This is a genomic window from Motiliproteus coralliicola (assembly GCF_003345655.1).
Lineage (GTDB): Bacteria > Pseudomonadota > Gammaproteobacteria > Pseudomonadales > Balneatricaceae > Motiliproteus > Motiliproteus coralliicola.
Genome location: NZ_QQOH01000004.1, coordinates 1 through 230,686 on the forward strand (window position 1 = coordinate 1; position 230,686 = coordinate 230,686).

The 230,686-nt window shown below is 57.7% G+C and carries 222 protein-coding genes and 4 tRNA genes (1 of these 226 cut by a window edge); 129 read left to right on the top strand and 97 right to left on the bottom strand.

Going from position 1 to position 230,686, the window contains the following annotated elements; all coding sequences use genetic code 11:
• Positions 1 to 631 precede the first annotated feature (631 nt).
• The 9 genes from tatC to DV711_RS13925 form a co-directional block, all read right to left on the bottom strand.
• Entirely contained in the window at positions 632 to 1,417 is a 786-nt protein-coding gene (gene tatC, locus DV711_RS13885) for a twin-arginine translocase subunit TatC (RefSeq protein WP_114696332.1), read from the bottom strand.
• Positions 1,418 to 1,420: 3 nt separating this feature from the next.
• Complete coding sequence (gene tatB / locus DV711_RS13890) at positions 1,421 to 1,780, bottom strand: Sec-independent protein translocase protein TatB (RefSeq protein WP_114696333.1); 360 nt, start codon at positions 1,778 to 1,780, stop codon at positions 1,421 to 1,423.
• 24 nt (positions 1,781 to 1,804) lie between these two features.
• A complete protein-coding gene (gene tatA / locus DV711_RS13895; protein ID WP_114696334.1) occupies positions 1,805 to 2,056 on the bottom strand; it encodes a Sec-independent protein translocase subunit TatA in 252 nt (83 codons plus the stop codon).
• Between the two features lie 124 nt (positions 2,057 to 2,180).
• Positions 2,181 to 2,516, bottom strand: a complete 336-nt coding sequence (locus tag DV711_RS13900; protein WP_114696335.1) for a phosphoribosyl-ATP diphosphatase — start codon at positions 2,514 to 2,516, stop codon at positions 2,181 to 2,183.
• Positions 2,509 to 2,922, bottom strand: coding sequence for a phosphoribosyl-AMP cyclohydrolase (hisI, locus tag DV711_RS13905; RefSeq protein WP_114696777.1), 414 nt, complete (start codon positions 2,920 to 2,922; stop codon positions 2,509 to 2,511). Before hisI ends, DV711_RS13900 begins: the two co-directional genes overlap by 8 nt.
• The gene (gene ubiB / locus DV711_RS13910; RefSeq protein WP_114696336.1) at positions 2,922 to 4,562 is read right to left on the bottom strand and encodes a ubiquinone biosynthesis regulatory protein kinase UbiB; all 1,641 of its coding nucleotides are present in this window, start codon (positions 4,560 to 4,562) and stop codon (positions 2,922 to 2,924) included. The genes hisI and ubiB overlap by 1 nt, the downstream gene beginning before the upstream one ends.
• A 43-nt stretch (positions 4,563 to 4,605) precedes the next feature.
• The gene (ubiE, locus tag DV711_RS13915; RefSeq protein WP_114696337.1) at positions 4,606 to 5,370 is read right to left on the bottom strand and encodes a bifunctional demethylmenaquinone methyltransferase/2-methoxy-6-polyprenyl-1,4-benzoquinol methylase UbiE; all 765 of its coding nucleotides are present in this window, start codon (positions 5,368 to 5,370) and stop codon (positions 4,606 to 4,608) included.
• 93 nt (positions 5,371 to 5,463) lie between these two features.
• Positions 5,464 to 7,044, bottom strand: coding sequence for a GGDEF domain-containing protein (locus tag DV711_RS13920; RefSeq protein WP_114696338.1), 1,581 nt, complete (start codon positions 7,042 to 7,044; stop codon positions 5,464 to 5,466).
• 155 nt (positions 7,045 to 7,199) lie between these two features.
• Complete coding sequence (locus tag DV711_RS13925) at positions 7,200 to 7,847, bottom strand: thiol:disulfide interchange protein DsbA/DsbL (RefSeq protein WP_114696339.1); 648 nt, start codon at positions 7,845 to 7,847, stop codon at positions 7,200 to 7,202.
• Positions 7,848 to 8,046: 199 nt separating this feature from the next.
• On the opposite strand from DV711_RS13925, the gene DV711_RS13930 reads away from it, so the two are divergent.
• Positions 8,047 to 8,826, top strand: coding sequence for a sulfite exporter TauE/SafE family protein (locus tag DV711_RS13930; protein ID WP_114696340.1), 780 nt, complete (start codon positions 8,047 to 8,049; stop codon positions 8,824 to 8,826).
• Here the strand turns inward: DV711_RS13930 and cyaY are convergent.
• Complete coding sequence (gene cyaY, locus DV711_RS13935) at positions 8,819 to 9,145, bottom strand: iron donor protein CyaY (protein WP_243633832.1); 327 nt, start codon at positions 9,143 to 9,145, stop codon at positions 8,819 to 8,821. The two genes, DV711_RS13930 and cyaY, sit on opposite strands and share 8 nt — an antisense overlap.
• A gap of 111 nt (positions 9,146 to 9,256) precedes the next feature.
• On the opposite strand from cyaY, the gene lptM reads away from it, so the two are divergent.
• The 6 genes from lptM to DV711_RS13965 are packed head-to-tail and all read left to right on the top strand — an operon-like array spanning position 9,257 to position 13,912.
• The gene (gene lptM / locus DV711_RS13940; RefSeq protein ID WP_114696341.1) at positions 9,257 to 9,382 is read left to right on the top strand and encodes an LPS translocon maturation chaperone LptM; all 126 of its coding nucleotides are present in this window, start codon (positions 9,257 to 9,259) and stop codon (positions 9,380 to 9,382) included.
• A gap of 38 nt (positions 9,383 to 9,420) precedes the next feature.
• Positions 9,421 to 10,680, top strand: coding sequence for a diaminopimelate decarboxylase (gene lysA / locus DV711_RS13945; RefSeq protein ID WP_114696342.1), 1,260 nt, complete (start codon positions 9,421 to 9,423; stop codon positions 10,678 to 10,680).
• 10 nt (positions 10,681 to 10,690) lie between these two features.
• Complete coding sequence (dapF, locus tag DV711_RS13950; protein WP_114696343.1) at positions 10,691 to 11,521, top strand: diaminopimelate epimerase; 831 nt, start codon at positions 10,691 to 10,693, stop codon at positions 11,519 to 11,521.
• A gap of 43 nt (positions 11,522 to 11,564) precedes the next feature.
• Positions 11,565 to 12,287 carry a DUF484 family protein gene (locus tag DV711_RS13955; RefSeq protein ID WP_243633833.1) on the top strand — a complete coding sequence of 241 codons (723 nt, stop codon included), beginning with the start codon at positions 11,565 to 11,567 and terminating at the stop codon, positions 12,285 to 12,287.
• Positions 12,288 to 12,290: 3 nt separating this feature from the next.
• A complete protein-coding gene (gene xerC, locus DV711_RS13960; protein WP_165840123.1) occupies positions 12,291 to 13,193 on the top strand; it encodes a tyrosine recombinase XerC in 903 nt (300 codons plus the stop codon).
• Positions 13,194 to 13,195: 2 nt separating this feature from the next.
• Positions 13,196 to 13,912, top strand: coding sequence for an HAD family hydrolase (locus DV711_RS13965; protein ID WP_114696344.1), 717 nt, complete (start codon positions 13,196 to 13,198; stop codon positions 13,910 to 13,912).
• Positions 13,913 to 13,959: 47 nt separating this feature from the next.
• On the opposite strand, the gene DV711_RS13970 is transcribed toward DV711_RS13965, so the two are convergent.
• From DV711_RS13970 to DV711_RS13980, 3 genes are all read right to left on the bottom strand, one after another.
• Positions 13,960 to 14,964 (bottom strand): adenosine deaminase, encoded by a 1,005-nt coding sequence (locus DV711_RS13970; RefSeq protein WP_114696345.1) that lies wholly within the window; start codon positions 14,962 to 14,964, stop codon positions 13,960 to 13,962.
• Positions 14,965 to 15,141: 177 nt separating this feature from the next.
• The gene (glnE, locus tag DV711_RS13975) at positions 15,142 to 18,078 is read right to left on the bottom strand and encodes a bifunctional [glutamate--ammonia ligase]-adenylyl-L-tyrosine phosphorylase/[glutamate--ammonia-ligase] adenylyltransferase (protein ID WP_243633834.1); all 2,937 of its coding nucleotides are present in this window, start codon (positions 18,076 to 18,078) and stop codon (positions 15,142 to 15,144) included.
• A gap of 81 nt (positions 18,079 to 18,159) precedes the next feature.
• Positions 18,160 to 19,116, bottom strand: coding sequence for a CYTH domain-containing protein (locus DV711_RS13980; RefSeq protein WP_114696347.1), 957 nt, complete (start codon positions 19,114 to 19,116; stop codon positions 18,160 to 18,162).
• Positions 19,117 to 19,291: 175 nt separating this feature from the next.
• Between DV711_RS13980 and DV711_RS13985 the strand changes: the two genes are divergently transcribed.
• The 6 genes from DV711_RS13985 (at position 19,292) to argA (ending at position 25,425) form a co-directional block, all read left to right on the top strand.
• Complete coding sequence (locus DV711_RS13985; protein ID WP_114696348.1) at positions 19,292 to 19,972, top strand: TIGR00153 family protein; 681 nt, start codon at positions 19,292 to 19,294, stop codon at positions 19,970 to 19,972.
• Positions 19,973 to 19,992: 20 nt separating this feature from the next.
• Positions 19,993 to 21,258: an inorganic phosphate transporter gene (locus DV711_RS13990; RefSeq protein ID WP_114696349.1), complete on the top strand. Its 1,266-nt coding sequence runs from the start codon at positions 19,993 to 19,995 to the stop codon at positions 21,256 to 21,258.
• A gap of 179 nt (positions 21,259 to 21,437) precedes the next feature.
• Positions 21,438 to 21,905 carry a c-type cytochrome gene (locus tag DV711_RS13995; RefSeq protein WP_114696350.1) on the top strand — a complete coding sequence of 156 codons (468 nt, stop codon included), beginning with the start codon at positions 21,438 to 21,440 and terminating at the stop codon, positions 21,903 to 21,905.
• Positions 21,902 to 22,762 carry a cytochrome c gene (locus DV711_RS14000; protein WP_114696351.1) on the top strand — a complete coding sequence of 287 codons (861 nt, stop codon included), beginning with the start codon at positions 21,902 to 21,904 and terminating at the stop codon, positions 22,760 to 22,762. Before DV711_RS13995 ends, DV711_RS14000 begins: the two co-directional genes overlap by 4 nt.
• A 93-nt stretch (positions 22,763 to 22,855) precedes the next feature.
• Entirely contained in the window at positions 22,856 to 24,040 is a 1,185-nt protein-coding gene (gene argE, locus DV711_RS14005; protein ID WP_114696352.1) for an acetylornithine deacetylase, read from the top strand.
• Complete coding sequence (gene argA / locus DV711_RS14010) at positions 24,037 to 25,425, top strand: amino-acid N-acetyltransferase (protein WP_243633835.1); 1,389 nt, start codon at positions 24,037 to 24,039, stop codon at positions 25,423 to 25,425. The genes argE and argA overlap by 4 nt, the downstream gene beginning before the upstream one ends.
• Before the next feature lie 25 nt (positions 25,426 to 25,450).
• Here argA and DV711_RS14015 read toward each other — a convergent pair whose 3' ends face one another.
• From DV711_RS14015 to DV711_RS14050, 8 genes are all read right to left on the bottom strand, one after another.
• Entirely contained in the window at positions 25,451 to 26,797 is a 1,347-nt protein-coding gene (locus DV711_RS14015) for an ATP-binding protein (RefSeq protein ID WP_114696353.1), read from the bottom strand.
• A 7-nt stretch (positions 26,798 to 26,804) separates the two neighbouring features.
• Positions 26,805 to 27,482 carry a response regulator transcription factor gene (locus DV711_RS14020; RefSeq protein WP_114696354.1) on the bottom strand — a complete coding sequence of 226 codons (678 nt, stop codon included), beginning with the start codon at positions 27,480 to 27,482 and terminating at the stop codon, positions 26,805 to 26,807.
• 37 nt (positions 27,483 to 27,519) lie between these two features.
• Positions 27,520 to 27,804: a PepSY domain-containing protein gene (locus tag DV711_RS14025; protein WP_114696355.1), complete on the bottom strand. Its 285-nt coding sequence runs from the start codon at positions 27,802 to 27,804 to the stop codon at positions 27,520 to 27,522.
• Positions 27,805 to 27,838: 34 nt separating this feature from the next.
• On the bottom strand, positions 27,839 to 28,444 hold the full coding sequence (locus DV711_RS14030) for a glycine zipper 2TM domain-containing protein (RefSeq protein ID WP_114696356.1): 606 nt from the start codon (positions 28,442 to 28,444) through the stop codon (positions 27,839 to 27,841).
• A 336-nt stretch (positions 28,445 to 28,780) separates the two neighbouring features.
• Positions 28,781 to 28,975: a YgaP family membrane protein gene (locus DV711_RS14035; protein ID WP_114696357.1), complete on the bottom strand. Its 195-nt coding sequence runs from the start codon at positions 28,973 to 28,975 to the stop codon at positions 28,781 to 28,783.
• Between the two features lie 125 nt (positions 28,976 to 29,100).
• Entirely contained in the window at positions 29,101 to 29,775 is a 675-nt protein-coding gene (locus tag DV711_RS14040; RefSeq protein ID WP_114696358.1) for a Crp/Fnr family transcriptional regulator, read from the bottom strand.
• Positions 29,776 to 29,778: 3 nt separating this feature from the next.
• On the bottom strand, positions 29,779 to 30,036 hold the full coding sequence (locus DV711_RS14045) for a hypothetical protein (protein ID WP_114696359.1): 258 nt from the start codon (positions 30,034 to 30,036) through the stop codon (positions 29,779 to 29,781).
• Between the two features lie 450 nt (positions 30,037 to 30,486).
• Positions 30,487 to 31,206, bottom strand: a complete 720-nt coding sequence (locus tag DV711_RS14050) for an outer membrane protein (RefSeq protein WP_114696360.1) — start codon at positions 31,204 to 31,206, stop codon at positions 30,487 to 30,489.
• 647 nt (positions 31,207 to 31,853) lie between these two features.
• Here DV711_RS14050 and DV711_RS14060 point away from each other — a divergent pair.
• Together DV711_RS14060 and DV711_RS19570 are read left to right on the top strand one after the other, a co-directional pair.
• Positions 31,854 to 33,809 (top strand): acyltransferase family protein, encoded by a 1,956-nt coding sequence (locus DV711_RS14060; RefSeq protein ID WP_114696782.1) that lies wholly within the window; start codon positions 31,854 to 31,856, stop codon positions 33,807 to 33,809.
• A 53-nt stretch (positions 33,810 to 33,862) separates the two neighbouring features.
• Positions 33,863 to 34,138, top strand: coding sequence for a tyrosine-type recombinase/integrase (locus tag DV711_RS19570; RefSeq protein WP_279386519.1), 276 nt, complete (start codon positions 33,863 to 33,865; stop codon positions 34,136 to 34,138).
• A gap of 158 nt (positions 34,139 to 34,296) precedes the next feature.
• Here DV711_RS19570 and DV711_RS14070 read toward each other — a convergent pair.
• A tRNA-Phe gene (locus tag DV711_RS14070) sits at positions 34,297 to 34,372 on the bottom strand.
• A gap of 149 nt (positions 34,373 to 34,521) precedes the next feature.
• Between DV711_RS14070 and DV711_RS14075 the strand changes: the two genes are divergently transcribed.
• The 5 genes from DV711_RS14075 to DV711_RS14095 all read left to right on the top strand — a co-directional run bounded on the left by DV711_RS14075 (position 34,522) and on the right by DV711_RS14095 (position 39,826).
• On the top strand, positions 34,522 to 35,085 hold the full coding sequence (locus DV711_RS14075) for a D-sedoheptulose-7-phosphate isomerase (protein ID WP_243633836.1): 564 nt from the start codon (positions 34,522 to 34,524) through the stop codon (positions 35,083 to 35,085).
• Positions 35,086 to 35,114: 29 nt separating this feature from the next.
• Complete coding sequence (gene hldE, locus DV711_RS14080; protein ID WP_114696362.1) at positions 35,115 to 36,566, top strand: bifunctional D-glycero-beta-D-manno-heptose-7-phosphate kinase/D-glycero-beta-D-manno-heptose 1-phosphate adenylyltransferase HldE; 1,452 nt, start codon at positions 35,115 to 35,117, stop codon at positions 36,564 to 36,566.
• The gene (gene rfaD, locus DV711_RS14085) at positions 36,563 to 37,510 is read left to right on the top strand and encodes an ADP-glyceromanno-heptose 6-epimerase (protein ID WP_114696363.1); all 948 of its coding nucleotides are present in this window, start codon (positions 36,563 to 36,565) and stop codon (positions 37,508 to 37,510) included. The genes hldE and rfaD overlap by 4 nt, the downstream gene beginning before the upstream one ends.
• A gap of 52 nt (positions 37,511 to 37,562) precedes the next feature.
• The gene (gene waaF, locus DV711_RS14090) at positions 37,563 to 38,573 is read left to right on the top strand and encodes a lipopolysaccharide heptosyltransferase II (RefSeq protein ID WP_114696364.1); all 1,011 of its coding nucleotides are present in this window, start codon (positions 37,563 to 37,565) and stop codon (positions 38,571 to 38,573) included.
• Positions 38,574 to 38,713: 140 nt separating this feature from the next.
• A complete protein-coding gene (locus DV711_RS14095; protein ID WP_165840124.1) occupies positions 38,714 to 39,826 on the top strand; it encodes an O-antigen ligase family protein in 1,113 nt (370 codons plus the stop codon).
• Here the strand turns inward: DV711_RS14095 and DV711_RS14100 are convergent.
• The 8 genes from DV711_RS14100 to DV711_RS14135 all read right to left on the bottom strand — a co-directional run bounded on the left by DV711_RS14100 (position 39,815) and on the right by DV711_RS14135 (position 48,849).
• A complete protein-coding gene (locus DV711_RS14100) occupies positions 39,815 to 40,855 on the bottom strand; it encodes a glycosyltransferase family 4 protein (RefSeq protein ID WP_114696366.1) in 1,041 nt (346 codons plus the stop codon). The two genes, DV711_RS14095 and DV711_RS14100, sit on opposite strands and share 12 nt — an antisense overlap.
• A gap of 26 nt (positions 40,856 to 40,881) precedes the next feature.
• Positions 40,882 to 41,460: a YrbL family protein gene (locus DV711_RS14105; protein ID WP_114696367.1), complete on the bottom strand. Its 579-nt coding sequence runs from the start codon at positions 41,458 to 41,460 to the stop codon at positions 40,882 to 40,884.
• Positions 41,461 to 41,507: 47 nt separating this feature from the next.
• A complete protein-coding gene (locus tag DV711_RS14110; RefSeq protein WP_133297465.1) occupies positions 41,508 to 42,881 on the bottom strand; it encodes a lipopolysaccharide kinase InaA family protein in 1,374 nt (457 codons plus the stop codon).
• A 9-nt stretch (positions 42,882 to 42,890) separates the two neighbouring features.
• Entirely contained in the window at positions 42,891 to 43,655 is a 765-nt protein-coding gene (locus tag DV711_RS14115) for a glycosyltransferase family 2 protein (protein WP_114696369.1), read from the bottom strand.
• A gap of 66 nt (positions 43,656 to 43,721) precedes the next feature.
• Positions 43,722 to 44,651: an LpxL/LpxP family Kdo(2)-lipid IV(A) lauroyl/palmitoleoyl acyltransferase gene (lpxL, locus tag DV711_RS14120; RefSeq protein ID WP_114696370.1), complete on the bottom strand. Its 930-nt coding sequence runs from the start codon at positions 44,649 to 44,651 to the stop codon at positions 43,722 to 43,724.
• Positions 44,651 to 46,378, bottom strand: coding sequence for a lipid A export permease/ATP-binding protein MsbA (gene msbA, locus DV711_RS14125; protein ID WP_114696371.1), 1,728 nt, complete (start codon positions 46,376 to 46,378; stop codon positions 44,651 to 44,653). Before msbA ends, lpxL begins: the two co-directional genes overlap by 1 nt.
• 90 nt (positions 46,379 to 46,468) lie before the next feature.
• On the bottom strand, positions 46,469 to 47,737 hold the full coding sequence (locus tag DV711_RS14130; protein WP_165840126.1) for a 3-deoxy-D-manno-octulosonic acid transferase: 1,269 nt from the start codon (positions 47,735 to 47,737) through the stop codon (positions 46,469 to 46,471).
• A complete protein-coding gene (locus DV711_RS14135) occupies positions 47,734 to 48,849 on the bottom strand; it encodes a glycosyltransferase family 9 protein (protein ID WP_341537594.1) in 1,116 nt (371 codons plus the stop codon). Before DV711_RS14135 ends, DV711_RS14130 begins: the two co-directional genes overlap by 4 nt.
• A 2-nt stretch (positions 48,850 to 48,851) precedes the next feature.
• Here DV711_RS14135 and DV711_RS14140 point away from each other — a divergent pair, with 2 nt between their 5' ends.
• From DV711_RS14140 to DV711_RS14160, 5 genes are all read left to right on the top strand, one after another.
• Positions 48,852 to 49,559 (top strand): 3-deoxy-D-manno-octulosonic acid kinase, encoded by a 708-nt coding sequence (locus tag DV711_RS14140; protein ID WP_114696373.1) that lies wholly within the window; start codon positions 48,852 to 48,854, stop codon positions 49,557 to 49,559.
• A 171-nt stretch (positions 49,560 to 49,730) separates the two neighbouring features.
• Positions 49,731 to 50,726: a branched-chain amino acid aminotransferase gene (locus DV711_RS14145; RefSeq protein WP_114696374.1), complete on the top strand. Its 996-nt coding sequence runs from the start codon at positions 49,731 to 49,733 to the stop codon at positions 50,724 to 50,726.
• Between the two features lie 109 nt (positions 50,727 to 50,835).
• On the top strand, positions 50,836 to 51,189 hold the full coding sequence (locus tag DV711_RS14150) for a tRNA-binding protein (RefSeq protein ID WP_114696375.1): 354 nt from the start codon (positions 50,836 to 50,838) through the stop codon (positions 51,187 to 51,189).
• Between the two features lie 81 nt (positions 51,190 to 51,270).
• The gene (locus DV711_RS14155) at positions 51,271 to 51,726 is read left to right on the top strand and encodes a hypothetical protein (protein ID WP_114696376.1); all 456 of its coding nucleotides are present in this window, start codon (positions 51,271 to 51,273) and stop codon (positions 51,724 to 51,726) included.
• Positions 51,727 to 51,750: 24 nt separating this feature from the next.
• Positions 51,751 to 52,167, top strand: coding sequence for a GFA family protein (locus DV711_RS14160; RefSeq protein WP_114696377.1), 417 nt, complete (start codon positions 51,751 to 51,753; stop codon positions 52,165 to 52,167).
• A gap of 24 nt (positions 52,168 to 52,191) precedes the next feature.
• Here the strand turns inward: DV711_RS14160 and astD are convergent, their stop codons facing one another.
• The 5 genes from astD to DV711_RS14185 form a co-directional block, all read right to left on the bottom strand.
• Complete coding sequence (astD, locus tag DV711_RS14165) at positions 52,192 to 53,664, bottom strand: succinylglutamate-semialdehyde dehydrogenase (protein WP_114696378.1); 1,473 nt, start codon at positions 53,662 to 53,664, stop codon at positions 52,192 to 52,194.
• Positions 53,657 to 54,727 (bottom strand): arginine N-succinyltransferase, encoded by a 1,071-nt coding sequence (astA, locus tag DV711_RS14170; protein WP_114696379.1) that lies wholly within the window; start codon positions 54,725 to 54,727, stop codon positions 53,657 to 53,659. Before astA ends, astD begins: the two co-directional genes overlap by 8 nt.
• A 143-nt stretch (positions 54,728 to 54,870) precedes the next feature.
• A complete protein-coding gene (locus DV711_RS14175; RefSeq protein WP_165840127.1) occupies positions 54,871 to 56,694 on the bottom strand; it encodes a sensor domain-containing diguanylate cyclase in 1,824 nt (607 codons plus the stop codon).
• A 213-nt stretch (positions 56,695 to 56,907) separates the two neighbouring features.
• Positions 56,908 to 58,140 carry a phosphoglycerate dehydrogenase gene (gene serA, locus DV711_RS14180; protein ID WP_114696381.1) on the bottom strand — a complete coding sequence of 411 codons (1,233 nt, stop codon included), beginning with the start codon at positions 58,138 to 58,140 and terminating at the stop codon, positions 56,908 to 56,910.
• A gap of 188 nt (positions 58,141 to 58,328) precedes the next feature.
• Positions 58,329 to 59,204, bottom strand: a complete 876-nt coding sequence (locus DV711_RS14185) for a LysR family transcriptional regulator (protein WP_114696382.1) — start codon at positions 59,202 to 59,204, stop codon at positions 58,329 to 58,331.
• A gap of 101 nt (positions 59,205 to 59,305) precedes the next feature.
• Between DV711_RS14185 and DV711_RS14190 the strand changes: the two genes are divergently transcribed.
• Positions 59,306 to 60,562, top strand: coding sequence for an MFS transporter (locus DV711_RS14190; RefSeq protein ID WP_341537595.1), 1,257 nt, complete (start codon positions 59,306 to 59,308; stop codon positions 60,560 to 60,562).
• Here the strand turns inward: DV711_RS14190 and DV711_RS14195 are convergent.
• Positions 60,495 to 60,881, bottom strand: coding sequence for a SpoIIAA family protein (locus DV711_RS14195; RefSeq protein WP_114696383.1), 387 nt, complete (start codon positions 60,879 to 60,881; stop codon positions 60,495 to 60,497). The genes DV711_RS14190 and DV711_RS14195 overlap by 68 nt on opposite strands.
• A 205-nt stretch (positions 60,882 to 61,086) precedes the next feature.
• Between DV711_RS14195 and DV711_RS14200 the strand changes: the two genes are divergently transcribed.
• Complete coding sequence (locus tag DV711_RS14200; protein ID WP_114696384.1) at positions 61,087 to 63,549, top strand: phosphoketolase family protein; 2,463 nt, start codon at positions 61,087 to 61,089, stop codon at positions 63,547 to 63,549.
• 45 nt (positions 63,550 to 63,594) lie between these two features.
• Here the strand turns inward: DV711_RS14200 and DV711_RS14205 are convergent, their stop codons facing one another.
• Positions 63,595 to 65,358: an adenylate/guanylate cyclase domain-containing protein gene (locus DV711_RS14205; protein ID WP_165840128.1), complete on the bottom strand. Its 1,764-nt coding sequence runs from the start codon at positions 65,356 to 65,358 to the stop codon at positions 63,595 to 63,597.
• A 300-nt stretch (positions 65,359 to 65,658) separates the two neighbouring features.
• Positions 65,659 to 66,504, bottom strand: coding sequence for an AraC family transcriptional regulator (locus tag DV711_RS14210; protein ID WP_114696386.1), 846 nt, complete (start codon positions 66,502 to 66,504; stop codon positions 65,659 to 65,661).
• Between the two features lie 114 nt (positions 66,505 to 66,618).
• Here DV711_RS14210 and DV711_RS14215 point away from each other — a divergent pair, with 114 nt between their 5' ends.
• The 5 genes from DV711_RS14215 to DV711_RS14235 all read left to right on the top strand — a co-directional run bounded on the left by DV711_RS14215 (position 66,619) and on the right by DV711_RS14235 (position 71,742).
• Positions 66,619 to 67,812 (top strand): MFS transporter, encoded by a 1,194-nt coding sequence (locus DV711_RS14215; protein WP_114696387.1) that lies wholly within the window; start codon positions 66,619 to 66,621, stop codon positions 67,810 to 67,812.
• Positions 67,813 to 68,184: 372 nt separating this feature from the next.
• Positions 68,185 to 69,189 (top strand): ABC transporter substrate-binding protein, encoded by a 1,005-nt coding sequence (locus DV711_RS14220; protein WP_114696388.1) that lies wholly within the window; start codon positions 68,185 to 68,187, stop codon positions 69,187 to 69,189.
• An 89-nt stretch (positions 69,190 to 69,278) separates the two neighbouring features.
• Entirely contained in the window at positions 69,279 to 70,178 is a 900-nt protein-coding gene (locus tag DV711_RS14225; protein WP_114696389.1) for an ABC transporter permease, read from the top strand.
• Complete coding sequence (locus DV711_RS14230; RefSeq protein ID WP_114696390.1) at positions 70,171 to 71,385, top strand: quaternary amine ABC transporter ATP-binding protein; 1,215 nt, start codon at positions 70,171 to 70,173, stop codon at positions 71,383 to 71,385. The genes DV711_RS14225 and DV711_RS14230 overlap by 8 nt, the downstream gene beginning before the upstream one ends.
• Positions 71,386 to 71,508: 123 nt before the next feature.
• A complete protein-coding gene (locus DV711_RS14235; RefSeq protein ID WP_114696391.1) occupies positions 71,509 to 71,742 on the top strand; it encodes a hypothetical protein in 234 nt (77 codons plus the stop codon).
• On the opposite strand, the gene DV711_RS14240 is transcribed toward DV711_RS14235, so the two are convergent.
• On the bottom strand, positions 71,739 to 72,431 hold the full coding sequence (locus tag DV711_RS14240) for a response regulator (RefSeq protein ID WP_114696392.1): 693 nt from the start codon (positions 72,429 to 72,431) through the stop codon (positions 71,739 to 71,741). The two genes, DV711_RS14235 and DV711_RS14240, sit on opposite strands and share 4 nt — an antisense overlap.
• Positions 72,432 to 72,482: 51 nt before the next feature.
• A complete protein-coding gene (locus tag DV711_RS14245) occupies positions 72,483 to 74,150 on the bottom strand; it encodes an ATP-binding protein (RefSeq protein WP_114696393.1) in 1,668 nt (555 codons plus the stop codon).
• A 218-nt stretch (positions 74,151 to 74,368) separates the two neighbouring features.
• Here DV711_RS14245 and DV711_RS14250 point away from each other — a divergent pair, with 218 nt between their 5' ends.
• The 5 genes from DV711_RS14250 (at position 74,369) to DV711_RS14270 (ending at position 79,764) form a co-directional block, all read left to right on the top strand.
• On the top strand, positions 74,369 to 75,352 hold the full coding sequence (locus tag DV711_RS14250) for a tripartite tricarboxylate transporter substrate binding protein (RefSeq protein ID WP_114696394.1): 984 nt from the start codon (positions 74,369 to 74,371) through the stop codon (positions 75,350 to 75,352).
• Positions 75,353 to 75,529: 177 nt separating this feature from the next.
• On the top strand, positions 75,530 to 76,003 hold the full coding sequence (locus DV711_RS14255) for a tripartite tricarboxylate transporter TctB family protein (RefSeq protein WP_114696395.1): 474 nt from the start codon (positions 75,530 to 75,532) through the stop codon (positions 76,001 to 76,003).
• Between the two features lie 4 nt (positions 76,004 to 76,007).
• On the top strand, positions 76,008 to 77,552 hold the full coding sequence (locus DV711_RS14260; protein WP_114696396.1) for a tripartite tricarboxylate transporter permease: 1,545 nt from the start codon (positions 76,008 to 76,010) through the stop codon (positions 77,550 to 77,552).
• A 140-nt stretch (positions 77,553 to 77,692) separates the two neighbouring features.
• Complete coding sequence (locus DV711_RS14265) at positions 77,693 to 78,907, top strand: CaiB/BaiF CoA transferase family protein (protein WP_243633837.1); 1,215 nt, start codon at positions 77,693 to 77,695, stop codon at positions 78,905 to 78,907.
• On the top strand, positions 78,904 to 79,764 hold the full coding sequence (locus DV711_RS14270; RefSeq protein WP_114696398.1) for a citryl-CoA lyase: 861 nt from the start codon (positions 78,904 to 78,906) through the stop codon (positions 79,762 to 79,764). Before DV711_RS14265 ends, DV711_RS14270 begins: the two co-directional genes overlap by 4 nt.
• A 524-nt stretch (positions 79,765 to 80,288) precedes the next feature.
• On the opposite strand, the gene DV711_RS14275 is transcribed toward DV711_RS14270, so the two are convergent.
• The 8 genes from DV711_RS14275 to DV711_RS14310 form a co-directional block, all read right to left on the bottom strand.
• A complete protein-coding gene (locus tag DV711_RS14275) occupies positions 80,289 to 82,661 on the bottom strand; it encodes a Lon protease family protein (protein WP_114696399.1) in 2,373 nt (790 codons plus the stop codon).
• Between the two features lie 410 nt (positions 82,662 to 83,071).
• Positions 83,072 to 83,905, bottom strand: a complete 834-nt coding sequence (gene aroE / locus DV711_RS14280) for a shikimate dehydrogenase (protein ID WP_114696400.1) — start codon at positions 83,903 to 83,905, stop codon at positions 83,072 to 83,074.
• A 55-nt stretch (positions 83,906 to 83,960) separates the two neighbouring features.
• Positions 83,961 to 84,875, bottom strand: coding sequence for an oxygen-dependent coproporphyrinogen oxidase (hemF, locus tag DV711_RS14285; RefSeq protein WP_114696401.1), 915 nt, complete (start codon positions 84,873 to 84,875; stop codon positions 83,961 to 83,963).
• Positions 84,876 to 84,907: 32 nt separating this feature from the next.
• Positions 84,908 to 85,462 (bottom strand): L-threonylcarbamoyladenylate synthase type 1 TsaC, encoded by a 555-nt coding sequence (gene tsaC / locus DV711_RS14290; protein WP_114696402.1) that lies wholly within the window; start codon positions 85,460 to 85,462, stop codon positions 84,908 to 84,910.
• Between the two features lie 18 nt (positions 85,463 to 85,480).
• Entirely contained in the window at positions 85,481 to 86,563 is a 1,083-nt protein-coding gene (locus DV711_RS14295) for a 5-(carboxyamino)imidazole ribonucleotide synthase (RefSeq protein WP_114696403.1), read from the bottom strand.
• Positions 86,560 to 87,057 (bottom strand): 5-(carboxyamino)imidazole ribonucleotide mutase, encoded by a 498-nt coding sequence (gene purE / locus DV711_RS14300; RefSeq protein WP_114696404.1) that lies wholly within the window; start codon positions 87,055 to 87,057, stop codon positions 86,560 to 86,562. Before purE ends, DV711_RS14295 begins: the two co-directional genes overlap by 4 nt.
• 193 nt (positions 87,058 to 87,250) lie before the next feature.
• Entirely contained in the window at positions 87,251 to 88,393 is a 1,143-nt protein-coding gene (dprA, locus tag DV711_RS14305) for a DNA-processing protein DprA (protein ID WP_114696405.1), read from the bottom strand.
• Positions 88,394 to 88,444: 51 nt separating this feature from the next.
• The gene (locus DV711_RS14310; protein WP_114696406.1) at positions 88,445 to 89,488 is read right to left on the bottom strand and encodes a LysM peptidoglycan-binding domain-containing protein; all 1,044 of its coding nucleotides are present in this window, start codon (positions 89,486 to 89,488) and stop codon (positions 88,445 to 88,447) included.
• 193 nt (positions 89,489 to 89,681) lie between these two features.
• Between DV711_RS14310 and def the strand changes: the two genes are divergently transcribed.
• The 11 genes from def to DV711_RS14365 all read left to right on the top strand — a co-directional run bounded on the left by def (position 89,682) and on the right by DV711_RS14365 (position 101,465).
• Entirely contained in the window at positions 89,682 to 90,188 is a 507-nt protein-coding gene (gene def / locus DV711_RS14315) for a peptide deformylase (RefSeq protein ID WP_114696407.1), read from the top strand.
• Positions 90,189 to 90,308: 120 nt separating this feature from the next.
• Entirely contained in the window at positions 90,309 to 91,268 is a 960-nt protein-coding gene (gene fmt / locus DV711_RS14320) for a methionyl-tRNA formyltransferase (RefSeq protein WP_114696408.1), read from the top strand.
• Positions 91,269 to 91,282: 14 nt separating this feature from the next.
• Positions 91,283 to 92,581 carry a 16S rRNA (cytosine(967)-C(5))-methyltransferase RsmB gene (gene rsmB / locus DV711_RS14325; protein WP_114696409.1) on the top strand — a complete coding sequence of 433 codons (1,299 nt, stop codon included), beginning with the start codon at positions 91,283 to 91,285 and terminating at the stop codon, positions 92,579 to 92,581.
• 57 nt (positions 92,582 to 92,638) lie between these two features.
• Positions 92,639 to 94,015 (top strand): Trk system potassium transporter TrkA, encoded by a 1,377-nt coding sequence (gene trkA, locus DV711_RS14330; protein ID WP_114696410.1) that lies wholly within the window; start codon positions 92,639 to 92,641, stop codon positions 94,013 to 94,015.
• A 9-nt stretch (positions 94,016 to 94,024) separates the two neighbouring features.
• Positions 94,025 to 95,473, top strand: coding sequence for a TrkH family potassium uptake protein (locus DV711_RS14335; RefSeq protein ID WP_114696411.1), 1,449 nt, complete (start codon positions 94,025 to 94,027; stop codon positions 95,471 to 95,473).
• Between the two features lie 12 nt (positions 95,474 to 95,485).
• Positions 95,486 to 95,962 carry a Cys-tRNA(Pro) deacylase gene (gene ybaK / locus DV711_RS14340; RefSeq protein ID WP_114696412.1) on the top strand — a complete coding sequence of 159 codons (477 nt, stop codon included), beginning with the start codon at positions 95,486 to 95,488 and terminating at the stop codon, positions 95,960 to 95,962.
• On the top strand, positions 95,955 to 96,539 hold the full coding sequence (locus DV711_RS14345; protein ID WP_114696413.1) for a class I SAM-dependent methyltransferase: 585 nt from the start codon (positions 95,955 to 95,957) through the stop codon (positions 96,537 to 96,539). Before ybaK ends, DV711_RS14345 begins: the two co-directional genes overlap by 8 nt.
• 308 nt (positions 96,540 to 96,847) lie before the next feature.
• A complete protein-coding gene (gene glyQ / locus DV711_RS14350; protein ID WP_114696414.1) occupies positions 96,848 to 97,783 on the top strand; it encodes a glycine--tRNA ligase subunit alpha in 936 nt (311 codons plus the stop codon).
• Complete coding sequence (glyS, locus tag DV711_RS14355) at positions 97,783 to 99,834, top strand: glycine--tRNA ligase subunit beta (RefSeq protein ID WP_114696415.1); 2,052 nt, start codon at positions 97,783 to 97,785, stop codon at positions 99,832 to 99,834. Before glyQ ends, glyS begins: the two co-directional genes overlap by 1 nt.
• Before the next feature lie 135 nt (positions 99,835 to 99,969).
• A complete protein-coding gene (gmhB, locus tag DV711_RS14360; RefSeq protein ID WP_114696416.1) occupies positions 99,970 to 100,506 on the top strand; it encodes a D-glycero-beta-D-manno-heptose 1,7-bisphosphate 7-phosphatase in 537 nt (178 codons plus the stop codon).
• A gap of 11 nt (positions 100,507 to 100,517) precedes the next feature.
• Complete coding sequence (locus DV711_RS14365; RefSeq protein WP_207802647.1) at positions 100,518 to 101,465, top strand: histone deacetylase family protein; 948 nt, start codon at positions 100,518 to 100,520, stop codon at positions 101,463 to 101,465.
• 13 nt (positions 101,466 to 101,478) lie between these two features.
• Here DV711_RS14365 and DV711_RS14370 read toward each other — a convergent pair whose 3' ends face one another.
• The 6 genes from DV711_RS14370 to dnaA form a co-directional block, all read right to left on the bottom strand.
• A complete protein-coding gene (locus tag DV711_RS14370) occupies positions 101,479 to 102,312 on the bottom strand; it encodes a substrate-binding periplasmic protein (RefSeq protein ID WP_114696417.1) in 834 nt (277 codons plus the stop codon).
• 523 nt (positions 102,313 to 102,835) lie between these two features.
• Positions 102,836 to 103,756, bottom strand: a complete 921-nt coding sequence (locus DV711_RS14375; RefSeq protein WP_114696418.1) for a SphA family protein — start codon at positions 103,754 to 103,756, stop codon at positions 102,836 to 102,838.
• Between the two features lie 114 nt (positions 103,757 to 103,870).
• A complete protein-coding gene (gyrB, locus tag DV711_RS14380) occupies positions 103,871 to 106,294 on the bottom strand; it encodes a DNA topoisomerase (ATP-hydrolyzing) subunit B (RefSeq protein ID WP_114696419.1) in 2,424 nt (807 codons plus the stop codon).
• A 2-nt stretch (positions 106,295 to 106,296) separates the two neighbouring features.
• A complete protein-coding gene (recF, locus tag DV711_RS14385; protein ID WP_114696420.1) occupies positions 106,297 to 107,397 on the bottom strand; it encodes a DNA replication/repair protein RecF in 1,101 nt (366 codons plus the stop codon).
• Positions 107,398 to 107,467: 70 nt separating this feature from the next.
• Complete coding sequence (dnaN, locus tag DV711_RS14390; RefSeq protein WP_114696421.1) at positions 107,468 to 108,571, bottom strand: DNA polymerase III subunit beta; 1,104 nt, start codon at positions 108,569 to 108,571, stop codon at positions 107,468 to 107,470.
• Between the two features lie 43 nt (positions 108,572 to 108,614).
• On the bottom strand, positions 108,615 to 110,138 hold the full coding sequence (gene dnaA / locus DV711_RS14395) for a chromosomal replication initiator protein DnaA (RefSeq protein ID WP_114696787.1): 1,524 nt from the start codon (positions 110,136 to 110,138) through the stop codon (positions 108,615 to 108,617).
• A gap of 464 nt (positions 110,139 to 110,602) precedes the next feature.
• On the opposite strand from dnaA, the gene rpmH reads away from it, so the two are divergent.
• From rpmH to mnmE, 4 genes are all read left to right on the top strand, one after another.
• Positions 110,603 to 110,740 carry a 50S ribosomal protein L34 gene (gene rpmH / locus DV711_RS14400; RefSeq protein ID WP_114696422.1) on the top strand — a complete coding sequence of 46 codons (138 nt, stop codon included), beginning with the start codon at positions 110,603 to 110,605 and terminating at the stop codon, positions 110,738 to 110,740.
• Positions 110,741 to 110,766: 26 nt separating this feature from the next.
• Positions 110,767 to 111,153, top strand: coding sequence for a ribonuclease P protein component (rnpA, locus tag DV711_RS14405; RefSeq protein WP_114696423.1), 387 nt, complete (start codon positions 110,767 to 110,769; stop codon positions 111,151 to 111,153).
• Positions 111,154 to 111,237: 84 nt separating this feature from the next.
• Positions 111,238 to 112,932 carry a membrane protein insertase YidC gene (gene yidC / locus DV711_RS14410; RefSeq protein WP_114696424.1) on the top strand — a complete coding sequence of 565 codons (1,695 nt, stop codon included), beginning with the start codon at positions 111,238 to 111,240 and terminating at the stop codon, positions 112,930 to 112,932.
• A gap of 97 nt (positions 112,933 to 113,029) precedes the next feature.
• On the top strand, positions 113,030 to 114,406 hold the full coding sequence (gene mnmE, locus DV711_RS14415; RefSeq protein ID WP_114696425.1) for a tRNA uridine-5-carboxymethylaminomethyl(34) synthesis GTPase MnmE: 1,377 nt from the start codon (positions 113,030 to 113,032) through the stop codon (positions 114,404 to 114,406).
• A 54-nt stretch (positions 114,407 to 114,460) separates the two neighbouring features.
• On the opposite strand, the gene DV711_RS14420 is transcribed toward mnmE, so the two are convergent.
• Positions 114,461 to 115,042: a TetR/AcrR family transcriptional regulator gene (locus DV711_RS14420; protein WP_114696426.1), complete on the bottom strand. Its 582-nt coding sequence runs from the start codon at positions 115,040 to 115,042 to the stop codon at positions 114,461 to 114,463.
• Between the two features lie 173 nt (positions 115,043 to 115,215).
• Here DV711_RS14420 and DV711_RS14425 point away from each other — a divergent pair, with 173 nt between their 5' ends.
• A complete protein-coding gene (locus DV711_RS14425) occupies positions 115,216 to 115,914 on the top strand; it encodes a glutathione binding-like protein (RefSeq protein ID WP_114696427.1) in 699 nt (232 codons plus the stop codon).
• Between the two features lie 133 nt (positions 115,915 to 116,047).
• Here the strand turns inward: DV711_RS14425 and DV711_RS14430 are convergent, their stop codons facing one another.
• Complete coding sequence (locus DV711_RS14430; protein ID WP_114696428.1) at positions 116,048 to 116,449, bottom strand: hypothetical protein; 402 nt, start codon at positions 116,447 to 116,449, stop codon at positions 116,048 to 116,050.
• A 114-nt stretch (positions 116,450 to 116,563) separates the two neighbouring features.
• Positions 116,564 to 117,562 carry an acrylyl-CoA reductase (NADPH) gene (acuI, locus tag DV711_RS14435; protein WP_114696429.1) on the bottom strand — a complete coding sequence of 333 codons (999 nt, stop codon included), beginning with the start codon at positions 117,560 to 117,562 and terminating at the stop codon, positions 116,564 to 116,566.
• 172 nt (positions 117,563 to 117,734) lie between these two features.
• On the opposite strand from acuI, the gene DV711_RS14440 reads away from it, so the two are divergent.
• The 17 genes from DV711_RS14440 to glmS all read left to right on the top strand — a co-directional run bounded on the left by DV711_RS14440 (position 117,735) and on the right by glmS (position 134,375).
• Entirely contained in the window at positions 117,735 to 118,475 is a 741-nt protein-coding gene (locus DV711_RS14440) for a FadR/GntR family transcriptional regulator (RefSeq protein ID WP_114696430.1), read from the top strand.
• A gap of 97 nt (positions 118,476 to 118,572) precedes the next feature.
• Entirely contained in the window at positions 118,573 to 118,767 is a 195-nt protein-coding gene (locus tag DV711_RS14445; protein WP_114696431.1) for a hypothetical protein, read from the top strand.
• 545 nt (positions 118,768 to 119,312) lie between these two features.
• Positions 119,313 to 121,223 (top strand): tRNA uridine-5-carboxymethylaminomethyl(34) synthesis enzyme MnmG, encoded by a 1,911-nt coding sequence (gene mnmG, locus DV711_RS14450; RefSeq protein WP_114696432.1) that lies wholly within the window; start codon positions 119,313 to 119,315, stop codon positions 121,221 to 121,223.
• Positions 121,223 to 121,897 (top strand): 16S rRNA (guanine(527)-N(7))-methyltransferase RsmG, encoded by a 675-nt coding sequence (gene rsmG / locus DV711_RS14455; protein ID WP_114696433.1) that lies wholly within the window; start codon positions 121,223 to 121,225, stop codon positions 121,895 to 121,897. The genes mnmG and rsmG overlap by 1 nt, the downstream gene beginning before the upstream one ends.
• 42 nt (positions 121,898 to 121,939) lie before the next feature.
• The gene (locus DV711_RS14460; protein WP_114696434.1) at positions 121,940 to 122,728 is read left to right on the top strand and encodes a ParA family protein; all 789 of its coding nucleotides are present in this window, start codon (positions 121,940 to 121,942) and stop codon (positions 122,726 to 122,728) included.
• Positions 122,729 to 122,786: 58 nt separating this feature from the next.
• A complete protein-coding gene (locus DV711_RS14465) occupies positions 122,787 to 123,656 on the top strand; it encodes a ParB/RepB/Spo0J family partition protein (protein ID WP_114696435.1) in 870 nt (289 codons plus the stop codon).
• A gap of 157 nt (positions 123,657 to 123,813) precedes the next feature.
• Positions 123,814 to 124,236 (top strand): ATP synthase subunit I, encoded by a 423-nt coding sequence (locus DV711_RS14470; RefSeq protein ID WP_114696436.1) that lies wholly within the window; start codon positions 123,814 to 123,816, stop codon positions 124,234 to 124,236.
• A 14-nt stretch (positions 124,237 to 124,250) separates the two neighbouring features.
• Complete coding sequence (gene atpB, locus DV711_RS14475; RefSeq protein ID WP_114696437.1) at positions 124,251 to 125,111, top strand: F0F1 ATP synthase subunit A; 861 nt, start codon at positions 124,251 to 124,253, stop codon at positions 125,109 to 125,111.
• 104 nt (positions 125,112 to 125,215) lie between these two features.
• Positions 125,216 to 125,452: a F0F1 ATP synthase subunit C gene (gene atpE, locus DV711_RS14480; RefSeq protein WP_114696438.1), complete on the top strand. Its 237-nt coding sequence runs from the start codon at positions 125,216 to 125,218 to the stop codon at positions 125,450 to 125,452.
• A 54-nt stretch (positions 125,453 to 125,506) separates the two neighbouring features.
• A complete protein-coding gene (locus tag DV711_RS14485) occupies positions 125,507 to 125,977 on the top strand; it encodes a F0F1 ATP synthase subunit B (RefSeq protein WP_114696439.1) in 471 nt (156 codons plus the stop codon).
• A 15-nt stretch (positions 125,978 to 125,992) separates the two neighbouring features.
• The gene (locus DV711_RS14490; RefSeq protein WP_114696440.1) at positions 125,993 to 126,529 is read left to right on the top strand and encodes a F0F1 ATP synthase subunit delta; all 537 of its coding nucleotides are present in this window, start codon (positions 125,993 to 125,995) and stop codon (positions 126,527 to 126,529) included.
• Between the two features lie 16 nt (positions 126,530 to 126,545).
• Positions 126,546 to 128,090 carry a F0F1 ATP synthase subunit alpha gene (gene atpA / locus DV711_RS14495; protein ID WP_114696441.1) on the top strand — a complete coding sequence of 515 codons (1,545 nt, stop codon included), beginning with the start codon at positions 126,546 to 126,548 and terminating at the stop codon, positions 128,088 to 128,090.
• A gap of 68 nt (positions 128,091 to 128,158) precedes the next feature.
• Complete coding sequence (gene atpG / locus DV711_RS14500) at positions 128,159 to 129,022, top strand: F0F1 ATP synthase subunit gamma (RefSeq protein WP_114696442.1); 864 nt, start codon at positions 128,159 to 128,161, stop codon at positions 129,020 to 129,022.
• A gap of 38 nt (positions 129,023 to 129,060) precedes the next feature.
• Positions 129,061 to 130,437, top strand: coding sequence for a F0F1 ATP synthase subunit beta (gene atpD, locus DV711_RS14505; protein WP_114696443.1), 1,377 nt, complete (start codon positions 129,061 to 129,063; stop codon positions 130,435 to 130,437).
• Positions 130,438 to 130,474: 37 nt separating this feature from the next.
• Entirely contained in the window at positions 130,475 to 130,897 is a 423-nt protein-coding gene (locus DV711_RS14510; RefSeq protein ID WP_114696444.1) for a F0F1 ATP synthase subunit epsilon, read from the top strand.
• A 208-nt stretch (positions 130,898 to 131,105) separates the two neighbouring features.
• Positions 131,106 to 132,482: a bifunctional UDP-N-acetylglucosamine diphosphorylase/glucosamine-1-phosphate N-acetyltransferase GlmU gene (gene glmU, locus DV711_RS14515; protein WP_114696445.1), complete on the top strand. Its 1,377-nt coding sequence runs from the start codon at positions 131,106 to 131,108 to the stop codon at positions 132,480 to 132,482.
• 57 nt (positions 132,483 to 132,539) lie between these two features.
• Positions 132,540 to 134,375, top strand: a complete 1,836-nt coding sequence (glmS, locus tag DV711_RS14520; protein ID WP_114696446.1) for a glutamine--fructose-6-phosphate transaminase (isomerizing) — start codon at positions 132,540 to 132,542, stop codon at positions 134,373 to 134,375.
• Between the two features lie 64 nt (positions 134,376 to 134,439).
• Here glmS and DV711_RS14525 read toward each other — a convergent pair whose 3' ends face one another.
• The 4 genes from DV711_RS14525 to DV711_RS14540 form a co-directional block, all read right to left on the bottom strand.
• Positions 134,440 to 135,033 carry a 2-hydroxychromene-2-carboxylate isomerase gene (locus DV711_RS14525; RefSeq protein ID WP_114696447.1) on the bottom strand — a complete coding sequence of 198 codons (594 nt, stop codon included), beginning with the start codon at positions 135,031 to 135,033 and terminating at the stop codon, positions 134,440 to 134,442.
• A gap of 40 nt (positions 135,034 to 135,073) precedes the next feature.
• Positions 135,074 to 135,754, bottom strand: a complete 681-nt coding sequence (locus DV711_RS14530; RefSeq protein WP_114696448.1) for a haloacid dehalogenase type II — start codon at positions 135,752 to 135,754, stop codon at positions 135,074 to 135,076.
• A gap of 191 nt (positions 135,755 to 135,945) precedes the next feature.
• Positions 135,946 to 137,178: an OprD family outer membrane porin gene (locus DV711_RS14535; RefSeq protein ID WP_114696449.1), complete on the bottom strand. Its 1,233-nt coding sequence runs from the start codon at positions 137,176 to 137,178 to the stop codon at positions 135,946 to 135,948.
• 212 nt (positions 137,179 to 137,390) lie between these two features.
• Positions 137,391 to 137,945 carry a carboxymuconolactone decarboxylase family protein gene (locus DV711_RS14540; RefSeq protein ID WP_114696450.1) on the bottom strand — a complete coding sequence of 185 codons (555 nt, stop codon included), beginning with the start codon at positions 137,943 to 137,945 and terminating at the stop codon, positions 137,391 to 137,393.
• Between the two features lie 224 nt (positions 137,946 to 138,169).
• Here DV711_RS14540 and DV711_RS14545 point away from each other — a divergent pair, with 224 nt between their 5' ends.
• Positions 138,170 to 138,406 (top strand): hypothetical protein, encoded by a 237-nt coding sequence (locus DV711_RS14545; RefSeq protein WP_133297466.1) that lies wholly within the window; start codon positions 138,170 to 138,172, stop codon positions 138,404 to 138,406.
• A gap of 69 nt (positions 138,407 to 138,475) precedes the next feature.
• Here DV711_RS14545 and DV711_RS14550 read toward each other — a convergent pair whose 3' ends face one another.
• The 5 genes from DV711_RS14550 to DV711_RS14570 all read right to left on the bottom strand — a co-directional run bounded on the left by DV711_RS14550 (position 138,476) and on the right by DV711_RS14570 (position 143,820).
• On the bottom strand, positions 138,476 to 139,327 hold the full coding sequence (locus DV711_RS14550; RefSeq protein WP_207802648.1) for a class I SAM-dependent methyltransferase: 852 nt from the start codon (positions 139,325 to 139,327) through the stop codon (positions 138,476 to 138,478).
• Positions 139,328 to 139,391: 64 nt separating this feature from the next.
• Positions 139,392 to 140,222 carry a class I SAM-dependent methyltransferase gene (locus DV711_RS14555; protein WP_207802649.1) on the bottom strand — a complete coding sequence of 277 codons (831 nt, stop codon included), beginning with the start codon at positions 140,220 to 140,222 and terminating at the stop codon, positions 139,392 to 139,394.
• Between the two features lie 169 nt (positions 140,223 to 140,391).
• Positions 140,392 to 141,921: a winged helix-turn-helix domain-containing protein gene (locus tag DV711_RS14560; protein ID WP_114696453.1), complete on the bottom strand. Its 1,530-nt coding sequence runs from the start codon at positions 141,919 to 141,921 to the stop codon at positions 140,392 to 140,394.
• A gap of 94 nt (positions 141,922 to 142,015) precedes the next feature.
• On the bottom strand, positions 142,016 to 142,375 hold the full coding sequence (locus DV711_RS14565; RefSeq protein ID WP_114696454.1) for a cupin domain-containing protein: 360 nt from the start codon (positions 142,373 to 142,375) through the stop codon (positions 142,016 to 142,018).
• Between the two features lie 56 nt (positions 142,376 to 142,431).
• Positions 142,432 to 143,820: an NAD(P)/FAD-dependent oxidoreductase gene (locus DV711_RS14570; protein WP_114696455.1), complete on the bottom strand. Its 1,389-nt coding sequence runs from the start codon at positions 143,818 to 143,820 to the stop codon at positions 142,432 to 142,434.
• A 655-nt stretch (positions 143,821 to 144,475) separates the two neighbouring features.
• Here DV711_RS14570 and DV711_RS14575 point away from each other — a divergent pair.
• Entirely contained in the window at positions 144,476 to 145,492 is a 1,017-nt protein-coding gene (locus DV711_RS14575; RefSeq protein WP_114696456.1) for a TRAP transporter substrate-binding protein, read from the top strand.
• Positions 145,493 to 145,697: 205 nt separating this feature from the next.
• On the opposite strand, the gene DV711_RS14580 is transcribed toward DV711_RS14575, so the two are convergent.
• Positions 145,698 to 147,050, bottom strand: a complete 1,353-nt coding sequence (locus DV711_RS14580; protein ID WP_114696457.1) for an aminotransferase-like domain-containing protein — start codon at positions 147,048 to 147,050, stop codon at positions 145,698 to 145,700.
• Between the two features lie 124 nt (positions 147,051 to 147,174).
• Here DV711_RS14580 and DV711_RS14585 point away from each other — a divergent pair, with 124 nt between their 5' ends.
• Positions 147,175 to 147,777, top strand: a complete 603-nt coding sequence (locus tag DV711_RS14585; protein ID WP_114696458.1) for a DJ-1/PfpI family protein — start codon at positions 147,175 to 147,177, stop codon at positions 147,775 to 147,777.
• Positions 147,778 to 147,820: 43 nt separating this feature from the next.
• On the opposite strand, the gene DV711_RS14590 is transcribed toward DV711_RS14585, so the two are convergent.
• Complete coding sequence (locus tag DV711_RS14590; protein WP_114696459.1) at positions 147,821 to 148,717, bottom strand: LysR family transcriptional regulator; 897 nt, start codon at positions 148,715 to 148,717, stop codon at positions 147,821 to 147,823.
• Between the two features lie 206 nt (positions 148,718 to 148,923).
• Between DV711_RS14590 and DV711_RS14595 the strand changes: the two genes are divergently transcribed.
• Positions 148,924 to 150,051, top strand: a complete 1,128-nt coding sequence (locus DV711_RS14595) for an S-(hydroxymethyl)glutathione dehydrogenase/class III alcohol dehydrogenase (RefSeq protein WP_114696460.1) — start codon at positions 148,924 to 148,926, stop codon at positions 150,049 to 150,051.
• Between the two features lie 68 nt (positions 150,052 to 150,119).
• A complete protein-coding gene (fghA, locus tag DV711_RS14600; protein WP_114696461.1) occupies positions 150,120 to 150,959 on the top strand; it encodes an S-formylglutathione hydrolase in 840 nt (279 codons plus the stop codon).
• Positions 150,960 to 150,966: 7 nt separating this feature from the next.
• Here fghA and DV711_RS14605 read toward each other — a convergent pair whose 3' ends face one another.
• From DV711_RS14605 to DV711_RS14620, 4 genes are all read right to left on the bottom strand, one after another.
• Complete coding sequence (locus tag DV711_RS14605) at positions 150,967 to 151,860, bottom strand: EamA family transporter (RefSeq protein ID WP_114696462.1); 894 nt, start codon at positions 151,858 to 151,860, stop codon at positions 150,967 to 150,969.
• Positions 151,860 to 152,621 carry an ABC transporter permease gene (locus tag DV711_RS14610; RefSeq protein WP_114696463.1) on the bottom strand — a complete coding sequence of 254 codons (762 nt, stop codon included), beginning with the start codon at positions 152,619 to 152,621 and terminating at the stop codon, positions 151,860 to 151,862. Before DV711_RS14610 ends, DV711_RS14605 begins: the two co-directional genes overlap by 1 nt.
• Complete coding sequence (locus DV711_RS14615; protein WP_114696464.1) at positions 152,618 to 153,544, bottom strand: ABC transporter ATP-binding protein; 927 nt, start codon at positions 153,542 to 153,544, stop codon at positions 152,618 to 152,620. Before DV711_RS14615 ends, DV711_RS14610 begins: the two co-directional genes overlap by 4 nt.
• 114 nt (positions 153,545 to 153,658) lie before the next feature.
• Positions 153,659 to 155,305, bottom strand: a complete 1,647-nt coding sequence (locus tag DV711_RS14620) for a sensor domain-containing diguanylate cyclase (protein ID WP_165840129.1) — start codon at positions 155,303 to 155,305, stop codon at positions 153,659 to 153,661.
• A gap of 578 nt (positions 155,306 to 155,883) precedes the next feature.
• Here DV711_RS14620 and DV711_RS14625 point away from each other — a divergent pair.
• Positions 155,884 to 157,869: a sensor domain-containing diguanylate cyclase gene (locus DV711_RS14625; protein WP_114696466.1), complete on the top strand. Its 1,986-nt coding sequence runs from the start codon at positions 155,884 to 155,886 to the stop codon at positions 157,867 to 157,869.
• Between the two features lie 133 nt (positions 157,870 to 158,002).
• Entirely contained in the window at positions 158,003 to 158,788 is a 786-nt protein-coding gene (locus DV711_RS14630; RefSeq protein ID WP_114696467.1) for an AlbA family DNA-binding domain-containing protein, read from the top strand.
• A 117-nt stretch (positions 158,789 to 158,905) separates the two neighbouring features.
• Here DV711_RS14630 and DV711_RS14635 read toward each other — a convergent pair whose 3' ends face one another.
• Positions 158,906 to 159,766, bottom strand: coding sequence for a LysR family transcriptional regulator (locus DV711_RS14635; protein ID WP_114696468.1), 861 nt, complete (start codon positions 159,764 to 159,766; stop codon positions 158,906 to 158,908).
• Positions 159,767 to 159,862: 96 nt separating this feature from the next.
• Between DV711_RS14635 and DV711_RS14640 the strand changes: the two genes are divergently transcribed.
• Positions 159,863 to 160,762: an NmrA/HSCARG family protein gene (locus tag DV711_RS14640; protein WP_207802650.1), complete on the top strand. Its 900-nt coding sequence runs from the start codon at positions 159,863 to 159,865 to the stop codon at positions 160,760 to 160,762.
• A gap of 454 nt (positions 160,763 to 161,216) precedes the next feature.
• On the opposite strand, the gene DV711_RS14645 is transcribed toward DV711_RS14640, so the two are convergent.
• A tRNA-Phe gene (locus DV711_RS14645) sits at positions 161,217 to 161,292 on the bottom strand.
• Positions 161,293 to 161,540: 248 nt separating this feature from the next.
• Here DV711_RS14645 and DV711_RS14650 point away from each other — a divergent pair.
• From DV711_RS14650 to DV711_RS14725, 16 genes are all read left to right on the top strand, one after another.
• Entirely contained in the window at positions 161,541 to 162,392 is an 852-nt protein-coding gene (locus DV711_RS14650) for a hypothetical protein (RefSeq protein ID WP_114696470.1), read from the top strand.
• On the top strand, positions 162,389 to 162,991 hold the full coding sequence (locus DV711_RS14655; protein WP_114696471.1) for a PilN domain-containing protein: 603 nt from the start codon (positions 162,389 to 162,391) through the stop codon (positions 162,989 to 162,991). The genes DV711_RS14650 and DV711_RS14655 overlap by 4 nt, the downstream gene beginning before the upstream one ends.
• The gene (locus DV711_RS14660; RefSeq protein ID WP_114696472.1) at positions 162,984 to 163,658 is read left to right on the top strand and encodes a hypothetical protein; all 675 of its coding nucleotides are present in this window, start codon (positions 162,984 to 162,986) and stop codon (positions 163,656 to 163,658) included. Before DV711_RS14655 ends, DV711_RS14660 begins: the two co-directional genes overlap by 8 nt.
• Complete coding sequence (locus DV711_RS14665) at positions 163,651 to 163,998, top strand: MSHA biogenesis protein MshK (protein ID WP_114696473.1); 348 nt, start codon at positions 163,651 to 163,653, stop codon at positions 163,996 to 163,998. The genes DV711_RS14660 and DV711_RS14665 overlap by 8 nt, the downstream gene beginning before the upstream one ends.
• A complete protein-coding gene (gene mshL, locus DV711_RS14670) occupies positions 163,999 to 165,588 on the top strand; it encodes a pilus (MSHA type) biogenesis protein MshL (RefSeq protein WP_114696474.1) in 1,590 nt (529 codons plus the stop codon).
• Positions 165,589 to 165,634: 46 nt separating this feature from the next.
• Complete coding sequence (locus DV711_RS14675; RefSeq protein ID WP_114696475.1) at positions 165,635 to 166,540, top strand: ExeA family protein; 906 nt, start codon at positions 165,635 to 165,637, stop codon at positions 166,538 to 166,540.
• Positions 166,537 to 168,096 (top strand): tetratricopeptide repeat protein, encoded by a 1,560-nt coding sequence (locus DV711_RS14680; protein ID WP_114696476.1) that lies wholly within the window; start codon positions 166,537 to 166,539, stop codon positions 168,094 to 168,096. The genes DV711_RS14675 and DV711_RS14680 overlap by 4 nt, the downstream gene beginning before the upstream one ends.
• A gap of 2 nt (positions 168,097 to 168,098) precedes the next feature.
• The gene (locus DV711_RS14685) at positions 168,099 to 169,901 is read left to right on the top strand and encodes a GspE/PulE family protein (RefSeq protein ID WP_114696477.1); all 1,803 of its coding nucleotides are present in this window, start codon (positions 168,099 to 168,101) and stop codon (positions 169,899 to 169,901) included.
• Positions 169,888 to 171,132: a type II secretion system F family protein gene (locus DV711_RS14690; protein WP_114696478.1), complete on the top strand. Its 1,245-nt coding sequence runs from the start codon at positions 169,888 to 169,890 to the stop codon at positions 171,130 to 171,132. Before DV711_RS14685 ends, DV711_RS14690 begins: the two co-directional genes overlap by 14 nt.
• A 10-nt stretch (positions 171,133 to 171,142) precedes the next feature.
• Positions 171,143 to 171,664 (top strand): prepilin-type N-terminal cleavage/methylation domain-containing protein, encoded by a 522-nt coding sequence (locus DV711_RS14695; RefSeq protein WP_114696479.1) that lies wholly within the window; start codon positions 171,143 to 171,145, stop codon positions 171,662 to 171,664.
• 110 nt (positions 171,665 to 171,774) lie between these two features.
• Positions 171,775 to 172,260, top strand: a complete 486-nt coding sequence (locus tag DV711_RS19705; protein WP_114696480.1) for a pilus assembly FimT family protein — start codon at positions 171,775 to 171,777, stop codon at positions 172,258 to 172,260.
• Positions 172,261 to 172,275: 15 nt separating this feature from the next.
• Complete coding sequence (locus DV711_RS14705; RefSeq protein ID WP_207802651.1) at positions 172,276 to 172,761, top strand: pilus assembly FimT family protein; 486 nt, start codon at positions 172,276 to 172,278, stop codon at positions 172,759 to 172,761.
• The gene (locus tag DV711_RS14710; RefSeq protein ID WP_165840130.1) at positions 172,742 to 173,290 is read left to right on the top strand and encodes a type IV pilus modification PilV family protein; all 549 of its coding nucleotides are present in this window, start codon (positions 172,742 to 172,744) and stop codon (positions 173,288 to 173,290) included. The genes DV711_RS14705 and DV711_RS14710 overlap by 20 nt, the downstream gene beginning before the upstream one ends.
• Positions 173,290 to 174,117 carry a prepilin-type N-terminal cleavage/methylation domain-containing protein gene (locus DV711_RS14715; RefSeq protein ID WP_114696482.1) on the top strand — a complete coding sequence of 276 codons (828 nt, stop codon included), beginning with the start codon at positions 173,290 to 173,292 and terminating at the stop codon, positions 174,115 to 174,117. The genes DV711_RS14710 and DV711_RS14715 overlap by 1 nt, the downstream gene beginning before the upstream one ends.
• Complete coding sequence (locus tag DV711_RS14720; RefSeq protein ID WP_114696483.1) at positions 174,107 to 174,532, top strand: hypothetical protein; 426 nt, start codon at positions 174,107 to 174,109, stop codon at positions 174,530 to 174,532. The genes DV711_RS14715 and DV711_RS14720 overlap by 11 nt, the downstream gene beginning before the upstream one ends.
• 129 nt (positions 174,533 to 174,661) lie before the next feature.
• Entirely contained in the window at positions 174,662 to 175,048 is a 387-nt protein-coding gene (locus tag DV711_RS14725) for a PilZ domain-containing protein (RefSeq protein WP_114696484.1), read from the top strand.
• A gap of 12 nt (positions 175,049 to 175,060) precedes the next feature.
• Here the strand turns inward: DV711_RS14725 and radA are convergent, their stop codons facing one another.
• Positions 175,061 to 176,431, bottom strand: a complete 1,371-nt coding sequence (gene radA / locus DV711_RS14730) for a DNA repair protein RadA (protein ID WP_114696485.1) — start codon at positions 176,429 to 176,431, stop codon at positions 175,061 to 175,063.
• Positions 176,432 to 176,553: 122 nt separating this feature from the next.
• On the opposite strand from radA, the gene DV711_RS14735 reads away from it, so the two are divergent.
• Positions 176,554 to 177,831 carry a bifunctional O-acetylhomoserine aminocarboxypropyltransferase/cysteine synthase gene (locus DV711_RS14735; RefSeq protein WP_114696486.1) on the top strand — a complete coding sequence of 426 codons (1,278 nt, stop codon included), beginning with the start codon at positions 176,554 to 176,556 and terminating at the stop codon, positions 177,829 to 177,831.
• An 85-nt stretch (positions 177,832 to 177,916) separates the two neighbouring features.
• On the opposite strand, the gene DV711_RS14740 is transcribed toward DV711_RS14735, so the two are convergent.
• The 3 genes from DV711_RS14740 to rpmE form a co-directional block, all read right to left on the bottom strand.
• Positions 177,917 to 179,185, bottom strand: a complete 1,269-nt coding sequence (locus tag DV711_RS14740; protein ID WP_114696487.1) for a malic enzyme-like NAD(P)-binding protein — start codon at positions 179,183 to 179,185, stop codon at positions 177,917 to 177,919.
• A gap of 145 nt (positions 179,186 to 179,330) precedes the next feature.
• Complete coding sequence (locus DV711_RS14745; RefSeq protein ID WP_165840131.1) at positions 179,331 to 180,035, bottom strand: thermonuclease family protein; 705 nt, start codon at positions 180,033 to 180,035, stop codon at positions 179,331 to 179,333.
• A gap of 141 nt (positions 180,036 to 180,176) precedes the next feature.
• Positions 180,177 to 180,389: a 50S ribosomal protein L31 gene (rpmE, locus tag DV711_RS14750; RefSeq protein WP_114696489.1), complete on the bottom strand. Its 213-nt coding sequence runs from the start codon at positions 180,387 to 180,389 to the stop codon at positions 180,177 to 180,179.
• A 247-nt stretch (positions 180,390 to 180,636) separates the two neighbouring features.
• Here rpmE and DV711_RS14755 point away from each other — a divergent pair, with 247 nt between their 5' ends.
• The 6 genes from DV711_RS14755 to DV711_RS14780 all read left to right on the top strand — a co-directional run bounded on the left by DV711_RS14755 (position 180,637) and on the right by DV711_RS14780 (position 186,759).
• Positions 180,637 to 182,841 (top strand): primosomal protein N', encoded by a 2,205-nt coding sequence (locus DV711_RS14755; RefSeq protein WP_114696490.1) that lies wholly within the window; start codon positions 180,637 to 180,639, stop codon positions 182,839 to 182,841.
• A gap of 143 nt (positions 182,842 to 182,984) precedes the next feature.
• Positions 182,985 to 183,596 (top strand): SPOR domain-containing protein, encoded by a 612-nt coding sequence (locus DV711_RS14760; RefSeq protein ID WP_114696491.1) that lies wholly within the window; start codon positions 182,985 to 182,987, stop codon positions 183,594 to 183,596.
• Between the two features lie 174 nt (positions 183,597 to 183,770).
• Entirely contained in the window at positions 183,771 to 184,304 is a 534-nt protein-coding gene (gene hslV / locus DV711_RS14765; RefSeq protein WP_114696790.1) for an ATP-dependent protease subunit HslV, read from the top strand.
• Positions 184,305 to 184,384: 80 nt separating this feature from the next.
• The gene (hslU, locus tag DV711_RS14770; RefSeq protein ID WP_114696492.1) at positions 184,385 to 185,710 is read left to right on the top strand and encodes an ATP-dependent protease ATPase subunit HslU; all 1,326 of its coding nucleotides are present in this window, start codon (positions 184,385 to 184,387) and stop codon (positions 185,708 to 185,710) included.
• Between the two features lie 27 nt (positions 185,711 to 185,737).
• Positions 185,738 to 186,148, top strand: coding sequence for a gamma-butyrobetaine hydroxylase family protein (locus DV711_RS14775; RefSeq protein WP_114696493.1), 411 nt, complete (start codon positions 185,738 to 185,740; stop codon positions 186,146 to 186,148).
• A 2-nt stretch (positions 186,149 to 186,150) separates the two neighbouring features.
• Entirely contained in the window at positions 186,151 to 186,759 is a 609-nt protein-coding gene (locus DV711_RS14780) for a ubiquinone biosynthesis accessory factor UbiJ (protein WP_114696494.1), read from the top strand.
• 568 nt (positions 186,760 to 187,327) lie between these two features.
• On the opposite strand, the gene DV711_RS14785 is transcribed toward DV711_RS14780, so the two are convergent.
• Positions 187,328 to 188,017, bottom strand: a complete 690-nt coding sequence (locus DV711_RS14785) for a fumarylacetoacetate hydrolase family protein (protein ID WP_114696495.1) — start codon at positions 188,015 to 188,017, stop codon at positions 187,328 to 187,330.
• Between the two features lie 6 nt (positions 188,018 to 188,023).
• On the bottom strand, positions 188,024 to 188,572 hold the full coding sequence (locus DV711_RS14790; protein ID WP_114696496.1) for a gamma carbonic anhydrase family protein: 549 nt from the start codon (positions 188,570 to 188,572) through the stop codon (positions 188,024 to 188,026).
• 84 nt (positions 188,573 to 188,656) lie between these two features.
• On the opposite strand from DV711_RS14790, the gene prlC reads away from it, so the two are divergent.
• The 5 genes from prlC to DV711_RS14815 all read left to right on the top strand — a co-directional run bounded on the left by prlC (position 188,657) and on the right by DV711_RS14815 (position 193,447).
• Positions 188,657 to 190,714: an oligopeptidase A gene (gene prlC / locus DV711_RS14795; RefSeq protein WP_114696497.1), complete on the top strand. Its 2,058-nt coding sequence runs from the start codon at positions 188,657 to 188,659 to the stop codon at positions 190,712 to 190,714.
• Complete coding sequence (locus DV711_RS14800; protein ID WP_114696498.1) at positions 190,714 to 190,980, top strand: YheV family putative zinc ribbon protein; 267 nt, start codon at positions 190,714 to 190,716, stop codon at positions 190,978 to 190,980. Before prlC ends, DV711_RS14800 begins: the two co-directional genes overlap by 1 nt.
• Before the next feature lie 84 nt (positions 190,981 to 191,064).
• Positions 191,065 to 191,628: a DNA-3-methyladenine glycosylase I gene (locus DV711_RS14805; RefSeq protein WP_114696499.1), complete on the top strand. Its 564-nt coding sequence runs from the start codon at positions 191,065 to 191,067 to the stop codon at positions 191,626 to 191,628.
• Positions 191,625 to 192,575: a DMT family transporter gene (locus DV711_RS14810; RefSeq protein WP_114696500.1), complete on the top strand. Its 951-nt coding sequence runs from the start codon at positions 191,625 to 191,627 to the stop codon at positions 192,573 to 192,575. The genes DV711_RS14805 and DV711_RS14810 overlap by 4 nt, the downstream gene beginning before the upstream one ends.
• Entirely contained in the window at positions 192,572 to 193,447 is an 876-nt protein-coding gene (locus tag DV711_RS14815; RefSeq protein ID WP_114696501.1) for a DMT family transporter, read from the top strand. The genes DV711_RS14810 and DV711_RS14815 overlap by 4 nt, the downstream gene beginning before the upstream one ends.
• 23 nt (positions 193,448 to 193,470) lie before the next feature.
• Here DV711_RS14815 and znuB read toward each other — a convergent pair whose 3' ends face one another.
• The 5 genes from znuB to DV711_RS14840 all read right to left on the bottom strand — a co-directional run bounded on the left by znuB (position 193,471) and on the right by DV711_RS14840 (position 195,992).
• Entirely contained in the window at positions 193,471 to 194,262 is a 792-nt protein-coding gene (gene znuB / locus DV711_RS14820; RefSeq protein ID WP_114696502.1) for a zinc ABC transporter permease subunit ZnuB, read from the bottom strand.
• A complete protein-coding gene (gene znuC / locus DV711_RS14825) occupies positions 194,262 to 195,053 on the bottom strand; it encodes a zinc ABC transporter ATP-binding protein ZnuC (RefSeq protein ID WP_114696503.1) in 792 nt (263 codons plus the stop codon). Before znuC ends, znuB begins: the two co-directional genes overlap by 1 nt.
• Positions 195,053 to 195,559: a Fur family transcriptional regulator gene (locus DV711_RS14830; RefSeq protein WP_114696504.1), complete on the bottom strand. Its 507-nt coding sequence runs from the start codon at positions 195,557 to 195,559 to the stop codon at positions 195,053 to 195,055. The genes znuC and DV711_RS14830 overlap by 1 nt, the downstream gene beginning before the upstream one ends.
• A 155-nt stretch (positions 195,560 to 195,714) precedes the next feature.
• Positions 195,715 to 195,801, bottom strand: a tRNA-Leu gene (locus DV711_RS14835).
• Positions 195,802 to 195,905: 104 nt separating this feature from the next.
• Positions 195,906 to 195,992 (bottom strand) — tRNA-Leu (locus DV711_RS14840).
• Positions 195,993 to 196,347: 355 nt separating this feature from the next.
• Here DV711_RS14840 and DV711_RS14845 point away from each other — a divergent pair.
• The 7 genes from DV711_RS14845 (at position 196,348) to DV711_RS14875 (ending at position 204,647) form a co-directional block, all read left to right on the top strand.
• Positions 196,348 to 197,067 (top strand): OmpA family protein, encoded by a 720-nt coding sequence (locus tag DV711_RS14845; protein ID WP_114696505.1) that lies wholly within the window; start codon positions 196,348 to 196,350, stop codon positions 197,065 to 197,067.
• Positions 197,068 to 197,359: 292 nt separating this feature from the next.
• Complete coding sequence (gene carA / locus DV711_RS14850) at positions 197,360 to 198,502, top strand: glutamine-hydrolyzing carbamoyl-phosphate synthase small subunit (protein WP_114696506.1); 1,143 nt, start codon at positions 197,360 to 197,362, stop codon at positions 198,500 to 198,502.
• Between the two features lie 83 nt (positions 198,503 to 198,585).
• Positions 198,586 to 201,816 (top strand): carbamoyl-phosphate synthase large subunit, encoded by a 3,231-nt coding sequence (gene carB / locus DV711_RS14855; protein WP_114696507.1) that lies wholly within the window; start codon positions 198,586 to 198,588, stop codon positions 201,814 to 201,816.
• Positions 201,813 to 202,292, top strand: coding sequence for a transcription elongation factor GreA (gene greA / locus DV711_RS14860; RefSeq protein WP_114696508.1), 480 nt, complete (start codon positions 201,813 to 201,815; stop codon positions 202,290 to 202,292). The genes carB and greA overlap by 4 nt, the downstream gene beginning before the upstream one ends.
• Before the next feature lie 157 nt (positions 202,293 to 202,449).
• Positions 202,450 to 202,734, top strand: a complete 285-nt coding sequence (locus DV711_RS14865; RefSeq protein WP_114696509.1) for a hypothetical protein — start codon at positions 202,450 to 202,452, stop codon at positions 202,732 to 202,734.
• Positions 202,735 to 202,920: 186 nt separating this feature from the next.
• On the top strand, positions 202,921 to 203,430 hold the full coding sequence (locus tag DV711_RS14870; RefSeq protein WP_133297467.1) for an outer membrane lipoprotein: 510 nt from the start codon (positions 202,921 to 202,923) through the stop codon (positions 203,428 to 203,430).
• A 194-nt stretch (positions 203,431 to 203,624) separates the two neighbouring features.
• Positions 203,625 to 204,647, top strand: coding sequence for an ABC transporter substrate-binding protein (locus DV711_RS14875; protein WP_114696511.1), 1,023 nt, complete (start codon positions 203,625 to 203,627; stop codon positions 204,645 to 204,647).
• Between the two features lie 17 nt (positions 204,648 to 204,664).
• Here the strand turns inward: DV711_RS14875 and DV711_RS14880 are convergent, their stop codons facing one another.
• Positions 204,665 to 205,015, bottom strand: a complete 351-nt coding sequence (locus DV711_RS14880) for a putative quinol monooxygenase (RefSeq protein WP_114696512.1) — start codon at positions 205,013 to 205,015, stop codon at positions 204,665 to 204,667.
• A gap of 34 nt (positions 205,016 to 205,049) precedes the next feature.
• Positions 205,050 to 205,829 carry a sulfite exporter TauE/SafE family protein gene (locus DV711_RS14885; protein ID WP_243633839.1) on the bottom strand — a complete coding sequence of 260 codons (780 nt, stop codon included), beginning with the start codon at positions 205,827 to 205,829 and terminating at the stop codon, positions 205,050 to 205,052.
• 202 nt (positions 205,830 to 206,031) lie between these two features.
• Here DV711_RS14885 and glnK point away from each other — a divergent pair, with 202 nt between their 5' ends.
• The gene (gene glnK / locus DV711_RS14890) at positions 206,032 to 206,370 is read left to right on the top strand and encodes a P-II family nitrogen regulator (RefSeq protein WP_114696514.1); all 339 of its coding nucleotides are present in this window, start codon (positions 206,032 to 206,034) and stop codon (positions 206,368 to 206,370) included.
• Positions 206,371 to 206,428: 58 nt separating this feature from the next.
• Here glnK and DV711_RS14895 read toward each other — a convergent pair whose 3' ends face one another.
• The 6 genes from DV711_RS14895 to tkt all read right to left on the bottom strand — a co-directional run bounded on the left by DV711_RS14895 (position 206,429) and on the right by tkt (position 213,415).
• Entirely contained in the window at positions 206,429 to 206,893 is a 465-nt protein-coding gene (locus tag DV711_RS14895; RefSeq protein ID WP_114696515.1) for a flavodoxin family protein, read from the bottom strand.
• Positions 206,894 to 206,950: 57 nt separating this feature from the next.
• Positions 206,951 to 207,901, bottom strand: coding sequence for an alpha/beta hydrolase (locus tag DV711_RS14900; RefSeq protein ID WP_114696516.1), 951 nt, complete (start codon positions 207,899 to 207,901; stop codon positions 206,951 to 206,953).
• 81 nt (positions 207,902 to 207,982) lie between these two features.
• Complete coding sequence (fba, locus tag DV711_RS14905) at positions 207,983 to 209,047, bottom strand: class II fructose-bisphosphate aldolase (protein ID WP_114696517.1); 1,065 nt, start codon at positions 209,045 to 209,047, stop codon at positions 207,983 to 207,985.
• A gap of 81 nt (positions 209,048 to 209,128) precedes the next feature.
• Entirely contained in the window at positions 209,129 to 210,289 is a 1,161-nt protein-coding gene (locus tag DV711_RS14910) for a phosphoglycerate kinase (RefSeq protein WP_114696518.1), read from the bottom strand.
• Between the two features lie 13 nt (positions 210,290 to 210,302).
• Entirely contained in the window at positions 210,303 to 211,352 is a 1,050-nt protein-coding gene (locus DV711_RS14915) for a type I glyceraldehyde-3-phosphate dehydrogenase (protein ID WP_114696519.1), read from the bottom strand.
• Positions 211,353 to 211,420: 68 nt separating this feature from the next.
• Positions 211,421 to 213,415, bottom strand: coding sequence for a transketolase (tkt, locus tag DV711_RS14920; RefSeq protein WP_114696520.1), 1,995 nt, complete (start codon positions 213,413 to 213,415; stop codon positions 211,421 to 211,423).
• Positions 213,416 to 213,880: 465 nt separating this feature from the next.
• On the opposite strand from tkt, the gene metK reads away from it, so the two are divergent.
• The 4 genes from metK to DV711_RS14940 all read left to right on the top strand — a co-directional run bounded on the left by metK (position 213,881) and on the right by DV711_RS14940 (position 217,868).
• A complete protein-coding gene (gene metK, locus DV711_RS14925; protein ID WP_114696521.1) occupies positions 213,881 to 215,041 on the top strand; it encodes a methionine adenosyltransferase in 1,161 nt (386 codons plus the stop codon).
• A gap of 12 nt (positions 215,042 to 215,053) precedes the next feature.
• A complete protein-coding gene (locus DV711_RS14930) occupies positions 215,054 to 215,782 on the top strand; it encodes a 16S rRNA (uracil(1498)-N(3))-methyltransferase (protein ID WP_114696522.1) in 729 nt (242 codons plus the stop codon).
• Between the two features lie 145 nt (positions 215,783 to 215,927).
• Complete coding sequence (gene gshB, locus DV711_RS14935; protein WP_114696523.1) at positions 215,928 to 216,884, top strand: glutathione synthase; 957 nt, start codon at positions 215,928 to 215,930, stop codon at positions 216,882 to 216,884.
• A gap of 21 nt (positions 216,885 to 216,905) precedes the next feature.
• Positions 216,906 to 217,868 (top strand): energy transducer TonB, encoded by a 963-nt coding sequence (locus tag DV711_RS14940; RefSeq protein ID WP_114696524.1) that lies wholly within the window; start codon positions 216,906 to 216,908, stop codon positions 217,866 to 217,868.
• Between the two features lie 12 nt (positions 217,869 to 217,880).
• Here the strand turns inward: DV711_RS14940 and DV711_RS14945 are convergent, their stop codons facing one another.
• A complete protein-coding gene (locus DV711_RS14945; protein WP_114696525.1) occupies positions 217,881 to 218,786 on the bottom strand; it encodes a response regulator in 906 nt (301 codons plus the stop codon).
• 184 nt (positions 218,787 to 218,970) lie between these two features.
• Between DV711_RS14945 and DV711_RS14950 the strand changes: the two genes are divergently transcribed.
• From DV711_RS14950 to DV711_RS14970, 5 genes are read left to right on the top strand one after another with little or no spacing between them, the layout of a single operon-like run.
• Positions 218,971 to 219,546 (top strand): YqgE/AlgH family protein, encoded by a 576-nt coding sequence (locus DV711_RS14950; RefSeq protein WP_114696526.1) that lies wholly within the window; start codon positions 218,971 to 218,973, stop codon positions 219,544 to 219,546.
• Between the two features lie 56 nt (positions 219,547 to 219,602).
• Entirely contained in the window at positions 219,603 to 220,055 is a 453-nt protein-coding gene (ruvX, locus tag DV711_RS14955; RefSeq protein WP_114696527.1) for a Holliday junction resolvase RuvX, read from the top strand.
• Positions 220,055 to 220,576, top strand: a complete 522-nt coding sequence (pyrR, locus tag DV711_RS14960) for a bifunctional pyr operon transcriptional regulator/uracil phosphoribosyltransferase PyrR (protein WP_114696528.1) — start codon at positions 220,055 to 220,057, stop codon at positions 220,574 to 220,576. The genes ruvX and pyrR overlap by 1 nt, the downstream gene beginning before the upstream one ends.
• A gap of 33 nt (positions 220,577 to 220,609) precedes the next feature.
• A complete protein-coding gene (locus tag DV711_RS14965; RefSeq protein WP_114696529.1) occupies positions 220,610 to 221,641 on the top strand; it encodes an aspartate carbamoyltransferase catalytic subunit in 1,032 nt (343 codons plus the stop codon).
• The gene (locus DV711_RS14970; protein ID WP_114696530.1) at positions 221,638 to 222,909 is read left to right on the top strand and encodes a dihydroorotase; all 1,272 of its coding nucleotides are present in this window, start codon (positions 221,638 to 221,640) and stop codon (positions 222,907 to 222,909) included. Before DV711_RS14965 ends, DV711_RS14970 begins: the two co-directional genes overlap by 4 nt.
• Before the next feature lie 63 nt (positions 222,910 to 222,972).
• On the opposite strand, the gene DV711_RS14975 is transcribed toward DV711_RS14970, so the two are convergent.
• The gene (locus DV711_RS14975; protein ID WP_114696791.1) at positions 222,973 to 223,836 is read right to left on the bottom strand and encodes a LysR family transcriptional regulator; all 864 of its coding nucleotides are present in this window, start codon (positions 223,834 to 223,836) and stop codon (positions 222,973 to 222,975) included.
• Positions 223,837 to 223,953: 117 nt separating this feature from the next.
• On the opposite strand from DV711_RS14975, the gene DV711_RS14980 reads away from it, so the two are divergent.
• Positions 223,954 to 224,328 carry a nuclear transport factor 2 family protein gene (locus DV711_RS14980; RefSeq protein WP_114696531.1) on the top strand — a complete coding sequence of 125 codons (375 nt, stop codon included), beginning with the start codon at positions 223,954 to 223,956 and terminating at the stop codon, positions 224,326 to 224,328.
• A 57-nt stretch (positions 224,329 to 224,385) separates the two neighbouring features.
• Here DV711_RS14980 and DV711_RS14985 read toward each other — a convergent pair whose 3' ends face one another.
• Together DV711_RS14985 and DV711_RS14990 are read right to left on the bottom strand one after the other, a co-directional pair.
• Positions 224,386 to 225,543, bottom strand: a complete 1,158-nt coding sequence (locus DV711_RS14985; RefSeq protein ID WP_114696532.1) for a PilT/PilU family type 4a pilus ATPase — start codon at positions 225,541 to 225,543, stop codon at positions 224,386 to 224,388.
• Between the two features lie 110 nt (positions 225,544 to 225,653).
• Positions 225,654 to 226,688 carry a type IV pilus twitching motility protein PilT gene (locus DV711_RS14990; RefSeq protein WP_114696533.1) on the bottom strand — a complete coding sequence of 345 codons (1,035 nt, stop codon included), beginning with the start codon at positions 226,686 to 226,688 and terminating at the stop codon, positions 225,654 to 225,656.
• Between the two features lie 147 nt (positions 226,689 to 226,835).
• Here DV711_RS14990 and DV711_RS14995 point away from each other — a divergent pair, with 147 nt between their 5' ends.
• From DV711_RS14995 to metW, 5 genes are all read left to right on the top strand, one after another.
• On the top strand, positions 226,836 to 227,537 hold the full coding sequence (locus tag DV711_RS14995) for a YggS family pyridoxal phosphate-dependent enzyme (protein WP_114696534.1): 702 nt from the start codon (positions 226,836 to 226,838) through the stop codon (positions 227,535 to 227,537).
• A 28-nt stretch (positions 227,538 to 227,565) separates the two neighbouring features.
• Positions 227,566 to 228,405 (top strand): pyrroline-5-carboxylate reductase, encoded by an 840-nt coding sequence (proC, locus tag DV711_RS15000; protein WP_114696535.1) that lies wholly within the window; start codon positions 227,566 to 227,568, stop codon positions 228,403 to 228,405.
• Between the two features lie 129 nt (positions 228,406 to 228,534).
• Positions 228,535 to 229,077 (top strand): YggT family protein, encoded by a 543-nt coding sequence (locus DV711_RS15005; RefSeq protein WP_114696536.1) that lies wholly within the window; start codon positions 228,535 to 228,537, stop codon positions 229,075 to 229,077.
• A gap of 91 nt (positions 229,078 to 229,168) precedes the next feature.
• Complete coding sequence (gene metX, locus DV711_RS15010) at positions 229,169 to 230,362, top strand: homoserine O-succinyltransferase MetX (protein WP_114696537.1); 1,194 nt, start codon at positions 229,169 to 229,171, stop codon at positions 230,360 to 230,362.
• Positions 230,362 to 230,686, top strand: the 5' portion of a protein-coding gene (metW, locus tag DV711_RS15015; protein ID WP_114696538.1) for a methionine biosynthesis protein MetW. Its footprint extends 266 nt past the window's final position; only the first 325 of its 591 coding nucleotides appear in the window; the start codon lies at positions 230,362 to 230,364; its stop codon lies off the right edge, out of view. Before metX ends, metW begins: the two co-directional genes overlap by 1 nt.

The following is a 230,686-nucleotide window of genomic DNA, read 5'->3' on the forward strand; positions in this document are numbered from 1 at the left end:
AGTTGTTAGCCGAAGCCAACGAATTTTTGCTCAAAGTAAAACTGGAATAACTTAACTAAACGTAAGTACGTATAGTGTCGTATGAATTCACGAGTCACTTACTTTGATAAGTCTTTGTGATATTCCGGAGAATATCTGCTGTCCTATCCCAGCAAGTGCCCACACGAATTGCATGGTCGATTTGTTAAAGAGCGTTGCCTGGCGCCGTCTGGCTGCTCAAGCGAGGGTCGAAATTATACATCTCAAAACCCGTGAGTCAACGCTTTTTTGCGTTCTTTTTTCGTTGTGTTTTTCGAAACAAATCGTCGAAAAACCGCTTGAAAAAAGGGCCTCCAGCAACATCGAAACATCACCTGGAAGACCGACTCCGCTGCCACCTCAGCGGCAACGTGGGGGCGCATTCTACAGACCTTAGAACTGCCGTCAACGCAATTTATAAAATAATTTACAAAAAACCGAAATTATTTCGGAAATAAAAACAACTTCTTACAAATCAATAAGTTAGCAAGAACCACCAATTTCTGATCAATAAACAAGCAGTTACTGACCTAATAAGTTTTGTAGGAAATTTACAGAGTGGAAACCATCCGGTCCGTTCGATCTAACGATCTATGGGCCAAACTTCAATCGACTAGGTCTGCTCAGACTCTTCTTCGTCATCATATTCATCATCGCCACGACGGACAAAGATGCCTGCCAGGATAATGCCGGACTCGAACAACAGCCACATCGGCAGTGCCAGCAGCGTCTGTGAAATCACATCCGGCGGTGTTAGCAACATGCCAACCACAAAGCAGCAGACGATAATGTAGGCGCGCTTATCCTTGAGACTCTCAACCGAGGTGACACCACTCCAGACCAGCAGTAGCGTCGCAATCGGAATTTCGAACACGATACCGAAGGCAAAGAACAGCTTCAGGACAAAGTTCAAGTAGCTGCTGATGTCGGTCATCATCGCGACATTTTCCGGTCCGGTACTGGTGAAGAAACCGAAAATCAGCGGAAACACCACGAAGTACGCAAACGCTACACCAGCATAGAACAGGAAGATGCTGGAGATCAGTAGCGGTATGGCGATCTTCTTTTCATGCTGATAAAGGCCTGGGGCGATAAAACTCCAGATCTGATGCAGGATAAATGGGATAGCGGCAAAGATCGCCAGCACCAGTGTCAGCTTGAAGGGTGCGAAGAACGGCGAGGTAACATCGGTCGCGATCATGCTGGTGCCTTCGGGCAGCAGCGCGGTCAGTGGCTCCGATAGGTACGCGTACAGATCATTAGCGAAATAAAACAGCGGCAGAAACAGCACCAAGACGATCAGCAAGCTTCGCAGCAGGCGATCACGCAGCTCAACCAAATGGGAGATCAGCGGCTGCGCAGCGGCTTCGCTGGAAGGATCATGTTGGGCGTTGGACATAGCTTACTCGGCGGAGGGTTTGCGCGACTCCGGAGAAACCGGGGCATCCGATGCTTCGGTTGTCGCGGTCGCTTCCGGCTGGGGTGACGGCTTGAGAAGATCTTCACGCAGGCTTTCGTGGAAAGGCTTGGTCATGGAATCGACCTGCTTCTCAAGCTGTTCCTGTTGCTCCTTGGCCTCACGGCGCATCTCTTCAACACGCAGCTCTTCCGAGATCTCTTTTTGAACACTACCCAGGGTTCGCTTGATCTTGCCGATCCACATACCCGCCGTCTTGACAGCATGGGGCAGGCGTTCTGGGCCGAGTACAATCAACGCGACCACGCCTACGATCAGGAGTTCGGTGAAGCCGATATCAAACATGAAGAGGGATCCGTAATGGTCGGATTACTTCTCAGCAGATTTCTGCGTTTCAGTTTTCGCAGCATCCTCGCTACCGGCTTCTTTCTTTTCCTCAAAGCCAGCATCTTCTTTTTCAATCTGCTTAGGTTCTTCGTCATCTTTCATGGCTTTTTTGAAGCCCTTGACGGCGTTACCCAGATCGCCTCCGATATTACGGAATTTCTTGGTGCCAAACAGCAATACCACGATCACCAGAACAATCAGCAACTGCCAAACGCTAATTCCGCCAAAACCCATTGGAGTTCTCCCACTAATTCTAAATTGGACCGTCATTGCGGTCATTGTTCGATTGCACCGACTCTAGCAGTGCGGAATTATCCCAACCTTGATCAGACGCAAGTACGGCGATCAAGCGCTGTTATCAAGACGACTTACGTGAAGCCTTCTCTTCCAGTCCTGAGAGCCCAAACCGTCGGTCAAGCTCTTCAAGCACCTGATCCGGACCGACCCCCAACTGGGACAGCATGATCAGGCTATGAAACCACAAATCGGCGGTTTCACCAATCAACTCTTTGGTAGCGCCTGAGCGCTCGGCATCCTTGGCCGCCAGAATGGTCTCGGTGGCTTCCTCACCGACCTTTTCCAAGATCTTGTTGAGCCCCTTGGCATACAGGCTGGCGACATAGGAACTGTCCGGATCGGCCTGCTTACGCTGTTCCAATACCTGCGACAGCGCGCTCAATACATCGTTACTCACTGCTTTCTCCGCCCTTGTCGGCCTGATAGATCGCCTTCGGATCTTTCAACACCGGTTCTACTGGCTGCCACTGACCATCTTCCAGGGTCTTGTAAAAACAGTGTTCCCTACCGGTATGACAAGCGATTCCACCCAGCTGTTCGACCTGCAGCAAAATCACATCCGAATCACAATCCAGACGAATACCATGCAACTGCTGCACATGACCGGACTCTTCACCCTTGCGCCACAGTTTGCCACGGGAACGTGACCAATAGATGGCACGTTGCTCTTGAACCGTCAGCGCCAATGATTCCCGGTTCATCCAGGCCATCATCAGAATCTTACCGCTACGGTAATCCTGCGCGATCGCCGGTACCAGACCATCGTCGGTCCACTTTATATCGTCAAGCCACTGCTCGGACATCATCCACCTCTCCGCGTCGTGCTCAATAGAACCAAAGCCAAGGCCGCCAACGCCCAGCTGGAGGTCGGCAGATCCGGATTGGGAAGCAGGCCGGCGGTCCAGAGTGCGCCGATCAGGGCACAGATGCCTCCCAGCCTGCCCCAATGGAGAGTCCAGCGACCACGGGAAGCATCTTCCAGCGCCTGACGATCGATCCGATCGCGCTTCTGCATCTCTTCGAGCTGTTTCAACTGTTGCAACGCATCGGCCAACAATTGCGGCATCTGCGGCATCTGTTCGATCAATTCCGGTGCCCGTGCCTTCAGGTTACGGTACAGTCCCCGCGCACCCATGCGCTGTTTCATCCAGTCTTCCAGGAACGGCTTGGCGGTCTGCCACAGGTCCAGGTCCGGATAGAGCTGGCGACCCAACCCTTCAATATTGAGCAGAGTTTTCTGCAGCAGCACCAGTTGCGGCTGCACTTCCATATTGAACCTGCGGGCGGTCTGGAACAATCCCAACAGCACCTGACCAAAGGAGATCTCCTTCAGCGGCTTCTCGAACACCGGTTCGCAGACACTACGAATCGCGGTCTCAAAATCGTTAACGTTGGTGTCAGCCGGTACCCAGCCCGAATCGATGTGCAGCTGTGCCACCTGCTTGTAATCCCGCTCGAAGAAAGCCAGGAAGTTGCGGGCCAGATAACTCTGATCACTGGGCGTCAGAGAGCCGACGATACCGAAATCCAACGCGATGTATTGCGGATCCTGCGGATTGTTGTGGGACACATAGATGTTGCCCGGGTGCATATCGGCGTGGAAGAAGCTGTCGCGGAACACCTGGGTAAAGAAGATCTCGACGCCGCGCTCGGCCAGCAGCTTGAAGTTGGTGCCCTGATCGCGCAGCCCGGCCAGATCGGAGATCGGCACCCCGTGGATGCGCTCCATCACCATCACGTCCTGATGGGTGTAATCCCAGAACACTTCCGGCACATAGAGGATACTGGAGCCGTCAAAGTTGCGCTTGAGCTGCGAGGCATTACCGGCCTCCTTACGCAGATCCAGCTCGTCGAAAATGGTCTTCTCGTACTCGGCTACCACCTCGACCGGACGTAACCGGCGACCGTCGGCCCAGACGCTCTGGACCAGGTGAGCCAGGGTATAGAGCAAGCCGACATCCTGCTTGATCACCTTATTGATGCCGGGACGGATCACCTTGACCACCACGTCTTCACCGCCGTGCAATCGGGCAGTATGGACCTGGGCCACCGAGGCCGAGGCCAGCGGGGTGCTGTCAAACTCGCAGAACAGAGTCTTAACCGACTCACCCAGCGCTTTTTCGACGATGGCGGTGGCTTGATCACCGCAGAACGGCGGCACCTGATCCTGTAGCTTGGTCAGTTCAGCCGCCACATCCTCGGGTAACAGATCCTGACGGGTCGACAGCATCTGGCCGAACTTAACGAAGATCGGCCCTAGCTCCTCCATCGCCAGCCGTAACCGCTCACCGCGGGGAAGCTCGGAACGATAGATGTAGCGCCAAGGCAGCAGTACCAGCACATACTTGGCGTACCAGGGCAGATGCAGACCCTCGAACAGGTCATCCAGTCGGTAACGGGCGATCACCCGTACGATTTTCAGTAAACGTAACAGTCGGGACACGGTTTGCTTCTATTGGTCAGATGGTCAGCCTGGGGAAACAGCCTCAGGGCTTGATCCCCTTATGCAGGGCGACGATGCCACCGGTCATATTGTGGAAGGAGCAACGAACCAGGCCGGCCTGCTCCATCATCCCCTTCAGGGTCTCCTGATCGGGATGCATGCGGATCGACTCGGCCAGATACTTGTAGCTTTCCGAATCATTGACGATCAGCTTGCCCATCATCGGCAGCAGGCTGAACGAATAGGTGTCGTACATCTTGGTCAGCAACGGATTGTTGGTCTTGGAGAACTCCAATACCAGCAGACGACCGCCGGGCTTGAGGACCCGTGCCATCGACTCCAGCGCCTTCTGCTTGTCGGTGACGTTGCGCAGACCGAAGGCGATGGTGATGCAATCAAAATGGTTATCCGGGAACGGCAGCATCTCGGCGTTGGCCTGAACGAAGCGGACATTGCCGCTGACACCCCGATCCTGCAGTTTGTCACGTCCGACCTTAAGCATCGAGTCGTTGATATCGGCCAGCACTACCTGGCCAGTCGGACCAACCAGTTTGGAGAAGCGCATGGTCAGATCACCAGTACCACCGGCGATATCCAGCACCCGCTGACCGGTGCGAACACCACTGTATTCGATCGCAATCGCCTTCCAGAGTCGATGTACGCCCATCGACATCAGGTCGTTCATCAGGTCGTACTTGGCAGCGACCGAATGGAAGACATCGGCTACCCGCTTCTCCTTATCGTCAACCTGGACCTGTTCGTAACCGAAGTGGGTGGTTTCGTTGCTACCGCGTTGCTGATTGCTCATGGATTGCTCTGGATCTGATCCGATTCTTACGGGTGCCATTCGGCCAGACAGGTCCGGCCGAGGCGTCAAAGTCGGGCATTATAGCCCCATAAGCTAGCGGCTAGCTACGATACTGCGATTGCGGCCCTGTTCCTTGGCCTGATAGAGCGCATCATCGGCGCGCTGGAATACCTCTTCATGGGTTTCGTCATTGGCGTGGAAGCCGGCGATACCGAACGACATGGTGATCTGCACCGGCTTACCACCGAAATTGAACGGGCTGGCGGCAACCGTCTTGCGCAGCACCTCCACCACCTGCTGCGCCTTGGCCGCATCGGTCTCGGGCATCAGTACAACAAACTCTTCACCCCCGAAGCGAGCGACAAAATCAGATTCGCGCAGCCGCTTGGTCAGCAGTTTCGCGACCAGCTTCAACACCTTATCGCCAGCCAGGTGGCCGTAGTTGTCGTTGACCCGTTTGAAGTGATCCAGATCGCAAACCACCATGGTCAGATCATGGCCGTAGCGCTTCCAGCGGCTGAATTCGGTTTCCATCCGCTCGCTGTAGGCACCACGGTTGGGCAGACCGGTCAACGGATCGGAAACCGCCCGCACCCGCTGCTCTTCCAGATGGGCCTGCATCCGCACCGACTGCTCTTCCATGGTCTCGAGCTTGTCCTGCAGCTGTTCCAGGCGTGACTCGACCTGCAGCTCACGGGCCTCCTGCTCACTACGGTACTGATCAACGGCCTTGACGATATCGGCCAGCTGCGAGCGGACCGTGGTCTTCAGTTGATCCAGACTTTCCGCCTGCACCAGGGAGTGCTCGACCTTGGAAACATCGGAGCGAACCGCCAAATCGAGCTTCTGACTGCTGTCACGGTGTGCCTGCTGATGCTCACGGCTCTCGACCAGAAAGCCTTGGATATCCCCCAACTGATGGTTGAGGCTTTCCAGGTAATTCTCGAAATCTTCCTGGCGAACCACCATCGCCTTGAGCACCAGCTCGACTACCGCTTCCTGAATCAGCGGCAGTTGCTGCCACTCAAAGCCCTCTTCGATACGCTTCATCAGCGTTCGGGCTTTCGCGCGCTCGGCAGCCGGAATCGATAGCTGACCCAACATATCGAGAACCAGCGAGCCGACCCGGTTACAGACCAGCTCCAGCTGCTCCTGCGTCTCCTCCGACAGCGCGCCACCAGCAGTGCCGGCAGCAGCACCCGCTGCAGCGTCGTCGTTCGGGCGATCGAAAATGGTCGCTTGCAGTTTGGAGGTTTCGGTCAACAGACGCGGGTATTCACCGAAGTTTTCCACCGCATCGGGCAACTCCTCGATCAGCTTGTCGATCCGCTCCCGAATCCCCTCCTGGGAGGTGCTCTGCCATAGCAGCGTCAGCATCGATCGCAGCGCATCCAGCGTCTGCTGCACGCCGCGGTCCCGCTGCTGGAAGTAGTTCATCAGGCCCTTTTCGGCCGCTTCGGTACGACTGATCAGCGAACCACCATTACCGTTTTTGAGGCGCTCCTGCAGCGGTTCAAGGCGATCATCCAGTGCCGAATCCAGCCCCTTGGTGGCCAAACAGAGTCGGACAGTCACCCGCCCCAGCGCTTCCAAATCGGCCTGATCCGTCTCGCACTGAAGTTCTAACTTCTGGATCTGTTTCTTCAGAGAAGCCAAATCTGTATCGGTCGTCACGGTCTAAGTCCTTTCTAAGCCTGAGAAAATCGACGCTTAATCCACCGATGTTAGCCCAGCCCCGACAGAGGGGCCAGCCCATCAGCAGAGAATAAATGGCACAAAAAAGCCCGCAGCCGTTTCCGGTCCGCGGGCCTTTTGGAATCGATAATGGATCAGTTCAGCTTGGCCTGCTCCTGGGCAACCAGCTGATCGACCACCTTCATCATCGCCTTCTGGCTGCCGGCCTTGTCGGCGGTGACCAGGTATTTACCGTTAACGATGATCGACGGAACCCCCTGGATACCGTACTCGCGGGCTTTCTTCTTGCCACGGCTGATCTTGCTGTTGAGGTTGAAGGAGCCGTAAGCCTTGTTGAAATCGGCTTCGCTAACACCAAAGTCGGCAAAGAACTGAGCCAACTGCTCTTGGTTGTTGATCCACTGACGCTGGCGATGGATCAGGTTGAACAGCGCCGGATGCACCTCCTCTTCGACACCCAACTCCTTGGCCACGTAGTAGGCCTTGGCGAACTCGATCTGATTGGGGCGGAAGCTGACCGGGATATGCTTGAAGTCGACCACACTGCTGTCCTGCTTCGCTTTCCAGGGTGCCAGGTAGCGCTCCAGGCTATTACAGTGCGGGCACCAGTAGCCGAACATCTCGACGACTTCGACCCGCTTCGGGTCTTGGGTGCGAACCTGCTTGCTCAGCTTGGTGTAGTGAGTGCCCTCCTTGAACTCCTCTGCCTGGGCTTGCAGCGGCAAAGCCAGCAGCGGCAGCATCAGCAGGGCACTGGCCAGCGATAAGACTTTTTTAAACATCGGTTGTTTCTCCGTACACGATAATCGGGTTTGCAGCTTGGAACACAAACCCGGCAAAAGGTTCGGCGGCCATTGTGTAGCCAGCCCGTTAACAACTCAAGCAGAGCGCGATGAACCGATGCTGAACCCTTTGCCAACAGCCGTCTCACCACCTAGGTTGGACGGTATTTGCGCAGCATTGGGATTATAATGCGCCGCCATGGACACCCCCGACTCCCTGATCAGCCTGCTACTGCCGAGCGTTATCGATCTGGCCGATGCGCTATTGCTACTGGCGACCAGTTTCTGTACCGCACTGATTACCGCCACCCTCGGGGTCGGCGGTGGCGTACTGCTGCTGGCGGTGATCGCCTCGGTACTGCCGCCGTTGGCGATCATCCCGGTTCATGGTCTGGTCCAGGCCGCCGCCAACACCAATCGGGCGATCTTCACCCGCCAGCACCTGAACCGCACCGTGTTCAGTCAGTTTCTGTTGGGGGCGCTGGTCGGTGCGGCGCTGGCCTCGGTACTGGTGGTACAGCTGCCCACCGATACGATCCTTCTCTGTGTGGCCGGCTTTATTCTGTTCCTGACCTGGGGACCGAAACTTCAGATCCGCGCCATCCGGCCCTGGCCGCTGCGGATCGCCTCGGCATTGACCACCCTGCTGTCGATGTTCGTCGGTGCCAGCGGGCCGCTGGTGGCCGCCTTCGTACACCAGCTGTCGGAGGAGCGGTTCGAGCGGGTCGCCACCTTCTCGGCCTGCATGAGCGTTCAGCACGGCCTCAAACTGCTGGTGTTCGGCGGATTAGGCTTTGCCTTCAGCGAGTGGCTGGCGCTGGTGGCGGGGATGGTGCTGACCGGCGTGGCCGGCACCTGGGTCGGGTTGAATCTGCTGCAGAAGATCAGCAATCAGCGCTTCAGCCAGGTGTTCCGGATCATCCTGACCCTGATGGCGCTGAAGCTGCTGTTTGATGCGGGCAGCAATCTGCTCAGCTGAAGTCGAACGACTCGCCGGCCAGTTGATCGAAGGTCTCGGCCAGGAAGCGGGCCAGCGGCTTGGCATCGGCATCGCAAACCCACTCCCCATCGGCTTCGGCGTCGTAGTCGAAATGAAAACCGCCGAACGGAACCGCAATCCACAGCTGTCGGACCGGCGCCTGGCGAGTAAAAATCACCTTCTGACCGTTCTCACAGGTCACCGTCAGCACCCCACCGCTGTTCTCGTAATCGATGTCGGTCTCGGCTTCATCGAGGGCCTCCTCGATCGCCAGCAGACGGTCATCGACGAGTTGGTTGAATTCGCTTTCGGTCATCATTGTTGAGCAGCTCCGACTATGGGTGGTGATTGCAGTCGGCAAGTATACGGCATCCGCGGCTGCGGTTATAATCGCCGGTTTACCTAATCAAAATGGGATTGAGCGATGACGATGCGCTGGCTGGCTCCGCTGCTGTTGGGTTTACTGTTGATCGGCTGTGGCCAGAAGGGTGATCTCTACCTGCCCAAAGATCCAGCCCCCAGCCAGAAACAGGACCAGCAGCAAGGCAAGTCTTGATCATCCGCCCTCACTAGCTAATTTATTGGACAGTACCGATGGACAGTTTTGAGTACCGCGACGACGTTCTGTACGGCGAAGATGTAGCCCTTTCCCGGGTCACCGAACAGTACGGTACCCCCACCTACGTCTACTCCCGTGAAACTCTGGAGCGCCACTACCTGGCTTACGCCAATGCGCTGGGCGAGCATCCGGGCATGATCTGTTACGCGGTCAAGGCCAACTCCAATATCGCCGTGCTGAACCTGCTGGCCCGACTGGGCTCGGGTTTCGACATCGTCTCCCAGGGTGAGCTGGAGCGGGTGATCCGCGCCGGTGGTGACCCCAGTCGGGTCGTATTCTCCGGCGTGGCCAAGCAACCGGCCGAGATCCGTCGTGCGCTGGAGCTGGGGATTCACTGTTTCAATGCCGAGTCCGATGCCGAGCTGGATCGGATCAACGCGGTCGCCGGCGACATGGGCAAGGTCGCGCCGATCTCGCTGCGGGTTAATCCGGACGTCGATGCCAACACCCACCCCTATATCTCCACCGGTCTGAAGGAGAACAAGTTCGGTATCTCGATCGATCAGGCGCTGGCCGTTTATCAGCGCGCCGCGTCGCTGCCGAACCTGGAAGTGGTCGGCCTGGACTGCCATATCGGCTCTCAGCTGACCGAACTGACACCCTTTATCGACGCCCTCGACCGCCTGCTGGTGCTGGTCGATCAACTGGCCGACAACGGTATCAACCTCAAGCACCTCGATCTGGGAGGCGGCCTGGGGGTCTGCTACGCCGACGAAGAGCCGCCGTTGCCGTCTGCCTATATGGAGGCGGTGCTGTCCAAGCTGGGTAATCGTCAGCTGGAGCTGATCATGGAACCGGGCCGCTCGATTGCCGCCAACGCCGGCGTACTGCTGACCCGGGTCGAATTCCTGAAGCCGACCGAGCACAAGAACTTCGCCATCATCGATGCGGCGATGAACGACCTGATCCGGCCGTCGCTGTACAGCGCCTATCAGGACATCATTCCGCTGAAGATCGACGCCAGCCGTGAACAGCTGAGCTGGGATCTGGTCGGCCCGGTATGCGAAACCGGCGACTTCCTCGGCAAGGACCGTCAGCTGGGATTGGAACCGGGCGATCTGCTGGCCGTCTGCTCCAGCGGCGCCTACGGCTTCACCATGAGCTCGAACTACAACTCCCGCAATCGGGCCGCGGAAGTGATGGTCGATGGCGACAGCATCCACCTGATCCGTCAGCGCGAAGATTTCGAACACCAGATTCGTGGCGAGCAACTGCTGCCCAACGACTCCAAGTAGAGCAAGCCTAATGCAAGTACGCTTTACCAAAATGCACGGCCTGGGCAACGACTTTATGGTGGTCGACCTGATCACCCAGCGCGCCCGATTCACCCCGGAGCGGGTGCGCGAGCTGTCGGACCGCAATTTCGGTATCGGCTTCGATCAGCTGTTGCTGGTCGAAACCCCGACCGACCCGGAGATGGACTTCAAGTATCGGATCTACAATGCCGACGGTTCCGAGGTCGAGAACTGCGGTAACGGCGCCCGTTGCTTTGCCCGCTTCGTTACCCGCAAGCGCCTGACCGGCAAGCAGACCATCGCGGTCCAGACCGCCAAGGGCCCGCTGTACCTGAGCCTGGTCGATGACGATAAGGTCCGGGTCGACATGGGCGAACCGGTGCTCAAGCCCGAGCGCATCCCGTTCCAGGCCGAGCAGCAGGCGGCCGAGTATCCGGTTGAGGTCAATGGCCAGCTGTATCAGGTCGGCGCGGTGTCGATGGGCAACCCCCACGGCGTGCTGCGGATCGACAGTGTCGATTCAGCCCCGGTAGAAACCCTCGGCCCGGCCTTGGAGAGCCATCCCAGCTTCCCCGAGCGAGCCAATATCGGTTTTATGGAGATCATCGATCGCAACAATATCCGTCTGCGAGTATTCGAGCGCGGCGCCGGTGAAACCCTGGCCTGCGGTACCGGCGCCTGTGCGGCAGTGGTGTCCGGGCAGCTTCGCGGTTGGCTCGATAGCGATGTTTGTGTTCAACTCCCGGGCGGAAAGGTCGATATCCATTGGAATGGATACGGCAGTTCTGTAATTATGACCGGGACGGCCGACACGGTGTACGAAGGCAGAGTTCAGCTCTAGATTCGGTTCTAGGATTCAGTCCAAGGGAGAGACAGCCACCTCAATGAGCATCAACAAGAACAAGCCCAACGCGACCACGATGGCGATGAAAGCCGATATGGAACAGCAAGTGGTCGAGTACCTCGAAACCCATCCCGAGTTCTTTGCTCGCCATCAGTCCCTGCTCAACACCCTGCGCGTGCCGCACCAGCGCGGCGGCGCCATCTCGTTGGTCGAACGCCAGACCGAGATGCTGCGGGAGCAGAACCGGGAAATGCGCAGCCAACTGCATGATCTGCTCGATGCGGCGCGCTACAACGATCTGCAGTTCGAAAAGACCAAGCGCCTGGTGCTGAGCCTGCTGGAGTCCGAGACCCTCGATCAGCTCACCGATGCGATCGAAGAGGGCTTGTGTCGCGACTTCAACGGCGACATCACCAACCTGATTCTGCTCGACCAGACCATCGGCGAGCGTGGCGGCAACATCAAATCGGTCAGCCTGCAGGTGGCCGAGTCCCAGGTCGCCGAACTGATCGACAGCGACTGGGCCCTGTGCGGCAGCCTGTCGGATCGTCAGCGCCAGTTCCTGTTCGACGACCGGGCCGACAAGGTGCTGTCCGCCGCGGTGGTGCCGCTGGTCAAGGGCAACACCCTGGGGCTGCTGGCGATCGGCAGCTTTGAAGCCAACTACTTCCACTCCAGCATGGGCACCCTGTTCCTCAACTACGTCGGCGAAGTGCTCAGTCGGGTACTGTTCCGGCTGCTGAACAACCTGAATCCGGAGTAACCCTTGTCCGCGCTGGTCGATTGGATCGATGACTTTATCGACCATCTGGCCGGCGCCCGGATGCTGTCCGAACACACCCTGAGCAACTACCGCCGCGATCTCGACCAACTGGCCCGCTTCTGCGACGACCAGCGGATCGCCGACTGGCAGCAACTTGACACCCGACTGCTGCGTCGCCATATCGCCGCACTGCGCAGCCGCGGCCTGGCCGGCAGCTCGATCCAACGTAAGCTGTCGGCCTGCCGCAGCTTCTACAACTTCCTGATCAACGAACAGCGGCTGCAACACAACCCGGCGCTGTCGCTGCAGGCCCCCAAGAGCGGCCGCAAGCTTCCCAAACCCTTGGATGTGGACCAGCTCGGCAGCCTGCTCGACCAGACCCCGACCGAGCCGCTCGAGATCCGCGATCTGGCGATGCTGGAGCTGTTCTACTCCTGCGGCCTGCGACTGGCCGAACTTGTCAGCCTGGACCAGTTCGACATCGACCTGCGCGATGCCAGCCTGACCGTGGTCGGTAAAGGCCGCAAAGAGCGCCAACTACCGGTGGGACGCTCGGCCATCAAGGCATTGCGCCAGTGGCTGGAAGTGCGCGATCAACTGGCCGGCGCCGACCAGGAGGCGCTGTTCGTCAATCACCGCGGCGGCCGCCTGACCCCGCGAGGGGTCCAGCAACGCCTCAAGCGCTGGGGGCTGCAAAGCGGCACCCAGGGCAAGCTGCACCCGCACCGATTGCGCCACTCCTTCGCCAGCCATATGCTCGAGTCCAGCGGCGACCTGCGGGCGGTTCAGGAACTGCTTGGCCACGCCGATATCGCCACCACCCAGATCTACACCCACCTCGACTTCCAGCACCTGGCCGAGGTCTACGACAACGCCCATCCCCGGGCCAAAAAGACGGATACCTGAAGATGACCATCAAACTGATCAGCTTCGACCTGGATGACACCCTCTGGGCGGTCGACCCGGTGATCGTGCAGGCCAACCTGACCCTGTACCGCTGGCTCGAAACCAACGCCCCTGCCTTTACCGCGAACTATCAGCTGGAAGATTTCGACCACCTGCGCCGGATCGTGGTCACCGAGCAACCCGAGATCGCCCACAGCGTCACCGCCATTCGCCTGGCCGTACTGAACAAAGGGTTGCTGGATAGCGGCTACGACCGCGCAACCGCCGAGCAACTGACCGAAGCCGCCTTTGATGTCTTCCTCGCCGCCCGCAATCAGGTCGAACTGTTCCAGCACGCCCAACAGATGCTGATCGATCTGAGCGCCAACTATCGCTTGGTCGCGCTCAGTAACGGTAACGCCGATGTAGAAAAGGTCGGTCTGGGTGAGTTCTTCGAATTTGGCCTCAACGCCGACCAAGTCGGCAAGGCCAAGCCCGATCCACTGATGTTCAAACAAATGCTGGAGCGAGCGGGCGTCAAAGCCGATGAAGTACTGCATATCGGCGATCACCCCGATCATGATATTCGCGGTGCTCAAGATTGCGGGCTGCACACCCTGTGGGTCAATTTTTCCGGCAAACCCTGGCCGGAAGGACCAGAGCCGGATTTAGAAGTGCGATGCCTGAGTGAAGTGATGAGTTATATTGAGCGCTATAACGACTCGAGCAGATCGCGATAAGGCCAGCGATCTCATCTTAATTTTCAAAAACGTTACCTTTAAATAAGTTAGCGGCTCTCTATATAGTCATCGACTCGTTGAATATACGACTCTTTTAACTCGTCACTAATGAAAGATGATCTAAATGAATTCTTCACCAAGGTTACAATGTCATCTTTCGAAAGATCTAGATGTTCGTATAAGTTTAAGAAATTCTTATTCATATAGCCTTTAAAATAGGCAGGATCATCAGAGTTTACTGTTACATTCAAACCATAATCTAACAAATATTTAATATTATGATCTTTGTATGTTTCAAATACTTTTAGCTCAATATTTGAGTTTGGACATACTGTTAAAGGAATTTGTTCATCTTTTAGTCGCTGCATTAAAGATTGACTATGGATGGCTTGAACACCATGATCAATTCTTTCAATATTAAGTAAATCAAGCGCAGTTTCGATATATGAAACATCACCCTCCTCACCAGCATGGGCGACTAGCCTAAAGCCCTCTTCTCTTGCCTTGTTGTAGACGTCTTCAAATTTCTTTGGTGGGTTTCCAAGCTCTGATGAATCAAGTCCAACACCAATAATGATATCTTTGTATGGCAGAGATTGTTCTAATGTTTTAAAAGCATCTTCTTGAGATAAATGCCTTAAAAAACACATAATGATGTTTGAAGTAATTCCAAACTTTTCTTTAGCATCATCTAAAGCTTCTTTGATGCCCGATATAACAACATCAAACGCGACACCTCTGTGTGTATGGGTTTGAGGATCAAAGAATATTTCCGTGTGGATTACATTATCTTCCACACACTTCAAAATATACTCGTATGTTAAGTCATAGAAGTCATCTTTATTTATTAGTACAGAAGCTCCTGCATAATAAATATCTAAAAAGCTTTGTAAATTTGTAAATTTATATGCTTCTTTTACATCAGCTACTGTTCCATAAGGTATTTCAACCCTGTTCCTCTCAGCAAGCTTAAACATAAGCTCAGGCTCTAGCGAACCTTCGATATGCAAGTGTAATTCTGCTTTTGGCAATAACTGTATAAATTCTTTCATCATAAATTCAAAATTTATTACGTGATTTATCTAATTATAGTATTTTGAAACGTAAAAAATGTCTGATCCATCTGACAGCCCAATGCTCACCGGTGTAATTAAGTATTACGCCATTCACTCAAAAAACCAGGACCAACACCCTTCTGGTCCTGTATGGATTCAAAAGCGCGACACAACTCACGCATCCATCAGCTGCTTCCAAATTCCTGCCACTTTGGCCCGTAACTCACCCAGCTGTTGATCATCCACCAGACTGGACTGCTCCTGCAGCGCCCGGCTGTGGCCCACGGATCGGTAGGTTTTGTAGGCTTCGCGTAGCAGCTCGGCATCCTCGACGCTGAGTCGTTCCAGCCGCTCGGCGGCTTCCAGAATACGGATGTTGTCGGTGTACTCGATCAGTGCCGGTTGCTGCTCGGAATAGGCCAAGGCCAGGTACTGCACCATAAACTCGATATCGACGATGCCACCGCTGTCCTGTTTGAGGTGGAATACGGCGCTGTCGGTATCATCGGACTGGCTGCTGCCCAGGTGTTCACGCATCTTGCGGCGCATATCGATCACTTCGGTTCTCAGCTTTGGCAACTCGCGTTGCCGGGACAGGACTTCGGCCCGAACCGCCTCGAAGCGCTGTTGCAACGTCGGGCTGCCCGCCACCACTCGAGCCCGCACCAGGGCCTGATGCTCCCAGGTCCAGGCTTCGCTGAGCTGGTAGTCACGGAACGCTTTCAGCGAACTGACCAACATCCCGGAGTTGCCGGATGGGCGCAGTCGCATGTCCACCTCGTAGAGCTGGCCGGAGGTGGTGAAGGTGTTCAGGATATGGATGATCTTCTGCCCCAGACGGGTGAAAAACACCTGATTATCGATCGGTTTGTTGCCGTCGGTGTGCTGGTTCAGGGCGCCGTCGTGGATAAACACCAGATCCAGGTCGGAACCGTAACTTAGCTCCAGGCCGCCGACCTTGCCGTAGCCGACCACGATAAAGTCACGCTCGCAAGGTACCCCCGCTGACTGCTGCGGCAGGCCGTGCTTGTCGGTCAGGATTCGCCAGGCGATATCGAGCGCGCCTTCGAGCACCACTTCGGCGATGTAGGTCAGGTAGTCGCTGACCTTCATCAACGGCAGCGCACCGCTGATCTCGGCCGCCGCCACCCGCAGCACATGGGCATGCTTGAAGTAGCGCAGCGCTTCCATCAGCTGCTCGACATCCTCTTCCGGAATCCGCAGCAACTGCTGACGCAGCTCCTGCTGCAGCTGCTCTTTATTCGGTGGGGCGTAGAGACTGGTGACGTCGATCAGCTCGTCCAACAGAATCGGCTGTTTGGCCAGCTGTTCGGCAAACCAGGGGCTGGCCGAGCACAGCTTAACCAGCTGGGCCAACGCGCCGGGATTTTCCCACAGCAGCACCAGATAGGCGCTGCGGCGCAGCACCGAGTCGATCAACTGCAGGGTCCGCTCCAGGGTCTGGGTCGGCTGCGGCTGGCCCGCGACGGCTTGCAATAATAACGGCATCACCCGATCGAGCCGCTCCCTGCCGATCGACTGCAGCGCCAGCACCTTACGGTTGCTACGCAGGTTATCGAGTAGTTTCTGGGCCTGTTCCGGCTGTTCAAAGCCTTGGGCGCTAAACTCCGCCACCGCACTGGTTTCGTCCAGCTCCCCCTTCCACAACAAGGCCCAGCTATCGTCGTTGGACTCGTCATCGTCGCTGTCATCCACCGGCGCGATCACCTCGGCGAAGTGATGACGCACCTTGGCCCGTTGCTGCTCCAGCTCGGCGATAAAATCTTCCCAGCGTTCAAAGCCCATACTGAAGGCGATGCGGATCTGTTCCAGTTCTTCGGTGGGCAGTTCCTGGGTCTGGCGATCCTGGACCGCCTGGATCGCATGCTCGGCGTTTCGCAGCATCCGGTAGGCCTGATACAGCTCGTCCGCCGCCTGCTCTGGCATTCCCACCGCGTCCGGCAGCAGGCTCAGAATGGTTTTCAGCTCCCTCTGTTGCAGTCGAGAGTCGCGACCACCGCGGATCAGCTGGAACGCCTGGGCCACGAACTCGACCTCGCGAATTCCGCCCGGTCCCAGTTTGACGTTGCCGTGCAACTGCTTGCGGCGCACCTCGCGGTTGATCATCGCCTTCATCTCGCGCAGCGATTCGAACGCGCTGTAATCGAGGTACTTGCGGTACACGAACGGGCGTAGATCAGCCATCAGCTGGGCGCCAGCCTGTTGATCACCGGCCACCACCCGCGCCTTGATCATCGCGTAACGCTCCCAATCGCGGCCCTGATCCTGGTAGTACTCCTCCATGGCGGCGAAGTTCGGCACCAGGATGCCGCTCTGGCCGTAGGGGCGCAGGCGCATATCGACCCGGAATACAAAGCCGTCGGCGGTCTGCTGATCTAGCGCCTGGATCAGTTTCTGACCCAGCTTATTAAAGAAGCTGGCGTTATCGAGGCAGCGACGGGCGCCTTCGGTCTCACCCATCTCCGGGAACGCGAAGATCAGATCGATATCCGAGGACAGGTTCAGCTCGCCAGCCCCCAGTTTACCCATCCCGATCACCACCATCTGCTGGGGCTGGGCCGGCTGGCCTTCACGGGCTCGGGAATGGGGCGTGCCCCACTTGTCACAGGCCCAACGGTAAAGCCAGTTCAGCGCCTGATCGATACAAGCATCGGCCAGCGCACTCAGGTCGGCGGTGGTCTGCTCCATCTCGGCCAGTCGATTCAGATCACGCCAGATGATCCGGCTCATTTCCCGGTGACGGAACTGGCGCAGGCAGCGATGCAGCTCGTTCTCGGTTTCGGCACTCGCGAGGATCTGCTCCAGTCGTCGAGCGTACTCCCCTTCGTCATAGCTGCGCTCCAGATCGGGCAGCAGATCCGGCAACAGCTCGGGACGATTCAGGCACTGTTCCACCACAAACAGGCTGCCACTCCAACACCGACTCAGCTGCTGCCAGAAGGCTTCCGGCAACTCCTGCAGTTGTTCAAACTGATCGCTGTCCGCCTGATCCTGATAGCGCTGCCAGTTGGTCTGCAGCTCTGAGGCGAGCGAGGCGGGCAGCAGGTCGTAGCAGGAGGCGGGAATTGACGGAGGCATAGTCAGGGGCATGGTTCATCCTTTGATCGTGCCGGATGGCGGGTAAGGCCCGCCGAAGGCTGGTATACCGGTCGGGCCGAACGAGAAAATCGGTCAGGCCTGGGATTGTTCAAACAGCCAACGGCTCAGCCGCAACAGGCAAACGCCCAGATCACGGCTGTGGAGCCACTGCTGGCAATTGTCCCAATCGTACGGCACCTCAAGCAGACTGTGTAGCCGTTTGCCCTGCTCCAACAGTAATTGACCCAGTGGCGGCTGGGGTTCGGCCAGCTGTCGGTGCAGTCCTTGCAGACATTGCTGGGCCTGGGGTAACAACTGCGCATCGGCATTGAATTCAAACAGTTCCAGCAGCGCCTGGAGTCGCTCTATCAACTGCCCGACCACCAATGGATCCCCATCCACCGTGGAGGATTCCGGTAACGGCGGTACCGGACGAGCCCGGTCCGGGCTATGCAAGCGGTAACCTTTTTCGGCTTTGCTGATCCGGCTGACACGCAGCGGTACCTGATCCGCCAATTGTTCCGCCAGCTCGAACAGCGCACCGGTTTCACCCTGCTTGAGCTCCAACTCGATCTCGCTGATCGGGTCATGCCGACCGGCAGCGATGACCTGGCCCTGGTCCAGCACCAGCTCGATCTTGGTAGTTTGACCCTGGTAGGGATAACTCAGCTGCCAACTGGTGCGTTGAAAGTCGGTATTGAATGCGGCACCCAGCTGTTGCAGCGGGATATCCTGGGGCAGTGCCTCAGCCGGTAGTTTATCCAGTTCCAACTGCTCGCCGGCCACATCCCACTCCCATTCCTGCCGCTGGTGCAGTCCTGCCTGGCTGCTGCCACGGGTTTTCAGGGTTTGGATAAAACGCTCGCCGATACGGCGGATCCGAAGTGCCACCCGGTGTCGATTCAGCTGCTGATCGGGGGTATCGAAGTAGCAGTTGAGCAACGAATCCTGGCGCACGCTATCACTATACTGTTGTAACAGAGGTAGCTGCGCGAACGCTTGCTGTAAGTCCACCGGAACAATGAGTTTGAGCTCGATCTCACTGGGCATGATTGGCCTCCATGCTGGCAACAAAAACCGGTTAGCGGCTGATCAATATTAATTGTGACATTTTGATGACAATTGCGTGAAAGTTGGCTGAATTTATTTGAGTAAAAAAGCTACAAAACGATGACAGCCGACCTTATACTTGCGCCAAATTTTCTAACCCTAGAGGTGGTTCACTATGGTTGCAAACAGTTCCTTTCTAAACATGTTTGCCCAATCTCCGGTTAAACCGCTGCAGACCCATATCGAGAAGGCCCATAGCTGTGCTGTTGAGCTGATCCCCTTCTTCGACGCAGTGTTGAACCAAGATTGGAACCAGGCCGAGAAAGCCCAGCAGCGCATCAGTGATCTTGAACACGAAGCCGACACGCTCAAGCAGGACCTGCGTCAGCACCTGCCCAAGAGCTTGTTTATGCCGGTGCCGCGTTCCGATCTTTTGGAACTGCTACGGATGCAGGACCAGATCGCCAATAAGGCCAAGGACATTGCCGGCATCATGCTGGGCCGCCAAATGCAGATTCCGGCCAGCATGGCCGATCTGATGATGGAGTACCTGAAGGGCTCCATCGCCGTCTGTGAACAGGCGGTTCAGGCACTGAACGAACTGGACGAGCTGGTCGCCACCGGCTTCCGTGGTCGCGAGGCCGACGTGGTGGAGAAGATCATCACTCGCCTGGACGAGCTGGAAACCGCCACCGATGAGCGTGAACGACAGCTGCGTCATCAACTGTTCGAACTGGAAAAGGATCTTCCTCCTATCGACGTTATGTTCCTGTACAAGGTCATCGACTGGGTCGGTGAACTGGCCGACCGGGCCGAGCAGGTAGGTAGTCGCTTCCAGCTATTGCTGGCCCGCTAGAACACTTCCGAGGAAAGATCATGGAAATTATTAGCCAGTACGGTGACGTACTCGTCATCCTTGCCTGTGTGGTTGGTTTCTTTATGGCCTGGGGCGTTGGTGCCAACGACGTGGCCAACGCTATGGGTACCTCGGTCGGCTCCAAGGCGCTGACCATCAAGCAGGCGATTATGATCGCCATCATTTTCGAATTCGCCGGTGCCTACCTGGCCGGTGGCGAAGTCACCAAGACGATCCGTAAAGGGATCATCGATCCGAGCATGCTCAGTGGCACGCCGGAGCTGCTGGTATTCGGCATGATCGCCGCACTGCTGGCCGCCGGTATCTGGCTGCTGATCGCGACCCACTTCGGTTGGCCGGTCTCCACCACCCATTCCATTGTCGGTGCCGTGGTCGGCTTCGCTGCCGTGGGTATCTCGGTGGATGCGGTAGCCTGGGGTAAGGTCGGTAAGATCGTCGCCAGCTGGGTCGTCTCGCCTGTGTTGGCGGGTAGCCTGGGTTATCTGCTGTTCCGATCGGTGCAGAAATTGATAATGGACACGGCGGATCCGTTCGCCAACGCCAAGAAATACGTGCCCATGTACAGTTTCCTGGTGGGTTACATCATCGCGATGGTGACCTTCACCAAGGGTCTCAAGCATATCGGCCTGGGCGTCAGCTTCGGTGAAGCGGCGCTGTATTCTGTCGTTGCCGGCATGGTGGTGTTCTTCCTGGCCAAGCATCTGCAGCGCAATATCACTCAATCCGAAGAAGAGAACCGTGAATACCACTTCACCAGCGTGGAGAAGGTATTCGGTGTACTGATGATGTTTACCGCCTGTGCGATGGCTTTCGCCCACGGTTCCAACGATGTAGCCAACGCCGTCGGCCCGCTGGCCGCGGTTGTCAGCATCGTCGGTGCCGGTGGTGAGATCGCCCAGAAGAGCGTCATGCCGTCCTGGATTCTGCTGCTCGGCGGCGGCGGTATCGTTCTCGGCCTGATCATGTACGGCCACAAGGTTATCGCTACCGTTGGTAACAACATCACCGAACTGACCCCGAGCCGCGGCTTCGCAGCGACTCTGGCGGCGGCCACCACCGTGGTTATCGCCTCCGGTACCGGTCTGCCGATCTCCACCACCCACACCCTGGTGGGTGCGGTACTGGGTGTTGGTATCGCCCGTGGTCTATCGGCCCTGAACCTGCGCGTTGTCGGCACCATCTTCATGTCCTGGATCGTGACCCTGCCGGCTGGTGCCGGTCTGGCGATCCTGATCTTCTTCACCCTGAAGGGGATCTTCGCCTAAGACTTAGCCATCCAGGTAACCATAGATCCAGTTACGGCGGACAGCATAAGCTCTCCGCCGTTTTTATTGGTTGCGGCTATTTGTTGCAGCGATGGGTTGCAGCTTTTGATTGCAGCGGCGAATCAATCGTTCTACCTTCATCCCAAAACCCACCCGTTATTGATTTAAAGGACTCCCCGATGTCTCGACGCCACACCACTCTGCTTAACACCCTAGCCGGCCTGCTGCTGATCAGTTCAATCACGGCTCAAGCCCATCAGGGCGCCACTGGTGTCGTCAAAGAGCGGATGGATTCGATGAAAGCGATGGGCGATGCCATGAAAGCGATGTCGGCGATCGTCAAAGGTAAGCAGCCGTTCGAGTTGGAGACCTTCAGTCGAGGCTCGGCCACGATTCTGGAACATAACCAGCATCTGCTGATGATGTTCCCGGAAGGTTCGGCCACCGGAAAATCCGAGGCGCTGCCGAAGATCTGGCAACAGTGGCCCAAGTTCGAGCAGCAGGCCGAAACCAGCCGTGGCGAAGCGCAGCGATTGGCCGATCTTGCCGCTCAAGAGGCGGACTTCAAAGCCCTTCGCAAGCAGTTCGTGCTGCTGGGCAAGAGCTGCAAAGGCTGCCATACCGACTTCCGTAAACCGAAAAAATGATCCGACGCTCCGGCTTCATTCTACTGTTGGCACTACTGCTGGTGCCGACAGCCCAGGCTGACCCATCCGCCATCCAGCGCGGTGCCTACCTGTTCGCCCTCGGTGGCTGCGCCTCCTGTCATACCGACTCCGACAATGGCGGTGAGCCTCTGGCCGGCGGGTTGGCGATGCCCACCCCGTTCGGCACCTTCTACACCCCCAATATCAGTGCCGATCCGCAGCAGGGTATCGGCGCCTGGAGCAACGCAGACTTTATCCGCGCCATGCGTCGGGGGATCAGCCCCGAGGATGAGCACTATTACCCCGCTTTTCCCTATACCGCCTACAGCCTGATGAGCGACGCCGAACTGCACGACCTGAAGGCCTACCTCGACAGCCAGCCCGCCAGCGCCGTGCCGTCAAAAGCGCACCAGCTCAACTTTCCGTTTCGCTACCGCAGCCTGTTGGCGCTGTGGAAGTGGCTCTACCTCGATGGCCAGCGCTTCAGCCCCGACCCCAACCGTAGCGAGCAGTGGAATCGGGGGGCCTATATCGTCAATGGTCCTGGCCACTGCGTCGAATGCCACAGCCCGCGTACCCTGCTCGGTGGGCTGGATTCCGATCACCTGCTCGAAGGCACTCCCGATGGCCCGGACGGCGAGACGGTGCCGGGATTAACCGCCGCCAGTAACCCCGAGTTCGGTCAGTGGCTGGATGAGGATATCCAGTTTGCGCTGGAAACCGGGATGATGCTCAACGGGGATTTCTTCAGCGGTACGATGGGAAAAGTGGTCGACAACAGCACTTCACAGCTGAGCGAAGCGGACCGGGCCGCCATTGCGGTGTACCTCAAATCCTTCGCCAAACCGCCGCAGTAACGCCCAATCCCCCCCCTATCATTGAAGAACCTTTATTTTTGCGCCCCGATGGCGGCAGAATAGTGAATTAGCCACTGATTGCCGGGTCACCCCATGAACGCCGTTCCCTCGTTAACCGAGATGCTGCAACAGTTGATCGCCACGCCGTCGATCAGCTCGACCCTGGACGAGCTCGACACCAGCAACCTGGCGGTAATCGAGAAGCTCGAAGGCTGGCTCGATGGGTTGGGCTTTCACACCGAGGTATTGCCGGTCGAGGGTCATCCCGGCAAGGCCAACCTGATCGCCACCCTCGGCAGCGGCTCCGGCGGCCTGGTGCTGTCGGGCCACACCGACACCGTGCCCTTTGATGCCGGACGCTGGAACCACGATCCGTTCAAGCTGACCGAGCATGACCAGCGTTTCTATGGCCTGGGCAGTTGTGACATGAAGGGCTTTTTCGCCCTGGCGATCGAAGCAGCCCGGCAGTTTGTCGGCCAACCCCTGCAGCAGCCATTGATCATCCTGGCGACCGCCGACGAGGAGACCAGCATGTCCGGTGCCCGGGCCCTGGCCCTGGCCGGTAAACCCAAGGCCCGCCGGGCGGTGATCGGCGAGCCGACCGGGCTAAAGCCGGTCTACCTGCATAAGGGCATGATGATGGAGCGGGTGCGACTCACCGGTCGGGCCGGCCACTCCTCTAATCCGGCATTGGGCAACAATGCGATGGAAGCGATGCACCGACTGATCGCCGAGTTGCTCCAATTCCGCCAGGAGCTGCAACTGCAATACCAGAACGACGCCTTCGAAGTCGCGGTCCCGACCCTCAATCTCGGCTGTATCCATGGTGGCGATAATCCCAATCGGATCTGCGGCCACTGTGAGATGGATTTCGATCTACGGCCACTGCCGGGGATGGAGCTTGAGGCGATAAGAGATCAAATCAAGCACCGTTTGGCGCCGATCGCCGCCGATCTCGGGGTCAAATTCGAGGCCGAATCGCTATTTTCCGGAATCCCCGCATTCAACAATCAGCCGGATTCCGAGCTGGTTCGCTTAGCCGAAAAACTCACCGGAAAACCGGCAGAAACCGTCGCGTTCGGCACCGAAGCCCCCTTTATGCAACAACTGGGGATGGATACCATTGTGCTCGGGCCCGGTTCGATCGATCAGGCCCATCAACCGGATGAGTTTTTGGCCTTCGACCAGATCCAGCCCACCGTTGAGCTGTTGCAACAACTGATAATCGATAGCTGTCTGTCACCCCAGCCAGCCGTTCAGGAGGAACCCCGCGCGTGAGCCAAGTCAGCGCCTCTATCGCCAACTCCAGCGCCAACCCAAGCGCCAAATCCAACACCAACGCTAACTACGTCGAGTTCTTCCGTCACTGCTCGCCGTACATCAATGGTCATCGCGGCAAGACCCTGGTGTTACTGCTCGACGGCGATGCCCTGACCGACGGCAAGTTCAATAACATTGCCAATGACCTGGCGCTGCTCAACAGCCTCGGCCTCCGGCTGGTGATCGTCCACGGCGGTCGCCCCCAGATCGAATCACAACTGGCCCAGCGGGGCATCAAGTCCCAACTGCACCGACACCTGCGGATTACCGACGGGCCGACCCTGGAGTGCGTCAAAGAGGTGATCGGCGGGCTGCGAACCGATATCGAAGCGCGACTGTCGATGGGGCTGCCCAACTCGCCGATGCACGGGGCCAAATTGCGGGTGTGCAGTGGTAACTTTATCGCCGCCAAACCCCTGGGAGTGGTCGACGGCGTCGACTACTGCCACACCGGCGAAGTGCGTCGGGTCGATAGCAGTTCGATCAATCATCTACTCGATCAGGGCTCGATGGTGCTGCTGTCCAACCTGGGCTACTCCCCCACCGGCGAAGTGTTCAACCTGGCGATCGAGGACGTCGCCGCCCAAGTGGCGATCGCACTGAAAGCCGACAAGCTGATCTGCTTCGGCGAGGATAATGGCATCGTGCATGACAGCGGCCAACAGCACTCCGAACTGCTGACCAAGGCCGCCGAACGTTTGCTGCAGCAATACCTGGACGGACTGACCGATTCGCAGCAGCCCCACAGCCAACTGGCCCGCCAGCTGACCGCCGTGACCACCGCCTGCCACGGCGGGGTCGATCGTGGCCACCTGATCAGCTACCATCAGGACGGGGCGCTGCTGCTGGAGCTGTTCACCCGCGACGGCACCGGCACCATGGTGCTGCAGGAGAGCTACGAGCAGGTACGCCAGGCCGGAATCGACGATGTGGGCGGGATTCTGGAACTGATCCGCCCGCTGGAGGAGCGCGGGGTACTGGTACGGCGCTCACGCGAGCTGCTGGAGACCGAGATCGACCGCTTCGTACTGGTCGAGCGTGACAACAGCATCATCGGCTGCGCAGCGCTCTACCCCTACCAGGATGGCTCGGCCGAACTGGCCTGCGTGGCGGTCAGCGACGACTATCGCGGTGGCAACCGGGGAGACCGGATGCTGAGCCAGATCGAACAGCAGGCCCGTGCCCAGGGGATTGAGCGGCTATTTGTGCTCACCACCCGCACTGCCCACTGGTTTCAGGAGCGCGGCTTTGTCGAGGCGGATCTGAGCACGCTGCCCAAAGGCAAGCAGGCGCTCTACAACCTGCAGCGTAATTCCAAGGTGTTTGAGAAGAATCTGGGCTGAGTCACCAAAACCGAAACCACCCCGACTAGCGGGGCAATTGCAGACAGAAACTGGCGCCGCCGAGGGTTTCGCTGCGGCCCAGGGTCAGGGTGCCGCCGTAGCTACTGAGAATATCGCGCAACACAGACAGGCCGATACCCTGCCCAGGTGCGATCGAATCGGCGCGGGTGCCCCGCTGAAGGATCAGCTCACCCAGCTCGTCGGCCACCCCCGGGCCGTCGTCCTCGATCCGAATCAACAACTGCTGCGCTTGAGTCTCGATCCGTACCTGAACCCGGCCAGCGCCATACTTAAATCCGTTGTCGATCAGGTTGCCGAGCATCTCCATCAGGTCCCGCTCGTCGCCGGTAAAGGACTCGTCTTCGCCGATCACCTCGAAACTACGGTAGTTATCCGGATAGACCTTGGCCATCACCAGACCGATACGCTCGGCTACCGGGCGAACCTGGGTGCGTTGCAACAGTTTTTGCGCCGATGCCGAACCGGCCCGACCGAGCTGGTGATTGATGATCTGCTCCATTCGATCCACCTGCTGTTGCAGCAGCTCGGTGTTGGTCGGCGCCGATCGATCCGTCTCCACTTCATTCCGCATCACCGCCAGCGGCGTTTTGAGACTGTGGGCCAGATCGGCCAGGGTGTTGCGGTAACGCTGGCGTCGGCCGCGTTCGGTTTCCAGTAGCAGGTTGAGGTTGTGGGTCAGCGGCTGAACCTCCTGGGGGTAGCGCCCCTCCAATTGGTTCTGATCGCCGGTCTCCATCGATTTGATGTCCTGAGCCATCTGCTGCAACGGCTGTAATCCCCAGCGCATCAGCAGCGCCTGAGCCGCCAACAGCAACAAGCCCAACAACGCCAGTCCACTCCACAGGTGGAATCGAAACTCGCGTAGCGCGGCCCGAAAACGATCCGGTCGCTCTAGGGTGCTGAAAACAAATTCGGTCACCTGCCCGGACTCGATTTCCCACAACACCCGGTAGCTGTAGAAGAACAACCCCATATCATCGACCCCGAACAACGCCTGTCCCGGCTCGGGCTTGGATTGCAGCGGTTGCAGCTCCGCCCCGAGACTGGACTCGGAGCGCCACAGCACCTCGCCGTCGGCATCGCTGACCAGCCCGAACAGACCGGAGCCGGGTTGACTGAAACGCGGTTCCTGCAGGCTTGGCGGCATCCACAACACCCCGCCACCGGCTTCGGCGGCGCCCAACAGCACGTAGGTCTGCAGCTCCAGCCGCTCGCGCACCGTCTGCTCCAGACTGCGGCTGTAGGCCTGATCCAGAATCAGCGCGGTCAGGCCGATAATCAGCGGCAGCAGTAGACAGGACGCCAGCCCAAGGCGGGCATTGAGGGAGTAGGGGATCCGCAGTCGTAACACAGGCAGATCAGTCGGCGCTCAACACAAACCGATAACCGCGACCGCGCTCGGTGGCGATCGGTTTCAGCTCGCCGCTGGGATCAAGCTTCTTGCGCAAGCGGGTGATAAAGACCTCGATCACGTTGCTGTCGCGATCAAAATCCTGATCGTACAGGTGCTCGGTCAGCTCGGTCTTGGACACCACCTTGCCGGCCTGGTGAATCAGGTATTCCAGAGTGTTGTACTCGTAGGCGGTCAACTCCAGCGGTTGCTCCTGCAGGTAAACCCGCTTGGCAGCCGTATCGATCCGAATCGGACCGTAGTTGACGCTGGGGCTGGCCTGACCGGCCGAACGGCGCAACAGCGCGTTAACCCGCGCCAGCAGTTCTTCGATATGGAAGGGTTTGGTCAGGTAATCGTCGGCCCCGGCCTCCAGGCCTTCGACCTTGTCCTGCCAGTCGCTGCGGGCGGTCAGAATCAGGATCGGCAGGCGGCTACCCTGCTCACGGATACGGCGGATCAGCTCCAGGCCGCTCAGCCCCGGCAACCCCAGGTCGATCACGGCCAGATCGAACTCCCACTCCTGGGCGAGATAAAGCCCCTCTTCGCCATCGGGAGCCAGGTCGACCGCATAATTGCGCGACTTCAGCGCCTCACCCAACTGCTCACGCAGCGCCTGTTCATCCTCAACTACCAGAACGCGCATCGTTCTCCCCTTTCGTTATCCTTTCCAAGCTGGCGGTTTACTGGCGCCCTTTGAAGGGCAATGCCTTACCGCTGGTGGCGTCGATCAGAATCAATTTAACCCTCCCGGATGGCTGCAGCAGCTTGACCCGATAGGCCATCTTGTTACCACTGCCGACCCGCTTAAGATCCAGCACCTTGCCGCCGTAGCGCTGTTGAACCATCTCCGCCGCCCGATCTCGACCGATCGGTTCGGCCGCCTGCAACACCGGCGTCGTCAACATCAATAACCCCGTGATTAACGACACACCCACACTGCGAATCAATCGATTATTCTGGGTCAAACCGGGTTAGCCTCCATCGGCCGACGCCCTGCAATCAGAACACCGGCCTTACCTGTACCTGGACACGAATTTTGTTCCCCGGATCATAGTCCATGCGAGTATGGTATGTCTCTCCCCGATAACGATAGCGGACATCGTAGCCGGTTATCCGCTCCTCCCAGTGAGTCTCGTAGTGGGTATCGCAACGCTGCTCGGTGCGGTACTCGGTACGGCTCGACGGGTGGTGGTGCTGTCGCCCCAGATCGCGCCCGATGGAAGCTCCCAGCAGGCCACCGGCGATCGCCTTGATGGTGCGATTACTCTTGTGGTGATTGCTGCCCAAGCTGCTCCCCAGTGCGACACCCGCGATGCCACCGAGGATCTCCGGGGTGCGGGAGCGGTAGCCGCCATGGGTCGGCACCTCGTAGGCCACCTCCTCCTGCCAACAACTCTGATAGGGGACTTTGCGCGACACCGACCGGGTCACCGGCTCGACCGACACCACTTTGGCATAGTCGTATCGAGCCTTTCCTTTCTGGTACTTGTGATCACCGCGGTGTCCGGCCTCGGCCATTACCGGCGCGGCGATCAAAGCGCTGATCGCCAGCCCCAGCAGCATGCTCTTGAATGGACGCTTGGTTTTGTTGAGATGAGTGTTCATCGTTCTGTCCCCTGTTAGCGTTTCTAAACACAGATTAGGGCGCGATCAATGAATACTGACTGAACTGGAAATAGAAAGCCGACAATGCAGCATTTAAGCAGAAATAGAAGTGGAGCCGCGGAGACAGAAAAAAACGGCAGCGTCGGGTTAATAACACTGCCGTAAGGGGCATAACCAAATTTCAGGACCTTGGCGCCTTACATCTGGCCAGGAAGACTGCGGCAGACTCCCTTCCAGCCCAAACCATCGAAAAACAGGTCGGTCACCGACCCCGGACGTCAAGCCTGACGAGGCAAGCCTCGAGCAGAACCCTAGCCCGTACCGATTAGAATCGGATCAGGAGTCACACTTGCGGCAGGTGCTGATACCGAAAATCCGGTACGCCGGACAGAAATTGATCAGTGCTGTCAGCAAGGGTACCAGGCCAACCCAGCCCCAAGGGGTCTGCGGGCCGATGAAAACCAGGGAGATCAGAACCAATCCGGCAACGATGCGCAGGATCTTATCGACAGTGCCAATATTCGCGTTCATAGGAAGGCTCCTTATCAAGTCGCTTGAGTGCCGTACGGCAGATGGAGCTACTTTAGTCGAGCCTAATGGAGAGTTCAGTGACTAGGTCACATAAGGGCGAATTAGTGGCGGATGAAGAAGCCGGCTCAGCCCTGACAATCGAGCAGGGTTTCCAGTCCGGCCAGGTGTTCGACCCGGATCGTTCCGCGTCCCAGGCTGATCCAGCCCTGACGTTCGAAACTCTTGAGCTGGCGACTGACCACCTCGCGGGCCGAGCCCAGTTCGATCGCCAACTGCTGGTGGGTTACCTGCAGCTCGATCCGTTCACGACAGTTTTCGATCAGATACCGGGCCAGCCGTAGGTCGATCCGTTCGAAAGCCAACTGCTGAACCAGCCGGATCAGGTCGCTCAACCGCTCGCCATAAGAAGCGAACACAAACCGACGTAAGCCTTCCGAACCGGCCAGCGCCTGTTCGAATCGCTGCCGGGGAATCGCAAACGCCTGTACCGTCGTCTCGGTAATCCCTTCGGCCGGATAGGCATCGTGTCCCATCAGGCAGGCGGTGGTCAGCACACAGGTGCCACCCTGATCGATCCGGTACAGTAGAATTTCACGTCCGCTGCTGCCGCGCCCGATCACCTTGACCTGGCCGGCGGCGACCATCAGAAAATTTTGGCAAGGATCGCCAACACGGAACACCGACTGCCCTGGGGGTACCTCCAGCAGCATCGCCTCAGACAGAATCGCCCGACCCTCGGCATCATCGACGCCGGCCAGGGTCGGAAAGTGCATTTCGAGCAGCGGATGGAGTTCGCTCATAGCTTAACGGGTGCGGCCCCGCTCCTCTTTTTCCTTCTCCTCACGCTGCTTGCGCACCGCCAGCATCACGTAACGGATGTTGTAGGCCAGGCCGATCGCCATCGCCAACGGACAGGTGATAAAGAACAGCATCCCCAGTCCCGGCGAACCAAAGTAACGCCCGGCCCACAGACTCAGTACACTGATGATCGCCAGCGGAATCCCGGTCTTGGTCATCAACTTCAAGTACCGGTCCTTACGAATCTCCCGCTTATCGACCATCAACTTGTCCTCATCAAAAAATTAGCCTCATCGTAAGCAGCTTACAGATCGGCTTCAAGCTTCGTGCGACTAATGTAAGCCATCGCCGGTGAACCGGCGTACGAACGAGGCGCAGAATCTTAGAGGATTAAAGCTGACTCGGGCTAATCCTGGATTTGAAAGGGTCTAGAAACGACTGAGGCCTGCTCTAGATTGCAAGCCATTGCAAGAGATGGTTTCCAGAGCTGGAGTCGAACCACCGGCACGAAGTTTTCAATGTTGCTTTAGAAAAAACAATATATTCATATCAAACGCTAACGAAAACCCTATTGCTTTGTTAGTACTGAATTCCCACAACAAGAATTCCTAACCAGCGACCCCATGACTGGCCAAAACAGATATTAGCTTCGCTCCTGTGCATTGCCTGAATGGGCGGGACTTTAACTGTATCCGAAATTACCTACTGCCCGATCAGAACCGGTATATCAAACCGAAAGTCAGATCATGGGAACGCATTCCTGAGGTACTGACTTCGGCTCCGCCAGATTGGGGGCCTATGTGTACATCTCCCAAGTCGATATAGCGGTAGGCGATATCGGCGCTCCAGCGTTCGTTCAGTTTGACTGTACTTCCGGCGGTCAGCAGCCAGGCGGTACTCTTTTCGGTATTGGTATCGCGTTCCTTTGATATCCCGAAATTAAACAGATTGGTGTCGGTTTTATTTTTTACCACCCCGACTCCGATACCGGCCCAAGGCTGCAAGCGATAGCCCAGCAGGCTGTAATCTGTCTCAAAGTCCCACAACAAACTCAGTAGCAGCGTCTGGGATTCCACTTCACTACGAAAGGTTGCCGTTCGCCCCGGTCCCGGATCCGCTCTACCAACATTACCATTGAGGTCAAACCGGTAGCGCCAGCCATATTCAAGCTCGAGGCGGTAGCGGCCGAAATCGTAGCCAACAGCAGCGGTGATCCCCCCGATCAAGTCTTCCAGATCCTTGCCATCGCTCTCATCGTTAGAGGGGAAGATGGGGCCAGAGAGACTCCCTGCTGCTTCAATACCCTTGACCTGTGCATAAGCACCCAGCAGTTTTATCGATGTGTAAGCTGTACCAGCCGAGTCCTCCGCGACAGTTAAAGCCGGCCATGACAGAATGGTCAACGTGACGATTACAAACGAAAACGCTCTCATTAAACGCTCCTGTGCCCCTGCTGGGAAGGGGCTCTGTCCAGCCGGTCCTCAGGCCGACGGTCTGCAGAATTCCCTGATCGATTGCTCTCCCTAGCCGAATCTTTATTCTCCAGATTAGTTACTGAGCAACAGTAGCGCCAGCTTCTGTTGATCAGAAGTGAGAAATTAACACTTATGTTTCAATACGATCTCTGCGTAGAAGTCGGCTAAAGTCAGCGACTGTATTGAGTGACGTGCAGGTTTGTGTCGAGTTCAAAGCCGCCTCGTACTTTGTCAAAGGGTCCGGGTAAGGTACGCCTTCATCAAAGAGTAACAGACGCATAATCCCTTCCAGGTTCTCTGCCAATTGCTCGATCTCCATCACTGCGTTTATTACGTTTGGCAACGGCTGCCTCATATATATTTGAACTCACGCGGGCTTGCTGTACCTCGGGGTGGTGTTAGATCTATATACACGCCAAGTCAGAGGTTTGTCGGTTCAAGTGAACTTGCTGTCTGGAAAGGAAAGTTAGTTCTCCAAACGTAGCCCTAGGCACATCAGCGCGAAGATTTCTTCATGTCGAGAAACTTGTTCGCTGATTCCCTAGTGCCCTTCAAAGAAGGTTTTCTGTAGACTTCGTTTTTTCGATGTGGACCAAGTGAACCAAGTGAACCATTACAAACCGACCTATCGTTCTGAAATTGATGGCTTACGAGCTCTTGCTGTTATCCCAGTAATACTATTCCACGCAGGTTTTGAATTATTTAGTGGAGGTTTTGTTGGTGTCGATGTGTTTTTTGTCATCAGTGGTTACTTGATTACATTAATCCTTATCGAGGATATTAAAAATCAACAGTTCAGCATTATTGACTTTTATGAAAGGCGTGCCCGAAGAATATTGCCTGCACTGTTCTTAGTAATGCTGGTATGCATTCCCTTCGCTTGGATGTGGATGCACCCCGTCCAAATGAAAGATTTTTCAGAAAGTCTCTTCACTGTGAGTTTATTTTTATCAAACTTTCTTTTTTGGAGTGAGAGTGGATACTTCGCAGCGACTGCTGAGGAAAAGCCATTGCTCCATACGTGGAGCTTAGCAGTTGAGGAGCAGTACTATCTGTTGTTTCCCATCTTTCTATTCTTGGCGTGGAAATTTGGAAGAAATAAAGTGTTTTGGATGATTATTTTTATGTCAATACTCAGTTTACTACTCAGTGAATGGGCCTGGCGTAATAAAGAGTCTGCCAACTTTTACCTAGCTCCTACACGAGCATGGGAGCTGCTTGCTGGCTCTATAGCGGCATTTATTGTGCAAAATAGAGGCGTAAAAAAGAACGATACTCTTTCGTTCCTTGGTTTATCCATAATCGTGCTCTCTATTCTTACATTTGATAAATCAACACCAATACCAAGCGTTTATGCACTTGCTCCAGTCGCTGGTGTAGTAATGCTTATTTTATTTGCTGAAAAAGATACGTTAGCTGCTCGCATTTTAAGTAACAAAGCTTTTGTGGGCATTGGTTTGATAAGTTATTCCGCCTACTTGTGGCATCAACCGTTATTCGCTTTTGCAAGAATAAGAACCTTAGAATCACCATCGCCACAACTGATGATCTCTCTAGCTATATTAGCTCTAGTGTTAGCTTTCATCTCTTGGAAGTATGTTGAAACACCATTTCGTAACAATAGCTTATTTAGCCGCAGGATGATTTTTTCAAGCTCTCTCGGAAGCATCTTACTGTTCGGTTCAATTGGATTGAGTGGACATTTAACAGACGGTTATCAAGATCTAATGCTTAACTATAAATACTCTCCAGAAGAAGTCACAGAAGCTCGCAAGGTTTTGAGCGCTATGAGTTATGATATGGACAATGAGATGGCTTCCGATCAGTGTAAGTTATGGGCAAAAAACTCTAATCTTTTAAATACCCCCGATATACTTAATTGTAGTGAAAAACATGGTCAAGCTATTGTTATCCTTGGCGACTCTCATGCTATGAATTTGTTCAATATAGTTAGCTTTAGCGATTCATATCCATTTGTTATCGGTATATCTCAAGGAGGTTGCCGCCCTCATGACAATAGAGCCAATTGTCATTATGACGATTTCGATGAATTCTTGAGTAAGAACAAGCCAATTATTAAATCAATTATTTTTCATCAAAGCGGATCTTACTTTATAAAGGACTCTTCTGGAAAAGTAGATAGTCAACGGGCATTTATTGGCGAGTTTGATTCCTTTGAAGATAGAAATATTATCAAGGTGAAAAATTACCTTAATGAAGTTTCATCGAAATATGAAATTAATGTAGTCTGGGTAGGCCCCTTCCTTGAGTATCGTTGGAAGCCACAAAAAAAGTTTTTCACTAATGAATTAAATACTGTTAACCCTGAGTCTATTTTGTTATTTGAGCAATTAGAAATCAATATTGATTCATTGTTAACTGATCAAGAACAATTTCAGTACAAAGCTTATAACACGATATTCTATGAGCCAACAATAGCTTTTGAAAACGATTGTTTTATGTTCAGAGATAGAGACCACTACTCTCGCTGTGGAGAAAGAATTATAAGCAGTAATTTTACCAATAAAATTTTAAACGAAAGGCTGTTAGATAATAATTAAAATTTCAGCTTATTCAATTCAATTGATGAAGGATGAAATAACTTAAAGAGCAAGTGAACTTGGATACGGGAATGGCCTGGATACATGCCGACCAATCCAAGTCACGCAAAGCCTTTGCGGTACCGCTCAACGAGGATGCCCGTTCGGTTCTCATTGAGCAGCAAGGGCAACACCCGGACTACTGTTTCACCTACCAGGGCGAACCGGTAGACCGAACCACCACCAAAGCGTGGTACAACGCACTGAAACGGGCTGGGATCTCAGACTTTCGCTGGTACGACCTGCGACATCTTGGCACGTACAGAACGGAACCAGTCTGCATGAACTGATGGAATTGGGTGGCTGGTCGTCGTTCGAGATGGTTTTACGCTACGCGCATATGGCGGGCGAGCATCTTCGGGAGGCGGCTGGGAACGTTGACGGCACAATCTTGGCACAAGCCAGAAACAACAAAGGCCTGCGTTTAGTTGCAAGCCTTTGAAAGAGATGGTGCCCGGAGGCGGAATCGAACCACCGACACGAGGATTTTCAATCCTCTGCTCTACCAACTGAGCTATCCGGGCATAGGCGCTGATGCGCAAGAGGCGCGTATTTAAGCGGGTTTAGTTATCGCTGTCAAGCATATCCCATAGAAGGAATTCAGGTTTTTAACAGTCCTGTGGGGGCTCTGGTATACTGGGCTCCTTTTTTCAGTCTGCGGAGAGTCCCTAGCGTGATTTCAAGTTTCGAAGGTGCGCTCAAACGTCATCAGGAAACCTTTGAGCGAGTTCAGTCTCTGGGTCCCGAAGTGGTTGCGCTGGCCGAGGCCGTAGTCGAATGTCTGCGCGGCGGCGGCAAGGTGTTGTGGATGGGTAACGGCGGCAGCGCGGCCGATGCTCAGCATCTGGCGGCGGAGCTGATGGTGCGCTATAAGGCGGAGCGGGGGCCGCTGGGCTCGATCGCATTGACCACCGACAGTTCGCTGATGACCGCCCACAGCAACGATTATGAGTTCGAAACCCTGTTCTCGCGTCAAATCGAAGGGCTGGCCAAGCCCGGTGATCTGGTGATCGGCATCAGCACCTCCGGCAACAGCGGCAATATCATCAAAGCGGTGGAACAAGCCCAAGCCATGGGAATCAAATCAGCAACCTTATTGGGTCGTGACGGTGGAAAATTGGCGGGAATGGCCGATATTTCGGTAACCGTCCCCAGCGATGAGACGGCCCGTATTCAGGAAGCCCATATCTTTATCGGCCACTGGTTGTGCGAGCAGATCGATAGCGATCTGGCTTAACGATGGAAACGAATTAAGCGGACCAATCCATGCAGCTCTTTACTCCGGACTTTTCCAGCGCCCGCGTTCTGGTGGTGGGCGACCTGATGCTCGATCGTTACTGGCACGGACAAACCGGTCGCATTTCGCCGGAAGCACCGGTGCCGGTGGTCCACATCAAAGATCACGAAGGCCGCCCCGGCGGTGCCGGCAACGTAGCACTGAATATTGTCGCCCTGGGAGGCAATGCCACCCTGCTATCGCTGGTCGGTAAAGACGAAGCCGCCGATAGTCTGCGGTTACAGCTCAATGAAGCCGGTGTTCAGTGCGAGTTCGAAGAGGTCGAAGGTTCGGATACCATCACCAAACTGCGAGTCATGAGCCGCAACCAGCAGCTGATCCGACTCGATTTCGAAGATGGTTTCGAAGATTACGATCACGCCCATCTGTTGAGTCGTTTTGACCACTGCCTACGAGACTGCGATACGGTGGTGTTCTCCGATTACGGAAAAGGCTGTCTGGATGAGATCCGGGCGATGATCTCCCGCGCCCGTGCCGCCGGCAAGCAGGTGTTGGTCGACCCGAAAGGCACCGACTTCAGCCGCTATACCGGGGCTACCCTGATCACCCCCAACGAGTCAGAATTTGCCGCGGTGGTCGGCTGGTGGCATGACGATAGCGAGCTGGTTGAGCGCGCTCATAGTCTGCGCACGGCCTGTGAGCTGGATGCCCTGCTGGTGACCCGCAGCGAACGCGGTATGGCCCTGATCCAATCTGATCAGGAACTGCATATCCCGACCCTGGCGCAGGAGGTCTACGATGTCACCGGCGCCGGCGATACCGTGATCGGCACCCTGGCCGCCTCTCTCGCCGCCGGTGAAACGATCGAAGACGCCACCCGTCTGGCCAACCTGGCCGCCGGCATCGTGGTCGCCAAGCTAGGCACCGCCACCCTCAGTGCCGAGGAGCTCAACCGGGCGGTACTGGGCGAGGCGGTCGAAGAGACCGGCATCCTCAGCGTCCATGCATTGCAAAAACAGATTCAGACCGCCCGCGCCCGCGGCGAAAAGGTCGTGATGACCAACGGCTGCTTCGACATCCTCCACGCCGGTCACGTGCAGTATCTGGAACAGGCCCGTTCGCTGGGCGATAAGCTGATCGTCGCCGTCAACTCCGACGACTCGGTCGAGCGACTGAAAGGGCCGGAGCGGCCGATCAACCCACTGGAACAGCGTATGGCAGTACTATCCGGGCTCGGCAGCGTGGACTGGGTGGTTCCGTTCGGCAAAGATTCGGTCGATGACACTCCTGCCGAACTGATCAAAGAGCTGTTGCCGGATATCCTGGTCAAAGGCGGCGACTACAAGGCCGAAGATGTCGCCGGCGGCGAGGCGGTGATCCGCAACGGCGGCGAGGTCATTATTCTGGGCTTCCTAGACGGCTGCTCCACCACCAATATCGTCCGCCGGATCCGTACCACCGAGGAGAATCAAGGTTCATGATTATCGTAACCGGCGGCGCCGGCATGATCGGCAGTAACATCGTCAAAGGCCTGAATGATCGGGGCATCACCGATATTCTGGTGGTCGATGACCTGACCGACGGACATAAGTTCTGGAACCTTCAGGATTGCCAGATCAGCGACTATCTCGACAAAGACGACTTCCTGGCCCGACTACAGGCCGGGGAAGCCTTGGGGCCGATCGAGGCGATTTTCCACGAAGGGGCCTGTTCGGCAACCACCGAGTGGAACGGCAAATACATGATGGAGAACAACTACGAGTACTCCAAAGTGTTGTTGCACTACTGCCTGGAGCGCGAGATCCCGTTTCTGTACGCCTCTTCAGCGGCAACCTATGGTAAGGGCGAGATCTTCCGCGAAGAGCTGGCCTGCGAAGGACCAATCAACGTCTACGGCTATTCCAAGTGGCAGTTTGACCAGTACGTGCGTCGGATTCTGCCGCAGCAGCCCAGTTCGCAGGTCGTCGGCTTCCGCTACTTCAACGTTTACGGCCCCCGCGAGCAACACAAGGGCAGCATGGCCAGCGTGGCTTACCACAATCACTGCCAGATCCAGCGAGGCGAAGATCCAAAACTGTTCGGTGCCTACGACGGTTATGAAGCTGGTGGTCAGAAACGGGATTTTGTTTTTGTCGGCGACGTGGTCAACGTCAACCTGTGGTTTATGGACCACCCGGAGCACTCCGGCATCTTTAATCTCGGTACCGGTCGCAGCCAGTCGTTCAAGGATGTCGCCGATTCGGTCATCGCCTACCACGGTAAGGGCCAGATCGAATTTATCGAGTTTCCGGATCACCTGAAGGGCTCCTACCAGAGCTTCACCCAGGCTGACATCAGCAAGCTGCGGGCACTGGGATACGACGAGCCGTTCAAGACCGTACAGCAGGGCGTTGCCGAATATATGAAGTGGCTGCACCAGGCCTGATCGATGCACGCGGAATCAACCCACTACCCCAGATCACACAGGATTTTCCACCATGTCTAAACGTTGGCTGATCGTCGGCCCCTCCTGGGTCGGTGATATGGTGATGTGCCAAAGCCTGTTCAAGCACCTGAAGCAGCAACAGCCAAGCTGCACCATCGATGTGGTGGCGCCGGGCTGGTCATTACCGATCCTGGCACGGATGCCGGAAGTGGAGAATGCTATCGCACTGGATGTGAAGCACGGCGAGCTGGGGCTGAAGAAACGCTGGCAGTTGGGGCTGGGGCTGGTCAAACGTCAGTACAGCCACAGCATCGTGATCCCACGCTCATTTAAAGCCGCCCTGTTACCCTGGATCGCAGAAGTACCCGAGCGTAGGGGATATCGCGGCGAGATGCGCTACGGCGTCATCAACGACATGCGCCTGCTCGACAAGGAACGCCTACCACTGGCGGTACAGCGAATGGTCGCGTTGGGAGACAAGCCAAGTTTGGATCCACCCACAATTATCGATCCGCAACTCACCGTCGATAAGAAGAACCAGCAACGATTGATCGATCAGCATCAGCTGGATCTGAGCAAACCCGTGGTAGCCCTGCTGCCCGGGGCTGAATTTGGGCCCGCCAAGCAGTGGCCGGCGGAGTACTGGGCGCAAGCAGCCGATCAATTGGCCAAGCAGGGCTATCAACTCTCGTGCCTGGGCTCCCCCAAAGATAGAGCGGTGGCCGATGCGATTCAGCAACAGGCCAACTGCGAGCTGCTTAACCTGTGCGGCGAAACCCAGCTCGAGGACGCCGTGGACCTGCTAGCCCTGGCACAACACGCGATCAGCAACGACTCAGGCCTGATGCATATCGCCGCCGCCGTGGGTTGCCACCTGATCGCGATCTACCGGACCACCACTCCCGAATACACCCCGCCGCTCACCCGTAACGCCGATATCCTGCGGGCCGACCTGGGCGGGGATGACAGTCTACTGGCGATTCGAGAGCTGCCGGAAAGCCACTCCCTGGTGGATGTCAGCGTGGACCAGGTCCTTAGCTGTATCCCCTCTAATCCGAATTAAGCGATCCAGAAGAAGTTGCCATGCACGCTGTACTCTCCCAAGGCTTTAACCTTGCACTGATGCTGTTATCAGCCCTGTTGTTGGTGGTGGATCGATCGATCGGCGCCGTTGCTTTACTGATGCTGTTACTGTCGATATCCATGCTGCTGACCCGCCATAACCGCGGCATTAAGCTGAATCAGGATGAGAAACTGCTACTAGTCACCATGTGTATCTACCCACTAGCGGTGCTGATCAATATGCTGGTGCATCAAAATACCGACCTGGCCGATTTTGATATCGCCTCCAGATTTTTGCTGGTGCTACCGATCTTCTTTGCCGTCCGACGCTTTGGCGCTTCAAAACGCTGGTTCTACGCCGGACTATTTATCGGTGCGATAGGGGCGGGCTGCTTTGGCTACTATCAAAAATATATTCTGAACCACATTGTCGCCAACGGCCATGTGCACAAAATCTCTTTCGGTGATCTTTCATTGATGCTTGGTGTATTGTCGCTGACCTACTGCATCAAACCGCAACCTGGGCATTCGCGCCATAAGCTATTGATCCTGTTATCGATAATCGCTTTCGGATTTGGGGTTATGGGTTCTATTACCTCTGGCACTCGAGGGGGCTGGATTGCGATTCCGATTATGCTATGGCTGATTATGCGTGAAGCCATTGAATTTAAACCGTTACGCTTTGGTCTCTATGCCGGTTTTATCGTTGCGACCATCGGAATCTATCAAAGTAACCAACTAGTTAAGCTGAAAGTGGATAGGGCTGTGAACGATACCATCGGCTATTTCTCCGAAGACAATCATATTAAAGGCTCAGCAGGCACCCGGCTTGAGATGTGGCGAGCTGCCGGGATTATGTTCCAACAATCACCAGCCTTTGGCGTCGGTGAGGGGGAATATCGCAATAGCGTTAAGCAGTTAATCAAGCAGAAGCTGGTCGCAAATAATATAGGCTACGGGCATGCCCATAACGAAGTGATGAACACCTTAGCCGAACTCGGGCTTATCGGCTTGGCTGCGCTACTGTTGTTCTACAGCCTGCTGTTGAGGTTCTTCTATCGAATGCGATCCACTGATCTACAACTGGCTACAGCAGGGCTGTTGCTGGTGTTCGGCTATATAGACTTCGGTTTGACCCAGGCGATGCTCAGCCACAATATTACGACCATCTTCCTGGTAACGTTGGTGGTAGCTCTGGCAGGCTGGCTGAGCCATATTAGACGGCGATCAGATCAGTCATCCTCAGAGGCCTAGCAGATCCCGGTATAGCGCCCAGCACTGATTAAACACAACATCCGGATGATACGCTTCTACCGTCTGACGACCACGCTCGGCGATCTGTTCACGTTCGGTAGGTTGCTCCAATAGGCGAACGACAGCATCCTCTAGTGCTTGGCTATCCGCTGGCGGTACCAACAACCCATTAGACTGGTTTTGAATAATATCAGGAATTCCGCCCACCTCTGACGCAATCACCGCCACACCATGGTGCATGGCTTCAAGAATTGTCGACCCAAACCCCTCCATCAGCGATGGCATCAGCAGCAACTCAAAGCAAGCAAGGTAGTCACCCACATTTTGGATCTGCCCTACAAACTCTACATTACTTAATCCCGCCGATAGATGTTTCAACTCTTCTAGATTCGGCCCAGAGCCCAAGAATAAAAAATGAACCTCTGGATGACTGTGTCGAAGCTGCTTTGCCACCTCCAGCGTATAACGCTGACCTTTAAGATCGATCAGAGCCCCTATCTGACCAATCAGCCGCTTACCCGGATAGCGGGCTCGAATCGCTGCCGACTTCTCGGGATCGCTAGGAACGGGAAAGCAAGCCGAAGGAATGATCACCGTTTTATCGATCGCCGCCACCTTAGCCACCTGGGATCGGATTGCTCGACTTAAGCAGATGATCTTCTCGGCATTCTGATAGGCCCAACGTGATGATCGCTTGGCGCTGATCGGATGTTCGACTCGACGACTGATGAGATAAGGTGTGCCCGTCAGCCAACGGTGCAACAAGCCCCAATACACCGCCCGGCCATCGTGGCAATGCACCAGATCAACGCCTCGAGATACTGATGAGAAATGTCTTTGAAGCTGATTCTTGGCTTCTACAACCCTACAACCATATTGTTCACCAAGCTCAGCCAGGGGATTGCCTGGCCGGGTAATCAGTACCTGCTCTATACCAGGCTGCCGGCTCAGAAAACTGATCAGGTTGGCGGTCTGTCTCTCTCCGCCGCCGAAGGCACTGGATAGATTTATATGCAAAATCTTATTCATGAGAACTGACTCTATTATCTCACTTATTATAATCTACTTAACTTTTTATATGTCCTCATTAACTTATTCCACTGCTTATTAGTCTTATTTATTAAAAGCGTCTCAATATTTCTTTGTAGAAAAAACTTAAGACCAAATCTTCTTGCACCAAGACCGTCTACAATAATTAGCTTATTTTTATCTTCCGCTTCTTTTTTCAATAAAACATTCTTTAATGACACATCAACAAATAGTATCTTGTTATCTACAAGATAGTTTTTTAGCGTATCTAACAATATCTCCAACTCGCACTTAGGAAGTGCGCCTTCTTTTATAACATCTTCAAGAGTAAGCTCTTTACTGTTGTCATAATTTGATACCCTATCGAAAACAACACCTTTTCCAAAATTTGTTTCAACCCAACCATAACAACTAGTTATATGAGAAAGATCTACCCTTTTTTTCTCTAAAAGCTTGAAGTAAAAATAATCTAAGTCATTTTGATGTCTTGATTTATTTCCTTTCTTCTCGATTTTTATAATCTTAGAACTATCCATTGGATGTATATAAGAAACTCTCTCATTTCCTTCAGATAAATATAAATCTTCAGTCAACTCTATATGCATTAATTAACCCAGCCCAACCTAATACCTAGAGGAAAAGAATTTCAAACTTAATCTGCATAAAAAGTCTGATTATATGCTTCTTTGAAAGGCGTCAGAAGATGACAATTAGATCTAGAACTCAGCTGCTGATGAATATCAGAGAGATCAGCTGATATTTTGTCTTTTATCCGTTTCCCATACCACTTTGTATTTCTTGTTACAAAAATCAAGGGAGCATTACCATCTTCAGCACTACTGACACAAATATCGGATAGACAAAGATTGCCGTGTATAAAGCCTCTGAGATGAAGTCTTCCGAGTACTTCTCCGAGCCTAGTAATAAGTTCTACTTGTTGATCTGAATTCTCTACAAGCCGTTTCAACACTGTTTCAACAGTTTCTGTTTGAGCTGTTGAATAAATTAAATACTCTTTGTCGCCCTTATATCCACCATCTAGAATCCTAGTCTGATCTATACCACAAACCCTAAGGGCCAGAGCTAGCGAGAAAACCCCTTTCACATTTGAAGGAGCTTTGATAAAGCCCTCTGAAGAGGATATTAGGTGAATATCATTATTATCATGGGAAAGATGTATAAACTCACCCGTTTTAGTAACTTCGCTCCAGTTATCTGGGAGATTCGACCCGCTAATGACCGCATCTATCTCATTCGCTGGAAACACCTCATTAAACGACTGACTAACAAGAGAGTGCTCTTGAATTAAAGATTTTTTTACCAGGAGCTTGCTAAAATAGTCCGGATCACCATCAAAGATGGTCAATATTTGATTCTGCGCATTTTTTCTAAGCTCTTCATAACGCTGTAAATTATGAAGTACGATAGCCCAGTCTTTTGCAAAAGCTCTTCTCTTTCTTAATTTTGTTCTCGAAGCGGTTGCATCTTCAATATCGATAAGAATCACATCATCATTATCGACAATAATATTTGGTCCTTTTGGATCGCCATGGTTAATGCCAATAGAGTGCCAGTGATTAATTAACGAAATCACGCGAGATGACATCTGAAATTTGCTATCTGTGGATACAGCAGGATCAGCAAGATAAGACTTAAACGTATCTCCATCTATACATTCAGTTATGATAAAAGAACTAGCTCTTATAAAAAATATATAGTCTTCAACCACTGCACAAGGAATGATGGTTTTAAGTTCATTCTTATTCAACCAATGAGCTTTATTCCATGTTTTCATGGATCGGCTTTTTTTAAATAATCGCCGTGTAAACCTTAGCCAACTTCCCGGATTATCCCTTCTAGCAATAAAGTTCTTTCCATCAACTTCAATTTTTATGACTGAAGTTGAATGATCATCCTTTAAGAAATTAACTTTAGATCCAATAAAATGTTGATCGATATTTCTAGCAATATCAATCAACATTGAATCAGACTTATATTTTTCAGATACCTTGATTTTCCTTTTCACGAAAAATAATCAGTCTCTTTGATTTGCTGCTTTTTCTTCATGTAACTCGTTGAGCTTAATGTATTTCATATACGCCCGCATCATGGAGGTCAGAGTTACCGTCATTCCATCCAAGCCTTGGAAAATACCACCCTTAATGATCATTTTCCGAATAAAAGCACCAATGCAACTGGTTACTGGTTTAATATTGGATGGTTTTACGCCCCTTTCGTACAAGGCCCAAGCATCTCTTGTTGTAAACCAATCCAGCCGCTGCAACCAGTGAGCATAACTTTCGTAAGTCAAATGGTAGATATGAGAATCAAGCTTCGTAGTCTTTGGCGCTATAACTTTTGAATGCGATTTACGATCGAGGTAATGCGAAGTTGTCCGATTATAGAGGCGAGTAACGTAATCGGGATAAAAGCCTGCGGCTTTAATCCAGTGATTTCCAACATAGCTTTTACGTCTGAATGCATAGGCAGTAGAGGGGTCATCGAGCTTAAGGTTTGCAATAGCCTCCAACATATCCGCCTCAGGTCTTTCATCCGCATCAATCGAGAGAATCCAGTCATTTTTTGCAAACTGTGCACCATAGATTCTTTGGGGCCCATCCCCCAAGTACTTCTGAAGGTAAACCCGTGCCCCCATCTCCTCCGCAATTTGAACCGTTTTATCTTTGCTCAAAGAGTCCACAACTATAATGTCGTCACAAAATGATGAAATGCCTTTTATGCACTCAGCAATATTGTCTTCTTCGTTAAGTGTAATAATGATGCCGGTAATTCGGTTCATGTACTTATCCTTCAGCAGTAGGATTTTGTTGAAGCTGCCATTGAAAGCCGCAGTTCGATTCCTGTATCAGTATTTAAATCCAGGAGTACCTTTGAAGCGTTTGTGTGCCCAAAGGTATTGCTCAGGAACCTGCTTTATTTGCTCTTCAATCACTTGGTTATAGCGCCTGGTATCTGCGATATCATCACCGGAAGGGTATCTATCCCAAGGCGCTAGGATGTCAATACGGTAGCCATTCCCAACTCGAGCGATATTAAAAGGTATCACTAAAGCCTTACCTGCCCGACTAATCATAGGAACCACTGTCGCGGTCCGAGCAGGCTGACCAAAGAAATCAATCAAGGCACTGTTTTTTTTCTTATAGCTTTGGTCCGAAGCAAACCAGATGGTACGTCCGCTACGAAGCAGCTTTATCATCCGCTTGATATTGTCTTTAGGTATCGCCTCTTCGGTGTGCAGATTACGGCCTGCGGCAGTGACATATTCCAGTAGCGGATTGTTCATCTGTCGGTAGACTGCGGCGAAGCTGGCATGAGGGAGCAGCATTCGCGAAGCGATCTCCAGATCAGTAAAGTGCGCGCAAAGCAGGATCACACCCTTGCCCTCAGCCTGAGCCGCTTGCAGATGTTCCAACCCGTTGATCTCTCTTAGTAGCGGCGCGATTTTACGATCACTCCCCCACCAGCTAAGACCAGTTTCAAATAGCGCTATCCCCAGGGCTTCGAAATGCTGGCGGGTCAGTTGTTCATGCTGCTTAGCGCTTTGTTCGGGGAAACAGTGTTCGATATTGCGTCGCGCCACGCTGACTCGCTTCGGTGCCAGATGGTACAGCAGCCTCCCAGCCACCCGGCCGATAGCCAACTGGATTGGAAATGGTAGCATGATCAACAACCGCAACAGGCCCAGCCCCAGCCAGAGCAACCAGAATCGAGGTCCCAGCAAATTCTTGAGAGTTGGGTTCTTTATTCTCCGCTCCCGGGTCCACCTACGCCCCATCAGTGCATCTCCCGATACAGCTGGCGATAGATGCCACCTTTTTCCAGCAACTGCTGGTGGGTTCCCATCTCTTTTACTTCACCCTCTTTCATCACCAGAATTCGATCGGCATGCTCGATGGTCGAGAGTCGGTGGGCAATGATAATCGTTGTGCGCCCTTCACAGAGTTCTTTCAGTGCCGCCTGAACCTGGCGCTCCGACTCATTGTCCAGTGCCGAGGTGGCTTCATCAAGAATCAGCAGCGGTGCATCCTTGTAGAAGGCCCGCGCCAACGCCAGACGCTGGCGTTGTCCTCCGGACAGCAGGCTGCCCTGCTCACCGATCGGGGCTTGAATGCCGCCGTCCAACTTATCGACAAACTCTTCGGCGTGGGCATGCTTGAGCGCTTCCCTGACCCTATTCAGATCGGCCCCCTTGGGATCGCCAAAGGCAACATTGTCGGCCACACTTTCGTTAAACAGGAACACATCCTGATCCACATAGGCGATCTGACTACGCAAGCTACTGAGTTTCAACGTCTGGATATCGACACCGTCGAACAGGATCTGGCCCGACTCGGGCTGGTAGAAACGAGTCAACAGCTGAGTCAGGGTCGATTTACCACTGCCGGAGCCCCCCACCAGCGCCAAGGTCTCGCCCGGATTCAGCTCAACGTTAATCCCCTTGAGCACCGGATCCAGTTCGGGCGCATAACGAAAGTTCAGACCCTGAATCGAAATCCGACCGCTGAACGGCTGCTTCAGTTCATCGCCGCTGTCCGGTTCGGTCGGATGATCCAACAGAGTGAACAGGGTCTCGGCCGCCGCCATCCCTTTCTGGAAAGGTGCGTTGACGCTGGTCAGCGAGCGCATCGGCGCAAACAGCATCCCCATCGCGGTAAAGAAGGCAACAAATTCGCCCGGCGACATCGCCGAATCCCCTTCCTGAGTAGCGGCAAAATAGATCACGCTGGCCAGAGCGATGGCGATCACAAATTGCACCACCGGCGAGTTGGCAGCACCGATCACCACCAGTTTCAGGGTGTTCTGGCGCAATTGGTTAACCACCGGATAGAATTTGGCCTCTTCTTGGGATTCGGCCAGAAACAGCTTTACCAGCCGGTTGCCCCTAATATTTTCTTCCAATCGATGGGTCAAATGGCCCATGTTTTCCTGTAGTAGCCGACTGGATTTACGCATCCTCTTGCTGACCAGCTTGATGATTACCGCGATGACGGGCGCGACGATCAAAATCAACATAGCCAAACGCCAGTTAAGATAGAACAGATAACCCAGCAGACCGATGATAATCAAGGAATCTCGAACCAGTATCAGCCAGACCTTGCTGGCGGTCGATGATAACTGCTCCACATCGTAGGTCACCTTCGAAAGCAGCTTGCCGGTGGTATTGGCGTCCATATAGGACTGCGGCAACTTCTGAATATGGCTGAACAGCTCTATACGCAACTGCATCACTACCTGGGTCGCCACTGCGGTCACCCCCAGCGTCGCTACCACTCGAGCCACACCACGGACGAAGAACAAGCCAACGAAGGTCAGCGGCACCATCACTATGGCATCGGGATCCTTGTCGATAAAGGTCCCATCAATCAGCGGCTGCATCATCGCCGCCACCGCCGGTTCAGTACTGGCAACCACCACCATCGCTATGATCGCAATGACAAATTTGCCCCAGTGCGGCCGCACATAGGTCATCAGACGACCCAGCAGTTCTCTATTGGTTCTCAATCTGATTTCTCAATTAACTGAATGAGATAGCCCGGCCCCTATCGCTAGGCCGAGTAAATGGGCGTGATTCTATCATAGAACCGGATTTGACTAAGGAGCGGACTGTTTTAATGAATCCAGCACCGCTTCGGCCTGCTTTAGCGCGACATCTTGATAGCCCTGCAATCGCTGTCGAGCCGACTCGGCCAACCGGGCTCTCGCTTCGCTATCTGGCATCAACCGAACCACTTGCTCGGCCAATGCCGCTTGATCATCAACCTGAATCAAGCCACCGGCTTCAACAAACTGGCGATTGATGGTCTCAAAATTACGCATATCGGGCCCAACCAGCATCGGACAGCCGCAACTGGCGGGCTCCAAGATATTGTGTCCGCCAACATCGACAAAGCTGCCGGCAACCCAGCACAGATCAGCAGCGGCATAGAACGGCAGCAGCTCTCCCAGACTGTCGGCCAGATAGAGTTGGCAGTCATCGGCTACCGGCTCTTGCTTCGAATCGCTACGCCGCTGCCAACTGAGTCCCGACTGTCGGCACAGTTGCGCCACCGTCTCAAACCGCTGCGGGTGACGCGGCACCAACACCAGCAAGGCATCGGGCTGCTGCGCCAGCAACTGTCGGTGGCATTCCAGCGCGATCGCCTCTTCGCCATCGTGGGTGCTTGCCGCCAGCCACACCGGTCGCTTAGTCCCCAGTATCTGGCGTATAGCTTCACCTTGCCGGGTAATGTCCGAGGGCAGGGGTTGAGCGTACTTGAGATTCCCTCCCAGCCGCAGTTGCTGTTCAGCAACGCCGAGGGTTGAGAAACGGCTGGCGATGTTCTCATCCTGCGCCAGAATCAGGCTGGCCTTGGCTAGGGTTGAGCGCCATAACGCCGGTAGATAGCGCTGATAGCTTCGCATCGAGGACTCGGATAAGCGTGCGTTGGCCAGCACCACCGGTACCTGTTGCCGGGCACACTCAGCCCAGAGGTTGGGCCAGATTTCCACCTCCATCACTAACAGGAGCTGCGGTTGGATCTGATCCAACGCCCGCTTGACCACCGCTTTGCTATCCAGCGGCGCATAGAGATGACGATCTCCAGGGTGGAGAGTCTTGCCGATCTCCTCGGCACCCGTGGCGGTAGTGGTAGTCACCAACCAAGGACCTGTATAGCCGGCGCTACGGATCGCATCGATCAACACTCCGGCCGCTTTGGCCTCGCCGAAAGAGGCGGCATGGAGCCAGATCGGCCGCTGCGGCAGCTCGCCTGGGTAGCGACCCAGGCGCTCACGCCAACGGGCCGGATCCTGTTTTCTTCCCAACCACAGCAGCAACGGTGCCGCCAGTGCCAGCAGCAGCTGATAGATCAACCGACTCAAGCGGAACGCTCCGCCAGTAGACGGTCCATCATCGCTGTCACCTCGGAAACCTGAATACTGTCCATCACATCGGGTTCGCGTACCCGTTTGCCCCAGCTGATCGAATCCACCTCGCAGCCGAACGCTTTCTGAACCTGCGCCGGGTAGGCGTTCACCACCCACTGTCGGCTCAGGTAAGGGCCTGTCCGATCCGGGTTGGAGCTGGCATAGAGCCCCAGCGCAGGGGTACCGGTGGCGGTTCCCATATGCATCGGTCCCGAATCTGGACCCAGCACCAGCTCGGCCCCTTCGATCAGCGCCAGCAGCTCCTTCAAGGAGGTTTTACCGATCAGGTTAATCGGCGTCGCACTGCAAAGTTCACCCAGACGCTCTCCGTAGTGCTGCTCCAACTCGGTGTTTCCGCCGCTCAGTACCGTCCGTAGTCCATATTGTTGCCAGGCATGGTCGATCACTTCAGCATAGCCTTCGACCGACCAGTTGCGGAAGTTACGGATCCGCTGGCTGGAGCAGGGGCTGATCACCAGATAGCGCTGCTCACCGACCAATCGGCGGGCTTGCTCTCGATCTTGATCGGGAATCGGCATCCGCCACTCCAGCGACTCGGCGTCGGCGCCGCATGCACGGATAAAATCCATAAAGCCATCGAGTACGTGCTTGCGCGGGTTCGGGGCGATTTGGCGGTTGGTAAACAAGCGCTGGTTATCCTTGGCCCGTTCGGCATCGAACCCCAAGCGGATCCTGGCCGGAATGCACAGTGACAGCAGGCTGGCCCGCAGCGCCGCCTGCATATGCAGCAACAGATCAAAGCGACGCCCTTTGAGCTTCTTTCGAAGTTCAAGCATCCCCTTGAAACCGCTGCGTTTGTCGTAGACCAGCAACTCAACCCCATCGATGCCGTCCAGCATCATGGCTTCCACCTTGCCTACGATCCAGGTTATGCGACAATCGGGCCACTGTCGCTGCAGCGCTCGAACTGCCGGCAGGGTATTGCAGATATCGCCCAGCGCCGAGAGGCGCAGCACACAGATTGATTCCGGTGCCCGACCAAGCAACGGCGAGATCTTCAACGTCTGATCGGCACAGGTCGTACTGGAGTTAGTACTGGGGTTCACGAATGGGTTTCCAAGTTATTCAACAGGCTGGAGCTACGCTGCTGGTTGCACCGGAACTGGTTGAGCATATTAACCGATCATGGTTCGATCTCAACTGGTGGCGCGGCAATGGCGGCTGGCTCGGCTCGGCACCGGGTCGGGGTGAAAGCCACTTCCTGTGCCATCCGGAGCTGCAGCTGAACCTGGTCTGGCGCCACTATAAGCGCGGCGGCATGGCGGCCCGCTTGAGTGAAGATCGCTATCTCTGGAGCGGCCTAAAGCAGACCCGCGCCTACCAGGAGTTCGAGCTAACCCACCAGCTTCGCAGCCGGGGCCTGCCGGTGCCCCGCCCGGTGGCCGCTGCCATCGTACGCCGCGGCTTAAGCTACCAAGCCGACCTGATCACAGAGCGGCTACCCGATGTGGCGTCGATGGCTGATCGACTGCAGCAATCGTTACGGGATTTCCCCTGGCAGGAGGTCGGCCGTACCATCGCCCGCTTCCATCGAGCCGGGCTCGATCATGTCGACCTAAACCTGAGAAATATCCTGCTCGATAGCCACCAGCGGGTCTATCTGATCGACTTCGACCGCTGCCGACTGCGAACAGCCGAGCCCAGCTGGCAGCAGGGCAATCTGGACCGACTACTGCGCTCACTCAATAAGCTTTTTCCCAATCAGGACCATAGCGCCCACTGGCAGCGGTTGCTCGATGGCTACCACGCCGGATAACAGGTTAGCCGGTGATTCCCTTTTGCCACGCGGCTGATTACAATCAATCCAATACGCCACCGGGCGGCTCCCGCCCCACGAGTTTCACCGGCCAAAGCTGCACCCCACCGGTTATCCCGACTCAGTCATGTGGCTCCATTTAAGAATAATCGATTGCATTGAGGTAGCTACATGTCTGCATTTGGTACCGTTTTCATGCCGAAAATGGCGATCTCCTGGTTTGATGGAACAAGCTGGAGCGAGGCCGAGATGGTTTCCAGCGACAGTATTCAACTACACCCCGGTGCCCACGTACTGCACTACTCCAGCACCTGCTTCGAAGGGCTGAAAGCGTTCCGGCACGAGGACGGCTCCACCAAGATCTTCCGGATGGATCGTAATATCGTCCGTTTCGCCCAGAGCAGCCGTCTGCTGGCGCTGCCGGAAATCGATCCGGACGCCACCGCCAAGATGATCACCGATGTCGTCGCCCACTTCGCCGACGAAGTCCCGGCAGCTCCCGGTTCGATGTATATCCGCCCGACCCATATCGGTACCGAAGCCGCGATCGGCAAGGCAGCGGCCCCGTCCACCAGCTCCTGTCAGTATGTGCTGCTGTCCCCGGTTGGCGACTACTTCGCCGGTGGCGATGCCTGCCTGCGGCTGCTGATCGAAGACGACGGCATGCGTTGCGCCGCCCACATGGGCATGGTCAAGAGTGGTGGTAACTACGCCAGCGCACTACAGCCGATCATGAATGCCCGGGCCGAATTCCAGGCCGATCAGGTGCTGTTCGCGCCCGGCGGCGATGTCCAGGAGACCGGTGCGGCCAACTTCCTGCTGATCGACGGTGACGAGATCATCACCAAGGCACTGGATGAAAGCTTCCTGCACGGGGTGACCCGCGACTCGATCCTGACCATCGCCCGCGACCTGGGGATGAAAGTCTCTGAGCGTCAGCTCAGCGTCGACGAACTGGTTGAGCGCGCCGCCAAGCCTGGCTGCGAAGCGGCCCTGTCCGGCACTGCGGCGGTACTCGCCCCGGTCGGCACCCTGATCTACCAGGGTAAAGAGTTGAAAGTCGGCAGCGGCAGCGTTGGCCCGACTACCGTGAAGCTGCGCCAGACCCTCAACGATATCCAGTGGGGCAAGGCCGAAGACAAGCACGGTTGGCTGACCACGGTTTAACACCAGCCAATCAATACTGTCAAAAACCCCATCGGGCGATCCGCTGGGGTTTTTTTATTGCTCAACTCTCAACGCACAAACTTCAGTTCAAAGATCAAAGGAGCCCACCTTGGAACCCGCCCCCATCAAAGCACCGATCAGCTTCGAGGATTTCGACAAGCTTGATATCCGCGTCGGTACCATTCTGGAAGTCACCGAGGTCGCCAAATCTGACAAGCTGATGAAACTGACCGTCGACTTCGGCGATCATCAGCGCTCTATTCTGGCCGGCATCAAACAGGAACGGGACAACCCCAAAGAGATCGAAGGCAAGCAGGCCCTGTTTGTGGTCAATCTTCCCGAGCGCAAGATGGCCGGCCAACTCTCTCAGGGCATGCTGTTTGATATCGGTTATGCCGATAAGCTGACCCCCTGTCTGGCCACGCCGGAGACCCCGGTTCCCAATGGTAGTCGCGCCGGATAAGACGAATTGGGGGCGAGCTGGATAACCCCCTCCGACCGATTCGGTATAAGCTTCAGGTTCAACTCAGAAAAGGATGCTGTGATGAACCTGATTCGCTCAATCGCCCTAACCCTACTCTGCTCGGCCCCGCTCACGGCCCAGGCCCAGATCTACACCGACGACCTGTCACGCTGTCTGGTCGAATCCTCCACCCATCAGGATAAATTGACCCTGGTACGCTGGATGTTCAGCGCCATGGCGTTACACCCGTCGGTCCAATCGATGGCCTCGATCAATGCCGATCAGCGTGACCAAGCCAACCAGGAAGTGGCCGGACTGTTTATGCAGCTGACCACCGAGCGCTGTCTGCCTCAGCTACAGAATGCGGTGAAATACGAAGGACCTATGGCGATGCAGGCCAGTTTCCGGATTCTGGGACAGGTCGCGGCACAGGAGCTGTTCGCCAACCCTGAGGTCAAGCAGGGCATGGCCGGACTGCAGCAGCATATGGATAACGAGCGCTTGCAACAGGTTCTCAAGCCCCTGCTGTCCCAATAACCCCAGTGATGAGGAACTGAGGCGATGAACCAACCGATCGAAGGCAGCTGCTTATGCGGTACTCTGCGTTATCGAGCCAGTGGTCATCTGGATATCTTTCAGTACTGCCACTGCTCACGCTGCCGTAAATTCACCGGCAGCGCGCACGCCGCCAACCTGTTCGTCAAACCCGAGGATTTCCAATGGCTCAGCAGCACCGAGTCATTGGGGCGCTACGAACCGGCTGACAGCCGCTACTTTGCCACCAGTTTCTGTAACAACTGCGGCTCATCAATGCCCTGGCTCGCCAAAGGCGGCAAGGTGGTGGTGATCCCGGCCGGCACGCTGGATCAGATTCCGGATATCCGGCCTTCGCAGAATATCTTCTGCAACTCCAGAGCCGAATGGTACCGCAGTGCGGCGGAACTGCCCGAGTATGATCAGCTGCCTCCTCGGCGCTAAGTAGTCAGAGCCGTGCCTACAAAGCTAGAGGCTTAATCCCGGCATCATCGAGACCGGCAGCTGCGGTTGTTCGGCCTCCATCGATGCCACCGGATAGGCGCAATAGTCGGCGGCATACCAGGCGCTGGGGCGCAGATTTCCGCTCTGTTTGACGCCACCGAACGGCATCGCTCCAGCGGCACCGGTGATGGGCCGGTTCCAATTGACGATACCGGCACGGATCTGGTCATAAAATTGTTGGTAGCGCTCTCGGCTGTCGCTGATCAAGCCCGCCGACAGACCGAAGCGGGTGTCGTTGGCTATCATCAGCGCCTGATCGAAATCCTCATAGCGAATCACCTTCAGCAGTGGTCCGAAATCCTCCTGATCCCCCGGTTCTGGTACCGGGGTCACATCGATCAGTCCCGGGCTCAGCAGGCCACTGTCTGAGGCCAGGTGCTGTATCGTCACCAAGGACGCAGCCCCCTGTTGTTGCAGCTGTTGCTGGCGACTCAGCAGTCGCAACGCCTGGGCATTGGAGATCACCGCCCCCATAAAGGGCTGCGGCTCGGCATCGTACGCTCCCACCTGCAGCTGCAGCAGAGTACGACCCAGCCGGTTGATAAAATCGTCCCCCCAAGCCCCATCCGGAACCAACAGGCGCCGGGCACAGGTACAGCGCTGACCGGCGGTCAGGAACGCCGACACCATAGAGTCGTGTATGGCCGCATGAACTTCGAATACCTGGTCGATAATCAGCGGGTTGTTGCCTCCCAGTTCCAGGGCCAGCAACTTGCCGGGCTGGTCGGCAAACTGCTGCGCCAGCGCCTGACCGGTGGCAGCGCTGCCGGTGAACAATAGTCCGTCGAGCTGGGGATGTTGCGCCAGAACCTGACCCACCTCGCTGCCGGCGCCCTGAATCAGGTTCAATACGCCGTCGGGCAAGCCGGCTTGATGCCATAGGCCTACCAGCTGTTCGGCGATCCGGGGACAGTACTCGCTCGGCTTGAACACCAGGGTATTGCCGGCGATCAACGCCGGTACGATATGGCCATTGGGCAGGTGAGCGGGGAAGTTGAACGGTCCGAAAACCGCCAGCACCCCGTGGGGTCGATGACGAAGCGTTTCATTCCAGTGACTGCTGGGTCGCTCATAGCTGCGGCATCGTTCATGGTAAGCGTCGATGCTCATGCCGATTTTGCCAATCATGGCCACCACTTCGGTGCGACTCTCCCATAAGGGTTTACCGGTCTCCTCGCCGATATACTCCGCCAACACCTCAGCATGCTGCTGCAACAGTTCCCGGAAGCGCAGAATCGGTTCCAGACGCTGCGACAGCGAGAGTCGGCGCCACTGCGGCAATGCCCGGCGAGCGGCCCAGACGGCGGCATCCACTTGGGAAGTACTGGCGCCATCGGCCTGCCACAGGATCCGGTTGTCGACCGGATTGAGCGACGTGACCAAGCCGCCGTCACCCTTGATCCAGTCTCCTTCGATAAACAGACTCGATTCATTCATGGGGCTCTCCTGCTGATTCAACCTGGGAGCGCTTACGGGTCAGCGCCAACGGCACCAGTCGTAACCCATCGCCAGGCTCAACCTGCAACGCCTCGGCCTGGATACGGCTGAGCTGCAACTGGCCTTCAGGAAAGTAGGGCAACTCGGTCAAGATGCAGCGAAAGCCCTGCAGCCGGGTGTTCGCCAACAGACAAGCCTGCCCCGGCGGTAACTTGTTCACCACCTTGGACAGCTGCTGCCGCTCACTGTAGCAAACACTGCGGATATCGCTGAGCCGACAGATCAGGGTCGGTCCGGCATCGAAGATGTCGACGTAGCCTTCGAAGTGAAAACCCTCATCCTCCAGCATCTTACGGGCCGGGCGGGTATTGCGATGAACTTCACCGATCACCTGCTGGGCACTCTCGGGCAGCAGGTGAATATAGATCGAGTGCTTGGGCATCAACTCGGCGATAAACGACTTATTTCCCAATCCGGTCAGGTAATCCGCCTCGGAGAACTCCATGCTGAAGAAGTGCCGCCCCAGACCTTCCCAGAACGGACTGCCTCCGGCGTCGTTGGAGACACCGCGCATCTCGGCGATAACGCGCTCGGCAAACCGCTCCGGAAACTGCGCCATAAACAGAAACCGGCATTTCGATAGCAAGGTGCCATTGCGGTCACGGCGGTAGGCGGGGTCCAGAAACAGGCTGCAGACCTCCGAGTGACCGGTGTAGTCATTGCACAGATAGAGGGTGTTGAAGCGGTTGTGGATTCCCATCTCCCGCGAAGCATGAACCACCGTGCCGATCCGGTAGTGATACCAGGGATCCCGCATCCCGACCCGAGAACTGATAGCCGTGGTGCCAATCACCTCGCCGGTTTCACCATGTTCGAGTACAAACAGGTAGTGATCGCCGTCGAGTCGCCCTGACGCCAGCTGCAGCGACGCAATGGATTGGTTGATTCGCTGCTCCAGCAGTTCCGGATGCAGCGGTAACGAGGTGAAGCCTGGCCCGCTGAGCTCTGCAATCCGCAGCAACGCGCTCAGGTCATCCCGCTCGATCGGGCGGATAACGTTCACAGGCGCCTCCTTGTTAAGGAGCCTGCCAAGAAGTCCTTGCCAGCGTCTAGCACTTGCAGAAACCGCTTATTCGCAGGTTCCTTAGAAAGCAGTCTATAAACTCAGTCTAGACGGGATCAGCGGTGGTTTGTTGGCGCGGGTACTCAGACCGGGTCAGAGTAATAGCAGGAACGGTTTCGCCCGCCCTGTTTAGAACGGTACATCGCCTTATCCGCATGGCGGATCAGGTCGTCGTAGCTGCGCCCGTCTTCCGGGAAGATGGCCACCCCGATACTGGCGGTGACCGCCACTTGCTGGCGCGCTAATACCAGGGGTTGTTCTATCTGTTCTAGCAGGCGTTGAACCACCCGCTCAAGGTCCTGCTGGCCGGTCAGCTCATCGATCGCCACGGTAAACTCATCACCGCCGACACGCCCCACCAGAGCGCCGGTTGTATCCGCCGCTTCTTCGAAACCGGTATGGCCAACGGTGTCGTAAGCCCGCAGACAGCGCCGAATCCGACCCGCGATCTCGATCAGCAGCTGATCGCCAATCTCGTGGCCGAAGGAGTCATTGACCTCTTTAAACAGATCAAGATCGATAAACAGCAACGCCAGCCGGGTATCAGGGTGACGACCCGCCCGCTCGATCTTCTGCTCGACCCGTTGTTTGAAACTGCGCCGATTCAGCAACTCGGTCAAGGTGTCCTGATTGGCCAACTGCTCCAGTAACTGCTCCTGCCGTTTACGCTCGGTAACATCGGTGAAGATCCCCACCAGTTCATTGCTGCGCTGCCCCTGATCGATCAGCGGACTGACCGACATACTCAGGGTATAGTGCTGACCATCCTTGCGCTGCGCGTTGATCTCCTGCTCCCAGTAACCCTGCTCATCGATCTCCTGCTGCATCTGCTGATACAGCTCTTTACTGACGTCGAGCTTCGGATCCATCAGCGCACGCTTGCCGATCACTTCTTCGTCCGAGTAACCGGTAATACGGCTGAAGGCGGGGTTGGTGTAGGTGATCAGATACTGATCGTCGGCCACGACCACCCCCTCCTTGATCGAGCCTATAATCTGCTGGTTGATCTCCAGCTCGAATCGGGTCTGCTGCAACTGTTTGCGCTCTCGATCCAGCAGCTGATTCAACTGCGCGGTCCGGAAACTGAAATAGGCGTTGAGCAGAAACATCGCCCCCAGTACCGTACTGAACAGCAATACCGGCTGCAGGATCGAGTCGATCAGGTGCAGACCCGGTGTCGGCGGGGAGAAATACAGGTGGCCGAGATTATTGCCCGTTACGGTGGTCATCGGCAGACTGTTCTCACCGGCACCAGGTCTGATACCGGTCAGTTGCAGCGAGAAACGCTCAGAGAAACCTTCGACATAGTCGGCATCAAAGCGCTTTAGAAATACCAGCACACTGAACAGTTCGCCACTGCGGACATCGTCGTCGTCGACCTCCTCGGTGGTGAAAGGGGCTACCCCGGCAACGTAGAGCTGTCCGGCCACTTCGATCAAGCCGCCGAAACCTTCCGGATCCTGAAGCGAACTGGCCCGTGCCTGCTGAATCAATATCGCCAGTGAACGGCTGTCGGCAAAGGGCTTAAAATGCGGCATCGGTGCTGAATCGACAAACCCCTGCAGCAGGCGGTCGTGCTGATCGATCGCCATCGAGATCTGGATGCCGAACTCCTCATCCAGATAGGAGCCGATATTACTCTGGCCCCAGTCCGGGTCAGGCTGCAGCACCAGATTCCGGATCGCTTCATCCCACCAGGCGGCATCCATCGCATGGGTACCTAACACCTCGATCTCGTAACTCAACGCCGAGTCGACCTGCTGCCGGTATTGTTCGGCGGCGTCCTGATCCTGGCGCTCAGAGGCAGTGCTGATAATCAGCCATAGCAGGGAAAGGGCGGCCAGCAGTAGAGCGATCGCCACCAGGATCCAGTTTGAAAGGCGTTGGTGCAGTATCGATAAAGGCATGGCCATCCCTTCAGACTACATCCGATCGGTTTATTCCGTCCGACCGTCAACCTATCTCCCATGCCGTCAAACGGCATTGCTGAGATCTAGACCATCCCTTCAGTTGCGCTTTAAAGCGAACTAATACAGAAACAGCTTAGGTTCTAAGCCTATACCAAAAAGCCCCGCTATACAGCAGGGCTTGGAGGTGTTGTCGCCGTTTAAGAAGCGAGGTTAGAACAGCACTCGGCAGCGGATGGTGCCCGGCACCTGCTTAAGCTGTTTGACCGCGAGATCGGAGTGCTCGGCATCGATATCCATCACCACGTAACCGACCTTGTCATTGGTCTGCAGGTACTGACCGGAGATGTTGATGTTGTTGTCGGAGAACACGTGGTTGATCGCGGTCATCACCCCCGGCACGTTCTCGTGGATGTGCAGCAGGCGGTGCTTGTCCGGGTGCGCCGGCAGGGCAACCTCGGGGAAGTTGACCGAGGTGATGGTGGAGCCGTTATCGGAGTACTTGACCAGCTTCTCGGCCACTTCGAAACCGATGTTCTCCTGCGCTTCCATGGTGGAGCCACCGACGTGCGGGGTCAGGATCACGTTGTCGAACTCACGCAGCGGCGAGACGAACTCTTCGCTGTTGGACTTGGGCTCAACCGGGAAGACGTCGATCGCCGCGCCCAGCAGCTTACCGGTCTTGAGGGTTTCGCACAGCGCATCGATCTCGATCACAGTACCGCGGGCAGCGTTGATCAGGATCGAGCCCGGCTTCATCTGCTCCAGCTGTTGCGGACCGATCATGTTCTTGGTCGACGGGCTTTCCGGCACGTGCAGGCTGACGATGTCGGCTTGGTTCAGCAGCTCTTTCAGCGAGCCGACCTGGTTGGCGTTACCCAGCGGCAGCTTGGTGACGGTATCGTAGAAGATCACTTCCATACCCAGGGATTCGGCCATCACGCTTAGCTGAGAACCGATCGAACCGTAGCCGATGATGCCCAGCTTCTTGCCACGAACTTCATAGGAGTTGGAAGCCGACTTGTTCCAGACCCCACGGTGGGCCTTGGCGTTCTTCTCGGCGATACCGCGCATCAGGATGATCGCTTCGGCAATCACCAGCTCCGCCACCGAGCGGGTGTTGGAGTAGGGCGCGTTGAACACGGTCACACCCTTGGCGATCGCCGCGTTCAGGTCAACCTGGTTGGTACCGATACAGAAACAACCCACCGCCATCAACTTGGAAGCCGCTTCGAACACCCGCTCGTTGAGCTGAGTCCGGGAACGGATACCGACAAAGTGAGCGTCTTTGATCCGCTCGATCAGCTCCTCTTCCGGCAGTGCGGTGGTCAGGTAATCGATGTTGCTGTAACCGGACGCCTTCAGGGTATCGACGGCGGATTGGTGAACGCCCTCAAGCAGCAGAAACTTAATCTTGCTCTTGTCCAGGGATGTAATCTTGCTCATGGCAACAACGACCTCAAACTTTCCTGCCGGCGGTACGCTCCAGGCTCAATCCAGAATCCGCAGGCTGCTTCAAAAATGGGCGGCAATCATAGCATAAAGATTGATCAATGCAGCGCTGTCGCAGCATGAATGGCATTGAAAGTTTTCAATCAAGCATTGAAATTTATTAATACAGCAAGATGATCGGCTCAGACTCGACTGTGCTCGAGCAAAAACTCGACGAAACTGCGGTCGGCATGGGACAGATAGGCGCCCCGTTTCCAGGCGATACAGAGATCGAGCCAGACCGGCTCGCTGAACGGCCGTGCCGCCAGCTCCGAATCCCCCTCGGCCACCATCGCCAGGAAGGTGGTGATCCCAAATCCCTTGCCGACGATTTTTCGAATCAATGGAATCAGGTTGGTTTCAAACTCGATCTGCATCGGATATTCGGTCTGCTGAGCCAATCGATCGATAAAGGCGCGATGAAAATACCCAGGCTTGAACAGCACCAGCGGCTCGGCGAAAAACTGCTCGAAGCTGACGCTCGGCTGGGCCGCCAAGGGGTGCTCCGGCGGCAGGCAGACCACCATCTGCTCGCGCAGGAACAGCTCGGCTTCCAGCGACTCCGGTAACTGCTCCCGTACGATTATCCCCATATCCAGCTCGCCGGCATCGATCATCTGCTGGATATCCCGCGCACCGGCTTCCTCCACCGATAGCTTGAGCTGTGGATAACGCTGCTTGAACGCCATCAGCAGCTCGGGGAAATAGTAGGTACCGAGCATGCTCGGAATCCCGATCCGAACCTCACCCTTGCGCAGCCCCTTGAGCTCATCCATCTCCAGTTGGGCCTGACGCAGGTCCTCCAGCATCCGCTGCGCATGCTGCAGCAGTACCTTCCCCTCGGAGGTCAGGCTGATGCGGCGGTCGTGACGGTGAAACAGCAGCAGGTCCAGCTCCTGCTCCAGCTTCTGCACCGCCACGCTGACCGCAGGCTGGGCCAGCGGCAACGCCCGCGCCGCGCCGCTGAAGCTGCCGTGGCGGGCCACTTCGACAAAAATACGTAGTTTGCGTAGGTCCATCGCTCGCTCTCAATCAACTCTGCTAATTTAAACCACTATACCAACTCGCTATAAATTCTATAGAGATTATATATTTTTGATATTTATTGGATTGACCTACAGTGGAGCTCCGCTATCCCACTGACTCGATGAAGCCCACCATGATCCAAACCGGCACCACCGCCTTCACCCGCGCTACCCTGGCTCTGTGCCTGGGCTCCTTTATCGTGTTCGCCAACCTCTATATCACCCAGCCGCTGTTTCCGCTGCTGCGGACTCAGTTCGAGCTGACCGACCTGCAGGCCACCTGGTCGCTGGCCCTGCCGATGCTGACCCTGGGCCTGTCGCTGCTGGTCTACGGGCCGCTGTCTGATGCACTGGGGAGGCGCCGGATCATGCTGCTGACCCTGTTCGGATCCAGTGCCCTGAGCCTGCTGATCCCGCTGACACAAGGTTACGACTCGCTGCTGGCGCTGCGGATGCTGCAGGGACTGCTGCTGGGCGGGTTACCGGCGATCGCGATCGCCTACATGGGGGATGAGTTCGAGCGCCCGGCGCTGCTGTTGGCGGTGGGGCTCTATATCAGTGCCAATTCGCTGGGCGGCATCAGCGGTCGCTTAGTGGGTGGCTTTGTCACCGATTGGCTCGACTGGCACAGCGCCTTCTATCTGCTTGGCGTTCTCAGCCTGCTGGGCGTGGCGCTGGTGGCCTGGCTGCTACCGCCGTCGCAGCACTTCCAGCCCCGCCCGCTCAGGCCGAAAACCATGGCGACCGATCTGGCCGGTCACCTGCGCAATCCGCTGCTGGTGACCGCCTACCTGATCGGTGGTTTGAACTTCTTTATCTTCTCCAACCAGTACAGCTACATCACCTATGTACTCAGTGATGCGCCGTTCGAGCTGGCACCCAGCTGGCTGGGGATGCTGTTTTTGACCTACTTGAGCGGCTCGCTGGGGTCGGCGGTATCGGGCAAACTGAGCCAGCGCTTTGGCCAACCGGACTGCATGCTGGCCGGGGTGTTGATCATGATGCTCGGCTCACTGCTAACCCTGCAGCAATCGCTGCTGACCATCGTATTGGGATTACTGGTCAGCAGCTTTGGCTTCTTTATCTGCCACTCGGTCTGCAGCGCCTGGGTCAACCGCAACGCCGAGCACGCCCGGGCCAGCGCCTCGTCGCTCTATCTGGTCTGCTATTACCTGGGAGCCGCCAGCGGGGGCTTCTACCTGGACCGCTTCTGGCAAGCCCAGGGATGGAATGGGGTAGTCTTGGGATCGCTGTTGATTTTGACGCTGACGTCGGCGCTGGCCTTCAGCCTGCGTTACCGACTACGGCGGGCTGCTGATCTATCCACTGCCACGCCTGCTCAAGCTGGTTGAGCTGGTAAAACTGAATCTCGCCGTAGGTGAAGGGCTTGGCCAGTTGCGCCATCCAGCGCTCCCACTCCTGCGAGCCCAGCACCGCCAGCCGCTCGACCCGATGATTGATCTCCAGTCCGAAAATCAGATCATCCCAAGCCGCCTGCAACTCCCAGCCACGAAAGCCTTCGAGTAAAAACAGCAGCCGGATCCGGTCGTGATGCAATAGCGCCTGGCGCACCTGCGGTATCAGGAAATTCTTGTAATCGTTATCGGTCAGCTTGCCACTGACCAGAAAACCGAGACGATCGGAGCTGCTCTGCTCCAGCTTCATCATCATTGCATTCGACCTCTTAGCCGCTGGCTTATCGTTATAACGGTCAGTTTAGTCCGGATATTTATCTTTGCCTTAGCCAAGCCCGCCGACCAAATTAAATAGCAAGCCTGATCAGGACCCCTGAATTTGGTTTCCAAAGGGCGCTTTTGAGGCTACGTTTAAGGGATCGCCACTGACTCAATATCCCCGCTTCAACAAGGAGTTAGCAATGAGCAAGGAGCAGTTGAAGATCCATCGCTATCACCAGCACGAAATCGAACAGCGCGCCGCGCTGTATCGCGAGCGGGATCTGATTTTCGCCGACTGGGCCGCCGGTTACGGAGTCATCCGCCACCGCCCCCAAACCCAGGTCAGGGTCTACGAACTGGTCGACCGGCTCCACCACCAGGGCGCGATCACCGACAAGAGTGTCGCCTATCGACAGCTGCAGGCCGCCGACCGCCTGGCCTCGGCGGCGATGTGGCTGGTGGTGCATATGACCTATGCCGAGAATGTCTACCGGGACGGTCGTGACCTGGCCCACGCCGACTTCAAGCGCGACCCGCAAGGCCACACCGGCGGTTCGCTGAACATGGTGCCCGGCTATGTGGGCTACCTGTTGATCAACGCACTAAGCGGCGTCAGCCGGCACTGGCTGATGGGCCAGGGTCACTGCGTCGCCGCCGTCGACTCCACCAACCTGCTGGTGGGCAACAGCCTGCCGATCCACCGCGACAACTACCCGCTCGACGATGCCGGGCTGAGCCGGTTCGTGCGGGATTTCTATGCCTACCATGTCGGTGCCGACGGACGTCCGGCCTCGCCGCTGGGCAGCCATGTCAACGTCAACACCGCCGGTGCCAGCCTGGAGGGCGGTTACCTGGGTTTTGCCGGTCTGCACTACATCCACCAACCGCTACCTGGTGAACGCCTGGTCGCCTTTCTCAGCGACGGCGCCTTCGAGGAACAACGCGGTAGCGACTGGGCTCCACGCTGGTGGCGCGCCGAAGACAGCGGCCTGGTGTCACCGATCATGATCGCCAACGGCCGCCGTATCGACCAGCGCACCACCACCAGTCAACAGGGCGGCACCGACTGGCTGCGGGAACACCTGATCCTGAACAGTTTCGACCCGATCATCATCGATGGTACCGACCCGGCCGACTTCGCCTGGGTGATCTTCGAGATGGAGCAACGACTGGAAGCGGCCGGGCAGGCGGTGCAGCAGGGCTGGGAGCAGTACCCGGTGCCCTTGCCCTACGCCATCGCCGAGGCGCCCAAAGGCTACGGTTTCCCGGGCCAGGGCAGCAATCTGGCCCACGGCACTCCACTGGGTCAGAACCCGCGCACAGATGCCGAGGCTCTGCGGCGCTTCAACGAGGGCGCGCGACGGCTGTGGGTTCCGGACCCGGCCTTAGCCGAGGCCTGCCAACAGCTGTGCAACCATGAGCAGCAACGCCGCCCCCATGAGCGCGAACTGGGCGATGTCACCACCCAGGTCCGGGCTCAGCTACCGCCGCCCAACTGGAGTTCCGACCTGCAACCACTGCGCTCGCCGATGGATGCCACCGACGAGACCTTTGTCGGCATCGTCCAGGCCAACCCACAGCTGCGCCCCCGGGTCGGAAATCCGGATGAGCTGCGTAGCAATCGAATGAACCAGACTCTGGATCTACTCAAGCACCGGGTCACCGACCCCGAAGAGGGGATGGCCGAATCGATCGACGGCAAGGTGATCACCGCATTGAATGAGGAAGCGGTGGTCAGCGCGGCGCTGGCCAACCGTCATGGCCTCAACATGGTGGTCTCCTACGAGGCCTTCGCGGTCAAGATGCTCGGCGCCATCCGTCAGAGCCTGATCTTCGCCCGCCACCAGGTCGAAGCCGACCAGCCTCCGGGCTGGCTGTCGGTGCCGATCGTACAGACCTCGCATCTGTGGGAGAACGGCAAGAACGAACAGTCCCATCAGGACCCGACCCTATGCGAAGCGCTGATGTCGGAGATGTCAGATCGTTCGAGGGTACTGTTTCCAGCCGACTGGAACAGCGCCATGGCTGCCACCCGGGCGCTCTATCAAAGCCATGGCCAGATCTGGTCACTGGTTCAGCCCAAGTCGGCGGTACCACAGCATCTCAGCGCCGAGCAGGCTGAAAGTCTGGTTAAAGACGGAGCCATTCGGCTGCAGGGTACCGAGGACAGTCCGTTGCAGCTGATCGCAGTGGGCAGCTACCAACTGGTGGAGCTGAAAAAAACTTCGGCCCGGCTGCAGCGTGAGAAGATCGACCACTCTCTGATCTACCTGCTCGAGCCGGGCCGATTCCGCCAGCCCCGCGATCGCTGGGAGGCCGACAGTCTCAGTCCCGAGGCTGTGCGCCAAGCGCTGTTCCCAACCACCACCCAACAACGCCTGCTGCTGGGCCATATGCGACCCGAAGCGTTGCTGGGGGTGCTGCGCCCGCTCGATCTTGGGCCGCAACACTGTCGTGCACTGGGCTACCTCAACCGCGGCGGAACCCTGGATGTGGAAGCGATGCTGTATGCCAACCGCTGCACCTGGGCCCACTGCCTGGCGGCGATCAGCGAACTGACCGGCACAGCGCTGGAACAGTTGCTCAGCGATGATGAAATTGATGCGGTACAGGGTCGGGGCGATCCCTATGCGATCATCGCCCGGCCCCATAAAACCGCCTGAGCGATTGCTACCCGGCAATCCGTCTGAGGCTTAGTGGCACCGGGCTTAGGGATTGAGAACGCCGGCCTTGATCAGGTCGTCGCTCAGCTGGCGAGGAATCTCCTGATCACGATAAGACTCCATCTGCAGCAGGGTCTGGACAGGAAAGTCGGCGGTGATCGCCAACAGTTCTTCGACGGCTTTCGCCAACGCGGAGGGATCGGACAGGTGGGTCAGTGCCGCCACCTGATAGAGACAGGCGCGTCTGGATTTATGCAGTAACTGGGATACCACTTTGACCGTTTCGCGGTAGTTCCCCAGGATATAGTGTGCGGTGGCTTCGATCTCGCGACAGTAAGTCGGCAGCAACGGGTCGAGAGCGATGGCGCGCTTGTGGTATTCCAGCGCCTTCTCCGCCTCCCCCAGGAAATTGTAGAGCTCGCCGATGCGGCCGAGAATCCAGGCGCTGTTGGGGTTGAGCGCCAGAGCACGCTGAAAGTGATATTCGGTTTTGTCGAACTCTTGATTGCTCAAACAGATCGATCCCATGATTCGGTGGGTTTCGGCATCGTTCTCATCCAGATCCAGCGCCCGGGTAACGGAGCCCAACTCCTCGTCGTAGTAATCCGCCTGTGTCCAGGCAGCCAACCCATCAAGCGCACAGGCTTTCCAGGCATGGGCACGGCTGTACTCCGGATCTTTTTCTATCGCCATGTTGAACCAGTACAGCGCCTTTTCTGCAGCCTCGCGGGTGACCCCACCGAGGCGGTGGTATTCCAGACCGCGAAGAAAGCACTCGTAGGCAAACATATCGGCCGGTTTCTTTTTTCTGGCCGCCACCAGAGTTTCATGCTCGATACGCCCCACCACCGTCGAGACGATCGATTTCGCAAGCTCATCCTGAACCTCGAACAGCTTGTCGAAGACCGAGTCGTATTTTTCGGCCCAGACCTGATCACCGGTCACGCTGTTGATCAACCGAGTAGTGATTCGGATACGATCACCCAGCCGCCTGATGCTTCCCTCAAGGCAGTAGGCCACCCCCAACTGCTGACCCAGCTCGGACAGATCGAGCGGTTTATCCTGCAGCGCCAGGCTCGCATTGCGTGTGGTAAGAAATAAGCCGCCGAAACGGGAGAGTTCGGTGATTAAGTCGTCGGTAAATCCCTCGGCAAAATAGTGCTGTTCAGGGTCTTCGCCCAGAACACTGAACGGCAACACAACCAGCGAGTTGGGGATACGTTGCCTGGGCTTTTGATGCACCAGTTGATCCGGATCGCCGGAGACGAAGCTGTGATGACTCAGCTCACCGACAACGCGATAGGTCTGAACCGGCTCGGGTAGGTTTTTGAGGGCTTGTTGCCCGCTGTTTTCAAACGTCAGTTGCGCGGTTCGTTTGACCTGATCAAACACCGATTGGGAGATCAGCACGGAGCCGGGATCGGCGATACCTTCCAATCGTGCCGCGATATTGACGTCATCGCCGTAGATATCCTCCTCATCCCAGAAAATATCGCCGAGATTGACCCCAATACGGAACATCATTCGCTGTGGCTCCGGCACCTCGGCAATCCGTAGCTCAACTCGTCGCTGGATGTTGTAGGCCGCCAGTACCGCGTTGGTGGCCGAAGTGAATTCGGCCAGAAAGCCGTCACCGGTCAGCTTCACGATGCGACCGGAGAATTCGTCAATGATGGGATCAATAATTGTCTGGCGGTACGACCACCAGGTCTTGATGGTGCCCTCTTCATCAAGACGCATCAGACGGGTATAACCGACCACATCTGCGGCGATAACCGCAGCCAGTCGTCTTTGAACTTGTTGTCCCATCGCTCTTCTCGTCATCGCTTTCGGATCAGCGGTAGCTAAAACCCGAGCTATTTCAGATGCATCAGACCGAGAATTACCCCGGGTTAACTAGCTGCTTAACAGCCACGGGGCGGGATTCTCCGTCGTCATATCGATCGGACATCGCAGACTCAGTCAGGACATCATTGTTGTGAGCTACAACGTTAAGTTAAGCATATGACAGCTCCCCCAAATAGCCACCGCATCGGCCGCAGGGCTGTTGGTTCGAGTCAAGAAATCGCTGATAAGCTGCGCTGCTGGAAAAAGGGGTTTAAATCCAGCTTAGAAATAACGTCCGGGGGTGCGCCCCAGCGCCTTACGGAACATCGCAATAAAGGCGCTCTGACTGTCATAGCCCAGGTCCTGGGCAATCAACGCCACCGGCTGGCCCTGGGCAATCCGGCTCAGGGCTTCAAGCAATCGAGCTTGCTGACGCCATTGACCGAAACTCATGCCGGTCTCCTGCTGAAACCGCCGCGCCAGGGTACGCTCGCTCATCCCCAGTTGCCGACCCCAGCTGGCCAACGGCTGTTTGTTGGCCGGATCCTGGCGCAGCTGTTCGGCCAGGGTACGCAGCGGCGCACTGGTGGGTTCGGGCAGATACAGCGCCGCCTCGGGCAGCAACTCGAACTGGTCCAGAAACACGCTGACCAGCCGCCCCTCGGCTCCTTCCTCGTCGTAGAGGCGATCAAACTCCGCCATCGTTACCATCAACTCGCGCATCAGGGGTGACACACTGACCACCTGACACTGCTCCGGCAGACGCCCAGCCGCCTGCGGCGCGATGTAGATGTTGCGCATTTTGACACTCTGGATCGCCCGGGCATCGTGCTCGATAAAGGGCGGAATCCACACCGCCCGTTGCGGCGGCACCACCCAGTGGCCGATATCCCGCGCCGAGACCTGCACCAGCCCCTCGACGATCCAGAGCAACTGCCCCCAACCGTGGCTGTGGAACGGGGTCACGAATCCCGCTTCCCGATCCACTTTTCGCACCACCAACCGCCGCGGCACATCCTCGATCCGCTCCTTGACCGACTCACCATCGACGGTGGTCCAGTGCGGGGGGAAAGGGGGGAGTTCGGTGGATTCCAGCGAACCTGTCTGTTTCTCGATATTTTTTGGCATGACTGTCGGTATACGCCAAATTGCTGCCGATTTAAAGTGACTTTACTCAATCACGGTCTGACTTCGACCTAGTCAGTCTGATCATTTATCCACCAACCACCCCGGGAGATTAGGATGAAAAGCTGGCAGCGCCCCGAAAATCTGTTGTTTCTGATGACCGCCGCCATGTCGATCTCGTTCGGTATCTGGCAGGCCCTGTTGAACAACTTCGTTATAGAGCGAGCCAATTTCACCGGCGTCGAAATCGGCATCCTGCAATCGCTTAGGGAGATCCCGGGCTTCCTCGCCTTTGGCGCCGTGCTGCTGCTGGTGTTGATGCGAGAACAGACCCTGGCACTGGTATCCTTGCTACTGCTGGGACTGGGGACCGCGCTGACCGGTTTCTTCCCGAGCGAGATCGGGCTGTACTGCACCACCGTGCTGATGTCGATCGGCTTCCACTACTACGAAACCATTAACCAGTCGCTGTCGCTGCAGTGGTTCGATAAGAAAAGCGCCGCCCATAAGCTGGGTCAACTGGTGGCGGTACGCTCCTTCGCCGGACTGCTGGCTTTCGGCATGGTGTGGCTCTGTCTGGATATGGCCGGCTTTAAGATGGAAACCGTCTATCTGCTCGGCGGCGGCGTGACGCTGCTGATCGCGCTGGGCTGCTGGCTGCTGTTTCCCTATTTCCCCCAGCATGTGGAGCAGCATAAGAAGCTGATTCTGCGAAAGCGCTACTGGCTCTACTACGCGCTGACCTTTATGGGCGGTGCTCGGCGGCAGATCTTCGTGGTGTTCGCCGGCTTCCTGATGGTGGAAAAGTTCGGCTTCAGCGCCGCCCAGATCTCACTGCTGTTCCTGATCAACGGCGTCATGAACATGATCTTCGCCCCCAAGATCGGCAAGCTGATCGGCCATTGGGGTGAGCGCAAGGCGCTGACGGTGGAATATATCGGCCTGATGATCGTGTTCGCCGCCTACGCAGTGGTCTCCAACCCCTGGATCGCGGTGACCCTTTACGTCCTGGATCACCTGCTTTTCTCGATGGCGATCGCCCAGAAGACCTACCTGCAAAAAATCGCAGACCCGCGCGATATGGCCCCAACCGCCGGCGTCGCCTTCTCGATCAACCATATCGCAGCGGTGGTACTGCCGGCAATCTACGGCCTGCTGTGGCTGGTTTCTCCGGCCGCGGTGTTTCTGACCGGCGCGGCCCTGGCCGGCGGCTCTCTGCTATTGGCCAGACTGGTACCCGAACGGCCGGAACCGGGCCAAGAAGTGGTCTGGCGAGGCGTAACACAGCCGGCGGGCCCAACAACCTCTTAGGGTCTGTTAACACTATTGGAATCCTGCCTGCTGAGACCACTTTCCCGCTCAGCTAGGCAGAAGGAGCGAGTAGTATTGAACATACATAAGCGACTGATAACGCAGCAGAGCGGGAAAATGGCCACAGCCCTGCGGGTTGTACCTGAGAAAGCTCCACTGGTCGATGCTCGGCGCTTATTTGGAATTACCAAACGACACGACTCGCGCTTAGGTAGTAGCTTTCTCAGGTGCAACAGGCTCGGTTCTAGTAGCGTTAGCAGACCCTAGGCCTAAGTCCAGAATTTTAAAACCAAAATGCCTTTAGAAATCCCTTGTTGGATACGTTATGGTTATAAAGAGGTACCTAAATTAATAACAAAACGGACCAACACCATGCTTAAAAAGGCCTTAACGGTTAGTGCCATCGCAATGACGATGGCAACAGCAAACACTTATGCCGCGGATTGTGGCAAGGTCACGATTGCCGATATGAACTGGAGCTCCGCCAGTTTGATCGCCAATATTGATCGTTTCATCCTCGAGCACGGTTACGGCTGCGATGCCGAACTGGTTCCCGGTGACACCATGCCCACCGGCACCTCAATGATCGAAAAAGGCGAGCCGGATATCGCTCCAGAACTCTGGAGCAACTCCATGAAGGCGGCGCTCGACAAGGGTGTGGCCGAAGGGCGACTCAAGATCGCCGGCAAATCCCTTTCCGACGGCGGTGAAGAGGGCTTCTGGGTACCCAAGTACCTGGTCGATAAAGACCCCAGCCTGGCCACCATCGAAGGTGTGATCGCCAACGCCAAGCTGTTCAAGCACCCGGAAGACCCGGATAAATCCGCCTTTATCGGCTGTCCGGCCGGTTGGAACTGCCAGATCAGCGGCGGTAACAATTTCAAAGCGCTGAAGCTTGGCGAAGCCGGATTCGACCTAGTAGATCCCGGTTCGGCTGCTGGTCTGTCCGGCTCCATCGCCCGCGCCTACGAGCGGATGGAGCCCTGGTTCGGCTACTACTGGGCCCCGACCGCCATCCTGGGTAAGTACAAGATGGTCAAAGTCGATTTCGGCACCGGTGTAGATGAACAGCACTATCTGGACTGCACCTCCAATGCCGAATGTGAGAATCCCAAAGCCACCATGTGGCCGCCCTCACCGGTGCATACCGTCACCACTAGCGATTTCGCCACCAAAGCCCCCGAGGCCTATACCTACCTGACCCGCCGCGCGTTCAAGAACAACCTGATGAATGAGCTGCTGGCCTGGATGGAAGAGAACCAGGCCGACGGAGATATCGCGATGGAATACTTCCTGACTACCTTCGAGCCGGTATGGCTGTCCTGGGTCAGCCCCGACGCTGCCGACAAGGTCAAGACCGCTCTGTCTCGCCTGTAATCGTTACGACCGGGCGGCGCTGCCGTCCGGTCATTCCCTTTACCTGACTTCCGAGTAAACCGCCAAAATCAAGCAAGACCGAGGTACCCATGGCAGATTCATCCTGGCTCACCCAATTCCCACAGATGGAGCGGGCCGATCTGCTCGCCATCCGTAAATCCCTTGACGCCGCCTACCGTGAATTTTCACGCAGCTACGGCGATCTGATCGAATCCTTCTTCGACCCACTACTGACTTTTCTGATCTGGTTCGAAAAACTGCTGCTCAACACCCCCTGGTGGCTGGTGATCATGGCCGTCACGGTACTGGTGTACGTTGCCAGCCGCTCCTGGAAGCTGTCGCTGGCGGTAATCCTGTCCCTGCTAACGATCGGCTACTTCGGGATGTGGGACAACACCATGCGAACCCTCAGCATCATCACCGTCTGTACCCTGCTGGCGATCGCATTGGGGATACCGATCGGTATTCTGATGGCGCGATCCGACCGAGCCCAGGCGATTGTCACTCCGATGCTCGATATCATGCAGACGATGCCCGCCTTCGTGTACCTGATCCCGGTGGTGATGCTGCTGGGTATCGGTAAGATTCCGGGTGTGATCGCGGTAGTCATCTACGCCATCCCGCCGGTGATTCGTCTGACCAACCTGGGCATCCGCCTGGTCGACAAAGAGGTCCTTGAAGCCGCCACCGCCTACGGCGCCAGCCCCATGCAACGGCTTTTCGGCGTACAATTACCCCTAGCGTCACCGACCATCATGGCCGGCATCAACCAGACCATCATGATGGCCCTGGCGATGGTGGTTATCGCCTCGATGATCGGTGTTAAAGGGCTGGGGCAGCCGGTACTGAAATCGATCACCAACCAGTACTTCACCCTGGGCCTGTTCAACGGCTTGGCCATCGTCGCGCTGGCGATCATTTTCGACCGCGTCTCCCAAGCCTACGCGAAACGAAATCAGCAACATATGCAGGGAATTGACAATGCCTAAGCCCGAACAACAGCCGCTGATCCAAATCGACGGCCTTTACAAGGTCTTTGGCGAGCGTCCCGAGACGGTCATGGGAGCCGTCAAGGCTGGCCAATCCAAGGACCAGATCCTGGCGGATACCGGCCACACCGTCGGCTTGAAAGATATCAACCTGAACATCAACAAGGGTGAGATCTTCGTCATCATGGGCCTCTCCGGCTCCGGCAAGTCGACCCTGATCCGCCACTTCAACCGCTTGATCGATCCCACCGAGGGCCAGATCATCGTCGAAGGTACCGACGTGATGAAGTTCTCGGCCCGGGAACTGGAGCAGTTCCGTCGTCACAAGATGTCGATGGTGTTCCAGCGCTTCGGCCTGATGCCCCACCGTACCGTGGTCGACAATGTCAGCTATGGACTGGCGGTGCAGGGGGTCGACAAGAAAGAGCGGCTCGACAAGGCCCGAGAGTGGCTGGAGACCGTCGGTCTGGCCGGCTACGAAGACCAGTATCCCTCGCAGCTCTCCGGCGGCCAGCAACAGCGGGTCGGCCTGGCACGAGCACTGTGTACCGATGCCGAGATCCTGTTGATGGATGAGGCCTTCTCGGCACTGGATCCGCTGATCCGCAGCGAGATGCAGGATCAATTGATCGAACTGCAGCAGAGCCTGCATAAGACCATTATCTTTATCACCCACGACCTCGACGAAGCCCTGCGACTGGGCGATCGGATCGCGATCCTGAAAGATGGTGAACTGGTCCAGCAGGGTGAGCCGGTGGATATCCTGCTGAATCCGGCCGACGCCTACGTCGAAGCCTTCGTCAAAGACGTCAACCGAGCCCGGGCGCTGACGGTGGAGACCGTGATGAAGCCGCCGGTCTGCCGTATCACCGCCGATACCATCGGCGAAGCGCTGACCCAGATGAAACGCCTGCCGGGCAACTACGGTTACTACGTCACCGATGAAGGTTATCAGGGTGTGATCTGCCAGAGGACTCTGGAATCCGAAGCCAAACTTGATGGCGACAGTCCGATCTCCGAAGCCACCTTGCAGGAAGTACCGGCCATCGCCAGCGATGCGCTGCTGGAGTCGGTGATTCCGGAAACGCTGGAGACCGACTTCCCGCTGCCGGTACTGGATGCCGATGGCGATCTGCAGGGCGAGCTGTCCCGCGCCAGCCTGGCGGAAGTACTGGGCGAGAGCCATACCAAAGACAACGCCGCCTAAGCTACCTCTGATCGATTCGGGCTATGCTGAAGCGTAACAAGTCTTCAGTATTAGCCCGAAGCCCATTACCTTCTGTTGCGACAGAGAGCCAGATTACGGGCCCAAGCGCCTGGAGTCAGGCCGATGATCTCTTCTCCCTCCACCCACCAATCCGCATCAACCACCAGTCCACGACATCGCGGTTGGCTCTGGCTAGCGCTGGGGTTGCTGAGCTGCCCCTGTCATCTGTTGATTCTGCTTCCGCTGCTGGGAAGCTGGCTCAGTCAGCACTATCTGCCCGGCGTTTTGGTACTACTGCTGATCTCGCTAGTGGCTACCCTGACCGCCCTGAGGCTGCTGGATCACAAGCCTGGCTAACAACGGATATAGCGCCGCTCCGGGCGACCGACAGTGCCGTAACTGACCTCGGCGGACAGCTCACGGGTGCTGACCAGAAACTCCAGGTAACGCCTGGCGGTGGTTCGGCTGGCGCCAATGGCCGCACCGACGTGCTCGGCATTCAGCGCCTCGGCATCGGCTTCAAATACGGCTCGTACTTTATCGAGCGTCAGCGGATCGATCCCCTTCGGCAGCCGCTCCTGTCCCGCCTCAACCTCGCTCTTGGCGGCGCCGGCACGGGGCAGCAGGGTGTCCACTTCGGTCTGGATCAACGATTCCATCGCCTGCAGCTTCTGCAGGTGATCGGCGTAGTTATTCAGCGCCTCCTGCAAGCGCTCAAACACCAACGGCTTGAGAATGTAGTCGAACACCCCGCCTCGGAGCGCTTCCTTCAGGGTATCGACCTCCTTGGCGGCGGTGATCAGAATCACATCGGTGGCGCTGTTGTTGGCCCGTAGCTCGCGTAGCAGATCAAGCCCGGTTCCGGTCGGAAACTGGATATCCAGCAGCAGCAGCTCGGGTTGAAACACCTCCACCAGATCCCGTGCCTCATCCAGCCCGTGAGCCACCCCCACCAGCTCGACCCCATCAATACGTTCCAGAAAACGTTGCTGAATTTGAGCGATCTGGCGATCATCTTCGGCGATTACAACACGAATGTTCTGCATCTTCTGACTACGGCCCTTTATTTCTTCTTGCTGGGGTTATGGTTTTGAAGGCTATCCATGCGGGTTATCGACAGCGGCAGTATGCCGAACCGGCTGTTTAGGAATATAGACGGTAAAGCGACTACCCCGACTGGCGGGATTCTCTTCAGCCGGATCACCCGGTTCCAACGTGATAGTGCCGCCCAGGCGCTGCAGCAGTCCCTTGACCAGGTGCAGTCCCAAGCCATGGCCCTGGGCGCTCTTGCTGGTCACCCCTTTCTCGAAGATCCGCTCCTGCTGATCGTCCGGAACCCCGGCGCCCTGGTCTTCGATTTCAAAGATCAGGTCGTCACCCAGATCGGTCATCGACAGCCGAACCTCCCCATTCGTACCGGTATGAGCCAGGGTCGCTTCCAGGGCATTGTCGATCAGATTGCCGATAATGCTGACCAGTTGTTCGCGGGGCAGCCGATCGGGCAGCTCGGCCATATGACTGTCCGGGTCGATCAACAGCTTCAGTCCCATCTCTCTGGCCCGGTTGTACTTACCCAGCAGACAGCCGGACAGGATCGGGTCCGGAACCGCGGCCAGCAGCAACCGGATCAACTCCTGATGGCTGCGGGTCTCTTGGCCGATCAGCGCCAGCGCCTCGTCATCGGCACCGATCTGGATCAGACCGGCAATGGTATGCAGCTTGTTGGAGTATTCGTGGGATTGGCTGCGCAGGGTGTCGGCATACTGCTGAATCCGGGTCAGCTTGCGGCTGACCAGGTCAAGTTCATCCTTGCGACGGAAACTGGAGACCACACCGGTGACCTTCTGATCCTGCTTCAACGGCACCCGGTTGACGATCAGGTTCCGGTCGGCGAGCCAGACCTCGCGGTCGAACTGGGGTTCGCCGCTGCGCAGCACATCGAGCATCTGGCTGTCGGGCAGCACCTCGCTGATCGGTCGCCCGGTCAGGGTCCGGTCCTCGTCGAGCCCTAGCGTCTCGATGGCGGCCCGGTTGATGGTGGTGATCCGTCCGTCAGCGTTGATCGCGATGATCCCTTCACGGACCGACTCCAGGGTCGCGATCCGCTCTTGAAACAGGCGCCCGATCTGCTCAGGCTCCAGCCCGAAGATCGCCTGTTTGAAATGGTTGGCAAACCAGATCGCGGTCAACACGCTGACCACGAACGCAGCCAGAATCACTAGGATCAGGGTGGTGCGGTAGCGCGCGATCGTCGCCTCGACCCGGTCCAGCGTATAGCCCACCGACACCAGCCCGATCACCTCTTCGCCGGTGTGGTCGTACATCGGCGTACGGGCCCGCATCGACCAGCCCATGCTGCCCTCGGCCTTGGTCACCTGGCTGCGGCCATGCACCAGCGTCGGTGCGGTATCGTCATCATCGTCGCTCATCATCGACAAGCCGATCAGCTCGGGATTGGGGTGGGTCAACCGATGCCCCCGCAGATCGCCGAACACCACGAAACTGGCCTGGGTGCGTTCGGCCAGCAACTTGCTCAACGGTTGCAGATTTTCACTGTCGCCTTGCCCGACAGACTCGATCATCTGGGGCATCGCCGCGATTCCCTTGGCGACATGCAGCGCCCGTTCGCCGATCTGCTCATCCAGCGATTGGTTCAGATAGTAGAGTGCGAACAGGCCGATGGAGCCGGTCTGGAGGAGGGCGATCAGACCGAGTATCAACACCATCCGGGTTTTTAATTTCAGCGCACGTAACGACAGTTTCATGACAGTCTGGGTTGTTATCTTTGTTATTGGGAAGCGATCAACCGTTACTTGGCAGTGTAATCAATCCATACTCGGTTGACCCGTGAACAATATGAACAAAATGCACTTTATGGTTTAAAAACTCTTTAAATTCATAAGCTTTTATATGGCACTAACGCCAACTAAGGTGATTCTCAGGTACTCACTCCTACGATAAAAACAACCATGAGGATCTCCACATGATCGCCAAGTTTCTATCCAACAAGCGCTCCACACTGATGGCTGCCGCGATGGTTTCCTGTCTCGGCGCCGGTATGGCCCAGGCTGCAGTCGATGAAGTTCATTTCCTGATTCCCGGCGGCGCCGGCGGTGGCTGGGACGGTACCGCCCGCGGTACCGGTGAAGTCCTGACCAAGTCCGGTCTGGTCAGCACCGCGTCTTACGAGAACATGTCCGGTGGTGGCGGTGGTAAGGCGATCGCCCACCTGATCGAAACCGCCGATCAGGCCAAAGACACCCTGATGGTCAACTCCACCCCGATCGTGATCCGCTCACTCTCAAAAGTGTTCCCACAGTCATTCCGGGATCTGACCCCGATCGCCGCCACCATCGGCGATTACGCCGCGTTTGTGGTACCGGCCAACTCCAAGTATCAGAAGTTCGAAGAGCTGGTTGCCGACTACAAGGCCAACCCACGCTCGGTCAGTGTTGCCGGCGGTTCCTCCCGCGGTGGCATGGACCATCTGGTTGCCGCGATGGCCTTTAAAGCCGCTGGTGCCGATCCTCGCCGGGTGAAGTACATCGCCTACGACGCCGGTGGTAAGGCGATGGCCGGCATGCTGTCCGGTGAAACCCAGGTACTGTCCACCGGCTTCAGTGAAGCGCTGGCACTGGCCAACGCCGGTGAAGTTCGGATTCTGGCAATGACCGGCGACGAGCGTTCTGTCGCGGCCCCGGATGTCCCGACCCTGAAAGAGCTGGGTTATGACGCCAGCTTCGTTAACTGGCGTGGTTTCTTCGGCGCACCGGGCCTGTCCGACACCCAGGCTGACGAGTTCGCCAGCACGCTGGAGAAGATGTACAGCACCAACGAGTGGAGCGTGGTTCGCGACCGCAACGGCTGGACCGAGATCTTCAAGCCCCGCGCCCAATTCGTCTCCTTCCTGGAACAGCAGGAGAAGGTGGTCGGCGACCTGATGCGTGAGCTGGGCTTCCTGCAGTAAGCCGCAAAACCGGCGGCGCTGACCGGTCAATCTGAGCTGATTTAACTACAGCTTTAACGACAGCGCCGCTCCGTTTCCCGACTTTTGTGCTGACCTTCTGATGACACTCGAGCCCGGCTAAACCAGAGCCCGGGCTCCACCCCGAAAGGGCGCCCCCGTTCGCCCCAGGAGCTTCCCATGACCCTGACCAAAGACCACATCGGTGGTTTGGTATTCCTTTGCCTATCGGTTGCCTACGGCTACTACGCAGGCCAGATCCCGATGTTCCCCGGCGACGAATTCGAGCCCTTCCACGCCCAAACCCTGCCCAACGCGCTGGCCTGGGCTGGAGGTCTACTGTCGATCGCCCTGCTGGTGACCGCTCGCCGCGACCGTCAACACCGCCTCAGCCTAGGAGGTTACGACTTCCAACTGGTGGCCTATCTGCTGGTTCTGGTGGTGATCTTCGCGATTGCGCTGGAGTGGGTCGGATTCCTGCTGTCGACATTGATCTTCCTGATCGGCGGCTACTGGCTGCTGGGTGTACGCCAGATCAAGACGCTGCTGATCGCCTCGGTACCTTTTGCCGCCGGCATCTGGTTTGTCCTGTCCCAACTGCTGGAGATCTACCTGGCCCCGGGACGCCTGTTCACAATGATTTTTGGAGGCTGATCCCATGTTAGACGGAATCATGACCGGGCTAACCACCGCGGTAATGCCCTTCAACCTGATGATGGTGGTACTCGGCTGCTTCGCCGGTACCTTCATCGGCATGCTGCCCGGACTCGGGCCAATCTCAGCCGTGGCGCTGATGATCCCGATCACCTACGGCCTCGATCCCGCCTCGGGCATTATCCTGATGGCGGGGGTCTATTACGGCGCCGTGTTCGGCGGCTCCACCTCCTCCATCCTGATCAACGCCCCGGGCTGCGCCTCCACCGTGGTCACCGCTTTTGACGGCTACCCGATGGCACAGAAGAAGCAGGCCGGTAAAGCACTGGCGCTGGCGGCCTACTCCTCGTTCACCGGCGGCACCATCGGCGCGTTAGTGCTGTTGTTCGCGGCCCCTGCGCTGGCGACAGTCTCATTGAGTTTCCAATCCAGTGACTATTTTGCCCTGATGATTCTTGGTCTGACCGCTGTGGCCGCCTTCTCCGGTAAGGGTCAGGTGATCAAGGCGATGATCATGACCGTGTTCGGGCTGATGATCTCCACCGTCGGTACCGACATGATGTCGGGCGCGCCACGCTTCACCTTCGGCAGTATCGACCTGATCGACGGTATTAGCTTCCTGCTGCTGGCGATGGCTACCTTCGCGCTGACCGAAGTGGTGATGACGGTCCTCAAGGGCCAGCACCGCGAAGAGGAGCCGGAGATGGATATGTCGTCGCTCGGCAGCATGAAGCTGTCGAAGGACGAGGTCAAAGAGATCGCTCCCACGGTAGCGCGCTCCTCGGTGTTCGGTTTCCTGGTCGGGGTTCTGCCCGGCGCCGGTGCCACCATCGCCTCCTTCCTGGCCTATGGCCTGGAGCGCAACCTGGCCTCGGCCAAGCAGAAGCTGCAGTTCGGTAAGGGTGCCCTGCGCGGTCTGGCCGCACCGGAATCGGCCAACAACGCCGCCTCGACCGGCTCGTTCGTGCCGCTGCTGACCCTGGGTATCCCGGGTTCGGGCACCACCGCGATCATGCTGGGTGCGTTGATCGCCTACGGTATCCAGCCGGGCCCGCGCCTGTTCATCGACAACCCGGACGTGTTCTGGTCGGTCATCATCTCGATGTACTTTGGCAACCTGGTACTGCTGATTCTGAACCTACCGCTGATTCCGTACATCTCGCGACTACTGGCGATCCCGCGTCCGATCCTGATCCCGCTGATCCTGTTCTTCTCGATCACCGGCGTCTACCTGGTCAGCTTCAACACCTTCGACATCCATATGATGGTGTTCATCACCGTGGCGGCGATCTTCCTGAAACTACTGGAGTTTCCGATGGCACCGATGCTGCTCGGCTTTATCCTCGGCGGCATCATGGAGACCAACCTGAGCCGCGCAATGACCCTGTACGACGGTGATCTAGCCTTCCTGTGGGAACGCCCGCTGACCCTGACCATCATGATCATCTCGATTCTGGTGCTGCTGATGCCGCTGCTAGCGCGGATGTTCCAGCGCCCGGCCAAGAAACCGGCCAGCGATGAAGAGGTCAGCTACGAAGGGGAAGGCTAAGCACGATATCAACCCAGCTCCTATCCGCTCTTCGACAGAGGGGCGTAGGTCGAACCCGACCTAACCTTGGCCGCCCCGGTATCGCAACGATGCTCGGCGGCCTTTTTTCTGCTTCATCACCAGTTACCAGCGAGGCCCTCATGCTTGCATCCATGCTCCAGTCCCTGGCCCATATCCGGGTGTTAGATCTGACCAACGTACTGGCCGGACCTTTCGCCTGCAATCAACTCGCCCACCTGGGTGCCGACGTGATTAAGATCGAGGTCCCCGGCAGCGGTGATCTGGCACGTCAGCTCGGCGCCGACCCCGAGCTCAATCGTCAGTATATGGGTGTCTCTTTTCTAGCCCAGAACGCAGGTAAACGCTCACTAACCCTGAATCTCAAGGATGATCAAGGTAAAGCGCTGCTCAAACGTCTGGTCGAGAGCGCCGATGTACTGGTGGAAAACTTCCGCCCCGGGGTGATGGAGCGGCTCGGGGTCGGTTACGACGAACTGAAACAGCACAACCCGAAGCTGATCTATTGTGCCATCTCCGGTTACGGCGCCGATGGTCCAATGAAGAAGCTGCCGGCCTACGACCAGATCATTCAAGGCATGTCCGGGGTAATGTCGATCACCGGCGCACCGGAAAACGCACCCTATCGGGTCGGCTATCCGATCGCCGATACCCTCGGTGGACTTACCGCCGCCTTCGCCGTCAGCGCCGCCCTGGCCGGACGGGATCAACACGGTGAGGGCGCCTTTATCGATGTCTCGATGCTCGAATCGACCCTGGCGACCATGGGTTGGGCGGTGTCCAACTACCTGGTGGCCGAGCGCGAACCCGGCCCGATGGGCAACGACAACATCACCGCCAGCCCGTCCGGCACCTTCCGTACCGGCGATGGCCTGCTGAACCTGGCAGCCAACAAACAGCAACAGTTTGAAGCGGTCTGCGAACTGATCGGCCGCCCGGAGCTGGCCACCGACCCGCGCTTTGCCGAACGCCAGGCCCGGCTCGACAACCGTCAACTGCTAACCGAGCTGATCGAACAAGCTCTATTCCAAGCTCCGGCAGCGGAATGGGAGCAACGCTTCAATGCCGCCGGCGTACCGGCCGGTTGCGTCCTGAGTGTCCCTGAAGCCCTGGCGCTGCCACAGGTTCAACAGCGCAATTTTCAGAGTCACTTCGAAAACGTGGCCGGAATCGACCGTGATGTCGAAATCGTTCGCACCGGCTTCCAGATCAACGGCGAACGTCCGGCCGTGACCAACCCTCCTCCCCAGCTGGGTCAGCACAGTGCCGACATTCTTGCCGAGCTCGGCCTCAGCGGGGATGAAGTTAAACAACTACAACAACAGGGGGTGGTATGAACAGCAATGAAAAACCGGCCAAAGACAACAATACCGGTCAACCGACCGGTAACCCGTGCAGCGACTGGTGGCGTACCCAAATCATTGATATGCAGCCCGGCGAGATCCGCTACCACGGTTATCCGATCGAACAGTTGATCGGCAATCTCAGTTTCAGTCAGATGATCTGGTTGATGCTGCGCGGAGAACTGCCCGGTCCCGGTCAAGGCGAACTGCTCGATGCTGCATTGATGAGCGGCGTCGATCACGGCCCTCAGGCCCCCAGTATCGCCATCGCCCGCATGGCCGCCACCTGCGGCGTCGGCCTCAACAACGCCATGGCCTCGGCGGTCAATGTGCTCGGTGATGTTCACGGCGGAGCAGGGGAGCAGGCGGTCGGACTCTACCAGGCCATCGCCGTACGAATTGACCAAGGTACCGAGCTGACCGATGCCGTCGAGCAGGGCGTGGCTGAACAGATTGCCAACCACGGCAAGTTCATCCCCGGTTTTGGCCACCGCTTCCATCCCATCGATCCCCGCGCACCGAGACTATTGGAACTGGTCAAGCAGGCGGCCCAGTCCTGCACCGTCAGCGGCCGCTATGCCGAGATTGCCGAAGCGATCGAAGCCCATCTGGAGCGCCAGAAAGGCAAACGGATTCCGATGAACATCGACGGTGCCACCGCGGTGATCTATACCGAGCTTAGCTTCCCGGCGCCCCTGGCCCGCGGCCTGTTCTGCCTGTCCCGCTCGGTCGGCATCCTAGCCCATGCTTGGGAGCAAACCGGTCAGGGTGGACGCAATAAAGGACCGATCCCTCGGGAGCTGATCTGGACCTACGATGGGCCTAAGCAGCGGGGTCTTCCGGGTAATTGATTATCTGTATGTCTGATTCTTATTGAATTACTGAGCTGGCTGATAGATACCTTTGCGCTCCCCCGAGCGCCTTCATTCTTTGCCATAGCGGCAAAGAACGAAGCAAGAAAACGCCTAGCCCGGTGACTTGACCCTTCGGGCTACCCTGCGCGCTGATTTGAAAACGGGCTCAGATGGAAACTCGGCCTACGGCCTCAAACAGCCATCATCGCTGATCCGTTTTCCAAATCCGTGCTCGGCTGCGTCAAGGGCGGTTGAAGCCGTACCAGCCGAAACAGCACCTCCATAGACATCAGGACAAACTCACCGATCCCCTTTTGCGCCGGTGAGCATTACAGCCTGACAATGGAATAAAGCGATTGATGTTTGAGGGAGCGAAGCGAGCGAGTTCCAATCGCGACCATTGGCAGACGAAACGCGCAACAAAGCCAGCAAAGCTGGCCGAGCAAGAGGGGCCGCCTAGGGTTGTTAGGGAAATGGCGGCGCATTTCCCTAACACGCCCGAAAGGGCGTAACTAGAGCAATCAACCCTTCACCTTCGCCAACTCCTTCAACCGCTTAACCACCTCATAGTTCAACGAACGTTGGGTAAAGCCACCATCGGGTTTACGCACCCCCGGCTTGCGCCCGGTCAGCAGCTCCAGGGCCTGGTCCACCGTGGCGACGGTGTAGACATGGAACATCCCTTCGGCGACTGCCTGGACCACCGACTGCTTCAGCATCAGGTTGCGCTGGTTGGCTTTGGGGATAATGACGCCCTGCTCGCCGGTCAGCCCTTTGGCGGTACAGACGTCGAAGAAGCCCTCGATCTTCTCGTTAACCCCGCCGATCGCCTGTACCTCGCCGTACTGGTTGATCGAACCGGTCAGGGCGAAGCTCTGTTTGATCGGGGTATGGGTCAGGGCCGAGATCAGGGTGCAGATCTCCGCCAGCGAGGCGCTGTCGCCATCGACGTAGCCGTAGGATTGCTCCAACGCGATGTTGGCCGACAGCGACAGGTTGAAGTTCTGGGCATACTTGTGGCCCAGGTAACCGGTCAGGATCATCACCCCCTTGGAGTGGATCGGCTGGCCCAGGGTGACCTCTTTCTCGATATCGACGATGCCCTTATCGCCCGGGTGCACGGTGGCGGTGATCCGGGCCGGGGTGCCGAAACTCACCTCGCCCACCTGCAGCACCGTCAGGCCGTTACTCTTGCCGATGGCGGTACCCTCGGTATTGATCAGCACCACCTCATTGAGAATCTCTTCGCGCATTCGGGTACTGAGCCGGTCGGTACGGCGTTCCTTGGCCAGCAATGCTTCTTCGATATGAGACACCTGAATCAGCTCATCACCATCCAGCTGGCGCTTGAAGTCCGCTTCGCAGATCAGGTCCTTCATATCGCCGATCCGAGCCGACAGCAGCGCCTGGTCCTCGGCCATCCTTGAACTATGCTCCACCAGCCTGGCCACCGCCGGACGATTCAGGTGGGCACAGCTCTCCTGCTGGGATAGGGTCCGGACCAGCCGGGCGTAGTTGCGGATCGAGGCATCGGTGCGGGGCACGTCATCATCGAAGTCCACCACCACCCGGAACAGTTTGGAGAAGTCCGGATCCATCTGCTGCAGCATGTAGTAGAGCTCGCGGTCACCGATGATCACCACCTTCAGTTCCAGCGGAACCGACTCCGGATCCAGCGTGATGGTGTTGATCCCGGCCAGCTCGGCGAACGGGTTCTCGATCTTGATCTTGGCCGATTTCAACGACCGCTTGATTGCCGACCAGACCATCGGGTGCTCGAACAGTTTTTCCGCTTCGAGGACCAGATAGCCGCCGTTGGCCCGATGCAACGAGCCACCCCGGACCAGTTGATAGTTGGTCACCATGGCGCCCATCTCGGAGCTGTATTCGACCCGCCCGAACAGGTTGTCGTAACTGGGGTGAGCCTCGAACACCACCGGCAGCCCCTTGGTCTTCTGATGATCGACAATCAGATTGACGCCGAACTGGTGCTCCAGCTGGGCCAGCCGGGTCGCCTTGGAACGCTCCTCTCCCAACTTATCCTCACCGACCAGATCGGACGCGTGCTTGGTCAGCTCCACCTCCATCTGGTTGAGGTAGCCGACCACCCGAGGCTGGGAGGCATACTTCTCCTTCAACGGTTGGAACAGCGGTGCCATCGCCGTGCGGGCGGTATCGTGCTCGAGCTTTTTCTGCCGCTCATTGGACTCCCGTCGCCAGATCGGCAGGCTGGTAAGGGACTCGTTCATGAACTCTTCGAGCTGGTTGATATCGGCGTTGATCTGGTTGCGCTGCTCTTCGCTGAGTTGCGAGAAAGCGGCCTCATCCATCGCCTGACCATCGGCCACCGGGGTAAAGCCAACACTGCCGGCATCGCGGTAGAGGGCGATATTCTTGCTGCGGGCCCGGTTCTCAACCTGCTCCAATGCCTGATCATAGAGGCGGTTGAATTCGCGCTCGATCCGACTCTTGGCTCGCTGATAGGCCGGGTTTTCGTAAGCACTGGGCAGTTCGGTAGAGATCGCCTCCAGCAGGTGCTGGATATCACTCTTGAACACCGCCGCCTTACCGGAGGCGAAGTAGAACGCCTGGGGGTGGCGGGGATCGCTGATATTGTTGAGGTAGCACCAGTCCAGCGGCTTCTTGGCCTTCTTGGCTTCGCGCTTGAGGGTGTCCATCACGAACGAAAAACGACCGCTCTGGTTATGCCCCATCACGAACAGGTTGTAACCCGGCCGGTGCATACCGATGCCGAATTCCATCGCCTCTACGGCTCGCTCCTGGCCATAGATGCCATTGAAATCTTCCAGGGTTTCGGTGGTCTTGAACGGGAGCAGCTCCGGATTGCAGTTACGGTAGAGCTGATCGATATCGAGTCGGGTGGCTGAATCCATGGGCGCCTCCATCGGGATCTATGAGGCATAGATAGCAACCTCACCAGGCGGTGGCAAGCGGAAACCGTTTTTTTCTGCCGAGCACAGAAATTGCCCGGCGAGGGAACCTACGAACAAGTCCCTGCGGCTTCTGCAAGCGCCTGAAGTGTGCAAGTTCTAGGCGCAAGCTGCAGCTAATGGCCGTAGCCCTTAGCAAAGGTTGCAATGACGAAATTGTGCGCTTCAGGCCTTGCCCTTTGGGGCTTACAGCTTGACTCGCACTCTGCGTTGCAACTTTTCGCAAGGTCTAGACATTACTTCAAAGCTGCGCCTGGATTGCGAGCCAAGCTGAAAGCCAGAAGCCAGCAAGGACTTATTCGCAGGTTCCCAAGGTGTTGATATGCTGGCTATTCTTAAGAGCGGTGCCGCAATCAGCTACCCAGCTGCGCCCTGACGGCATCGATCACCGCCGCGCTCTGCGGCCGCACGCCACGCCAGATCCGGAACGATTCGGCAGCCTGCTCCACCAGCATACCCAGGCCGTCGATCACCCGACCCGCTTCCTGCTGCTCGCCCCAAACCATAAACGGGGTCGGCTCGGCCCCGTACATCATGTCGTAACACCAACCACCGGGCTTCAAAACACCGGCGGGCAAAGGCGGCAGCTCACCCTGCAGACTGGCGGAGGTGCCGTTGATAATCAGATCGAACTGGCCCTCGACCTCGGCAAAGCCACAGCCACGCAGCTCGCCGAACTCGGCAAAATCCTGAGCCAGCTGTTCGGCCTTGCTGGCGGTGCGGTTGGCGATCACCAGCAGCGCCGGGGATTGTTCCAGAATCGGCTCCAACACCCCGCGCACGGCACCGCCGGCACCCAGAATCAGTACCCGCGCGTCTTTCAGGGTAGCGCCCTGGTTTTCGAGCAGATCCCGAACCAGCCCGACACCGTCGGTGGTATCGCCGCAGATCTGCCCCGACTCGTCGCGATACAACGTGTTCACCGCCCCGGCCCGCTGCGCCCGCCCGCTCAACTGCGCCGCCATCTCCCAGGCCTGCTGCTTGAACGGTACGGTGATATTGAGCCCGGCGGGTTGGTCAGCCTGCTGGGCAAAGAAGGTCAGGATCGCCTGCTCAAACCCATCCAAAGGCGCTTCCAGCGTCTGGTAATCCAGATCCTGGCCAGTTTGCTGGGCAAACATCCGGTGAATCAGCGGTGACTTGCTGTGGCTGATCGGGTTACCGACAACGGCGTACTGGTCGCTCATGGGGCTCTCCAATTATTGAAGCTCAACACTGTAGTTTTACGGAGTAAGTGAATGGTTACTTCGACAGCCAATCCCGGGGGTTCAGGAAGTAGTCGGTCAAGCGCGCCTCTTCGCTACCGGGCTCGGGCTCGTAGCAATACTCCCAGCGCACCTCCGGCGGCATCGACATCAGGATCGATTCGGTGCGCCCACCGGACTGCAGCCCAAACAGGGTGCCACGGTCGAATACCAGGTTGAATTCGACATAACGTCCGCGACGGTAGCGCTGGAACGCCTTCTGCGCGTCGGTGTAGTCGTGGGCTTTACGGCGCTCGACAATCGGCAGATAGGCATCCAGATAGCCTTCCCCAACCGCTTTAACAAACTCGAAGCAGGCATCGAAACCGGACTGGTTCAGATCATCGAAAAACAGACCGCCGACACCACGGGGCTCGTCGCGGTGCTTGAGATAGAAGTAACGGTCACACCAGTCCTTGAAGTTGGCATAGTAGGCCGGGTCAAAGCGATCGCAGATCGCCTTGCTGGTACGGTGCCAGTCGATACAGTCCTGTTCGAAACCGTAGCAGGGGGTCAGGTCGAAGCCGCCACCGAACCACCAGATCGGCGCTTCGCCCGCTTTCTCGGCAATAAAGAAGCGCACATTGGCATGGGAGGTGGGGACGAAGGGATTATGCGGGTGCATCACCAACGATACGCCAACCGCCTGGTAAGAACGTCCAGCCAACTCGGGCCGGTGGGCGGTCGCCGATGCCGGCATATTGTCGCCCTGAACATGGGAGAAGTTGACCCCGCCTTTCTCAAACACGGCACCATCGGTCATCACCCGGGAACGGCCACCGCCGCCACTAGGTTTGGTCCAGCTATCCTCGACAAACCGGGCCTGACCATCGGCTGCCTCCAGATCCGCGCAGATGCGATCCTGCAGCTGTTTCATAAAGTCGACCACGATTTGGATATCGATCTCGGCCATCGGGATTCTCCGGCAACAGTTAAAAGAGGGGGTTAACGCAGGACCTGACCACTGCGAAGATCACGGATGACCGACGGTTGACTGCGGCCGCCCAGGGCGCCGTGCAGCAGGTAGTCGATCTGATAACCGAAAGCCTGGCGAATATCACCGGCGCTCATCGCCGGCGGTTGCCCCGCCAGATTGGCGGACGTCGAAACTAGCGGCCCACCGAAAGCCAGACAGAGCGCCGCCGTCTGCGGATGATCGGTCACCCGCACCGCCACGCTCTGATGCTCGCCTTTGATCCAACCGGGGATCAGGTTGTCAGGGTCGGGGATCAACCAGGTGTTGGGGCCGGGCCAACTCAGTTTCAGCTGCGCCAGCTCGGCATCGCTGAGCCCTGCCAGTAGCGGCTCCAACTGTGCCATTGAGGCGGCAACCAGAATCAGTCCCTTGTGCTCGGGGCGCTGCTTGAGTTGCAGCAAGCGCCGGACCGCATTGCTGTCAAAGGGATCGCAACCTACCCCCCAGACCGCTTCGGTGGGATAGGCGATGATGCCGCCGGCTCGGACGGCTCGGACCGCCTGTTTCAGGTGCCAGCTGTTCATGGTCGCTTCACCTTCGGCTCAGTCCAGCAGCTGTTCCGCTGCCCGAATGCGCTCGTTCAACGCCTCAGCTGAACCCGCTCGCAGGGTCACATGTCCAACCTTACGGCCGACACGAGCCTCTTTCTCATAGTCGTGCAGATGGGCACCCGGGATCGACAGCACCGCTTCGCGGCTCGGCACGCAGCCGATAAAGTTGACCATCGCACTATGACCGACGGCATCGGTGGAACCCAGCGGCAGATCCAATACCGCCCGCAGGTGGTTTTCGAACTGGCTAGTCTCGGCGCCCTCGATGGTCCAGTGACCGGAGTTATGCACTCGCGGTGCAATCTCGTTGGCCAGCAGATGTTCGCCAACCTGGAACAGTTCCAGGGTCAGGACCCCGACATAGTCGAGCTGTTCGGCAATCTTACCCAGGTAGGCTTCAGCCTTGGCCTGCATCGGATCATTATCACGGCAGATCGCCAGATGGAGGATGCCATCGCGATGGGTATTCTCGGAGACCGGGTAGAACGCCATCGAGCCATCACGGGCCCGGGCACCGATGATCGAGATTTCACGGTTGTAGTTGACGAAGCCTTCCAGAATCAACGGCACCGAACCCAGCCGCTGCCAAGCAGGCTCCAGGTCGTCGGTCGAACGCAGTACCGCCTGGCCTTTACCGTCGTAGCCTTCGGTACGGGTTTTCAGCACCGCGGGCAGGCCGACGCGCTCAACCGCTGCCTGCAGATCTTCCAGGCTGTTGATGGCGGCAAACTCGGGCACCTCGATGCCCAGTTCGACAAACATGTTTTTCTCGTTCAGACGATCCTGAGCCGTTGCCAAGGCCTTCGCCGGGGGGTAGGCGGGCAGGCGCGATGACAGATGCTCGACACTGGCCGCCGGAACATTTTCAAACTCAAAAGTGATCGCCTCGGCCCAGCCCTCGAGCTCAGCCAACGCCTTAACATCGTCGTAGCCGGCGCAGATACCCGGCGCCACATCACCGGCACAAGGCGTTTGGGAAGGGTCGAGAAAATGAACATCGAGACCCATCGGCCGTGCAGCCAACGCCATCATCCGGGCCAGCTGGCCGCCTCCGATTACACCGACGCGCTTCATGCGATCTCTACCCGCGGGTCAGGGTCGGCCAGCACCTTATCGGTCTGGGCACGACGGAAGGCTTCTAGTTCCTTGCGGATCTCCGGGTACTTGTTACCCAGCATCGATGCCGCCAGCAGCGCGGCATTGGCAGCACCGGCTTTACCGATCGACAGGGTTCCGACCGGTACACCGGCGGGCATCTGGACGATCGATAGCAGTGAGTCCATGCCGTTGAGGGCCCGTGACTGAACCGGTACACCCAGCACCGGCAGCACGGTTTCAGAAGCGGCCATACCCGGCAGGTGAGCTGCGCCACCGGCACCGGCGATAATCACTTCCAGACCACGCTCTTCGGCCGTCTGGGCGTACTGAAACAGCTTGCCTGGGGTACGGTGGGCCGAAACAACTTCCACCTCGTGGGGGATGTTGAACTGCTCCAGAATCTTGACCGCTTCACTCATGGTCTCCCAATCGGAACGGGATCCCATGATGACCCCTACCAGCGCACTCATGCTTGTCTCCTTGCCAGCGTCAACGGCTTTCCCTTCGGGGCCGCTTCGGCTGTCGTTTAAAAAAACGGCCATTATCCCCCAGATCCCGGTACAGGGCTAGTAAAGAGCCAGAGACAAACTCGGGTACATCATGATCATTGGTCGCAAAAGCCGTGCGATCTCAACAATAGTCAGCAAAATCCGGGATAAAGGCTCAGCAACGCTGGTAGCCACCCGCCACCGAGGCGATCACCCCCTGCAGCTCCAGCGCCAGAATCTGGCTCTGGAGTTGATCCACCTGCAGGCCGGTCCGGATCACCAACTGGTCCAGGGAGACGGGGTCGTACCCCAGCGCCTCGAGCAGCTGCCGCTGTGCCGGGGCCAGGTTCGGCAACTCAGTCAACTCGATGCCTCCAGCTGGCGCAGGTGTTGCACTCATTTGCTTCGATTCCAACTGCGGCGCCAGCTCCTGCAATATCTGCTCGGCATTGTCGACCAGCCAGGCTCCCTGGCGGATTAATTGATGACAGCCACGGGCTTGAGGATTGTGGATCGAGCCGGGCAGAGCAAACAGCTCTCGTCCCTGCTCCAACGCTAGCGACGCCGACACCAGCGAACCGCTCTTCAATGCGGCTTCAACCACCAACAGTCCCAGGCTTAAACCACTGATGATCCGGTTGCGGCGAGGAAACTGTGGTCCTCTCGGCGGAGTCCCCAACGGCAACTCGGACAGCAGCACCCCACCTTGATCCAGAATCTGGGTCGCCAGCATCTGATGGCGTTTGGGGTAGCACTGATCGACGCCAGTACCCAACACCGCCACCGTCAATCCCAGCCCTTCCAGTGCTCCTTGATGGGCCGAGGCGTCGATCCCTAACGCCATCCCACTGGTGGGTATCAACCCGTTTAGAGAGAGTTCGCGGGCCAGTTGACGAGCATTACCCAATCCCTGGAGCGTGGCCGAACGGCTGCCGACAATCGCGATCTGTGGTTGGCTCAGTAATTCGGCATCCCCAATCAGATAGAGCAGCGGCGGCGGATCCTCGATCGCTAACAGCGACTGTGGATAATCCGGATCATCGAGGCACAGCAGGCTGTGCTTGGGTTGCAACAACCACCGATCGACCTGCTCCAGGTAGGCGCTGCTCTGCTGCCGGTCGATCGCAATGATCTGACGCGCCAAGCGATCGCTCAGGCCAGCTTCGAGCAGTAGTGAATAATCGGCGCTCAGAATCGCATCGGCACTACCGAAGGATTGCCAAAGGCGCTTGAGGGCGACGGGGCCGAGACGAGGGATCTGGCTCAGCCGCAGCCAATCGATATGCTGCGGCTGCCAGCGCAGGTAGGGCAAAGGCATCAATCATCCTTGATCGACAGCGGCTCATCCTGAGCCGCCGTTATTCTGCCGTTAGCGGGGAGAACGAACCTCGTCCAGCACGGCCAGGGCACTGGTTGCTCGCATCACCAGCGCGTAGCTGACTTTGTCGAAGGTTTTGAACACCATCACCAGGCCGGCACGCTCGGAGGGCAGGGTGATCAGTTCCTTGGTGACCGGATCGACGACCTGCTCACCAGCCTTGTAGACCTGGAACACATTGCCGGGCTCAACCCCTTCACGCTGGCCGCGGTTGATCGCGATCACGTCGAACTGACCGATCTTGTCGACACCGCGTAGCACCGACAGGATCTTGCCTTCCAGCGGCCGCTCGGTGACGGATGGGAAGAATACTGACTGTACTTTCCCCTCGGGGGTCGGCAGCACTCGGTCCAGCTTCCGGACCTCCTGGCTGGTACGCTTCAGCGTCAGGGTCAGAATGTCGGCTTCGCGGGCCTTCAGGTAACCGCTACCGATACTCTGGGATTCAAAACCCAGCTCTTCGCCGGTATCGGGATCGACGTAGAGCCGCGCCGGACGGTAGATGCCGAAGAACTCTTGCACCACCTGTTCATTTTCGAGCTTGCCGCGGGCATAGACCTTATCACCGGCACCGGAGACGATCCGTTCGTTGACACCGGCGACCACATAGGGAGCCTTTTCCAACGCCTCGCGATCCATAATCAGGTTATCGGACAGGAAGCTCTTGATATCCTGCAGCGGGATGGTCGGAATCGCTTGAGACAGCGGGGTGCGGCGAATCTCCGGAGACAGCTTGCGCGGGCCACGCTTGAGTCGAAGTTGCGGCTGACCGTTGATGTAAACCAGATAGATGACATCTCCGGGGAAGATCAGGTGCGGGTTATCGATCTGCGGATTAACACTCCAGACCTTGGGCCAGAGCCAAGGGCTCTTGAGGAAGGTGCCCGAGATATCCCAGAGCGTATCTCCTCTAACCACCACGTATTGATCCGGGTGGTCGTCCGCCAGTTCAATCACATCCGCGTGTACGCTGGTGGTGAAGAGTAACGAGCCGGCCAACAGGATTGCAGCAACGGCGGACAGCAGCTTTGTCATGATAAATCCCTTTTGATTCAGGCTTATTCAGGCAGGGTATCGGCCGAACCGTGCGGCTCTGTAGCGCCCTAAACACCTGTTTAGTCCCGTATTCTTGCTATGGAATGTACAGATGTAAACAGTATAATGATGGTTGACTGATTCCGGTCAATTAGCAGTTTTCTTAATATCTACTCCAACCTGTTGTTTTTATATGGCTTTACTAGAAATTCTTGAGTTTCCCGACCCCCGTCTGCGTACCCGCGCCAAACCGGTCGAGACGTTCGACGCCGCCCTGGGCAAACTGGTCGACGATATGTTTGAGACCATGTACGAAGCACCAGGTATCGGCTTGGCGGCTACCCAGGTCAACGTACACCAGCGTGTCGTGGTGATGGATCTGAGCGAAGATCGCAGCGAACCCCTGGTGCTGATCAACCCCGAATACGAAATTCTCGACGACGAGCGCGAGCAATCCCAGGAAGGCTGCCTGTCGGTCCCCGGTTTCTATGAAACGGTCGAACGGGCCAACCATATCCGCCTGAAAGCCCTGGATCGTGAAGGCACGCCCTACGAACTGGAAGCCCGCGACCTGTTGGCGGTCTGCATCCAACACGAGCTGGACCACCTTGACGGTAAGCTGTTCGTCGATTATCTGACCAACCTCAAGCGCAACCGCATTCGCAAGAAGCTTGAGAAGCAGCACCGACAACAGGCCTAAGCCGAAACCGCGCTCCTTAACGGTAAGAACCCATTGTCCTGAGCCGCCCCGTGTTTGCAGCGGCTCTCGACAAAGACCGGCGGCCAACATCGGCCGCCGCCGAGAAGAGAACCCCGTACCATGACCCAGCCGCCGCTGCGCATCGTATTTGCCGGAACTCCGGATTTCGCCGCCGCCAGCCTTGAAGCCCTGATCAACTGCCGCCATCAGGTCGTCGCCGTCTACACCCAGCCCGATCGGCCCGCTGGGCGGGGTAAGAAACTCACCCCCAGCCCGGTCAAGCGTCTGGCCCAGGAGACCGGCATTCCGGTTTGCCAGCCGGTCAGCCTGAAGTCCACCGATGAGCAGCAGCTGTTGGCCCAGTTCAATGCCGATCTGATGGTGGTGGTGGCTTACGGGCTGTTGCTTCCCAAGGCGATCCTGGAGACCCCTCGACTCGGCTGTATCAATGTTCATGCCTCACTGCTGCCGCGCTGGCGTGGCGCCGCCCCGATCGAACGATCACTAATGGCCGGCGATCCGAAGACTGGCATCACCATCATGCAGATGGATGAAGGGCTGGATACTGGTGACATGCTGTATAAGGTCGAGTGCCCGATCCATGACCAAGACACCGCCGGCCACCTGCACGACCGGCTGCTGGCGATGAGCGGCGATGCCTTGCTGACCGTGGTTGAACAACTGGCCGCCGGCACCGCCCAACCCGAGCCCCAGGATCACGACCAGGCCAACTACGCCCACAAACTGCTCAAGGGCGACCGCGAGCTGGACTGGAGTCGCAGTGCGGTGGAGCTGAGCCGGCAGATCCGTGGCCTGAATCCGTCGCGGGTGGCGTTCAGCTACCTTGGCGGACAGCGGATCGGAATCTGGAATGCCCAGGTCCACAAGAGCAATGAGTCAGGTCCCGCCGGTCAACTGCTCGGTGCCGATAATCAGGGGCTACTGGTCGCCACCGGTGCCGGAGTCTTACAACTGACCCACCTGCAACTACCGGGCGGACGCCAGTTGCCGGTCGCCGACCTGCTCAACTCACGCCAGGATCTGTTTCGGGCCGGCAATCGTTTCGGTCTGGACGACTGATCCAAGGAGCTTCCATGTCCGTCCGCCTGAGTGCTACCCGGGTTCTGACCGCCATCCTCAAGCATGACGGCTCCTTGGCAACCAGCTTGCCGGCCCAGCTCGAAAAACTTTCAGAAAGTGAGCATTCACTTCTTCGCCAGCTCTGCTATGGCAGTATGCGTTACTACCCGCAGCTGCAACTGCTGGCGGAGCAACTGATCTCGAAGCCGCTCAAGCGCAAAGATCTGGATGTCCAGGCCCTGGTACTGCTGGGACTCTATCAGCTGGCTTATCTGCGGATTCCGGCCCATGCCGCGATCAGCGAAACCGTGCAGGTGACCGCCAAGCTTAAAAAGCCTTGGGCGAAAGCCCTGGTGAACGGCGTATTGCGCAACTTCCAACGCCAGCAGGCCTCGCTGGAACAACAGCTGTCGGTGCGACAGGAGTACAGTCGCGCCCATCCCAAATGGTTGATCAAGGCACTACGCCAGGCCTGGCCGGAGCAGGCCAACGAGATCATGGCGCAGAATAACGCCCAGGCGCCGATGTCATTGCGGGTCAACCGGCTTCGGGGCAATCGCGACGACTACGCCCAACAGCTGCAGCAGGCCGGTATCGACTTTGAACTCTGTCGCTTCAGCAGTGACGGCATCACCTTGGCGCAACCTCGGGACGTCAACCAGCTCCCGGGCTTTACCGAGGGTTTAGTCAGTGTTCAGGATGAGGCGGCGCAACTGGCCGCAGCATTGCTGGCACCGGAACCGGGTGAGCGGGTCCTCGATGCCTGTGCCGCCCCCGGCGGCAAGACCTGCCACCTGCTGGAGCAGCAACCCGACCTGGCCGGCTGTCTGGCCCTGGATATGAGCGAGCTGCGATTGGGCCGGGTTCGTCAGAACCTGGACCGCTTGGCTCTGGATTGTGAACTACTGTGTGCCGATGCGGCAGCGTCCGATTGGTGGGATGGACAGCCTTTTGATCGCATCCTGCTTGACGCCCCTTGTTCGGCCAGCGGTGTTATTCGCCGCAATCCGGACATAAAATACCTGCGCCAGGCCGAGGATATCGCTACACTGGCGCACCTGCAGGGCCAGATCCTTCGTAATCTGTGGCCGATGCTCAAACCCGGTGGCCGATTGCTCTACGCAACCTGCTCGGTACTGCCACAGGAAAATGCCGAGCAGATCAGCGGTTTTATCGCCGACCAGGCCGATGCCCGAGAGCTGACCCTGGAAGCGAACTGGGGTATCGCATGTAGCGCCGGGAGACAACTGTTTCCCCAGCCCGACGGCCACGACGGCTTCTACTATGCGTTGCTCGAGAAAACACCTGGGTAACAGGACCATGAATTTTCAGTTAGCTGCGGTACCGATGTCAGGGACATTCTCGGAACGATGAAAATCATAATTCTCGGTGCCGGCCAGGTCGGCGCCACCTTGGCCGAAAACCTCGCCAACGAAGCCAACGACATCACGGTCATCGATACCAACGGTGCCCGCCTGCGCGAACTGCAGGACCGCCTCGATATCCGAACCATCGAAGGCGAGGGCGCATCCCCCAGAATTTTGGAGCAGGCCGGCGGTGAAGACGCCGACATGCTGATCGCGGTCACCAACTCGGACCCGGTCAATATGATCGCCTGCCAGGTCGCCCATTCGGTGTTCCACACCCCAACCCGAATCGGACGAATCCGTGGCCACGACTTCCTGTCCGAAAAGAAGCGTCTGTTCAGCGAAAAAGCAATTCCGATCAATGTCCTGATCAGCCCGGAACAACTGGTTACCCGCCATGTGAAGCGACTGATCGAACACCCCGGGGCACTGCAGGTGCTCGACTTCGCCGAAGGCAAGGCCCAATTGGTGGCGGTCAAGGCCTTCTACGGTGGACCGTTGGTGGGCCATGAGATCTCCTTCCTGCGCTCCCATATGCCCAATGTCGATACTCGGGTGGCGGCGATCTTCCGTCGCGGCAGCCCGATCATCCCCCAGGGCGACACCATCATCGAAGCCGACGACGAGGTGTTCTTCATCGCCGCCCGTAAGGATATCCGCTCGGTGATGAGCGAACTTCGACGCCTCGACAATCCGTACAAGCGGATCATCATCGCCGGCGGCGGCAATATCGGCGCCAACCTGGCCCGTGAGCTGGAACAGGATTTCCAGGTCAAAATCATCGAGCGCAACATCGGCCGCTGTAACCACCTGGCCAACGAGCTGGACCGCACCATCGTGTTGCAGGGCAGCGCCTCGGATCAGGAGTTGCTGCTGGAGGAGAACATCGAAGGCACCGATGTATTCTGCGCCCTGACCAACGACGACGAAGCCAACATCATGGCCTCGATGCTGGCCAAGCGGCTCGGCGCCCGTACCGTGATGACACTGATCAATAACCCCGCCTATGTCGACCTGGTCCAGGGTGGGGTGATCGATATTGCGATCTCGCCGCAACAAGCCACCATCGGCAGCCTGCTAACCCACGTAAGGCGCGGAGACGTAGTAAACGTTCACTCACTACGTCGAGGAGCGGCCGAAGCGATGGAAGCGATCGCCCACGGCGATAGTCGCAGCTCCAAGGTGGTCGGCAAGGCGATCGAGGATATCGACCTGCCCAGCGGAACCACCATCGGTGCCATTGTCCGTAACGACGAGGTGCTGATCGCCCATGACGATGTGGTGGTCCAAAACGGCGACCACGTGATTCTGTTCCTGGTCGACAAGCGCAAGATCACCGAGGTCGAGCGACTGTTCCAGGTCGGCTTGACCTTCTTCTAGGGCCTGACGATGCACTTCCGTGTAATTCTCCGCATCCTTGGCATCCTGATGATGGTGTTCAGCTTCAGCATGGTGCCACCGGCACTGGTGTCGTGGCTCTACGATGACGGCTCGATGAACGCCTTTCTGGTTGCCTTCGGGATTACCTTTGCGACCGGTTTGATCACCTGGATGCCGGTCTATCGGGTCCGCCAGGATCTACGCACCCGTGACGGCTTTCTGATCACCGTGCTGTTCTGGACCGTTCTGGGTCTGTTCGGTTCGATCCCATTGATGCTGGCCGAAACACCGCACCTGTCGGTAGTCGATGCGGTGTTCGAATCGCTGTCGGGACTAACCACCACCGGTGCCACGGTAATCACCGGTATCGATCATCTACCGGCCTCGATCCTGTGGTATCGCCAACAGCTGCAGTGGTTCGGCGGCATGGGGATCATCGTACTGGCCGTGGCGATCCTGCCGATGCTGGGAATCGGGGGGATGCAGCTGTACCGGGCCGAAACCCCGGGTCCGGTAAAGGACTCCAAACTGACCCCACGTATTACCGAAACCGCCAAGGCGCTTTGGTATATCTACCTGTCGCTGACCATCGCCTGCGCGCTGGGTTACTGGGCCGCCGGCATGAGCGCATTCGACGCCATCTGTCACAGTTTCTCCACCGTCGCCATCGGCGGCTTCTCGACCCATGACGCCAGTATTGGCTATTTCGACAACCCGATGATCGAAGCGATCGCGATCTTCTTTATGGTGATCTCGGCGGTTAACTTCGCGCTCCATTTCAGCGCCTGGAAACAGAAGAGCCTGAGCCACTACTGGCAGGATCCCGAGTTCCGTTTCTATGTCAGCCTGCTGCTGGGTATTACCGCTTTCTGCGCCCTGGTGCTGCATGTGACCGGCACCATCGAGGGACTCGAAGCGGTTCGCAATGCGTTGTTTGAAGTGGTATCGATTGCCACCACCACCGGATACGCCACCGCCGATTTTGCCCAATGGCCGACCATGCTGCCGTTCCTGCTGTTTATCGCGGCCTTCGCCGGCGGCTGTGCCGGCTCGACCGGTGGCGGCATGAAGGTGATCCGGATCCTGATCATCCTGAAACAAGGGATGCGCGAAGTCACCCGGCTGCTGCATCCCAGCGCCGTGATGCCGATCAAGCTGGGTAATCGGGCCATCTCCGACCGGGTTGCCGAAGCGGTCTGGGGCTTCTTCTCGGTCTACCTGATCGTATTCGTGATCATGCTGATCGCGCTGTTGGGTACCGGCCTGGATCAGGTCACGGCCTGGACCGCCGTCGGCGCCACCCTCAACAACCTGGGTCCGGGTCTGGGTGATGTCGCCGCCCATTACGGCGATCTGAACGACTCCGCCAAGTGGATTCTGTGCTTCTCGATGCTGCTGGGCCGACTCGAGGTATTCACCCTGTTGGTACTGTTTACCCCGGCTTTCTGGCGTCGCTGATTAGGTATTCCCATGACTCCCGCCGTCAACTGCGCCAAGAAAGCCAAGATCAGCTTCCGCACCCATAGCTACCAACACGACCCCAATACCGCGTCCTATGGCGACGAAGCGGCCCAGGCACTGGGGATCGATCCACAGCGGGTGTTCAAGACTTTGCTGGTCAGCCTGGATGGGAACCCGAAGAAGCTGGCGGTCGGCGTGGTGCCCGTTTCCGGCAGTCTCGACCTGAAAGCGATCGGCACCTGCCTGAAAAGCAAAAAAGTCGCCATGGCCGACCCGGCCGAAGCACAACGTGCCACCGGTTATCTGCTCGGTGGTATCAGCCCGTTGGGGCAGAAAAAGCGACTACCGTTGATCCTGGATCAGAGTGCCAAGTCACTCGAAACCATCCACGTCAGCGGCGGCAAACGTGGTCTGGAGATCGAGTTGGCCCCCGCCGATCTATTACGCCTGACCGGTGGTCAGTACGGAGATATCGGCCGTGGCTGAGGACAACCACCCGCAGCAGCAGAAATGGAACCGTCGTTATGCCGAGGCAGGCCAACCCAACCAGGCCGCCCAGGTGTTACTCGAAAACCGCCATCTGCTACCCAGCCAGGGAACAGCCCTGGAACTGGCCGCCGGCCTAGGGGGCAACGCGCTGCTACTGGCCCGTCACGGATTACGGACCCAGGCCTGGGACCTGTCTGATGTGGCGATGTCCAAACTGCAGCGCTTCGCCGATGCCGAGCAACTGCCGTTACAGGCGCACTGTGTCGATCTGGAGCAACAGCCTCTGCCCGAAGCCGCTTTCGATCTGATCTGTGTCAGCGCCTTTCTGGACCGCACATTGTGTGCCTCCATCAGCACTGCGCTCAAACCCGGTGGGTTGCTGTTCTACCAGACCTTCACCCAGGCCAAGGTACGCCCGGGTGGCCCCAGTAATCCGGATTTTTTGCTAAAACCGGGTGAACTACTTCAGCTGTTTTCCCAATTGCAGCCGCTGGTCTACCGGGAAGAGAGCGATTGTGGCGAGCTGGATCAGGGCCTACGTAACCAGGCCTATCTGATTGCTCGTCGCAGCTAGGCCCTTTTAGGCTACCGCCAACCCAGGCTGCTGCATCGCCGCACCACCACAAAACGGCACAAAATCGTTGGCTGTTTTAGTCCCTGCCACAACTTACCCACAACCGTTCACAGCTTACCCACAGATTTGGACTGCTATTGCCCGCCCATTTGCGCCCCATTCACCAGCGCTTGATGTATAATGCCGGGCTTTGATTGACGGGGCCTGCAGCCGGATTCTCGAGGGTCCAGCCCGGACGAGTTTGAAACCCTGCAGACCTGACCTGTACAAATACCGACCAAGGTGGTGAACAAATCGTGACTGAGACGATGAAAGCCGACGTCAGTACCTTTCAGGGACTGATTCTGGCACTGCAACAGTACTGGGCCGAACAGGGCTGCGTGATCATCCAACCGCTGGATATGGAAGTGGGCGCGGGGACTTTCCACCCGGCCACGACGCTGCGTGCCGTCGGCCCGGAGAACTGGAACGCCGCCTATGTCCAGCCCTGCCGCCGGCCGACCGATGGCCGCTACGGCGAAAACCCCAACCGCCTGCAGCACTACTACCAGTTCCAGGTCGTGATGAAGCCGTCCCCGGATAACATCCAGCAGCTCTATCTCGACTCACTGAAGGCCCTGGGGATCGATCCGGCCATCCACGACATCCGCTTTGTCGAGGATAACTGGGAATCTCCGACCCTGGGTGCCTGGGGCCTGGGTTGGGAAGTTTGGCTCAACGGCATGGAGGTGACCCAGTTCACCTACTTCCAGCAGGTCGGCGGACTGGAGTGTTTCCCGGTCACCGGTGAAATCACTTACGGTCTGGAACGGATCGCCATGTATCTGCAGGGCGTCAACAGCATCTACGACCTGGTCTGGACTGAAGGCCCGCAAGGCAAGGTTACTTACGGCGACGTGTTCCACCAAAACGAGGTGGAGATGTCGACCTACAACTTTGAAGAGGCCGATGTCGACTTCCTGTTCCAATGTTTCGACAACTACGAAAGCGAGTCCAAGCGCCTAGTCGAGAAAGGGCTGGCACTGCCGGCTTACGAAATGGTGATGAAGGCGTCCCATACCTTCAACCTGCTCGATGCCCGTCATGCGATCTCGGTTACCGAGCGTCAGCGTTACATCCTGCGGGTCCGTTCGCTGGCACGCGCGGTCTGCGAAACCTATTACGAAACCCGCAAGGAGAAAGGCTTCCCATTGGCCGATGAAGCCCTGCGTAAAGAGTTACTGGCTACAGGGGAGGAAGCGTGATGTCTGCACAGAGCCATGATTTTCTGGTTGAGATCGGCACCGAAGAGCTGCCTCCGAAAGCGCTGAAGTCACTCTCCGAAGCCTTTGGCAACGGTATTGAAGCCGGCTTGAAAGAAGCTGGTTTGAAGCATCAGGGCGTCAAACTGTTTGCTTCTCCCCGCCGACTGGCGGTATTGGTTACCGAGCTGGACGCCGCCCAGGCAGATCGTCAGATTGAGAAGCGTGGGCCGTCCGTTAAAGCCCCGGAGCAGGCCGTCGCCGGTTTCGCCCGCTCCTGCGGTGTGGCCGTCGATCAACTGGAAACCCTGGATACCGACAAGGGCCAGTACTACCTGTTCCGCTCCGAGCAAGCCGGCCAACCAGCCACCGCGCTGTTGCCCGAGATTGTCAGCCAGTCGCTGAGCAAGCTGCCGATTCCGAAGCGGATGCGCTGGGGCAGCAGCCGGATCGAGTTCGTCCGTCCGGTTCACTGGTGCTTGATGCTGTTGGGCGATGAAGTGGTCGATGCAGAGATTCTGGGTCACAAGGCGGGTCGCCAGACCCACGGCCACCGCTTCCACTACAACCAGCCGATCGACGTGATGGCACCCTCCGAATACGCCGGGCTGCTGCAGGATACCGGTCATGTCATGCCCGACTTCGATGAGCGTCGCGCCATGATCGCCAAGCAGGTAGAACTGACTGCCGCCAACCTAGGCGCCAAAGCGGTGATCGATCCGGCCCTGCTGGACGAAGTCACCGCCCTGGTAGAATGGCCGGTGGCGCTGGCAGGTCGATTCGAGGAACGCTTCCTGGATGTGCCCGCCGAAGCATTGATCTCGTCGATGAAAGAGCACCAGAAATACTTCCATGTGGTCGACAACGAAGGTCAGATCCAGCCGTACTTCATCACCCTGTCTAACATCATCAGCAAGGACCCGCAGCAGGTAATCGCCGGTAACGAGAAGGTGATTCGTCCACGCCTGGCCGACGCCGCCTTCTTCTTCGAGACCGACAAGAAGCAGACGTTGGAGTCTCGAATCGAGAAGCTCAAGCCGATCGTATTCCAGGCCGAGTTGGGTACCGTCTACGAGAAGGTTCAGCGGGTCAGCGCCCTGGCCACCGTGATCGCCGATCAGATCGGTGGTAACAGCGACTGGGCCGCCCGTGCCGCCCAGTTGGCCAAGACCGACCTGGTCACCGAAATGGTACTGGAGTTCAGCGATCTGCAGGGCCTGATGGGCTACTACTACGCCCTCAACGACGGTGAGCCGACCGAAGTTGCCGAAGCGATCAACGAGCAGTACCTGCCCAAGTTCGCCGGCGACAAACTGCCGCAGACGCGTACTGGTATCGCCCTGGCACTGGCCGATCGCCTCGACACCCTGGTCGGTCTGTTTGGTATCAACCAGCCGCCCACCGGCAGCAAGGACCCCTTCGCGCTCCGTCGTGCCACCATCGGCACCCTGCGTATTCTGGTCGAGCACAAGCTGGATCTGGACCTGCTGGAGCTATTGGCTCAAGCCGCCGATCGCTTCCCGTCACTGCCGGGTCGTGAGGGTCTGGAACAGCGGGTGCTGGAGTTTATGCTGGAACGTTTCCGCGCCTGGTACGCCGACGAAGGAGTACCGGCCGAGGTGTTCCTGTCGGTCATGGCACTACGCCCGAGCAAGCCGCTGGAGTTTGATCAGCGGGTACAGGCGGTCAACCACTTCCGTACCCTGGCTGGCGCCGATGCCCTGGCAGCAGCCAACAAGCGAGTCTCCAATATCCTTGACAAACAGGACGCTGGAGCGGCGAATGACGTCAATGAAGCTCTGCTAAGCGAAGCCGCCGAACAGGCGTTGTACGCCGATCTGAGCGGTCTGAACAGCCGTATCGAAACCCTTAAGGCAGAAGCGGACTTCAAAGCCATTCTGGAGCAGCTGTCGACCCTGCAGGGAAGTGTTGATCGCTTCTTCGACGAGGTGATGGTGATGGCCGACGATGAAGCGGTTCGTACCAACCGGATCGCGCTACTGAACCAACTCCGCCAGCGCTTCCTGCTGGTTGCCGATATCTCGCTGCTGTAATCCAGTAGCGACTCTCAGCCCATCAAAACCGGTGCCTAAGAGCACCGGTTTTTTTATGCCTGCTGTCGCTATAATAGCCAGCCACCCACTTATCCAGCCAGGCCATCGACAGCCCGAGACAGGACCAATACCAGCATGAATAAACTCGTTATCCTCGATCGTGACGGTGTCATCAACCAAGACTCCGATGCCTACGTGAAGTCGGTTGAAGAGTGGATCCCGATTCCGGGCAGCGCCGAGGCGATCGCCAGACTCTGCAAAGCCGGCTATCAGGTCGCCGTCGCTACCAACCAATCCGGTCTCGGCCGGGGCTATTTCAGCCAGTCTGATCTTGATGCCATGCACGCTAAAATGATCGACTTAATCGAGGCGGCCGGCGGAGAGCTAGCCGGTATTTTCTATTGCCCCCACACCCCAGAAGAGCACTGCGATTGCCGTAAGCCGCTACCGGGATTGATTCATCAAATCGAACGCCATCTTGGCGTCAGTGCCGAGGGAGCCCTGATGGTCGGCGACAGTCTTCGAGACCTGCAAGCGGGTCAAGCCTGCGGCTGTCGCGCAGCATTGGTCCTAACCGGAAAGGGGCAGCGTACCCTGGATAAAGGTGAGGGACTCGAGCAGGCCAGTATCTACAAAGACCTCAAATCGTTGGTTAACGAACTGCTGAACTGAGCAGGTTTCACGTGAAACACAGCCGCAGCAACCATGGGGTACCGCTGGTTTACAGCCCCAACTACAGCATCCGCTGGGACCCCAAGCATCGCTTTCCAATGGCAAAGTACCGGCTGCTCTATGAGCATCTCAGTCGGATTGGAATCGCTACCCGCTACAACACCTATATCTCGTCACCAAGTCCGCGCGAATGGTTACAGCTGGCCCATGAGCCGGCCTATATCGACCGCTTCGTCCAGGGTTTGATGGGAGCACGTGAGCAGAAGCATCTCGGTTTAATCTGGTCGGAACAGTTGGTGGCACGCACCCTTACCGCCGTTGGCGGCTCGGTACAGACCTGCCGATTAGCGCTTAGGTTTGGCCTTGCGTGCCATCTTGCGGGGGGTACTCACCACGCCTTTTCCGATCATGGAAATGGCTTCTGCGTATTTAACGACATGGCGGTGGCCGCCAGAACCCTGCTAGAAAAAGACGGCCTTAAACGGATTCTGATTCTCGACTGTGATGTCCATCAAGGGGATGGCACGGCGCATATTCTTGCCGATGATCCAAGAGTCTTTACCTGTTCTATTCATGGCAAGACCAACTACCCGTTCGAGAAACAACGAAGCGATCTGGACGTTGCTCTAGTCTCTGGCACCGATGATACGACCTATATGGCAGCCCTGAATCAGACGTTGGAGCAACTGGATCAACTGGGGAATTTTGATCTATTGATCTACGACGCAGGTTCCGATGTACACCAAGATGATCGACTGGGACAGATGCAATTAACCGATCAGGGAGTAAAAGATCGGGATATCCGAGTGCTCGATTGGGCAGCAAAAAAATCACTGCCAACCGCCTGTATGATCGGCGGTGGTTATGATCATAACCACCAACGTTTGGCAGAACGCCACGGTCTACTGTTCGAAACCGCCGATCAGTTCTACCGCCGACAGTTCTGTCTAGATAGTTAGATAGCACCGAGAGTTAATCGAAAGGAGCTGGATCGGCCGGATCAGTGGTCCAAGACTGGATACGATAACGAGCTAGAATTCGATCGAATTCACCAGACTCTCTCAACCGTTCGATCCCCTCATCAAGCTTGTCAGCAATCAGTGCCGCCTCTTTGAGTCTTGGCGATAGCGAGATGTAGACCGGTGCCACAACGTCAGTCGAAACTATCCGTAACTGCCGTTCCAGGCCCAGCTGTTTAAGCTTGTATTGCAGTACATTGAGGTCATCAACCACAAGATCAACGCGCTGCCTGGCCAGCAGCAACAACATCCGCTCCAGTGCATCATCACCGGTAAACTCAATCATGGTTGCGTCAGGATTTAATTCAGCCGCCTTTACGGCCACCGACTCTGCATAGTCGTATCCACTGATAAAGGCGACCCGACGTGCACCGATTGAGTCCGTCCCCTGCCACTTCATCGGATCATCGCGCCTCAACGCTATCCCCTGTGTACTGACCCCGAAAGCTCGAAGCGGTACGACTAAACCTTCAGCTTCGAAACGCTCAGCGCCTATGACTCCGTCGACTTCCCCAATCCTGGCTTGTTGCATCGCTCGTGTCCAAGGCATCGTTCGATAGTGCACATGGATTCCATCCTCAGCCAACGCGGCCCTGGCCAGCTCCACCATAAAACCTGGAGACTCAGCTCCCGGTTCACAGTTGTATGGGCACCAGGGATCAGCCGCCAAGACTAGTTCATGAGTGGTTGATGCCGACTTACTTAGCTCATCGGCGCTCGCAGGTATCGCTGTGAACAGCTGAACCAAAGCCACCAAAATGACCAACAGCCTGAGCCTGGGATACATGATCGGACCTCTACATTCTGTAAACTTCCAACTAACCAACCTTTACCGCTCGAGCCTTTATTCATTCGGTCTGGTTTCACGTGAAACCTTCGACTCAATCTATAGTTCATGAATCGGTCGAATCGAAAGGCGTTATAGATCACCTTAGCACTGGCTCCCTAAGGCTCACATACCCTAGTTCGAGTAGTACCGAAACAATGCTGTAGCCTGATCACTTCGACCCTTTTCATCCTTAATCCCTTACTCATCAGGCGTTCCAGTTAACGAAATCTTTTCTAATGACTAGGCCCGTAATACAAAGCTGTACTGTTTACCCGATCCTATCGCTTTTGTTTGATTGCCATTAAGGCCCCGTATTGGCTTCCCAAAGGAACGCTTTTAAGGCGGTAATCCTCTTGTCCTGACTTCGGAGAATTCCACAACCAAGTCTAAGATCGGTCGGCAATCCTTACCGGAGTTTCACGTGAAACAGCCACAAAAAAGGGCCGACATGCGGCCCTTATTAGATCGGTATGGCAATCGCTTAGAAGCGGTAATTGACCTGCAGGAGCAGTCGTTCTCCCTCCAAACGCGACTTGGCATTGAACTCTTTTTCGTAATGAATGATTACCGGTGCCGGGCCAATATGGAATTTTATCTGCGGGCCGGCTGCGAACACCTGGCCATCAGTGCCGTCGATTTTGACGCCATTGTTTTCATCTTCGGTCAGTTGGTTGACGTAATAGCCACCAATGCCGAAGCCGACTTCTCCCCAGTTTTCGGACTGAATACGCTTGCCGATGTGGTAATCGACTTTCAGCTCTTCGCCCGATTTGATGTCGGTATCTTCATTTTCCAGCTTAATGTTGTACATCGCTTTGAAGGACAATTCATAGCCGGAATCGGATAACAGAGTCATCGCCAGTACCGGCTCAAAGCTCCAGTAGTTGGCGCCGATGCTGAATTGGGTGGCATCATTCTCGTATTGCCCAGTCGGCGCATAGAGATCAAAAGAGGCCGCAATGCTGACATTTTTTCCCGGCCAGCTGATTCCGATACCGGTGTTTAGGTCGCCGATGCCAGTCTCGTTATTTGAAGAAACGCCGCCTAACTGGCCATCAAGATGGACGATCGGGATTAGGCCATGGACAAACAGATTACCGCCCAGCAGCTCGGTCTCACTGACATGAACAATACGTGGGGTTTCAAAGACCGCATCGACCTCGACCGGTTTGCCCGCCACAATCAGATCATTGCCATTGGCATCCTGCATACGACCGGTCACGTAGCCGGTGTAGTTGAGCAGATAGGTTCCAGGTGGGGGAAGCTGGCCAGCAGCATAGCCGCTGACACCGTTTGGATATTGGTCAGCCCCCTCTTTCGCCTCGACGGTAGGGGCTAAAGCGACGGCCAATACGGCGCCGCCCAACGACAGAGCAGAGAATCTACAACGGAGTTTTTGCATCAACAGATTTCCTTATTGTTATGCAGACTGACCTTAAAAAGGTCCATCTTTTGACATAGGGCCAGGCACAAAAAAACCGCTGGTTAGAGCGGTTTTTTTGTTGTCCGAATCGGATTAGATATCCAGATTGGTCACGTTGAGGGCGTTGGTTTCGATGAAATCACGCCGTGGTTCAACTTCATCCCCCATCAGCGTGGTAAACATCTGATCGGCGGCGATGGCATCCTCAATGGTAACCCGAAGCATCCGACGGCTATCCGGATCCATTGTGGTCTCCCACAACTGTTCCGGGTTCATCTCACCCAGCCCCTTATAACGCTGTATGCCATAGCCGCGCTTGGCTTGGGCCATCAACCAGTCGAGACCCTGCTCAAACTGGCTGATCTCTTCACGACGCTCACCACGTTTGATATAGGCCCCCTCTTCCAGTAGTCCGTTGAGGGTATCACCCAGCTTGACCAGGCTTTGGTATTCCGCCGATAGGAAGAACTCGTAGCCGAAACTGTAGTCCTGCGGTACCCCATGGGAGGTGACGGTCACCTGCGGCAGGTGCAGATGACGTTCGGCATCCTCGGCCACACCGGACTCGAAGGTGCTGGCTTTGCTGTGCTCGACATCGACGTTGGAAACCAACTCACGGATCCAAGCACTGACCTGGTCACGATCCTTCAGCTGTTCTTCGGTCAAACGCGGCGCATAGATCATCTGCTCCAGAACATCTTCCGGATAGAGCCGTGACAGGCGAGCAATCAACGACTGAACCTTGCGGTATTCATTGATCAGGCTTTCCAGTGCCGAATCGGTAATCCCCGGCGCAGACGCATTCACATGCAGGCTGGCGCCTTCCAGAGCGGCCTGGAGCATGAAGTTGTCCAGGGCGTCGTCATCCTTCAGGTACTGCTCCTGCTTGCCCTTCTTGATCTTGTAGAGCGGCGGCTGGGCGATAAATACGTGGCCACGCTCGATCAGTTCGGCCATCTGACGGAAGAAGAAGGTCAACAGCAGGGTACGGATGTGGGAACCGTCGACGTCAGCATCGGTCATGATAATAATGCTGTGGTAACGCAGCTTGTCCGGGTTGAACTCTTCGCGGCCGATGCCGCAGCCCAGTGCGGTGATCAGGGTGCCGACTTCGGCCGACGACAGCATCTTATCGAAGCGGGCCTTTTCAACGTTGAGAATCTTACCCTTGAGCGGCAGGATCGCCTGGGTCTTACGGTTTCGGCCCTGCTTAGCGGAACCACCGGCCGAGTCACCCTCCACCAGGTAAATTTCGGAAAGCGCCGGGTCTTTCTCCTGACAGTCAGCCAGCTTGCCAGGCAGGCCAGCGATATCCAGTGCCCCTTTACGGCGGGTCATCTCACGGGCCTTACGGGCCGCTTCACGAGCACGGGCGGCGTCGATCATCTTGCCGACGATCGCTTTGGCTTCGTTGGGACGCTCCTGCAGGAAGTCGGACAGCTGCTTGTACATCGCCTGTTCGACCGCGCTCTTCACTTCAGACGAAACCAGCTTGTCCTTGGTCTGAGAGGAGAACTTAGGATCCGGTACCTTGACCGAGACGATTGCCGTCAAGCCTTCACGGGCATCGTCACCGGAAGTGCTGACCTTGGACTTCTTCTGCACGCTCTCGGATTCGATATAGTTGTTCAGCGACCGAGTCAGCGCGGTTCGAAAGCCGCTCAGATGGGTACCGCCGTCGCGCTGGGGAATATTGTTGGTGAAACAGTGGATGCTCTCAGAAAAGCCGTCGTTCCACTGCAGCGACACCTCGACACCGATCCCCTCTTCGTTGGTTTCGGTGAAGTGGAACACCTCGTTGATGGTGTTCTTGTTCTGGTTCAGGTATTCGACGAAGGCGCTGACACCACCCTCGTACATAAACTGCTCTTCCTTGCCGCTGCGCTCATCCTTCAGATTGATGCAGACACCGGAGTTCAGGAACGACAGTTCACGCAGGCGCTTGGCCAGAATATCGTACTGGAACTGGATGTTGCTGAAGGTTTCCGGAGACGGGGTAAAGTGCACCCGGGTGCCGCTGGTCTGCGTATCACCAACCACGGACATCGGTCCATTGGGCACCCCGTGGTTGTAGGTCTGCTCGTGAATCTTGTTGTTGCGACGAATGGTCAGCTTCAACTCGGTGGACAGGGCGTTTACTACCGACACGCCCACTCCGTGCAGACCGCCGGAAACCTTGTAGGTGTTGTCGTCGAATTTACCGCCGGCATGCAGTACCGTCATGATCACTTCGGCGGCGGAAACACCTTCCTCCTCGTGGATGTCGACCGGAATACCCCGGCCGTCATCCTGCACACTGATGGTTTCGTCGGGATGAATGATGACGTCGATCTTGCTGCAGAAACCCGCCAGCGCTTCGTCGATCGAGTTATCGACTACCTCGAACACCATGTGGTGCAGGCCGGTTCCGTCATCGGTATCACCGATATACATGCCCGGACGCTTGCGCACCGCATCAAGCCCTTTAAGGACTTTGATACTCGATGAATCATAAGCGTTGTCGTTGCCGTCGCTCATTCCTAACTCCCATTTCCTTCAATATTTGCCAAGGCACCGTTCCGAATTGGAAATTCGCGTACCTCGACCTGTTCGCTCCAGCAGCCTTCAAACGCTTCGCGGTCGGTGCTGGTTACCAGTACCTGGCTGTCCAGCTGCTCTAGCAGCCGACACAGGCGCTGGCGATGATGTCGATCCAGTTCAGCCGGCAGATCATCGATCAGATAGATACAGCGGCGCTCGGTCTGCTGTCGCAGCAGGTAGCCTTGGGCGACCTTCAATGCACTGACCACCAACTTCTGCTGACCACGGGACAACACCTCGGATGCCAACATGCCGCGCATCTTGACCTTGAGGTCGGCCCGCTGAGGCCCTTGCTGGGTGAAACCGAGCTGTCGATCGCGCTCGAAACCCTGTTCAAGCACCTGATCTAACCCCTTCTTCTGATCCCAGCCACAGTGGTAATGCAGACTCAGTTGATCCAGTTCGACCAGCTCTGCGAGCAGACGCTCAAAGCAGGGAATCAACTGTTCCAGATAGGTCCGGCGATAGCCGTCCAGCTCGTTGGCTCGATCAATGAATTCGCGGTCCCAAGCGGCTCGGACCGAAGGCTCGAGTTTACCATATTTGAGCAGGCTATTGCGTTGTGAAAGTGCCCTTCTGACCGCTTTCCAGGCCGCCATAAAGCGGCTTTCCAGATGAAACCCACCCCAGTCGATATATTGCCGTCGAATCGATGGGCTGCCTTCGAGTAACCGGAAGGTATCGGAGTTGATCAACTGGATCGGAACCAGCTCCGCCAGCTCTGCCACTGCGTCGATCGGCTCGCCACCGATACGTACCTTGAGACTGGCATCCTGACTGCGCTGAAAGCCCACCGGTAGCTCTCCCTGAGGCCCTTGCACGCGCGCAAAGAGCACCGATTCGGGTTGCTGGTGCTGGATGTAATGCTTGTGCTTGTTGGTGCGAAACGAGCGCGCCAGACTCAGCAGATGGACCGCCTCCAGAATCGAGGTTTTACCGCTGCCATTAGGGCCATAGAACAGATTGGTCTGGGAAGATAGCTCAAGCTTCAGCGAGGCAAGGTTTCGCAGCTGGGTAATCGAGAGCTGACTGATCGACATGGATAGGTGAAATCCAAAAAAATCGGGCCCATTAGCACAGGTCTAATGGGCCCGCATTCAGGGAACGCGTTTACATACGCATCGGCATGATCACGTAAAGGCTGTTGCCGCTATCGACCGCCTGTACCAACGCACTGCTGTTCGGGTCGATCATCGAGATCTTGACCATCTCCTCGGACAGGATCGACAGTGCATCGAGCAGGTAGTTGACGTTGAAGCCGATCTCCATCGAGATGTTCTGGTAATCGACCGCCAGGGTCTCTTCCGCTTCTTCCTGCTCCGGGTTGTTGGCGGTTACCTGCAGGAAACCGTCGGTCAGACCCAGGCGTACGCCACGGTACTTCTCGTTCGACAGGATCGCGATCCGGCTCAATACCTGACGCAGCTCCTGACGGTCGGCGATCAGGATCTTATCGCCACCCTGGGGGATAACCCGCTCGTAATCCGGGAACTTACCGTCCACCAGCTTGGAGGTGAAGGTGTAGTCCAGGGTGTTAACTCGAATATGGTTGCTACCGATCACCAGGGAGGCGCTCTGCTCACCATCTTGCAGCAGTCGAGCCAGCTCCAGGATACCTTTGCGCGGTACGATCACCTGCAGCTTATCGACCGACTCGGCATCGACATCGGTGACCGAGGTTGCCAGGCGGTGACCATCGGTTGCCACGGTCCGCAGTTGGGCACCATTGAGCTCGAGCAGCATGCCGTTCAGGTAGTAGCGAACGTCCTGCTGCGCCATCGCGAAAGCGGTCCGGTCGATCAGGTGCTTTAGAGCACCCTGGGCGATGCTGATCTCCAGGTTCTGCGGACCGTCTTCCACATTCGGGAACTCGGTGGCCGGCAGTGTCGACAGCGTAAAGCGGCTGCGACCACCCTTGATGGTAACTTTCTGGCCGGTCAGGGTCAGTTCGATATCGACATGATCGGGCAGCGATTTGCAGATATCCATCAGCTTTTTCGCCGGTACCGTGATCGAGCCGGGCTCGGCGGGTTGTTCCAGCTCGATCCGACCGACCATCTCGACTTCGAGATCGGTACCGGTCATCGACAACTGATTACCCTCGACCACCAGCAGGATGTTGGACAGCACCGGCAGCGTCTGCCGACGCTCGACCACACCGGCCACCAGCTGCAGGGGTTTCAACAGTGATTCTCTGGAGATGGTAAATTTCATATCCCGCCCTTAGTTCAGGTTCCTTTGTCTGCCGAGGCTTCCGTTAAGTGGAGAGCGACCGCAACAGGTTTTTATAGTCTTCGCGTATATCCGTATCGGTTTCCCGCAATTCTGCCACCTTACGACAGGCATGCAAGACCGTTGTATGGTCACGGCCACCGAACGCATTACCGATCTCCGGCAGGCTGTGATTGGTCAGCTCTTTCGAGAGCGCCATCGCCACCTGCCGGGGCCGTGCCACCGAGCGGCTACGCCGCTTCGAGTGCAGGTCGGCCACCTTGATCTTGTAATACTCGGAAACCACTCTCTGTATGTTATCGATACTTACCAGCTTATCTTGAAGGGCCAGTAGGTCTTTGAGTGACTCGCGGATGAATTCGGTGGTGATCTTATTGCCGGTGAAGTGAGCGTTCGCTATCACTCGCTTAAGTGCCCCTTCTAGCTCCCGGACATTGGATCGAATTTTTTGAGCGATAAAGAAAGCCGCGTCGTGGGGTAGACGAATTCGCGCTTCGTCGGCCTTTTTCATCAAAATCGCCACCCGGGTTTCCAGCTCCGGTGGCTCAACCGCCACGGTCAGGCCCCAGCCAAAACGGGACTTGAGACGATCCTCCAGACCGGCAATTTCTTTAGGATAGCGGTCACAGGTCAAAATCATCTGCTGGCCGCCTTCCAACAGGGCATTGAAGGTGTGGAAAAACTCCTCCTGGGAGCGGTCCTTATTGGCAAAGAACTGGATATCGTCGATCAACAGCGCATCCACAGAACGGTAATAGCGCTTGAATTCGTTGATCGCGTTCAATTGCAGCGCCTTGACCATGTCGGCCACGAAGCGCTCCGAGTGAAGATAAACAATCTTGGCATTGGGATTTCGGTCCAGCATCGCCGCACCGACCGCATGCATCAAGTGGGTCTTACCCAGACCGACACCACCATAGATAAATAGTGGATTGTAGGAAGTCCCCGGGTTTTCAGCCACCTGCTGGGCCGCAGCCAACGCCAACTGGTTGGACTTACCTTGCACGAAGGTCTCGAACGTAAACAGACTATTAAGGTGGGTCTGGTGACGGATACCACCCTCGACCTCAACCTGACGACCGCCGGTTTCCGGCTCGGGGTCCACCGGCAGCAGCTCGGCCTGACGCGGCAACTCCGGGGTTGGTCGAGGGATCGGCTGACTCGGCGCTGAAGGCACAGACCCGAGTGAGGTTTCCGTTTTCACAGCCGCTACCGGAGCGGCAGCGGGCTGCGGAACCGGGCAAGCCGGTGCGACCTTACCGGCACCAAGTCGATGTACGTTGGGACTTGCCTGGCGTAGCGATCCGCCGGCCACTTCCAGAATCACTTCATTGATCAGATCATCGCCATGCTCAAGCAGCAGCTCCTTAATTCGCTTAAGGTACTTATCACTAACCCAATCCATCACAAACCGGTTGGGGGCGAGCAGACGTAGCTGGGCTTCCTCACCCGATTCCGCCTTCAACGGGCGGATCCATGTATTGAACTGCTGGGGAGGAAATTCCTGCTCTAAATGCCCCAGACAGGTCTGCCACAAGGTCATTACCATTAGGTCGATACCACCTGATCCATAAAATCCCGCCATTTTAACGACTGACCCGACGGTTATCCACAGAATCGAGTTATTCACCGAAAAAAAATCGCTCGCTCGCTTAAATCGTGCCAGCTGGCTAAAAAATCACCGCCGATTACGGCTGCGAGCCAGCATTTTCAAGGGTTTCAGCCTAGTTACACTATCCACCAGCTATACCGAGTTACCACCAGCTAATACCGGCTTTATCAACACGCTAATACATTATTTAGAATAGATTTTTTTAGCTTTTGCACAGAATTTACCGTTTTTGATCAGAAAGGGCTGCTCTAGACCGATTTTCTGGGGATAATCAGGGAAAATCGGCCAAATTGATCAAAAAATCGCGTTTTTGGTTTGCAGCACCGATCGCTTTTCTCTAGAATTCCGCTTCTGTTTTTTAAGGCGGGGCCAAATGCCCTTCATTTATTAGGTATAGAGTGATGAGTAAAAGAACTTTTCAGCCCAGCGTACTTAAGCGCGCCCGTAACCACGGCTTCCGTGCTCGCATGGCTACTAAAAGCGGTCGTCAGGTACTGACCCGTCGTCGCGCTAAAGGTCGTAAGTCTCTGAGCGCCTAAGCTCAACATAGAGAGAATGACCAACCATGACTGGTTTCGAGTTTCCTCGGTGTTCGCGCCTATTGAACGCCGGGGACTATCGAACCGTTTTCAATGGTGCTCAGCTTAAAGTTTCGGATCGTCATCTTCTGATCCTGGCTACCCCCAACCCACTTCCCCACCCCCGACTCGGCCTGGTAATCGCCAAAAAAAACGTGCGTCTGGCCGTGCAAAGAAACCGCGTAAAACGTATCATCCGCGAATCCTTTCGACACCAGGATGAGGGGTTACCGAACCTGGATATCGTCGTCATGGCTCGGAGAGGTTTGGGAGATCTGGACAACGCCGCTTTACATCAGCTGATCGACCATAGCTGGAAACGGTTGCGTAAATATGCCCACCGGCATCTCAAATCCAAACCAAAGGGTAATTGAAGCCGAGTGGAGTCGATGTTCGACTTCTCCGCGACGCTTTGTGCCCAATCAACCTTAAACTAACGTCATCGGCAGACAACAAACATGGATTTCCAACGCATCGGTTTGATCGCCGCCCTGGCAGTTATCTCCTACCTTCTGGTCCTGCAGTGGCAGAAGGATTACGGTGATCAAGCCCAGCCTGTAGCTAGTACTCCTGTTTCCTCCTACTCCAGCGCACCCGATATCGCCGCACCGGAAAGTAACGGTGCCAGTGCCAATGCATCAAATGGCGATATCCCCTCAACCGAAGCGCCGGAAGCCTCTGCCGAAGTCGCGGTTGCTGACAACGCCGCCCAAGGCGGTCTGGTCAAAGTTACCACCGACACCCTGGATCTGCTGATCGACACCTATGGCGGCGATATCATCCAGGCGGCACTGCCTGGCTACCTGGCCCAGCTCGGTAACGATCAACCACTTATTCTGCTGGAGCAGAACTCTAACCGTACCTACACCGCCCAATCGGGCCTGACCGGTACCAACGGCCCCGACGCCAAGGGTGAGCGCCCTCGCTACAGTGTTAGTGCGAAAGAGTTCAGCATGGCCGATGGCCAGGACAGCCTCAGCGTCGACCTGGTCTACCAACAGGACAACAATGTCACCATCACCAAGCGTTTCAGCTTTAAGCGTGGTGAACACCTGGTCCATGTGGAATACCTGATCGACAATCAGGGCGATCAAGCCTGGCAGGGCAACCTGTTCGGCCAGATCAAGCGTGACCGTAGCGCCGACCCCTCATCCCAGACCAGCATGGGCATGCAGTCCTATCTGGGTCCGGCCTTCTCCAACGCCGAAAACAACTACGAAAAGTATGATTTCGACGATATCGACGAGAAAGCGTACAAGAACAAGACCGAAGCAGGCTGGGTAGCGATGCTGCAGCACTACTTCGTCAGCGCCTGGATTCCGAACCCGGAGCAGAGCCATAACTACTTCGCCCGTGAGCGCAACGACAACTACCTGGCCGGCTTTGTCTCGCCGTCCATCAGCGTTCCGGCCGGCCAACAGGGCAGCGTTGGCGCTAACTTCTACGTTGGTCCAAAGATCCAGGATGCCCTTGAGCAAGCCGCTCCGAATCTGAAGCTGACTGTCGACTACGGCTGGCTGTGGTGGATCGCCCAGCCGCTGTTCTGGCTGCTGCAGATGATCCAAAGCGTGGTGGTCAACTGGGGTCTGGCGATCATTCTGGTCACCGTGGTGGTGAAAGCCCTGTTCTTCCACCTGTCCGCCAAAGCCTATCGCTCGATGGCCAAGATGCGTGCCGTCAGCCCGGAGCTGCAGCGTCTGAAAGAGCTGTACGGCGACGATCGCCAGAAGATGTCCCAGGCGATGATGCAGCTGTACCAGAAAGAGAAGATCAACCCGATGGGCGGCTGTCTGCCGATCCTGATCCAGATGCCAGTATTTATCGCGCTGTACTGGGTACTGCTGGAAAGCGTCGAGCTGCGCCATGCGCCCTTTATGCTGTGGATCCAGGACATGTCGGTGATGGATCCGTACTTCGTACTGCCGATCCTGATGGGTGTGACCATGTTCTTCCAGCAGATGCTGAACCCGACCCCGCCTGACCCCATGCAAGCCAAGGTGATGAAGATGCTACCTTTCGTGTTCACCTTCTTCTTCCTGTGGTTCCCGGCTGGTCTGGTTCTGTACTGGGTGGTCAACAACATCCTGTCGATCGCACAGCAGTGGGTTATCACTCGCAGCATCGAAGCCGAAGTACAGGCGAAGAAATCCTGAACCTGATCGGCTGACAAGCACTACCTTTAAAGGGCTCCTAACGGGGCCCTTTGTCGGTTTATAGCCGGCCTAAATAAACCTGAGCCCAACTCTCACCATGCAGATCGACAACGACACCATCGCCGCGATCGCCACTCCGCCTGGACGCGGCGGCGTCGGTATCATTCGGGTATCCGGCCGCCAAGCCGGTGCAATTGCCGAGCGTGTTCTCAGCAGCAAGCCCCAGCCCCGCTACGCCCATTACGGCCCTTTTCTGGACCGTGACGGCCGCGAACTGGACCGCGGTATCGCGCTGTTCTTTCCCAATCCGCACTCCTTCACCGGCGAAGATGTGCTGGAGCTTCAGGGCCACGGCGGTCCGGTGATCCTGGATCTGCTGCTACGCGAGATTCTGGCGCTGGGTGCCCGCTCAGCCCGGCCCGGTGAGTTCTCCGAGCGCGCCTTCCTCAACGACAAGCTCGATCTGGCCCAGGCCGAGGCAATTGCCGATCTGATCGACAGCTCCTCGGAGCAGGCTGCTCGTTCGGCGCTACGCTCGTTGCAAGGCGAGTTCTCGGCCCGGATCCAGACGCTGGTGGAAGCCCTGATCCAGCTGCGGATCTATGTCGAAGCGGCGATCGATTTTCCCGAAGAGGAGATCGATTTTCTGGGCGACGGTAAGGTAGCCGCTGATCTGTTGCAGATCGAACAACAGTTGCTGGAAGTGTTGGCCGAAGCCAATCAGGGTGCGCTGCTGCGCGAGGGTATGAACGTGGTGATCGCCGGACGTCCCAACGCCGGCAAGTCCAGCCTGCTGAACGCGTTGGCCGGTAAGGAATCCGCCATCGTCACCGATATCGCCGGCACCACCCGCGATGTGCTGCGCGAGCATATCCATATCGACGGTATGCCGCTGCATATCATCGATACCGCCGGACTGCGGGACAGCGATGATGTGGTCGAGCAGATCGGTATCGATCGCGCCTGGGAGGAGATCCGTAGTGCCGATCGGGTACTGTTGCTGGTCGATGCCAGCAGCACCCACGAGACCGAACCCGAACGAATCTGGCCCGACTTTATCGCCCATCTACCCAGCCTCGACAAGGTGACGGTGATTCGCAACAAGATCGACCTATCCGGCGAACAGCCCGGGGTCGGTAACGGTCTTGAGACAGACCCAAGCTGCCACCTGATCCGCCTCAGTGCCAAGCAGAACCAGGGGGTCGAGCTGCTGCGCCAACATTTAAAACAGTGCATGGGCTACGACAGCAGCTGCGAAGGTGGCTTTATGGCGCGCCGTCGCCACCTGGAGGCGTTACTTCAGGCACAACAGTATCTCGAGGCAGGAAAGCTGCAGCTGACCGATTACGGAGCGGGAGAGTTGCTGGCCGAAGATTTGAAGGAAGCGCAAAACGCGTTATCGCAGATCACCGGCGAGTTCAGCAGTGATGACCTGCTGGGACGAATCTTCGGAAGTTTCTGTATCGGTAAGTAAGCAGAGCTCACCGGGTTTCAAGTCGCTCTGCCGACGCGATCACGGCTAACGCGTTCAACGAAGATTGGAGAAGATATCCTCGATCAGCCTGTCGATCTGGTCGAGATCCTCGTTGACGTGTCGATAGGCCCTTAACCCCATCATCTGCATCTGCAGGTATCGAGCGACCTGGTCTGGATCCAGATCCTGACGCAGCTCCCCCTGCACCTGAGCCTCACTCAAGATAGCCGCGAACGCGGCTTCCATCTGGCGTAACAGCAGCTTGGCTTCAGCCAACAGGTCAGCATTTTCGTCGGTCAGTTCCGAGACCGTCTTAACCAGCATGCACATGCTGCTGGGAGCCCCCCCTCTGCAGCTGACAACCGCCTCCTGAATAAACTGCTGCAATCCCTGCAGCGGCGATGATGCCGCCGCAACGGTCGAGAGCAGTCGCTCCTTGCTGGCGTTGGCATAGTGCTGCAGGGTTTCGCTGAACAAGCCCTCTTTGCTGCCGAAGCAGGCATAGATACTTCCCGGGCGCATATCGATCGCCTGCTGAATATTGCGCATCGAGGTGGCATGAAAGCCCTTGGTCCAAAACAGTTCAGTCGCTTTCTGAATCGCCTCTTGGCGATCAAACTTAGCCGTGGCTGCCATAATTTAACCCTTGAACATTTGTTCAAATAATAGCCTGGAAGGGTGGTTTTGTGCCAGTGAAATGGTGCTACTCCTAGGAGTTATCCTTAGCCCTCTATCGGGTATATATATATAGTTTGAACGAATGTTCAAGATGTGTTTGAATGATCGTTCAAGCATAGTGGGAGCAACCGATGATCGATCTCTACTACTGGCCCACCCCTAATGGCCACAAGATCACCATTTTTCTAGAAGAAGCCGGTCTGGATTACCGCATTCATCCGGTGGACATCAGCGCTGGTGACCAGTTTAAGGCTGACTTCCTGGCGATCTCACCCAATAATCGGATGCCAGCCATCATCGACCGGTCGCCGGATGAAGGTAGCGAACCAGTTTCGGTCTTCGAGTCCGGCGCCATCCTGATCTATCTGGCCGAGAAAACCGGTCGCTACCTGCCAACCGAGTTAAGGGCTCGCAAGACCGTCCTGGAGTGGCTGATGTGGCAGATCGGTGGTCTCGGCCCCATGGCAGGCCAGAATCACCACTTCGTCCAGTACGCACCTGAGTCGGTCCCCTATGCCATCGAACGCTATGTCAACGAAACCAACCGCCTCTACGGCGTTCTGGATAAGCAGCTTGAAGGAAAAGACTGGATTGCCGGCGAGTACTCCATCGCCGATATGGCTACCTACCCCTGGACCGTCAATCATCAAGGCCAACGACAACAACTGGATGACTTTCCCAACCTGAAGCGCTGGTTTGAGGCAATGCGGCAGCGGCCAGCCGTTATCACCGCCTATGAAAAAGCAGCGCCCTGGAGCCAGCGTGCAGCAGTAACGGAAGAAGGGAAGAAGCTGTTGTTTGGCCAAACGGCCAAGGTAAATAGTAGGTAAGTAAGCACTCGCTATCAGCATGGATATTGATAGCATAGACGAGCGGAAATATTAAAGCGTCAGCAGTACGCTGGAAAATCAGCAGCGTTACCCGACTCTCAGATCGGGTAATGCGCTGTAGCTGATATCAGGATTAGAACGGTAGCTTGATCTCCAAAGCCACATCGCCATTGGTCCGACCACTGAATTCGGTTACCAAGGAGCCATCCAGATGACGGGTCATAAAGTTGACCCGATTCGGTTCGAGTACAACCGCGCTACGGTCACTGATCCGGTGGACGGTCGCTCTCTTATAGAGGTGTTTTGCCTGCTTATAATCGACACCGAGTGAATCGAGCCCTTTGCGGGCACCATAGCCCAGTGCACCCAGTTTCACCTTGCGCCAGGCTTCATCTTGATCAACCTGAGGACCGTAGCCCTCATGGTAGCGGCCCAGATGTTCCTCAAGCCCACCGGCCTGTACAGCTGACACCATCAGTGATGCGACGCCCAGCAGCAGTGCCGCCAGGGAAGTTTTTATTGTGTTTTTTCTCATCGCCCGCCTCCATCCATCGATAAGGCCTATCAGATACGATAGCCTATGATGGCACCACAAGCGTGAAAAAAGCTCAAGCCCGAAACTCTTTTTTTTCGGGCTTGAGGGTCAGCATCAAGCCTGCAGATCAACCACTACGCGGCCTTGAACCTGGCCCGCCATGATCGCAGCAGCCTGCTCGGGAACCTGCTCCAACGCGACCACCTGGTTGATCGAATCCAGCATCGATTGCGGCAGATCAGAGGCCAGGCGCTTCCAGGCCTCAATCCGACGCGCAGCCGGACACATCACCGAATCGACCCCCTGCAATCGCACATTACGTAAGATGAATGGCATCACCGTGGTCGGCAGTTTGAAGTCACCGGCCAGGCCACAGGCTGCCACGGTTCCGCTGTAATCAGATTCGGCCAGCAACCGGCCCAGCATATCGCCGCCGACGGTATCGATCGCGCCGGCCCAGCGGGATTTTTCCAGCGGTCGAGAGCGGGCACCCATCTCATCACGACTCAGAATTTCGCTGGCACCCAGGGATTTCAGATAGTCATGGGTCGACTCGCGACCGGTAATGGCAGCGACCCGGTAACCCAGCTTGGCCAACAGCGCCACCGCGACGGAACCGACACCACCCGCAGCGCCTGACACCACCACAGTACCGGAGTCCGGCGTGATACCGCCGTCTTCGAGCGCCATCACACAGAGCATCGCGGTCAGACCTGCGGTACCGATCGCCATCGACTGGATTGCCGTGATGCCGGCGGGCAGCGGAACCAACCATTCGGGACGGACCCGCTGGTACTGAGCGTATCCACCCCAGTACTTCTCCCCCACACTCCAACCGGTCAGAACAACCTTGTCCCCGGCCTGGTAATCACTGTCACCCCCATCGACGACGGTGCCGACCAGGTCGATACCCGGCACCATCGGCCACTTCAACACAATCTTACCGGTCCCGGTGACCGCCATCCCGTCCTTGTAGTTCAGGCTGGAGTAATCCACCTTCACCAACACCGGCTCGTCTGGAAGGTCTTGTTGGCCTAGCTGTTCGATCGCAGCCTGGGTCTTACCTTCATCATCTTGGCGCAGGACCAACGCCTTAAATGCAGTCTCAGTCATCGGGAATTCCTCTCTCAGCGGATGTTGTCGACGCTCGTAATGGACGAGGCCGTTGCTGGGAAACTAAAACCCTATTGTTAATTTGTCAAACAAATAGGAAAATCAAATCTGTGTTACTATCGCCCCAGTTCGATTCAGCTTAGTCAAAAACTCCAAGGAGTCAGTAGTCCCCATGGCGATCCGTTTTAACAACCTGGTCACCCAGAGTCTGGCCAAGCAGATTGCGGAACAGATCCGCAGTGCGATTCTGGAAGGCCGGTTACGGGTTGATGAACGTCTTCCCACCGAGGAGGAGCTGGCAGCCCGATTCGAAGTTTCAAGGCCCACGATCCGAGAAGCGCTAAAACGGTTAGCGGCGCAAAACCTGGTTCGATCCAAGCGTGGCCCGGCCGGTGGTACCTTTATTACCCGTCCCACCGAATCCGAATTGAGAACGACGCTGGCCAACAGCACCACGTTGATGGTGACCCTGGGCGAATTCGATATCGAATCGATCACCGAAGCCCGTCGTGAAATGGAGGGGGCCTGCCTTAAACTGGCGATAGAGCGACGCACCGAGCAACACCTTGAGCAACTGGATCAGGAGCTGGCCTATCAGCAGCAATCGATCAGCGACGAAGAGTTTTGTGCGTCGGACGTGCGTTTCCACCGTCTGATCATCGACGCCACCGCCAACCCGGTAATGCAGTTCAATATGGTCACGGTCATCGAAGCCCTGCAACCGCTGATGAATATGATCGCCAACCGGACCCGTTCACGGGACCGGATCATCCAGCACCACAAACAACTGCTCGACGCCATACAGCGGCAAGACTTGGTCGAGGCACAATCGAGTTTGAATCAGCTGCTGGACTACCTGCTGGAACACTATCGGCAGGCGCAACAACTTCGCAGCACCTCTTCCCAGGGCTGACCACAGCTTCATCAAAAAACGCCGAAAGTGTCATCGGACTGACATATTTGAGTTCTAAGGTTCGATTCCAAGACGACAATCTAGAAGGAATCGAAACATGCAAACTCATTCACATGCCCACCACCATGACGACCATCTTCGCCTGATCCGCCAGGCCGACAGCTGGTGCATCCTGCAGCGCCTATCCGATAGCAGCAGCTACAAGCGTGAAATCTGGAAACCGGTCAGCAAGCAACTGACTATCGATCAGGCCAACCACCTGCTGCAACAGCTTCGGCATCAAAACGGCTGAGGCTATCGCGGCCCAAGATAACGCCCCCCCTCTACACTTCCTCTGCTGTTCTCCCGCCTAGTTAGCCGCTGCCAGCGTTTGCTTTCATTCTATTTTTACCGCTCAGATTGTGCTCAATCTGTCGCTAAAGTTATCCACTTTGCGCTGTGGGTAATGTGTATAACCACACCCGAATAACCAACGGCTTCCGCTGTGGATACTTTACCCCTGTGAGTAACCCACCAAGTTACCCCCAACTTTCACACCTTTGATCCGCAATTTCTGCGCTGGATAACTCTGTGGTTGTTATCCACATAAGATTAGGTAAATAAAGAACTTTTCCTGATTACACACAGCATTGATGGGTCCATATAACAACAATAAAAATCATCTTTCTTATCTAATCATCTTATTCATTTTCTATTTATATCAGGGTTGATCAGTTCAAAACTCAGCTCGGCTTAATTCATAAACGACATAGGAGCCGATATACTTGTCCTCTTTACCTGCATTTCGGGCTGAAACGGTTCAGTCTCGATTCTAGGCGTTGTATTTGAGGGGTTATCGTGGACTTTCCTGATCGTTTCGATGTCATTGTGATCGGTGGCGGCCATGCCGGAACCGAAGCTGCGTTGGCGGCGGCAAGGATGGGCTCACGCACCCTGCTGTTAACTCAAAATATTGAGACCCTGGGCCAGATGTCCTGTAACCCGGCGATCGGTGGTATCGGTAAGAGTCACCTGGTGAAGGAGATCGATGCACTTGATGGTGCAATGGCCAAAGCCACTGACCTGGCTGGGATCCAGTTCCGTACCCTGAATTCCCGCAAAGGGCCGGCTGTCAGAGCGACCCGGGCACAGGCCGATCGTCAGCTCTATAAGGCAGCGGTTCGCTCGATTCTGGAAAACCAGCCCAACCTGCAGATTTTTCAGCAGACCGTCGATGATCTGATCTTTGAGAATGATCGGGTGGCCGGTGCCGTGACCCAGATGGGGTTACGTTTTTACGCTCGCTCGGTGGTGCTGACAGCCGGGACCTTCCTGGGTGGCCTGATCCATATCGGGATGCAGAACCACAGCGGTGGACGTGCCGGTGATCCTCCTTCATCTAGTCTGGCACGGCGTCTGCGTGACACCGCACTTCGGGTTGATCGCCTGAAAACCGGAACCCCGCCCCGTATCGATGCGCGCAGTGTCGACTTCTCGGTGATGCAGGAACAACCGGGGGATACGCCGCTGCCGGTGATGTCCTACATGGGTTCGGTCGATGACCATCCGCAACAGATCAGCTGCTATATCACCCATACCAACAGCCGTACCCACGAGATTATCCGTGGCGGGATGGACCGCTCGCCGCTCTATACCGGCGTAATCGATGGGGTTGGACCACGTTATTGTCCATCGGTGGAGGATAAGATCGTCCGTTTCGCCGACAAGGAATCCCACCAGATATTTGTTGAGCCGGAAGGATTGACCACCCACGAGCTCTACCCCAACGGCATCTCCACCAGTCTGCCGTTCGATGTCCAGATTGAACTGGTGCGCTCGATCAAAGGATTTGAAAACGCCTTTATCACCCGACCCGGCTATGCCATCGAGTACGATTACTTCAACCCTCAGGATCTGAAGGCCTCTTTGGAGAGCAAGCTGGTTGATGGCCTGTTCTTTGCCGGTCAGATCAACGGCACCACCGGTTACGAAGAGGCCGGTGCGCAGGGCTTGTTGGCCGGTGCCAATGCTGCGTTGCAGGCTGCGGGACGTGACAGCTGGAGCCCGCGGCGGGATGAGGCCTATATCGGTGTGATGGTCGATGATCTGATCACCCTGGGAACTTCCGAGCCTTATCGGATGTTTACCAGCCGGGCTGAGTACCGCCTGATTCTGCGTGAAGATAATGCCGACATCCGCCTGACCGAGCAGGGTCGTGAATTGGGATTGGTCGGTGATGAGCGCTGGCAAGCGTTCTGTGAAAAGCGCGAATCGATCGAACGGGAGACCCAGCGGCTCAAGAACAGCTGGGTGCAGCCGAGCACCGAAGCGGCTGCTCGCCTGGATGACAAACTCGACAAGCCGCTAGGGCGCGAGTACAACCTGCTCGATCTGCTGAAGCGGCCGGAGCTTGGTTATGTCGATGTAGGAGGCTTGTGTGGCGACGTCGATATCGATCCAAGGGTCTGCGAGCAGGTCGAGATTGAAACCAAATATGCCGGTTATATTCAGCGTCAGCAGGATGAGATTGAACGCCTGCGTCGTCAGGAGGATACTCGGCTACCGGAACAGCTCGATTACAACGCGATTGACGGACTGTCGAATGAGATCCGCCAGAAGCTGAACGAAGCCCGTCCGGCGACCTTGGCCCAGGCTGGCCGTATTCAGGGGGTAACCCCGGCGGCGGTTTCGCTGCTGCTGATCCATCTGAAAAAGCTCGGGAAGCTGCAACAGCTCAGTGAGGTTTCGCCCAACGGAGAGTCGAGCTGATGTCTGTTACCGAATACGGTCTGCCGCAGGATTGTGAGTCAACACTGATCCGGGGAGCGCAAAAGCTGGGCGTTGCCCTGAGCGGTCAACAGCAGCAGTTGCTGCTGCGTTACCTGGGACTGTTGCACAAGTGGAACCGGGCTTATAACCTCACTGCCATTCGGGATCCGTTGGCGATGGTGTCGCGGCATCTGCTCGACAGCCTCAGTGTGGTGCCGGAGATCGAAGCGTTGCAACCGGCGCCACAGCGGATCGCCGATGTCGGCACCGGACCGGGTCTGCCCGGCGTGGTACTGGCGATCATGTATCCGCAGCAGCAGTTCACGCTGATGGACAGTAACGGCAAGAAAACCCGCTTCCTGCAGCAGGCCAAGCTGGAACTGGGACTGGACAATATCGAGATCTACCACGGTCGGGTCGAGCAGTACCCGATCAGCGAGCCGTTCGATGCGGTCATCTCAAGGGCATTTGCCTCCTTGGAGGACATGCTGACCTGGACTGCACCGCTGTGCGATCAGAACGGTTATTATCTTGCCATGAAAGGGCTGTACCCTGAGCAGGAGCTGGCTCAGATGCCGGAAGGCTTCGTCTTGCGTGACAGCAGACCGCTGCAGGTGCCCGGCTCTGAGGGTGAGCGTCACCTGCTGACAGTGCAGAAAACCCAACCCGAGTGACGGGTTTCACAATTGAGATTCGGACCGGACAAGGAGACTTCGGTGGTTAAAATTCTAGCGGTGACCAATCAAAAAGGCGGGGTCGGCAAGACCACCTCCTGCGTCAATCTGGCGGCATCGCTGGCGGCCACCAAGCGTCGCGTGCTGATGGTCGATCTGGACCCGCAGGGCAATGCCACCATGGGGGCCGGGGTCGACAAGCATGGCCTGGAGCGCTCGGTCTACGACGTGTTGACCGGCCGGGTCGATACCCAGGAAGCGATCACCTCAGAAACCAGCGGCGGTTTTGACCTGCTGCCGGCCAACGGCGACCTGACCGCCGCGGAGGTTGAGCTGATCCCGGTCAAGCGTAAGGAGTTCCGGCTCAAGCAGGCGCTGAACCTGGTGCAGGACAACTACGATTACATCCTGATCGACAGCCCGCCGTCGCTGAACATGCTGACCGTGAATGCGTTGGTGGCGGCCACCGGGGTGATCATCCCGATGCAGTGCGAGTACTATGCGCTGGAGGGCATCTCGGCGTTGATGGGCACGGTCGAGAAGATCCGTGCGGCGTTGAATCCCAGTCTGCAGGTCGAAGGGATCCTGCGAACCATGTACGACCCGCGCAACGGGCTGACCCGTGATGTGTCGACCCAATTGCTCGACTACTTCGGCGATAAGGTCTACCGCACCGTGATTCCGCGCAATGTCCGCCTGGCCGAAGCGCCCAGTCACGGACTGCCGGCACTGCTGTACGACAAGAACTCCCGGGGAGCGGTCTCCTACCTGGCGCTGGCCGGTGAGCTGAATCGACGCTGCGCTCAGTCGCCCAATGCACTGGCCTCTTGATCACCCAGCAAACCCTAAACGACACCCAACTGATACTGAATAAACGACGGAAACAACGATGGTGAAAAAACGTGGCCTTGGTCGTGGTCTGGATGCACTGCTTGGTGGTGCACCGATGGAAGAGAGCCCGGTTGAACTGACCGCAACCGAGCCATCCGAGGCCCTGCAGGCGCTGCCGGTCGATAAGATCCAGCGTGGTATCTACCAGCCACGGCGGGATATGGACCAGGCGGCATTGGAAGAGCTGGCCAGCTCGATCCGGGCTCAGGGGGTGATTCAGCCGATCGTGGTCCGTCCGGTCGATATGGGGCGTTACGAGATCATCGCCGGTGAACGTCGCTGGCGTGCGGCGCAGATGGCCGGGTTGACCGAGATCCCCACCTGCATCCGTGAAGTACCCGATGAAGCGGCGATCGCGATGGCGCTGATCGAGAACATTCAGCGTGAAGACTTGAATCCGATCGAAGAAGCGATGGCGTTGCAGCGGCTTATCGATGAGTTCGAGTTGACCCAGCAGAAGGTGGCCGAAGCGGTCGGTAAATCCCGCAGCGCGGTGACCAACCTGCTGCGACTGATGAAGCTGATGCCGGAAGTGAAGCGGATGCTTGAATACGGTGATCTGGAGATGGGCCATGCCCGGGCATTGCTGGCACTGGATGGTGAAAAGCAGATCACGGCTGCCAAAGAAGTGGTGGCACGGGGCTTGTCGGTGCGCCAGACCGAAGAGTTCGTCAAACAGTTCCAGGCCTCTCCCAAGAAGACCGAAAAACCCGAGCCCGATCCCGGCGTCGAGCAGCTGCAGCAGCGTTGGCGCGAGCTGTTGGGGATGCAGGTTCGGATCAATCACTCCGAAAAGGGCGACGGCAAGCTGACCATCAGCTACCGCAATCTGGAAGAGGTCGAATCGATCCTCCAGAGAATGCAATAACACCAAGGTACCAAATAACCCGCAAGCCCTTATACGACCTTGGATTAGATACCCTTAATTGGTGGTTGAAGCGCCTACCCTTAGCCCCTATAATCCGCAGTCGGTTAGGGGGGGCGAATCGCTTCAACGACGCTTATTCGGAGCAGGGTCGATACCCGTGGGTCAAGCTAACAACCCCAACAACAAAGGCTTAACGACCCAAAAGCAGCGTACGCAGATACGCGCTCTGATGTTGTCGCAGATTGTCCTGACGTTGATTGCTTCGGCAATCATCTGGCTAAGCGCTGGAACTGTTGCTGGATACTCGGCTTTATTGGGCGGACTGATCTACTTAATCCCCTTTATGTATCAAGCACAGCGGGTTTTAAAGGCTGACCCGCGGACCGGCCTGCGCCAAAGTGTGCGTGAACTGTATAAAAGCGAAATATGGAAAATGGCTCTGACCATGGTGCTGTTCGGCAGTGTGTTCAGCTTAGTAAGACCACTAGAGCCCTTTTCCTTATTTGGCGTTTTTATATTGATGCAGCTGATCTCTTGGCTGGCGCCGTTGATACAGAATCAAAAACTTTTGAAAAATTGAACTGAGAGGAAATCATGGCTGCAGAAGGCGCACTCACGACTTCCGGGTATATCATCCACCACCTGACCAACTTGACCTTCGGCAAGCTGCCCGAAGGTTTTGTCCGTTACGACGGCTCTGTGGTCGGTGAGGGCGGTACCTGGACCATTGCTCACGGCAACGAAGCATCAACCATGGGATTCTGGGCGTTAAACCTGGATACCATGCTGTTCTCCGTCGGCTTGGGCTTGTTCTTTATCTGGCTGTTCCACAAGGCGGCGGTTAAAGCCACCAGTGGAGTCCCCGGATCCCTGCAGAACTTCGTCGAAACCATCATCGAGTTTGTCGATGAGAACGTGAAATCCTCCTTCCATAGCCGTAACGAACTGGTCGCCCCGCTGGCGCTGACCATCTTCGTCTGGGTCTGGCTGATGAACCTGATGGATCTGGTACCGATCGACTGGGTTCCCTACCTGGCCACCCAGCTGGGCGTTCCGTACCTGAAGATCGTACCGACCACCGACGTCAACGCCACCATGGGCATGGCATTGAGCGTGTTCGCGTTGATCATCTACTACAGCTTGGCCGTTAAGGGCCCGAAAGAGTTCATCGCCGAACTGACCCTGCAGCCGCTGGGTAAATACATGGTTCCGGCCAACCTGTTCCTGGAAGGTGTCAACCTGCTGGCTAAGCCGGTTTCCCTGGGTCTGCGACTGTTCGGCAACATGTACGCCGGTGAGATGATCTTCATCCTGATCGCGCTGCTGCCGTTCTGGATCCAGTGGGTGCTGTCAGTACCCTGGGCGATCTTCCACATCCTCATCATCACGCTACAGGCCTTCATCTTTATGGTTCTGACCATCGTGTACATGAGCATGGCGCACGAATCGCACTAAGAAGAATTGTTGGTGGGTCCGACGAACGGATCCACCTCACTGAAGCAAGAAACTAATTCAATTAACCAAAACTTAAAAACTTAAACTCTTAATAGGAGAATACAATGGAAGCTGCTCTGCTATACCTGGCTGGTGCTCTGGTAATGGGTCTGGGTGCAACTGGTGCTGCAATCGGTATCGGTATCCTCGGTGGTAAGTTCCTGGAAGGCGGCGCTCGTCAGCCTGAACTGATCCCGATGCTGCGTACTCAGTTCTTCATCGTCATGGGTCTGGTCGACGCGATCCCGATGATCGGTGTTGGTATCGGCATGTACATCATGTTCGTTGTTGCTGCAGGTTAAGTTAATACCTTTTAACTCACTCAAAAGTAATCAAGAGTAACGAGAGGTATTGGCGTGAATATCAATGCAACCATCATTGGTCAGGCCATCGCATTTGCCTTCTTCGTCTGGTTCTGCATGAAGTATGTGTGGCCCCCGGTCACTAATGCTCTGAAAGAACGACAGAAGAAGATTGCCGAAGGCCTAGATGCAGCCGACCGCGCCTCACGTGACCTGGAACTGGCGAAAGAAAAAGCCACCCAGGCACTGCGTGAAGGCAAGGAACAAGCTGCGGCCATTATCGAGCAGGCCAATAAGCGTGCTAACCAAATTGTCGATGAAGCCAAAGAACAGGCTATCACTGAAGGCAGCCGCCTGAAGGAAGCAGCCCAGGCTGAAATCGAACAGGAAAAGAACCGTGCTAAAGAAGCGCTGCGGGCTGAAGTTGCAGCTCTGGCGATCGCTGGTGCGGAGAAGATCCTGGACAAAGAGGTAGACAGCAAGGCTAGCGCAGAACTTGTAGCAAAGCTTGCAGCGGAGCTTTAAGAAGCGAGGTGAACGATGGCTGAACTAAGTACAGTCGCTCGACCCTATACCAAAGCTGCGTTTGCGTCTGCGATCGAGCAGAAGTCGCTGGACCAGTGGTCCGAAATGCTTGCTGTTGCCGCCCAGGCGGCCAGCGACGAGCAAGTCGCGGCTCTGCTCGGAAATCCCGCCCTCAGTGCCGAGCAAAAAGCCGGTCTGGTGCTGGATGTCTGTGCAGACAAGCTGAACGAGCAGGGACAGAACTTCATTAAGCTTCTGGCTGAAAACAAGCGCCTGCCCGTACTACCTGAAATTTCCGTGTTGTTCGATCGGTTCAAGGCTGAACAGCAGAAGAGTGTCGATGTTGAAGTCACTTCTGCCTACAAACTGACCAAAGAACAACAGACCAACCTAGCTCAGGCACTGGGCGCCAAGTTGGACCGCGAAGTCAATATCACGAGCTCTCAAGATAAGAGCCTGATCGGCGGTCTGATTGTGCGTACTGATGACCTGGTAATCGACGGCTCGGTGCGCGGCAAGCTGCAGAAGCTTGCCGAAGCCCTGGGTTCCTGAGCGAGAGGGAAAGAGCATGCAGCAACTGAATCCATCTGAGATCAGCGAAATTATCAAGAAGCGCATCGATAATCTCGATGTGACTTCTGAAGCCCAGAATGAGGGCACTGTGGTCAGCGTATCCGACGGTATCGTTCGGATTCACGGTCTGGCCGACGTAATGAACGGGGAAATGATCGAGTTCCCTGGCGGTATCTACGGTATGGCACTGAACCTGGAGCAAGACTCCGTTGGTGCCGTTGTTCTGGGTGACTACCTGGGACTGAAAGAGGGCATGACTGCCCGCTGTACCGGCCGCATCCTGGAAGTACCGGTAGGTCCGGAACTGCTCGGCCGCGTTGTTGACGCGCTGGGTAACCCGATCGACGGTAAAGGTCCGGTTGACGCCAAAGAAACCGATGCAATCGAAAAGGTTGCTCCGGGCGTAATCTGGCGTCAGTCAGTAGACCAGCCGATGCAGACTGGTTATAAAGCGATCGACGCCATGGTGCCGATCGGTCGTGGCCAGCGTGAGCTGATCATCGGTGACCGTCAGACCGGTAAGACCGCTGTAGCGGTTGACGCCATCATCAACCAGAAAGGCACCGGCGTTAAGTGTGTCTACGTTGCGATCGGACAGAAGCAGTCCACCATCGCCAACGTAGTACGCAAGCTGGAAGAGCACGGCGCGATGGATCACACCATCATCGTTAACGCCGGCGCTGCCGATCCGGCCGCGATGCAGTACATGTCCGCATACGCCGGCTGTACCATGGGTGAATACTTCCGTGACCGCGGTGAAGACGCCCTGATCATCTATGATGACCTGACCAAGCAGGCTTGGGCATACCGTCAGACTTCCCTGCTGCTGAAGCGTCCCCCGGGACGTGAAGCTTACCCGGGTGACGTTTTCTACCTCCACAGCCGTCTGCTGGAGCGTGCCGCCCGAGTCAGCGTCGACTACGTTGAGAAGTTCACCAACGGTGAAGTTAAAGGTCAGACCGGTTCCTTGACCGCTCTGCCGATCATCGAGACCCAAGGCGGTGACGTATCTGCGTTCGTACCGACCAACGTAATCTCGATCACCGACGGTCAGATCTTCCTGGAATCCGACCTGTTCAACGCCGGTATCCGTCCTGCGATGAACGCCGGTATCTCGGTATCTCGTGTAGGTGGTGCCGCTCAGACCAAGATCATCAAGAAGCTGGGTGGCGGTATCCGTCTGGCCCTAGCTCAGTACCGTGAACTGGCGGCATTCTCCCAGTTCGCTTCTGATCTTGACGAAGCGACCCGTAAGCAGCTCGAGCACGGTCAAGCCGTTACCGAACTGATGAAGCAGAAGCAGTACTCGCCGATGAGCCTGTGCGAAATGGGCCTGGTCCTGTACACCGCCAACGAAGGCTATCTGGAAGATATCCCGGTCAATAAGATCCTGGATTTCGAAGCCGCGTTGCTGGCCTACTTCGCTTCCGAGCATGCTGATCTGGTTAAGCAAGTCGACGAGTCTGGCGACTACAACGACGACATCGCTGCCGCGTTTAAAGCCGGTATCGAGAAGTTCAAGAGCACCCAGACCTGGTAATGAGACGGGGGTCAACGCCCCCGCCTACCAACTTGGGTAAAGCGAAACGAACTTAAAGGCAGAAAGATATGGCAGTCGGAAAAGAGATTAAAACCCAGATTGCGAGTATCCAGAGTACACGTAAGATCACCAGCGCCATGGAAATGGTTGCTGCGTCGAAAATGCGTCGCGCTCAGGACCGCATGCAAGCGACCCGCCCTTACGCGGACCGCATGCGTGGTGTAATCGCTCATCTGGCGAAATCTAATCCTGAATACAAGCACCTGTACATGCAGGAGCGGGATGTAAAACGGGTTGGCTATATCGTTGTTTCAACTGATCGCGGCCTTTGTGGTGGCTTGAACATCAATGCGTTCAAGACCCTGGTCCGTGAAATGACCGAGCACAACAGCAACAATATCGAAATCGATATCTGTGCCGTTGGTTCCAAGGCAGGTGGTTTCTTCAACAGCTACGGCGGTAACGTCGTTGCTGCGACCTCCGGCCTGGGCGATGCTCCTGAGATCGGCGCCCTGATCGGCAGCGTCAAGGTAATGCTTGATGCCTACGCCGAAGGCAAGATCGATCAGTTGCACATGGTATACAACAACTTCGTCAACACGATGACCCAAACACCGGTCATCGAACAGCTCCTGCCCCTGAAAGCAGAAGATGACGACGAAAGCATGACCCACCACTGGGACTACATCTACGAGCCCGATGCAAAAGAGCTCCTGGATGGTCTGTTGACTCGCTACATCGAGTCACTGGTGTATCAAGCTGTAGTTGAGAACAACGCCTGTGAGCAGGCTGCACGAATGATGGCAATGAAGAGCGCCACCGATAATGCCGGTGACCTCATTGACGATCTGCAGCGGGTTTACAACAAGGCGCGTCAAGCCGCGATCACTCAGGAAATTTCTGAGATCGTCGGTGGTGCAGCCGCTGTTTAACAGCGAATCAGGTGAACAAGATTTAAGAGGACTCAAACATGAGTAGCGGACGTATCGTACAAATTATCGGTGCCGTTATCGACGTTGAGTTTCCGCGCGACGCAGTACCGCAGGTATATGACGCGCTGAAGGTAAGCTCAAACGACGTAACTCTGGAAGTTCAGCAGCAGCTGGGCGACGGAGTTGTACGCGCCATCGCCATGGGTCAGACTGAAGGTCTGAAGCGTGGTCTGGATGTAGAAAACACTAATGCCCCGATCATGGTACCGGTTGGTACCGAGACCCTGGGCCGTATTATGGACGTGCTGGGCACGCCGATCGACGAAGCTGGTCCGATCGGTGAGCAGGAGCGCATGCCGATTCACCGTAAGGCGCCTTCATACGAAGAGCAGGCAGCTTCTAACGAGCTGCTGGAAACCGGCATCAAGGTTATCGACCTGGTTTGCCCGTTCGCCAAGGGTGGTAAGGTTGGTCTGTTCGGTGGTGCCGGTGTAGGCAAGACCGTAAACATGATGGAACTGATCCGTAACATCGCCATCGAGCACAGCGGTTTCTCCGTATTTGCCGGTGTAGGTGAGCGGACCCGTGAAGGTAACGACTTCTACTACGAGATGAAGGAGTCCAACGTACTGGACAAAGTATCTCTGGTTTACGGTCAGATGAACGAGCCGCCTGGAAACCGTCTGCGTGTAGCACTGACTGGTCTGACCATGGCTGAGAAGTTCCGTGACGAAGGTCGTGACGTACTGTTGTTCGTTGACAACATCTACCGTTACACCCTGGCCGGTACCGAAGTATCTGCACTGCTGGGTCGTATGCCTTCTGCGGTAGGTTACCAGCCGACTCTGGCGGAAGAGATGGGCGTTCTGCAGGAGCGTATCACCTCCACCAAGACCGGTTCTATCACCTCCATCCAGGCGGTATACGTACCGGCGGATGACTTGACCGATCCGTCTCCGGCTACCACCTTCTCGCACCTTGATGCGACCGTGGTACTGTCCCGTGACATCGCGTCTCTGGGTATCTACCCGGCTGTAGACCCGCTGGATTCCACCTCTCGTCAGCTGGATCCGCTGGTTATCGGTCAGGAGCACTACGACGTTGCTCGTAACGTTCAGGGTACCCTGCAGCGTTATAAGGAACTGAAAGACATCATCGCGATCCTGGGTATGGACGAACTGTCTGAAGAAGACAAGATGGTCGTATCCCGTGCGCGTAAGATCGAGAAGTTCCTGTCGCAGCCGTTCTTCGTAGCAGAAGTATTCACCGGTTCTCCGGGTAAGTACGTCCCGCTGAAGGACACCATTGCCAGCTTCAACGGCATCCTGAACGGCGACTATGACGATCTGCCTGAGCAGGCGTTCTACATGGTTGGTGGTATCGAAGAAGTAGTGGAGAAAGCTAAGAGCATGTAATGCTCTTTGTTTTCAGACACCAAAAGAGGCATAAAAGATGGCTATGACTGTTCATTGCGATATTGTCAGCGCGGAAGAGGAGATCTTCTCCGGTCTGATCGAGTTCGTATCTCTGACAGGTAGCCTGGGTGACCTGGGTATTACTCCGGGTCACGCTCCTCTACTTACAGAGATCAACCCAGGTCCTGTCGAGCTGAAAAAGCAGGGCGGCGAAGAGCAGGTGTTCTACGTCTCCGGTGGTTTCCTTGAGGTTCAACCCAACAAGGTCACCATCATGGCGGATACCGCACTGCGCGCTCACGACATGAACGAGGCTGCTGCTGAAGAAGCGATGCGTCAGGCAGAGCAGGCAATGAAGGATCAGACCGCGGAGTTCGAATACTCCAAGGCTGCGTCCCAACTGGCCGAAGCTGCTGCACAACTGCGCACCATTCGTCAGATTCGCAAAAAGGTCGGTTAACGACCTGGCCGGCAGGCTCGACCTGCCACTGCATTCGAAAAGCGACCCTCGGGTCGCTTTTTTTGTGGCTCAAGTTTATCGACAACAGATGTAGATCAAATTGTCACCGAGATAGGGTAAAACTACGGTAACGCCTGATCCAAGTTGGTATCATCTTGCGTTGACGGTTAATCCACTGTCGGTTATCTACAACCCCGAGGAACCCTGAATGTCACTGGAAGTGATCATCCTGGCGGCCGGCCAGGGCACCCGCATGAAGTCCAAACTCCCGAAAGTGCTGCATCCGATTGCCGGTAAGCCGATGGTTGGCCATGTGATCGATACCGCAGCCCGATTAGATGCCGCAGTAACCCATGTGGTGGTCGGGCACGGCAGCGATCAGCTGCGGGCCTACCTGGACAGTGGTATGGGTCAGCATCGGCTCAATGTGGTGGAGCAGACCGAGCAGCTGGGAACCGGGCATGCGGTGGATCAGGCGATTCCCGATGTTGCCGATGATGCGGTGGCATTGATCCTCTATGGGGATGTTCCACTAACTCAATACGACACGCTCAAGGGCTTGGTGAATCGAGCGAGACAGCAGGCATTGGCACTGCTGACGGTTGATCTGGCCGATCCGACCGGCTACGGCCGTATCGTCCGCGACCACGATCATCAGGTGGTGGCGATCGTCGAGCATAAGGACGCCAGTGAGGCGGAGCTGGCCATCCGTGAGATCAACACCGGCATCCTGGCATTACCGGCGGCTTGGCTAAAGCAGTGGTTACCCCAGCTGTCATCCGACAATGCCCAGGGCGAGTACTACCTGACCGACATCATCGCCATGGCTGCAGAAGCCGGCAAGCCGATTGAAGCGGTTCAGCCCAGTTGCGAGCAGGAAGTACAAGGCGTTAACAACCGCCTGCAGCTGGCCGAACTGGAACGCTGGCACCAGTTGCAGCAGGCCGATCATTGGATGACTCAGGGGGTCACGCTGGCCGATCCGGCACGGGTCGATTTCCGTGGCGATATCGAGATTGGTAACGACTCCAGTCTCGACGTCAACGTGATTATGGAAGGTAAGGTACGGATCGGCAGCAACGTCAGCATCGGCGCCAATTGTGTGATCAAGGACAGCACCGTTGCTGACGGAACCCAGATCAAGCCGAACTCGATGCTGGATGAGTCCGAGGTGGGCGAAAATTGCGATATCGGCCCCTTCGCAAGACTGCGTCCAGGAACCAAGTTGGCAGCCAAGGCGAAGATCGGCAACTTCGTCGAAACCAAGAAGACCCTGGTCGGCGAAGGCTCCAAGATCAATCACCTGAGTTACGTAGGCGATGCGATCCTGGGTTCCGGGGTTAATGTTGGTGCCGGAACCATTACCTGCAACTATGATGGGGTCAACAAGTTCCAGACCGAGATTGGCGATAACGCCTTTATCGGCTCCAACAGTTCGCTGGTCGCTCCGGTCCGAGTCGGTGAAGGCGCAACGACCGGTGCGGGCTCGACCATTACCAAATCGATTGATGACGGTGCGCTGGGTGTGGCCCGCGGTCGTCAGGCCAATCTATCGGGCTGGAAACGACCCGAGAAGAAGGCTTAAGCAGCCTTACCCAGGCTAGGATAAACCCACTAACTTCGTATCAGGATAGATCAGACTATGTGTGGCATTGTGGGCGCGATCGCGCAACGTCAGGTCTCCGGCATCTTGCTGGAAGGCCTCAAGCGGCTGGAATACCGTGGTTATGACTCGGCCGGGATGGCTGTGCGGGATCAGGCTGACGGACAGATTCACTGCACCCGCCGTTCCGGCAAGGTGGCGGAGCTGGAAGCGGCGCTGGGACAACAACCGTTGCAGGGTAGCCTGGGTATCGCCCATACCCGTTGGGCTACCCACGGTAAGCCGGAAGAGCGCAATGCCCATCCGCACCTGGCCGATGGCCGGGTGGCGGTGGTTCACAACGGCATTATCGAAAACTTCGAGCCTCTCAAGAATGGACTGATCGCCAAAGGCGTTGAGTTTGCATCCGATACGGATACCGAAGTGATCGCTCACTTGGTCCATGACAAGCTTAATCAAGGCGTTGAGTTTCCCGAAGCGGTTAAGCAGACCATCGCTCAGCTAGACGGTGCTTACGCGCTGGCGATCATCGATCAGCAACAGCCGGATCTAATCATGGCGGCGCGAATGGGCAGTCCACTGGTGATCGGCATCGGTATCGGTGAGAACTTTATCGCCTCCGATCCGCTGGCGATGCTGCAGGTCACCGACCAGTTTATCTACCTCGATGAGGGTGATCTGGCCGAGGTGCGGTTGGAATCTGTGTCGGTCCGAAACCGTGCCGGCGAGCCGGTCGAACATGAGGTGCTGCGATACGAGCACGGCCAGGACGCCACCGACAAAGGCGAATACCGCCACTACATGATGAAAGAGATCATGGAGCAACCGGCGGTGGTTGAAGCAGTATTGGAAGGCCGCCTGGGTAAGGAAGCGGTGCTGGAGCAAGCGTTCGGTGCCGAAGCCAAAGCCATCTTTGATCGCGTCCAGTCGGTCCAGATTATCGCCTGCGGAACCAGCTACCATGCTGGGATGATCGCCAAATACTGGATCGAAGAGCTGGTTGGAATTCCTTGTCAGATCGAAGTGGCCAGCGAGTACCGCTACCGCAAGACCGTGGTACTGCCCAACAGCCTGTTCCTGACCATCTCCCAGTCCGGTGAAACCGCCGATACTCTGGCGGCACTGCGGGAAGCCAAAGAGGCCGGTTTCCTGGCCTGTCTGACGATCTGTAATGTTCCCGGTAGTTCACTGGTACGCGAATCCGACCTGTCGCTGATGACCAATGCTGGCCCCGAGATCGGCGTTGCCTCCACCAAGGCTTTCACTAGCCAACTGGTGGCACTGCTGCTGACTGCTCTGGTGCTGGGACGCCGGCACGGTATCTCGGCGGAGCAGGAGTCTGAGCTGGTCAGCGCACTGAAACGTCTACCGCAACAGCTCGAGCAGGTGTTGTCATTAGACTCCGCGATCGAAACCCTGTCGCAACGCTTTGCCGACAAGAATCACAGCCTGTTCCTGGGTCGTGGAGCGATGTACCCGGTGGCGATGGAAGGGGCTCTGAAGCTCAAAGAGATCTCCTATATCCACGCCGAAGCCTACCCGGCCGGTGAGCTCAAGCACGGCCCGTTGGCGTTGGTTGACAAGGAGATGCCGGTGATAGTGGTTGCGCCCAACAACAGCCTACTGGAGAAGCTCAAGGCTAACATGCAGGAGGTTCAGGCCCGTGGCGGTGAGCTGTATGTGTTTGCCGACCAGGCGGCCGGGCTGGATAACGGTGAGGGTATCCACACCCTGGAGCTTCCCCATGTCCACAGCCTGGTGGGGCCGATCCTCTATACCATCCCGCTACAGCTGCTGTCGTACCACGTCGCGGTGTTGAAAGGGACCGATGTTGACCAGCCCCGTAACCTAGCCAAGTCGGTGACGGTGGAATAATCGGACTCAGGATAACGGTGCTTATCCACAAGCACCGTTATCCACAATCCAGCTATCGATAACGTTATCTCAGCGCATCCGCCAGTAATTCCAACCGATCCTGTCCCCAGAACTGTTCACCATTGAGCAGGTAGGCAGGCGCTCCAAGTACACCCTGCTCTATCGCCGCGGTAGTATTCGCAGCGTAAATCGTTTCAACAGCCTCGGTCTTCGCTTGTTCCAGCAGAGTCAGCGCATCGAGATCCAGATCGCCTAGGATCTGTCGGATCACCGCTTCGTCAGCGATATTCTTCTCTTCGGCCCAGCAGGCGGCTAGAACCCGGCCGATAAAATCTCCGGCATCCCTTCCCTGCTGCTGGATGGCGACGGCACAACGGTCGGCCAGACTGGGATCGGTGGGAAAGTGAGCTGGTTGCTGGTTCACCGGCAGGCCGCGCTTTTTGGCCCAGCGTCCGATCTCCAATAACCGGTATTGCTGCCGGCATACCGGGCGCTGTGCCAAGGGAACGACAGCGGCGGCGGTGAAGACCTGGCTCAATTTGACCGGCTTGTAACGAATCTCGGCCCCGTACTCTTGAGCGATCCGCAGCAAGGCCCTGTGGCCCAGGTAAGCGAAGGGAGAGATGCTGGTAAAGTAGTAATCGATCTGCTGGCGCATGGCGGGCTAGGCTCCTAGGGTCAGTGATTGCCGAGGGGGATTAATCAGTTTGCTCGGCCAGCTGCTGCGGTAGTTGACTCAAGCTGGATACCTTCAGGGTCGGGTCGATACCCCAGGGGTCGAACTGGGCGTTACTGCTGCGTTGTACCCAGGCCGAGCGCATGCCCGCCGAGATCGATCCGATCACGTCGAACGGGTTGCTCGAGATCAGCCAGGCGCTGGAGGCCTTGGCATCGGATTGGCGTAGGAAGTGGCTGTAGACCGCCGGGTTGGGTTTAAAGGACTTCAGCTCATCAACGCTGATGATGTCGATAAAGAACTGCCGGATTCCGGCGTTCTGCAATAACTGATCGACAGCCTCGGCGGTGCCGTTTGAGAACGCGAACAGGCGGCAACCCATCGCCTGAAGTTCGTTCAGGCTCTGCTTCACATCATCGAATGCCGGCAGGGTTTTATAGATCTGCAACAGCTGTTGTTTCTGCTCGGCGCTCAGCGCTACCCCCTGCTCGTGACAGGTGTAATCCAATGCTTGGCTGGTACAGACGGCGAAACTGGCGTAGTTCTGCATCAGGCCGCGACGGAAGGCATATTCGAGCTGCTTTTCACGCCAGCGGCTGGAAAACCCCTGAGCTCGGTCGCCAATCAGTGCTTGCAGTTGGGCGACTACGCCGTGGGTATCGATCAGGGTGCCATAAACATCAAAGGCCAGGGTGAACGGCATTGGCTTACCTGCGTGGTGTTTGTCTGGATGTGTTACGTTATCGAACGTTACCAGCTCAGCCTCGCGACTGTTAAGTTACGACAGAGCTTTGCAGGTCGGGTAGCTTAACCGCCCTGCTTGGTCCCAGGGATAACAGGCCCGCTCGTTTCAGGTGAACGAGCTCTAGGCCTGTTAATCACCTTCCCGCCCGATTACAGCAGCGCGATGTTGTAGTTCAGAATCAGACGATTCTCATCGGTGTTGCTGGTCTCGGTGGAGCGCACCGTCGAGTTACGCCAGCGCAGCGACAGCCCCTCAACGTACGGGAAGTTGTAGCGCATTTCGACATTGCGCTCCCACTCTTTGCCGTCCGGACCTGCACCGGTATCGATATTATCGCCGCGGGTATAGCGGGTCATAAAGCTCAGGCCGGGTACGGACTTGAACTTGTAGTCGAAGCGCGCCTGCCAGGACCTTTCGTCGGCGCGGTCAAAATCCAGCCGCTGGACCGAGTTCCAGGTCACCAGACTATTGTCGTCATGGGTGAAACCGTCCCAGGACTCTTCGTATTCATCGCCGTTGACCGCCTGGTAGGAGAGGGTGAACTTCATCTGCTGGTAGCGCAGCTGCGCGGCCAGGTTGGTCAGGTCGCTGTCATAGTCACTGCCGACCGAATCCAGCGCACCATCGCCATCGGCCTTACCGATATAGTGATGGGCGTCCAACAGCAGGGTCATCTCCTGGGCCAGCTCCATCGGGTAGCTGATATTGAAGTAGGTCTGCCGGAGGACGTTGTCCGCCTCGCCATGGGCGGCATGGACCGAGAGCTGATTGTCGAAGGTGTAGCCGCCACCAACTACGATCACTTCGTAGTCGTTGCCCTGATTGTCGACGTAATGGTGGAAACCATCTTCGGTTTTGGCGCTGGCCTTGTCGGACCAGATACCGTACAGGTCAACCCCATTGAGGGCGCCATCGATCATCACCAACTGGGTGGAGCTGGGCGTGATCCGCGAATCTGAATCATTGAACAGTGGCGTATCGGTCACCATCCGACCGGCCTTGAGCTGTGCTTCTTGGCCCAGTTTCAGTTTCAGGTAGGCCTGACCGATCTTGGTATAGCCAGACTGAGAGCCGTCGCTGTTGGTTTGCAGTACTCCGGTTCCGCCTTCACCGGTGTCGCCGCTGAGTTTGCCGACGGCGAACAGCGAGGCATCAAAGCCGATCAGGTCGGAGGCGTAGCCGGATTGATAGTCCAGTCGCAATGCCTGGGCGGCGGCAATGGCATCGTTTCTGCCTTCAAAATCACGGTTGAAATAGAAGGTCCGGAATTTAGCATCCAGCTTACTATCTTCAACAAAACTGCCCATGCTGTCTTGCGCCAGTGCTTGAGCGCTGATCGCAGTCAGCATTACCCCGTACAGGGTTGAACGTTTGAAGCTCATCGAGATTTCCTCTTACAGTCAGACCAAGTACATCGGCTGGGTAAGGTTAAATGGTCTGGTAGAACAGTTGATTCCTGTCGGACAGCTTTAACCAACGGGAGGTTATGGCACTCCGCTAGCCGGTGTATGACCCTCTTGCCTATCTCTGGTAGACCGCGAGAGAGTTTGAATACCCACCAATACTGTAGACAGAGTACGGCTGTGGTGCTTGCTCAGTCGCTCTTTTCCCAGGCGAAGGGCTTGAACGGCGGATCGACCGGTGTGTTGGCAAAGTGGTTGATGTAATTGCTCATCACCTTCTGGGCCATACCCAGGGTGATCTCCAATAACTGCTGTGGGCCGTAGCCGGCGGCAAAGAAAGCTTGCATCTGGCTATCGGAAAGTTGGCCGCGTTGGCGCAGCATCGCCAGGGTCGTGTCGTGCAGCGCCTGCAGCTTTGGTGTGGTCATGGCATCGCCGTTGCGCAGTGCATCGGTCAACGTCGGGTCCACATTCATCATGTTGGCGATGGCGGTATGGGCCGGTACGCAATAGTGGCAACCGTGCTCGACGTTGATCGTCTGCCAAACCACGGTTAACTCTTCGGCATCGAACGAGGTGTTTTGAAACAGCTCGTGTAGGTTTTTGTAGGCTTCGAGCACTGTTGGTGCTTCTGCCATGACCGCGTGTAGCCCGGGAATCATGCCGAACGTCTGCTGGGAGTTCTGCAGCAACGGCTGACTCTGCTCGGGGGCGGTTTCCAGGGTATGGAGGGTAAAAGTGCTCATGGGGGCTCCAGATCTAGGGCGGACATTACCGTTTCAGGATTAGTACGTAGCTCTACCTTAGTTTTCATTGAACGAGCGTTCAAGTGTTTTTTGAACGAATGTTCAGACTGAACTCAATACAGAGCTTAGAGAGGGTTTGGCGATGGTTGTTACAGTTTCGGCCAAAGAAGGGGATGCTGGTATATTGCTGGCGGGTATGGGTTGTTAGCAGCAGGGGGTCAACGGTGAGAAAGCAGTTTGTTCTAAATCTGGATGCGGCGGTGGTTATTGCGGTCTTATTTGCGGTGACGCTGGGGTTTAACGCGTTGCAGTACAGCTTCAACGTGGAATTGACCAGCGAGAATCAACGCCTGCAATGGCAAGGGTTGGAGGACAAGCTGAATCTGGATTCGCTGAGTGGCGCGCTAGAGAGTCATCGGGCTGAGCTGAAAGCCTGCCAAGCACCGGACGAGCATGGGTGATTTGGATCAAAGAGTGACCAGTTAGCCACTCTCCTATTCTTTAGCGGCCGATAGTTAGAGCTCAGTTATTCAGAGCTCAATGACAGTCTGCAGATAATCAGAAGGGATCACCAAGGTGCCATCGCTGGCTCGATTGTATCGTTCGGCCAGCGCCAGAATGTCATCCATCAGCCTGGCTGCAGTCGGTTTATCGAGTTTCTTCAAGACCTGCAGGGTCATACCGCAGAAGGTGGTGAAGACATACTGCCAGTGGGCGGCTGAGCGGTAACGGAAGTTGAGCTGGCGTCGATGGTGTCGGATCTGTTTCGCCGTGCCGAACTGCTCTTCGATAAAGGCTTCGGTTCCCCAGCGGCTGGGCATCTTTACTCCGTCGGGCAACGGACGGTAGCGACACAGCAATTCAAAGTACTGGCCGACAAAGCCGTCGGGACACCAGCTGGCCAGGCCGATACGGCCACCCTGTTTGCAGACCCGTTGCAGCTCGGCCGCAGCAAGACGCTGGCGTGGGGCGAACATCACCCCAAAGGTTGAAACCACGTAATCGTAGCTGGCGTCTTCAAATGGCAGGGCTTCGGCGTCGGCCTCCTGAACCGCCATTTCCAGACCTTCAGCGACGGCCCGGTTGTGACCCTGCTGCAGCAGCTGCGGGACGAAGTCGGTGGAGGTGACATCACAGTAACGCCTTGCTGCTGCCAGCGAGGCATTGCCGTTGCCGCCGGCCACATCAAGCAGGCTGCGCCCGGCATGTAGATCCAGGGCTTCCATCAATTGTTCACCAACGATCTGCAGGGTGGTGCCGATTCGGCCGTAATCGCCCTTGGACCAGGAGCGGCGCTGGTGGGCCGTGACCAGCTTGCGGAGGATCGGACGCGGCAGCGTGGCGCTGGTGAGCAGGTGGGTCATCTTGGTGGCGATATTCATGGCGTTATCCTCATCGAGTTGTGACTAAGTTCTGCCATCCATGGCGAGGCTTTGGCGGCATTGTTTAGCGATCGATCACGATCTGCAGGTACTCGGACGGCACCACCATGCTGCCGTCTTCGGCAGTATTGAAGTGCGCGATCAGGGTCAGGATGTCTTCGCGAAGGGAGTCACGAAGTTCCGGCGCTAATGCTTCGAAGGCTTTCAGCGTGGGGCCGTAATAGCGGCTGAATACATCGAGCCAGTGTTGCGGCGACTGATAGCGGAAATGGAATCGGCAGCGGCTGACATGCAGCTGACGGACCCGCTGGCCGAATTGCTGTTGCACAAACGCTTCGGTGCCCCAGCGGGCTGGTGAGTCGAGTCCTGCCGGGGGGGCAACATAGCGGCCGATCAGTTTGAACAGCTGACCGATAAATCCTTCCGGAGTCCAGTTGGCCAGCCCGATGCGGCCACCGGGGCGGCAAACCCGCAACAGTTCATCGGCGGCGCGTTGCTGGTCGGGGGTGAACATCACTCCAAAGGTGGAGACCACATAGTCGAAGCTGGCGTCATCGAATGGCAGCGCTTCGGCGTCGGCCTGTTGGTAGTCGACCACCAACCCTTCGGCCTGTGCCCGGAGTTGGGATTGTTGCAGCAGCGCTTCGACATAGTCGGTCGATACCACTTTGCAGAACCTGCGGGCGGCGGCCAAGGAAACATTGCCGTTACCGCCGGCCACATCCAGCAGCCGCTGGCCGGCGCGGACATCCAACGCTTCGCACAGCTCTTCGCCGGTGATCTGCAGGGTAACGCCGACCCGGCTATAGTCGCCGGCGCCCCAGGTGGCACGTTGCTTGGCTTTGATGGCGGTGTAATCGGGTAAGGGGGTTTCGGTTGTTGAGAGAGTTTGCATCATCGTTCTCCGGTTGGGCTGATTGGAACCGACTCGTTGGGGATAGAGCCGCTGCCTGAGAATCAGATTACGCTCAGCTGAGGCGGTGAACTTGAGGGTTCGGTGGGGATTAGTTGGGGATTGGCGGGTTACTGTGCGACGGGGCTGTGCTGGACCCGCTGCCGTCAGCTCAACCGTGCAGTTGAGTCAGCGTCGCGCCCAGTTTACGGCCGACCAAGGCGTCGACCTGGGCTTGCTGCAGGTCGGGTTTAATCCGGTAAGCGTGCCGCATCTGCTTGGCGGCCTCCGGCATCGCACCGTTCAACAGTTCGGCGGCGGCCAGCGCCACCCGTGGCAGGTAGCTGCGAGCATCACGCTGACAGGCCAGCAGCCCCTGTTGATAGGCGGGCTCCGGTTGTCCGGCTCTGAGCAGTGCGAGGGTCAACAGCGTCCCCCAGATCGCCAGGCGGCTGTCGAGCGGGCTGAGGCTGATGCCCCGTTGTAGTTGCTCGATACCCCTGTCCAGCTCACCGGATAGTAAATGAACCGAACCCAGTGCAACCCAGGCCTGGGCATTGCTGGAGTTGAGCTCCACCGCCTGGCGCAGAATCGGCAGTGCCCGCTCGCTGTCACCGATATCGGCGATGGCGCAACCGGCATAGCCGAGCACGGTCGAGTCGCTGTCATCCAGTTTCAGGGCGGTCTGGGCGGCTTCCAAGGCTTCGGCACGGGTTTGCTGGCGTTGGCCGATCAAATGAATCCGATCACCGAACCCCATCACCAGCGACAACAGCGCCGGTGCCAGGGCGAATCCAGGTGCCAGCCGGCGGCTGCGTCGCAGCAGGGTGGCAGCCTCTTCAAAGGCTTCATCACGCCAGCCTTTCAATGACAGCAGGCTGTGGGCCGCAAGGAACAGCCGTTGCGGGTCGCCGTCATCGCACTCGACCGCTTCGGCGATGGCTCGATTCAGCTGGGGCTCGAGCTTGGCGATCAGCGTCAGCGGCGCCTGCTCCACGGCACGGTCAAACGGCCCTTCGAGGAAGAACTGTTCGCCCCAGCGTTGAAAGCCGCTACGGGCATCGATCAGTTGGGCCTGCAGGCGGAAACCCTCCCGGTATGCCATCAGTGTGCCCTCCAACAGGTAGTCGACCCCGTAGGTTTCATAGATGGTACGGGCGCTGAGCATCGATACGGCAGGGCCTTGTTCATTCGGGTGCAGGCCAAGCTGCAGTAAGGGAATACGTCCCAGTAGGGTTATCAGATCGGTGGGCAGGGTTTGTGCTAGCCTGACGACCTCAAGCTGGTCCGACAGTACCCGCAGCGGCATGATCAGCAGCGCTGGAGCGGCGGTGTGATTGGCCCCTGATGGGGGGGCAGATTCAGCGGGTCCGGAGGCTGGCTCGAATGTGTCTTGGATATTGACCTCGGCATCGAACCGATAGCCCCGTCCGCGCAGGGTTTGGATAAAGCGCTGGCTGCTGCCGTCGTCGCCGACCAGCCGGCGGGCCTGCTTGATCGCGGTCGAGATTGTGGTTTCGGCCACCGGACGGCCGTTCCAGACCTGTTCGATCAGGGCATCATGGTTGAATATCTGACCCCGGTGCTGGATCAGAAACAGCAGCAGATCGAACACCTTGGGTTCGGCTTGGCAAAGCTGAGAGGCTCGGCGCAGCTCGAACCGCTCGGTGTCGATCTCGATATCGGCGAAGGTGATACGCATCGGTGCCGGCTCTGCTTGGAACAATCCTCCCAAGTATAGAGCCCGGCCTGTTGTTCGCCGCCTGGCGACCGAACAGTATCACCCGCCTCAGTGGTCAGTCGGTAGACAGGATCACGTAGTACTTGCGGGCATCCTCCAGTACTTCCCAGGTGCCCTGGAAGCCTTTCGGGATCACAAAGGCATCGCCGGCGGTGAAGGTTTTCGCACCACCCTGATCGTCGGCGATCACGACTCGGCCGGACAGGATGTAGCAGAACTCGTTGCGATCGCTGACCGCTTGCCACTTGCCGGGGCCGCTTTCCCAGACACCGGAGATCAGCTTTTCGCTGTCGTCGGTAAAGTAGTTGGCGATGGTTTGGACCGGGTTACCCTCCAGCAGCCGTTCGGGTGGGGTGATGAACGGGCCTGCCGGCACCGGTTGGTCGCGAAAGGCGACAACGGATTCGATCTTCATGGTGGGGATCTCCTCGTTAGGGTTGTTAAGTTAAGTGCACTGCTAAATGCAGAGTGTTAAGCCCGCTTGGGGTGCTGCGATGGCGTGACAAGCTGGCGTCGACCATGCTCGTCGCGGTGGTAGTAGTAGTGGTACAGCGCCCGCTGGCCGAGACGGCGGAAGGGAGCAAACGGAAACTTCGGAAGCGGGCTGTTGAGGATCGGCAGGTCGTGCCCGTCGGTGATCCCAACCACCTTCTCTGCCAGGCGCTTACCGGCCTGAACGCTGAAAGATACGCCGCTGCCGCCGTAACCCATGGCGTAGAGCACCTTGCCGCTCGGATCGGTCTGGAAAACGTGGGGAATATCGTCGTAGCTGATACAGACCCAGCCACCCCAGTTGTAGTCGTAGCTGATCTGATCCAGGGCCGGGAATTTGCGCTGCAGCGCCTCGATCAGGGTCTGGTTGTGGCGCGGATTGTCGGCATCTTGTCCGGTGATGGCGCTGCGGCCACCGATCAGCAGCCGATTGTCCGGCAGCTTGCGGTAGTAGAACCGCAGTGTGCGGGTGTCGGTGATCACATCGGAGCTCTGGAAGCGGCTGTCGGACAGCTCCTGCTCGGTCAGCGGTCGGGTGACGATGACGTTGGACAGCACCGGGAAGGTCCGATTCTTCAATTTCGGATGCAATGATGGTGGGGTGTAGCCGTTGGTGGCGCAGATCACTTTCTTGGCCCGTACCCGGCCACCGGGGGTGACCAGCACCTGATACTCACCGTCCTGCTGCCAATCGATCACCGGACTCGATCCATGGACCTTGCAACCGGCTGCCCGGGCCAGACGCTGATAGCCGTAGGCCAGCTTCAGAGGATGGACCCCAAAACCGTCCTGAAAGCGAAGCGCGCCGTAGGCTTCGTCACCACTGAAGTGGTTGCTGACCAGATCGGAAGCCGACAGCACATCGGCCTGATAGCCGAAATGATCGCGCAGGAAGCGGGCCTCGGATTCGATCTGCTGCATCATTTCCGGGCGGTGGGCGACCCACAGGTGGCCTTCTGGCTGAGCATCGCAGTCGATGTTTTCGGTCCGGATCAGGTCGCGGACCCGGTCCAGCCCTTCGACGATCTCGTCGAAAACCCGCCGTGCCATCGGCTCGCCCCAACGCTTGATCATCTTCTGATAAGACAGACGTCCGCCTGCCTTGAGGGCAAAGCCGCCGTTACGACCGCTGCAGCCCCAACCGGTGCGGTTCGCTTCCAGCACACAGGCTTCAATACCGTGTTCGCGGGCCAGATAGAGGCCGGCGGCCAGGCCGGTGTAGCCGGCACCGATGATGGCGACTTCGACGGTACGGTCCGAGTTGATCGGCCCGTCGTCCTGGGGTTCCGGACCGGCGCTGGCGGCCCAGTAAGAGGTTGTATGAGGTTCGCCGTTGCCGGGTCCGGCGGAGATCAGGGGATCATACATGGCGGAGTTCCTATTCACAGGTTGTTGTTTTTTTGTACAGCCAGGCTGCTCAGTGTGAGCATGATATATTCACTTTAATGAAAAAATAAAGATAAATTTCATTTGTCTTTGGGTGTTGTCATAAGCTGCTGTTTTTAGTGCATTTGGTGATCAACGACAGCTGGATATCCAGTCGAAGTGGACTGTTCATCAAACCGTTGCTGTCACGTTGGTGAAAGTTGTCTGGACGTCGTTAAGCGACTGTTAATGGGCGTTTTGGTTGGCTTGATAGATGATCTGAAAGGGGCTGAGCGATAAAAATTTCTGGGTGTCGTAAGCTGTCTTCCAGCACCCTGTTGGGATCGCCTCTCTGCGGTGATTTGCTACTGGATCAGTTGCTGATGTTGCTATCCGTCGTGTGAAAAAAGAAAAATAAATTTCATATTTGAGATTAAAACTCTGGATTTTTCTTTTTTGTTGTGCTTTTTTCTATTTAGCCCTTTTCGACCGGCGGGCCGATCCGACCGGCGAGTGGTGTTACCGATCGGGTGGCCGATCGGGGTCGAAGTGCCGGAAACGGGATTTTCGACGTCGGTTTCAGCTCCCTTTCAGGGAGCTGGTCCGGGCCGCCAGAAGTCGGGCCTTTAACGAACAGAACGTTCAATCGGAGCTACAGATGACTTACAAAAATAAGATAGCAAAAGTACTTTCTCTCTCTACCGCGGTGCTGTTCAGCGCTGGGTTGACGGTGATGGCCGAAGCCAAAACCTTCAAAGTCGCCGTCGGTGATGCCGGTGGCAGCCCCCAGCATGAGCTGGGCAAGAAATTCGCCGAAGCCTTTAAAGAAAAGACCGGTGGCAAGCACAAGGCCAAGCTGTTCCTGAACGGTCAGCTGGGCAGTGAGCAGGACACCGTCAACGATGCCGCCATCGGCAGCCTGGATTTCTCCATTCTGGCGATCAACAACATCACCCCGTTCTCTCCCACCGTCGGTGTCTTCACCCTGCCCTACGTGATCCAGAGCCTGGACGAAGCGGTTGAGCTGACTCAGGGTGAAGTGGGTCAGGAGCTGGTAGAAAACACCGTACGTGACGCCGGCGTTCGCATCATCGGCTGGACCTATTCCGGTTTCCGGGTACTGTCCAACTCCAAAAAGCCGATCAAGTCGGTAGAAGACCTGCAGGGCGTTGTGGTTCGTGTTCCGAAGAACGAGATCATGATCGACACTTACAAGTCCTGGGGTGTAAACCCGACCCCGATGGCCTGGTCCGAGACCTTCACCGCGCTGCAACAGCGTGTGGTTGATGCCCAGGACAACCCGTACATGACCATCCACTCGATGAAGTTCTATGAAGTTCAGGATTACATCACCAACCTGCGCTACATCTTCTCGATCGAGCCGCTGATCGTCAGTGAGGCCGTGTTCCAGGATCAGAAGCCGGCGATTCAGAAAGCCATTCTCGAAGCCGGTAAAGAAGCCACGCAGCACAGCGCCCAGTTCCTGCGCGACAGCGAAGCGGCCATCAAGAAGGACCTGGCTGCCAAGGGCATGCAGATCCATGATCCGGTCAACGGTGAGAAAGAGTTCATCGATCGTGCCACTCAGGCGGTATGGCCGAAGTTCTACGACAGCATCGGTGGTAAGGACAAGCTGAACCGCGTCCTGCGCCTGCTGGGTCGCAGCGAAGTCTGATCCTTCGACGCTGAATCAATCAATGTGTACGCCTGGCGTTGCCAACATCTCGAGGGGATGGTGACGCAAGCGCCAGGCAGCAGGTACGCGACAGTTGCGCGGAATCCAAGTCTCCGTTGTGATCTGTGGTCTGCGTAATATTGGGGCTCTTCGGAGCCCCTTTTTTGTGCCTGGCTGTTTTTTTTAACCGGAAAGTTAAGCCTATTTAGCCCAGCCCATAGGCCTGGTCGTCGATCAGCTGCCGAACCCGCTTCAACGCGATCTCCAGAGCCTGCAGAGAAACCGACCCCAGTGCCAGCCGGATAGCGTGGGGAACCGGACTGCCGACGGCGAAGGGCTCGGCGCCGGAAACCGCGATCTGCTCACGCATCAGTGCGGATACCAACTGATCGGTACGGACCTCCTCGGGAAGATTCAACCAGAGGAAATAGGCAGCCGGGTGGCCGGTAACATCCAAGCCCTGAAGTATTTCCCGTGCCATCGCCTGTCGCTGTCGGGCGTCTTCGCGTTTTTGGGCTTCCAGTTGGGTCACCGTGCCGTCTTCGATCCAGCGACAGCCCAGGGCCGTCATCAGGCCGGGGGTATTCCAGGTGGTGGCGCGAATGACCCGTTCCAGCTGCGGTATCCAGGCTGTCGGTGCGCAGACAAAACCGACCCGCAGTCCGGTGGCGATGCTTTTTGATAGACCCGAGACATACAGGGTGCGTTCCGGCGCCAAGGTTGCCAACGGCGGTGGGGGATCTTCGGCATGGAAGGCGTAGGCGGCATCTTCGATCAGGATCAGCTCGAAACGGCGGGCGAGTTCGACCAGGCGCTGACGTTGTTCCAACGGCATTACCCAGCCCAGCGGGTTGTGCAGGGTCGGCATGGTATAGACCGCCCGGACCCGACGAGACAGGCAGAGCTGCTCCAACGCGTCCAGATCCATCCCTAAATGATCGCTCCGGTCAGCCGGTATCGGCGCCAGCTCCAGCCGCTGCACCTGGGCCAGCACCTTGAAGCCCGGGTAGATCAGCGCATCGGTGGCGACCAGATCACCGGGCTGTAGCATCGCCATCACCGAAGTGGCCAGGCCGTGCTGGGCACCGCTGACGATCAGCACCTGCTCCGGCTCGACTTGCAAGCCACGATCGGCCAGGTGGCTAGCGACTATTGCCCGTTCATGGCGGCGGCCGGCGTGGGGTTGGTAGTGCAGCAGCGCTTCCAGATCACCGGATGCGGTTAGTTTGCGCAATGCCTGACGCAGCAGATCGGTCTGGCCGGGCATCGAGGGGGAGTTGAAGTTGAGATCGAGCATGCCGTCGGGGTTGGCGCTCTGATCGATGCCGTGGCCCGGTGGCAGGCTGGTTTCGCGGACAAAGGTGCCGCGACCGATCTCGCCGCTGACCAACCCCATCTGCTCCAGTTCGGCATAGACCCGGGATGCGGTCACCAGGGCGATGCCCTGCTCGTCCGCCAACTGCCGGTGGGTGGGGAGGCGGGTTCCGGGCGCCAGCCTGCCGTCGCGGATATCGGCGGCCAGTTGATCCACCAGGGGTTTGTAACGGGGCTGCGCCATTGTGATTGTATCCATGACAATAATTTTATTGTCATGACTCTAGGTCATAGACTGCGGTCGAGCAATGGCCATGTTCACGACGATCGCGCGATAACCATCCATATCAATTCAGGGGATAACGCCCATGCATATCGCTATTTTGACCTTCGATGCCTTCAATGAGCTCGATTCGCTGATCGCGCTCGGCCTGCTCAACCAGGTGAAACAACCGGACTGGCGGGTCTCGATCGCCGCACCCACAACAACAATCCGTTCGATGAACGGGGTGGTGATGGAGCGACAGATCCCGTTGGAGCAGGCCGTTGAGGCCGACGCGGTGTTGATCGGCAGTGGCATGAAGACCCGCGACGTCGTTGCCGACGACAGTCTGATGGCCAGGCTGACGCTCGATCCGGCGCGGCAGTTGATCGGCTCGCAATGCTCCGGCGCACTGTTGCTGGCGCGGTTGGGGTTGCTGGATCGGTTACCGGTCTGTACCGACCTGACCACCAAACCCTGGGTCGAGGAGGCCGGCGCCCGGGTGCTGGAACAGCCGTTCTTCGCCGAGGGTAATATCGCCAGCGCCGGCGGCTGTCTGGCCTCCCATTATCTGGCGGCTTGGGTGATTGCCCGCTTGGCGGGCACTGAGGCTGCGGAGAGCGCGATCCATTATGTGGCGCCGGTGGGTGAAAAACAGGCCTATGTGGAGCGGGCGATGGCCCATATCCGCCCGTATTTAGCGGACTAGATATACCGCACTAGATTTACCGGACGAACCCGATTCATCGGGGCTAGGACGATGGCGGCTGGGCCTGATGCTCAGCCAACTGCTCGGCCAGAAAGTCCAGCAGCAGGCGAACCTTTGGGGATAACTGGCGGTTGTGGGGGTAGAGCGCCCAGATCCCCTCGCCCGGCGGCTGGTACTGGGTTAACAGCGCCACCAGCAAGCCCCGTTCGAGGCTGTCGGCAACGTAGTAGTCGGGCAGTTGGACGATACCGATACCTTTGAGGGCCGCGTCCAGCAGCGCCCGACCGCTGTTGCAGCGCAGGTTGCCCTTGAGACGGATGGTGCGCTCCCGGCTGTTTTCCTGAAAGCGCCAGTGATCCAGGGTGCCCTGCAGGCAGTTGTGCCGTTCCAGCTCCGACAGCGAGTGAGGCGCGCCTCGGGCGGCCAGGTAGTCGGGAGAGGCACAGACGTACTGGGTTCTGGAGCCCAGCCGTCTGGCCATCATGCTCGAGTCGGTCAGCTTACCGAGGCGGATCGCCAGATCGTAGCCCTCCTCGACCAGGTCGAGGCGCTGGTTGGTCAGGTTCAGTGACACCTCCAGCTCCTGGTACTGGACCAGGAAACGATTGATCAGCGGCGCCAGATTACGCTCGCCGTAAGTAACCGGAGCGGTCAGCTTCAGTTTGCCCCTCGGCGTCTGCTGAACGTTGGTGATCGCCCGTTCGGCCTCGTCGAGTCCGTCCAGCAGCTGGCGGCAATGCTGGTAGTAGGTAGTACCCAGCTCGGTCACCGAGACCTTACGGGTGGTGCGGTAGAGCAACTTGGTCGCCAGCCGGGCCTCCAACGCGGTGACCTGGCGGCTGACCTGGGCTACTGAAATGCCGAGTCTGGCAGCGGCGGCCGTAAAGCTGTGGGTTTCAACTACCGCGACAAATTCGTTGATCCCTTCCCAGTTCGACACCGGATTTCCTATCTATTGTTGCTGGTTGGTAAAAGTGTTTTACATAATAGTCGGATTATCTCTTGTTGGGTAATACCTATAATCGATTCAATCGCTGGGGCAGTTGGAAGAGCTGGGACGTTTATGACAGTGTCGTTGGCTGAACTCCCCTCGCCTATTTCTCCAGAGGCTCCTGTCGACCCAACCTGTTACGAGGATCGAATCCGATGACCGATATCATCAAATCCAAAGCTGCCATCGCCTGGGGCGCCGGCCAACCGCTGTCCATCGAAGAAGTGGATGTGATGCCACCCAAAGCCGGCGAGGTGCGGATTCGTATCGTTGCCACCGGTGTCTGCCATACCGATGCCTTCACCCTGTCCGGTGAGGACCCTGAAGGTATCTTCCCCTGCATCCTCGGCCACGAGGGCGGCGGTATCGTTGAGTCCGTCGGTGAAGGGGTGACCAGCGTCCAGGTCGGCGACCATGTGATTCCGCTCTATACCCCCGAGTGCGGCGAGTGCAAATTCTGTCTCTCCGGCAAGACCAACCTGTGCCAGAAGATCCGTGAGACCCAGGGCAAAGGCCTGATGCCCGACGGCACCACCCGCTTCTACAAGGACGGCGAGCCGATCTACCACTACATGGGCTGCTCCACTTTCTCCGAGTACACTGTGCTGCCGGAGATCTCGCTGGCCAAGGTTAACCCCAGCGCGCCGCTGGAAGAGGTTTGTCTGTTGGGCTGCGGTGTCACCACCGGTATGGGCGCGGTGATGAACACCGCCAAGGTCGAAGAGGGCGATACCGTGGCGGTCTTCGGCCTCGGTGGTATCGGTCTGTCGGCGATCATCGGCGCCACCATGGCCAAGGCCGGGCGCATCATCGCCATCGATATCAACGAGAGCAAGTTCGATCTGGCCCGCAAGCTGGGCGCCACCGATTGCATCAATCCGCAACAGTACGATCGACCGATCCAGGATGTGATCGTCGAGCTGACCGACGGCGGGGTGGATTACTCGTTCGAATGCATCGGCAACGTCAACGTGATGCGCTCGGCGCTGGAGTGCTGCCACAAGGGCTGGGGTGAGTCGGTCATCATCGGGGTTGCCGGTGCCGGTCAGGAGATCTCCACCCGTCCGTTCCAGCTGGTTACCGGCCGGGTCTGGCGCGGTACCGCGTTCGGCGGCGTCAAGGGTCGTTCGGAGCTGCCGGAAATCGTAGAGCGTTACATGAATGGCGAGTTCAAGCTCGATGACTTCATTACCCACACCATGGGGCTGGAAGAGATCAACGACGCGTTTGACCTGATGCATGAAGGCAAGAGCATCCGTAGCGTTATCCACTACGATAAGTAATCAGCCAAGCCGGTTTGCTGCTGCAGTCACCCCTGCAGCAGCAAACGATGAAGAGGAAGGATGCATCGATGAGCATTGAAAACCTGAGCTGCAATAAGAGCTTTGGTGGCTGGAACAAGCAATACGGCCATGACTCCAGCGCACTGAACTGCCGGATGCGCTTTGCGATCTATCTGCCACCCAAGGTGGCCAGTGGTGAGCGGGTGCCGGTGTTGTACTGGCTCTCCGGGCTGACCTGCACCGACGAGAACTTTATGCACAAGGCCGGCGCCCAGCGGATGGCGGCTGAGTTGGGGTTGGCGATTGTCGCTCCCGACACCAGCCCCCGTGGCGATGAGGTCGCCAATGATGAGGGCTACGATCTGGGCCAGGGCGCGGGCTTCTACGTCAACGCCACCGAGGCGCCCTGGAACCGCCATTACCGGATGTACGATTACATCACCGACGAGCTGCCCAAGCTGATCGAGGCCAACTTCCCGGTCACCGATCAACGGGCAATCGCCGGCCACTCCATGGGCGGCCACGGTGCGCTGATGATTGCGCTGCGCAACCCCGAGCGTTACCGCTCGGTTTCGGCCTTCAGCCCGATCAGCAACCCGCTCAACTGCCCTTGGGGCCAGAAGGCGCTGAGTGCCTATCTGGGCTCAGATCAAGCGGCTTGGCGTGATTACGATGCCAGCGTATTGATGCGCCAGAGTGAGGCTAAAATCCCGGCTCGGGTCGACCAGGGCGATGACGATGAATTCCTGGCCGAGCAGCTCAAGCCCGAAACCCTCGAGGCCGCGGCCAACGCCAACGATTACCCGTTGGAGCTGCACCGCCATTCGGGTTACGACCACAGCTACTTCTTTATCGCCAGCTTTATCGAAGCGCATCTGCGCTTCCATGCCGGGCACCTGGGGCTCTAGGCGCGGACTAGGAGATCGGTCGCGGCTGCGGCAGTAGTCGACGACCGAACACATTGATCAGCAGCCCGGTCATGATCAGCGCGATTCCACCGGCCTGGACCAGGTTGAGGGTCTCACCCAGCAATAGCCAGGCGCTGATCAGTCCCACCACCGGCACCAGTAGGGTCAATGGGGCCACCTGGGAGGCCGGGTGATGCTTGAGCAGATAGGCCCAACTGCTGTAACCGAACAGCGTCGCCACCGCCGCCAGATAGATCACCGCCAGCACCGACTTTATCCCCATATTGGCCAGGCTCTGGCTGATCAGCTGCGGTCCTTCGAACCCGTAGGACAGCAGCAGAAATGGGATCGGCGGGATCAGCGCGCTCCAGGCCACCAGGCTCAACAGGTTAACCGAGCCGAGCTGGCCGATCTTGCGGTTGATGATGTTGCCCATCCCCCAGCAGGCTGCGGCGGCCAGGGTCAGGGTAAAGCCTATCAGGGTCATGTTGCCGGAGCCGCTCTGCAGCGCCAGAATCACCAGCCCGATACCGGCCACCAGCAACGCCACCACTTGTTGGGCCTGCCAGCGCTCGCCCAGAAACAGCAACGCGAAAAACAGCGTGAAGATCGCCTGTGATTGCAGCACCAGCGAGGCCAGCCCGGCGGGCATGCCCAGGTGCATGGCGCTGAACAGCAGCGCGAACTGACCGAAACTGATGGTCAGGCCATAGGCCATCAACCACTTCAGCGGCAGCTTGGGCGGTCGGATAAACAGAATCGCCGGAAACGCCACCAGCGCGAAGCGTAGCGCGCCCAGCAGCATCGGCGGCAGCTCATCCAGGCCCCACTTGATCACGACAAAGTTGATCCCCCAGGCCAGCACCACCAGCAGGGCCAGCCCCCAGTCCCGATGGCTCATCAGCTGCGAATTCGGTAGCCGGAGCGGAAGATCCAGGCCACCACGGCCAGGCAGATCAGCATAAACAGCGCCGTCATCGACAGGCTGATGCCGACATGGATATCGGCAACGCCGTAAAAGGCCCAGCGGAAGCCGCTGATCAGGTAGACCACCGGGTTAAACAGCGTCAGCGTCTGCCAGGGTTCGGGCAGCATGTTGATCGAGTAGAACGCCCCCCCGAGGAAGGTCAACGGGGTGATCACCATCAGCGGGATCACCTGCAGTTTCTGAAAGTCGTCGGCCCAGATGCCGATGATGAAGCCGAACAGGCTGAAGGTGACCGCAGTCAGCACCAGGAAGGCCAGCATCCAGAATGGATGGACGATGCTGTAATCGACGAAGATCCGTGCGGTGGCCAGAATCAGCAGCCCCAGCAGGATCGACTTGGTCGCCGCCGCGCCGACATAGCCGGTGACGATCTCGAACGGAGACACCGGCGCCGACAGCACCTCGTAGATTGTGCCGGAAAACTTCGGAAAGAAGATCCCGAACGAGGCGTTGGAGATACTCTCGCTCAACAACGACAGCATCACCAGCCCGGGGATGATAAAGGCGCCGTAGCTGATGCCGTCGATCTCGCCCATCCGCGAGCCGATGGCGGTGCCGAAGACGATGAAATAGAGCGAGGTCGACAGCACCGGCGAGGCGATACTCTGCATCAGAGTGCGCCAGGTCCGTGCCATTTCGAACCGATAGATCGCCCGAATACCGTAGAAATTCATTGTTTCGCTCCCTTGACCAGGCCGACGAAGATCTCCTCCAGCGAACTCTCGTGGGTGTGCAGATCCTTCACCTCGATGCCCTGCTGTGCCAGCAGCGGCAGCAGCTCGGCGATATGGCTGGGTTGCTGGCTGTCGTAGTTATACAGCAGCATGCTGCCCTGCTCGCACAGCTCCAGCGAGAAGCCATCGAGCTGCTCCGGCAGTTGCTCCAGCGGGGTCTGCAGATGCAGCCGTAGCTGCTTCTGGCCCAGCTTCGCCATCAGTTGGGTTTTCTGCTCCACCAGCATCAGCTCACCGTGGTCGATCACGCCGATACGATCGGCCATCTCTTCGGCTTCTTCGATGTAGTGGGTGGTCAGGATAATGGTGACGCCGCGCTCGCGTAGCTGCCGGACCATCTGCCACATGTCCTTGCGCAGCTCGACATCGACCCCGGCGGTGGGCTCATCCAGAAACAGGATTTCCGGCTCATGGGACAGCGCCTTGGCGATCATCACCCGGCGTTTCATCCCGCCCGAAAGTTCGCGGATTTTGGCGTCCTTCTTGTCCCACAGCGACAGCTGCCGCAACAGTTGCTCGATATAGTCGGGGTTAGGGGCCTTGCCGAACAGACCGCGGCTGAAGCTGACCGTGGCCCAGACGCTTTCGAAGGCATCGGTCGACAGCTCCTGGGGAACCAGGCCGATTAGTCGGCGGGCATTGCGATAGTCGCGCAGGATATCGTAACCGCCAACTTTGACCTTACCCTGGGTCGGATTGACGATACCGCAGATGGTGCTGATCAGGGTGGTCTTACCGGCGCCATTGGGTCCCAGCAGCGCCAGAATTTCGCCCTGTCTGATCTGCAGGTCGACCGAGTTCAGGGCGCGGAAACCATTGGGGTAGGTCTTCCCCAATCCTTCGATGGTGATGATCGGTTGCACGGGAGTTCCTTGTGGCTGTTGTGGGTCAACGCACTGTTGGATGGGACAGGCTCCGATAGTAACAGCCTGGCCAACTAGCAGCTTCCATTTCTTTGTAGATCAGCCGAGGTCGAATTACCGCTCCGAGTCGGGCTCTTCCGGATTCTCAACAGCCGCTTGAGTTGGAGATAGGCCCGGGTAATCCCGGCCGGCGAAGGCGATACGGTTTCGACCGGCCTGTTTGGCTTTGTACATGGCGTGATCGGCTTTGTGGAGCAGCGACTCAGGGGTATTGGTCTGGGTATCCGCCACCGCGATGCCGATACTGGCACCAATACTGAGCAGGTGACTCTCGATCTGGAACGGCTGCTGGAGGCTCTGCAGGATCTTGGTGGCGAAGCCTTCGACATGTTCCAGTTTCTCGTAAGGACCGAGCACGATGACAAACTCATCGCCGCCATAACGGGCAACGGTATCGGCCTCGCGGGTGGCTTCGGTCAATCGCTCGGCGACCGCTTTGAGCAGCAGATCCCCGATACTGTGGCCCAGGCGGTCGTTGACCGGCTTAAAGCGGTCGAGATCCAGGAACAGTAAGGCCGCTTGCTCATCTCTGCGACGCGAGTCTGCCAACCGCATCTGGAGTCGGTCCATCAGCAGGGTCCGGTTGGCTACCCCGGTCAGGTCGTCATGGCTGGCAAGGTGGCGGATCTTATTCTCGATGATGACCCGCTGGGAGATCTCGTCGGTCAGCTCACGGGTTCGCTCGGCCACTTTGTGTTCGAGGTTTTTCCTGGCTGACAGCACATCCTTGGCCATACGGTTGAAGGAGATAGCCAACTGCTTCAGCTCCTTTGCCCCGGCGACTTCGTTCTCGCTGACCTGGTTCGCCTCTCCCTGAGATAGCTTCTGAGCTGACTCGATGACCTCCTTAATCGGGCCCGCGATAAGCCCAGCCAGCCACCAACTGATCAAGGCGGCAACGGTGACCCCCAGCGAGGAGATCGCCAGTGCGATAAATCTGACGTCTCCGGCTTTATCCACAAGCTCTTGATAGGGCTGTGGAATCATCACACCCCAGCCGACATCGGGGACAGTCGCATAGCCGGCGATCATGTCCGCTTTCATGGCCGGAGAATGGAAGGTTGTGACTCCGGTTTCCCCGGCCATCATCAATTGGACTGCGGACACCTTTGAGATGTCCTTCATCGCCAGGCGCCAGTCTGGCTTGGGGTGAGCCAATACAAGCCCGTCAGCGTCAACGATGGCGGCATGGCCTTTGCGGCCAAAGGAGACTTTCTCTTGGACCTCGATAATGAAATCCGTTGCCAAGCCGGCGATAAAGCATCCTTCACCGTCCGCGCGCTGACGAAGCAGATACAGCATCGGATCGCCCTCGGCATTGCGCTTGATTCCGCTAAACAGGATGCTGTCGGGACCCGCGTCGGCGGCCCGGTTGAGCTCGGATTCCAAAATTTTAGCTGGATTGGCTGGCAATCGATCTTGCTTGCCGAGAATCGGTTGAACCGACTTTGCTCCCGGCTTCAGCTCCGCCACAACCCGGATGTCCATACTCGACAACAGCTCCGCCAGATGCCGGGGCAGGTCTGGGTGTTCGTTCAAAACATTGGTAGAGAGTCGGAAGCTTTCACTGACATCGGTGACGTAGCGGGACAGCGCGCCGGTCAGGTTCTGCGCCAGCAACAGGTGTTTCTCATTAACCGCGTTGACTTCTTTCTCCAGAGCGGAGTTTTGTACCCAGTAGGTCAGAAACAATACGGGCACCAAGGAAACCAGGGTGAATGCCGCAAACAATATATAACGCAGTCGTATGTTCATACTTCGGAATGAACCAATTCAATTAACCAGCGCATCAGTTCTGCGATCTTTACTTAAGCCATAGGGAGAAGCCTGTAGGGCTTGTTGGCTTTAAGATCAGAGCAACAGCTTTTCTGAATTCCGGGCCGATAGCAATTCATCCATTGGATCAGCCCTCAGGAGATTCCCATAGTGGTCAAGTATAGTGGTTGGCCGCGGAATGCCGGCAGAAAACCGGTCAGCAGTCGCTGGCTGTTGTGGTTGAGCTCGGATGGATCTATCGACGCCAGACAGCCCCAATGTTGAGCTGGAAAACGGATCTTTCAATGCCGCGACAGCCGTGATCGGCACTCGCAGAGGTGCCTGAAGCCCACCATTGTCAGGGACAAAGTGGGTCCTATGCTGCCGCACTTATGATGTACATCATAGAAAAGCGCACCACTGTCGATCTGTTACCAAAATTGTTTGTGGATGTTGCTACTTTAATAGCTCACAGAGTCTAACTAGTGGAACCATATTCTGGCTGAGTCGCAGGTATTACGTTAATGGATGAGCAACCATACCTACCCGATGAAGATCAGCTCTCCTCGGTGCTGAAAACAGAGCTGAGTGATCTGCCGCCGTTTCCGGTTATCGTGACTCGGCTGCTGGAGCTGACTCGAGATCAAAACGGCAGTATTGGTGAGCTGGTTCAGGTGGTGGAGACGGATCCTGCTATCACGGCTCGTTTGTTACGGATCGCCAACAGCTCCTACTACAGTTTCCAGCGCCAGATTTCGACCGTGCGAGAGAGCATTATTGTGCTCGGCTTTCATGAGGTGCGCCGGCTGGCGCTTAATCTGACAATCCACAATAACCTGGTCAATCGAAGTCGTGGCGCGCTGTTCGATCAGCTGTTGTTCTGGCGGCACTCTCTGGCGGTTGCCATCATTGCCAAGAAACTGGCCGATGAGACCCAACTGGTCGATCCGGAAGAGGCTTATGTTGCCGGCCTGCTGCACGATATCGGCAAATCACTGCTCGAACAGCACGGCAAGATCAGCTACAGCGAATTCCTTGAATATTTTGATGATCAGCCTGGCGTTGCTTTGGGGGAGGAGCAACGCATCATTGGGGCCAGTCACGATGTTATCGGGGCGCTCTATGCCAGCCACAGTGCTCTACCCGATACCCTGGTCAACGCGATTCTGTTTCATCATCGGATGGTCCCCGCCGATCTCGACCGCCAATCCACCAATCTGGTCGCCATCGTCGCATTGGCCGATTTTATCGCCTGGAGCCACGGCTTTGGTTCGGTGACGAAGTCCCACTCGATGGTGCTGCCTCCGTATATCCAGAAGATAATCGATATTCGGAAGCTCAATCTGGGTCGACTCGTCACCCATATGGATAAGGAGATCACGGCAGCAGCGGAGATCTATCACTTTCAGCTGCCCCAGGCATCCGAGCTGCGGGTAAGCCTGTTGAGGCTTAACATCGATCTGGCGATGAATAGCAGTCAGAGTGCCTGTATGAGTGCTGAGCCTGGCCGTAAACAAGTCAGCTCCGTGGAGGGCCATGGACTGATGTTGGTCCCGCACCGGTCTCTGGATCGTGCCGAGATCATCAACTCCACACTCCGTGAATTGGTGGCTGAGCTGGAGCTACAGCAGGTTGCCCTGTTGTTGGTCGATAGTAAGGAACGGCAACTGATGTTGCAGAACATCTGCATCGCCGGAGAGCCCGGCACCCGCAACTGCCAGGTTGGGTTCGATCTCAATCGTAGCGACGCGATGCTCGGCACGCTCAGGGAAGGTCAGGTCGAGCGGTTGGCCGGCGATTGCGAAGTGGAGCAGCAATTGCTGTCGACGCTGCATTCGCAGGCAGTGACTCTGATCCCCGTCACCGGAAAGCATCACGTGGTTGGTATGCTGGCATTGAGCCATGGTGCTGAAGTCGAGCTGGCTGCCGAACTGACGGACATCCTGGTCAGGGTTGGGCAAGAACTCGGTATTGCGTTGGAACATGCCAAGCTGTTGGCCGATTCCTGTGATAAAGCCGAACGTGATGGATTAACCGGTCTACCCAATCGGACGATGATCGACCGGGTGCTGGCCCAGGAGTTACAGCAGGCCGAACAGAATAATCAATCGCTAGCCGTTGCGATGATCGATATCGACTTCTTCAAGAAGTTTAACGATACCTTTGGCCATGCGACCGGGGATGCGGTGCTGAAACTGGTCGGCAAGGTGTTGAGACAGGGCACCCGTGAAGGGAACTTTGTCGGTCGATATGGTGGCGAGGAGTTCTGCGCGATCCTTCCCGGCGTGACGCCCGAGCAGGCGCTCAACTACTGCGAGCGGTTACGTCATTCGGTTGAAAAGATAGGGAAGTTCCTCGAGCGACGTTTCGAAGGGCAGTGCATCACCATCAGCCTCGGTGCGGCGATCTACCGCCAAGGTGACGATGAAAGAAGCCTTCTCGACCGGGCCGATCAAGTCCTCTATAAAGCCAAACAAACCGGCCGAAACCGGGTCGAAAGTATCTTCTAGTCAGAATTAGCGTGCCAGCGCAGGCCAATATCGGTTAGTTAGTCTCTGTTCAGAGACGCTGCTAACTGGTTGCATCACTGAAGCAGCCCCCTACAATTGATGCTGTTACCTCGACCAAGGATGCGTCATCGCTATGCTCCATCTTCGTCCACTGCTGATCCTGTATTTCTGTGCCGCCCTGATCGGCGCCAGCGTCGGGGTGTTCATTCTCTTTCCGGTCAATGAATTAGTGTTCTATCACGAGTTCAAACTGACTCATTCATCCGGCTTTGCTTTCGCTGGGGATCAGCTTGTATCCGCCCTTGCAGGCGAGGCTCCGTTAAAAACGCTTTTCTATTCCCTGGTCGGTGCGCTATTAGGGCTAGCAAGCGCCTTCGTCTACTTACGATTTCATCGGCAGGTGGCCCAGGTACAGCAACTAAGCCGTGCCTTGGCCAACGATATCGAAAGGCTCATCAGTCAGGGGGAAAGTGCCGAACTGGAATTCAAGTCCTCGATGCGCTGGGACTATCAAAAAAATTCGGCCAATAAAGAGCTTGAGTTCGTGATTCTAAAATCCATCGCCGGATTTCTAAATGGACGGGGAGGAACGCTGTTAATTGGCGTCGACGATGACGCTAACGTACTGGGGCTGGAAAAAGATTTTGATACCCTCAGGCGGAAGGACGCCGATGGCTTCGAACAGTTTGTAATGACTGCGATCACCAACCAACTGGGTACAGAGATGTGCCAGTACTGCAATGTTATTTTCCATAACATCAGGGGAGAGACTGTTTGCCGCCTCGTGATCGGACCGTCGCCAAAACCGGTGTATCTGAAGAAGTCAGGCAATACCAAGTTTTACCTCCGCTCCGGCGGAGGGACCCGAGAGCTCAATATCCAAGAAGTGATGGAGTACGCCCAGAATCGCTGGAAATAATCCTGTCGTTACTCCCGGTGAGCTTTTTTGACCGTGCTACGTCGTAAACAGCCATGGTTGCACAAGGGAGGCAGTCACAGGGTTGTGAATTGAAGGCTCAGCGTAATTGGCTCATCGCTAATACGCATCACGAATCAACGCCAGAAAGGCGCGAGCGGCGGGGCTTTGATGTTGTAGCTTAGGATAGACAAGCGAAATATCGACGCTTGGTAAAGGCTGCTTGGCCAGTAGATGGGTTAATTCTCCTCGATAGGTGTATGGCTTGATATAAAGATCGGGAATCAAGGCGATCCCAAATCCTTGCACGCAGGCATCCAACGCCAACGACAGGGTGCCGGTACTGAGTTCCCAGTTAACACTGATCGCTTCGCCGTTGGTAAATCGCCACAGATTGTTATCGGGCTTGGTCACGATAGCTGGCAGTCGTTTGAGGTCTGATGGGATTTGAGGCACGAAATATCTTTCCAGTAGCTGTGGGCTGGCCACGATGGATCGATGGCCGGAGCCCAGGCGTCGTGCAAGTAGATCTGAATCCTGCAACTTGCCCATCCTTATGGTGAAGTCGATTCCATCTCGTACCAGATCGACATACTCGTCAGTAATCACCAGCTCGACTCTTACTTTGGGATGTTTCTTCTTGAACTGCCAGATCAAGGGGGCAAGTAAGTGTTGTCCGCCCATAATCGAGGCCGAAACCCGCAACAGTCCTGTGGGTTCGGTACGCAGGTCGATGATGTTGTTGACGGCGGTTTCTGCTTCATGAACTAACTCCCGGACCTGATCGTAATGCTGCCGTCCTATATCGGTTAGCGAGATAAATCGTGTCGATCGACGAAACAGAGTGACGCCAAGCTGATGTTCATAGGCCGCGAGTCGACGACTGATGGTCGACTTGGTTGACCCCAGTTTCTCTGCTGCTCCGGTCAGAGTTCCTGTATCGGCGATGGTTACAAAGACCCGCATTCCATCAAAATCCATAACTGTTCCGTAATTGCAACAATCTTGTGCTTATTTTAGCTATTTAAGCTCAAAGACCCAACAAATAAACTGACAGAAGCTGTTAAATAGAACACGTTGGAGACTGTCATGAACAACTTAGAGAAAACTATCGTGGTCATCGGTGCCACAGGTCAGCAGGGTACCGGTGTCGTCAATTCGCTGAAGGCCAAAACCGGCTTTACTGTGCGTGCCGTTACCCGTAATCCCGATCATTATCAGGGGCAGGCGGATCAGGTGGTTGCGGCCGATTTAGACGATACCGAGAGTCTCAAGGTCGCTTTTGAAGGCGCCCATGGTGTTTTTCTGGTGACCAACTTCTGGCAGGGAGCCGACGAAATTGAGCAAGCTAAGCGCGCTATTGCCGCAGCCAAGGCGACTGGTATCAAGCATTTAGTGTGGTCGACGCTTCCTGATGTGAAGGGAATCAGTGATGGTCAGTTCGAAGTCCCTCACTTTACCAACAAGTCAGCTGTCGATGAGCTGGTACGTAAGGCAGGATTCAAGCATCACAGTTTCGTTGTAGCCGCGTTCTTTTTTCAGAACTTCCTGACCAACCTAGCGCCGCAAACACAGCAGGATGGGAGTGTTGGTTGGACACTACCGATCGCGCGCAATAGTCAGAGCATCCATATGGCGAACATCAGTGAGCTGGGGGACTCTGTTGCAGGTGCTTTCACCAATCCTGAGATCGCAGGCCAGGGGCAGTACCTGCCCGTTGTCGGAGACTTGCTGAGCTTTGATCAAATTGTCGAAACCTTAGCGAAACAGGGTAAACATTACAGCTTCCAAGAGGTGCCGGCCGAGGTTTTTGCCACCTTCTTCCCGGGTGCTGGCGAACTTGCCGAGATGTTCGGTTACTTCCAGGCGCACAGTTACCTTGGTGACCGGTTGGGTGAGAGTGATATATCGCTGGAGCAGCGGGTGGCTGGAAGAGTTCCCTCGCGTTTTGCCGATTGGGCAGCCAAAAACCTCTAAAAGGTAATTTTGTTGGTCTGAGTTATTAAGCGTTAGCTGTTCACTTTCTCTTTAACTGCTGCTTCAAGTACGATCCCTGCGCGGTTACCGTCGGGCGAAATACTCCAAACGGTAATCCACAGATTTCCCAATCGTTCAATAGGCTGATGCCAGCCTCAAGGTTTATCACCGCGCCTCGCTTTTATTGGCTCACTAGAAACAATGGGATCGACATTGTCGGCCACAGAATGATTCAAGAGTGCCTGAAGCAGGAGCTGAGTTACCAACCTTTAGCAGCACCTGGTTTCCACGGGGCATAGAAAAAACACCCAAAAATATGAGCAGTATCGACCGCTGTCAAAGTGGTGGCGGTGAAAGCGCTTGATTCGGGTTGTCGGACAGGGCTTTGATCAGACAGTGGCCATACGCCAGAAACAACAAAGGCCTGCGTTTGATCGCAAGCCTTTGAAAGAGATGGTGCCCGGAGGCGGAATCGAACCACCGACACGAGGATTTTCAATCCTCTGCTCTACCAACTGAGCTATCCGGGCAACACTTTGAAGGCGCGTATTAAACACGGCTCGGATCAGAGAGTCAATACGTCTTTTTTGACGCCTGGATCCGGGGCCTCAAGTGTCGATATTCTGGCGCTCACATAGTAATTGGGGGGCCACTATGTTAATAAATAGGCAATTACTTTCAGGGTGATAGCAGGAAGAAGGGGAACGCTCTGTTTAGCCTATTCTCGAACCGAAAATCGGCTCGTGGAAGGGTCGGTCTGGCGCTGAATGAATCAGGTTTGGCGCTGGCACACTACGACCGCCGCAAACCCAAACCGCTGCGTTGCCAGCAGCTGGATGACTGCCGTCTAGATAACCCTGAACCACTGAAAGCTGCGGTGGCGCAATTGGGTCTCAATGGCGCGTCGGTCAGCTGGGTGTTGAGTCCGAAAGACTACAATCTGCTGCTGGTCGAAGCTCCCGCCGTAGACGAGGCCGAAATGGCCGATGCCCTGCGTTGGCGGGTCAAGGATATGCTGTCGTTCGATATCGAGCATGCGGTGTTGGATTTCTTTGAGTTGCCCGAAGATGCTTACCGCGGTCGCAGCCGGATGCTGTACGTGGCGGTGATCCAACAGTCGGTATCGGATCGTATTGAGTCCTTGGTCAATGGGGCCGGCATGGCACTGAAGGCGTTGCTGATTCCGGAGCTGATGTTGATCAGGCTCAAACAGTTGGAAGGAGAAACGCTGGCAACCGCGGTGTTGGGGCTGCAATCCCCACACAGTCTGATCAGCATGGTCAGTGAAGGCTCACTTTACCTGACTCGTCAAGTTGATTCCGATGTCTCGCTGTTGTCGCCCGACGCGGTTGAAATTGAAACTCGCGCCAGTGGCTTGGTACTCGATATTCAGCGTTCGCTGGATTACTACGAAAGCCAGATCGGCAAACCACCCTGCCTACGTCTGCTGGTGTGTCCGCAGCAACCGGGTGAAACTCCGTTGCTGGGACAGCTGCGTTACAACCTGGCGGTTGAATTGGTACAACTGGATCTGGGCGAACATATCGATAGTGAAACCCCGTTGACTCCGCTATTGCAGAGCCAGGCGATGATGGCCATAGCGGCGGCTCTACCGGAGGTGGAGTCATGAAGCAGCAGATCAACCTCTATGTGAAGCGCGAATCGGTCAAGGTGCCTTTTTCGGCCACAACCTGCCTGCTGATCTTGGTGGTTCTGACTCTGGGGCTGACAGCTATCAATTTTCTGGAGCAGAACAAGCGTAGTCAGGCGCAACAACAGCTGACCCAGATGCAGCAGCAGAAAACCGCGCTGCAACAACAGTTGAATAAGCTTCGGGCCGCGAATAAACCGAAGCCCGAGTCGGCCGAACTGCTCCGGCAGGTCGACAGGCTAAAACAGCAGCTGTCCCAGCAACAGCGGTTCGGCGAGCTGCTGGCCCGATTGGCACCGCAGCAACAGGGACTGTTCTCGAGTCTGCTGACGGGATTGTCCGAGCAAGCGCTGGAGGGGGTTTGGTTGAGCCGGATTCAAACCAGCGACAACGGTCGTCGGGTATCGTTGCAGGGGTACACCGGCCATGCAGAGCTGGTGCCCAAATACCTGAAGCAGTTGGGCGATGCGCCGGCTTATCGGGGCGCTCAATTCGATCAGTTCGAGCTGGGCGAAGCGCAGCAGGGATTGAGCTTCAAGGTCAGTGGTACGCGTGCCGGAGGGGAAGCCGATGGATAGACTGCGCGCTTGGGCGGCTAAGTTCGACGCCCTGTCACTGCGGGAGCGGTTGCTGATTCTGATCACCCTGGTGGTAGCGGTGGCCCTGCCCGGATTCACCTACCTGATCGAGCCGGCGCAGAAAGAACAGCTGCAGCTGATTCTGAAGGCTGACAAACTCAAGATTGAGCTGGCCGAGGCCCAGGTCGATCTGCAACTGATCAAGGCGATTAAGACCGAAGACCCGAACAAAGCGTTGCAGGACGAGATCAAGCGGTTAAAGCTTGTGCTGGCCCAACGTGGCGAGGAGCTCAAGCAGCGCACCGCAACGCTGGTACCACCGGATCAGATGATCGACCTGTTGCAGCAGATTCTTGCGCGTCAGCCCGGTATCCGGCTGCTCGAAGCGCGTAAGGCGGCACCGCAAGCGATCAATCTGGCCACTCCAGGCGCTGAAGGCACCTCATCGAGCACAGAGGTGGCCCAGCCGCTGCTCTATCGGCATGACCTGGCATTGCAGCTTGAAGGCGGCTTTTTCCAGATCCAAGGCTTTTTGAAGGCGCTGGAAGGGGCAGAAAGTTCGCTGTTCTGGGACAGCCTGGACTATCAGGTCGATAACTATCCGAAGGCGACGTTGCGGCTGAAACTCTACACCCTCAGTACAACGAAGGAGTGGTTAGGTGTTTAAACAACGCCATTGGCGCATCGTAGTGCTGTTGTTGGGATTATTGCCGATAACTACGGTGCAGGCGGCGGTTGATCCGACCCGGCCGCCCAGCAGCTTGAGTACCGAAGCCGGTCAGGCTTTACCGGCACAACGCTGGAAGTTGCAGTCGATTCGGATCGGCAACGGTGAAGCCCGCGCAGTGGTGAACGGGGTATCGGTGCGCGTCGGGCAACGGATTAAAGGTGCGACAGTGACGTCGATCAAGCCGGGAACCCTGGTTCTGCGGCAGGGGGGCAAGCGGGTCCAGTTGCATCTGGGCTCGTCGAAAATGATTAAGAAGAATATTCGGGACAGTAAGTAGATGAGGGGTTTAACCGCGGGCATTGTCGGAATCGCGCTGGTATTGAGCGGTTGTCAGAGCTGGCAACCCACCACCGGAGCCTCGGCTCAGCAGGATGGTGTGCTGGCGCTGGAGCAGGCGTTGGAGGACAACCGCAAACTCGAAGCGCAGTTGCAGACGCCACCGGCCGACGTAATGCAGGCGCTGTTGCCGCCGTTGCAGCTGCAGGGCTTTGATGACGGCGAGGCGGTACGCTTTGATCTGAGCGCCCAAAATCTGGATGCACGCAGCTTCTTTATGGATCTGGTTCGCGATACCCCTTACAACATGGTGGTCAGCGAGGGGATAGGCGGTCGAATTTCGCTGGAGCTCAAGAACGTCAGCGTCGAAGAGGTGATGCAGACTGTTCGTGAGGTCTACGGCTACGAATACAAGCGCCAGGGTAATCTCTATCAGGTGATACCGGCGCGGCTGGAAACGGCGATGTTCCAGATCGACTATCTGAACGTCAACCGTCAAGGTGATTCCGATATTCAGGTCAGTGCCGGTGCGGTTAGCCAGAGCGGTGAAGACAATGCCTCGGAGCGGATCGTCGGTACCCGGATCAATACCAAAACCAGCACCAACTTCTGGGGCCAGATGCAGCAGACCCTCAGCGCCATTATCGGCGATGGCGAGGGGCGTTCGGTGGTGATTTCACCCCAGGCGGGGATGGTCGTGGTCAAGGCGCTGCCCAGTGAACTGGAAACCGTGGCCGATTATCTGCAGCAGGCGCAACTGACCCTGCAACGGCAGGTGATTCTGGAAGCCAAGATTCTTGAGGTCCGTCTCAGCAGCGGCTTTCAGGCCGGGGTCGACTGGCAGGGTGTGATCCGCAACAGCAGCGAGAGCAGCGGCAATATCACCATCGGGCCATCCGCAGAAACGGTGACCAACCCCGACAATATCGACGGCGTGTTCGGGATCAACTTCAACTTCACCGACTTCAACGCGATGATCGAGCTGTTGGAGCGCCAGGGCCAGGTGCAGGTGCTGTCGAGTCCCCGGGTGGCGACATTGAACAACCAGAAGGCGGTGATCAAGGTCGGTACCGATGAGTTTTTCGTCACCGATATCAGCACCACCACAACGACCGGCACGGCCACCACTACCACACCGGATATCGAGCTGACGCCGTTTTTCTCCGGTATCGCATTGGATGTGACGCCGCAGCTGAGCGATAACGGCGAGATTATTCTGCATATCCATCCGTCGATCAGCGAAGTTAACGATCAGCAGAAAAGTATCGTGGTTGGCACCGATACCTTCCAACTGCCGCTGGCACAGAGCACTATCCGCGAGTCCGATAGCGTGGTGCGGGCCAGTAGTGGTCAGGTGATTGTGATTGGCGGCCTGATGCAGACCGTCAGCGATGACCGCTCGGCCAAGACCCCGGTTCTGGGAGATATCGACGGGGTCGGTGGTCTGTTCCGACAGGAGAATCAGGGGACCCAGAAAAGCGAACTGGTAATCCTGCTCAAGCCCACCATTGCGGGCACCGAGGCCTGGCGCAACAACCTGCAGCAGAGCCTGGATAACTTTAACAACCTCTATCATCGAGAAGGGTTGTGAGCTTAGGGCCTGCTTGCAGGCCCGGCGCAGATAGGCGATCAAGCGCATGTACCAGCAATTTTTCGGGCTGAATGAACTGCCGTTCACGCTGACTCCGAACACACACTACTTTTTGAACCTACCAACCCACCAGGAAGCTCTGAACCTGATCCTGGTGGCATTGGAGAACGGTGACGGCTTCGTCAAAATCGTCGGCGAAGTTGGCACCGGCAAAACCCTGCTGTGCCGCAAGGTGTTAAATGCGTTGGATGAGGACTGTATCAGCGCCTACATTCCCAACCCCTACCTCAGTGCGGACGGGTTTCGGATGGCCTTTGCCCGTGAACTGGGGCTGGAACTGGATACGCTGAAGGGAAGTTTCGATCTGCTGGAGCGGATCAACCAACGTCTAGTAGAGCTGGTAGCCGAGGGCAAACGGGTGGTGCTGATCGTCGATGAAGCCCAGGCGATGCCGGAAAAAACCATCGAAGCGCTGCGACTGTTGACCAACCTGGAAACCGAGACCACCAAGCTGTTTCAGGTGGTGTTGTTCGGTCAGCCGGAACTGGATGAACTGCTGGGGCAAAGCTCGTTGCGCCAGTTGTTGCAGCGGATCACCTTCTCTTATCGACTTCGTCATCTGGATCTGGAAGGCACCGGGCAGTACCTGCATCACCGCCTGACCCTGGCCGGCTACAACGGAGTGCCGCTGTTCGAGGCCAAGGCGGTCAAGAAACTCTGGCAGGCTTCCTCGGGCACCCCTCGCTTGATTAATATTTTGGCCCATAAGGCGCTAATGGTGGCCTACGGCAAGGGTGATCGACGTGTCAGTGCCGCCCAGGTCGTCACCGCGGTGGAAGATACCGAAGGGGTGGTGCTGCAGAGTAGCGCCAAGCCGAGGCTGTGGTTGGCGGGTCTGGCGATGCTGGCTGTGGGTCTGTCGGCCGGGCTGGTATTGGGAGGGCTGCTGTGAGCCTGGTCAATGACATGCTGCGCGATCTCGATCAGCGCCGGCAGCAACCGGGCGAGGGCTCTGCTGGCGGGGCGTCCATTGCCCCGGCACCGACTCTGACCCAGACCCAGCCGAAGACCCGCTGGCTGCCGCTGTTGCTGTTGTGTCTGGCGGTGGGACTGGCCGTGCTGGGGTTGTGGCTTTACGACAATCCGCAACTCTGGCGCAGTGCGCAACCGGTAGTGGGAACTGATACGCCACCTCAGACGGTTAAACCCCAGCAACCGGCGCCCCAGCTGGCAGAGACTGAACCTCAGGCTGAGCCGCAATCTGAGCCAGCATCCGATCCAAAACCCAGTCCTGCTTTGGAGCCAGCTCCGGCCGATGCCGCTGTCGACGCCTCTGTTAGGCCTGATCCGACAGGAGGGGCGGATCTACCGCAACCGGTGCGCCTGTTACGGTCGACCTGGCTGGCTGAGGAGAATCGAGCCCGGTTGGCGTTGGAGCTGAATCAGGCGCCGAAACAGCAGGTTCAGCTCGTCGCCGAGCGCAGTCTGCAGCTGCAACTGGGTGAGATTGAAATACCCGCTACCACTAGCATCGAATCCCTGCTATCGAAATCGCCGGTTGAGTGGTTGCAGGCCCAGCTGCAGCAGGCTGATCAGTTGACACTGCGGTTGGACAGCATGTCCCCGGTGCACTTTGAGGTCAGCTCGCAGCCGATCAGCTCAAATGACGGGGGGCACCGCCTGGTGGTGATGGTCAGCCGCGCGCCGATACAGCCCAAGCCAGCCCCGATTGCGGCGACATCAGCCCCCGCCCTTGTAGCGACTGAACCGACTCAGCCGAGAGGAGCTAGCTCTGAACCAGCCCAGGCATTAAGCCAGCCAAGCGTGCCGCTGCAAACCGTTGATGCCGAAGCCTCTCCCGCGCAGGTCGTGACGTCGCAATCCCTACCGAAACCGCAGCCGATAGCGGTGGCGCCGTTGATCAAGCGACAGCCCCAGAGCCCGGCCCAACGTGACCGTTCTCAAGTCGCCAAGGCGCGAGCGCTGATCGGTACCCGTCAGATCAGCCGGGCGATCGATCAGCTGCAGGCCTTTGTGGCCGAACACCCCGAAGCCAGCCGAAGTCGAACCCTGTTGGCGACCCTACAGATCGGAACCGGGCAACTGGCCCAGGCGGAGCAGCAGATCGACCAGGGCTTGGCTCTGAGCCCTACCGATGCGGGACTGAAAAAGCTCAAGGCCCGTCTGCTGGTGCAGGCACAAGCGTTGAAACCGGCGATCGAACTATTGCAGGCGGATCAACCGAGCGCCAGTAGCGATGCGGAATATCACCAGATTCTGGCGGCGGCGCTGCAGGCTGACGGCCAGCACCAACGGGCCGCCGAGACCTATCATGGACTGCTGCGGGTGCGCTCCGATAAACCGGCTTGGTGGGTTGGACTGGCACTGTCGCTGGAAGCCCTCGAACAGCCGCAGCAGGCTCGTCAGGCCTATCAGAATGTGCTCCAGATTCCCGATCTGAAACCGGCATTGGCAAAATATGTCACCCAGCGATTGAACAGACTCTAACTATGGCTACTGGAAAGAAAATTCGGATTGGGGACCTGCTGGTTCAGAACGGCGTTATCACCGAACCGCAGCTGATGGAGGCTCTGGGTAAGCAGAAGCAGACCGGCCAGAAGCTCGGCCGTACCCTGATCGCGTTGGGGATGGTCACCGAAAACCGCTTTATCGAGTTCCTATCCCAGCAGCTCAATATTCCATCGGTGGAGCTGAGCCGTTACGAGTTCGATCAGAAAGAAGTTCTGCGTCTCTCGGAGGCCCACGCCCGTCGTTTCCGGGCGATTGTGCTGAAAGAAAACCCGGATCATTTCCTGATCGGCATGGCCGATCCGATGGATCTGTTTGCGTTCGATGAACTGCAACGGTTGCTCGGAAAGCCGTTGAAACAGGCGGTGGTGTCGGAGGGGCAACTGCTCAGCACCCTGGATCTGCTCTATCGCCGTACCGAAGAGATCTCCAGTCTCGCGGTCGAGCTGGACGAAGAGATCGCCGAAGATGCGTTTGATATCGCCGATATTGCCGCCACCGATGACTCCGAAGTACCGGTGGTCAAGCTGCTGCAGAAGATCTTCGAAGACGCGGTGCAGGTCCGTGCCTCGGATATCCATATCGAGCCGGATGAGAAGGTGCTGCGCATTCGCCAGCGGATCGATGGCGTACTGCAGGAGCATGTGGTCAACGAGCGCCGGGTCGCCAATGCGCTGGTACTGCGCTTGAAACTGATGGCCGAGCTGAATATCTCCGAGAAACGCCTGCCTCAGGATGGCCGCTTCAACATCAACGTTAAGGGCCGCAGCCTCGATGTGCGGATCTCGACCATGCCGATCCAGTACGGCGAATCGGTGGTGATGCGTCTGCTGGATCAGTCCGCCGGCACCATCGGGCTCGACCGGGCCGGTCTGCCGGCCGATGTGCTGGCTCGATTCCGTCGCATGATCCACCAACCCAACGGCCTGATCCTGGTTACCGGTCCGACCGGTAGTGGTAAGACCACCACCCTCTACGGTGGGTTGATGGAGCTGAACGATCCGGCCAAGAAGATCATCACCGTCGAGGATCCGGTGGAATACCGACTCGATCGGATCAACCAGGTCAACGTGAATCCCAAGATCGGCCTCGATTTCGCCACGGTACTGCGGGCCAGCCTGCGTCAGGACCCGGACATCCTGCTGGTGGGGGAGATTCGTGACCACGAAACCGCCACCATCGCGATGCGGGCGGCGATGACCGGTCACCTGGTACTGTCGACCCTGCACACCAACGATGCGATCAGCTCGGCGATGCGACTTATCGATATCGGCATTGAAGGCTTTATGGCCGCCACCGCCCTGCGTGGGGTGCTGGCTCAGCGGCTGGTGCGGCGGATCTGCGTTCACTGCAAGCAGGATTACAGCCCCTCCCACAGCGAACAAAGCTGGCTCGAGGAGGAATTGGGGGCCGAAGGGTCGCAGCTGCAGCTGTTCCACGGCCAGGGCTGTACCTACTGCAACAACACCGGTTACAGCGGCCGGATCGGTATTTTCGAGCTGCTGGAGATCGATGATTCGATGAGCGACGCGCTGCGTGCTGCCGATACCGCCTCTTTCGCCCATAGTGCGCGCCACTCAGAAGGCTTCAAAACCCTGGCCCAGAGTGCACTGGAATATGCTCGCCAGGGGGTGACGACGCTGGAAGAGGTATTCCGGGTCACCGAGCAGATGGAGGGGATCGCCAGTGATATTATCGAGGCTCGCGCGGCGCAGCCTGCCGACTCGGATTCGGGGTTGAGCCTGGAACCGCTGGAAGCGAGATCGAGCGATGCCTCAATTTAGTTTTAAAGGCCGTAACGCCAGCGGAGAGCTGGTGGCCGGGAAGCAGGAAGCGGCTTCGGCGGCCCAACTGGCCAGTCTGCTGGCGGACAAGCACATCACCCCGATCTCGATCGAACAGGCTAAAGGGGAAGCTAAGGGGCAGCCGGGAAAGAAGCCCGGCGATATCGAGATCGGCATGCCCAAGTTCCTGCAGCGGGTATCGCTGGATGAGCTGATTATTTTCAGCCGCCAGATGTACAGCCTGACCAAAGCCGGGGTGCCGATCACCCGTGCGATTCGTGGCCTGGCGTTGTCGGTACGAAACCCCCTGCTGGGCGAGATTCTGAGTGCGATCGCCGATGATCTGGAGCAGGGCCATACCCTGTCCAGCGCCTTCAGCAAACACCCCAAGGCGTTCTCTAACCTTTACGTCAGTCTGATCCATGTGGGCGAGAACACCGGTAATCTGGATCAGGCCTTTGCCGAGGTGGCCAAGCATCTGGAGTTGGAGCGTACCACCCGCAAAAATATCAAGTCCGCCACCCGCTATCCATTGTTCGTCATTATCGCGCTGGTCGGCGCGATGTTTGTGATCAATCTGTTCGTAATTCCAGCCTTCGCTGGTGTTTTCAATAGCCTCGGCGCCGAACTGCCGTGGCAGACCCAGCTGCTGATCTCGATATCCAACTTTACCATCGACTACTGGTATCTGATCTTCGGTGGCCTGATTGTCGCTATAGTCGCTTTCCTGCGCTATATCAGCACCGATAACGGGCGCTTCCGATGGGACAGGTCCAAGCTGAAGCTGCCGGTAGTAGGCAGCTTGTTCTATCGCATTATCCTGGGTCGTTTCTGCCGTACCTTCGCGCTGGTGATGCGGGCCGGGATACCGATCGAGCAGGGCTTGGCTATCGTGGCCGGAGCGGTGGGAAACCGTTATATCGGCGACAAGGTGCAGGGGATGCGTCGCGGTATCGAGCGCGGTGAGAGCTTTACCCGTACCGCTCAGCAGGCCGATATGTTCAGTCCGCTGGTGCTGCAGATGATGGCGGTGGGCGAAGAGACCGGTGGCGTCGATGAGCTGCTGGAGGAGTCGGCCGACTTCTACGAGCAGGAGGTGGAGTACGATCTGAAAGGGCTGGCCAGTGCGATCGAACCGATCTTGATCGTTGCCATCGGCATCATGGTGCTGGTGTTGGCGCTGGGAGTGTTCCTGCCGCTGTGGGAACTCAACTCCTCGGTCAATCGCTAAGGGAGCAAGGATGCAGCCGGATTTAAAGAGACGGCAGAGCGGTTTTTCACTGCTGGAGTTGGTCGTGGTCGGACTGGTGATTCTGGTGGTTGCCACTGCCAGCTATCGCCAGTATATGAGCCTTGTGGTCGATGCCGAGATCGCGGCGTTCAATGGTGTCCGTGGTTGGCTGCAGGCCGGGGTCAATCTGGCCATGAGCGATGCGATCAGCGGCCGAGCGGGTCGTCGGCTGGAGGATCTGGATGGCACCAACCCGATGGTATTACTGGATAGCGCGATGGTGCCGCCGAGCAACTATCTGGGTGAATTGAGTGGCCTGGCCGCACAGCAGGCCGAGCCAGGCAACTGGTACTTTGACCTCGATCAGCGGGCGCTGTTTTACCGTTTTCGCTATCGTCAGGCGATGCCGGGGTTTGAGCAGGCGCCGGATGATCGAGTCGGTTTCGAGTTAAAGCTGTTGCGGAGCCGGGCCGATAACCCTAATAACCGAGATCAACAGACGCTGCGATTGGAGTTTATTCCTCTGTACTAGAGGATATAATCGCTTGAGTCTGAATCATTTTTTGTGTCAGGGATTGACTCAACGACTAACTGGAGTACCGTTCCAAGTAAATCTTTCGGCGGTATCTTTAAGGAGCTTGTATGAAGGCTAAACAGTCTGGTTTCACGATTATTGAATTGATCGTGGTTATTGCCCTATTGGGTATCCTGTCAGCGGTGGCGCTGCCCCGCTTTATCGATGTGACCGAAGATGCCCATACTGCGGCCGTTAGCGGTGCCGGTGCCGGCTTTGCAACAGGTGTAGCGCTAATTCGGGCTCAAGCGATCGCAGAGGGAGTGGTTAGTGGTGCTGTCGATGGCTTCGGAAACGGCACCTTGCACGTGAATGCGTCTGGTGGCGCCATGAGTGTGGGCAATGCTGCGGTGTTGGACTGTGAAGACGTCTGGACCAATCTGCTGCAGGCCAATGCGCCCACGGTATCTGGTGCTGACTCGGATTACACCATTGGTGGCACCTCTCCGGAATGTATCTACACCTACCGCACACCAAATGATAATGGTGGTCAGCGAACTATTACTTACAATAGCTCTACCCGCGAAGTTACTGTCAACGCCGACGGTAACTAATCACAAGCAGTGAGCTTGATAAAAGTCCGCCGGACCCATTCGGCGGGCTTTACCCTGGTCGAGCTGGTGGTCATTATCGTGCTGCTCGGCATCCTGTCGGCGGTGGCGATCTCCCGCTTCGGCGATGTACAGATCTTCCGCTCCCTACAGGTCAAAGACCTGCTGATCAGCAGCGCCCGTCAGGCTCAGCAGGCGGCCCTCAACCGCCACGATCAAAACATCCAGCTGCAACTTTCTACCAATGCCGGTGAGTATCTGTTTGAGATCCGGGCCAACGGCCAGCTATTAAAGCAGCAACGTGTCGATCCGGGCTCAATTACGCTGATAGATCCCGATGGTTCACCGATCGGCGCCTACAGTCTCAGTTATGACAACCTCGGCAACCTGGCAGGGGGTGTGACCACGAATCTTTCCTTCAACAGCGGCGGTGATATTGTCTGTATCACCCTGGCCGGTTTTGCCTACCTGGCGGAGAGTGCGCTTGTCTGTACGCAGAACTAACCCGGAACGTCGTTTCCAGGGCTTTACGCTGATCGAGATGGTGATCACCATTGCGATTCTGGCGATCGCGTTGGTGACGGTGGCCCAGTCGCTCCAGTTCAGCGCCCAGTTCGGTGCCGATACCCTGTGGCAAACCAAGACAGTCGAGCTGGTACAGGCTTACAGCGACGAGATCATGACCAAACGGTTTGACGAGGCGACACCGATCGGCGGTCAGCCACCCTGCGGCACCGCATCAGCGGCATCCTGCAGCGGCACACTGGGATCAGAAACCGGTGAGCAGCGCACCGCTGGCGTCAATACCTTCGATGATGTGGATGATTACCATGATCTGGATGATCAGCCACCATTGGATGCCCAAGGCACTGCTCGAGCGGATTACAACGGCTATCGGGTCGAAGTAGATGTCTTCCATGCCGGTAACGAGATCGGCCTGGTCAGTGATACCGATGGCAAACGAATTCAGATTCGGGTGACACCGCCGGGGCAGCGGCCGTTGGTGTTCAGTGTCTATCGGGGGAATTTCTGATGCGCCGCCTCGCCGGATTGCGATCGAACCAGGGCTTTACTCTGGTCGAGCTGGTGGTGGTGATCGTGGTGATGGCGGTACTGGGCGTAGGGGTGTCGCAGTTTATCGTCAATACCTCCGACAGCTATGTCAGTACCGCGTTGCGGGATCGGCAGGGTTCGGCGGCCCGTGCGGTGGTGGAGCGGATTTCGCGGGAGTTGCGTAACGCACTGCCCAACAGTGTGCGCGTTTCGGCTGATCAGCAGTGTCTGGAGTTTGTACCGGTCCTGGGAGGCTCGATCTATACCCGGATTCCGTTGACCAGTGCATCCAGCAGCTTCAGCTCGATCCCGTTCAGCAGTGGTGCAGCACCCTCGATTGGTCGGGTGGCGGTGTATCCGATCAGTACCGCCGAGGTTTACACCCTGGCGACTACGTCGGCGGCGATGTCGAGTATCTCGCCTCAGGTCAGCAGCAGTCAGAGCGCGTTGGAAGACAGCGTTGAAATCGACGTGCAGCTGTCGCGGGCCCATCGTTTTCCGCTGGAGTCACCGAGCCGGCGCTGGTTTATGGTCGATGATCCGGTCAGTTTCTGTTTCAGTGGAACTCAGTTGTTCCGCTACAGTGATTACGACTATCTGGTTTCCCAGCCGTCGCCTGGCGGATTCGGTAGCGGTAACGAGCAGACCCCCAAGCGCGCTCTGCTGGCTAACGGCGCCAGCGGCAGTTTTGTCGTGATTCCGGCCACGCTGCAGCGCAATGCCTTGGTGCAGATGAATCTGGATCTGCGCGAGCGTGGCGAGGGGGTGTCGATCATTCACGAGGTGCAGTTACGCAATGCTCCTTAAATCGTCTCTGAAGCGCCAGCATAGACTGGTACCGCGCAAGGCCCAGCAAGGTCTGGGGCTGATGTCGGCTATCTTTGTGATTACCATCATGGCTGTGGTGGTGGTGGGGCTGTCGAGTCTGGTGGTCAGCAGTAAGGAGTCCTACGGTTACGAGCTGATGTCGGTCAGGGCATTCCTGTTGGCCGAAAGCGGCGGCCAGATGGCGATCAGTCACCTGCTGTTGGAAAGTGCCTCGGACTGCAGTGCGTTGCCCAGTCAGCTGCCGCCGGCAGAGCTGCAAAGCTGCACGCTGCAGTTGAATTGCCCCAATGTCAGCGTCGATGGAATCGATTACTTCACCATCGAGTCCACCGCGACCTGCGGCAGTGGTCTGGATCAGGCGATCCGCAAACTGACCCTGCGAGTGCAACGCTAGTCCCCTCGCAGCGTCACTGTTTATCCCCCTTTTGACCCGGCTCAGGTTTTGCGAGTGCACCACCTTCGGATAGGGTTTATAGTTTGCAGAGCAAAATCTGTCAGTTGTCGTTAGATAAGGGGTGCCGCTTTGAGCCAACAAGAAGGCCAACCACAGAGCCAAGAGCGTCGTCGTTTTACCCGAATCGCCTTTGACGCCGAAGCCGAGCTACGGCTGGGGGATCAGCGTTGGATAGTCGAGATCACCGATATCTCCCTCAAGGGAGTTCTGCTAAGTCATCCGGCGGGATTCGAGGCCGACGCGGGAGCGGAGCTGATCGTTGAGTGCTGGCTGGATAGCGATGTGCAACTGGTGCTGCCGGTGGTACTCAAACGCATCGACGCCAACTATCTGGGCTGTGCCTGCGGCCCGATCGATCTGGACAGCATCACCCATCTACGTCGGCTGGTGGAGCTCAACCTGGGCGACGACAGCCTGTTGGAGCGCGAGCTGGATCACCTGATCGAAGCGCAATAGCACGGTGGCGATTCAGATCGCCTCCAGCGCTTCCGAGAGTTTCTCCACCCCGATCACTTCCATCCCTTCGATTTTATCCTTGGGCAGATTGCCCTTCGGGACGATAGCCCGTTGAAAGCCATGTTTGGCGGCTTCACGGATTCGCTCCTGGCCGCTGAGTACCGGACGGATCTCGCCCGCCAGCCCTACTTCCCCGAACACCACCAGGTTCTGCGGCAGAGTCTGATCGCGGAAACTGGAGACCACCGACAGTAGCAGCGCCAGGTCGGCACTGGTCTCGGCGACTCGCACACCGCCCACCACGTTGACGAACACGTCCTGATCGCCGGTGTGTAGGCCGCCATGCCGGTGTAGCACCGCCAGTAGCATGCCGAGCCGGTTTTGATCCAATCCCACCGCGATGCGACGGGGGTTGTTGAGATGGGACTCGTCCACCAGCGCTTGAATCTCCACCAGCATCGGTCGGGTACCCTCCCAGACCACCATCACCAGCGAGCCGGCACTGGCCTCCTGGGTGCGGTTGAGGAAGATCGCACTGGGGTTTTTGACCTCTTTCAGGCCCGACTCCATCATCGCGAACACGCCCAGCTCGTTGACCGCGCCGAAACGGTTTTTCTGCCCGCGCAGGGTGCGGAAACGACTGTCGTGACCACCTTCAAGCAGCAGTGAGCAGTCGATCATATGCTCAAGCACCTTTGGGCCGGCCAGGGAGCCGTCCTTGGTGACATGGCCGACCAGAAACAGCACGGTGTGGGTCTGCTTGGCGAAACGGGTCAGGTAGGCGGCGCTTTCACGCACCTGGGACACGCTGCCCGGTGCCGACTGTACATCGGCCATGTGCATTACCTGGATCGAGTCCACCACCATCACCTTGGGTTGGTGCTGCTGGGCGATCTGCACCAACTGCTCGACCGAGGTTTCCGACAGCATGTTGAGTTTATCGGTCGGCAGGCCGAGTCGCTTGGCCCGCAGGGCCACCTGTTGCAGCGATTCTTCGCCGGTGACGTAGAGGGCTTCGTACTTGTTGGCGAGCTCGCACAGGACCTGCAGCAGCAGGGTACTCTTGCCGGCGCCGGGGTGACCGCCGATCAGAATGGCCGAGCCGGGAACCAGACCGCCACCAAGCACCCGATCCAGCTCGCTGTTTTCGGTGCTGAAACGGGGCAGGTCGGCCAGGTCAACTTCGGCCAGCTTCTGCACCTTACCCTGCTGGCCAGCACCGCCGTCATAACCGCTGAAGCGTTCGCGGGCGGCGCTGGGACTGCTGCCCAGGCGAACTTCACTGAGCGTGTTCCAGGCGCCGCAGTCGCTGCATTGCCCCTGCCACTTGGCGTAATCGGAGCCGCAGTCATTACAAACGTAAGCGGTTTTGGCTTTAGCCATGAGGCTGAATTCCCACTAAAAAATAAAGCGCAGATCATAACATGGGCCTATTTAAGCGCGTCTAGGCTTGAGCTAGTCTAGGGATTCCTTAACCTGCCATCTAAGAAGCGGAGTTGCTCCACATGAAATTGGAAACCCAAGCGATCCACAGCGGTTATCAGCCCGATCCCACCACCAAAGCGGTTGCGGTACCGATCTACCAGACCACCTCCTACGCCTTCGACGACACCCAGCACGGCGCCGACCTGTTCGATCTCAAGGTGCAGGGCAATATCTACACCCGGATCATGAACCCCACCACGGCAGTGCTGGAGCAGCGGGTTGCGGATCTGGAGGGCGGCATCGGTGCGCTGGCACTGGCATCCGGGATGGCGGCTATCACTTACACCATCCAGACCCTGGCCGAGGCCGGCGACAATATCGTCAGCATCAACAAGCTGTATGGTGGTACCTACAACCTGTTCGCCCATACCCTGCCGCGTCAGGGTATCGATGTGCGGATGGCTCCCCATGACGATCTGGCGGCTTTGGAAGCGCTGATCGACGATAAAACCAAGGCGGTGTTCTGCGAATCGATTGGTAACCCGCTGGGTAACGTGGTCGATATCGAAGGGCTGGCCGAAGTCGCCCACCGTCACGGAGTCCCACTGGTGGTCGATAACACAGTGGCAACCCCCTGCCTGCTGCGTCCGTTCGAGTACGGTGCCGATATCGTGGTTCACTCGCTGACCAAGTATATCGGTGGTCATGGGACCTCCATCGGCGGCGTGGTGGTCGACTCGGGCAAGTTCCCCTGGGCCGAGCACAAAGAACGCTTCCCGATGCTGAACGAACCGGATCCCTCCTACCACGGTGTGGTCTATACCGAGGCCCTGGGTCCGGCGGCCTTTATCGGTCGCTGTCGCGTGGTGCCACTGCGCAATACCGGTGCGGCGATCTCTCCGATGAATGCGTTCCAGATCCTGCAGGGCATCGAAACCCTGCCGCTGCGGATGGAGCGCCACTGCGACAACGCCATGAAGGTGGCCCAATACCTGTCCGGCCATGATCAGGTCGAGTGGGTCAACTACGCCGGTCTGGAAGGCAACGAAGGTTATGAGCTGGCGCAGAAGTACGTCGGCGGCAAGCCGTCAGGCATTCTGAGTTTCGGGGTCAAGGGCGGTGTCGAGGCGGGGGCGCGCTTTATCGATGCGCTGCAACTGATCACTCGACTGGTCAACATCGGTGATGCCAAGTCATTGGCCTGCCACCCGGCCAGCACCACCCACCGTCAGCTGTCCCCGGAAGAGCTGGCGGCTGCTGGTGTGAGTGTCGATATGGTGCGGATCTCTGTAGGTATCGAGCACATCGACGACATCATCGCCGACCTGGAGCAGGCCCTGGAAGCAGCCAAAGGCTAATTCCCGGAGCAGTTACTCCCGCACAACAAAAAAGGGCTCCCCGGTTTGCACCGGGGAGCCCTTTTTCGTACGGATGCGAGCGTGCTTAGACGTCTTCCAGGCCGCTGAGCGGGTAGTTCTCAGGCAGAGGCAGACGAGCAACACCGATCTCGATCGCCGCTTCGGCAACCGCCATCGATACCTTGCCCAGCAGGCGCGGATCGTTGGGCTTCGGAATGATGTACTCGTGACCGAACTCCAGTGACTCCAGACCGTAGGCGTCCAGAACCTCCTGAGGAACCGGCTCTTTGGCCAGCTCGGCGATGGCGTAGACGGCGGCCATCTTCATTTCGTGGGTGATGTGACGGGCACGCACGTCCATGGCACCACGGAAGATGTACGGGAAGCAGAGGACGTTGTTGACCTGGTTCGGGTAGTCGGAACGGCCAGTGGCCATGATCACGTCGTCACGGGTGCTGTGGGCCAGCTCCGGACGGATCTCCGGATCCGGGTTGGCGCAGGCAAATACGATCGGGTTCGGGGCCATGGTCTTCAGCTGCTCGGCTGACAACTGGTTGGCACCGGCCAGGCCGAGGAAGACATCGGCGCCGTTGATGGCGTCTTCCAGGGTCCGGCAATCGGTCTGGATCGCGGCAAACATCGCTTTTTCCGGGGTCAGGTCACCACGGCCGTCATGGATAACACCACGGCGGTCACAGGCGATGATGTTGTGACGGCGGATACCGGCGGTGATCATCAGACGCAGACAGGCGGTGGCGGCGGCGCCGGCGCCCAGACAGACGACCTTGACCTCTTCGATGTTCTTACCGGACAGCTCGATCGCGTTCAGCAGGCCAGCCACGGTGACGATGGCGGTACCGTGCTGATCGTCGTGGAAGACCGGGATCTGCAGGCGTTCGATCAGCTGACGCTCGATCTCGAAGCATTCCGGAGCTTTGATATCTTCCAGGTTGATACCACCGAAGGAGCAGGCGATACGGGCGACGGTATCACAGAATGCCTGCGGGCTTTCGTTTTCGACTTCGATATCGATTGAGTCGAGACCGGCGAAGCGCTTGAACAGCAGCGCCTTACCTTCCATGACCGGCTTAGAAGCCAGTGCGCCCAAGTTACCCAGGCCCAGAATAGCGGAGCCGTTGGAGATGACCGCGACCAGATTGCCCTTGTTGGTGTACTTATAGGCATCGTTGGGGTTTTCGGCGATAGCGCGTACCGGCTCGGCCACACCCGGGCTGTAAGCCAGTGCCAGGTCGTCGGCGGTTTCCGCCGGCTTGGTCAGTTCGATGCTGATTTTTCCCGGCTTGGGGTACTGGTGGTACTCCAGCGCGCGCTTATTCAGGTCTTGATCGGTCATTTTTTTTAGCATCCAAAAAGTACGAGTGGCCGGCGATCATAAACGAAAGTCGCACGGTGCTCAACAAAGCATCAGCCCACAGGCCGCGTAGAATCGGCTCTTGAGGGTTTATGGTCAGTTTCTGGCCAGTAGAATGAAATAGTACTTAACAACGATTTTTGCAGAGTATTAGACCGTCGGAATGGTTAAGCTTTAGTGAAAAAGGAAGAAAACCGCGGGTTTTTTGCTGTTTCGACAGTCGCCGAACTGAAAGCCAACCACGAATTTCGATCCAGGAATTTTTTTGCAGTTGCACAAAATTATCCTGAATCCAGCCACTGGCCTGACCCTGCGCTGCAACAAAAATTTTGTCATCCAGCTCGATAAAATGGCCCCGTCTCAGCTTACCGATGCGGCTGATCCGACCCCGGAATAGGCCGAAGCCGCCATCGGTGTGATTCAACTCGGTGACAAGCTTGGGCCGATAAGTCTCTAACCGCCAGACTCCTCGCCGCTCCGATCGGGCCTGCTGCTCAGCTTGCCGGTGACAGTGCCGAAGGTCCAGGTTGGGGGCGATGCTCAGCGCAAAGCCAAGTCCCTGCCGGAGCAGCTCGGCTTCGACATTGCGACCGTCGGCCAGATAGAGATGGCCCAATAGCCGGCCATGGCGATCCTTGGATTGGCTTCCTAGCTGCAGCTGGAGCCCTGGGGCTTCCAGCAGCTGTTGCAACTGCTGTCGGGCGGCTTGAGCCAGCGGTTGGTGGCGGCCCTGCTGGTGGTCGAGCTCTGGGGTGTTGATGCCGATTAGACGCAGATGTTTGCCATCGCCGAGTATCACCGTGTCGCCGTCGATCACTGTTGTGATGGTCACGGCTTTTGGGCTTTGCGGTGGCGGGCAACTATGGGTTGGTGGCTGGTTGGCCTGGGAGGGAGAGGTTTGCGGTAACAGATAGACAAAAAGAAAGGCGCTTATCAAAAGCGCCTTTCTTGGGATTCGCATAGCGTCGCCGAATTACTTCTTCAGGCTGCGGCTGCCGAAACGCTTGTTGAAGCGATCGATACGACCAGCGGTGTCAACAACCTTCTGCTTGCCGGTGTAGAACGGGTGGCAAGAGCTGCAAACGTCCAGGTGCAGGTCAGAACCGGTGGAACGGGTCTTGATGACGTTGCCGCAGCTGCAGGTTGCAGTGATTTCTTTGTATTCGGGATGGATACCAGATTTCATGATAAAGCCTCGATGTTTTAAGTGCCGCCCTCTCAGCTTTTTCACTGAGCACCGCACGTTCTGTAGCTGTACGAAAACTGTACGCTACAACCAGGCGGCGGATTCTATAACAGTGCCCGTTGAGGGCGCAAGTTAATTATCTGGCTTAGGCGGACGAGTTGATAGGCCGAGTTCAGAGTCTGCGGCAGGGTTGCTACAATGCGGCATCCTGATGCTCAGGCCCTTTCATTTATAAGGACAGGCGGTGATGTCCCGATCCGGTTGGCTGCTGCGGGTGGCTCTGCCCTCGCCGTTGCGGCGCTACTTTGACTATCTACCCCCGGAAACGGCGGCCTCGATCGGTCCCGGCCAGCGGCTGCGGGTGCCTTTCGGCCGGCGCCAGCTGATTGGTGTGGTGGTGGATCGGGTCGATCAGAGTGATGTCCCGGAAAACAAGCTGCGAGCGGCATTGGAGTGCCTCGATGAGCAGCCGGTGCTGCCGTTACCGTTGTTGGAGCTGGCGCTCTGGTCGGCCAGTTATTATCACTACCCGCCTGGCGAGGTACTGGCAACCTTCCTGCCGGTGCTGTTACGGCAGGGGGAGGCGGCGGAATTTCGCAGCGAGCATTGCTGGGTCGTCAATGATGGCGTCGAGCCAGATCAACTGAAAAATGCGCCGCGACAACAGGCGCTGCTACAGCTATTGATGCAGCATCCCCATGGTTTAGCCGACGAGGCGTTGAGGGCCCAGCAGTTTTCCAGCGCCCTGGTCCGGGCACTGCATGACCGGGGTTTTATCTCACGCCAGGAGCGACCGATGGAGCCGCTGCATTGGCCCGAAGGGGATCCCTTGCAGCAGAGCCCGTTGCCGTTGAATGAGCAGCAGCAGCAGGTGCTCGACCAGCTTAACGAGAATCAGACTGGGTTCAGCTGCAGCCTGTTGCAGGGCGTGACCGGTAGCGGTAAGACCGAGGTCTATCTACAGCTGATCGAAGCCCAACTGCGCCAAGGGCGGCAATCGCTGGTACTGGTGCCGGAGATCGGCCTGACCCCGCAGACCGTGAGCCGGTTTCGTGCCCGCTTTCGGGTGCCGGTGGTGGCGTTGCATTCGGGGCTGAACGATCGTGAGCGGCTCGATGCCTGGTTGCAGGCTGGCCGTGGGATGGCCGGAATCGTGATCGGTACCCGCTCGGCGGTGCTGACGCCGCTGGCACGGCCGGGGATGATCGTGATCGACGAGGAACACGACGGCTCCTTTAAACAGCAGGAGGGATTTCGCTACTCGGCCCGTGATCTGGCGGTGATGCGTGCTCAACGGGAGCAGATACCGGTGTTGCTCGGCAGTGCGACGCCGTCATTGGAAAGCCTGCATAACGCGATCGAAGGTCGCTACCGTTGGCTCAAACTCAGCCAGCGGGCCGGTGGTGCCCGGGCGCCGAGCTTTGAACTGCTGGATATCTGCCACCAGCCCCTCGACGAAGGGCTGTCGGAGCCGTTGATCCAGCGCATCGGTCTACACCTGGCCCGTAACGAGCAGGTACTGGTGTTTCTGAATCGGCGCGGCTTTGCCCCCAGCCTGATGTGCCATGACTGCGGTTGGGTGGCCGATTGCCCCCAGTGCGATGCGCGCTTGACCCTGCATCGCTCGCCGGCACGATTGCATTGCCATCATTGCGACCTGCAGCTGCCGCTGACCGGCCGTTGCGGTGAGTGCAACAGTACCGATCTGAATGCCCAGGGCGCCGGTACCGAGCGCACCGAAGCGACGCTACAGCGATTGTTTGAGAATTACCCTGTGCTACGGGTCGATCGCGACAGCACCCAGCGCAAACACGCGTTGCAGAAGATCCTGGAGCAGGTTAACGAAGGTGGCCCCTGTATTCTGGTCGGTACCCAGATGCTGGCCAAGGGCCACCATTTTCCCAAGGTCACGCTGGTGGCGATTCTGGATGCCGATGGAGGCCTGTTCAGTGCCGATTTCCGCGGTATGGAGAAAACCGCGCAGTTGGTGTTGCAGGTGGCCGGTCGGGCAGGGCGGGCCGAGCACCCGGGCCATGTGATCATGCAGACCCACCATGCCGAACACCCTCGGCTGCGTAGCTTGATCGAGCAGGACTACACCGAGTTTGCCCGTCAGGAGCTATCGGACCGGCGCTTGGCCAAGCTGCCTCCCTATCGATATCTAGTGATGCTGCGGGCCGAAGCAGTTGCGCAGGGGCGGGCGGAGATCTTCCTGCAGTGGGTGCGCGAGCTGATCGAACAGCACGACTGGCCGGGAGTCAGCTGGCTTGGCCCGCTGCCGTCGCCGATGGAGAAACGGGCCGGACGCTACCGGGCCCAGCTGTTAATCGAGGCCGATCAACGCAAGCCATTGCATCCGTTGCTGAGCTGGCTGAGCCGGACCCTGGAAGAGTGGCCCCAGGCCCGCAAGGTGCGTTGGTCGTTGGATGTGGATCCAATCGATAATTTTTAATTGATCGGGCTCAGAAGCGAGACGTTCCATGCTTGGAACCGGATAGTAATCTGGTGATAATGGAACCGCTTCAGCAATAAGCAACCTAACCCAATCAAACCACCCGGCGGCAGCCGCACCGATGGAAACCGACAGTACCGCCGATGGCCCACGATTACGCAAAACGCAGACAGAACGCCAGCAAGCCTGCTGCCCGAAAAACCAGCCCGAAGCCGCCACCCAAGCCTCGTCGCCCGTTATGGCCGTTGTTGGTTATCCTGTTGCTGTTGGGCGGGTTGGGCTACGGTCTTTACTTCCTGACCACGATCGGGTCCGATCCTGCCTCGCCGAAGTCGCCACAATCACAAGAGCAGGTTGAGCAGCCGGTCAAATCGCCCGCTAAACCGGTAGTAAAGAAGCCAGCGGAACCGGAGTTCGAGAAGGACGATATCTACAAGTTTTACGAGCTGCTGCCCAAGTCAGAGGTAGTAGCGCCGGAGGTTGAAGCCTACAAGTCGACCCCGAAATCCGCCGCCGCTTACAGTAACTACCTGTTGCAGGCTGGTTCATTCAAGAGTGCCCAGGATGCCGACAGATTGCGGGCCAAGCTGTTGCTGGCCGGGTTGCCGAACGTTACCTCCAGCAAGGTGGTTTCGTCCAACGGTACGGTCTGGTACCGAGTCCGAACCGGTCCCTTCCCTTCACGATCCAAACTCAATAAGGCTTACGACAAGCTGGTGCGCATGAATCTGCAACCTATGCAGGTCAAACTCTAGGCAAGCAATAAGTTCCAGTAACAGTTCGTTTGGACAGATTCGCTGTTTACTCGATGCCATTGGTTCAGATCGCTGTCTCAGGGCTTGAAAAAGCCCGGTTTGGAGCCATATTGGCAGTAATTGATTCATCGGGAACCGAGCGATTCGATCGGCTCCCCTAATAAGGCGCAAACTATGACTACCATCGTATCCGTCCGCCGTGGCGATCAAGTTGTGCTCGGCGGTGACGGCCAGGTGTCCCTCGGCAATACCGTTATGAAGGGCAACGCTCGCAAGGTACGCCGACTCTACAAAGGCGAAGTGATTGCCGGATTTGCCGGCGGTACCGCCGATGCATTTACGCTGTTCGAGCGTTTCGAGGCCCAGCTGGAGAAGTTTCAGGGCAATCTAACCAAGGCCGCGGTGGAGATGGCCAAAGAGTGGCGCTCCGACCGGGCGCTGCGTCGTCTGGAGGCGATGCTGGTGGTGGCCAATGCACAGGCCTCGCTGATCATTACCGGCAATGGTGATGTGGTGGAACCCGAGCACGGCCTGGTGGCGATCGGTTCGGGCGGCAACTTCGCCCAGGCAGCGGCCCGCGCGTTGCTGGAAAATACCGACCTGAGTGCCCGTGATATCGTCGAGAAGAGCCTGAACCTGGCGGCCGATATCTGCGTCTTCACCAACCATAATCTGAATATCGAAGTGCTCGAGGGGATCGACGCCTGAGCGTCGTTGTCTTACCGATTAGCCTGAACTGAATGGCTTTGAGCTGAATACAGCCCTGAGCTGATATAGAGACCCAACCCATGTCCCAGATGACCCCCCGTGAAATCGTCCATGAGCTGGACAACCATATCGTCGGCCAGGCCGATGCCAAGCGCGCCGTTGCAATCGCACTGCGTAACCGCTGGCGCCGGATGCAGCTGGACGATGCGATGCGAGCCGAGATCTCGCCCAAGAATATTCTGATGATCGGCCCTACCGGGGTGGGTAAGACCGAGATCGCCCGCCGTCTGGCAAAGCTGGCTAACGCTCCTTTTATCAAGGTGGAAGCGACCAAGTTCACCGAAGTTGGCTATGTCGGCCGCGATGTTGAGTCTATCGTGCGTGATCTGGTCGATATGTCGATCAAGATGCTGCGCGAGAAGGAGATGGAGAAAGTCTCCCACCGGGCCGAGGATGCCGCCGAAGAGCGAATTCTCGACGCGTTGCTGCCGCCGCCCCGCGGTGATGAGGCGCCGGTGCGCGAAGAGAGCAGCACCCGCCAGCTGTTCCGTAAGAAGCTGCGCGAAGGGGACCTGGACGACAAAGAGATCGATGTTGAGGTCAGCGCCACGCCGATGGGTGTCGAGATCATGGCCCCTCCGGGGATGGAAGAGATGACCAGCCAGTTGCAGAACATGTTCTCCAACCTGGGCGGTGAAAAGCGCAAGACCCGTCGCCTGAAGGTCAAGGATGCGCTGAAGCAGCTGCGCGACGAAGAAGCCGCGGCACTGATCAAAGAGGACGATCTGAAGCAGCGTGCGGTCGAGTTGGTGGAGCAGAACGGTATCGTGTTCCTGGACGAGATCGACAAGGTTACCAAGCGGGCCGAAAGTGCCGGTGGTGGCGATGTCTCCCGCGAAGGGGTTCAGCGCGACCTGCTGCCGCTGATCGAAGGCTGCACCGTCAACACCAAGTACGGCATGATCAAGACCGACCACATCCTGTTTATCGCCTCTGGCGCCTTCCACCTGTCGAAGCCGTCCGATCTGATTCCGGAGCTTCAGGGCCGGTTGCCGATCCGAGTTGAGCTGCAGGCGCTGACGCCGGATGACTTCAAGCGCATCCTGACCGAACCGGATGCCTCGCTGACCGAACAGTATCAAGCGCTGCTGGGCACCGAAGGGGTCGAGCTGTCGTTCCAGGCCGATGGGATCGAAAAAGTGGCCCAGATGGCGTTCGATGTGAACGAGCGTACTGAGAATATCGGCGCCCGCCGACTCCACACGATGATGGAGCGGCTGCTCGAAGAGATCTCTTTCAGTGCCGGTGACGGCGGTGCCAACCAACTGGTGGTGGATGCCGATTACGTCGAGAAGGCGCTGGGAGAGCTGGCCCAGGATGAAGATCTGAGTCAGTATATTCTGTAAGTTATTTGACACTCTTAGGTGAGCCCTATGCGCCCAACTCAGATCGCCCTGCACCTGAAGTCGAAACAGCTCGAATTAGGCTATGACGGTGATGCCTACCGGCTGGATGCCGAGTACCTACGGGTTCACTCGCCGTCGGCGGAGGTCCGTGGCCACGGCAATCCGGTGCTGCAGACCGGCAAGCGGGACGTCGGACTGGTTGGCGTCGAACCCAGCGGCAATTACGCCCTCAAGCTGGTCTTCGACGACGGCCACGATTCTGGTCTTTATAGCTGGGATTACCTGTACGAACTGTGCCAGAACCGGGATCGGTACTGGCAGCGCTATCTGGATCAACTCGAGCAGGCCGGTGCCAGCCGCGAGCCACAGCCGGGCGACAATCAACCCAAACCGGCAGCCCGCGGCTGCGGTGGTGGCGGCTGCGGCGGAGGGCGGTAACGATGCTGAAATCCTGGCTGGAAAGCGAAGCCGGCATCCTGCTGGAGCTGAGCATCAATAAAGCGATTGCCCGGGATCCGGTAGCTCAACGGCGATTGGCCGACCTCCAAGGTAAGCGCCTGCGTCTGCTGCTACCTTTCCCCGCCTTGAACCTGGTGGTCGAGTTGGGGCCAGAAGGGGTCAATCTGTGCGATGGGGCTGCCATCGAACAGGTCGACTGCGAGATCGAAGGCAGCGCCTCCGAGCTGCTGGCATTGATGATGGATCCGCAACTGGCCTTCGAAGGTCGGGTCGAGCTGCGCGGCGATACCCTGCTGGCCAATCAGCTACGACAGATAGCCCAGCAACTGGATCTGGATTGGGGTGGGCTGATTGGTGATTGCATCGGTGATGCCCCTGCCCAGGTACTACTGAACCTGCTTAACAAGGGGCGTAGCAACCTGAAAGATGCCTCCAATAACCTGCTAGACGATCTGGATAACTGGCTCCACGAGGAGATCCGGGTGCAGCCGAGTCGGGCTGAGCTGGAGGGCTTCTACGACGAAGTCGATCAGCTGCGGTTGGATGCGGATCGATTACGGGCGCGGATTGAGAGGTTGGAACAAGGTTAGCTCTAAACCTTGTTGTTTTTCCTGGGATATTTGATTGTTCGATAGTGTTGATTACGCTCTCTCGAGCGCCTTCATTCTTTTCGCATTGCGGAAAAGAACGAAGCAAGAAAACGCTAGCCCGATGACTTGTCGGCTTCGCCGATCCCCTTCACATAGTCCTCGTAAATGGGCACCGATTGAACTCGGCCTACGGCCTCAGACAGTAATCGGTGCTGATCCATTTCCAAAGCCAATGCTCGGCTACGTCAAGGGCGGTTGAGTCCGAGCCAGCCGACACCACGCTTTCTCAGGATTAACACCCACTTCCCCTTTTGCGCCGGTGAGCATTGATCGGATCGATGGATCAGCGAAGACGGCTGTCTGAGTGAGCGTAGCGAGCGAGTTTCCGTCATAGCCCATCGGGCAGTTCAACGCGCAACGAAGTCGGCGAAGCCGACCAAGCAAGTGGGGCGGCTTTTCTTTGGTTCGGTTTCTTTTGCCCGGGCAAAAGAAATGAACGCGCTCGGGGGAGCGCAATAAAAACTATCCGCCAACGCATTAATCCAGAGCTGACGCAAAAGCCTAGCAATCAGAGCACTTCCGTCCGCCATTCCTTCAATAACTTCTCACCCTCCAACAACCGCAACTCCAACTGCTGCCCAACCTGCAGTTGGCCAACCCCCGCCGGGGTGCCGGTCAGCACCAGATCTCCCGGCTGCAGGGTAAAATGGCGACTGATATAGGCCAGCAGTTCGGCAATGGGGGTGATCATCTGCCGGGCCGATCCATCCTGGCGTAACTCTGAATCGAGCAGGAGCTGGAGCCGACAGTCATCGAGGCTCTCAATAGACTCGAGCGGCACTAGCGGGCTGATAGGGCAGCTGCCGTCGAATGCTTTGGCCAGCTCCCAGGGGTGGCCTTTTTGCTTTAGCTCGCTCTGCAGCTCCCGCAGGGTCAGGTCCAGCCCCAGCCCGACGGCGGCGATGGCGTCACAGGCCTGCTCAGGTCTGGCTCGGGTCAGTGGTTGGCCGATCAGCAGTGCCAGTTCGGTTTCGAAATGGGTCGGGCCGCGTTCGGGGTCGAGCTGAATCGGTTGGCACAGGTCGACCAACGCCGTGGCCGGTTTGATAAACAGCAGTGGCCGTTCGGGCACCGGGTTGTTCAGTTCGCGGGCGTGCTCGGCGTAGTTGCGGCCGACGCAGACCACTTTGCCGACCGGCAAATCCAGTTTGTTTCCCTGACTGTCCCGATGGTGGTAATTCGAGGGTGATAGATCCATGGCCGCTTATTCCTCGCTGGCGTAGGGCTCGCTCAGGTGCTTGTCCTTGAGTTTGACGTAGTTGCCGGCGGTGTAGGTGAAGAAACTCATCTCCTTGTCGGTCAGCTTGCGCACCTGCTTGGCCGGGCGGCCGACGTAGAGGTGGCCACTCTCGAGTGTTTTTCCGGGCGGCACCAGCGAACCGGCCCCGATCACCACGTCATCTTCGACCACCGCGCCGTCCATCACCATTGCGCCCATGCCCACCAGTACCCGGTCACCGATGGTGCAACCGTGCAGCATCGCCTGGTGACCGACGGTGACATCGGAGCCGATGATCAACGGGAAGCCATCCGGGTTGTAGGGGCCGGCGTGGGTGATATGCAGTACCGAGCCGTCCTGGATGCTGGTTCGGGCGCCGATGCGGATACGGTGCATGTCGCCACGCACGACGACCAGCGGCCAGATCGAGCTGTCATCGCCGATTTCGACATCGCCGAGCACCACGGCGCTGGGGTCAACCAGCACTCGCTGGCCGAGTTTGGGGGTCATACCTTGGTAACTGCGGATTTTCATGCCGGGCAGGCTCCAGTAAACTGCGGGGATGCCATTATGGCTTCATCCGGAGCCTCGATCCATTAGCGCCAAGTCGGAATCTCTATGACCAACCCGCTGTTGCAATCCCACACCTTCCCTCCCTTCCAACAGATCCAGCCGGATCAGATCGAGCCGGCGTTTGACCAGCTGCTGGCCGATGCCCGCGCCGAGTTGGATAAACTGCTGCAGGATCCTCCCTGCGACTGGACCCTGGTTCAACAGCTCGAAGCGATCGAGGATCGGCTCGGCCAGGCCTGGTCGCCGGTGAGTCATATGAATTCGGTGGTTAACAGTGACGAGCTGCGTCAGGCCTATAACGCGGTGCTGCCGAAGCTGACCGAATACCACACCGAGATGGGCCAGAACGAGGCGCTGTTCAATGCCTATCGGGAGTTGGCCGACAGCGATGGCTTCGCCGATCTGGCGCAGTCGCAGCGGACCCTGGTGGAGCACGCGCTGCGGGACTTCCGCCTGTCCGGCATCGACCTGCCCGACCCGCAGCGTAGTCGTTACGGTGAGTTGAAGAAGCGACTGTCGGAGCTGACCAGCAAGTTCTCCGAAAACGTGCTCGATGCCACCAACGGCTGGAGCAAGCAGCTGGATAACAAGGAGGTGCTGACCGGTCTGCCCGACAGCGCCATCGACGCGGCGGCCCAGGCCGCTCAGGCCCGGGAACTGGACGGCTATCTGTTGACGCTGGATTTTCCCAGCTACTTTGCCGTGATCAGCTACGCCGATGATCGTGAACTGCGACGGGAGGTCTACGAGGCGTTCTCGACCCGGGCGTCGGATCAGGGTCCCCACGCCGGACAGTGGGACAACGGTCCGCTGATCGATGAGATCCTGGTGTTGCGCCATGAGCTGGCCCAGTTGCTCGGTTTTGCCAACTACGCCGACTACTCGCTGGCGACCAAGATGGCCGAAAGCAGCGACCAGGTGGTCGGCTTCCTCCGCGATCTGGCCAGCAAGAGCCGATCGATGGCGCAGACCGAGCTGGACGAGCTGGCGGCGTTTGCCCGCGAGCAGGATGGGATCGATACCCTAGAAGCCTGGGATGTGGGCTACTACGGCGATAAATTGCGCCAGCAGCGCTATGCCCTGTCGCAGGAGCAGCTGCGCCCCTACTTCCCGGTCAACAAGGTGCTGGATGGCCTGTTCGGGATTGCAGCTGAGCTGTTTGATATCGAGGTTGAGGCCGAAGACTCCGAGGGGCTCTGGCACCCGGATGCCCGCCGCTTTGCGCTCAAGCGCGATGGCGAGGTGATCGCCCACTTCTACCTGGATCTCTATGCCCGCTCCCACAAGCGCGGCGGCGCCTGGATGGACGAGTGCCGGGTGCGACGCCGGCTCGATGACGGCGCGATGCAGCTACCGGTGGCCTACCTGGTCTGCAACTTCAATCCGCCGGTTGGCGATCAACCGGCACTGCTGACCCATAACGAGGTCACCACCCTGTTCCACGAGTTCGGCCATGGCCTGCACCATATGCTGACCCGGATCGAGTGGGCCGGGGTGTCCGGTATCAACGGGGTGGCCTGGGACGCGGTCGAATTGCCGAGCCAGTTCCTGGAGAACTGGTGCTGGGAGCCCCAGGCGCTGGCGCGGATTTCGGGTCATTTCGAAACCGGCGAGCCGCTACCGGCCGAACTGCTGGAGGCGATGCTGGCGGCCAAGAACTTCCAATCCGGAATGCTGATGGTTCGGCAGCTGGAGTTTTCGCTGTTCGACTTCCTGCTGCACCGGGATTATCAACCGGCGTCTGAGGGACAATCGGCCACCGATGTACAGGCATTGTTGAATCAGGTTCGGGCCGAAACGGCGGTGGTACAAGCACCGGCCTTCAATCGCTTCCAGCACGGCTTCTCGCACATTTTCGCCGGTGGCTACGCAGCCGGGTATTACAGCTACAAGTGGGCCGAGGTGCTGTCGGCCGATGCGTTCTCCCGCTTCGAAGAGGAGGGGGTGTTCAACAAAGAGACCGGGCGATCTTTCCTGCACGAGATTCTGGAGCAGGGCGGTTCGCGCGAGCCGATGGCGCTGTTCAAGGCGTTCCGGGGCCGTGAGCCCGAAGTCGATGCGCTGTTACGTCACAGCGGCATTCCTGCAGCGGGGGATAAGTAATGACCAAACCGATCAAGCGTTTTGTCGCCGGGGCGGTCTGTCCGCGCTGTGGTGAAATGGACAAATTGCGTACCTGGCGTGACGAGGTGCAAGAGCATCGTGAGTGTATCCAGTGCGGTTACACCGACGCGATGCGACTGGACGGCCTCAGCGGACCCGAAGAGATGGAGACCCGGGTCAACCAGCCACGCACGGCTGAGCCCCAATTGAACAGCGACGAGCAGGTGATCAACTTCGTGCCGATGCCGTCGAAAAACAAGCACTAAAGCTGTTGCGCGAACCCGCGGGGTATAGACCGGAAAGCCGGTCTATACTGCGTTCTTTTTTATCCAATCAGGGATGACCTGCCGATGACCACACGTTGTGAATGGTGCTCCGCCAGTGAACTCTACCAGCAATACCACGATCAGGAGTGGGGCGTACCGCTGCACGATGAGCAGCTGCTGTTCGAGTTTTTGATTCTCGAGGGAGCCCAGGCTGGGCTGAGTTGGATCACCATTCTGAACAAGCGCGAGCACTATCGTCGGGTCTACGATCAGTTTGATCCGGTCAAGGTGGCCGAATACGGCCCGGATAAGATCGAAGCGTTGTTGGCCGACCCGGGGATTGTCCGTAACCGCCTCAAGGTCGAGGCGTCGGTCTCCAATGCCCGCGCCTTTCTGGAGGTACAGAAGGAGTTCGGTAGTTTCGATGCCTATATCTGGGGATGGGTAGACAACCAGCCGATCCAGAATTCGTGGGCCTCGCTGGCCGAGGTACCGGCTTCCACCGAACTGGCCGTGCGGCTAAGCAAGGATCTGAAGAAACGCGGCTTCCGCTTTGTCGGTCCGACCATCTGCTACGCCTTTATGCAGGCCACCGGGATGGTCAACGACCACACCACCGACTGTTTCCGCCACGAGCAACTCCAATGACCGGCACTGCTGTTGAACCGCTGCAGCAGCGGCGGGCGGATCTGTTCGGGCTCGGTGCGGTACTCTGTTGGTCTACCGTCGCCACCGCGTTCAAGCTCAGTCTGGAGTATTTCAGCCCGGCCCAGTTGGTGCTGTTCGCCAGCCTCTTCTCGTGGTTGTTTCTCGGCGGTCTGTTGGCCTGGCGGGGGGAATTGACCGGCCTGTTTAGCCAGTTTCGTCAGCATTGGCGGATCAGCCTGCTGCTGGGGGCGCTGAATCCGACGCTGTACTATCTGGTGTTGTTCCAGGCCTACGATCAGTTGCCGGCCCAGGAGGCCCAGGCGCTGAACTACACCTGGGCACTGACACTGTCGCTGTTGGCGGTGCCGTTGCTGGGGCACCGGCTTCGGCCGATCGAGTTGATCGCGGCGCTGGTCTGTTACAGCGGTGTGCTGGTGATTGCCACCCGAGGAGACCTACTGGGGCTGCAATTCGATAATCTGACAGGGGTGTTGCTGGCGCTGGCCAGTACCCTGATCTGGGCGTTGTACTGGATCCTGAATACCCGCGACACCCGCGAACCGGTGGCGAGTCTGTTTATGAATGTCAGCGTCGGTATCCTGTTGCTGCTGGTGTACTGCGCTCTGACCGGTGAGCTGAGCTCGTTGGATTGGCGCGGCCTCTGGGGCGCGGGCTATGTCGGCCTGTTCGAGATGGGACTGAGCTTCGTGTTCTGGCTGCTGGCGATGAAGCTGACCGGCAGCACCGCCCGTATCGCCAACCTGATCTTTATCTCGCCGTTGCTGTCGCTGGTGCTGATCTCGACGATTCTGGATGAACCGATTCTGGCCTCCACCCTGGTCGGGTTGGGGCTGATTTTGACCGGGTTGGGCTTGCAGCGACTGGGTGCACCCAAGCCGGCAGCTCAAACATCCTCGGAATCCTCCTCTAAGGCCGACCGTCAATGATCGCCAGCCAGTTTCAGGCGATTCCGGCCGGAATTCGCTACATGCTGCTGTCGGCGCTCGGTTTTGCGCTGATGGCGGCCTGCGTCAAGCAGGTGGCCGGCTACGGCATTCCGGTACTGGAGATCGTGGCGGCGCGGGCGTTGGTGTCGCTGTTGATCAGCTACCTGGACGTCAAGCGCAAGAAGATCTCCATCTGGGGACAACATCATACATTGCTGCTGGCGCGGGGTATTGTCGGCGCGTTGGCGTTGGTTTGTGTGTTTTATGCGGTCACGACCATGCCGTTGGCCAGTGCGACCTTGCTGCAGTACCTGCATCCGGCCTTTACCGCGGTGTTGGCCTGGCTGTTTCTGAAAGAGCGGATTCAGCGGGCCACCTTGCTCTGTATTTGTCTAAGCTTGGCCGGCCTGGTGGTGATCATCAATCCTGGATTGCTGGCGCAGCAGGTCGGGTCGCTGCCGCCGCTGAGTTTGGTGGCGGCTTTGCTGGGATCGTTTGGCAGTGCGCTGGCCTACGTGATCGTTCGACGGCTGAGCCGGGTCGAAGACAGCTCGGTGATTATCTTCTATTTCCCTTTGATCGCGTTGCCGCTTTCGTTGTTGCTGCTTGGTGATGACTTTGTGATGCCGGGGCCCGAGGCGTTTGGGTTGTTAGTGCTGGTGGGGATTTTCACCCAGCTGGGCCAGGTCGGACTGACCAAGGCGATGCAACATGAGTCGGCCGGCAAGGCGACCGCCTACTCCTACGTTCAGGTGATCTTCGCCTTTGTACTGGGGTGGGTGTTTTTCGAGGAGATCCCGTCGCTGGCGACCTGGCTTGGGGGCGCCCTCATTATTGGCGGGGCGCTGGTGAATGCCCTGGGTAAGCGTTGAGCCGTGGTTGAGAACAACCCGGCTCAGACTGAAGGACGACGTACCAGTAGTTGGCTAAGTAGGAACAGCAGCGCCGCGCACACCACCACCGAAGGGCCGGCCGGCGTGTCCCACTGGTAGGAGGCAGCCAGGCCCAAACAAACCGAGACCATACCGGTCAGACTGGCCATCGCAGCCATCCGCTCCGGCGTTGACGATAAACGCCGAGCCGCCGCCGCCGGGATAATCAGCAGCGAGGTGATCAGCAGTACACCGATGATCTTCATCGCCACCGCGATCACGATTCCCACCAGCAGCATCAGTGCCAGGCGAACCTGAGTCACGTTCACCCCTTCGACCTGGGCCAACTCCTCGTCAATGGTGATCGCCAGCAGTGGGTTCCAGAGCTTGTACAGCATCCCCAACACCAGAATGCCGCCGCCGTAGATCCAATACAGATCCTCCTGACTGACCGCCAACAGATCGCCGAACAGATAGCCCATCAGATCGACCCGGACTTCCGGTAGGAAACTCAGTGCGACCAGCCCCAGCGACAGGGTGCTGTGGGCCATGATGCCGAGCAGGGTATCGGTGGCGATAAAGCGTTTGCGTTGCAGCGACACCAGCAACAATGCCAACAGTACGCAGCAGAGGATCACCGCCAGGTTGAGGTCGATGTCGGCCAGGATCCCCAGTGCGATCCCGAGCAGTGCGGAATGGGCCAGGGTATCGCCGAAGTAGGCCATCCGGCGCCAGACCACGAAAGATCCCAGGGGGCCGGCAATCGCCGCGACCCCGAGGCCGCCCAGCAGCGCCCGAATCAGAAAGTCCGCCATCAATGTTCTCCTGCGCAGCAGTGGTCGTCGGGTTCGTGGGGGTGATCGCTGATGACGTTGCCGTGATCGTCGTGGCGGTGATTGTGGTGATGGTTATACACAGCCAGGGTATCGGCACCCTTGCGTCCGAACAGGGCGATAAAGGCGGGGTCGTTGCTGACCTGCTGGGGGTGGCCCGAACAGCAGATGTGGTGATTCAGGCAGATCACGTTGTCGCTGCCAGCCATCACCAGGTGCAGATCGTGCGATACCATCAACACGCCGCAACCGAAGCGATCGCGCAGTTCGGCGATCAGGGCGTAGAGTTCAACCTGGCCGTTGACATCGACCCCCTGGACCGGCTCATCCAGAATCAACAGGTCCGGCTGGCGAAGTAATGCCCGGGCTAGCAAGACACGCTGCATTTCGCCCCCCGACAGCTGCTGCATCGGGTTATCCATCAGGTAGTCGGCACGAACCTGGGTCAGGGCATCGATCAGGTGCTGCTCCTGGTAGCGACCGGCCAGATGGAGGAAGCGGCGCACGGTCAGTGGCAGGGTAGGGTCGATGTGCAGCCGCTGCGGCATATAACCGATGCGCAGGCCGGGTTGGCGAATCAGCTTGCCACTATCGGGTTGGACTAAGCCCAGAATCAGTTTCACCAGGGTGGTCTTGCCACAGCCGTTGGGGCCGATCAGGGTGGTGATCTGACCGGGCTCCAAACGCAGGCTGATATCGGAAAGGAGCTGGCGCTGCTCCTGATGATCACCCAGGGCCAGATTGATCCGTTGCAGTTCGATCAGCGCGCCCATCAATGGGACTCCTGTTCGCGACAATCGGGGCAAAGCCCTGATAATTCAACGGTTTCTGACTCAACTAGAAAGCCTCGCTGGCTGACTTGCTGGCGTAATGATTCGGCCAGACTTTCGCTGGGTAGCTCTTCGGCACTGCCGCAGCTTCGGCAGATCAGAAAATATCCCTGGTGGCGACAACCGGGATGGGAGCAACCGATAAAGGCGTTCAGCGAGGTGATGCGATGGGCCAGGCCCTGCTCCAACAGAAATTCCAGTGCTCGGTAAACCGTGGGCGGTGCCGAGTTAAACCCTTCTTTACTCAATTGTTCCAGTAACTGGTAGGCGCCCAGCGGCCGATGGCTCTGCCAGATCAGCTCCAGTACCCGCTGCCTGACCGGGGTCAATCGGGCACCATTTTGTTTGCACAGACGTAGAGCGCGCTCCATCGCGTTATGGATGCAGCGACCGTGGTCATGATTTTTCTCGAACGCGGAAGCGTTAGCGGGATCGGCGGATATGGCCATAGTGGAATCTCTTGTCCTGCGGTGACAACGGGTCAAGGGTACAGCGTCTAAAGCGTAATGTTATACAGTATCATTTGCAGGATAAAGTCAGCACTGCAGGATTGGCTTGGCGAGGTGCCGATATTAAGGGAACAGTGTTGAAGAGTAATAAGGAGTGGTGCAGATGGGGAGACTCGAACTCCCACGTACTTTCGTACACTAGCACCTGAAGCTAGCGCGTCTACCAATTCCGCCACATCTGCATTTGCCATCGAAGGCAAAGGTATTCTGTCGTCAAGATGAGATGACCAACGATTCCAACTTGCTGAATCAGAAGATTTTCAATCAAGGGAAGTTGTTGGGTAGGTGGTGCAGATGGGGAGACTCGAACTCCCACGTACTTTCGTACACTAGCACCTGAAGCTAGCGCGTCTACCAATTCCGCCACATCTGCGTCGCCATCTCTGACGTGGCGCGTATTAAACAAGGTCTTTTTTTCGAATGCAAGAGATTTTTTCGGCTTTTTAGGCCCCAGTAACCCTGCACAATTTATGGACGATGCAGGGAGAGAAACTTGGCAAAATAGCGACGATCGAGGCTAGGGCGCTTTTTAATAAAAGTCGTATAAAAAGCAGCTGTTCAGCTCTGGTAAAGTTTAAGAGTTGCAACTATATGTAAGTCTTAGGGTTACAGAATGGCAACAGCGTTGCCGCTAACAGAATCTTAGGCTTGTCGCCTGTGCGATAACAGATGATGTGACAGCGATCCGAATATTTTCCATTCGGACGCTGATTTTCAAGGAGAATAGGATGAAGAAAACACTACTGGTTGCTGCTGTATCTGCAATGATGGCTGCCCCGATGGGCGCTTGGGCTCATGGTTCTTGCGACGATGATCCCAACCACTGTGCCTTCTGGCACGATTCCAAGGGCGTTTATGTTAAAGATAGTGCCGGTGACTGCGTACGCACCTCCTCCTGGACCGCCGATGCGGTGGTAGAGGGTTGTACGGCGATGCCGGAGCCGATGGCCAAAGCGATGGCGCCGGTGGAAAAAGCACCGATGGCTCCCAAGGATAGCGATGGCGATGGCGTGATCGACGAGAAAGATCGGTGCCCGAACACCGCCAAGGGCGTTCAGGTTGATGCCAACGGCTGTGAATTCGTTAAGTTCGAAGATATCGCCGCCACGCTGGATGTTAAGTTTGCCACCGACTCCGACGCGGTAACCTCCGCATTTGATTCCGAGATGCGTCCGATCGCGCTGATTCTGTCGCAAAACCCGGGTACCGTGATCGAAATTAACGGTCATACCGACTCAACCGGTTCGGCAGCCTACAACCAGAAGCTGTCCGAGCGCCGCGCTCAAGCCGTGGTCGACTATCTGGTGGATAACTACGGTGTGAACGCCGACCAGCTGAAAGCGATCGGTCACGGTGAAGCCATGCCGATTGCCGACAACGCGACTTCCGAAGGTCGTCGTGCCAACCGTCGGGTTGAGACTTCTGTTCAGGGCCGCGTTCGTAAGTGATCCTGACGTAAATAGCCCGGCAAGGGCTTGATTAAAAACGGGAGCTTCGGCTCCCGTTTTTTGTTGCAGGCTATTGGCTTGCGCATCCAGCGAATTTACCCGATAGAAGCCGCGATTGGTGCTGGAAAAAATAACCCTGTTCCTGTAACATGCAGCCAATTTGGCCGGACAAAACCGGACCAAAGAACAGTTCTAAAAAAGCGGGATGCGATCGGTTGATTCGCATCTCGCTTTTTTGCAGATAGGCTTCGGTAAATTCCGCCGGAGCCACTACAGTTTTCGGGAGACGACATTGAGCAAAGCAGCCATTCTGGCCTTGGCGGACGGAAGTGTGTTCAAAGGCAAGGCGATCGGCGCCGAGGGTCAGACCAGCGGTGAAGTGGTTTTCAATACATCGATGACGGGGTATCAGGAGATCCTGACCGACCCCTCCTACGCTCGCCAGATCGTCACCTTGACCTATCCGCATATCGGTAACACCGGTACCAACTCCGAAGATGAGGAGTCGGGCAATATCTGGGCGGCGGGCCTGGTAATCCGCGATCTACCGCTGCTGGCCAGCAACTGGCGCAACGAGCGGTCACTGGATCAGTACCTGAAGGACAACAACATCGTCGGTATTGCCGACATCGATACCCGCCGGCTGACCCGCATTCTGCGTGAAAAAGGTTCGCAGAACGGCTGCATCATCGCCGCCGACGAACTGACCGATGCCGATATCGATGCGGCGTTGGAAGCGGCCAAGGCGTTCCCGGGCCTGAAAGGTATGGACCTGGCCAAAGAGGTCTGCACCAAGCAGAGCTACGCCTGGACCGAAGGTACCTGGAAGCTGGGTGAGGGTCATCCGACCCCGGCCCACGAGCAGCCGTTCAAGGTTGTTGCCTACGATTTCGGGGTGAAGCAGAACATCCTGCGGATGCTGGCGGACCGGGGTTGTGAACTGACCGTAGTTCCGGCCCAGACTCCGGCTAGCGAAGTGCTGGCGATGAATCCGGACGGGGTGTTCCTGTCCAACGGCCCGGGCGATCCCGAGCCCTGTACCTACGCGATTGAAGCGATCCAGCAGATTCTGGAGCAGAATCTGCCGATCTTCGGTATCTGCCTGGGTCACCAGCTGTTGGCGCTGGCCTCCGGTGCCAAGACCGTGAAGATGAAGTTCGGTCACCACGGTGCCAACCACCCGGTGCAGGATATCGACAAGGGCACGGTGATGATCACCAGCCAGAACCACGGCTTCGCCGCCGATGAAGACAGCCTGCCGAGCACGCTGCGGGCGACCCACAAGTCGCTGTTCGACGGTTCCTTGCAGGGTATCGAGCGCACCGACAAGCCGGCTTTCAGCTTCCAGGGTCACCCCGAAGCGAGCCCCGGCCCTCACGATGTAGCGCCGCTGTTCGACCGCTTTATCAGCGAGATGCAGCAACGTCGCGGCTAAGCGCCCGACTTATCTACTGAATTGCTAGCGCACCCGCCGGTTGCGGGTGCCGAGACAGAACGAATCAGACCGGTTATAAACTCATGCCAAAGCGTACAGACATAAAAAGCATCCTGATCCTTGGGGCCGGCCCCATCGTCATCGGTCAGGCGTGCGAATTCGACTACTCCGGTGCCCAGGCCTGTAAGGCCCTGCGCGAGGAGGGTTACCGCGTTATCCTGGTTAACTCCAACCCGGCGACCATCATGACCGATCCGGTGATGGCCGATGCGACCTACATCGAGCCGATCAACTGGAAGACCGTTGCCAAGATTATCGAAAAAGAGCGCCCGGACGCGGTACTGCCCACCATGGGTGGCCAAACCGCATTGAACTGCGCCCTCGACCTGGCCCGTGAAGGGGTGCTAGAAGAGTTCGGTGTCGAGATGATCGGTGCCACCGCCGATGCGATCGACAAAGCCGAAGACCGTGATCGCTTCGACAAGGCGATGAAGAGCATCGGCCTGGAATGTCCCCGTGCGGCGATTGCCCACAGCATGGAAGAGGCGCTGCAGGTGCAGGCGCAACTGGGCTTCCCGTGCATCATCCGTCCGAGCTTCACCATGGGTGGCTCCGGTGGTGGTATCGCCTACAACAAAGAGGAATTCATCGAGATCTGTGAGCGCGGTCTGGAACTGTCTCCGACCAACGAGCTGCTGATCGACGAATCCCTGATCGGTTGGAAAGAGTACGAGATGGAGGTGGTTCGCGATAAGAACGACAACTGCATCATCGTCTGTTCGATCGAGAACTTCGACGCCATGGGCGTTCACACCGGTGACTCCATCACTGTGGCGCCGGCCCAGACCTTGACCGACAAGGAATACCAGATCATGCGTAACGCCTCACTGGCGGTACTGCGTGAGATCGGGGTAGAGACCGGCGGCTCCAACGTCCAGTTCGGCCAGTGCCCGAACACCGGTCGTCTGGTGGTTATCGAGATGAACCCGCGGGTTTCTCGTTCCTCCGCGCTGGCCTCCAAGGCCACCGGCTTCCCGATCGCCAAGGTCGCGGCCAAACTGGCGGTTGGTTACACCTTGGACGAGTTGCAGAACGACATCACCGGCGGTCGCACCCCGGCGTCGTTCGAGCCCTCGATCGATTACGTCGTCACCAAGATTCCGCGTTTCGCGTTCGAGAAGTTCGCCCAGGCCAACGACCGTCTGACCACCCAGATGAAGTCCGTGGGTGAGGTGATGGCGATCGGCCGCACCATCCAGGAATCGATGCAGAAAGCGCTGCGTGGCCTGGAAGTGGGCTCCGAAGGTTTCGATTCGATCCTCGACCTGAAGGCCGAAGACGCCAAAGAGGTGCTGATCCGTGAACTGAAGAACCCGGGTGCCGATCGGATCTGGTACGTCGGCGATGCGTTCCGTTTCGGCATGAGCGTCGAAGAGGTTTACAACATCAGTGCCATCGATCCCTGGTTCCTGGTCCAGATCGAAGATCTGATCAAGGATGAGGGTACTGTCTCCAAGCTGGGTCTGGCCGATCTGAACGCCGACCTGGTATTCGGTCTCAAGCGTAAGGGCTTCTCCGATGCCCGCCTGGCCAAGTTGCTGGGTGTTTCCGAGAAGGCGTTCCGTAAAGAGCGTAACAAGCTGGGTGTGCACCCGGTCTACAAGCGGGTTGATACCTGCGCGGCCGAATTCGCCACCGATACCGCCTACATGTACTCCAGCTACGAAGAAGAGTGCGAGTCGAACCCGTCCGACAAAGAGAAGATCATGGTTCTGGGTGGCGGCCCGAACCGGATCGGTCAGGGTATCGAGTTCGACTACTGCTGTGTCCACGCGGCGCTGGCGATGCGTGAAGACGGCTACGAGACCATCATGGTCAACTGCAACCCGGAAACCGTTTCTACCGACTACGACACCTCCGATCGTCTGTACTTCGAGCCGGTGACGCTGGAAGACGTACTGGAGATCGTTCGGGTCGAACAGCCCAAGGGTGTGATCGTTCAGTACGGTGGCCAGACGCCGCTGAAGCTGGCGGTAGCGCTGGAAGAAGCCGGTGTGCCGATTATCGGTACCAGCCCGGAAGCGATCGACCGCGCTGAAGACCGTGAGCGTTTCCAGCAGATGATCCAGAAGCTGGGTCTGAAACAGCCTGAGAACGCCACCGTGCGTTCACTCGAAGAAGCCGTGGTTAAGGCCGAGCAGATCGGCTACCCGCTGGTGGTACGTCCCTCCTACGTGTTGGGCGGCCGGGCGATGGAGATCGTCTACAAAGAGGAAGAGCTGCGTAAGTACATGAACGAAGCGGTACAGGTCTCCAATGACGCACCGGTACTGCTGGATCGCTTCCTGTCTCGTGCGATCGAAACCGATATCGATGCGGTTTGTGACGGTGAGCGCGTGGTGATCGGTGCGATCATGCAGCATATCGAGCAGTGTGGCGTTCACTCCGGTGACTCGGCCTGTTCTCTGCCTCCTTACAACCTGGACGACGAAGTTCAGGACCAGATGCGCGCCATGGTTGCGGCGATGGCGATGGAGCTGGGCGTTGTCGGTCTGATGAACACGCAGTTGGCTTATCAGGACGGCGAAATCTACGTGATCGAAGTAAACCCGCGGGCTTCGCGTACCGTGCCGTTCGTGTCCAAGTGTATCGGTACCTCGCTGGCCAAAGTGGCGGCTCGGGTTATGGCTGGTACTTCATTGGCTGAGCAGGGTTTCACCGAAGAGGTGGTACCGAGCTACTTCAGCGTCAAGGAAGCGGTATTCCCGTTCAACAAGTTCCCGGGTGTTGACCCGATCCTCGGCCCGGAGATGAAGTCTACCGGTGAGGTTATGGGTGTCGGTGACACCTTCGGCGAAGCCTTCGCCAAGGCTCATGTCGGAACCAACGAAGTGCTGCCGAGCGCCGGTAAAGCCTTCGTCAGTGTCCGCGATGTGGATAAGGACGGTGTGATTGCCGTGGCCCGTGACCTGATCGAACTTGGCTTCGAGTTGGTGGCGACCGAAGGTACCCACAAGCTGTTGAGCGAAAATGAGATCGCTTCTGAGCGGGTTAATAAGGTGATGGAAGGTCGTCCCAACATCGTCGACATGATCAAGAACGAAGAGATCGTTTACGTGATCAACACCACCGAAGGCCGTCGTGCCATTGCCGACTCGGCCGAGATCCGTCGCTCTGCGCTGCAGTCGAAGATCCCTTACACCACCACCCTGGCCGGTGCCGAGGCGGAAGTTCAGGCACTGCAATTTGGTGAGGAGAAGCAGGTACGTCGTCTGCAGGATCTACACGCAGCGGTCAACGGAGGTGCAGCATGAGCGGCAAGGTCCCGATGACCCTGGCGGGTGAGCAGCGCCTGCGTGAAGAGCTGACCCAGCTCAAAACCGTCGAGCGTCCGCAGATTATCGCCGCCATTGCCGAAGCTCGTGAGCACGGCGATCTGAAGGAAAACGCCGAGTACCATGCTGCCCGCGAGCAGCAGGGTTTCTGCGAGGGCCGGATCAAGGAGATCGAGAGCAAGCTGGCCGGTGCCCAGGTGATCGATGTGACCCAGATCGCCCACACCGGTAAGGTGATCTTTGGTACCACCGTCGATATCATCAATCTGGATACCGATGACGAAGTGACCTACCAGATCGTTGGCGACGACGAAGCGGATCTGAAGCACAAGAAGATCTCGATCAACTCCCCGATCGCCCGTGCCCTGATCGGCAAGGAAGAGGGTGACGTGGTCGTGGTTCAGACGCCTAATGGCGGGGTCGAATACGAGATCGCCGAAGTTCGCCATCTCTGATTGGCTCCAAGACTGATCAAAGCCCGCCTAGTGCGGGCTTTTTTGTGTCGCATAGCGGGCGCAAACCAGGCTGGCGTTTCAGCGGCCAGGGCTGGATATCGCTATACTGTAGGGATGAGTTCTGCAGTGATGGGCTCGATGGAGAGCCGGGGTCCTGATGACTGAGTCGAGTGCTGAGCATCCGGCCGAGCAGCAGCTTGAGGCTGAGATGCTATGGCAGGAGCTGGCGGTCGGGGACGAAGTAATGGTGGAGTTTCCGGTCTGTGAAGCGGGCCGGGAGCTGCTTTCGCCCGGACAGGGCTACCTGATTCTGGCCAAGCGTCAGTCGGCCAGTGGGGTGCCGCAGTTGGTCACCGAGTCGAATATTCCAGGCCAGCAGGTCACGCTCTATCCGCACTGTATCTGTAGCTACCGCTGCCTGTCCGAACAGCAGCTGAGCTAGGGATTCAGTTGGGCTTAAGGCACACAGCGATAGACTGATCTCCTCCGAGGCCGTTTGGGAAGACGCTCGACCCTAATGGATCACTGAGATGTTGCTACTGGGGTGTTCGGTGGCCTTGGTCGTCGTTATGGAACCTTTGCGTTGGCGATCCGTCCAAGCTGCTGCAAGAGATTAATGGGGAGTGTTATGAAACATCGAATGTTATGGCTGATCCTGCCGCTGAGTCTGGTACTGGGCGGCTGTATCACCAACCAAACCAATATGAATGCCAACGTCATGGACGCCAATGAAGCTCAGCAGGCGGTACGAATCCAGCGGGGTGTGGTGCTGGCGGTTGAAGAGGTCACGGTTACCGCCGAGGGGACTCCCGGTGCGACCATTATCGGTTCTATCCTCGGAGCCGGGTTGGGCAGTGAAATCGGCGGTGGTTCCGGACGTAATTGGGCCATGGGCGCCGGTGCGGTCATCGGCGGTGCGTTGGGAGAAAAAGCGACCCAGTACAACGAGAAAGCCTTTGCCTATATCGTCGAACTCCAGGGCGGCAGGCAGCTGCAGATCGTCCAACAGGGAGCGTTGATCTCACCGAATACCCCGGTTTTCGTTAAGCACCTGGGTGGCGGACGCGCGGTGGTGCAGGTCGACACCAGCCAGGGGGCTGTTTATAACCGCACCCGTGATACCCGGTACGCTAATTGAGGCGACCCAGAGATAGCCGCAGATCGTTTGTAATCGGCTGTTATTAACGGAAAAGACCGACTAGGATTAAATCGGAAGTTTTCGAATTGATTCGATAAACCGATCGAACTCTTCGGCTTGCACAGAGGCTGATAAAACGACAGGTTAGTGAGAGCCTGTCGAGCCTGATTTCTGGACCTAAAGGGGGGCGAGCAATGACGGTCGGTATCGCCCATTCCAGTCTTTTCCTGTCGCGACCCAACCTCTGGTTGTTGTTGTCGCTGTTGTGGCTGAGCATCGGTGATGCGCTGGCCGCCAAGCCCAAGGTGTTGGTGATCCAGAGTTACCACGCCGGCTATGAATGGCAGGCCAACTACAGTCGCGCCCTCCACGATACTTTAGCTCCGCTGGCGGAGCTTGAGTTCTTCGAAATTGATAGTAAACGCCTTCCAGAAGTTCAGTACCGTGCTGCCGCAGACCAGGCTTGGGAACGTTATCAGCAGCTTGGGCCGGACTTGGTCATCATCGGCGATGATAATGCGTTACAGCTGTTAGGGCCGAAGTTGGCGACCACCGCTACGCCGGTGGTCTATCTGGGAATCAACAACAACCCGCGGCATTACCTGCCCAGCCGACCGGACAATATTTCCGGTGTACTGGAGCGCCCACTGCTGAGGCGCTCGATCCTCCACTTACATCGTCTGTTGAATGGCTCGCTGAAACGGGTGCTGGTGCTATTTGATAACGGTACCACCTCGAGAACGGTGTGGGAGGAGGAGTTTGCCAGCATGCCGTCACGCCAAGTGGGGCCGGTCCATGCTCAGATTGAACTGTTGGGTGATTATGGACGCTGGCAGCAGACGGTTGAGCAGGCCAAAGCGCAGGGTTTTGATGCGATCGTAATCGGTCTTTATCAGACCCTGGTGGATGAGCAGGGGCGGCACGTGCCCGATCAGCAGGTGATCAACTGGACCTCAGAAGCAAGTCCGTTGCCGTTGTTTGCGTTCTGGAGATTCGCGGTTGGACCGCAGATGACCATCGGTGGACTGGTGCTCGACGGCTATTCCCAGGGATCCGAGGCGGCCTCCATTGCCCGTGAGGTGTTGGAGGGCGGTAATTTACCCGTCATTCCTCAATCCTCCGGCGAAGGACGCTTCGTGTTTAGCCGCAGCCAGCTACAGCGTTGGCAGCTGGCATTACCGCCCTCGGTGGCCGAGCAGGCAGTTCTGGTTCCTTAGGCTCTACACCTTAGCCCCTAGTCCAGCACTGGGGCGTCAAAGTCGGCTGGTTGGTCACTGTAGACGCAGACATTCCACTTCTCGACCATGCCATCTTCGGCAACACACTGGGTTTCGAAGAACTGCTGGATCTCGCGCCGCTGACAGTGGGCTTCGAAACTGGCCATATCCTGCCAGATCTCGTTGAATACGATGGGAAAGCTCTCGCCCTCGGCGAAGGGGCTGGGGATATGTCGGGTGACGAGGTACTGCAGGCAGCCATCCTCGCGTTGAGTGTTGGGCTCCAGGCTTTGCAGCAGGTTGAACAGCTTGTCTTGCTGGCCGGGTTTGGGTTGGAACTGAGCCAGGCAATAAACTTTCTTCGACATGGGATCTCTCTTATTCAGATTTAGCGGTTGGAATTCATAGTCCGATCAGACCGTCCCAGATCAGCTTGGCGCCGACCAGCAGGGTCAAGACTTCGAAGCAGCGTTTGATGGTGCGGTTGCCCTTGGCGATACCCAGGTGGGCGCCGAAATAGGCCCCGAGCATGGAGCCGATCAACAACACCGGTAACCATTCCCAGCGCGGCGGTGTCTGCAGTGCGACCGCCAAGGCCCCGAAACCGTTCCAGAACAGGCCGACCAGAATCAAGGTATAGGCAACGGCACGCTGATAGTCGAGTCCGAACCAGCGTACCAGCCACATCGTCACGAACAGGCCGGTGCCGGAGGTCAGCGAGCCGTTCAGGGCGCCGATCACAAACAGCCCCGCGCCGCCGATCAGCATGCCATTCAGGTCGCGGTTGCGGCGGCTGGCGCTCATCCCCAGTTCCTGTTTGAAGATGGAGTACAGCCCCAGGCCACAGGTCAGACAACCCAGTGCCAATACGGCCAGGGTTTCGTCCAGATCGAGGATCAGGTTGGCCCCCAGGATAACGCCAGGTAGACCACAGCCGAGCATAAAGAGGGCGAAGCGTGGTTCCAGACTGCCTTCGCGCAGATGCCGGAGTGTGGCCCCGACCCCCAGCGCAACGCTGGCAATCTTGTGGGTGGCCAGGGCGGTCGCGAAGCTGAGCCCAAGGAACAACAACACGGGAAACTGCAGTAGGCCGGCACCGCCGCCGGCCAGTGCCGAGAGTAGATTGGCCAGCAGTGAGATGATCAACAGACCGAACTGTTCCAAGATCCAGGGGCTTTCCAATGTAACGGGTCCTGTTTGAGGAGGGCGTATTATCGAGCCGCCATGCTATACCCTGAGCCGCTTTCGACCAAGCGACTAATAGCGTCCGATAGCTCAATCCGGTCGTCGCGGGTTATACTGGCGGTTTGCGGGCGCTGCCATGGCGCGCTTGGGTGCAAAACAGGGGTATGAACCCCGCTCTAACTGGCAACAGGAGAAGTCGATGAAACTGGTCACCGCTGTAATCAAACCCTTTAAGTTGGATGATGTTCGTGAGGCATTGTCGGAGATCGGTGTCCAGGGTATCACCGTTACTGAGGTGAAGGGCTTCGGTCGCCAGAAGGGCCATACCGAGCTCTACCGTGGTGCCGAGTACGTGGTCGACTTCCTACCCAAAGTGAAGATCGAAGCGGCGATCGATGATGCGCTGCTGGATCAGGTGATCGAGACGATCAGCAACTCGGCCAATACCGGCAAGATCGGTGACGGCAAGATCTTTGTCACCCCGCTGGACCAGATCATTCGGATTCGGACCGGCGAGACCGGCTCTGACGCGATCTAAGCCAACGCGTCTCCCTGCTAAGACAAAGGCACCCTGTGGGTGCCTTTTTTATTGTGGCTTAGTAGATCCCGGCTTCCAGTCCAGCGGCCATCGTCATTCCCAACTCTTCGCACTGGTCGATAAATCCGGGATCGAAATCACCACGCAGAATCAGGGTCGGCTGGATCGGCCGCCAGCGTAGCCCGGTAAGAATCTTCTCGATACTGGCTCGTGTGCCACGACCATCGTTGCCGGCACGGATATACAGCGCGCAGGAGCGACCCTCAGTCTGCTCCAGACAGGGATAGTAGATACGCTCGAAGAAGTCCTTGATCAGCCCCGCCATATAACCGAAGTTCTCGGTGCTGCCGATCAACACGGCATCGGCGGCCAACACATCCTCGGGTCCGGCCTGCAGCGGCTGCTTAAAAATTACCTCGACATTATCAATATCCGGATGAGACGCGCCACGGACCACCGCCTCGGCCAGCTCCTGGGTGTTGGGCGACGGGGTGTTGGCGACGATCAGCAGCTGTTTGGTCATCGTTATGGCTCGGCGGTTACGGTTGGTTTCACTATAGCAGCGGACCGTTTCAGGGTTTCAGGCCGGCTGCAGAAAGCCCTGTTGATCCAGCCAGTCGAGGTATTTCTGGCGTAGCGGTTCGGACTCGTTGGCGAGCTGGTGTCTGGCATCGGCCAGCAGCAACGCCTGTTGATTAGGGAATTTCTGGGCCAGCAGATTCAGGTTAAAGCGCCAGTCGACGGTCGCATCTTTCTCGCCTTGGACGATCAGCAGCGACCGCTCGATGGTGTCCAGAGACTGGAATTCGGGTAGCCAGCGCTTTAACGCGCCGATCCAGTCGGCGGTGATCACCGGTGATTGCAGTGGGTCACGACGTAAGAACTCGACGAATTTGTCATCGTTGCTGTTGGCGGCAAAGCCACGGGTGACCGAGCCTTTCCACGGGGCGAGCAGGCTGTGTAGCAGATTGACCCAGGCCCAGTTGGCGGCGCGAACCAGCGGCGCCAGCTCGGCGATGCGGCCGTCGATAAGCCGGTTAGACTCGGTTCCATGGCGAAGCAGATAGTGATTGATGATCGCCGCTCCGGTGCTTTGCCCGAGTAGATGCAGCGGCCGGGTCAGCTGCCAGTCGTCGATTCGATCGAGCAGGGCCTCCAGTACGCGCTGGTAGCTATCAAAGCTGTCGATGGCGGCGCGCTTGCCGGTCGATAGGCCATGGCCGGGAAGGTCGAAGCAGAGCAGGTTGACCTGCCGTTCCAGACCGTAGCGGATCAGGTGTCGATAGAGGCCGTGGTGGTCGAGGTAGCCGTGAACGATCAGCAGGGTGCCGACCGGCGAGGGATGGCGCCATAGGTGGACCGCGATCTGCTCTGCATCGATCTCCAGCATTCCCAGCTGGCTGGTGTCGGACAGGTCGCCGAATTCGAACCCGTAACGTTCGCAATAGCGCGGGTAATCCTCCGGTCGTGCCGGCTGCTGCGGATCAAACGGCGGTAATCGGCCGATCAGTTCGTTGGGGTCGAATTCCATAAATCCGGGGCTCTACTATTTCCTTCAGTGTAACCAAAAACGGCAGCCCGAGGGCTGCCGTTTGATCTGGGGTCGTAGAGCTTAGTTGACCTTCTGGTCCAGCTCGCCGGACAGGTAACGATCGGTCATCGCCTCCAGCGAGATCGCGCTGATCTTGCTGGCCTGGCCCGCCGCATTGAAAGCCTCGTAACGGGCGCTGGCGATTTCGGTCATCGCCGTCAGGGTCACGCTGAGGAATTTACGCGGGTCGAACTCGGCCGGATTCTCAGCCAGGAAGCGACGGACCGCACCGGTGGACGCCAGGCGCAGATCGGTGTCGATGTTGACCTTGCGAACACCGTGCTTGATCCCCTCGACGATCTGCTCGACCGGGACACCGTAGGTTTCCGGAATCGCACCACCGTACTGATTGATGACGGCCAGCCACTCCTGCGGCACGCTGGAAGAGCCGTGCATGACCAGGTGGGTGTTGGGCAGACGTTGGTGGATCTTCTTGATGGTGTCGATCGACAGCACGTCACCGGTGGGCGGACGGGTGAACTTGTAGGCGCCGTGGCTGGTACCGCAGGCAATCGCCAGCGCGTCACAACCGGTCTTGTTGACGAAGTCAGCCGCTTCATCCGGGTCGGTCAGCATCTGGTCGTGGGACAGGGTGCCTTCGGCGCCGATACCGTCCTCTTCACCGGCTTGACCGGTTTCCAGTGAACCCAGACAACCCAGCTCGCCCTCGACCGAGACACCACAGGCGTGGGCCATCTCAACGGTGCGACGGGTCACATCAACGTTGTACTCGTAGCTGGACGGGGTCTTGCCGTCTTCCATCAGGGAGCCATCCATCATGACGGAAGAGAAGCCCAGCTGGATCGAGCGTTGGCACACGGCAGGCGAGGTACCGTGGTCCTGGTGCATACAGACCGGAATATGAGGGAACTCTTCGATCGCCGCCAGGATCATGTGCTTGAGGAAGTTAGAACCGGCGTACTTACGCGCACCGGCGGAGGCCTGGACGATGACCGGGCTGTCGGTCTTGTTGGCCGCTTCCATGATGGCGCGCATCTGCTCGAGGTTGTTGACGTTGAACGCCGGAATACCGTAGCCATACTCCGCTGCATGGTCGAGCAGCTGTCGCATACTGATCAAAGCCATAATTTATCGTCTCTTTCGTGTTATTAGGTGATTGGGGCTGGCGCGATTACCAGCCCGGATGAATCTAGTGTAGTGGGCTGTTTAGCCGTTGGCACGCTGTTCAAGGATCTCGACCGCCGGCAGCTTCTTGCCTTCAACAAACTCCAGGAAGGCGCCGCCGCCGGTGGAGATGTAGGAAACCTGCTCGGTGATCTGATACTTATCCACTGCCGCCAGGGTGTCGCCACCACCGGCGATGGAGAAAGCGTCGGATTCGGCGATCGCCAGGGACAGGGTCTTGGTGCCTCCACCGAACTGGTCGAACTCGAACACACCGACCGGGCCGTTCCAGATTACGGTCTGGGCTTCGCCCATCAGCTTGGCCAGGTTGGCGGCCGATTCTGGACCGATATCCAGGATCATGTCGTCTTCCGCGACTTCGTCGACCTTCTTGACGGTAGCGGTGGCGGATTCGGAGAACTCAGTGGCGACGACCACATCGGTCGGCATCGGGATGCTGGTCTTGGCCATCAGAGCCTTGGCCTGGTCGATCAGGTCCGCTTCGTAAAGGGACTTGCCGACCGGGTGACCGGCTGCGGCCAGGAAGGTGTTGGCGATACCGCCGCCGACGATCAGCTGGTCAACCTTGTCGGACAGCGACTCCAGTACGGTCAGCTTGGTGGAAACCTTGGAGCCGCCAACGATCGCGGCCATCGGACGGGCCGGGTTATCCAGGGCACGGGCCAGGGCATCCAGTTCGTTGGCCAGCAGCGGACCGGCGCAGGCGACCGGGGCAAACTTGGCCACGCCGTGGGTGGAGGCCTGGGCCCGGTGAGCGGTACCGAAGGCGTCCATTACGAAGATATCGCACAGCTCGGCCATCTGCTTGGCCAGGGCGTCGTCATTCTTCTTCTCACCGGCATTGAAGCGGACGTTTTCCAGCAGCAGCAGATCAGAGTCGCTTTCGAAACCGTTGAGCCAATCCTGTACCAGCGGTACCTCGCGACCCAGCAGCTCACCCAGGTGGGCGGCAACCGGTGCCAGAGAGAAGTCCGGGTTGTATTCGCCTTCGCTGGGACGGCCCAGGTGCGACATCAGCATCACTTTGGCGCCAGCCTTGAGGGCATGCTCGATGGTCGGCAGGGCGGCACGGATGCGGGCGTCGGAGGTTACCTTGCCCTCTTTTACCGGGACGTTCAGATCTTCACGGATCAGCACACGCTTTCCGCTCAGATCCAGCTCGGTCATCTTCAGTACAGTCATGGGTATCGTCTCTTTAAGTTTTCGAATTGGAATTCTGTTTGGTTGCCGGGTCCTGCCCGAGCCAGCAGTCGGCCACATCCAGCATCCGGTTGGCAAAGCCCCACTCGTTGTCGAACCAGCACAGCAGTTTCAGCAGACGGCCGCTGACCCGAGTCTGGGTCGCATCGACGATGCCGGATCGTGGATCGGTGTTGAAATCGATCGAAGCGTGGGGTTCGTCGGTGTAGCCCAGCAAGCCGTTTAGCGGACCCGCGGCGGCATCGCGCAGCAGCTGGTTGACCACCTCGGTGCTGGTGTCCTGCGCCAGTTGCAACGACAGGTCCATCAGCGACACATTGGTGGTCGGTACCCGTAGATGGTTGCATTGGAAACGACCGGCCAGTTGCGGCAGCAGCCGATCGATACCCCGGGCCAGGCCGGTGTCGACCGGAATGATCGACTGCATCGAGCTGCGGGTCAGTCGAAGGTCGGTCTGATGGTAGCTATCGATCACCGGCTGATCGTTCATTGCCGAATGGATGGTGGTCGTCACCCCGTTGATGATGCCGAATTCACGCTCGAGCAGATCCAGTACCGGGACCACGCAGTTGGTGGTACAAGAAGCACTGGAGGCGATCTGGTGCTCGGGCTTGAGGCTGTGTTGGTTAAAGCCATAAACCACGGTGGCATCGATATCGCTGGCGGCTGGCTGTGAAAACAGCAGTCGCTTGGCGCCGGAATCGAGGTGTTGCTGAGCAATTTCGCGGGAGCAGAACGAGCCGGAACATTCCAGTACCAGATCGATCTTCAGCTCGTCCCAGGGAAGCTTGGTGGGATCCGGCTGATTCAGCATCAGAATCCGATCGCTGTTGATTAGCAGGTGCTGGCCGTCATGGTCGACCGGTAGTGGGAAGCGACCGTGGGTGGTGTCGTAGCGGGTCAGGTAAGTCAGCGTGTCGATGTCGGATAGTTCGTTGATCGCCACCACGTTGAACGGCCGAGGCTGTGAGCTGCTGCTGTAGAGCGCCCGCAGAATACACTGGCCGATGCGGCCATAGCCGTTGATGGCAATATTAAAACTCATCGATTGCGTTTGTTCCTGATTGGCAGGGCAAAGCGGGAGCGACCCGGAGTCGCTCCCGTTGAGCCGGATTACAGCAGTTCGTTGACCTGAGCGACCACATTGTCGACGGTGAAGCCGAACAGCTTGAACAGCTCGCCGGCCGGGGCGGATTCACCGAAGGAGGTCATGCCGACGATGCGGCCGTTGAGGCCGACGTACTTGTACCAGAAGTCACTGTGGGCGGCTTCGATGGCGACCCGAGCGGTGACGCTGGATGGCAGCACGGACTCGCGGTAGTCGTTGGACTGAACCTCGAAGGCTTCGACACAGGGCATCGACACAACCCGGATGTTGCGGCCTTGAGAGCTCAGCGCATCGGCGGCGTCCATCGCCAGCGCGACTTCGGAACCGGTGGCGATCAGGATGGCATCGGGCTGACCCTGGCAGTCACGCAGGATATAGCCGCCACGCTTGATGTTGGCCAGCTTCTCGTCGCAACGCTCCTGGTGGGGCAGGTTCTGACGGGAGAAGATCAGCGCCGACGGACCATCGACTTTCTCCAGTGAGTTCTTCCAGGCCACGGCAGACTCGACCGCATCGCACGGACGCCAGACGTCCAGATTCGGGGTGTTACGCAGGTTCGGAATCTGCTCGATCGGCTGGTGGGTCGGGCCGTCTTCGCCCAGACCGATGGAGTCGTGGGTGTAGACGAACAGCGAGCGCTGCTTCATCAGCGCCGCCATCCGTACTGCGTTACGGGCGTATTCCATGAAGACCAGGAAGGTGGCGCCGTAAGGGATAAAGCCGCCGTGCAGGGCTACACCGTTCATGATCGCGGACATGCCGAACTCACGCACACCGTAGTAGACGTAGTTACCGCCGGCGTTCTCTTTGGAGACGCCTTCACAGCCGCCCCACAGGGTCAGGTTGGAACCGGCCAGGTCGGCAGAGCCACCCAGTAGCTCCGGCAGCATCGGGCCGAAGGCATTCAGGGCATTCTGAGATGCTTTACGGCTGGCGATGGTTTCGCCCTTAGCCTGCAGCTCTTCGATATAGGCCTGTGCCTGGGCGGAGAAGTCTTGCGGCAGGTCGCCACTGATCCGACGCAGGAATTCGGCGGCCAGTTCCGGGTGGGTCTCGGCATAGCCGGCAAACATGTCGTTCCAGTTGTTCTCGATCACGACACCGTGTTCGCGGGCGTCCCACTCGTTACGGATCTCTTCGGGAACTTCGAACGGGCCGTGCTTCCAGCCCAGCGCTTCGCGGGTCAGCGCGATCTCGTCGTCACCCAGCGGGGCACCGTGACAATCTTCCTTGCCCTGCTTGTTGGGTGAACCGAAGCCGATCACGGTCTTGCAGCAGATCAGGGTCGGCTGATCCGGATTGGCGCGAGCCGCTTCGATGGCTGCGTGGATGGCATCGGCGTCGTGGCCGTCAACCGCCGGGATCACCTGCCAGCCGTAGGATTCAAAACGCTGTACGGTGTCATCGGTGAACCAGCCTTCGACTTCACCGTCGATGGAGATGCCGTTGTCGTCGTAGAACGCGATCAGCTTGCCCAGACCCAGGGTGCCGGCCAGTGAGCAGACCTCGTGGGAGATACCTTCCATCATGCAGCCGTCGCCGAGGAAGCAGTAAGTGTAGTGGTCGACGATGTCGTAGCCGTCACGGTTGAACTGACCGGCCAGAGTCTTTTCGGCGATCGCCATACCGACGGCGTTGGCGATACCCTGACCCAGCGGGCCGGTGGTGGTCTCAACGCCTGGCGCATAGCCGTACTCCGGGTGACCGGCGGTCTTGCTGTGCAGCTGACGGAAGTTTTTCAGGTCGTCGATCGACAGCTCGTAGCCGGACAGGTGCAGCAGCGAGTAGATCAGCATCGAGCCGTGGCCGTTGGACAGCACGAAGCGGTCGCGGTTGATCCACTGCGGGTTGGCCGGGTTGTGCTGCAGGTAGTCGTTCCACAGAACTTCGGCGATATCCGCCATACCCATCGGGGCGCCGGGGTGGCCGGATTTGGCTTGCTGGACGGCGTCCATGCTCAGGGCGCGAATGGCGTTGGCAAGATCTCTACGGGACAGCATGAAAGAAACTCCTGGCGTGAGCGTAGGGGGAGCTTCCTGGGGAAGTCCCGATAATTTAAAAACGCGATAAAAAAATAGGTGCGTATTCTCTCGTACTCGCGGGGTGGCTTCAAATCCAGAGCGTAAAAAAAGCTCGATTTGAGCTGAAAAATATCGATCTGCTCGATCGAGAGACGGATGTAGCGCTGTTTACGAACTAACCAGAGGTCAAATTGACCTTGATCATCGGATATGAGTCTTATTTACATCGAACGTAGTGCGTGGCGGCGGGAATGGCGTTATGATTGCGGCCCCACTCTGGAGTCGGGCGATCCCGGTTGTCTTCTCGGAATCTCCTCAGGATTCCTCCAAAGCCCGTCTGTTTTAACGGCTCCCAGCTTGGTAATTAAGTCACTGTGTTGGCGCGATCTCGCTATCAATGGTTGTGCGGAGATCGACAACGCATTCAATTATTAAGGAAATACGATGAGCACTTATTCTCTCTTCACCTCCGAATCCGTGTCCGAAGGGCATCCGGATAAAATGGCCGACCAGATCTCCGATGCGGTACTGGACGCGATCCTCAAGGATGATCCCAACTCCCGCGTTGCGGTTGAGACCCTGGTTAAAACCGGGATGGCGGTTATCGCCGGTGAAGTGCGTACCTCCACTTACGTTGATCTGGAGGACATTGTCCGCCAGGTTATTCTGGATATCGGCTACAACAGCTCCGAAGTCGGCTTTGACGGCGCTTCCTGTGCGGTTTTGAACGCGATCGGTAAGCAGTCGGTGGATATCGCCGTCGGTGTTGACGAAGCCGAGGACAAAGATCTGGGGGCCGGTGACCAGGGCCTGATGTTCGGTTACGCCACCAACGAAACCGAGGTGCTGATGCCGGCACCGATCTTCTACTCCCACCGTCTGGTTGAGCGTCAAGCCCAGCTGCGCAAGAAGGGCGTATTACCCTGGTTGCGTCCGGACGCCAAGTCTCAGGTCACGCTGCGCTATGAAAACGGTAAGCCGGTGGCTGTCGATGCGGTGGTGCTGTCGACCCAACACAGCCCGGAAGTGGCTCAGGCCGACATTCGCGAAGCGGTGATGGAAGAGATTATCCAGCATGTGCTGCCGGCGGAATGGTTGCACAAGGATACCGAGTTCCATATCAACCCCACCGGCCAGTTCATCATCGGTGGTCCGATGGGTGACTGTGGTGTGACCGGCCGTAAGATTATCGTTGATACCTACGGCGGCATGGCCCGTCATGGTGGTGGTGCTTTCTCCGGTAAGGATCCATCCAAGGTTGACCGTTCGGCCGCCTATGCCGGTCGTTACGTGGCCAAGAACATCGTTGCTGCCGGCCTGGCCGAGCGTTGCGAAGTCCAGGTTTCCTACGCCATCGGCGTGGCCGAGCCGACCTCGATCAGCGTCAACACCTTCGGTACCGGCAAGATCGACGACGATCGCATCGTCACCCTGGTACGCGAGCACTTCGATCTGCGCCCGCGCGGCCTGATCGAGATGCTGGACCTGAAACGCCCGATCTACCGTGCCACCGCCGCTTACGGTCACTTCGGTCGTGAGCTGCCGGAATTTACCTGGGAGCGGACCGACAAGGCCGAGGCGTTGCGCCAGGCCGCGGGCCTCTAAGCGGAGTTCGCGTTGCGATCCCCCCGCGTCTACGAACCTCAGCCCCTTATTCCAGGGGCTGAGTTGTCTCTGAACGACAGTGCGACCCAGCATCTGGGGCGAGCACTGCGGATGCGCCCCGGTGATTCGGTGGTGCTGTTCGACGGCAACGGCAACGAGCATCGGGCCGAGCTGCTGGAACTGAGCAAACGTTCGGTCAGCGTGCGGGTCGGTGAGGCGTTGCAGCGTCCGGTGGAGTCGCCGCTCAAGGTCGAGCTGGGGCAGGTGCTGTCCCGAGGTGAGCGGATGGACTATGCGATCCAGAAAGCCACCGAGCTGGGTGTCGATCGGATCGTGCCGCTGTTTAGTCAGCGTTGTGAGGTCAAACTGCCCGCCGACCGACAACAGAAGCGGCGTCAGCACTGGCAGCAGGTCGCCATCAGCGCCTGCGAGCAGTCCGGCCGTACCCGTGTCCCCGAGATCTCCTTGCCGCAATCGCTCGACAGCTGGGTGGCGCAGACCGAGGCTCCACTCAAGCTGGTGCTACATCCCGATGCTGAAATGCCGCTGGGACAGCGGCAGGCCCCCGATTCGGTGGCTTTGCTGATCGGTCCGGAAGGGGGGCTCGAAGAGGCCGAGATCGAACGGGCCCGTGCCGCCGGATTCGAGTCGCTGCAGTTGGGGCCAAGGGTGCTGCGTACCGAAACTGCACCGGTGGCGGCGCTGACATTACTGCATTATCTTTGGGGCGATCTGGGTTAGCCGGGTTGAACCTGCGGCACCGATCCCCATTCTATAAGTTAATCCTGCCGTCTTGGCGGATTCGTCTGGACACGGCTGAAAATCGTACCGGCTCTGGTACTATGCCGCTATTGCACCTGTTAACCGATCCTTAGGAACCTAATCGATGAGCCTGAAACTTGGCGTGGTCATGGACCCGATCGAAGCGATCACCTACAAGAAAGACAGTACCCTGGCGATGCTCTGGGCCGCCCAGGATCGCGGCTGGCAGCTGTACTATCTGGAGCAATCCGGTCTCTACCTGCGTGACGGTGTGGCGATGGGCAAGATGGCCGAGCTGAGCGTGAAGCGGGATCCCAACGACTGGTTCGAACGGGGTGAGTATCAGCACCTGCCGTTGACCGAGCTGGATGTGGTGCTGATGCGCAAGGACCCGCCGTTCGACAACGAGTATCTCTACAGCACCCATCTGCTGGAGCAGGCCGAGCGTGACGGCCTGATGGTGGTCAATCCGCCGCAGCGGTTGCGCGACTGTAACGAAAAGCTGTTTGCGACCCAGTTCCCGCAGTGCTGCCCGCCGGTGCTGGTCAGCCGCGATCCGCAGTTGCTGAAGGATTTCCACGCCGAACATCAGGATGTGATCTTCAAACCGCTGGACGGTATGGGTGGCAGTTCGATCTTCCGCGTTCGTGAGGACGATCCGAATCTCAATGTGGTGCTCGAAACCCTGACCGACCACGGTCGTCAGCAGATCATGGCGCAGCGGTTTATTCCGGAGATCAGCGATGGCGACAAGCGGATTCTGCTGATCGACGGCGAACCGGTCGACTACACTCTGGCACGGATTCCGTCCCAGGGAGAGACCCGCGGTAATCTGGCAGCCGGAGGTACCGGGGTTGGACGACCGCTGAGTGATCGTGATCGCTGGATCTGCGAGCAGGTCAAGCCGGTGATTCAGGAGCTGGGGCTGTTGTTCGTCGGTCTGGATGTGATTGGTGATTACCTGACCGAGATTAATGTCACCAGCCCGACCTGTATTCGCGAGTTGAACGATCAGTTCGGCCTGGATATCGCCGGGCAGCTGATGGATGCTATCGCCGATCGGCTGGATTCGGTCGGATAAGCCGGGTCGGTTGGGAGAGCGATGAGTCAGAGCACACCGGTATTGAACGGACCTCGGGTCGGACCCAACGATCGGTTGGGGTTTACCCTTTTTGTCGCGGTGGCGATCCATGCCCTGATCGTACTTGGGGTTGGTTTTGAGGATGAGCAACCGACGCCGGTCGCGAAGACCCTGGAAGTAACCCTGGCCCAGTTCCGTAGCGATCTGGCGCCGGAAAAGGCCGACTTTATTGCCCAGCACAACCAGATCGGCAGTGGTGAACAGCAGGAGAAAGCCTTACCCACCACCAAGGAGCTGGCGCCGTTCCAGAACAACCAGAGCGAGGCGATCGCACCGGGGGTGGCGCCCAGCCCGTTGGAGCTGATTCGGGCCCCGCAACCGCAGAGCGTCAACCAGCCCACCCCGGAACCTCAACCCTCGCAAACTCCTTCGCTGAACCAGGCCCAGCCCGAACAGCTCAGTACCCAGGCTGACAGCCGTAAGGTGCAGTCATCAAGCGTCCCCCCTCCGCCCCAGGCGGCTGACGAAGCCACCGGGGTCAGCTCGTCGTTGTTGGCGCGGTCGTTGGAGATCGCCAGTCTGGAAGCGAAACTGGACAGTCTGCGCCAGGAGCGGGCCGATTCTCCCCGGATTCGACGTCTGACCTCGGCCTCGACCCGCGAGGCGTTTGATGCCCAATACCTGGATGCCTGGCGTGCCAAGGTCGAACGGGTCGGGAATCTGAACTACCCCGAGGAGGCGCGACAGCGCAAGCTCTACGGCCACTTGCGACTGCTGGTGGTGATCCGCCCGGACGGCAGTCTGGATCGGGTGGAGGTATTGAAGAGTTCGGGCTATCGGGTGCTGGATGATTCCGCTCGCCGAATCGTCCGGCTGGCAGCGCCCTATGACAGTTTTGGCCCGGAGCTGCGCAAGCATGCGGATCGGGTGGAGATTATCCGGACCTGGAAGTTCGAACGGGCCCGAATCGGTATTCGGCAGTAAGGTCGCGGCGGCTTAGTTAGCCGCCGGAATAAAGCCGCTCTGGGTGGTACCGCGGGCGATCATCTTCGACATATAGGCCAGTTTCTGCGGATCCTGATCGACGATGGTTACCGTGACGCTGACCAGTTCGCAGTCCGGACTGGTATCCTGCGCCTGCAGCGTATGCACGATGGCGTTCAGGCGAGCCACCTCGCTGTTTTCCTGGGCACCGGGTTGCTCCAGATCCACCACTACATTTTCCAGAATCGCCGGCAGTCCCTGGCTGACTTTGCACTGCAGTACGATCTGTTTCAGGCTTAATGCGGTGATATCGCAGGCGCTGATGGTGCTGCCGAATCGCAGATGAGCGCTACCACGCACGGTGGCGGGTTTGGGCATCTTGGGGGGCGTGGCCTTGGGACTGGCTTGAGTCGCTGCGGGAGTCGGTTTTTGAGGTTGGCGTGGCGGCGCCTGTTTCGCCTTGGCACCGCCGGTCAGGGCATCGATGGAGCCGTCGGCAACACGGCCGGTCCCGCTGCTGCGGCTGTCGCTGCGAAGATTATGGTGCTTGCCGAGCACCTTGATCACCTTGTTCAACAGGCCTTCGTTGGAGAATGGTTTGCCGATATAGTCGGTCACTCCGGCCTGGATCGCTTCGACCACGTTGGCTTTATCGCCGCGGCTGGTCACCATCACAAAAGGCACACGGGATTTGTGTTCCTGGCGGACCCAGCTGAGCAGCTCGATACCGGACATCTCCGGCATCTCCCAGTCGCACAGCACCAGATCGAAGTCTGACTTGGTCATCAGTTGCTGGGCTTTGCGGCCATTAATGGCATCTTCCACCTGAAAATCGGGGAAACGGGTGCGAATGGTCTTCTTGACCATCTCCCGGATAAAGGCCGCATCGTCGACTACCAGCACTCTGAGTTTTGCCATTTTAATTCCTTATAACCGTCTCAGATCCCTGAGGATACCCGAGCCGAAGGCGACACTCTAGTGGCCATCAAGTCTTTTCTACCGGTTCCTGATCCTTCGCCCGGATTGCGCGCAATTGTGCGCCTCGGCGCGCTGCTTGCCGCTTCACCTTGTGTCTTTGCCGGACTGGGTTGATACTTGTTTTATGGATCCTACCGAATCGAACAGCAATCTTTGCGATCATTTCCTGATCTCAATGCCCCATTTGAAGGACCGCTTCTTCGAGCAGTCGCTGACCTATATCTGCGAGCACAACGAGCAGGGGGCGATGGGATTGATCGTCAATCGGCCGATGGACCTCTCGTTCAAGGAGATCCTGGGACACCTGGAGATCTCGATCGAGCCGCTGCACGACGGCCAGCGACAGATCTACGCCGGAGGCCCGGTGCAGGTCGAACGGGGCTTTATTCTACACAGCCCCACCGAACACCTGTGGAACTCCAGTTATGCGGTGACCGAGCGGCTGCAGTTGACCACCTCGGTGGATATTCTGCGGGCGATTGCCGAGGGGTGGGGGCCGGAGCACTATCTGATCACCCTCGGCTATGCCGGCTGGGGGGCTGGACAGCTGGAGCAGGAGATCCTGCACAACAGTTGGTTAAGTTGTCCGGCCGATTTGGATATACTGTTCGCCACCGAGTCGCAGCAGCGGCTCGGCGCGGCTGCCGGTAAGCTCGGGGTCAATCTGGACCTGCTGACTGCCGAAAGCGGACACGCTTGATTCAAGCCCGCTCCAGCCGCCAACCATTCGACATTTGATCGACAGCGGGCAGCTTTTTGATACTGGCATTTGACTTTGGCACCACCCGGTTCGGGGTGGCCGTGGGGCAGGCGATTACCGCAACGGCAACGCCGTTGAAGCCTATTGCCGCAAAAGATGGGGTCCCTGACTGGGGCCAAATTGAAGCCCTGTTCAAGGAGTGGCAGCCGGAAGCCTTTGTGGTCGGATTGCCGCTCAATATGGACGGCACCCTGTGCGAGATGTCCTACCGCGCCCGCAAGTTTGCCAACCGCCTGCATGCCCGGTTTGACCGTCCCAGCTACCTCACCGATGAACGCTTGAGCAGCCACGAAGCCAAGGGGATTCACCTGGATGGCGGTGGTGAAGCGGACTTCAAGAAACATTCGATGGACGGCTTGGCTGCACAGCTGATACTGGAGAGCTGGTTCCGCGAGCCGGAACACCGCTCGAGCCTGGATAAACTGACCCAACCGCAAGGAACCCCCTGATGCCCGAACGTATAGATGTAGAGCAGTTGCTCGAGCAGATGACAGAGCAGCTCAAAGGATTACTGGAACAGCGCGGCATCGACAACCCGATGCTGGTGGGTATCCGAACCGGCGGCGTCTGGCTGGCCGAGCGGGTGCAGCAGCATCTGGAGCTGCAGGATCCGGTCGGGGTACTGGATATCAGTTTCTACCGCGACGATTTTACCCGGATCGGACTGAACCCCAAGGTGCAGCCGTCGGCGTTGCCGTTTGCCACCGAGGAGCGCGACATCGTCCTGATCGACGATGTGCTGATGAGCGGTCGAACCGTACGGGCAGCCCTCAACGAACTGTTCGATTATGGCCGCCCCGCCTCCGTCACCTTGATGACCCTGCTTGATCTGCAGGCCCAGGAGTTGCCGATCCAGGCTGATATCGTCGGTAAGACCTTCAAGCTGGATCCGGGGCAGCAGATCAAGCTGTCCGGACCGGAGCCACTGAGCCTGCAGCTGGTACAACGTCAAGCCTGGCAAAGTCACTAGGCCCTTATTCACCCTAATTGGAATTCCCAGTCGATGAATCCCGTGACCGATAGTCTGCAGCTGCAACTGAATGAACAGGGCCAGCTGCGTCATTTTCTTACTACCGAGGGGCTGAGCTGCGAGCTGCTGACCGACATCCTCAATACCGCCGACTCGTTCGTCGATATGGGGGCCCAGTCGGTCAAGAAAGTACCGCTGCTGCGCGGCAAGACGGTGATCAACCTGTTCTTCGAGAACAGCACCCGGACTCGCAGTACCTTTGAGTTGGCGGCCAAGCGGCTGTCGGCTGACGTGCTCAACCTCGATATTGCCACCTCGGCCACCTCCAAGGGTGAAACCCTGCGTGACACGCTGTGGAACCTGGAGGCGATGCACTCGGATATGTTCGTGGTCCGCCACCCCAACAGCGGCGCGGCTCACTTTATCGCCCAGCATGTGACCCCGAATGTGGCGATCATCAACGCCGGTGACGGCCGTCATGCCCACCCGACCCAGGCGATGCTCGATATGCTTACCATCCGTCGGCATAAAGGGGCCTTTGAGCCGCTTAAAGTTGCTATCGTTGGCGATATCCTGCATTCCCGGGTGGCCCGCTCGCAGATCCATGCACTCAATACTCTCGGCGCCGACGAAGTTCGCCTGATCGCACCGAAGACCCTGCTGCCGACCGATGTCGACAGTCTCGGGGTCAAGGTCTACAGCGATCTGGGTGAGGGACTCAAGGATGTGGACGTGGTGATCATGCTGCGGCTGCAGCTGGAGCGGATGCAGAGCGCCTTCCTGCCGTCCCAGGGCGAGTTCTACAAGCTCTATGGTCTGAGTCGTGAGCGGTTGGCGCTGGCCAATCCCGGTGCCATCGTGATGCACCCCGGACCGATCAACCGTGGAGTTGAGATCGAGTCCGAGGTGGCCGACGGTGCCCAGTCACTGATCCTGAAACAGGTCGGTTACGGGGTCGCGACCCGGATGGCGGTGATGTCGATGGCGGTCAGCGGCCAGCAGACCCAAGCCCAGGCGCAGAGCCAAGAAAACAATCAGGCGCAAGCAGACGAAGGAAACCGATGAATACAGTAATTCAGGGCGGCCGCCTGATCGATCCGGCCAACGACATCGATGCCCAGCTCGATCTGTACCTGCAGCAGGGTAAGGTGCTGGCCGTTGGTGAGGCGCCGGACGGGTTTGTGGCGGATCGGACCATCGATGCCGGCGGCCAGATCGTTTGTCCCGGACTGATTGACCTGCAGGCGTTCCTGCGCGAGCCGGGCCAGACCCAGAAAGGCACGATTGCCAGCGAAAGTGGTGCCGCAGCCGCCGGTGGCGTGACGACGCTGTGCTGCCCACCTCAGACCCAGCCGGTGTTGGATACGCCGGCCGTGGCACGGCTGATTCAGGACCGTGCCGCCGAGGCCGGATTGGTTCAGGTGCTGCCGCTGGGGGCTTTGACCAAAGGGCTGGAAGGCGAGCAGCTGGCCAATATGATGGCGTTGAAGGCGGCAGGTTGTGTCGGCTTCAGCAACGTCGGTGCCGGTGTCGCCAGTGCCCAGACCCTGCTGCGCTGTCTGGAATATGCCGCTACCCACGATCTGCTGGTGTTTGTACGTCCGCAGGAGCCGTCGCTGAGCAGTGGCTGTGCCCACGACGGGGCGATGGCGATGCGGCTCGGCTTGGAGGGTATTCCGGCGGTAGCCGAGACCCTGGAAGTCTCCCGTTACCTGCTGCTGGCCGAGCAGGCCGGTGCGCGGCTGCACTTTGGCCAGCTCTCCTGCGAGCGCTCGATCAAGATGATCGAAGAGGCCCGTGAGCGGGGCCAGGCGGTCAGCTGTGATCTGGCGGTTCATCAGTTGCTGTTGGATGACGGTGCGCTGGAAGGGTTCGATGGGCGCTACCACCTGTCGCCGCCGCTGCGTTCCGAAGCCGAACGGGCAGGCTTGCGGGCCGCGTTGGTCCGTGGCGGAATCAGCGCCCTGTGTTCCGATCATCAACCCCACGAAGCCTCGGCCAAGGCGGCACCGTTTAGCGTGACCGAGCCGGGCATGATCGGGCTTCAGACCCTGCTGCCGTTGGGCCTGCAGTTGGTCGAGCAGGATCTACTGCAACTGTCGGAACTGGTGACGCTGCTTAGTGTTGAGCCGGCTCGGATTCTGGGGCTCGACCGGGGCCAACTGGGTGTCGGTGCGTCGGCGGATATCTGTATCTTCGATCCCGAACAGGCTTGGCAGCTGGATTCGCAGACCAACGTGTCGGTCGGTACCAACACGCCGTTCTGGGAGCAGCAGCTGCAGGGGCAGGTCAGCCATACGTTGCTGGCCGGTGAGCTGGTCTACTCGCGCTGATCCCCGGTTTTTGAGCCACCCTGTTCGAGAACCGACGCAGGGCGTGGCTCAAGGATGAGTGGCTCAGCCCTGGTCGAACCGCTGCGCGATCTCTTCGATACACAGCTGCACACTCAGCGGCAGTTGCCGCTCGAAGGTGTGCAGCGCGTAAACCGGATTTAACGGCAACCGATAGCCGGGGAAGAGTTCGGCTAGCCGGGGGCGATGCTGGTCCAGTTTGAAGTCCGGTATCAGGCCGATCCCAGCGCCCGATTCGAGCAGCGCCAGGCAGGCATCGAAGGAGTCGGCCCGGCAGCGGGCCTGGGCGTGGTAATGCTTGGGGTTTCCCTGCTCATCCACCAGTTGATGATCGATCTGCTCGCGTTGCCAGGTGTTGGCGATATAGTCCAGTTGGGATAGGGGTTCGGTACTCAGCAGCTGTTGGCTGGCGCAGAGTACGTCCCGAAACTGCCCGATGCGGCGCTGCCTGATCCGACTGTCTTGGGAGGGTCCCACCCGAATCGCCAAGTCGATATTCTCGGCTGCCAGGTCTAGATGACGATCGCTACTGATCAGCTCCGGTTGCAGCAGCGGATAGCGTCGTATCAGTGTGGCCACCGTTGGTGCCACCAGCGGCCCCATCAGCGCGTGGGGGGCGGTAATGCGCAGTTTTCCCTTCGGTATCTCCTGCTCTTCGCGAGCCTGTTGCCAAGCCTGTTCGGCGAGTCGGTTGATCTCCCGACAGTGCTGATAGAAGGCTTCGCCCGCCGAGGTCAGGTTTTGGCGCCGAGTCGTCCGTTTAAGCAGCGTGACTCCCAGCTCCTTTTCTAAGCTCTTCAGGTGTTGGCTGACCACGGATTTAGACAGTTGCAGCGAGTCGGCCGCCGCGGTGATCGAACCGGATTCGACAATGCGGGCGAAGACCGCCATGGGTCGCAGCTGATTCATCATATTGTCCGTAAAAATAGAACAATGAATTTTAATATGGCTGTTTTTTGTTCTCAATGCCGGGGCTAAGCTGCGATTACTGATCCTTTATCGATTCATGCTTAGCGAGGAATTCCCATGTCCGAAGATGATCTGCTCCAGGCCTGCAAAGACGGCATCGCCACCTGGCAACACGCTTTCAACAACCAGGATGCGGCGGGTTGCGCGGCCCAGTACCAAGAGGATGCGGTGATGCAGGCTCGCCCGTTCGGGACCTTTACCGGTCGAGACGAAATTCAGGCCTTCTGGCAGAACATTATCGATCAGGGCTTTGCCGAGGTGGATTACACCGAGGTGAAGTGGGAGCCCGCCGATGGCGAGGGCTATATCCTCAGTTCACGCTGGACCATGAACAAGGCGTTCGGGGTGGTTCATCGGGAGCTTTGGGTGCTGGATACCGACGGCGTAGCGCGTCTGGCCAGCGATGACTTTGAGGTGCAGGGCGAGCGTTAATCAGTATTGCTGGATCGGCCCAATGACCCACGCTGGAGTCATTGGGCGTGTCTCGATTTAGCGAGGATCGTTCAGGAAATCATCCTCATCCTGGAGGAAGAACATCTCGCCATCGTCGGAGCTGCTGATCTGGTCCTGCAGCTGCGGGTTGGTTTCGGCCGATAGCTTGATCATCAGGCGCAGGTCATTGGCCGAATCGGCATGGGCCAGCGCATCTTCATAGGTGACCTTGCCCTGTTCGAACAGCTTGTAGAGCGACTGGTCGAAGGTCTGCATCCCGATATTGGTGGACTTCTTCATCAGCTCTTTGAGCTCGTGGACATTCGCTTTACGGATCAGGTCCGAGGCCAGCGGCGAGTTGATCAGAACCTCGACAGCGGCGATTCGGCCCTTACCATCGGCCCGTGGCAGCAGCTGTTGGGCCACGATCGCTTTCATGTTCAGCGACAGGTCCATCCACAGCTGGTCGTGGTGCTCGGGCGGGAAGAAACTGATAATCCGGTCCAGCGCCTGGTTGGCGTTGTTGGCGTGCAGGGTGGCCAGACAGAGGTGGCCGGTCTCGGCGAACTGGAGGCCGTACTGCATCGTCTCCTTGGAGCGGATCTCACCCATCAGAATCACGTCCGGTGCCTGACGCAGGGTGTTTTTCAACGCCACGTCGAAGCTGGGGGTGTCGATGCCCACTTCGCGCTGGGTCATGATGCACTTCTTGTGATCATGGATAAATTCGATCGGGTCTTCGATACAGATGATATGACCCTTGGTGTTCTCGTTACGGTAGTCGATCATCGACGCCAGCGAGGTGGATTTACCGGTACTGGTACCACCGACGAACAGGATCAGGCCGCGCTTGCTGGTGGCCAGATCGCGGATGATCGGCGGCAGCTGCAGCTCTTCCATGCTGGGGATTTCGTTCTTGATCCGACGCAGCACCATGCCCGGCGAGTTGCGCTGGAAGAAGGCGCTGACCCGGAAGCGGCCGATGCCGGGTGCACTGACGGCATAGTTGCACTCGTGGGTCGCTTCAAATTCGGATTGCTGGGCATCGTTCATGGTGCTGTAGGTCAGCGAACGGGCCTGGCGGGCGGTTAACGGATCGCGGGTCAGCGGTTTGACGGTGCCATCGACCTTGATACTAGGTTGGGCGCCGGCGGTTACAAACAGATCCGACGCGTCACGCTCAACCATCACCTTCAGAAGCTGGGTAAAATCCACTTATATTCACCTGTTCGAATAAATTGAACCAAGCCTAACCGATTTTGGGTCGGGAAACCTCTCGGCTTAAAGAAATCAGCCAATTGTCTCCCGATCGGTGCGCTACTGATTTAGAAGTTCTGCGGCATCTTAGCCTTTTCGCGCGCTGATTCACGGGAGATCAGCCCTTTCTGCAGCAGATTTTGCAAACACTGGTCCATGGTCTGCATCCCGAACGCGGCACCGGTCTGGATCGCCGAGTACATCTGGGCCACCTTGTCTTCACGGATCAGGTTCCGGATCGCCGGGGTGCCAGTCATGATCTCGTGGGCCGCGACCCGGCCTCCCTTGGGTTTTTTCAGCAGGGTCTGGGAGATGATCCCTTCCAGTGATTCGGACAACATCGAGCGCACCATCGCCTTCTCCTGGCTCGGGAACACGTCGATGATCCGGTCGATGGTCTTGGCCGCCGAGGTGGTGTGCAGGGTGCCGAACACCAGGTGGCCGGTTTCGGCTGCGGTCAGCGCCAAGCGGATGGTCTCGAGATCTCGCATCTCACCGACCAGGATGATGTCCGGGTCTTCACGTAGTGCCGAACGCAGCGCCTCGGCAAAGCCCAGCGTATCGCGGTGCACTTCACGCTGGTTGACCAGGCACTTCTTGCTCTCATGGACGAATTCGATCGGGTCTTCGATGGTCAGGATATGGTCGTTGCGGGTGTCATTGACGTAATCGACCATCGCCGCCAGGGTGGTGGACTTACCCGAGCCGGTCGGACCGGTGACCAGTACCAGCCCGCGAGGCTTGGAGGACAGGTCTTGGAATACCTTGCCCATACCGAGGGTTTCCATCGACAGGATGTCGGTCGGGATGGTCCGAAATACCGCACCGGCACCGCGGTTCTGGTTGAAGGCGTTGACACGGAAGCGGGCCAGCCCGGGAACTTCGAACGAGAAGTCGGTCTCGTAGAACTCTTCGAAGTCCTTGCGCTGCTTGTCGTTCATGATGTCGTAGACCAGGCCATGAACCTGCTTGTGGTCCAGGGCCGGCATCTTGATTCGACGGACATCGCCGTCGACCCGGATCATCGGCGGAACGCCGGCGGAAATATGTAGGTCGGACGCGTTCTGTTGAACGCTGAACGTTAAGAGTTCGGTGATATCCATAGCAGCTCTGGACCCTATTCAACCAATCCAATAAAGTGTGGTGCCCCGCGGGAAGATCGGCTGCACCCGTCTTTCCTGAGGGGTTACATCCTGACCACCGGGCGCCTGTTTTTGCAGTTGCCGTCATTATTACTGAAAGCCAATCTGATGAGTAGCATAGCATCCAACATCGCTTCGACTTTGAACTTGATCCGTGACGCAGAGCAACGGAGCGGTCGTGCCGCAGGCAGTGTCGGATTGCTGGCGGTCAGTAAAACCAAGCCGGTAGAGATGCTGCGCGAAGCCTACGAGGCCGGTCAGCGGGATTTCGGTGAGAACTACCTGCAGGATGCGTTGCCGAAAATGGAGCAGTTGTCCGAGCTGGAGATCTGCTGGCACTTTATCGGTCCGCTGCAATCGAACAAGACCCGAGCGGTGGCCGAGAAGTTCGACTGGTTCCACGCCCTCGATCGACTCAAGATCGCCCGTCGTCTGAGCGAGCAACGCCCCACCGACAAGGCGCCGCTGAACGTCTGTCTGCAGATCAATATCAGCGATGAGCAGAGTAAGTCGGGGGTGGCGCCGGATGAAGCGGCGGCGCTGGTGGCCGAGCTGATCAAGCTGCCGGGCCTGCAGCTGCGGGGCTTGATGGCGATTCCTGCGGCCGGACTGGATCAGGCGGGGCAGCTTGAGGCCTTTGCCCGGATGCGGCAACTGTTTGAGCAGCTGCAGGCGCTGGCGCCACAGATGGATACGCTATCGATGGGGATGAGCGGCGACCTGGTCAGTGCGGTGGCGGAAGGCTCGACCCTGGTGCGGATCGGTACCGCCATCTTCGGCGCCCGCGACTACGCCAGACCGCAGGACTGACTTAAGAATTTAGACACAAGGATTCACTATGACTGACACAGCGAATTACCCGGTACTGGGCTTTATCGGCGGCGGCAACATGGCCCAGGCGATCATCGGCGGGTTGGTCAACCAGGGCTACCCGGCCCAGCAGATCTGGGTCGCCGATCCGACCCAGCAGCAATTGGATAAGCTGGCCGAACAGTGGCCCATCAATACCACCACCGACAACAGCCGAGTAGCTGGTGAGTCGGAGGTGTTGATGCTGGCGGTGAAGCCGCAGGTGATGAAGGTCGTCGCCGAAGCGCTGCGCGAGACCCTGGCCGCCAGCCCGGCGCTGGTGATTTCGATTGCAGCCGGGATTCCGGTTGCCAGCCTGGAGCGTTGGCTCGGGGCTGAGACTGCATTGGTGCGCTGCATGCCCAATACCCCGGCGCTGGTGATGACCGGTGCCAGCGGTCTCTACGCCAACGCCCAAGTCAGTCAGACTCAGCGCCAGCAGGCCGAGCAGATGATGGCGGCGATCGGGATCGCCCAGTGGGTAGAGCGTGAAGAGCTGATCGATGCGGTTATTGCCGTATCCGGCAGCGGCCCGGCCTATTACTTCATGATGATGGAGGCGATGGTCGAGGCGGGCATCAAGCAGGGCCTGAGTCGCGAAGTCAGCACCGAGTTGACCCTGCAGACCGCGCTGGGAGCGGCCAAAATGGCCCAGGCCAGCGATGTCGATCCGGCCGAGCTGCGCCGTCGGGTCTGCTCTCCCAACGGCACCACCGAGCGGGCGGTACAGCGGTTCCAACAGGGCGGCTTGCCCGAACTGGTGGAGCAGGCGATGGATGACTGCGCCGACCGAGCCCGGGAAATGGCGCTCGAGTTGGGCCAAGACTAACGCCCGGAGTGGTGTAGAGATGGCGTGCGGGCTGGCAAACACCGAACGTGCGCCCTATCATAACTTCCACAGACTTCTGTTGGCCGGTCAATGACTTCCGGCCGAAATCGATCACAATGAGGCTAGCTGATGGGTGCTGAAACCCTTACCTTGATAATCCGGACAATTGGTGAATGTTTCGCCCTGTTGGTGGTGCTGCGTTTTCTGCTGCAGATGGCCCATGCCGACTTTTACAACCCGATTTCTCAGGCGGTCGCCAAGTTTACCCAGGTGCCGTTATTGCCGTTCCAGAAGATGATACCGCGGGTTGCGGGGCGGGATTTTTCGGCCCTGGTGCTGGCATTGGTGGTCAAGTTTGCCACCCTGGCGCTGCTGTTCCTTGTCAACGGCCGCAGCTTCGAGCCGATCGGCCTGCTGGTGGTGTCGCTGGTCAGCCTGTTGAGCATGATTCTGGATGTCTATTTCTATGCAGTAATCGCCTCGGTGATCATCAGCTGGGTGGCGCCCAACAGTTATCATCCGGCGGCTCAACTGATCACTCAGTTGACCGAACCGCTGTTCAAACTGGCCCAGCGTGTAGTACCGCCGATTGGTGGTCTGGATCTGTCGCCGATCCTGATCTTCCTGGTGATTCAGGTGATCCAGCTGCAGCTGGCGCGACTGGTCTACTGAGTCGTTAACGGCGCCATTTGCTATCGCCCCATATATCGCCACTTACATCGCCCCTTGGCGGGGTTGAGATTATCGATCATCGGACAACCTGATGCCTGAACAGATACCTGAGGATTCCGTCGGCCTGGTGCAGCCGCAGACGCTGCACTTTGACGAGCCGCTGGAGTTACGCAGCGGCCGAGTCATTCCCGAATACCAGCTGGTCATCGAAACCTACGGCGAGCTGAACGCCGATCGCAGTAACGCGGTGTTGATCTGTCATGCCCTGAGCGGCCATCACCATGCCGCCGGTTACCACAGCATGGAAGATCGCAAACCCGGCTGGTGGGACTCGGCCATCGGCCCGGGTAAGGTGATCGACACCAACCGCTTCTTTGTGGTGGCACTGAACAACCTGGGGGGCTGTCACGGTAGTACCGGTCCCCAGAGTATCAACCCGGAGACCGGCAAAGAGTATGGCCCGGACTTTCCGATCGTGGCGGTTCGTGACTGGGTTAAGAGCCAGGTCCGTCTGGCCGACCGGCTTGGGATCGAGCAGTGGGCTGCGGTTGTGGGCGGTAGTCTGGGTGGTATGCAGGCCATGCGCTGGTCGATCGACCATCCGCAGCGTTTGCGCCACTGCCTGGTGATCGCCTCGGCACCGAAACTGACCGCCCAGAACATCGCCTTCAACGAGGTGGCGCGTCAGGCGATCAGCAAGGATCCGGAATTCCACGGTGGCCGTTACAAGGATCATGACACGGTACCCAAGCGCGGCCTGATGCTGGCGCGGATGCTGGGGCATATCACCTACCTGTCCGACGACTCGATGCGGGAGAAGTTCGGCCGCGAGCTGCGCCGCGACAAGTTCAGCTTTGATTATGAAGCTGATTTCCAGGTTGAGAGCTACCTGCGCTACCAGGGGGAAAGCTTCAGCGGCAGCTTCGATGCCAACACCTATCTGTTGATGACCAAGGCGCTGGACTATTTCGACCCGAGCATCGATCACGATTATGACCTGGCCAAGACCCTCAGCGCGGCCGAGTGTAAGTTTATGGTGATCTCCTTCACCACCGATTGGCGCTTCTCGCCGGAGCGCTCCCGCGAGATCGTCGATGCGTTGATTGCGGCCGGCAAATCGGTCAGCTACGCCGAGATCGAAGCGGCCCATGGCCATGATGCTTTCCTGATCCCGATCCCCCGTTACCTGGATGTGTTCGGGCGCTACATGGAAACCGTGGCCGCCGATATCGGCCTGCCGAGTAAAACCCAGTCAGACAATTCCCGGCCGGAGGGCAGCAACTGATGCGGGCTGATCTAGAAATCATCGAGCGCTGGATTCAACCGCAGTCGCGGGTGCTGGATCTGGGCTGCGGTAACGGCGAACTGTTGGAATACCTGGGCTCGGCCAAGCAGGTGCACGGTTACGGGCTCGAGATCGACGCCCAGGATATCGCCGCCTGTATCGATCGTGGTGTCAACGTGATCGAACAGGATCTGGACCGCGGACTGGCCAACTTCCAGGACAACAGCTTCGATATGGTGGTGATGACCCAGGCCCTGCAGGCGGTGCACCGCCCGGATCTGGTGCTGGACGAGATGCTGCGGGTCGGCAAAGAGAGCATCATCA

Coding starts and splice junctions, on each gene's coding strand:
- DV711_RS15005 (WP_114696536.1), top strand. CDS start 228,535: ATGGGTGCTGAAACCCTTACCTTGATAATCCGGACAATTGGTGAATGT.
- waaF (WP_114696364.1), top strand. CDS start 37,563: ATGTCTAAACGTTGGCTGATCGTCGGCCCCTCCTGGGTCGGTGATATG.
- DV711_RS14635 (WP_114696468.1), bottom strand. CDS start 159,766: ATGGATTTTGATGGAATGCGGGTCTTTGTAACCATCGCCGATACAGGA.
- acuI (WP_114696429.1), bottom strand. CDS start 117,562: ATGACTGAGACTGCATTTAAGGCGTTGGTCCTGCGCCAAGATGATGAA.
- DV711_RS14805 (WP_114696499.1), top strand. CDS start 191,065: ATGACCACACGTTGTGAATGGTGCTCCGCCAGTGAACTCTACCAGCAA.
- DV711_RS14425 (WP_114696427.1), top strand. CDS start 115,216: ATGATCGATCTCTACTACTGGCCCACCCCTAATGGCCACAAGATCACC.
- ubiE (WP_114696337.1), bottom strand. CDS start 5,370: ATGAGCAATCAGCAACGCGGTAGCAACGAAACCACCCACTTCGGTTAC.
- atpD (WP_114696443.1), top strand. CDS start 129,061: ATGAGTAGCGGACGTATCGTACAAATTATCGGTGCCGTTATCGACGTT.
- recF (WP_114696420.1), bottom strand. CDS start 107,397: ATGTCGATCAGTCAGCTCTCGATTACCCAGCTGCGAAACCTTGCCTCG.
- fba (WP_114696517.1), bottom strand. CDS start 209,047: ATGGCTTTGATCAGTATGCGACAGCTGCTCGACCATGCAGCGGAGTAT.
- DV711_RS14440 (WP_114696430.1), top strand. CDS start 117,735: ATGGCGATCCGTTTTAACAACCTGGTCACCCAGAGTCTGGCCAAGCAG.
- DV711_RS14205 (WP_165840128.1), bottom strand. CDS start 65,358: ATGGGACAACAAGTTCAAAGACGACTGGCTGCGGTTATCGCCGCAGAT.
- DV711_RS14045 (WP_114696359.1), bottom strand. CDS start 30,036: ATGGTCGATAAGCGGGAGATTCGTAAGGACCGGTACTTGAAGTTGATG.
- argE (WP_114696352.1), top strand. CDS start 22,856: ATGAACGCCGTTCCCTCGTTAACCGAGATGCTGCAACAGTTGATCGCC.
- rsmB (WP_114696409.1), top strand. CDS start 91,283: ATGTCCGTCCGCCTGAGTGCTACCCGGGTTCTGACCGCCATCCTCAAG.
- dnaN (WP_114696421.1), bottom strand. CDS start 108,571: ATGAAATTTACCATCTCCAGAGAATCACTGTTGAAACCCCTGCAGCTG.
- DV711_RS14595 (WP_114696460.1), top strand. CDS start 148,924: ATGACCGATATCATCAAATCCAAAGCTGCCATCGCCTGGGGCGCCGGC.
- DV711_RS14200 (WP_114696384.1), top strand. CDS start 61,087: ATGAGCAAGGAGCAGTTGAAGATCCATCGCTATCACCAGCACGAAATC.
- DV711_RS14990 (WP_114696533.1), bottom strand. CDS start 226,688: ATGGATATCACCGAACTCTTAACGTTCAGCGTTCAACAGAACGCGTCC.
- DV711_RS14915 (WP_114696519.1), bottom strand. CDS start 211,352: ATGAGTTTTAATATTGCCATCAACGGCTATGGCCGCATCGGCCAGTGT.
- DV711_RS13955 (WP_243633833.1), top strand. CDS start 11,565: ATGAGCATCAACAAGAACAAGCCCAACGCGACCACGATGGCGATGAAA.
- DV711_RS14580 (WP_114696457.1), bottom strand. CDS start 147,050: ATGGCGCAGCCCCGTTACAAACCCCTGGTGGATCAACTGGCCGCCGAT.
- DV711_RS14755 (WP_114696490.1), top strand. CDS start 180,637: ATGTCCCGATCCGGTTGGCTGCTGCGGGTGGCTCTGCCCTCGCCGTTG.
- DV711_RS13990 (WP_114696349.1), top strand. CDS start 19,993: ATGGAAATTATTAGCCAGTACGGTGACGTACTCGTCATCCTTGCCTGT.
- tsaC (WP_114696402.1), bottom strand. CDS start 85,462: ATGAACAGCTGGCACCTGAAACAGGCGGTCCGAGCCGTCCGAGCCGGC.
- DV711_RS14370 (WP_114696417.1), bottom strand. CDS start 102,312: ATGTATCCCAGGCTCAGGCTGTTGGTCATTTTGGTGGCTTTGGTTCAG.
- DV711_RS14690 (WP_114696478.1), top strand. CDS start 169,888: ATGCCTCAATTTAGTTTTAAAGGCCGTAACGCCAGCGGAGAGCTGGTG.
- DV711_RS14140 (WP_114696373.1), top strand. CDS start 48,852: ATGGGTTTCCAAGTTATTCAACAGGCTGGAGCTACGCTGCTGGTTGCA.
- glmU (WP_114696445.1), top strand. CDS start 131,106: ATGTCACTGGAAGTGATCATCCTGGCGGCCGGCCAGGGCACCCGCATG.
- DV711_RS14910 (WP_114696518.1), bottom strand. CDS start 210,289: ATGACTGTACTGAAGATGACCGAGCTGGATCTGAGCGGAAAGCGTGTG.
- tatA (WP_114696334.1), bottom strand. CDS start 2,056: ATGGGTTTTGGCGGAATTAGCGTTTGGCAGTTGCTGATTGTTCTGGTG.
- DV711_RS14100 (WP_114696366.1), bottom strand. CDS start 40,855: ATGAATAAGATTTTGCATATAAATCTATCCAGTGCCTTCGGCGGCGGA.
- tatB (WP_114696333.1), bottom strand. CDS start 1,780: ATGTTTGATATCGGCTTCACCGAACTCCTGATCGTAGGCGTGGTCGCG.
- DV711_RS14215 (WP_114696387.1), top strand. CDS start 66,619: ATGAAAAGCTGGCAGCGCCCCGAAAATCTGTTGTTTCTGATGACCGCC.
- lptM (WP_114696341.1), top strand. CDS start 9,257: ATGCGCTGGCTGGCTCCGCTGCTGTTGGGTTTACTGTTGATCGGCTGT.
- glmS (WP_114696446.1), top strand. CDS start 132,540: ATGTGTGGCATTGTGGGCGCGATCGCGCAACGTCAGGTCTCCGGCATC.
- DV711_RS14240 (WP_114696392.1), bottom strand. CDS start 72,431: ATGCAGAACATTCGTGTTGTAATCGCCGAAGATGATCGCCAGATCGCT.
- DV711_RS14490 (WP_114696440.1), top strand. CDS start 125,993: ATGGCTGAACTAAGTACAGTCGCTCGACCCTATACCAAAGCTGCGTTT.
- dprA (WP_114696405.1), bottom strand. CDS start 88,393: ATGCCTTTGCCCTACCTGCGCTGGCAGCCGCAGCATATCGATTGGCTG.
- yidC (WP_114696424.1), top strand. CDS start 111,238: ATGGATTTCCAACGCATCGGTTTGATCGCCGCCCTGGCAGTTATCTCC.
- greA (WP_114696508.1), top strand. CDS start 201,813: ATGAGCGGCAAGGTCCCGATGACCCTGGCGGGTGAGCAGCGCCTGCGT.
- DV711_RS14260 (WP_114696396.1), top strand. CDS start 76,008: ATGTTAGACGGAATCATGACCGGGCTAACCACCGCGGTAATGCCCTTC.
- DV711_RS14145 (WP_114696374.1), top strand. CDS start 49,731: ATGTCTGCATTTGGTACCGTTTTCATGCCGAAAATGGCGATCTCCTGG.
- DV711_RS14275 (WP_114696399.1), bottom strand. CDS start 82,661: ATGGATTCAGCCACCCGACTCGATATCGATCAGCTCTACCGTAACTGC.
- DV711_RS14785 (WP_114696495.1), bottom strand. CDS start 188,017: ATGGATCTATCACCCTCGAATTACCACCATCGGGACAGTCAGGGAAAC.
- DV711_RS14295 (WP_114696403.1), bottom strand. CDS start 86,563: ATGAAGCGCGTCGGTGTAATCGGAGGCGGCCAGCTGGCCCGGATGATG.
- DV711_RS14030 (WP_114696356.1), bottom strand. CDS start 28,444: ATGAACACTCATCTCAACAAAACCAAGCGTCCATTCAAGAGCATGCTG.
- DV711_RS14780 (WP_114696494.1), top strand. CDS start 186,151: ATGCTGAAATCCTGGCTGGAAAGCGAAGCCGGCATCCTGCTGGAGCTG.
- DV711_RS14510 (WP_114696444.1), top strand. CDS start 130,475: ATGGCTATGACTGTTCATTGCGATATTGTCAGCGCGGAAGAGGAGATC.
- DV711_RS14230 (WP_114696390.1), top strand. CDS start 70,171: ATGCCTAAGCCCGAACAACAGCCGCTGATCCAAATCGACGGCCTTTAC.
- DV711_RS14000 (WP_114696351.1), top strand. CDS start 21,902: ATGATCCGACGCTCCGGCTTCATTCTACTGTTGGCACTACTGCTGGTG.
- prlC (WP_114696497.1), top strand. CDS start 188,657: ATGACCAACCCGCTGTTGCAATCCCACACCTTCCCTCCCTTCCAACAG.
- DV711_RS14115 (WP_114696369.1), bottom strand. CDS start 43,655: ATGAACCGAATTACCGGCATCATTATTACACTTAACGAAGAAGACAAT.
- hldE (WP_114696362.1), top strand. CDS start 35,115: ATGCAGCTCTTTACTCCGGACTTTTCCAGCGCCCGCGTTCTGGTGGTG.
- DV711_RS14735 (WP_114696486.1), top strand. CDS start 176,554: ATGAAATTGGAAACCCAAGCGATCCACAGCGGTTATCAGCCCGATCCC.
- fghA (WP_114696461.1), top strand. CDS start 150,120: ATGAGCATTGAAAACCTGAGCTGCAATAAGAGCTTTGGTGGCTGGAAC.
- DV711_RS14225 (WP_114696389.1), top strand. CDS start 69,279: ATGGCAGATTCATCCTGGCTCACCCAATTCCCACAGATGGAGCGGGCC.
- DV711_RS14540 (WP_114696450.1), bottom strand. CDS start 137,945: ATGAGCACTTTTACCCTCCATACCCTGGAAACCGCCCCCGAGCAGAGT.
- mnmE (WP_114696425.1), top strand. CDS start 113,030: ATGCAGATCGACAACGACACCATCGCCGCGATCGCCACTCCGCCTGGA.
- DV711_RS14880 (WP_114696512.1), bottom strand. CDS start 205,015: ATGTCGAAGAAAGTTTATTGCCTGGCTCAGTTCCAACCCAAACCCGGC.
- DV711_RS14790 (WP_114696496.1), bottom strand. CDS start 188,572: ATGAAAATCCGCAGTTACCAAGGTATGACCCCCAAACTCGGCCAGCGA.
- rpmE (WP_114696489.1), bottom strand. CDS start 180,389: ATGAAATCTGGTATCCATCCCGAATACAAAGAAATCACTGCAACCTGC.
- astD (WP_114696378.1), bottom strand. CDS start 53,664: ATGAATGAATCGAGTCTGTTTATCGAAGGAGACTGGATCAAGGGTGAC.
- DV711_RS14050 (WP_114696360.1), bottom strand. CDS start 31,206: ATGAGAGCGTTTTCGTTTGTAATCGTCACGTTGACCATTCTGTCATGG.
- DV711_RS14800 (WP_114696498.1), top strand. CDS start 190,714: ATGACCAAACCGATCAAGCGTTTTGTCGCCGGGGCGGTCTGTCCGCGC.
- DV711_RS13970 (WP_114696345.1), bottom strand. CDS start 14,964: ATGAAAGAATTTATACAGTTATTGCCAAAAGCAGAATTACACTTGCAT.
- carB (WP_114696507.1), top strand. CDS start 198,586: ATGCCAAAGCGTACAGACATAAAAAGCATCCTGATCCTTGGGGCCGGC.
- hslV (WP_114696790.1), top strand. CDS start 183,771: ATGACTACCATCGTATCCGTCCGCCGTGGCGATCAAGTTGTGCTCGGC.
- DV711_RS14210 (WP_114696386.1), bottom strand. CDS start 66,504: ATGCCAAAAAATATCGAGAAACAGACAGGTTCGCTGGAATCCACCGAA.
- DV711_RS14565 (WP_114696454.1), bottom strand. CDS start 142,375: ATGAAGATCGAATCCGTTGTCGCCTTTCGCGACCAACCGGTGCCGGCA.
- DV711_RS14870 (WP_133297467.1), top strand. CDS start 202,921: ATGAAACATCGAATGTTATGGCTGATCCTGCCGCTGAGTCTGGTACTG.
- hslU (WP_114696492.1), top strand. CDS start 184,385: ATGTCCCAGATGACCCCCCGTGAAATCGTCCATGAGCTGGACAACCAT.
- DV711_RS14550 (WP_207802648.1), bottom strand. CDS start 139,327: ATGAATATCGCCACCAAGATGACCCACCTGCTCACCAGCGCCACGCTG.
- znuB (WP_114696502.1), bottom strand. CDS start 194,262: ATGGCGGACTTTCTGATTCGGGCGCTGCTGGGCGGCCTCGGGGTCGCG.
- DV711_RS14375 (WP_114696418.1), bottom strand. CDS start 103,756: ATGCAAAAACTCCGTTGTAGATTCTCTGCTCTGTCGTTGGGCGGCGCC.
- rnpA (WP_114696423.1), top strand. CDS start 110,767: ATGACTGGTTTCGAGTTTCCTCGGTGTTCGCGCCTATTGAACGCCGGG.
- tkt (WP_114696520.1), bottom strand. CDS start 213,415: ATGCTGTCCCGTAGAGATCTTGCCAACGCCATTCGCGCCCTGAGCATG.
- lpxL (WP_114696370.1), bottom strand. CDS start 44,651: ATGGGGCGTAGGTGGACCCGGGAGCGGAGAATAAAGAACCCAACTCTC.
- DV711_RS13925 (WP_114696339.1), bottom strand. CDS start 7,847: ATGTTTAAAAAAGTCTTATCGCTGGCCAGTGCCCTGCTGATGCTGCCG.
- DV711_RS14255 (WP_114696395.1), top strand. CDS start 75,530: ATGACCCTGACCAAAGACCACATCGGTGGTTTGGTATTCCTTTGCCTA.
- DV711_RS14430 (WP_114696428.1), bottom strand. CDS start 116,449: ATGAGAAAAAACACAATAAAAACTTCCCTGGCGGCACTGCTGCTGGGC.
- DV711_RS14950 (WP_114696526.1), top strand. CDS start 218,971: ATGGATCCTACCGAATCGAACAGCAATCTTTGCGATCATTTCCTGATC.
- DV711_RS14555 (WP_207802649.1), bottom strand. CDS start 140,222: ATGCAAACTCTCTCAACAACCGAAACCCCCTTACCCGATTACACCGCC.
- DV711_RS14865 (WP_114696509.1), top strand. CDS start 202,450: ATGACTGAGTCGAGTGCTGAGCATCCGGCCGAGCAGCAGCTTGAGGCT.
- DV711_RS14445 (WP_114696431.1), top strand. CDS start 118,573: ATGCAAACTCATTCACATGCCCACCACCATGACGACCATCTTCGCCTG.
- DV711_RS14775 (WP_114696493.1), top strand. CDS start 185,738: ATGCGCCCAACTCAGATCGCCCTGCACCTGAAGTCGAAACAGCTCGAA.
- rpmH (WP_114696422.1), top strand. CDS start 110,603: ATGAGTAAAAGAACTTTTCAGCCCAGCGTACTTAAGCGCGCCCGTAAC.
- znuC (WP_114696503.1), bottom strand. CDS start 195,053: ATGGGCGCGCTGATCGAACTGCAACGGATCAATCTGGCCCTGGGTGAT.
- DV711_RS14875 (WP_114696511.1), top strand. CDS start 203,625: ATGACGGTCGGTATCGCCCATTCCAGTCTTTTCCTGTCGCGACCCAAC.
- proC (WP_114696535.1), top strand. CDS start 227,566: ATGACTGACACAGCGAATTACCCGGTACTGGGCTTTATCGGCGGCGGC.
- DV711_RS13980 (WP_114696347.1), bottom strand. CDS start 19,116: ATGCCCAGTGAGATCGAGCTCAAACTCATTGTTCCGGTGGACTTACAG.
- DV711_RS13995 (WP_114696350.1), top strand. CDS start 21,438: ATGTCTCGACGCCACACCACTCTGCTTAACACCCTAGCCGGCCTGCTG.
- atpB (WP_114696437.1), top strand. CDS start 124,251: ATGGCTGCAGAAGGCGCACTCACGACTTCCGGGTATATCATCCACCAC.
- serA (WP_114696381.1), bottom strand. CDS start 58,140: ATGAGCAAGATTACATCCCTGGACAAGAGCAAGATTAAGTTTCTGCTG.
- DV711_RS14970 (WP_114696530.1), top strand. CDS start 221,638: ATGAATACAGTAATTCAGGGCGGCCGCCTGATCGATCCGGCCAACGAC.
- atpE (WP_114696438.1), top strand. CDS start 125,216: ATGGAAGCTGCTCTGCTATACCTGGCTGGTGCTCTGGTAATGGGTCTG.
- DV711_RS14715 (WP_114696482.1), top strand. CDS start 173,290: ATGCGCCGCCTCGCCGGATTGCGATCGAACCAGGGCTTTACTCTGGTC.
- radA (WP_114696485.1), bottom strand. CDS start 176,431: ATGGCTAAAGCCAAAACCGCTTACGTTTGTAATGACTGCGGCTCCGAT.
- pyrR (WP_114696528.1), top strand. CDS start 220,055: ATGCCCGAACGTATAGATGTAGAGCAGTTGCTCGAGCAGATGACAGAG.
- glyS (WP_114696415.1), top strand. CDS start 97,783: ATGTCTGCACAGAGCCATGATTTTCTGGTTGAGATCGGCACCGAAGAG.
- DV711_RS14530 (WP_114696448.1), bottom strand. CDS start 135,754: ATGCCGTTCACCCTGGCCTTTGATGTTTATGGCACCCTGATCGATACC.
- DV711_RS14095 (WP_165840124.1), top strand. CDS start 38,714: ATGCTGCTGACCCGCCATAACCGCGGCATTAAGCTGAATCAGGATGAG.
- DV711_RS14720 (WP_114696483.1), top strand. CDS start 174,107: ATGCTCCTTAAATCGTCTCTGAAGCGCCAGCATAGACTGGTACCGCGC.
- DV711_RS14575 (WP_114696456.1), top strand. CDS start 144,476: ATGACTTACAAAAATAAGATAGCAAAAGTACTTTCTCTCTCTACCGCG.
- DV711_RS14195 (WP_114696383.1), bottom strand. CDS start 60,881: ATGATGATGAAGCTGGAGCAGAGCAGCTCCGATCGTCTCGGTTTTCTG.
- DV711_RS14250 (WP_114696394.1), top strand. CDS start 74,369: ATGATCGCCAAGTTTCTATCCAACAAGCGCTCCACACTGATGGCTGCC.
- DV711_RS14585 (WP_114696458.1), top strand. CDS start 147,175: ATGCATATCGCTATTTTGACCTTCGATGCCTTCAATGAGCTCGATTCG.
- DV711_RS14980 (WP_114696531.1), top strand. CDS start 223,954: ATGTCCGAAGATGATCTGCTCCAGGCCTGCAAAGACGGCATCGCCACC.
- DV711_RS14245 (WP_114696393.1), bottom strand. CDS start 74,150: ATGAAACTGTCGTTACGTGCGCTGAAATTAAAAACCCGGATGGTGTTG.
- gyrB (WP_114696419.1), bottom strand. CDS start 106,294: ATGAGCGACGGCAACGACAACGCTTATGATTCATCGAGTATCAAAGTC.
- DV711_RS14695 (WP_114696479.1), top strand. CDS start 171,143: ATGCAGCCGGATTTAAAGAGACGGCAGAGCGGTTTTTCACTGCTGGAG.
- DV711_RS14035 (WP_114696357.1), bottom strand. CDS start 28,975: ATGAACGCGAATATTGGCACTGTCGATAAGATCCTGCGCATCGTTGCC.
- def (WP_114696407.1), top strand. CDS start 89,682: ATGGCTTTACTAGAAATTCTTGAGTTTCCCGACCCCCGTCTGCGTACC.
- hemF (WP_114696401.1), bottom strand. CDS start 84,875: ATGGCCGAGATCGATATCCAAATCGTGGTCGACTTTATGAAACAGCTG.
- atpA (WP_114696441.1), top strand. CDS start 126,546: ATGCAGCAACTGAATCCATCTGAGATCAGCGAAATTATCAAGAAGCGC.
- gshB (WP_114696523.1), top strand. CDS start 215,928: ATGAGCCTGAAACTTGGCGTGGTCATGGACCCGATCGAAGCGATCACC.
- DV711_RS14625 (WP_114696466.1), top strand. CDS start 155,884: ATGGATGAGCAACCATACCTACCCGATGAAGATCAGCTCTCCTCGGTG.
- DV711_RS14185 (WP_114696382.1), bottom strand. CDS start 59,204: ATGGACCTACGCAAACTACGTATTTTTGTCGAAGTGGCCCGCCACGGC.
- mshL (WP_114696474.1), top strand. CDS start 163,999: ATGAGGGGTTTAACCGCGGGCATTGTCGGAATCGCGCTGGTATTGAGC.
- DV711_RS14605 (WP_114696462.1), bottom strand. CDS start 151,860: ATGAGCCATCGGGACTGGGGGCTGGCCCTGCTGGTGGTGCTGGCCTGG.
- DV711_RS14560 (WP_114696453.1), bottom strand. CDS start 141,921: ATGCGTATCACCTTCGCCGATATCGAGATCGACACCGAGCGGTTCGAG.
- aroE (WP_114696400.1), bottom strand. CDS start 83,905: ATGAGCGACCAGTACGCCGTTGTCGGTAACCCGATCAGCCACAGCAAG.
- trkA (WP_114696410.1), top strand. CDS start 92,639: ATGAAAATCATAATTCTCGGTGCCGGCCAGGTCGGCGCCACCTTGGCC.
- fmt (WP_114696408.1), top strand. CDS start 90,309: ATGACCCAGCCGCCGCTGCGCATCGTATTTGCCGGAACTCCGGATTTC.
- DV711_RS14310 (WP_114696406.1), bottom strand. CDS start 89,488: ATGACAAAGCTGCTGTCCGCCGTTGCTGCAATCCTGTTGGCCGGCTCG.
- rfaD (WP_114696363.1), top strand. CDS start 36,563: ATGATTATCGTAACCGGCGGCGCCGGCATGATCGGCAGTAACATCGTC.
- DV711_RS14965 (WP_114696529.1), top strand. CDS start 220,610: ATGAATCCCGTGACCGATAGTCTGCAGCTGCAACTGAATGAACAGGGC.
- DV711_RS14945 (WP_114696525.1), bottom strand. CDS start 218,786: ATGGCAAAACTCAGAGTGCTGGTAGTCGACGATGCGGCCTTTATCCGG.
- DV711_RS14900 (WP_114696516.1), bottom strand. CDS start 207,901: ATGGAATTCGACCCCAACGAACTGATCGGCCGATTACCGCCGTTTGAT.
- DV711_RS14525 (WP_114696447.1), bottom strand. CDS start 135,033: ATGCGCCAGCAGATCGATTACTACTTTACCAGCATCTCTCCCTTCGCT.
- DV711_RS13930 (WP_114696340.1), top strand. CDS start 8,047: ATGGACACCCCCGACTCCCTGATCAGCCTGCTACTGCCGAGCGTTATC.
- cyaY (WP_243633832.1), bottom strand. CDS start 9,145: ATGATGACCGAAAGCGAATTCAACCAACTCGTCGATGACCGTCTGCTG.
- DV711_RS14465 (WP_114696435.1), top strand. CDS start 122,787: ATGGTGAAAAAACGTGGCCTTGGTCGTGGTCTGGATGCACTGCTTGGT.
- DV711_RS14020 (WP_114696354.1), bottom strand. CDS start 27,482: ATGCGCGTTCTGGTAGTTGAGGATGAACAGGCGCTGCGTGAGCAGTTG.
- DV711_RS14995 (WP_114696534.1), top strand. CDS start 226,836: ATGAGTAGCATAGCATCCAACATCGCTTCGACTTTGAACTTGATCCGT.
- DV711_RS14220 (WP_114696388.1), top strand. CDS start 68,185: ATGCTTAAAAAGGCCTTAACGGTTAGTGCCATCGCAATGACGATGGCA.
- DV711_RS14040 (WP_114696358.1), bottom strand. CDS start 29,775: ATGAGCGAACTCCATCCGCTGCTCGAAATGCACTTTCCGACCCTGGCC.
- DV711_RS14940 (WP_114696524.1), top strand. CDS start 216,906: ATGAGTCAGAGCACACCGGTATTGAACGGACCTCGGGTCGGACCCAAC.
- lysA (WP_114696342.1), top strand. CDS start 9,421: ATGGACAGTTTTGAGTACCGCGACGACGTTCTGTACGGCGAAGATGTA.
- glnK (WP_114696514.1), top strand. CDS start 206,032: ATGAAACTGGTCACCGCTGTAATCAAACCCTTTAAGTTGGATGATGTT.
- hisI (WP_114696777.1), bottom strand. CDS start 2,922: ATGTCCGAGCAGTGGCTTGACGATATAAAGTGGACCGACGATGGTCTG.
- DV711_RS14655 (WP_114696471.1), top strand. CDS start 162,389: ATGAAGCAGCAGATCAACCTCTATGTGAAGCGCGAATCGGTCAAGGTG.
- DV711_RS14535 (WP_114696449.1), bottom strand. CDS start 137,178: ATGAGCTTCAAACGTTCAACCCTGTACGGGGTAATGCTGACTGCGATC.
- DV711_RS14660 (WP_114696472.1), top strand. CDS start 162,984: ATGGATAGACTGCGCGCTTGGGCGGCTAAGTTCGACGCCCTGTCACTG.
- DV711_RS14740 (WP_114696487.1), bottom strand. CDS start 179,185: ATGACCGATCAAGACCTGAATAAGCGCGCGCTGGAGTACCACCAGTAC.
- DV711_RS14975 (WP_114696791.1), bottom strand. CDS start 223,836: ATGAATCAGCTGCGACCCATGGCGGTCTTCGCCCGCATTGTCGAATCC.
- DV711_RS14105 (WP_114696367.1), bottom strand. CDS start 41,460: ATGCATATAGAGTTGACTGAAGATTTATATTTATCTGAAGGAAATGAG.
- DV711_RS13965 (WP_114696344.1), top strand. CDS start 13,196: ATGACCATCAAACTGATCAGCTTCGACCTGGATGACACCCTCTGGGCG.
- DV711_RS14630 (WP_114696467.1), top strand. CDS start 158,003: ATGCTCCATCTTCGTCCACTGCTGATCCTGTATTTCTGTGCCGCCCTG.
- purE (WP_114696404.1), bottom strand. CDS start 87,057: ATGAGTGCGCTGGTAGGGGTCATCATGGGATCCCGTTCCGATTGGGAG.
- ybaK (WP_114696412.1), top strand. CDS start 95,486: ATGACTCCCGCCGTCAACTGCGCCAAGAAAGCCAAGATCAGCTTCCGC.
- DV711_RS19705 (WP_114696480.1), top strand. CDS start 171,775: ATGAAGGCTAAACAGTCTGGTTTCACGATTATTGAATTGATCGTGGTT.
- glnE (WP_243633834.1), bottom strand. CDS start 18,078: ATGCCCCTGACTATGCCTCCGTCAATTCCCGCCTCCTGCTACGACCTG.
- DV711_RS14235 (WP_114696391.1), top strand. CDS start 71,509: ATGATCTCTTCTCCCTCCACCCACCAATCCGCATCAACCACCAGTCCA.
- DV711_RS14685 (WP_114696477.1), top strand. CDS start 168,099: ATGGCTACTGGAAAGAAAATTCGGATTGGGGACCTGCTGGTTCAGAAC.
- DV711_RS13985 (WP_114696348.1), top strand. CDS start 19,292: ATGGTTGCAAACAGTTCCTTTCTAAACATGTTTGCCCAATCTCCGGTT.
- dnaA (WP_114696787.1), bottom strand. CDS start 110,138: ATGGTAATGACCTTGTGGCAGACCTGTCTGGGGCATTTAGAGCAGGAA.
- metX (WP_114696537.1), top strand. CDS start 229,169: ATGCCTGAACAGATACCTGAGGATTCCGTCGGCCTGGTGCAGCCGCAG.
- gmhB (WP_114696416.1), top strand. CDS start 99,970: ATGAATAAACTCGTTATCCTCGATCGTGACGGTGTCATCAACCAAGAC.
- DV711_RS14830 (WP_114696504.1), bottom strand. CDS start 195,559: ATGGCCATATCCGCCGATCCCGCTAACGCTTCCGCGTTCGAGAAAAAT.
- DV711_RS14420 (WP_114696426.1), bottom strand. CDS start 115,042: ATGGCAGCCACGGCTAAGTTTGATCGCCAAGAGGCGATTCAGAAAGCG.
- DV711_RS14845 (WP_114696505.1), top strand. CDS start 196,348: ATGAAGAAAACACTACTGGTTGCTGCTGTATCTGCAATGATGGCTGCC.
- DV711_RS14610 (WP_114696463.1), bottom strand. CDS start 152,621: ATGAATTTCTACGGTATTCGGGCGATCTATCGGTTCGAAATGGCACGG.
- DV711_RS14175 (WP_165840127.1), bottom strand. CDS start 56,694: ATGCCTTTATCGATACTGCACCAACGCCTTTCAAACTGGATCCTGGTG.
- dapF (WP_114696343.1), top strand. CDS start 10,691: ATGCAAGTACGCTTTACCAAAATGCACGGCCTGGGCAACGACTTTATG.
- DV711_RS14335 (WP_114696411.1), top strand. CDS start 94,025: ATGCACTTCCGTGTAATTCTCCGCATCCTTGGCATCCTGATGATGGTG.
- atpG (WP_114696442.1), top strand. CDS start 128,159: ATGGCAGTCGGAAAAGAGATTAAAACCCAGATTGCGAGTATCCAGAGT.
- DV711_RS14760 (WP_114696491.1), top strand. CDS start 182,985: ATGGCCCACGATTACGCAAAACGCAGACAGAACGCCAGCAAGCCTGCT.
- DV711_RS14675 (WP_114696475.1), top strand. CDS start 165,635: ATGTACCAGCAATTTTTCGGGCTGAATGAACTGCCGTTCACGCTGACT.
- DV711_RS14160 (WP_114696377.1), top strand. CDS start 51,751: ATGAACCAACCGATCGAAGGCAGCTGCTTATGCGGTACTCTGCGTTAT.
- DV711_RS14815 (WP_114696501.1), top strand. CDS start 192,572: ATGATCGCCAGCCAGTTTCAGGCGATTCCGGCCGGAATTCGCTACATG.
- rsmG (WP_114696433.1), top strand. CDS start 121,223: ATGTCTGTTACCGAATACGGTCTGCCGCAGGATTGTGAGTCAACACTG.
- DV711_RS14570 (WP_114696455.1), bottom strand. CDS start 143,820: ATGTATGATCCCCTGATCTCCGCCGGACCCGGCAACGGCGAACCTCAT.
- DV711_RS14810 (WP_114696500.1), top strand. CDS start 191,625: ATGACCGGCACTGCTGTTGAACCGCTGCAGCAGCGGCGGGCGGATCTG.
- DV711_RS14155 (WP_114696376.1), top strand. CDS start 51,271: ATGAACCTGATTCGCTCAATCGCCCTAACCCTACTCTGCTCGGCCCCG.
- metK (WP_114696521.1), top strand. CDS start 213,881: ATGAGCACTTATTCTCTCTTCACCTCCGAATCCGTGTCCGAAGGGCAT.
- tatC (WP_114696332.1), bottom strand. CDS start 1,417: ATGTCCAACGCCCAACATGATCCTTCCAGCGAAGCCGCTGCGCAGCCG.
- DV711_RS14895 (WP_114696515.1), bottom strand. CDS start 206,893: ATGACCAAACAGCTGCTGATCGTCGCCAACACCCCGTCGCCCAACACC.
- DV711_RS14265 (WP_243633837.1), top strand. CDS start 77,693: ATGCTTGCATCCATGCTCCAGTCCCTGGCCCATATCCGGGTGTTAGAT.
- glyQ (WP_114696414.1), top strand. CDS start 96,848: ATGAAAGCCGACGTCAGTACCTTTCAGGGACTGATTCTGGCACTGCAA.
- DV711_RS14270 (WP_114696398.1), top strand. CDS start 78,904: ATGAACAGCAATGAAAAACCGGCCAAAGACAACAATACCGGTCAACCG.